General features: G+C 72.5%; 206 protein-coding genes, 4 tRNA genes and 4 pseudogenes (1 of these 214 running past the window's edge). 97 read left to right on the forward strand and 117 right to left on the reverse strand.

The annotated features are described in order from the left end of the window. The 3 genes in view from AB0C22_RS00815 to AB0C22_RS00825 are tightly spaced (at most 31 nt apart) and all read left to right on the forward strand, a layout consistent with a single transcriptional unit that may run on beyond the window. Window positions 1-530 carry the 3' portion of an allophanate hydrolase subunit 1 gene (locus AB0C22_RS00815; protein WP_219465485.1) on the forward strand. The gene continues 82 nt to the left of window position 1, outside the view, so the window shows 530 of its 612 coding nt (coding positions 83-612); its start codon lies beyond the left edge, outside the window; the stop codon is at window positions 528-530. Between the two features lie 31 nt (window positions 531-561). Next, window positions 562-1,542: a biotin-dependent carboxyltransferase family protein gene (locus AB0C22_RS00820; protein WP_357532751.1), complete on the forward strand. Its 981-nt coding sequence runs from the start codon at window positions 562-564 to the stop codon at window positions 1,540-1,542. Beyond that, the gene (locus tag AB0C22_RS00825) at window positions 1,526-2,275 is read left to right on the forward strand and encodes a 5-oxoprolinase subunit PxpA (protein ID WP_219465488.1); all 750 of its coding nucleotides are present in this window, start codon (window positions 1,526-1,528) and stop codon (window positions 2,273-2,275) included. Before AB0C22_RS00820 ends, AB0C22_RS00825 begins: the two co-directional genes overlap by 17 nt. Window positions 2,276-2,354: 79 nt before the next feature. Here AB0C22_RS00825 and AB0C22_RS00830 read toward each other — a convergent pair whose 3' ends face one another. From AB0C22_RS00830 to AB0C22_RS00840, 3 genes are all read right to left on the reverse strand, one after another. After that, a complete protein-coding gene (locus tag AB0C22_RS00830) occupies window positions 2,355-4,187 on the reverse strand; it encodes an NHL domain-containing thioredoxin family protein (protein ID WP_357532753.1) in 1,833 nt (610 codons plus the stop codon). 68 nt (window positions 4,188-4,255) lie between these two features. Beyond that, window positions 4,256-4,510, reverse strand: coding sequence for a flavin reductase (locus AB0C22_RS00835; protein WP_357532755.1), 255 nt, complete (start codon window positions 4,508-4,510; stop codon window positions 4,256-4,258). After that, the gene (locus AB0C22_RS00840; protein ID WP_357532757.1) at window positions 4,507-4,869 is read right to left on the reverse strand and encodes a hypothetical protein; all 363 of its coding nucleotides are present in this window, start codon (window positions 4,867-4,869) and stop codon (window positions 4,507-4,509) included. Before AB0C22_RS00840 ends, AB0C22_RS00835 begins: the two co-directional genes overlap by 4 nt. Window positions 4,870-5,299: 430 nt before the next feature. On the opposite strand from AB0C22_RS00840, the gene AB0C22_RS00845 reads away from it, so the two are divergent. From AB0C22_RS00845 to AB0C22_RS00855, 3 genes are read left to right on the forward strand one after another with little or no spacing between them, the layout of a single operon-like run. Then, complete coding sequence (locus AB0C22_RS00845; RefSeq protein WP_357532759.1) at window positions 5,300-6,097, forward strand: helix-turn-helix transcriptional regulator; 798 nt, start codon at window positions 5,300-5,302, stop codon at window positions 6,095-6,097. Further along, window positions 6,088-6,279: a DUF397 domain-containing protein gene (locus tag AB0C22_RS00850; protein ID WP_357532761.1), complete on the forward strand. Its 192-nt coding sequence runs from the start codon at window positions 6,088-6,090 to the stop codon at window positions 6,277-6,279. The genes AB0C22_RS00845 and AB0C22_RS00850 overlap by 10 nt, the downstream gene beginning before the upstream one ends. Before the next feature lie 56 nt (window positions 6,280-6,335). Next, window positions 6,336-7,280 carry an NAD-dependent epimerase/dehydratase family protein gene (locus AB0C22_RS00855; protein WP_357532763.1) on the forward strand — a complete coding sequence of 315 codons (945 nt, stop codon included), beginning with the start codon at window positions 6,336-6,338 and terminating at the stop codon, window positions 7,278-7,280. Between the two features lie 149 nt (window positions 7,281-7,429). Here AB0C22_RS00855 and AB0C22_RS00860 read toward each other — a convergent pair whose 3' ends face one another. The 4 genes from AB0C22_RS00860 to AB0C22_RS00875 form a co-directional block, all read right to left on the reverse strand. After that, complete coding sequence (locus tag AB0C22_RS00860) at window positions 7,430-11,725, reverse strand: HEAT repeat domain-containing protein (protein ID WP_357532765.1); 4,296 nt, start codon at window positions 11,723-11,725, stop codon at window positions 7,430-7,432. A 144-nt stretch (window positions 11,726-11,869) separates the two neighbouring features. Continuing rightward, window positions 11,870-12,223: a nitroreductase/quinone reductase family protein gene (locus AB0C22_RS00865; protein WP_357532767.1), complete on the reverse strand. Its 354-nt coding sequence runs from the start codon at window positions 12,221-12,223 to the stop codon at window positions 11,870-11,872. A 371-nt stretch (window positions 12,224-12,594) separates the two neighbouring features. Beyond that, window positions 12,595-13,497, reverse strand: a complete 903-nt coding sequence (locus tag AB0C22_RS00870; protein ID WP_357532769.1) for a hypothetical protein — start codon at window positions 13,495-13,497, stop codon at window positions 12,595-12,597. Window positions 13,498-13,548: 51 nt separating this feature from the next. Next, entirely contained in the window at window positions 13,549-14,364 is an 816-nt protein-coding gene (locus tag AB0C22_RS00875; RefSeq protein ID WP_357532771.1) for a hypothetical protein, read from the reverse strand. 490 nt (window positions 14,365-14,854) lie between these two features. Here AB0C22_RS00875 and AB0C22_RS00880 point away from each other — a divergent pair, with 490 nt between their 5' ends. Then, window positions 14,855-15,676 carry a DUF2690 domain-containing protein gene (locus tag AB0C22_RS00880; protein WP_357532773.1) on the forward strand — a complete coding sequence of 274 codons (822 nt, stop codon included), beginning with the start codon at window positions 14,855-14,857 and terminating at the stop codon, window positions 15,674-15,676. Between the two features lie 45 nt (window positions 15,677-15,721). On the opposite strand, the gene AB0C22_RS00885 is transcribed toward AB0C22_RS00880, so the two are convergent. From AB0C22_RS00885 to pdhA, 6 genes are all read right to left on the reverse strand, one after another. Beyond that, window positions 15,722-15,934 carry a hypothetical protein gene (locus AB0C22_RS00885; RefSeq protein ID WP_208565277.1) on the reverse strand — a complete coding sequence of 71 codons (213 nt, stop codon included), beginning with the start codon at window positions 15,932-15,934 and terminating at the stop codon, window positions 15,722-15,724. 111 nt (window positions 15,935-16,045) lie between these two features. Next, window positions 16,046-18,922, reverse strand: coding sequence for a hypothetical protein (locus AB0C22_RS00890; protein WP_357532776.1), 2,877 nt, complete (start codon window positions 18,920-18,922; stop codon window positions 16,046-16,048). Window positions 18,923-19,264: 342 nt separating this feature from the next. After that, a complete protein-coding gene (locus tag AB0C22_RS00895) occupies window positions 19,265-19,402 on the reverse strand; it encodes a hypothetical protein (RefSeq protein ID WP_208565279.1) in 138 nt (45 codons plus the stop codon). Window positions 19,403-19,622: 220 nt separating this feature from the next. Further along, complete coding sequence (locus AB0C22_RS00900; protein ID WP_219470509.1) at window positions 19,623-21,119, reverse strand: dihydrolipoamide acetyltransferase family protein; 1,497 nt, start codon at window positions 21,117-21,119, stop codon at window positions 19,623-19,625. A 5-nt stretch (window positions 21,120-21,124) separates the two neighbouring features. Continuing rightward, a complete protein-coding gene (locus tag AB0C22_RS00905; RefSeq protein WP_208565280.1) occupies window positions 21,125-22,114 on the reverse strand; it encodes an alpha-ketoacid dehydrogenase subunit beta in 990 nt (329 codons plus the stop codon). Then, on the reverse strand, window positions 22,114-23,292 hold the full coding sequence (gene pdhA / locus AB0C22_RS00910; RefSeq protein WP_208565281.1) for a pyruvate dehydrogenase (acetyl-transferring) E1 component subunit alpha: 1,179 nt from the start codon (window positions 23,290-23,292) through the stop codon (window positions 22,114-22,116). Before pdhA ends, AB0C22_RS00905 begins: the two co-directional genes overlap by 1 nt. A 562-nt stretch (window positions 23,293-23,854) precedes the next feature. On the opposite strand from pdhA, the gene AB0C22_RS00915 reads away from it, so the two are divergent. After that, window positions 23,855-24,916, forward strand: a complete 1,062-nt coding sequence (locus tag AB0C22_RS00915; RefSeq protein WP_357532778.1) for a hypothetical protein — start codon at window positions 23,855-23,857, stop codon at window positions 24,914-24,916. Between the two features lie 189 nt (window positions 24,917-25,105). Next, the gene (locus AB0C22_RS00920) at window positions 25,106-25,681 is read left to right on the forward strand and encodes a phosphatase PAP2 family protein (RefSeq protein WP_308290962.1); all 576 of its coding nucleotides are present in this window, start codon (window positions 25,106-25,108) and stop codon (window positions 25,679-25,681) included. Window positions 25,682-25,865: 184 nt separating this feature from the next. Here the strand turns inward: AB0C22_RS00920 and AB0C22_RS00925 are convergent, their stop codons facing one another. Further along, the gene (locus AB0C22_RS00925) at window positions 25,866-26,552 is read right to left on the reverse strand and encodes an NUDIX domain-containing protein (protein WP_357532780.1); all 687 of its coding nucleotides are present in this window, start codon (window positions 26,550-26,552) and stop codon (window positions 25,866-25,868) included. 76 nt (window positions 26,553-26,628) lie between these two features. Here AB0C22_RS00925 and AB0C22_RS00930 point away from each other — a divergent pair, with 76 nt between their 5' ends. Both AB0C22_RS00930 and AB0C22_RS00935 read left to right on the forward strand, forming a co-directional pair. After that, window positions 26,629-27,738, forward strand: coding sequence for an SPFH domain-containing protein (locus AB0C22_RS00930; protein WP_357532782.1), 1,110 nt, complete (start codon window positions 26,629-26,631; stop codon window positions 27,736-27,738). Then, entirely contained in the window at window positions 27,735-28,646 is a 912-nt protein-coding gene (locus tag AB0C22_RS00935; protein WP_357532784.1) for a hypothetical protein, read from the forward strand. The genes AB0C22_RS00930 and AB0C22_RS00935 overlap by 4 nt, the downstream gene beginning before the upstream one ends. Window positions 28,647-28,745: 99 nt before the next feature. On the opposite strand, the gene AB0C22_RS00940 is transcribed toward AB0C22_RS00935, so the two are convergent. From AB0C22_RS00940 to AB0C22_RS00950, 3 genes are read right to left on the reverse strand one after another with little or no spacing between them, the layout of a single operon-like run. Continuing rightward, window positions 28,746-29,972 (reverse strand): hypothetical protein, encoded by a 1,227-nt coding sequence (locus AB0C22_RS00940; RefSeq protein ID WP_219465514.1) that lies wholly within the window; start codon window positions 29,970-29,972, stop codon window positions 28,746-28,748. 53 nt (window positions 29,973-30,025) lie between these two features. Further along, window positions 30,026-31,708: a GTPase gene (locus tag AB0C22_RS00945; protein WP_357532787.1), complete on the reverse strand. Its 1,683-nt coding sequence runs from the start codon at window positions 31,706-31,708 to the stop codon at window positions 30,026-30,028. Next, entirely contained in the window at window positions 31,705-33,558 is a 1,854-nt protein-coding gene (locus tag AB0C22_RS00950; RefSeq protein ID WP_357532789.1) for an ABC transporter, read from the reverse strand. Before AB0C22_RS00950 ends, AB0C22_RS00945 begins: the two co-directional genes overlap by 4 nt. Before the next feature lie 208 nt (window positions 33,559-33,766). Between AB0C22_RS00950 and dnaK the strand changes: the two genes are divergently transcribed. From dnaK to AB0C22_RS00975, 5 genes are all read left to right on the forward strand, one after another. Further along, window positions 33,767-35,644, forward strand: a complete 1,878-nt coding sequence (dnaK, locus tag AB0C22_RS00955; protein WP_219465519.1) for a molecular chaperone DnaK — start codon at window positions 33,767-33,769, stop codon at window positions 35,642-35,644. Between the two features lie 48 nt (window positions 35,645-35,692). Continuing rightward, window positions 35,693-36,436 carry a nucleotide exchange factor GrpE gene (grpE, locus tag AB0C22_RS00960; protein ID WP_357532791.1) on the forward strand — a complete coding sequence of 248 codons (744 nt, stop codon included), beginning with the start codon at window positions 35,693-35,695 and terminating at the stop codon, window positions 36,434-36,436. An 82-nt stretch (window positions 36,437-36,518) separates the two neighbouring features. Beyond that, entirely contained in the window at window positions 36,519-37,694 is a 1,176-nt protein-coding gene (gene dnaJ, locus AB0C22_RS00965) for a molecular chaperone DnaJ (RefSeq protein WP_357532793.1), read from the forward strand. Window positions 37,695-37,723: 29 nt separating this feature from the next. After that, the gene (locus AB0C22_RS00970) at window positions 37,724-38,167 is read left to right on the forward strand and encodes a MerR family transcriptional regulator (RefSeq protein ID WP_219465524.1); all 444 of its coding nucleotides are present in this window, start codon (window positions 37,724-37,726) and stop codon (window positions 38,165-38,167) included. Between the two features lie 126 nt (window positions 38,168-38,293). After that, window positions 38,294-38,503 (forward strand): hypothetical protein, encoded by a 210-nt coding sequence (locus AB0C22_RS00975; RefSeq protein WP_219465525.1) that lies wholly within the window; start codon window positions 38,294-38,296, stop codon window positions 38,501-38,503. A gap of 76 nt (window positions 38,504-38,579) precedes the next feature. On the opposite strand, the gene AB0C22_RS00980 is transcribed toward AB0C22_RS00975, so the two are convergent. From AB0C22_RS00980 to AB0C22_RS00995, 4 genes are all read right to left on the reverse strand, one after another. Beyond that, window positions 38,580-39,011, reverse strand: coding sequence for a hypothetical protein (locus AB0C22_RS00980; RefSeq protein WP_219465526.1), 432 nt, complete (start codon window positions 39,009-39,011; stop codon window positions 38,580-38,582). A gap of 173 nt (window positions 39,012-39,184) precedes the next feature. Next, window positions 39,185-40,390 carry a cation:proton antiporter gene (locus AB0C22_RS00985; protein ID WP_219465527.1) on the reverse strand — a complete coding sequence of 402 codons (1,206 nt, stop codon included), beginning with the start codon at window positions 40,388-40,390 and terminating at the stop codon, window positions 39,185-39,187. A 5-nt stretch (window positions 40,391-40,395) separates the two neighbouring features. Further along, complete coding sequence (locus AB0C22_RS00990) at window positions 40,396-40,896, reverse strand: TrkA C-terminal domain-containing protein (protein ID WP_088641912.1); 501 nt, start codon at window positions 40,894-40,896, stop codon at window positions 40,396-40,398. A 132-nt stretch (window positions 40,897-41,028) separates the two neighbouring features. Next, complete coding sequence (locus AB0C22_RS00995) at window positions 41,029-41,259, reverse strand: winged helix-turn-helix domain-containing protein (protein ID WP_219465528.1); 231 nt, start codon at window positions 41,257-41,259, stop codon at window positions 41,029-41,031. 468 nt (window positions 41,260-41,727) lie between these two features. Between AB0C22_RS00995 and AB0C22_RS01000 the strand changes: the two genes are divergently transcribed. From AB0C22_RS01000 to AB0C22_RS01075, 16 genes and pseudogenes are all read left to right on the forward strand, one after another. Next, window positions 41,728-41,979 carry a hypothetical protein gene (locus AB0C22_RS01000; RefSeq protein ID WP_219465529.1) on the forward strand — a complete coding sequence of 84 codons (252 nt, stop codon included), beginning with the start codon at window positions 41,728-41,730 and terminating at the stop codon, window positions 41,977-41,979. Between the two features lie 191 nt (window positions 41,980-42,170). Then, on the forward strand, window positions 42,171-44,762 hold the full coding sequence (gene clpB / locus AB0C22_RS01005; RefSeq protein WP_219465531.1) for an ATP-dependent chaperone ClpB: 2,592 nt from the start codon (window positions 42,171-42,173) through the stop codon (window positions 44,760-44,762). Between the two features lie 371 nt (window positions 44,763-45,133). Further along, window positions 45,134-45,538: a hypothetical protein gene (locus AB0C22_RS01010; RefSeq protein ID WP_219465533.1), complete on the forward strand. Its 405-nt coding sequence runs from the start codon at window positions 45,134-45,136 to the stop codon at window positions 45,536-45,538. Between the two features lie 96 nt (window positions 45,539-45,634). Beyond that, window positions 45,635-46,261 (forward strand): DUF4178 domain-containing protein, encoded by a 627-nt coding sequence (locus AB0C22_RS01015; protein ID WP_219465534.1) that lies wholly within the window; start codon window positions 45,635-45,637, stop codon window positions 46,259-46,261. Window positions 46,262-46,263: 2 nt separating this feature from the next. Further along, window positions 46,264-46,437, forward strand: a pseudogene (locus tag AB0C22_RS01020) (DUF2617 family protein); the annotation flags it as partial. Between the two features lie 177 nt (window positions 46,438-46,614). Continuing rightward, window positions 46,615-46,971 (forward strand): annotated as a pseudogene (locus AB0C22_RS01025) (DUF2617 family protein); the annotation flags it as partial. Window positions 46,972-47,085: 114 nt separating this feature from the next. Continuing rightward, a complete protein-coding gene (locus tag AB0C22_RS01030; protein ID WP_208565302.1) occupies window positions 47,086-47,511 on the forward strand; it encodes a DUF4247 domain-containing protein in 426 nt (141 codons plus the stop codon). Between the two features lie 40 nt (window positions 47,512-47,551). Beyond that, entirely contained in the window at window positions 47,552-47,974 is a 423-nt protein-coding gene (locus AB0C22_RS01035; protein WP_219465535.1) for a DUF350 domain-containing protein, read from the forward strand. Beyond that, window positions 47,974-48,726 carry a hypothetical protein gene (locus AB0C22_RS01040; protein WP_357532798.1) on the forward strand — a complete coding sequence of 251 codons (753 nt, stop codon included), beginning with the start codon at window positions 47,974-47,976 and terminating at the stop codon, window positions 48,724-48,726. Before AB0C22_RS01035 ends, AB0C22_RS01040 begins: the two co-directional genes overlap by 1 nt. Further along, complete coding sequence (locus AB0C22_RS01045; protein ID WP_357532800.1) at window positions 48,723-50,300, forward strand: polyamine aminopropyltransferase; 1,578 nt, start codon at window positions 48,723-48,725, stop codon at window positions 50,298-50,300. The genes AB0C22_RS01040 and AB0C22_RS01045 overlap by 4 nt, the downstream gene beginning before the upstream one ends. Window positions 50,301-50,334: 34 nt before the next feature. Further along, window positions 50,335-51,318, forward strand: a complete 984-nt coding sequence (locus tag AB0C22_RS01050; protein ID WP_357533329.1) for a hypothetical protein — start codon at window positions 50,335-50,337, stop codon at window positions 51,316-51,318. A 153-nt stretch (window positions 51,319-51,471) separates the two neighbouring features. Then, the gene (locus AB0C22_RS01055; protein WP_219465538.1) at window positions 51,472-52,350 is read left to right on the forward strand and encodes a hypothetical protein; all 879 of its coding nucleotides are present in this window, start codon (window positions 51,472-51,474) and stop codon (window positions 52,348-52,350) included. A gap of 73 nt (window positions 52,351-52,423) precedes the next feature. Continuing rightward, window positions 52,424-53,080: a hypothetical protein gene (locus tag AB0C22_RS01060; protein WP_219465539.1), complete on the forward strand. Its 657-nt coding sequence runs from the start codon at window positions 52,424-52,426 to the stop codon at window positions 53,078-53,080. Window positions 53,081-53,089: 9 nt separating this feature from the next. Further along, window positions 53,090-53,899, forward strand: a complete 810-nt coding sequence (locus AB0C22_RS01065; protein ID WP_219465541.1) for an SDR family oxidoreductase — start codon at window positions 53,090-53,092, stop codon at window positions 53,897-53,899. A gap of 167 nt (window positions 53,900-54,066) precedes the next feature. After that, on the forward strand, window positions 54,067-54,606 hold the full coding sequence (gene pyrE, locus AB0C22_RS01070) for an orotate phosphoribosyltransferase (RefSeq protein WP_091252187.1): 540 nt from the start codon (window positions 54,067-54,069) through the stop codon (window positions 54,604-54,606). 57 nt (window positions 54,607-54,663) lie between these two features. Continuing rightward, window positions 54,664-55,041 (forward strand): metalloregulator ArsR/SmtB family transcription factor, encoded by a 378-nt coding sequence (locus AB0C22_RS01075; RefSeq protein ID WP_007454255.1) that lies wholly within the window; start codon window positions 54,664-54,666, stop codon window positions 55,039-55,041. Between the two features lie 363 nt (window positions 55,042-55,404). Here the strand turns inward: AB0C22_RS01075 and AB0C22_RS01080 are convergent. The 7 genes and pseudogenes from AB0C22_RS01080 to AB0C22_RS01110 all read right to left on the reverse strand — a co-directional run. Continuing rightward, window positions 55,405-56,193, reverse strand: a pseudogene (locus AB0C22_RS01080) (DedA family protein); the annotation flags it as partial. Window positions 56,194-56,375: 182 nt separating this feature from the next. Beyond that, window positions 56,376-57,932 carry a cell wall anchor protein gene (locus tag AB0C22_RS01085; RefSeq protein ID WP_357532803.1) on the reverse strand — a complete coding sequence of 519 codons (1,557 nt, stop codon included), beginning with the start codon at window positions 57,930-57,932 and terminating at the stop codon, window positions 56,376-56,378. Window positions 57,933-58,185: 253 nt separating this feature from the next. Then, window positions 58,186-60,699 (reverse strand): polynucleotide kinase-phosphatase, encoded by a 2,514-nt coding sequence (locus AB0C22_RS01090; protein WP_357532805.1) that lies wholly within the window; start codon window positions 60,697-60,699, stop codon window positions 58,186-58,188. Further along, window positions 60,696-62,135 carry a 3' terminal RNA ribose 2'-O-methyltransferase Hen1 gene (locus AB0C22_RS01095; RefSeq protein WP_357532807.1) on the reverse strand — a complete coding sequence of 480 codons (1,440 nt, stop codon included), beginning with the start codon at window positions 62,133-62,135 and terminating at the stop codon, window positions 60,696-60,698. Before AB0C22_RS01095 ends, AB0C22_RS01090 begins: the two co-directional genes overlap by 4 nt. A 201-nt stretch (window positions 62,136-62,336) precedes the next feature. After that, the gene (locus tag AB0C22_RS01100; RefSeq protein WP_357532809.1) at window positions 62,337-63,935 is read right to left on the reverse strand and encodes an LPXTG cell wall anchor domain-containing protein; all 1,599 of its coding nucleotides are present in this window, start codon (window positions 63,933-63,935) and stop codon (window positions 62,337-62,339) included. Between the two features lie 199 nt (window positions 63,936-64,134). Beyond that, window positions 64,135-65,682, reverse strand: a complete 1,548-nt coding sequence (locus AB0C22_RS01105; RefSeq protein ID WP_219465548.1) for an LPXTG cell wall anchor domain-containing protein — start codon at window positions 65,680-65,682, stop codon at window positions 64,135-64,137. 103 nt (window positions 65,683-65,785) lie between these two features. Further along, window positions 65,786-65,998, reverse strand: coding sequence for a hypothetical protein (locus tag AB0C22_RS01110; protein ID WP_219465549.1), 213 nt, complete (start codon window positions 65,996-65,998; stop codon window positions 65,786-65,788). 124 nt (window positions 65,999-66,122) lie between these two features. Between AB0C22_RS01110 and AB0C22_RS01115 the strand changes: the two genes are divergently transcribed. Beyond that, a complete protein-coding gene (locus AB0C22_RS01115) occupies window positions 66,123-66,506 on the forward strand; it encodes a phage holin family protein (RefSeq protein ID WP_208565315.1) in 384 nt (127 codons plus the stop codon). A gap of 143 nt (window positions 66,507-66,649) precedes the next feature. After that, window positions 66,650-67,672 carry a class II fructose-bisphosphate aldolase gene (gene fbaA / locus AB0C22_RS01120; protein ID WP_208565316.1) on the forward strand — a complete coding sequence of 341 codons (1,023 nt, stop codon included), beginning with the start codon at window positions 66,650-66,652 and terminating at the stop codon, window positions 67,670-67,672. Between the two features lie 88 nt (window positions 67,673-67,760). On the opposite strand, the gene AB0C22_RS01125 is transcribed toward fbaA, so the two are convergent. Then, window positions 67,761-68,966, reverse strand: coding sequence for a hypothetical protein (locus AB0C22_RS01125; protein WP_208565317.1), 1,206 nt, complete (start codon window positions 68,964-68,966; stop codon window positions 67,761-67,763). A gap of 396 nt (window positions 68,967-69,362) precedes the next feature. Here AB0C22_RS01125 and AB0C22_RS01130 point away from each other — a divergent pair, with 396 nt between their 5' ends. Further along, window positions 69,363-69,791, forward strand: a complete 429-nt coding sequence (locus AB0C22_RS01130; protein WP_219465550.1) for a DUF3151 domain-containing protein — start codon at window positions 69,363-69,365, stop codon at window positions 69,789-69,791. Between the two features lie 70 nt (window positions 69,792-69,861). Here the strand turns inward: AB0C22_RS01130 and AB0C22_RS01135 are convergent, their stop codons facing one another. Continuing rightward, the gene (locus AB0C22_RS01135; RefSeq protein ID WP_357532813.1) at window positions 69,862-72,138 is read right to left on the reverse strand and encodes a chromosome partitioning protein; all 2,277 of its coding nucleotides are present in this window, start codon (window positions 72,136-72,138) and stop codon (window positions 69,862-69,864) included. Between the two features lie 76 nt (window positions 72,139-72,214). After that, window positions 72,215-73,108 (reverse strand): annotated as a pseudogene (locus AB0C22_RS01140) (hypothetical protein); the annotation flags it as partial. A gap of 396 nt (window positions 73,109-73,504) precedes the next feature. On the opposite strand from AB0C22_RS01140, the gene AB0C22_RS01145 reads away from it, so the two are divergent. From AB0C22_RS01145 to purD, 3 genes are all read left to right on the forward strand, one after another. Beyond that, a complete protein-coding gene (locus AB0C22_RS01145) occupies window positions 73,505-74,794 on the forward strand; it encodes an adenylosuccinate synthase (protein ID WP_208565321.1) in 1,290 nt (429 codons plus the stop codon). Between the two features lie 191 nt (window positions 74,795-74,985). After that, entirely contained in the window at window positions 74,986-75,930 is a 945-nt protein-coding gene (locus AB0C22_RS01150; RefSeq protein WP_357532815.1) for a type IV toxin-antitoxin system AbiEi family antitoxin domain-containing protein, read from the forward strand. Between the two features lie 420 nt (window positions 75,931-76,350). After that, window positions 76,351-77,601, forward strand: a complete 1,251-nt coding sequence (gene purD / locus AB0C22_RS01155) for a phosphoribosylamine--glycine ligase (RefSeq protein WP_219465558.1) — start codon at window positions 76,351-76,353, stop codon at window positions 77,599-77,601. A gap of 234 nt (window positions 77,602-77,835) precedes the next feature. Here purD and AB0C22_RS01160 read toward each other — a convergent pair whose 3' ends face one another. From AB0C22_RS01160 to AB0C22_RS01175, 4 genes are all read right to left on the reverse strand, one after another. Further along, a complete protein-coding gene (locus tag AB0C22_RS01160; RefSeq protein ID WP_357532817.1) occupies window positions 77,836-79,026 on the reverse strand; it encodes a serine hydrolase domain-containing protein in 1,191 nt (396 codons plus the stop codon). Between the two features lie 197 nt (window positions 79,027-79,223). After that, entirely contained in the window at window positions 79,224-80,789 is a 1,566-nt protein-coding gene (locus AB0C22_RS01165) for an AMP-binding protein (RefSeq protein WP_357532819.1), read from the reverse strand. A 149-nt stretch (window positions 80,790-80,938) separates the two neighbouring features. Further along, window positions 80,939-82,153, reverse strand: a complete 1,215-nt coding sequence (locus AB0C22_RS01170) for an acyl-CoA dehydrogenase family protein (RefSeq protein WP_219465563.1) — start codon at window positions 82,151-82,153, stop codon at window positions 80,939-80,941. 2 nt (window positions 82,154-82,155) lie between these two features. Continuing rightward, window positions 82,156-82,608, reverse strand: a complete 453-nt coding sequence (locus AB0C22_RS01175) for an SCP2 sterol-binding domain-containing protein (protein WP_208565327.1) — start codon at window positions 82,606-82,608, stop codon at window positions 82,156-82,158. A gap of 77 nt (window positions 82,609-82,685) precedes the next feature. Here AB0C22_RS01175 and AB0C22_RS01180 point away from each other — a divergent pair, with 77 nt between their 5' ends. After that, window positions 82,686-83,324: a TetR/AcrR family transcriptional regulator gene (locus AB0C22_RS01180; RefSeq protein ID WP_219465564.1), complete on the forward strand. Its 639-nt coding sequence runs from the start codon at window positions 82,686-82,688 to the stop codon at window positions 83,322-83,324. 159 nt (window positions 83,325-83,483) lie between these two features. On the opposite strand, the gene AB0C22_RS01185 is transcribed toward AB0C22_RS01180, so the two are convergent. The 7 genes from AB0C22_RS01185 to AB0C22_RS01215 form a co-directional block, all read right to left on the reverse strand. Further along, window positions 83,484-84,101, reverse strand: a complete 618-nt coding sequence (locus AB0C22_RS01185) for a DedA family protein (RefSeq protein ID WP_219465565.1) — start codon at window positions 84,099-84,101, stop codon at window positions 83,484-83,486. Window positions 84,102-84,209: 108 nt separating this feature from the next. Next, entirely contained in the window at window positions 84,210-85,511 is a 1,302-nt protein-coding gene (locus tag AB0C22_RS01190) for an adenylosuccinate synthetase (RefSeq protein WP_357533331.1), read from the reverse strand. Between the two features lie 80 nt (window positions 85,512-85,591). Beyond that, window positions 85,592-86,557 carry a hypothetical protein gene (locus tag AB0C22_RS01195; RefSeq protein WP_219465566.1) on the reverse strand — a complete coding sequence of 322 codons (966 nt, stop codon included), beginning with the start codon at window positions 86,555-86,557 and terminating at the stop codon, window positions 85,592-85,594. A gap of 10 nt (window positions 86,558-86,567) precedes the next feature. Beyond that, window positions 86,568-87,638: a serine/threonine protein kinase gene (locus tag AB0C22_RS01200; RefSeq protein ID WP_357532823.1), complete on the reverse strand. Its 1,071-nt coding sequence runs from the start codon at window positions 87,636-87,638 to the stop codon at window positions 86,568-86,570. Beyond that, window positions 87,635-88,387 (reverse strand): NUDIX domain-containing protein, encoded by a 753-nt coding sequence (locus AB0C22_RS01205; RefSeq protein ID WP_208565336.1) that lies wholly within the window; start codon window positions 88,385-88,387, stop codon window positions 87,635-87,637. Before AB0C22_RS01205 ends, AB0C22_RS01200 begins: the two co-directional genes overlap by 4 nt. 82 nt (window positions 88,388-88,469) lie before the next feature. Continuing rightward, on the reverse strand, window positions 88,470-89,549 hold the full coding sequence (locus AB0C22_RS01210; protein WP_357533333.1) for a MaoC/PaaZ C-terminal domain-containing protein: 1,080 nt from the start codon (window positions 89,547-89,549) through the stop codon (window positions 88,470-88,472). Beyond that, on the reverse strand, window positions 89,549-91,066 hold the full coding sequence (locus tag AB0C22_RS01215) for a 3-oxoacyl-ACP reductase (RefSeq protein ID WP_357532825.1): 1,518 nt from the start codon (window positions 91,064-91,066) through the stop codon (window positions 89,549-89,551). The genes AB0C22_RS01210 and AB0C22_RS01215 overlap by 1 nt, the downstream gene beginning before the upstream one ends. Before the next feature lie 56 nt (window positions 91,067-91,122). Between AB0C22_RS01215 and AB0C22_RS01220 the strand changes: the two genes are divergently transcribed. From AB0C22_RS01220 to purB, 3 genes are all read left to right on the forward strand, one after another. Further along, window positions 91,123-92,415 carry an acetyl-CoA C-acetyltransferase gene (locus AB0C22_RS01220; protein ID WP_357532827.1) on the forward strand — a complete coding sequence of 431 codons (1,293 nt, stop codon included), beginning with the start codon at window positions 91,123-91,125 and terminating at the stop codon, window positions 92,413-92,415. A 325-nt stretch (window positions 92,416-92,740) separates the two neighbouring features. Beyond that, entirely contained in the window at window positions 92,741-93,178 is a 438-nt protein-coding gene (locus AB0C22_RS01225; RefSeq protein WP_219465570.1) for a hypothetical protein, read from the forward strand. A gap of 181 nt (window positions 93,179-93,359) precedes the next feature. Beyond that, window positions 93,360-94,784: an adenylosuccinate lyase gene (purB, locus tag AB0C22_RS01230; RefSeq protein WP_219465572.1), complete on the forward strand. Its 1,425-nt coding sequence runs from the start codon at window positions 93,360-93,362 to the stop codon at window positions 94,782-94,784. Window positions 94,785-95,175: 391 nt separating this feature from the next. Here purB and AB0C22_RS01235 read toward each other — a convergent pair whose 3' ends face one another. Continuing rightward, window positions 95,176-95,742, reverse strand: coding sequence for a YbjQ family protein (locus AB0C22_RS01235; protein WP_357533335.1), 567 nt, complete (start codon window positions 95,740-95,742; stop codon window positions 95,176-95,178). Window positions 95,743-95,766: 24 nt separating this feature from the next. Then, the gene (locus tag AB0C22_RS01240) at window positions 95,767-96,450 is read right to left on the reverse strand and encodes a DUF1986 domain-containing protein (protein ID WP_219465576.1); all 684 of its coding nucleotides are present in this window, start codon (window positions 96,448-96,450) and stop codon (window positions 95,767-95,769) included. Between the two features lie 462 nt (window positions 96,451-96,912). On the opposite strand from AB0C22_RS01240, the gene purS reads away from it, so the two are divergent. The 4 genes from purS to AB0C22_RS01260 all read left to right on the forward strand — a co-directional run bounded on the left by purS (window position 96,913) and on the right by AB0C22_RS01260 (window position 101,542). Continuing rightward, complete coding sequence (purS, locus tag AB0C22_RS01245) at window positions 96,913-97,173, forward strand: phosphoribosylformylglycinamidine synthase subunit PurS (RefSeq protein WP_208565347.1); 261 nt, start codon at window positions 96,913-96,915, stop codon at window positions 97,171-97,173. Beyond that, entirely contained in the window at window positions 97,170-97,853 is a 684-nt protein-coding gene (purQ, locus tag AB0C22_RS01250) for a phosphoribosylformylglycinamidine synthase subunit PurQ (protein ID WP_219465578.1), read from the forward strand. Before purS ends, purQ begins: the two co-directional genes overlap by 4 nt. 70 nt (window positions 97,854-97,923) lie before the next feature. Beyond that, complete coding sequence (gene purL, locus AB0C22_RS01255; protein WP_219465581.1) at window positions 97,924-100,782, forward strand: phosphoribosylformylglycinamidine synthase subunit PurL; 2,859 nt, start codon at window positions 97,924-97,926, stop codon at window positions 100,780-100,782. A 4-nt stretch (window positions 100,783-100,786) separates the two neighbouring features. Next, on the forward strand, window positions 100,787-101,542 hold the full coding sequence (locus AB0C22_RS01260; RefSeq protein WP_357532830.1) for a 2-phosphosulfolactate phosphatase: 756 nt from the start codon (window positions 100,787-100,789) through the stop codon (window positions 101,540-101,542). A gap of 247 nt (window positions 101,543-101,789) precedes the next feature. Here the strand turns inward: AB0C22_RS01260 and AB0C22_RS01265 are convergent, their stop codons facing one another. Then, window positions 101,790-104,075 (reverse strand): carboxypeptidase regulatory-like domain-containing protein, encoded by a 2,286-nt coding sequence (locus AB0C22_RS01265; RefSeq protein WP_357532832.1) that lies wholly within the window; start codon window positions 104,073-104,075, stop codon window positions 101,790-101,792. Window positions 104,076-104,225: 150 nt separating this feature from the next. Between AB0C22_RS01265 and AB0C22_RS01270 the strand changes: the two genes are divergently transcribed. The 5 genes from AB0C22_RS01270 (at window position 104,226) to amcA (ending at window position 108,930) form a co-directional block, all read left to right on the forward strand. Beyond that, a complete protein-coding gene (locus tag AB0C22_RS01270) occupies window positions 104,226-104,579 on the forward strand; it encodes a sterol carrier family protein (protein ID WP_219465587.1) in 354 nt (117 codons plus the stop codon). Window positions 104,580-104,746: 167 nt separating this feature from the next. Continuing rightward, on the forward strand, window positions 104,747-106,282 hold the full coding sequence (gene purF / locus AB0C22_RS01275; RefSeq protein ID WP_204958527.1) for an amidophosphoribosyltransferase: 1,536 nt from the start codon (window positions 104,747-104,749) through the stop codon (window positions 106,280-106,282). Window positions 106,283-106,341: 59 nt separating this feature from the next. Beyond that, window positions 106,342-107,496 (forward strand): phosphoribosylformylglycinamidine cyclo-ligase, encoded by a 1,155-nt coding sequence (purM, locus tag AB0C22_RS01280; protein ID WP_219465588.1) that lies wholly within the window; start codon window positions 106,342-106,344, stop codon window positions 107,494-107,496. Between the two features lie 128 nt (window positions 107,497-107,624). Then, on the forward strand, window positions 107,625-108,728 hold the full coding sequence (gene amcB / locus AB0C22_RS01285) for a cyclophane-forming radical SAM peptide maturase AmcB (protein WP_219470523.1): 1,104 nt from the start codon (window positions 107,625-107,627) through the stop codon (window positions 108,726-108,728). Beyond that, window positions 108,697-108,930, forward strand: a complete 234-nt coding sequence (gene amcA, locus AB0C22_RS01290) for a multiple cyclophane-containing RiPP AmcA (protein ID WP_357532835.1) — start codon at window positions 108,697-108,699, stop codon at window positions 108,928-108,930. The genes amcB and amcA overlap by 32 nt, the downstream gene beginning before the upstream one ends. Window positions 108,931-109,113: 183 nt before the next feature. Here amcA and AB0C22_RS01295 read toward each other — a convergent pair whose 3' ends face one another. Continuing rightward, window positions 109,114-109,332, reverse strand: a complete 219-nt coding sequence (locus tag AB0C22_RS01295; protein ID WP_208565355.1) for a DUF3073 domain-containing protein — start codon at window positions 109,330-109,332, stop codon at window positions 109,114-109,116. 343 nt (window positions 109,333-109,675) lie between these two features. Continuing rightward, the gene (locus AB0C22_RS01300) at window positions 109,676-110,758 is read right to left on the reverse strand and encodes a Glu/Leu/Phe/Val dehydrogenase (protein WP_219465591.1); all 1,083 of its coding nucleotides are present in this window, start codon (window positions 110,756-110,758) and stop codon (window positions 109,676-109,678) included. Window positions 110,759-111,022: 264 nt separating this feature from the next. On the opposite strand from AB0C22_RS01300, the gene AB0C22_RS01305 reads away from it, so the two are divergent. Both AB0C22_RS01305 and AB0C22_RS01310 read left to right on the forward strand, forming a co-directional pair. Next, entirely contained in the window at window positions 111,023-111,862 is an 840-nt protein-coding gene (locus tag AB0C22_RS01305; RefSeq protein ID WP_219465593.1) for a hypothetical protein, read from the forward strand. A 251-nt stretch (window positions 111,863-112,113) separates the two neighbouring features. Then, window positions 112,114-112,323, forward strand: coding sequence for a BldC family transcriptional regulator (locus AB0C22_RS01310; protein WP_007073996.1), 210 nt, complete (start codon window positions 112,114-112,116; stop codon window positions 112,321-112,323). A 109-nt stretch (window positions 112,324-112,432) separates the two neighbouring features. Here the strand turns inward: AB0C22_RS01310 and AB0C22_RS01315 are convergent, their stop codons facing one another. Beyond that, complete coding sequence (locus tag AB0C22_RS01315; protein WP_208565358.1) at window positions 112,433-112,813, reverse strand: PPOX class F420-dependent oxidoreductase; 381 nt, start codon at window positions 112,811-112,813, stop codon at window positions 112,433-112,435. Window positions 112,814-112,856: 43 nt separating this feature from the next. On the opposite strand from AB0C22_RS01315, the gene AB0C22_RS01320 reads away from it, so the two are divergent. Then, on the forward strand, window positions 112,857-113,696 hold the full coding sequence (locus tag AB0C22_RS01320) for a methyltransferase domain-containing protein (protein ID WP_357532838.1): 840 nt from the start codon (window positions 112,857-112,859) through the stop codon (window positions 113,694-113,696). Between the two features lie 31 nt (window positions 113,697-113,727). Here AB0C22_RS01320 and AB0C22_RS01325 read toward each other — a convergent pair whose 3' ends face one another. Then, window positions 113,728-114,033, reverse strand: coding sequence for a hypothetical protein (locus AB0C22_RS01325; protein ID WP_208565360.1), 306 nt, complete (start codon window positions 114,031-114,033; stop codon window positions 113,728-113,730). Window positions 114,034-114,202: 169 nt separating this feature from the next. Between AB0C22_RS01325 and AB0C22_RS01330 the strand changes: the two genes are divergently transcribed. Both AB0C22_RS01330 and AB0C22_RS01335 read left to right on the forward strand, forming a co-directional pair. Further along, complete coding sequence (locus tag AB0C22_RS01330; RefSeq protein ID WP_208565815.1) at window positions 114,203-115,057, forward strand: 3-hydroxyacyl-CoA dehydrogenase family protein; 855 nt, start codon at window positions 114,203-114,205, stop codon at window positions 115,055-115,057. Then, window positions 115,054-115,797 (forward strand): enoyl-CoA hydratase/isomerase family protein, encoded by a 744-nt coding sequence (locus AB0C22_RS01335; RefSeq protein ID WP_357532840.1) that lies wholly within the window; start codon window positions 115,054-115,056, stop codon window positions 115,795-115,797. The genes AB0C22_RS01330 and AB0C22_RS01335 overlap by 4 nt, the downstream gene beginning before the upstream one ends. A 48-nt stretch (window positions 115,798-115,845) precedes the next feature. Here AB0C22_RS01335 and AB0C22_RS01340 read toward each other — a convergent pair whose 3' ends face one another. Next, window positions 115,846-117,198 (reverse strand): ABC transporter substrate-binding protein, encoded by a 1,353-nt coding sequence (locus AB0C22_RS01340; protein ID WP_208565362.1) that lies wholly within the window; start codon window positions 117,196-117,198, stop codon window positions 115,846-115,848. Between the two features lie 183 nt (window positions 117,199-117,381). On the opposite strand from AB0C22_RS01340, the gene AB0C22_RS01345 reads away from it, so the two are divergent. Then, on the forward strand, window positions 117,382-117,771 hold the full coding sequence (locus AB0C22_RS01345; protein ID WP_219465597.1) for a hypothetical protein: 390 nt from the start codon (window positions 117,382-117,384) through the stop codon (window positions 117,769-117,771). A gap of 36 nt (window positions 117,772-117,807) precedes the next feature. Here AB0C22_RS01345 and AB0C22_RS01350 read toward each other — a convergent pair whose 3' ends face one another. Continuing rightward, window positions 117,808-118,221, reverse strand: coding sequence for a hypothetical protein (locus AB0C22_RS01350; protein ID WP_219465599.1), 414 nt, complete (start codon window positions 118,219-118,221; stop codon window positions 117,808-117,810). Between the two features lie 127 nt (window positions 118,222-118,348). Between AB0C22_RS01350 and AB0C22_RS01355 the strand changes: the two genes are divergently transcribed. Further along, complete coding sequence (locus AB0C22_RS01355) at window positions 118,349-119,065, forward strand: DUF2786 domain-containing protein (RefSeq protein ID WP_219465600.1); 717 nt, start codon at window positions 118,349-118,351, stop codon at window positions 119,063-119,065. 12 nt (window positions 119,066-119,077) lie between these two features. Here the strand turns inward: AB0C22_RS01355 and AB0C22_RS01360 are convergent, their stop codons facing one another. The 9 genes from AB0C22_RS01360 to AB0C22_RS01400 form a co-directional block, all read right to left on the reverse strand. Beyond that, window positions 119,078-119,602: an SRPBCC family protein gene (locus tag AB0C22_RS01360; protein WP_208565366.1), complete on the reverse strand. Its 525-nt coding sequence runs from the start codon at window positions 119,600-119,602 to the stop codon at window positions 119,078-119,080. 398 nt (window positions 119,603-120,000) lie between these two features. Beyond that, window positions 120,001-120,074 (reverse strand) — tRNA-Phe (locus AB0C22_RS01365). Window positions 120,075-120,176: 102 nt separating this feature from the next. Then, window positions 120,177-120,253, reverse strand: a tRNA-Asp gene (locus AB0C22_RS01370). A 31-nt stretch (window positions 120,254-120,284) separates the two neighbouring features. Further along, window positions 120,285-120,357: transfer RNA gene (locus tag AB0C22_RS01375), tRNA-Glu, on the reverse strand. Window positions 120,358-120,500: 143 nt separating this feature from the next. Further along, window positions 120,501-121,289 (reverse strand): polysaccharide deacetylase family protein, encoded by a 789-nt coding sequence (locus AB0C22_RS01380; RefSeq protein WP_208565367.1) that lies wholly within the window; start codon window positions 121,287-121,289, stop codon window positions 120,501-120,503. 63 nt (window positions 121,290-121,352) lie between these two features. Further along, on the reverse strand, window positions 121,353-122,291 hold the full coding sequence (locus AB0C22_RS01385; RefSeq protein ID WP_219465601.1) for a MerR family transcriptional regulator: 939 nt from the start codon (window positions 122,289-122,291) through the stop codon (window positions 121,353-121,355). Further along, window positions 122,281-122,943: an isopentenyl-diphosphate Delta-isomerase gene (gene idi, locus AB0C22_RS01390; protein WP_219465602.1), complete on the reverse strand. Its 663-nt coding sequence runs from the start codon at window positions 122,941-122,943 to the stop codon at window positions 122,281-122,283. The genes AB0C22_RS01385 and idi overlap by 11 nt, the downstream gene beginning before the upstream one ends. A gap of 4 nt (window positions 122,944-122,947) precedes the next feature. Then, window positions 122,948-124,429, reverse strand: coding sequence for a phytoene desaturase family protein (gene crtI / locus AB0C22_RS01395; RefSeq protein WP_357532844.1), 1,482 nt, complete (start codon window positions 124,427-124,429; stop codon window positions 122,948-122,950). A gap of 28 nt (window positions 124,430-124,457) precedes the next feature. Next, window positions 124,458-125,612, reverse strand: coding sequence for a polyprenyl synthetase family protein (locus tag AB0C22_RS01400; RefSeq protein WP_219465604.1), 1,155 nt, complete (start codon window positions 125,610-125,612; stop codon window positions 124,458-124,460). 64 nt (window positions 125,613-125,676) lie between these two features. Between AB0C22_RS01400 and AB0C22_RS01405 the strand changes: the two genes are divergently transcribed. The 3 genes from AB0C22_RS01405 (at window position 125,677) to AB0C22_RS01415 (ending at window position 129,543) form a co-directional block, all read left to right on the forward strand. After that, a complete protein-coding gene (locus AB0C22_RS01405; protein WP_357532847.1) occupies window positions 125,677-126,588 on the forward strand; it encodes a phytoene/squalene synthase family protein in 912 nt (303 codons plus the stop codon). Beyond that, window positions 126,585-127,907: a deoxyribodipyrimidine photo-lyase gene (locus AB0C22_RS01410; protein WP_219465606.1), complete on the forward strand. Its 1,323-nt coding sequence runs from the start codon at window positions 126,585-126,587 to the stop codon at window positions 127,905-127,907. Before AB0C22_RS01405 ends, AB0C22_RS01410 begins: the two co-directional genes overlap by 4 nt. Window positions 127,908-128,058: 151 nt before the next feature. After that, complete coding sequence (locus tag AB0C22_RS01415) at window positions 128,059-129,543, forward strand: FAD-dependent oxidoreductase (protein WP_357532850.1); 1,485 nt, start codon at window positions 128,059-128,061, stop codon at window positions 129,541-129,543. A 221-nt stretch (window positions 129,544-129,764) separates the two neighbouring features. On the opposite strand, the gene AB0C22_RS01420 is transcribed toward AB0C22_RS01415, so the two are convergent. The 3 genes from AB0C22_RS01420 to AB0C22_RS01430 form a co-directional block, all read right to left on the reverse strand. Next, a complete protein-coding gene (locus AB0C22_RS01420) occupies window positions 129,765-130,520 on the reverse strand; it encodes a crotonase/enoyl-CoA hydratase family protein (protein ID WP_357532852.1) in 756 nt (251 codons plus the stop codon). Window positions 130,521-130,960: 440 nt separating this feature from the next. Next, window positions 130,961-131,152: a DUF397 domain-containing protein gene (locus AB0C22_RS01425; protein ID WP_357532854.1), complete on the reverse strand. Its 192-nt coding sequence runs from the start codon at window positions 131,150-131,152 to the stop codon at window positions 130,961-130,963. Then, complete coding sequence (locus tag AB0C22_RS01430; protein ID WP_357532856.1) at window positions 131,143-131,910, reverse strand: helix-turn-helix transcriptional regulator; 768 nt, start codon at window positions 131,908-131,910, stop codon at window positions 131,143-131,145. The genes AB0C22_RS01425 and AB0C22_RS01430 overlap by 10 nt, the downstream gene beginning before the upstream one ends. 198 nt (window positions 131,911-132,108) lie before the next feature. On the opposite strand from AB0C22_RS01430, the gene AB0C22_RS01435 reads away from it, so the two are divergent. Further along, window positions 132,109-132,387 carry a flavin reductase gene (locus tag AB0C22_RS01435; RefSeq protein ID WP_357532858.1) on the forward strand — a complete coding sequence of 93 codons (279 nt, stop codon included), beginning with the start codon at window positions 132,109-132,111 and terminating at the stop codon, window positions 132,385-132,387. 149 nt (window positions 132,388-132,536) lie between these two features. Further along, the gene (locus AB0C22_RS01440; protein ID WP_357532861.1) at window positions 132,537-133,388 is read left to right on the forward strand and encodes a Rieske 2Fe-2S domain-containing protein; all 852 of its coding nucleotides are present in this window, start codon (window positions 132,537-132,539) and stop codon (window positions 133,386-133,388) included. A gap of 405 nt (window positions 133,389-133,793) precedes the next feature. Here AB0C22_RS01440 and AB0C22_RS01445 read toward each other — a convergent pair whose 3' ends face one another. From AB0C22_RS01445 to AB0C22_RS01500, 12 genes are all read right to left on the reverse strand, one after another. Then, complete coding sequence (locus tag AB0C22_RS01445) at window positions 133,794-135,104, reverse strand: LysM peptidoglycan-binding domain-containing protein (RefSeq protein WP_219465613.1); 1,311 nt, start codon at window positions 135,102-135,104, stop codon at window positions 133,794-133,796. Between the two features lie 131 nt (window positions 135,105-135,235). Then, window positions 135,236-135,610, reverse strand: a complete 375-nt coding sequence (locus AB0C22_RS01450; protein ID WP_244251708.1) for a hypothetical protein — start codon at window positions 135,608-135,610, stop codon at window positions 135,236-135,238. A 53-nt stretch (window positions 135,611-135,663) separates the two neighbouring features. Beyond that, window positions 135,664-136,140: a TadE/TadG family type IV pilus assembly protein gene (locus AB0C22_RS01455; RefSeq protein ID WP_219470552.1), complete on the reverse strand. Its 477-nt coding sequence runs from the start codon at window positions 136,138-136,140 to the stop codon at window positions 135,664-135,666. 176 nt (window positions 136,141-136,316) lie between these two features. Then, window positions 136,317-136,838 (reverse strand): pilus assembly protein, encoded by a 522-nt coding sequence (locus tag AB0C22_RS01460; RefSeq protein ID WP_308290967.1) that lies wholly within the window; start codon window positions 136,836-136,838, stop codon window positions 136,317-136,319. Continuing rightward, on the reverse strand, window positions 136,835-137,026 hold the full coding sequence (locus AB0C22_RS01465; protein ID WP_208565381.1) for a hypothetical protein: 192 nt from the start codon (window positions 137,024-137,026) through the stop codon (window positions 136,835-136,837). Before AB0C22_RS01465 ends, AB0C22_RS01460 begins: the two co-directional genes overlap by 4 nt. 28 nt (window positions 137,027-137,054) lie before the next feature. After that, window positions 137,055-137,915, reverse strand: a complete 861-nt coding sequence (locus AB0C22_RS01470) for a type II secretion system F family protein (RefSeq protein WP_219470556.1) — start codon at window positions 137,913-137,915, stop codon at window positions 137,055-137,057. Beyond that, a complete protein-coding gene (locus AB0C22_RS01475) occupies window positions 137,915-138,814 on the reverse strand; it encodes a type II secretion system F family protein (RefSeq protein WP_219465615.1) in 900 nt (299 codons plus the stop codon). The genes AB0C22_RS01470 and AB0C22_RS01475 overlap by 1 nt, the downstream gene beginning before the upstream one ends. Beyond that, the gene (locus AB0C22_RS01480; RefSeq protein WP_219465616.1) at window positions 138,811-140,364 is read right to left on the reverse strand and encodes a CpaF/VirB11 family protein; all 1,554 of its coding nucleotides are present in this window, start codon (window positions 140,362-140,364) and stop codon (window positions 138,811-138,813) included. The genes AB0C22_RS01475 and AB0C22_RS01480 overlap by 4 nt, the downstream gene beginning before the upstream one ends. Then, entirely contained in the window at window positions 140,354-141,157 is an 804-nt protein-coding gene (locus AB0C22_RS01485; protein ID WP_219465617.1) for a ParA family protein, read from the reverse strand. The genes AB0C22_RS01480 and AB0C22_RS01485 overlap by 11 nt, the downstream gene beginning before the upstream one ends. 2 nt (window positions 141,158-141,159) lie before the next feature. Further along, entirely contained in the window at window positions 141,160-141,810 is a 651-nt protein-coding gene (locus AB0C22_RS01490; RefSeq protein ID WP_357532865.1) for an SAF domain-containing protein, read from the reverse strand. 112 nt (window positions 141,811-141,922) lie between these two features. Beyond that, complete coding sequence (locus AB0C22_RS01495) at window positions 141,923-142,843, reverse strand: hypothetical protein (RefSeq protein ID WP_357532867.1); 921 nt, start codon at window positions 142,841-142,843, stop codon at window positions 141,923-141,925. After that, the gene (locus tag AB0C22_RS01500) at window positions 142,837-143,400 is read right to left on the reverse strand and encodes a hypothetical protein (protein WP_208565387.1); all 564 of its coding nucleotides are present in this window, start codon (window positions 143,398-143,400) and stop codon (window positions 142,837-142,839) included. Before AB0C22_RS01500 ends, AB0C22_RS01495 begins: the two co-directional genes overlap by 7 nt. Window positions 143,401-143,945: 545 nt before the next feature. Here AB0C22_RS01500 and AB0C22_RS01505 point away from each other — a divergent pair. Further along, window positions 143,946-144,674 carry an A24 family peptidase gene (locus AB0C22_RS01505; protein ID WP_308291123.1) on the forward strand — a complete coding sequence of 243 codons (729 nt, stop codon included), beginning with the start codon at window positions 143,946-143,948 and terminating at the stop codon, window positions 144,672-144,674. A 23-nt stretch (window positions 144,675-144,697) separates the two neighbouring features. Here AB0C22_RS01505 and AB0C22_RS01510 read toward each other — a convergent pair whose 3' ends face one another. Beyond that, entirely contained in the window at window positions 144,698-145,348 is a 651-nt protein-coding gene (locus tag AB0C22_RS01510; RefSeq protein WP_357532869.1) for a phosphatase PAP2 family protein, read from the reverse strand. A gap of 173 nt (window positions 145,349-145,521) precedes the next feature. Here AB0C22_RS01510 and AB0C22_RS01515 point away from each other — a divergent pair, with 173 nt between their 5' ends. Then, complete coding sequence (locus AB0C22_RS01515; protein WP_357533338.1) at window positions 145,522-147,867, forward strand: glycosyl hydrolase family 65 protein; 2,346 nt, start codon at window positions 145,522-145,524, stop codon at window positions 147,865-147,867. Here the strand turns inward: AB0C22_RS01515 and AB0C22_RS01520 are convergent. After that, window positions 147,832-148,317 (reverse strand): hypothetical protein, encoded by a 486-nt coding sequence (locus AB0C22_RS01520; protein ID WP_219465623.1) that lies wholly within the window; start codon window positions 148,315-148,317, stop codon window positions 147,832-147,834. The genes AB0C22_RS01515 and AB0C22_RS01520 overlap by 36 nt on opposite strands. Window positions 148,318-148,500: 183 nt before the next feature. Between AB0C22_RS01520 and AB0C22_RS01525 the strand changes: the two genes are divergently transcribed. After that, entirely contained in the window at window positions 148,501-149,283 is a 783-nt protein-coding gene (locus tag AB0C22_RS01525) for an SAM-dependent methyltransferase (RefSeq protein ID WP_357532872.1), read from the forward strand. Here the strand turns inward: AB0C22_RS01525 and AB0C22_RS01530 are convergent. Both AB0C22_RS01530 and AB0C22_RS01535 read right to left on the reverse strand, forming a co-directional pair. Then, window positions 149,256-150,494 (reverse strand): MFS transporter, encoded by a 1,239-nt coding sequence (locus AB0C22_RS01530; protein WP_219465625.1) that lies wholly within the window; start codon window positions 150,492-150,494, stop codon window positions 149,256-149,258. The genes AB0C22_RS01525 and AB0C22_RS01530 overlap by 28 nt on opposite strands. 206 nt (window positions 150,495-150,700) lie before the next feature. After that, window positions 150,701-151,174 carry an Rrf2 family transcriptional regulator gene (locus AB0C22_RS01535; RefSeq protein ID WP_357532875.1) on the reverse strand — a complete coding sequence of 158 codons (474 nt, stop codon included), beginning with the start codon at window positions 151,172-151,174 and terminating at the stop codon, window positions 150,701-150,703. Window positions 151,175-151,482: 308 nt separating this feature from the next. Between AB0C22_RS01535 and AB0C22_RS01540 the strand changes: the two genes are divergently transcribed. Continuing rightward, complete coding sequence (locus tag AB0C22_RS01540) at window positions 151,483-151,875, forward strand: transcriptional repressor (protein WP_208565392.1); 393 nt, start codon at window positions 151,483-151,485, stop codon at window positions 151,873-151,875. A 271-nt stretch (window positions 151,876-152,146) separates the two neighbouring features. On the opposite strand, the gene AB0C22_RS01545 is transcribed toward AB0C22_RS01540, so the two are convergent. Continuing rightward, window positions 152,147-152,539 (reverse strand): SCO5389 family protein, encoded by a 393-nt coding sequence (locus AB0C22_RS01545; protein WP_219465629.1) that lies wholly within the window; start codon window positions 152,537-152,539, stop codon window positions 152,147-152,149. Window positions 152,540-152,711: 172 nt separating this feature from the next. Here AB0C22_RS01545 and AB0C22_RS01550 point away from each other — a divergent pair. After that, window positions 152,712-152,786, forward strand: a tRNA-Lys gene (locus tag AB0C22_RS01550). Window positions 152,787-153,161: 375 nt separating this feature from the next. Here AB0C22_RS01550 and AB0C22_RS01555 read toward each other — a convergent pair. Beyond that, entirely contained in the window at window positions 153,162-153,536 is a 375-nt protein-coding gene (locus tag AB0C22_RS01555; RefSeq protein ID WP_219465631.1) for a type II toxin-antitoxin system VapC family toxin, read from the reverse strand. Continuing rightward, window positions 153,533-153,787, reverse strand: a complete 255-nt coding sequence (locus AB0C22_RS01560) for a type II toxin-antitoxin system prevent-host-death family antitoxin (RefSeq protein WP_219465633.1) — start codon at window positions 153,785-153,787, stop codon at window positions 153,533-153,535. The genes AB0C22_RS01555 and AB0C22_RS01560 overlap by 4 nt, the downstream gene beginning before the upstream one ends. A 794-nt stretch (window positions 153,788-154,581) precedes the next feature. Here AB0C22_RS01560 and AB0C22_RS01565 point away from each other — a divergent pair. Both AB0C22_RS01565 and AB0C22_RS01570 read left to right on the forward strand, forming a co-directional pair. After that, a complete protein-coding gene (locus AB0C22_RS01565; protein WP_208565394.1) occupies window positions 154,582-155,163 on the forward strand; it encodes a TetR/AcrR family transcriptional regulator in 582 nt (193 codons plus the stop codon). 454 nt (window positions 155,164-155,617) lie between these two features. Continuing rightward, window positions 155,618-156,481 (forward strand): ParB N-terminal domain-containing protein, encoded by an 864-nt coding sequence (locus tag AB0C22_RS01570; protein ID WP_219465635.1) that lies wholly within the window; start codon window positions 155,618-155,620, stop codon window positions 156,479-156,481. A gap of 54 nt (window positions 156,482-156,535) precedes the next feature. Here the strand turns inward: AB0C22_RS01570 and AB0C22_RS01575 are convergent, their stop codons facing one another. The 9 genes from AB0C22_RS01575 to AB0C22_RS01615 form a co-directional block, all read right to left on the reverse strand. After that, window positions 156,536-157,897, reverse strand: coding sequence for an aminotransferase class V-fold PLP-dependent enzyme (locus AB0C22_RS01575; protein WP_219465636.1), 1,362 nt, complete (start codon window positions 157,895-157,897; stop codon window positions 156,536-156,538). A gap of 90 nt (window positions 157,898-157,987) precedes the next feature. After that, window positions 157,988-159,532: a GMC oxidoreductase gene (locus AB0C22_RS01580; RefSeq protein WP_357532878.1), complete on the reverse strand. Its 1,545-nt coding sequence runs from the start codon at window positions 159,530-159,532 to the stop codon at window positions 157,988-157,990. Window positions 159,533-159,569: 37 nt separating this feature from the next. Continuing rightward, complete coding sequence (locus AB0C22_RS01585) at window positions 159,570-160,742, reverse strand: acyl-CoA dehydrogenase family protein (protein ID WP_308290970.1); 1,173 nt, start codon at window positions 160,740-160,742, stop codon at window positions 159,570-159,572. After that, a complete protein-coding gene (locus AB0C22_RS01590; RefSeq protein ID WP_219465640.1) occupies window positions 160,739-161,482 on the reverse strand; it encodes a class II aldolase/adducin family protein in 744 nt (247 codons plus the stop codon). Before AB0C22_RS01590 ends, AB0C22_RS01585 begins: the two co-directional genes overlap by 4 nt. Beyond that, a complete protein-coding gene (locus AB0C22_RS01595) occupies window positions 161,479-162,222 on the reverse strand; it encodes a dihydrodipicolinate reductase C-terminal domain-containing protein (RefSeq protein ID WP_219465641.1) in 744 nt (247 codons plus the stop codon). The genes AB0C22_RS01590 and AB0C22_RS01595 overlap by 4 nt, the downstream gene beginning before the upstream one ends. Continuing rightward, window positions 162,215-162,484, reverse strand: coding sequence for an acyl carrier protein (locus AB0C22_RS01600; protein ID WP_208565400.1), 270 nt, complete (start codon window positions 162,482-162,484; stop codon window positions 162,215-162,217). The genes AB0C22_RS01595 and AB0C22_RS01600 overlap by 8 nt, the downstream gene beginning before the upstream one ends. Before the next feature lie 47 nt (window positions 162,485-162,531). Continuing rightward, a complete protein-coding gene (locus AB0C22_RS01605) occupies window positions 162,532-163,959 on the reverse strand; it encodes a class I adenylate-forming enzyme family protein (RefSeq protein WP_219465642.1) in 1,428 nt (475 codons plus the stop codon). A gap of 3 nt (window positions 163,960-163,962) precedes the next feature. Then, complete coding sequence (locus AB0C22_RS01610) at window positions 163,963-165,444, reverse strand: nitroreductase family protein (RefSeq protein WP_219465643.1); 1,482 nt, start codon at window positions 165,442-165,444, stop codon at window positions 163,963-163,965. Between the two features lie 202 nt (window positions 165,445-165,646). After that, the gene (locus AB0C22_RS01615) at window positions 165,647-167,278 is read right to left on the reverse strand and encodes an FAD-dependent monooxygenase (RefSeq protein WP_219465644.1); all 1,632 of its coding nucleotides are present in this window, start codon (window positions 167,276-167,278) and stop codon (window positions 165,647-165,649) included. A gap of 212 nt (window positions 167,279-167,490) precedes the next feature. Here AB0C22_RS01615 and AB0C22_RS01620 point away from each other — a divergent pair, with 212 nt between their 5' ends. Together AB0C22_RS01620 and AB0C22_RS01625 are read left to right on the forward strand one after the other, a co-directional pair. Next, the gene (locus AB0C22_RS01620; protein ID WP_219465645.1) at window positions 167,491-168,525 is read left to right on the forward strand and encodes a ketoacyl-ACP synthase III family protein; all 1,035 of its coding nucleotides are present in this window, start codon (window positions 167,491-167,493) and stop codon (window positions 168,523-168,525) included. A 34-nt stretch (window positions 168,526-168,559) separates the two neighbouring features. Continuing rightward, window positions 168,560-169,702, forward strand: a complete 1,143-nt coding sequence (locus AB0C22_RS01625; protein WP_219465646.1) for a ThiF family adenylyltransferase — start codon at window positions 168,560-168,562, stop codon at window positions 169,700-169,702. A 118-nt stretch (window positions 169,703-169,820) separates the two neighbouring features. Here the strand turns inward: AB0C22_RS01625 and AB0C22_RS01630 are convergent, their stop codons facing one another. Then, window positions 169,821-170,321: an FBP domain-containing protein gene (locus tag AB0C22_RS01630; protein ID WP_219465648.1), complete on the reverse strand. Its 501-nt coding sequence runs from the start codon at window positions 170,319-170,321 to the stop codon at window positions 169,821-169,823. A 110-nt stretch (window positions 170,322-170,431) separates the two neighbouring features. Here AB0C22_RS01630 and AB0C22_RS01635 point away from each other — a divergent pair, with 110 nt between their 5' ends. Continuing rightward, the gene (locus tag AB0C22_RS01635; protein WP_219465650.1) at window positions 170,432-171,853 is read left to right on the forward strand and encodes an MDR family MFS transporter; all 1,422 of its coding nucleotides are present in this window, start codon (window positions 170,432-170,434) and stop codon (window positions 171,851-171,853) included. Window positions 171,854-171,969: 116 nt separating this feature from the next. On the opposite strand, the gene AB0C22_RS01640 is transcribed toward AB0C22_RS01635, so the two are convergent. Next, window positions 171,970-173,196, reverse strand: a complete 1,227-nt coding sequence (locus AB0C22_RS01640; protein WP_219465652.1) for a 3-deoxy-7-phosphoheptulonate synthase — start codon at window positions 173,194-173,196, stop codon at window positions 171,970-171,972. A 271-nt stretch (window positions 173,197-173,467) separates the two neighbouring features. Next, window positions 173,468-174,361 (reverse strand): glucose-1-phosphate thymidylyltransferase RfbA, encoded by an 894-nt coding sequence (gene rfbA, locus AB0C22_RS01645; RefSeq protein WP_219465654.1) that lies wholly within the window; start codon window positions 174,359-174,361, stop codon window positions 173,468-173,470. A 529-nt stretch (window positions 174,362-174,890) separates the two neighbouring features. On the opposite strand from rfbA, the gene AB0C22_RS01650 reads away from it, so the two are divergent. The 8 genes from AB0C22_RS01650 to AB0C22_RS01685 all read left to right on the forward strand — a co-directional run bounded on the left by AB0C22_RS01650 (window position 174,891) and on the right by AB0C22_RS01685 (window position 184,064). Beyond that, window positions 174,891-175,760 carry a helix-turn-helix transcriptional regulator gene (locus AB0C22_RS01650; protein ID WP_219465656.1) on the forward strand — a complete coding sequence of 290 codons (870 nt, stop codon included), beginning with the start codon at window positions 174,891-174,893 and terminating at the stop codon, window positions 175,758-175,760. A 32-nt stretch (window positions 175,761-175,792) separates the two neighbouring features. Continuing rightward, window positions 175,793-176,557, forward strand: coding sequence for an SDR family oxidoreductase (locus tag AB0C22_RS01655; RefSeq protein ID WP_219465658.1), 765 nt, complete (start codon window positions 175,793-175,795; stop codon window positions 176,555-176,557). A 444-nt stretch (window positions 176,558-177,001) separates the two neighbouring features. Continuing rightward, window positions 177,002-178,123 carry an acyltransferase gene (locus tag AB0C22_RS01660; RefSeq protein ID WP_357532887.1) on the forward strand — a complete coding sequence of 374 codons (1,122 nt, stop codon included), beginning with the start codon at window positions 177,002-177,004 and terminating at the stop codon, window positions 178,121-178,123. A gap of 54 nt (window positions 178,124-178,177) precedes the next feature. Further along, on the forward strand, window positions 178,178-179,302 hold the full coding sequence (locus AB0C22_RS01665) for a glycosyltransferase (RefSeq protein WP_219465660.1): 1,125 nt from the start codon (window positions 178,178-178,180) through the stop codon (window positions 179,300-179,302). 93 nt (window positions 179,303-179,395) lie between these two features. Beyond that, the gene (locus AB0C22_RS01670; RefSeq protein ID WP_357532889.1) at window positions 179,396-180,181 is read left to right on the forward strand and encodes a 2,3-dihydro-2,3-dihydroxybenzoate dehydrogenase; all 786 of its coding nucleotides are present in this window, start codon (window positions 179,396-179,398) and stop codon (window positions 180,179-180,181) included. Window positions 180,182-180,205: 24 nt separating this feature from the next. Continuing rightward, complete coding sequence (locus AB0C22_RS01675) at window positions 180,206-180,916, forward strand: isochorismatase family protein (RefSeq protein ID WP_357532891.1); 711 nt, start codon at window positions 180,206-180,208, stop codon at window positions 180,914-180,916. Next, window positions 180,883-182,835 (forward strand): chorismate-binding protein, encoded by a 1,953-nt coding sequence (locus tag AB0C22_RS01680; RefSeq protein ID WP_357532893.1) that lies wholly within the window; start codon window positions 180,883-180,885, stop codon window positions 182,833-182,835. Before AB0C22_RS01675 ends, AB0C22_RS01680 begins: the two co-directional genes overlap by 34 nt. A gap of 26 nt (window positions 182,836-182,861) precedes the next feature. Continuing rightward, on the forward strand, window positions 182,862-184,064 hold the full coding sequence (locus AB0C22_RS01685; RefSeq protein ID WP_357532895.1) for an FAD-dependent monooxygenase: 1,203 nt from the start codon (window positions 182,862-182,864) through the stop codon (window positions 184,062-184,064). A gap of 14 nt (window positions 184,065-184,078) precedes the next feature. Here AB0C22_RS01685 and AB0C22_RS01690 read toward each other — a convergent pair whose 3' ends face one another. From AB0C22_RS01690 to AB0C22_RS01715, 6 genes are all read right to left on the reverse strand, one after another. Beyond that, window positions 184,079-185,122, reverse strand: a complete 1,044-nt coding sequence (locus AB0C22_RS01690) for a hypothetical protein (protein WP_357532897.1) — start codon at window positions 185,120-185,122, stop codon at window positions 184,079-184,081. 268 nt (window positions 185,123-185,390) lie between these two features. Beyond that, window positions 185,391-186,188, reverse strand: a complete 798-nt coding sequence (locus AB0C22_RS01695; protein WP_219470567.1) for an ABC transporter ATP-binding protein — start codon at window positions 186,186-186,188, stop codon at window positions 185,391-185,393. Continuing rightward, on the reverse strand, window positions 186,185-187,252 hold the full coding sequence (locus tag AB0C22_RS01700) for an iron chelate uptake ABC transporter family permease subunit (protein ID WP_219465671.1): 1,068 nt from the start codon (window positions 187,250-187,252) through the stop codon (window positions 186,185-186,187). The genes AB0C22_RS01695 and AB0C22_RS01700 overlap by 4 nt, the downstream gene beginning before the upstream one ends. Then, window positions 187,249-188,298 (reverse strand): iron chelate uptake ABC transporter family permease subunit, encoded by a 1,050-nt coding sequence (locus AB0C22_RS01705; protein ID WP_255597821.1) that lies wholly within the window; start codon window positions 188,296-188,298, stop codon window positions 187,249-187,251. Before AB0C22_RS01705 ends, AB0C22_RS01700 begins: the two co-directional genes overlap by 4 nt. Next, window positions 188,295-189,233, reverse strand: a complete 939-nt coding sequence (locus tag AB0C22_RS01710; RefSeq protein WP_357532900.1) for an iron-siderophore ABC transporter substrate-binding protein — start codon at window positions 189,231-189,233, stop codon at window positions 188,295-188,297. Before AB0C22_RS01710 ends, AB0C22_RS01705 begins: the two co-directional genes overlap by 4 nt. A 64-nt stretch (window positions 189,234-189,297) precedes the next feature. After that, the gene (locus AB0C22_RS01715) at window positions 189,298-190,149 is read right to left on the reverse strand and encodes a siderophore-interacting protein (protein WP_357532902.1); all 852 of its coding nucleotides are present in this window, start codon (window positions 190,147-190,149) and stop codon (window positions 189,298-189,300) included. 234 nt (window positions 190,150-190,383) lie between these two features. Between AB0C22_RS01715 and AB0C22_RS01720 the strand changes: the two genes are divergently transcribed. Next, a complete protein-coding gene (locus AB0C22_RS01720; RefSeq protein ID WP_219465685.1) occupies window positions 190,384-190,944 on the forward strand; it encodes a carboxymuconolactone decarboxylase family protein in 561 nt (186 codons plus the stop codon). A 49-nt stretch (window positions 190,945-190,993) separates the two neighbouring features. On the opposite strand, the gene AB0C22_RS01725 is transcribed toward AB0C22_RS01720, so the two are convergent. Together AB0C22_RS01725 and AB0C22_RS01730 are read right to left on the reverse strand one after the other, a co-directional pair. Next, the gene (locus AB0C22_RS01725; protein WP_357532905.1) at window positions 190,994-192,376 is read right to left on the reverse strand and encodes an FHA domain-containing serine/threonine-protein kinase; all 1,383 of its coding nucleotides are present in this window, start codon (window positions 192,374-192,376) and stop codon (window positions 190,994-190,996) included. A 14-nt stretch (window positions 192,377-192,390) separates the two neighbouring features. Further along, complete coding sequence (locus tag AB0C22_RS01730) at window positions 192,391-193,077, reverse strand: SAVMC3_10250 family protein (RefSeq protein ID WP_219465691.1); 687 nt, start codon at window positions 193,075-193,077, stop codon at window positions 192,391-192,393. A gap of 94 nt (window positions 193,078-193,171) precedes the next feature. On the opposite strand from AB0C22_RS01730, the gene AB0C22_RS01735 reads away from it, so the two are divergent. Beyond that, entirely contained in the window at window positions 193,172-196,735 is a 3,564-nt protein-coding gene (locus AB0C22_RS01735) for a protein kinase (RefSeq protein ID WP_357532907.1), read from the forward strand. On the opposite strand, the gene AB0C22_RS01740 is transcribed toward AB0C22_RS01735, so the two are convergent. Then, the gene (locus tag AB0C22_RS01740) at window positions 196,725-197,441 is read right to left on the reverse strand and encodes a hypothetical protein (RefSeq protein ID WP_357532909.1); all 717 of its coding nucleotides are present in this window, start codon (window positions 197,439-197,441) and stop codon (window positions 196,725-196,727) included. The genes AB0C22_RS01735 and AB0C22_RS01740 overlap by 11 nt on opposite strands. Window positions 197,442-197,753: 312 nt before the next feature. Here AB0C22_RS01740 and AB0C22_RS01745 point away from each other — a divergent pair, with 312 nt between their 5' ends. From AB0C22_RS01745 to AB0C22_RS01755, 3 genes are all read left to right on the forward strand, one after another. Then, window positions 197,754-199,289 carry a hypothetical protein gene (locus AB0C22_RS01745; protein ID WP_219465703.1) on the forward strand — a complete coding sequence of 512 codons (1,536 nt, stop codon included), beginning with the start codon at window positions 197,754-197,756 and terminating at the stop codon, window positions 199,287-199,289. 323 nt (window positions 199,290-199,612) lie between these two features. Further along, window positions 199,613-200,752: a tryptophan dimethylallyltransferase family protein gene (locus tag AB0C22_RS01750; RefSeq protein WP_219465705.1), complete on the forward strand. Its 1,140-nt coding sequence runs from the start codon at window positions 199,613-199,615 to the stop codon at window positions 200,750-200,752. Window positions 200,753-200,770: 18 nt separating this feature from the next. Then, entirely contained in the window at window positions 200,771-202,177 is a 1,407-nt protein-coding gene (locus AB0C22_RS01755; protein WP_357532912.1) for a tryptophanase, read from the forward strand. 127 nt (window positions 202,178-202,304) lie between these two features. Here AB0C22_RS01755 and AB0C22_RS01760 read toward each other — a convergent pair whose 3' ends face one another. Genes AB0C22_RS01760 through AB0C22_RS01775 form a run of 4 tightly spaced genes read right to left on the reverse strand, consistent with a single transcriptional unit; the run spans window position 202,305 to window position 206,077 of the window. Then, a complete protein-coding gene (locus tag AB0C22_RS01760; RefSeq protein ID WP_307798960.1) occupies window positions 202,305-202,859 on the reverse strand; it encodes an ATP/GTP-binding protein in 555 nt (184 codons plus the stop codon). A gap of 19 nt (window positions 202,860-202,878) precedes the next feature. After that, window positions 202,879-203,244, reverse strand: a complete 366-nt coding sequence (locus tag AB0C22_RS01765) for a DUF742 domain-containing protein (RefSeq protein ID WP_208565425.1) — start codon at window positions 203,242-203,244, stop codon at window positions 202,879-202,881. Beyond that, a complete protein-coding gene (locus AB0C22_RS01770; RefSeq protein WP_208565426.1) occupies window positions 203,241-203,672 on the reverse strand; it encodes a roadblock/LC7 domain-containing protein in 432 nt (143 codons plus the stop codon). The genes AB0C22_RS01765 and AB0C22_RS01770 overlap by 4 nt, the downstream gene beginning before the upstream one ends. Next, window positions 203,669-206,077 carry a nitrate- and nitrite sensing domain-containing protein gene (locus tag AB0C22_RS01775; RefSeq protein ID WP_357532914.1) on the reverse strand — a complete coding sequence of 803 codons (2,409 nt, stop codon included), beginning with the start codon at window positions 206,075-206,077 and terminating at the stop codon, window positions 203,669-203,671. The genes AB0C22_RS01770 and AB0C22_RS01775 overlap by 4 nt, the downstream gene beginning before the upstream one ends. 502 nt (window positions 206,078-206,579) lie before the next feature. On the opposite strand from AB0C22_RS01775, the gene AB0C22_RS01780 reads away from it, so the two are divergent. Together AB0C22_RS01780 and AB0C22_RS01785 are read left to right on the forward strand one after the other, a co-directional pair. Beyond that, window positions 206,580-207,287, forward strand: coding sequence for a hypothetical protein (locus AB0C22_RS01780; RefSeq protein ID WP_255597824.1), 708 nt, complete (start codon window positions 206,580-206,582; stop codon window positions 207,285-207,287). 222 nt (window positions 207,288-207,509) lie between these two features. Further along, window positions 207,510-208,592, forward strand: coding sequence for an NAD-dependent epimerase/dehydratase family protein (locus tag AB0C22_RS01785; RefSeq protein ID WP_357532916.1), 1,083 nt, complete (start codon window positions 207,510-207,512; stop codon window positions 208,590-208,592). A 206-nt stretch (window positions 208,593-208,798) separates the two neighbouring features. Here the strand turns inward: AB0C22_RS01785 and AB0C22_RS01790 are convergent, their stop codons facing one another. The 3 genes from AB0C22_RS01790 to AB0C22_RS01800 form a co-directional block, all read right to left on the reverse strand. Next, complete coding sequence (locus AB0C22_RS01790) at window positions 208,799-209,548, reverse strand: ZIP family zinc transporter (RefSeq protein WP_357021516.1); 750 nt, start codon at window positions 209,546-209,548, stop codon at window positions 208,799-208,801. Between the two features lie 127 nt (window positions 209,549-209,675). Next, window positions 209,676-210,884, reverse strand: a complete 1,209-nt coding sequence (locus tag AB0C22_RS01795; RefSeq protein WP_219465710.1) for a GNAT family N-acetyltransferase — start codon at window positions 210,882-210,884, stop codon at window positions 209,676-209,678. A 50-nt stretch (window positions 210,885-210,934) separates the two neighbouring features. Then, entirely contained in the window at window positions 210,935-211,654 is a 720-nt protein-coding gene (locus AB0C22_RS01800) for a PP2C family serine/threonine-protein phosphatase (protein WP_208565430.1), read from the reverse strand. Window positions 211,655-211,717: 63 nt separating this feature from the next. On the opposite strand from AB0C22_RS01800, the gene AB0C22_RS01805 reads away from it, so the two are divergent. Then, window positions 211,718-212,764 carry a LuxR family transcriptional regulator gene (locus AB0C22_RS01805; protein ID WP_357532919.1) on the forward strand — a complete coding sequence of 349 codons (1,047 nt, stop codon included), beginning with the start codon at window positions 211,718-211,720 and terminating at the stop codon, window positions 212,762-212,764. On the opposite strand, the gene AB0C22_RS01810 is transcribed toward AB0C22_RS01805, so the two are convergent. Beyond that, window positions 212,749-213,309 (reverse strand): helix-turn-helix domain-containing protein, encoded by a 561-nt coding sequence (locus AB0C22_RS01810; protein ID WP_357532921.1) that lies wholly within the window; start codon window positions 213,307-213,309, stop codon window positions 212,749-212,751. The two genes, AB0C22_RS01805 and AB0C22_RS01810, sit on opposite strands and share 16 nt — an antisense overlap. A gap of 118 nt (window positions 213,310-213,427) precedes the next feature. Between AB0C22_RS01810 and AB0C22_RS01815 the strand changes: the two genes are divergently transcribed. After that, window positions 213,428-214,633 (forward strand): benzoate/H(+) symporter BenE family transporter, encoded by a 1,206-nt coding sequence (locus AB0C22_RS01815; RefSeq protein ID WP_357532923.1) that lies wholly within the window; start codon window positions 213,428-213,430, stop codon window positions 214,631-214,633. Here the strand turns inward: AB0C22_RS01815 and AB0C22_RS01820 are convergent. From AB0C22_RS01820 to AB0C22_RS01840, 5 genes are all read right to left on the reverse strand, one after another. Continuing rightward, window positions 214,620-214,820 carry a hypothetical protein gene (locus tag AB0C22_RS01820; RefSeq protein ID WP_219465724.1) on the reverse strand — a complete coding sequence of 67 codons (201 nt, stop codon included), beginning with the start codon at window positions 214,818-214,820 and terminating at the stop codon, window positions 214,620-214,622. The two genes, AB0C22_RS01815 and AB0C22_RS01820, sit on opposite strands and share 14 nt — an antisense overlap. A gap of 422 nt (window positions 214,821-215,242) precedes the next feature. Next, on the reverse strand, window positions 215,243-215,602 hold the full coding sequence (locus tag AB0C22_RS01825) for a hypothetical protein (RefSeq protein WP_219465726.1): 360 nt from the start codon (window positions 215,600-215,602) through the stop codon (window positions 215,243-215,245). 44 nt (window positions 215,603-215,646) lie between these two features. Then, window positions 215,647-215,895 (reverse strand): hypothetical protein, encoded by a 249-nt coding sequence (locus tag AB0C22_RS01830; protein ID WP_208565435.1) that lies wholly within the window; start codon window positions 215,893-215,895, stop codon window positions 215,647-215,649. 79 nt (window positions 215,896-215,974) lie between these two features. Next, window positions 215,975-216,445 (reverse strand): large conductance mechanosensitive channel protein MscL, encoded by a 471-nt coding sequence (mscL, locus tag AB0C22_RS01835; RefSeq protein ID WP_219465729.1) that lies wholly within the window; start codon window positions 216,443-216,445, stop codon window positions 215,975-215,977. 42 nt (window positions 216,446-216,487) lie between these two features. After that, on the reverse strand, window positions 216,488-217,171 hold the full coding sequence (locus tag AB0C22_RS01840; protein WP_357532926.1) for an FCD domain-containing protein: 684 nt from the start codon (window positions 217,169-217,171) through the stop codon (window positions 216,488-216,490). A gap of 160 nt (window positions 217,172-217,331) precedes the next feature. Here AB0C22_RS01840 and AB0C22_RS01845 point away from each other — a divergent pair, with 160 nt between their 5' ends. Further along, window positions 217,332-218,486 (forward strand): MFS transporter, encoded by a 1,155-nt coding sequence (locus AB0C22_RS01845; RefSeq protein ID WP_357533341.1) that lies wholly within the window; start codon window positions 217,332-217,334, stop codon window positions 218,484-218,486. Window positions 218,487-218,495: 9 nt separating this feature from the next. Here the strand turns inward: AB0C22_RS01845 and AB0C22_RS01850 are convergent, their stop codons facing one another. After that, on the reverse strand, window positions 218,496-218,852 hold the full coding sequence (locus AB0C22_RS01850) for an STAS domain-containing protein (protein WP_067310147.1): 357 nt from the start codon (window positions 218,850-218,852) through the stop codon (window positions 218,496-218,498). A 158-nt stretch (window positions 218,853-219,010) separates the two neighbouring features. Here AB0C22_RS01850 and AB0C22_RS01855 point away from each other — a divergent pair, with 158 nt between their 5' ends. From AB0C22_RS01855 to AB0C22_RS01880, 6 genes are read left to right on the forward strand one after another with little or no spacing between them, the layout of a single operon-like run. Then, a complete protein-coding gene (locus AB0C22_RS01855; RefSeq protein WP_219465735.1) occupies window positions 219,011-219,871 on the forward strand; it encodes an STAS domain-containing protein in 861 nt (286 codons plus the stop codon). Further along, entirely contained in the window at window positions 219,871-220,290 is a 420-nt protein-coding gene (locus AB0C22_RS01860) for an STAS domain-containing protein (RefSeq protein ID WP_219465738.1), read from the forward strand. Before AB0C22_RS01855 ends, AB0C22_RS01860 begins: the two co-directional genes overlap by 1 nt. Next, window positions 220,287-220,703 (forward strand): anti-sigma regulatory factor, encoded by a 417-nt coding sequence (locus tag AB0C22_RS01865; protein ID WP_219465741.1) that lies wholly within the window; start codon window positions 220,287-220,289, stop codon window positions 220,701-220,703. The genes AB0C22_RS01860 and AB0C22_RS01865 overlap by 4 nt, the downstream gene beginning before the upstream one ends. Continuing rightward, a complete protein-coding gene (locus AB0C22_RS01870) occupies window positions 220,700-221,716 on the forward strand; it encodes a SpoIIE family protein phosphatase (protein WP_219465743.1) in 1,017 nt (338 codons plus the stop codon). Before AB0C22_RS01865 ends, AB0C22_RS01870 begins: the two co-directional genes overlap by 4 nt. Before the next feature lie 23 nt (window positions 221,717-221,739). Next, on the forward strand, window positions 221,740-223,065 hold the full coding sequence (locus tag AB0C22_RS01875; protein ID WP_219470578.1) for a sensor histidine kinase: 1,326 nt from the start codon (window positions 221,740-221,742) through the stop codon (window positions 223,063-223,065). Window position 223,066: 1 nt separating this feature from the next. Next, window positions 223,067-224,605: a SpoIIE family protein phosphatase gene (locus tag AB0C22_RS01880; RefSeq protein ID WP_219465747.1), complete on the forward strand. Its 1,539-nt coding sequence runs from the start codon at window positions 223,067-223,069 to the stop codon at window positions 224,603-224,605. Window positions 224,606-225,172: the final 567 nt, after the last annotated feature.

Consider the following 225,172-nt stretch of genomic DNA (forward strand, 5'->3'; position numbering starts at 1 on the left):
TGTGGCGACGCCGCGCCGCCGGTGAGCTGGACGCCGCCGAGATCGTCCCGGCGGCCGGCACCGTCCTGCTCGACGGGGTGCCCGACCCGGAGTCGACGGCCACCCGGATCGCCGGCTGGACCCCCGACCCGGTCACCACCACAGCCGACGCCGGCACCGTCGACGTTCCCACCGTGTACGACGGTGAAGACCTGCCCCTGGTCGCCGCGCACTGGCGACTGACCGTGCCCCAGGTGGTGCAACGCCTGCGGGACACCGACTTCCGGGTGGCGTTCTGCGGCTTCGCCCCCGGCTTCGGCTACCTGACCGGCCTCCCCCCGCAGTACGCGGTGCCCCGGCTGCCCACCCCGCGCCCCCGGGTGCCCGCCGGCTCGGTGGCCCTGGCCGGCCCGTACGCGGGGATCTACCCGACCGCCTCGCCGGGTGGCTGGCTGCTGGTGGGGCGGACCACGCTCACCCTCTTCGACGTGGCCGCCGACCCACCGGCCACCCTCACCCCCGGCACCCGGGTCCGGCTGGTGACCGGGTGACCGGCGGTCCCCGGCCCCGGCCGGTGCCGGCATGACCGGGACGAGTCGAGCGGAGCAGCCGGAGCAGCCGGAGCAGCCAACCGGGCCGGCCGGGGGCGGGCCGACCGGGGGCGGGGAAATCGGGGTGCGCCGGGCGAAGCAGCCATCCGGGCCGACCCGTGGGGTGATCGAGGTGCGCCGGGCGGGACCGCGTACCACCGTGCAGGATCTGGGGCGGCCCGGGTGGGCGCATCTCGGCGTACCCCGGTCGGGGGCGCTGGATCCGGCGGCGCTGGCGCTGGCGAACCGGCTGGTCGGCAACCCGGCGGACGCCGCCGGTCTGGAGTTGACCCTCGGCGGCGGTGAGCTGCGGCTGACCCGGGCCGGCACGGTCGCGGTGACCGGGGCCGACGTCGACGTCCGGGTCGACGGCCGCCCCGGCGACGTGGGCCGGCCGTTGGCGGTGCCGGCGGGGGCGGTGCTGCGGATCGGGTCGCCCCGGCACGGGCTGCGCAACTGGCTCGCGGTCGACGGGGGGATCGCCGTCGACCCGGTGCTCGGCAGCCGGTCCACCGACACCCTCTCCGGCCTCGGCCCACCCCCGGTCGGCGACGGCGACCGGCTCCCGCTCGGCCCGCCGGCCGGGCCACCCGCCCCGGTGGACTTCACCGTCGGCCGGCCGGTGCCGGACGAGCTGTGGCTGACCCTGCGCCCCGGCCCACGCGCCGACTGGTTCACCGCCGACGCGCTGGCGTCGCTGCTCGGCACGGCGTACACGGTGAGTCCGGTGAGTGACCGGGTCGGTGCGCGACTTGTCGGCGCGGCGCTGCCCCGCGCGGTGGCCGGGGAGCTGCCGAGTGAGGGCGTGGTGCTCGGCGCGGTGCAGGTGCCCGCCGACGGCCAGCCGTTGATCTTCCTGGCCGACCATCCGACCACCGGCGGGTACCCGGTGATCGGGGTGGTGGACGACGTGACCGGGCTCGCGCAGGCCCGACCGGGGACTACGGTGAGATTCCATGGACCTCAACGCTGACCTCGGCGAGGGATTCGGCATCTGGCGGCTCGGCGACGACGAGGCGCTGCTCGACCTGGTCACCTCCGCCAACGTAGCGTGCGGCTTCCACGGCGGCGACCCGTCGACCATGCGGCGGGTCTGCGCCGCCGCCGCCGAACGCGGCGTCGCCGTCGGCGCGCAGGTCGGCTACCGGGACCTGGCCGGCTTCGGCCGCCGGCACATCGCGTACGGCTTCGACGAGCTGCGCGACGACGTCACCTACCAGCTCGGGGCGCTCGACGCGTTCTGCCGACCGTCCCGCACCCGGGTCCGCTACCTCAAACCGCACGGCGCGCTCTACCACGCGGCGGCCACCGACGAGGTGCAGGCCGCCGCCCTGGTCGCGGCCGTGAGCGGGTGGGATCACGAACTGCCGATCCTCTGCGCGCCCGGCTCCACCCTCGCCCAGCTCGCCGTCGGCGCGGGCCTGCGGGCGGTCCCCGAAGGCTTCGCCGACCGGGGTTACCTGCCCAACGGGGCGCTGGTGCCGCGTACCGCGCCGGGCGCGCTGGTCACCGACCCGGAGGAGGTGGCCGTCCGGGCGGTCCGGATGGCCACCGAGCAGACGGTGGTGGCGGTCGACGGGACCGTCGTGCCCTGCCCGGTCGCCTCGATCTGCCTGCACGGGGACAGCCCCGGCGCGGTCGCCTCGGCCGCCCTGGTGCGGGCCGCGCTGATCGACGCCGGGGTCACCCTCACCCCGTTCGCCTGAGACCGTCCCCGGTCGCCTGCTGGCCCGGCGCGGGTCCGGTGCTCCCGCCCGCCCGGCGCGGTGCCGACCGGGCGGGCGCTCAGGTGTCCAGGCCGCGCAGCACCAGCGGGACCCGGGTCGCGCCGTCGTCGACGACCCGCACCGGGACGCCCCAGTCCTGACGGGTCAGGTGGCAGGCGGCGTGCTCGACGTCGGCGTCGCAGGTGGCGGCCTGGGCGGTCACCTGGAGCACCCCCTGCGGTACGGCCGGGTCGATCACCAGCCGGCGGGACAACTCGGTGCCGGTGCCGGCCCCCTCGACCAGCAGCTCCGGCGGTGAGGCCGAGACGACCAGCCGGGTCGACGGCCCGTACGTCTCGTCCAGCTTCTGTCCCGGCGCCGGCGTGAAGATCACGTCGAGGGTCACCTCGCCGGGCGCGACGTCTGTGGGTTTGCGTTCCAGCCGGTGCCGGGGACCGTCCACGGTGTCCGCCCCGGCGGCGGTCAACGCGCCCGGGGCGAGCCGGGTCAACCGGTGCGCGGCCGACTCCACCACCAGCACCCCGCCGTCGGCGGTGAGCACCAGGTCGCTCGGCTCGGCCAGCCCGTCGGCCACCGTGGCGACCTGGCCGGTCGCCGGGTCGAAGCGGCGTACCGCGCCGTTGTAGGTGTCGGCGATCAACACCGAGGAGTCAGGCAGCGCGCACACCCCCAGCGGATGCTGGAGCAACGCCCGGTCGGCCGGCCCGTCCACGTGCCCGAAGTCGAACAACCCCTGCCCGACGGCGGTGCCGAGCACGCCGTCCTGCACGAAACGGATCGCGCTGGTCTCGCTGTCGGCCACCCAGAGCCGGGTGCCGTCGGCGGAGACCGACAGGCCGGACGGCTGGGCCAGCCACGCCTCGGGCAGCGGGCCGTCGCGCAGCGCCTCGACGGTGGTGCCGGCCCACATGCCGGCGGTCCGCTTGATCGGGTCGAACCACCAGAGCTGGTGGATGCCGGCCATCGCCACGATGACCTTGTCGTCGTACCAGGCCAGGTCCCACGGGGAGGAGAGGTCGACGGAGCGCGCGTCGTGGGCGTGGTCGTCGACCGTGGAGCGCCACTGCCGGCCGGTGCCGGCGACCGTGGTCACCTCACCGGTGTCCAGGCGTACGCCGCGCAGCAGGTGGTTGACGGTGTCGGCGACCAGCAGGTCGTAGCCGGCGACCTCGGCGACGTGCGCGGGCAGCAGGCAGAGCCCCTGCGGCTCGGCGAAGCTCGCCGAGGCGGCCGGCCCGTCGACCCGGCCCCGCTCCCCGGAGCCGATCCGCCGGACCGGCGTCTCGCCGTCCGGGGCCAGCTCGACCAGGCTGTGCCGGGCCGAGTCGGAGACCAGCAGGTTCCCGCCGTCGAGCAACACGGCCTTGCCGGGGAAGCGCAGCGTCGTCTCCGGCGGCGTCGGCGGCACGTACGGCCCGTCGCCCCGGTGCAGGGTGCCCTTGGCCTCGTGGGTGGCGATCAGGTCGTCGACCAGCCGGATCAGCCCCTCGGCGTGTCCCTCGCCGGCCATCGTGGCGACCACGTAACCCTCCGGGTCGACCACCGCCAGGGTGGGCCACGCCTTCGCCGCGTACTGCTGCCACATGTCCAGGTCGGGGTCGTCGAGCACCGGGTGGTGCACGCCGTACCGCTCGACGGCGGCGGCCAGCGCGGCCGGGTCCTTCTCGTGCTCGAACTTCGGCGAGTGCACCCCGACGACGACCAGCACGTCGGCGTACTTCTCCTCCAACGGGCGCAACTCGTCGATGACGTGCAGGCAGTTGACACAGCAGAAGGTCCAAAAATCGAGAATCGAAATTTTGCCCCGCAGGTCGGCGAGCTTCAGCTCCCGCCCACCGGTGTTCAACCAGCCCCGACCCCGCAGCTCTGGTGCCCGTACCCGTGCGCTCATGTCCCCATCGTGCCGCACCGCCGGCCGGCGGGCCGCGCGAAGGGCGACCGGAGAGTCGTGGGCGACACTCAGCGGTCGGGTGGTCGAGCCCAGGACAGGAAACGGTCGGTGAGGTTGTTGGACCGGCCGCTGTCGAGCTGGGTGAGGTGGTCCTCCGCCTCCTGTTGCAGCGTCGACAGCAGGGCCAGCAGGCCCGGCCGGTCGTCGGCGAACGCGGCGAGCAGGATGAGCTTCGCCTCCCCGCACGGCCACGGGTTCGCGTCGAGGCGGCACAGCCAGATCGGGCGCAGCGGCCGGTGGGCGAGCCCGTCCAGCGGCGTCACGCCGACACCGCCGACCTGCGGGATGCGGTCGGCTTCTTCGCAGCCGACTTGGTGGTTGCCGGCTTCTTCGCTGCCGGGCTCGTCGCTGTCGGGGTTACCGCCGGTGGGGGTGCGGGCGTTCTGGCCGAGGGAGTAGGTGGGATCCAGCGCACCCCGGCGCGGCGGACGTACAGCTCCCGCCGCCGCCGGGCCAGGCCGTCCGGCCCCAGCTCGTACGCCTCGATCCAGGTCCAGCCGTCGTACGTGTGGCGGTCGGGCAGCTCGCGGATCATCCGTACCGTGATCGGCCGGACGAACTGGGGACTGGCCTCGCGGGTGAGGTGGATCAGGTCGCCGCCCCTCAGTCTCGGTTCTTTCATCGCCCCGGCCCCCGGTTCCGGCTCTCACTCCACCGGTCCGTCAACACGACGTTCGTCATCGGGCCCGGTCCCCGGTAGGGCGGGATGAACGGCCCGATCGGACCGGGGACGATCGGCGGCGCGGGCGGTGGTGGCGGTGGCGGTGGGGGTGGGCTTGGCTGGGGCTGTGGAGCGGGCTTCGGCTTGTCGTCCTTCGGCATGGGGCTCCCTTGTGTCGAGGTGGCGTCGGGCTGCCCCGGTGCTGCTTTCGGGGCAGCCCGACCACGAACGCAATCGCCGGGCCTCTCCTCCACCGATCGCGCCGTTCCTTCTTCCACCCTGGACTTCCGCCCCCTGGCTCCGGAATAGTGACCAAGTGATTGCGGAGCGCAGCGAGTCGTTACGAGCTGGCGAGGAATGCAGAGGATCGCCGTGGAAGGGTGTGGAAGCCATGGGAATCTCTCCGTCGGAGTACCTTCTTCGTGAATTGCGTCGACGCCGGGCGGCGGCCGGGCTGACGCAGACGCAGCTCGGCGAGCGAATTTTCTGCTCGGATTCCCAGGTGAGCGCTATCGAGACCGGGGTGAAGCCGCCGACCCTGCCCTACCTGGTGTCGGTGGACGAGGCGCTGGGTACAGAGGGCTACTTCACGACCCTGTGGGACGAGCTTGTCAAGAGCGATGCCGCTCCCGTGTGGCTGCGCGAATGGATCGAGATCGAGCGCGAGGCAACCGCGCTTCGCTGGTACGAGCACGCCTTCGTGCCTGGCCTCCTACAGACAGAGGGGTATGCCCGCGCCACCTTCCAGGCAGCCCGGGTGCCGACCTCGGAACTTGACCGGCGAGTTGCGGCCCGGCTCGAACGGCAAGCTGTCCTTGACCGTGATCCCGCGCCCCAACTCTTCGTCGTCCTGGACGAGGTCGTCCTCCGGCGAGCGTGCGGTGGGCCTGCCGTCATGGCCGAGCAGCTTGAGCACCTCGTGGCCTGTGCTGAGCAACCTCATATTCGGTTGCGCATCGTCCCGATGTCGGCTGGCATGTACTCGGGCCTGGCCGGGGCATTTATTCTCGCTGATCTTCCGGATGGCTCCCGGACCGGCTACGTCGACAATCAACTGGCGGCGCAAGTCATCGGGCAAGCTGACTTGATTGCTAGCCTTGGCGTGTCGTGGGACGCTATCCAAGGCGAAACCCTGCCGCTGCGTCCGACCCTGGACCTTCTCACGGAAGTAGCGAAGACATGGACATGACCGGTGCCAAGTGGCGGAAGTCGTCCCGCTCGTCCACCAATGGCGGCGCATGCATCGAGGTGGCCGAGAATTTGCTCAACACGGTCGGCGTACGAGACAGCAAGGACCCGAATGGCCCTGCTCTCGTCTTCGCCCCGGCGGCATGGCGAGCATTCGTCGGCCGACTCCCCGAGCGGATCTGATCGTTCCAGTGCCGTAATGCTCCGTGTGATCGAGCGTGGTCGGGGAAGGGGCTGACGTGTACGTACTGGTCACCGGTGGGTTGGGTTTCCTCGGGCACGCCGTCACCCTCGACCTGCTCGCCGCTGGCCACCGGGTCACGGTGCTGAGTCGGGGGCGTACCGACCGCAAGCCGGCACCGGGTGCCGACCTGGTGATCGGCGACGTCCGCGACCGTGCCGGGATCGCGGCGGTCGTCCGGACCGGGTCGTACGACGGTGTCGTGCACCTGGCCGCGCTCACCAGTGGACGCGATTCGCTGGCCGACCCGCTGACCTACTTCGACGTCAACGCCGCCGGGACGCTCCACCTGCTGATGGCATTGGATTCGGTACGCGGCCGGTCGGCCCCGTTGTCATTCGTGCTCGCCTCCACCAACATCGTGTACGGGTCACAGCGCAGCGGCACGCTGTCGGAAGACCTGGATGTGCACCCGGAGAGCCCGTACGGCGCGTCGAAGGTCGCGGCGGAACAGATGGTGGCCGGGTATGCCGCGACGGGTGCCGTCGGGGCGATCACCGTGCGCCCGTTCAACGTCGCCGGGGCGGTCGATGGGATCACCGACACCGACCCATCGCGGATCATCCCCAACGTCTTCCGCGCGATGACCGGCCAACTCGATCAAGTCAGTCTCAATGGCGACGGCTCGGCCGTCCGCGACTTCGTGCACGTCGCCGACGTCGCCACCGGCATCCGGCTCGCCCTCGGCGCCTGCACACTCGGGACCCATCACGCGGTCAACCTGGCCTCCGGCGTCGGGACGAGCATGGCCGGGGTGATCGCCGCCGCCGAACAGGCCACCGGTCGGTCGGTGACGGTGCGGCAGTTGCCCCCGAAGCCAGAGCCGTCTCATCTGGTGGGGGAGATCAGCCGGGCGCGTTCACTGCTGGGCTGGCAGCCGACCCGCTCCGACCTGACCCAGATGGTCACGGACAGTTGGGCGGCATGGCAGCGTCTCGGCTGACCCATTCGGGTGGACTAACGGAACTGGAATTCCTGCACCATTCCGCCCTTGCCCTTGCAATGCTCCGAACTGGGATTCCCTGCCCTTGCGTGACCTTAAGAGTATCCGCCACTTTGTCTTCTTGGAACATCACCACATTGCGATAGCTCTTAGAATCTAGGTTCATCTGGGCGATAAATATCTAGATCTATCTGTGCGCGTAGTGTCTCGTATGCGTAGTCCTGCCCAGTTCGAGATCGACTTCCGTGAGCCTTGTTCAGTGCTGGATCGTTGCAGGCTTTGGCCAACTCGAACCGTATTTCCGACACCAAATCTGGATGCTGTCGGGAAAGGAGAGAGAGTATTAGTCCTGCCTCTCGCCGCACCTCGTAACCCTCACTTTTGAATAGTGAAATCAGCTGCCGTCGTAGTTCCTGGGTGGGTAGGGCGCGACGTAGCGCTCTTACGGCTTCTGACCGTGCTGCCCAGGAATTGCTGGTGGTGGCGATGTTAATCAGGGTGTCCGTGACTGGTTCGGTCAGTGCCCCCGCTTCCTCCAGCGCCGAGACCGCATGCCTCCGAACATCTGGATCGGAGTCCGTGGTGGCGATGGCAACCAGTTTTGCGATTGTCGTTTCATCCAAATCGCCGCCTGCAGCCAGCGCTGAAGCCGCGCGTCCGCGTAAGTACGGGTCAGGATCGTTGGTGGCGATGGTGGCCAACGTGGCGGCCACCGTTGAAGTGATTGCGCCCAGATCCGCGAGCGCGGAGCCTGCCTGCACAAGAACGAATCGATCGGGATCGTTGATAGCGATATCGGTGAGCATGGCGATTACCGGACCGCCGGGTACCCCTCCTTTGACCAGTGCCGAAATCGCCTGTGCGCGTAGGTACGGATCGGGATCATTCGTGGCGATCGTGCAGAAGGTAGTGACTACATCATCGGTTACCCCTCCGCCTTCTGCCAACGCCAAAATCCCCTGTGTTCGTACGTCTGGGTCGGGATCGGTGTTGGCTATAGCGGTTAGTGTGGCGATGATTCTCTCAGTGAGAGTGACACCTTCCGTTAGCACTGTAATTGCCTGTATTCGCATGAACCGGTCAGGATTCTTGGTGGCGATGGTGATTAGTTCGGTGACGACCTCACCGGTCATCTCGCCAGCTTCTGCTAGTGCCATCCCTGCATGGGTGCGTAGGTCTGGCTCGGGATCGTTGACGGCGATCGCAATCAGCGCTCGGACGACTTTTTTGGTAAGTGTTGCAGTTTTTGTCAGCGCCGATACTGCTTCTTCCCGCACAAATCTATCGACGTCGTTGGTGGCAATTTCAATCAGCGTGTTCGTTATTGGTTCAGTGAGTGCAGTTTCTGTCAGCGCTAATACTGCTTGCACTCGGACGTCTGGGTCGGGATCACTGCTAGCCATCATGAGTAACGGTGCGGTAATTTCTTTGGCGAATCCTCGGGTAGATAACGCTGCGACTGCATGCTTCCGGACGTATGAATCGTGATCGGAGGTGGCGATGGTAGTTAAGGCGGTAATGATTGGTTTCGTCGGCGAGTGAGTTTCCAGCAGTGCCGAGACCGTCGTTGTCCGCACGAATCTGTCGGTGTCGTTGATAGCGATCTTTACTAGTGCGGCGGCGATTGCTTCGGTGAGTGGTTCGGCTTTTGTCAGTGCTGATATCGCCTTTATCCGCACGTCTGGGTGGGGGTCGTTGATGGCGACAGTAGTCAGCGTGTTACTGATTGCTTCAATAAGTGAATTTTCTGTCAGTGCCGATATCGCTTGTGCTCGGACGTCTGGATCGGTGTCGTTGGTGGCGATCCTGACTAGCGTGGCGGCGATTTTGTCGGTGAGTCGTTCGGTTTCTGCGAGTGCCGATATTGCCTTTTTTCGTACGTCTGGCCGGTGATCGTTGGCGGCTATTCCTGCTAGGGAAACTGCGGCCGATCCGGTCAGGTTTCCACATTTTGCCAGAGCTGAACCCGCTTCGATCTGCGTCGTGGGATCGAAGCTGTCAATGGCGATGGCGGCTAAGGCGGTAATTGTGGCGGTCGGGAGTGAGTCGGATCGGGCAGTGATGGCGGCCAGTTCACACCAGGGTAAGACGATGCCGTGGGGCAGCATAGCGGCCCGGCTATCGAGGGCGGCTCGAAATCGCCCCCCAGCCTTGGTGCCACCCAGTGCAGCCAATCGGTCACGTAAAGACTCACGATATGCGACGAAACGACATCGGCTGTGCTTCCTGTTTAGCCACTCGTCGACCGCCTGGTTGATCACCGCGTCGATGGTCGCGGTCTTGAGGGGCGTGTCGTCGGCCAGGACCCGGAGCATGAACAGGAAGTCCCGGCCCAGCAGTTCCTCGTACGGGCTCGGATTGCCTTCGGCCGGGTAGATCGCCTTCGCCACCACGTCGTCGATCTGTTCGACGTAGTCGGTGCCGATCAGACCGAGCGCGAGCAGGATCGGCTCCTCGTAGCGGGGGTCGTGCAGCCGGCGGCGGATCTCGGTGACCCGGTCGGTGGCCGAGCCGCGGAAGGCCAACGCCCGGCCGGCGTAGTACTCCTCGAAGGTCAGGTGGGCGAAGCCGTACCGACCGGGAGCACGCTCGACCAGCAGGCCGGTGTGCGTGTCGGCCTTGTCGACGAAGTCGGCCACCCCCAGCCCGGCCTCGGTGCGCAGCGGGTCGGCGGCCTCCAGCACGCGCGGATCCCACCCGACGCCCTGGTGCGCCGCCCACAGCGGGCCGAGCACTTCGAGTAGTTCGGCGCGGGTGGCCGCGCCCTCTGGGCGGTGCTCGTGCATCCACCAGCCCAGCTCGGTCAGCCACCGGGTCAGGATCCGCTCGTCGGGCAGGTCGGCCTCGGCAACCCCCTGGGCGCTGCGCCAGGTGCGCCCGAGCGCGTTGCACACCTCCACGTACGCCTCGACCCGGCGGTGCGGAAGCCGGCCGCTGGCCCGGTGCACCAGCACCAACGCGGTCAACAGCAGGGGGTTGGCGGCCAGCCGGCGTACCCCGGCGTTGGTCTTGAGGGCCTGTTCGATCGCGGCGGCCTCGCGCGCTCCGGCCAGCCGGGTCGCCTCGGCGGACCGGCCCGGGGTTTCGGCGCGCTCGACCTCGCGGCAGTAGACGTCGAGGAACCGGCTGATCGTCGGGTCGTCCATGTCCTGGAGCCGCACCGCGCGGAACGGCTCCGGCAGCGGGGCGGCCTGGTAGCCGGCGATCCGGCTGGTCACCACGAACCGGTTGCCCTGCCGTGCGTGGGCGGTCACGAAGTTGACCACCGCCGTGACCACGCCCCGGCGCAGCTCGGCCGAGGCGATCTCGTCCAGGCCGTCCATCAGCACCAGGCAGCGGCCGGCGTCGAGCTGGCGGCGCAGCAGGTCGGGCAGGCCCGGCAGGGTGCACTCCGCGCGGCGGAGCTGGCCGGGCAGGAACTCGCCGATGCCCACCTCCGCGAACCCCTGGCGGGCATACTCGCCGATGCGGAGGTAGATCGGGAACAGTGCGTCCCGGCCCTGAACCTGCTCGCCGTCGATGAGTGCTCGGGCGTGGGTCAGCGCCAGGTAGCGCAGCAGGGTGGTCTTGCCCGTTCCCGGATCGCCCAGGACCAGCAACTGGGCGGTGTCGCGGGCCGCGTCGAGCACCGGCTGCCTGGCCGGCTGTTCGGTCTCGGTGGCGAAGCGGTGGCCGTACTCCGTCTGCAACCGGTCGAGGGCGGTCTCGAAACCGGTGTGGTCCAGCGTCCCCTCGGCCACCTGGGCGGCCAGCCGCTCCCGCTCGCGCTCGAACCAGGCCCGCGCCCGGTCGCCGGGATTGCGGTCCCGCTGCCCCTGCAACCCGACGAACACCTCGCCCAACGGAAGCTGCACGGTGGTGTTCCGGACCACCCCCACGGTACGCAGGTAGCGGTGCTGGTCGATCAGCCAGCGCAGGTAGGCGATCCGGTCGTCATCGGTGGCGTCGACCGCGCCCAGGTGCTCGGCGATGCGGCTGGTCGCCTGGGCGGTCGACGCGGCATCGGAGCGGCCGAGCATCCCCTGGAGGGCCGTCTCGCGGCGTACCTCGGTGTCCAGCCCGTCGAGCAGGGCCTTGAACGCCGGCCGCAGCAGGCCGATCCGGTCGAACCGCTCGTCGTCGGAGGCGGCCGGGCCCAACGAGTCGACGGCCCGTTCCGCCAGCCGCACCGGCGAGGCCGGCACACCGGGGATGAGCACCTTTGCCAGCTCGGGAGTGCCCTCGTGCACCCAGAAACCGTCGTTGACGTCGAACTCGGCCAGCCGGTCGCCGTACGACCGGTTCAGCTCGGTGAGAGCGCGGCGCAACGCGCGCTCCAACGCCTTGCGTTCCGGGTCTCCCCACCCGCGGGCCTTGATTTCCTTGGCGGCGGCGGTGCCGATCTCCTTGCCGAGCTGCGCCAGGATCGACTTTGCCAGCGCCGTGGCCAGCGCGACAGGGTCCATGGCCGGCAAGTGTAGGCGTCACCGACCACAAGGGACGGTTGCATAGCCGACCGGCTCCCAGTCGGCACGCACGTCGATACCCGGCCGGGCCGGGCATCGTGACCCGGACGTCGGTCGGGACGGTCGACGCGCCGGCCAGCCGCGTCAGCGGGACAGGTCGACGGTGACGGTGACCCGGCCCCGGTCGTCCCGGCGGGCCACCGCGTGCCCGGCCCGGTCGACCCCGTCGAGGTTCAGGGAGATCGGGCCGCCCGCGCCCAGGAAGTTCCGCCACCACTGCTTGGCGTCGGGCATCGCGACCCGGATGACCACCGCGTCGCCGGTCCGTCGGTAGGCGACCGGCGTGCTGAACGTCCGCCCGGAACGGCGACCGGTGTAGGTGACCACGGTCAGGTGCCGCCGGAGGAACCGCCCCCAGCGTGGCGACGACCGCAACGCCATGACCCGGGTGTTGAACGTCCGGGCGAACCCCGAGGGGAACGATCCTCGTTGACCCACCGGGCCTCCGTCGTCGATGTGAAAGCTCCACGCCGACCGTAACACCGACTGGCCGGTCCCGGGATCGTGAGTGAGAGCCGCGATTGCCGGCCGCCACGGGTCGGGGGGAGTGATACCGGCGTACACCGGTATGCCTGTCAGTCATATTTATGCCACTGAGGCATACCACTCGTGCGGGAACACCGTGGAGACGCGGCGCGCCCGGAGGGGCGAGGCGCGGGTCGCCGCCGCGTCCGGGAGGGCGGTGGGTCGCCGCCGCCGCGCCCGGAGGGGCGAGGCGCGGGTCGCCGTCGCCGCGCCGGAGGGGCAGCGGGCACGACGGAGCCGCGCGGGAGGGTCCGACCCTGCCCGCGCGGCCCCGGACGGGACGGTCAGCAGCGACCGACCATCGTCTTGACGTCGTAGGTGGTGTTGACCCAGGTGTCGGCCACGTAGCCGGTCACGCCCGTCGCCGGGTTGGTGATCCGGTCCCAGGTGGACGACGGCCAGTAGCCGCCGCTGACGTACTCGCCGAAGGTGTAGCAGGCGATCTTCACGGTGGCGCCGTAGTTGACGGAACCGGCGATGCCGTAGGTGGTGCCCGGCCCGGTGCGGATGTTGAGCGACGGGTTGGCCAGGATCGTGCCGGTGACGGCCGGCGGGTCGCCGGTGCCGCCGAGGCGGGCCACGGCGGCCTGCGCGGCAGACAGGTAGCCGGCGTACGCCCCGTTGTTGTACGTCGACCAGGGCTGCCAGTTGCTGCCGCCGCTGGAGATGTTGTAGGCGGCGTTGGCGTTGCACTGGGCGTTGTACGCGCAGCTGTCGGTGACGGTGGGGTGGTAACAGTTGTTGATCTGCCACAGCCCCCGGTCCAGCGAACCGTTGGAGCAACCGGAGGTGGGGCCGTTGCTGCCGACCGCCGACGGGTTGCAGGAGGACTCGGCCATCGCCACGGCCACGGCCGTGACCAGCGGGTTGTTCCGGAACCCGGCGGCGTACGCCACCTGGGCGCACAGGTCGATACCGACCGCGTTGACGCCCACCCGGTTCGCCTTCGCGCCGATGGCAGGGCCACCGACGCTGGCCGGCTTGGCCTGGTCGGCCGGGCGGGGTGCTGCCTTGGTCTGGTCGGCCGGGCGGGGGGCCGACGCGGCGTGGGCGGCCGGGCCGGTGGTGGCGGGTGCGGCGGTGGCGGGGGTGGGCATGGCGCTGACGCCGACGACGGCGACCAGCGTCAGGCCGAGGGCCAGGCGCAGGGCACGTCGGGCCGCGGGGGCGGCAAGGGGGAGACGCATCGTGATCCTTTCAGCGGACGACCGGGAGGGGAGCCGGGACGGGTGGGGGCGTCAGCGCCCGGTCCACTCCGGGTCGGCGTAGGACCAGCCGAGGTACGGCGCACCGGGCCAGGACTGCGAGACGCGGCGGACGGTGGCCGCCGAGGTGATGTAGTTGCCGTTGCCCTCGGAGAGCATCACGTGGCCGTAGTACCCGTTGATCGACGCGGCGGCGTAGAAGACCAGCGCGCCGGCCGGCGGGGTGCCCGTGGTGCGGATCATGCCGCGCGAGTACAGCGAGTTGTAGTGCACGATCGCCGACGCGTAGCCGCTGGCCGCCCGACCGTAGGCGTGCCCGACGAAGTTGTCGCACCAGCCGTCCCACTGGTGGTTGGAGTCACCCAGGTCCCCGTTGGTGTACGCCTGGCCGATCACCGACCGGGCCCAGGCCATGGCGCGGTCCTCGCGGGTGCCGGTGGGCGGCGGGGTGGTGGTGCACTCCGGCTCACCGGCCAGGTACTGGTTGAACCCCGGCGTGTTGGTGTAGTAGTCGCTGATCCAGCCGCTGGCCGGGGAGCTGATCCGGTGCCAGACGGTGTTGCCGGAGATGTTGCGCCCGCGTACCGCACACTCGGCGACGAACCCGGTGCCGTCACCCAGGAGCGCCACCGAGCCGGCGTTCGCGTCGTACGGGCTGGTGCGCACCATCAGGCCGGCGCCGCCCGTGCCGGCGACGCTGTAACCGGAGATGCCGGCGAACGACGGTGCGGCCGTGCCCACCAGGACCACCGCCGTGACGGCGCAGGCGGTGAGGATCCGACCCACGAGTCGCGGCAGTGCCCGGCGGGGCACTGCGCCTGTGGCATTCGTACCGTTCGGCTGGTACACGCGGTTCTCCTTGTCGAGAGTTCGGCACCGCCCCGGGATCGGCGCGGTGGGCCCGTCGGACGGTGACTCGCGCGGTCCGGTATCCCCGGGGTGAACGCGATTTCGAGCCGTTCGGATGCGTGCCGGGGCCGACACTCCCCGTGAGATCATATTCAGCGGCACCTATCCGGCGGGTGGCTGCTCCGGGGTCGATCCTGTCCTGACGCCCGCCTGTAAAGCACTGGCATGACGCACGTTGACACCAGGGTTTACACGCAGGGGAGGGCCCATGACGGGGCGAAGTGGACGACTTGACGGCCAGGTTCCCGCCGATGCCGGGGACCACGACGACAACGGCCGCAATCATGCGGGCGTTGCTCGGGACCACGACGGCGAGGGCGGCGGGCACGACGGCGAGGGCGGGGATCACGACGGCGAGAGCCGGTACCACGAATTCGTCGCTGACCTGGCCCGGCTTCGGCGCGAGGCCGGGCAACCGTCGCTCCGGAAGATGTCCGCGACCGCGCACTACTCGCACACCGCGCTGGCGGGTGTGCTGTCCGGGGCCCGCCTGCCGTCGCTGGAGCTGACCATGGCGTTCGTCCGGGCCTGCGGCGGTGACGAGGCGGCCTGGCGGGCCCGCTGGCACCGGGAGGCCGGCTCGGGGCCGCAGCAGCCCGTGCCGGAGCCGGCGGGGTTGCAACAGCCGGGGTCGCAGCCGGTGACGGCAGAGTCACCGGGGGAGTCGACACCGCGACGGCCGGTGACGCGACGGCCGGCGGTGCCCCGGTGGGCGCTGACCGCGACGGCAGGGCTGACCGTGCTCCTCGCCGGCTCGATCGTGCCGCTGCTGGTCGACGCGCGCTCCCACCCGAACCGGCAGGCCGAGCGACCCGTGGACGCGTCGCTCCCGGCACCCGCCGCCGCTCCTCCGACCGACGGGGCCGACCCGCAGGAGGAACGCTGCCAGGTCGACGCGGTCAGCGCGGAAACCGTCCCGGTCCCGGACCCCGATCCGAAACAGCCGCCCTACGGGAGCCTGACGCTGCGCTACTCGCCGCGCTGCCGGGCCGCCTGGCCGCTGTTCGTCTCCACCGAGCGGGTCCCGACCGGGTCGACCGTCCGGCTGTCGGCCACCCGCCCCTCCGACGGGGCGGTCACCCGGTTCGACTACCCGTTCATGGTCAAGCGTCAGGTGTACAGCGTGTTCGGCAACGTCCTGCGGACCACCCCGGGGTGCGTGTCCGTCACCGTCGACATCACCGCGGCGGACAACCGCAGCGTGCTGGCGAGCGCGCGGACCCCCTGCGTACGACCCGACGCCCGGACATGACACCGCCCTCCGCGCCGGGCGCGGAGGGCGGTGCTGGCTCGTCGGTCAGACGTGCTGGGTCTCGGTCGTCGAGGGGTGCAGCTCGGCGGTGGTCTCCGTGACGAACCGGCCGGTGCTCGCGCTGCGGTGGACCTCCTGGTCCCCGCCGCCACCGACCTGCTCGGTGGTGGTGTGCCGGGGGTCCCGCTCGGTGGTGCTCTCCTTGACGAACCGGCCGCTGCGAGCGCTGCGGTCGACCTCGTTCTCGTTGCCTGCCATGGGGGTTACCTCCTCGGGCCACGTCACTGTGCCCCATAGACTGCCCAGCCCACAGCGCCCGAAACACCGACGGCGGGGCACGGTCCACCGTGCCCCGCCGTCGGTACGCCGTTACTGGCCGGCCGGCTTCAGGCAGAGCACCCGGTCGACCCCGCCGCCCGGCAGCACCACGTGCGGCTGGGTCGGATCGGTGCACTTCTCCTTGGCGTCCACCTTGGACACCACCGTGAAGGCACCCGGCTCGTTGCAGCCCGCCGCACTCGCGTTCTCACCGGACTGCTTGACGCAGGAGCCGACGGCCGGGTTGAAGGGAGCCGGCCCGTCGTCCGAGCCGATCTTGCCGAGGAGCATCAGCAGGCCCAGCGGGACGGCCAGGATCAGCACCGCCACGATCAGCACCAGGGCGAGCACCCGCCCGTTGCGTACCTTCGGGGCGGGCTGCTCGGCCTTCTGCTCCGGCTCCGGGTCCGGCTTGAACGCGTCGAAACGCCCCTGCTCCGATTCCGCCGGCCAACTGGCGGTGCCGGGCTGCTGACCAGCTGGTGCGGACTGCTGACCGGCGGCCGGGAACTGCTGACCGGCGGGCGGGAACGGGGAGGCGTACCCGCCGTGCGCGGGGTCGTGCGCCGGGTGGCCGTACCCCGGCACGGGTGCGGCACCGGCCGGTGCGCCGCTGGTCGGGCCGGCACCGTACGGCTCGGCCGGCCGGTCCGTCGGCCCGTGCGGGCGGGTGCCGTTCATCGGTCGGTTGCTGCCGGCCGGGTCGGCGAAGGCCGGGATGCCGCCACCGAACGCGGGCGGGGCGGCCGGCGGCGCGGACGAGGGCGCGTCGGCACCGAAACCGTGCGCCCGGTCCTGATCGTCGAAGCGGGACCGCTCCGGACCGTCGAACCGGGTCCGGTCCTGGTCGTCGAAGCGGGGGCGTTCCGGCTCGTCGAACCGGGGCTGCTCGGCACCGTCGAACCGGCTGCGGTCCTGGTCGGCGAAGCGGGGGTCGTGCTCGGGCCGGTGGTCGTCGTGCTCCGGGGTCTCCTCCGCCGGCTCCGGGCGGGCCGGTCGCCCGTACACCCGGGGCTGCGGAACCGCCGGACCACCCGGACGGGCCACCTGGTCGCTGGGGGGGACGACCCGGCTGGCCATGGGTACCGAGGCGCTGGCGGAGGCCCGGCCGACAGCACCGGCCTCCCCGGCGTCGGCGGCCGGCACCGAGGCGCGACCGGCACCGGCGCTCTCGGCCTCGGGGGCGAGTCGCTGGGCGGGCAGTGCCGGACCGGCCGACAACTGCGGCTGCTCCGGCGCACCCCAGGCCGCTGCCTCACGGCCGTGCGGCGACTGCTCGGCGGGCCCACCGAACGCGGCCGGCGGGACGTAGTCGGCGGGCGGCGCGGCGGCCAGGCTCGCCCCGGGGACGCGCTGCTCCTGCGGCGGGAGCGGCACCGCGTTGGCCGGTGAGATGCCGGGGGCCGGCCCTGGCTGGTAGATCGGCTGGTCCTCGTTGCGTCGGGGCTCCCACGCCCCCTCGGCGGGCTGGCCGGCGGGCTCGGGGTGGCCCCACGCCTGCCCGGGCGCCCACGGCTCGGCGTCCGGCACGACCGGGCGCTCGACACCCGCCCGCTGTGGCGGGTGGTGGTCACCGGCGGCACCGCCCCAGGCGGGGGGGCCGTCGGGTGCGGCCACCGACGCGGACGCCCGCCCCGGCAACTCCGGGGGCGTCCAGGCCCCGGGCTCCGGGTGGTCCTCCCGGGAGGGTACGGCGGCGGCACCACGGGAGCCGGCCTGTGGTGCCGGCCACTCCTGGCCCGGTGCCGGGTCGTCCTGTTCGGTGCGGGGCGGGGCCCCGGCGGGCCAGGCGTCGAGGGCGGGCTGCTCGCGGCGGCCTTCCCAGCGGGCCGTGGCGGGCTCTTCCGGTGCCCCCCACGACGGCTGCCGGTCCTCCTGCGACCCGTTCGACCAGTCACCGGGACGACCGGTGTCGTCCGGTCCGGACCGGTTGGCGGACCAGCCGCCGGAGCGGGCCGGATCGTCCTCGGTGGACCAGCCCTCGGCACCCGGTGCGGTGCCCGGCGACGCGTGGCCGCCCGGGTGTCCACCGGTCTCCGGCTGCGGCCACCCCGCCTGGTTCGTGGGCTCCGGCTGGGCCGGTACGGGCACCGAGGCCCTACCGGCGGAGCGGTGCGCCTCGTCGGGGTGCGCCGGAGCACTGGTCGCCCAGCCGCCGGAGTTGCCCGGCGCGTCCTGCGGGTCGGCCGGCCAGCCACCCCGCGCCGGATCGGCCCCGGCCCGGTCCTCGGCCGGCCAGCCGTTACCCCGGGCGGCGTCGCCCGGCCAGCCGTTGGTGCCCGCCGCCTCGTCCCGCTGTGGCGCGGGCGCGGTACCCCAGCCGTTGGTGCCGGGGGCTGCTTCCTGCTGCGCGGCTTCCTGGCCCGCCCAGCCGGCGGGCGAGGTCGGGGCTGGATCGGCCGGAGTGGACCAGCCACCGCCCGCCGGCTTGGCGGGCTGCGGCACCCGGGCGGCACCCCGGGCACCGGCGTCGGACTGCGCCCAGGCCGGGGCGGGCTGCTCGGACTGTGCCCAGGCGGGCTGCGGAGTGGACTCGGCGTTTCCGGCGGCCGGTGCGGGCGCGGTGGCCCAGGCGGGCTGCTCCGGCTGCCCGGCCCAGGCGGGCTGCGACGGACCGGCCGGCGGGGTCCACGCCTCGGTGGGCGGTGACTGCCGGGCCGGCGGGGCCCACGCCTCGGTGGGTTCGGACTGTTGCGGAGCCTGCGCGCCACCCCAGGCCGCCGGTGGGGCGGGGGGTGTCCAGGACGGACCGGTCGGGTTGGCCCGGCCGGTGGGGGGTGGCGGCGCCCAGCCGAGGTCGGGCGTGGCGGGGGTGCCGTACCCGGGGTCCTGCTGCGGCTGTCGGTCGCCGTACGGCACCGGTCCGCCGGAGCCCGGCGGCACCTCGTCCGGCTCCTGGCCGGGGCGGTGCTGGCCCTCGGACGTCATGGGTGCGCCTCCTCCATCACATGTCGGCCGCCGATGCCGTCCGTCCGGTCGGCCGTGTCGCCGGTGCCCGGCGGGTCGGCCGTGCGGGCTCCCCGCACGGTATCCGGTTCGCGCGCGCGGCACCTAGGGAGCACCGGCCGTCACTCCACGTCACCGGGCGGTGTCGATCGGCATCCATCGGGCGCGATCGGTGCCCAGGTCGGCGGTTGGCGACCGGAACCACCGTACCGGGCGTCATGGCGAGGGGGAATCCCGGTCTCAGGGGGTGCGGAACGCCGACGACCCGCCCGGGGCCCGGGCGGGTCGTCGATCTGGAGGAGGGGGAGAAAAGTCGGTGTGGCGTCAGCTCAGGTGACGCTGGGCGATCGCGAGGATCTCCTCGCGGACCGCGGGCGAGTTGGCGGAGCGCAGCGCGTGCTCGATGGCACGGGCCCGACGGGTGGCGTCACGACGGGTGCGGATTCGCTCGATCATGCTCATGGTGTCTTTCCTTCGGCTATTCGGTTGTCGGCCCCTTGATGACTCCATTCAACACCCATCGGCCGCCGATTGCCATCGATTATTAGGTGAGCTGCAACACGGGCCTAAGGATCGTAGGTCAGGGGGCGATGTGGGCCACTGTTTCTTTCCCCAACGGCAACGGCCGGTGTGCCGAGTGTTCACCCTGGGCACACCGGCCGTTGCCGGAACGTCACCGGTCTCAGGTCCAGGCGAGCAACGCCGCCTCCGGGTCGGCGAGGAAGTCCCCGATGTCGCGCAGGAACTTCGAACCCAACTCGCCGTCGATGATCCGATGGTCGAAGGAGAGCCCCAGGGTGGTCACCTGGCGTGGCTTGACCTTGCCCTTGTGCACCCACGGCAGCTCGCGGACCGCACCGAAGGCCAGGATCGCCGACTCACCCGGAGGCAGGATCGGGGTGCCGGTGTCCACCCCGAACACCCCCACGTTGGTGATCGTCAGGGTGCCGCCGGACATGTCCGCCGGAGAGGTCCTCCCCGCCTTGGCCGTCTGCACCAGACCCGTCATCGCATCCGCCAGCTCACGCAGCGTGAGTCGACCGGCGTCCTTGATGTTCGGCACGATCAGGCCACGTTCGGTGGCCGCCGCGATACCGAGGTTGACGTACTCCTTGACGACGATCTCGTCACCGGCCCAGGTCGAGTTGACCATCGGGTGCCGCCGGACCGCCAGCAACACCGCCTTGGCGACCAGCAGCAACGGCGACACCCGGACGTCCCGCCACTCCCGCCGCCCGCGCAGCCGGTCCAGCGCCTTCATCGCCCGGGTCACGTCCACGGTCAGGAACTCCGTGACGTGCGGTGCGGTGAACGCCGAGCGGGACATGTTCTCGGCGGTGAGCCGACGTACCCCCTTGACCGGGATGCGCTGCTCGCGGTCCGCGCCGAAGCTCGCGGCCGAGGTGGCCGGCGACGTCGCCGCCAGCGGCTCGGCCACCGCCGTGCTCCCGTCCACCGCCCGCTGTACGTCCGCACGGGTGATCGACCCGAGCGGACCCGACCCGGTCACCGTGGCCAGGTCGACCCCGAGGTCCTTGGCGAACTTGCGCACCGGCGGCTTCGCCAGCACCGGGCCGGCGACCCGGCCGTTGCCGTTCACCGTCGGCGCGACCGGTGCCGCAGCGACCGGCGCCGCAGCCACCGGCGCGGCCGGAGCCGCCGTCGTGACCTGGGCCGGCTCGGTCGGCCGGGGGCTGGTGGCAGGTTGCCGGGGCGGGCCGTCCCTGCGCTGCCGACGCTTGGCCGGCGCGTTGCGCGGGCCGTAACCGACCAGCACGGCGGTACGCCCACCCGGGGCGACCCCACCGATCAGACCCGGCTCGACCATGCCCTCGGCGGGCGCGACCTGCACCGCCGCCAACGAAGCAGCCGACGGGGTGGGCAGGTCCGCCGACGCGGCGGCGGTCGTCGACTCCGGCACCGGCCCGGCACCCGGGTCGGTGTCGATCGCGATGATCGGGGTGCCGACCTCGACCGTGCTCCCCTCCGGGTGGAAGATCGACCGCACCTCACCGGCCCACTTCGCCGGGATCTCCACAGCCGCCTTGGCCGTCTCCACCTCGACGATCGGCTGGTTCAGCTCGATGACGTCGCCCACCTTGACCAGCCAGGCGAGGATCTCCCCCTCGGTCAGACCCTCACCCAGGTCGGGCAGGTTGAACTCCTTGATCCGGGACATCGCGCTCACCAGCCGAAGGTGCGGTCGACGGCGTCGAGCACCCGGTCGAGGTCGGGCAGGTACTCCTCCTCCACCCGGCTCGCCGGGTAGGGGGTGTCGAAACCGGTGACCCGCAGCACCGGCGACTCCAGGGAGTAGAAACACTCCTCGGTGACCCGGGCCGCGATCTCCGAGCCCAGCCCCAGGTTGCCCGGGGCCTCGTGGACGACCACGCACCGGCCGGTGCGCCGCACCGACTCGTAGACAGCGGTCAGGTCCAGCGGCGAGAGCGTACGCAGGTCGACGACCTCCAGCTCCCGGCCGTCCTCGGCGGCGGCGGTCGCCGCGTCCAGCGCGGTACGCACCATCGGGCCGTACGCCAACACGGTCGCGTCGGTGCCCGGCCGCACCACCCGGGCGGAGTGCAGCGGGTACGCCCCGGACAACGGGGCGTCCAGGTCGACCGGACCCTTCTCCCAGTAGCGCCGCTTCGGCTCCAGGAAGACGATCGGGTCGTCCGAGGCGATCGCCTGCTGGATCATCACGTACGCGTCCTGCGGATTGGCGCAGGTCACCACCTTCAGCCCGGCGGTGTGCGCGAAGTACGCCTCCGGCGACTCGGAGTGGTGCTCCACCGCGCCGATGCCCCCGCCGTAGGGGATCCGGATCACCATCGGGATGGTGACCTTGCCCTGCGAGCGGTAGTGCATCTTGGCCACCTGCGACACGATCTGGTCGTACGCCGGGTAGACGAAGCCGTCGAACTGGATCTCGCAGATCGGCCGGAAACCCCTGATGGCCAGGCCGACGGCGGTGCCGATGATGCCGGACTCGGCCAGCGGGGTGTCGATCACCCGCTGGTCGCCGAAGTCCTTCTGCAACCCGTCGGTGATCCGGAAGACGCCGCCGAGCTTGCCGACGTCCTCGCCCATGATGACGACCTTCGGGTCGTTCTCCAGGGCCCGACGCAGACCGGTGTTGAGGGCCTTGCCGAGGGTGAGCGTCTCCGTGGCCATCAGTGCGCGCTCCCCTCGAACGACTCCAGGTAGGTGCTGAACCGGGCCCGCTGGGCGTCCAACTCGGGCGAGCCGTGCGGGTAGACGTGGTCGAACATCGACACCGGGGCCGGGTCGGGCAGTTCGAGCACCCGTTCGCGCAGGTGCACCGCCTCGGCGCGGGCCTGCTCGTCGACCTCGGCGAAGAACGCGTCGTCGGCGATCTGCTGCTTGTCGAGGAACGCCTTCATCCGGGCGATCGGGTCCTTGGCCTGCCAGGCCTCGACCTCACTGGCGATCCGGTAACGGGTCGGGTCGTCCGAGGTGGTGTGCGCGCCCATCCGGTAGGTGTACGCCTCGATCAGGCTGGGGCCCTGGCCGAGCCGGGCGTTGTCCAGCGCATGCCGGGTCACCGCGTACGACGCGAGCACGTCGTTGCCGTCGACCCGGACACCGGGGAAGCCGAAACCGCCGGCCCGCCGGTAGAGCGGCACCCGGGTCTGGCGTTCCAGCGGCTCGGAGATGGCGTACTGGTTGTTCTGGCAGAAGAAGACCAGCGGGGCGTTGAAGACGCTGGCCCAGACGAACGCCTCGTTGACGTCGCCCTGACTGGTGGCGCCGTCGCCGAAGTAGGCGATCACCGCCTCGCCGTCCTCGGTGCCGGTCTTGCCGTCCATGTGGACGCCCATGGCGTACCCGGTCGCGTGCAGGGTCTGCGCCCCGATGACGATCGTGTACATGTTGAACTTGAACTCGTTCGGGTCCCAGCCGCCCTGGTCGACGCCACGGAACAGGCCGAGCGGCATGATCGGGTCGATGCCCCGGCAGTAGAGGACGCCGTGCTCCCGGTAGGTCGGGAACGCCATGTCCTGGCTGCGCAGCGCCCGTCCGGAGCCGACCTGGGCCGCCTCCTGACCGAGCAGCGAGGCCCACAGGCCCAGCTCGCCCTGCCGCTGCAACGCGGTCGCCTCGGCGTCGAGCTTGCGGACCAGCACGAGGTCGCGGTAGAGGCCGCGGTACTCCTCGTCGGTGAAGTCGACGCGGTACTCGGTGCCGTCCGGGCCGGTCGCGCTCTCGATCCGCTCCCCGGTGGGGGTGAGCAGCTGTACGAGTTCCGGCTCAGCGGTCGCGGCGGCTCGCCGGGACCGGGGTGCGGCTCGCCGGCCGCGGCTGGAGACCGCAGGGTCGCCCTTTGCCATCCGTCTCTCCCTGTCGTGTCTGTGCCCGAGCCGGGGGGTCACCCGTCCGCGCACAACGTGCGCCGGCCCGGCTGTTGCCGGACTGGTTCCTGGCGGCCGTGCCTAGCCCCGGTGGGGGTTGCCGCACGACCTGAGCCGGATCCATGGGTCGAACCCGGTTCGGGAGCGTCGGCGAGCAGCCATGCCTGCCACGGGGTACGCGGAGGTGCGGCTGCGTTGCCGTCGTGCCTGAATGATTGCAGAGGAGGTGAGCGGCCCCACAGTATGGCCCTCCCGCCGGTGACGACATGTCCGCTTGGTGACCCGTGGACTTTTTTGTCGCCGTGCCGCGCCTGCGCCGGCCGGGCCTGCGCCTGCGCCCGCGCGGGCCGCGCCGATGTCGGGCGATCGTCGCCGGACCGGCCGGGTGACGGACTTTTTGTGTGTCGACACGCTGTGGTGCCTGGTGAACTGGGCGTCACTGGGTCAAGCTGACCGGTATTGGTGGGCGTTTGGCGCATAATGTCCGTTCTGATCCGTGCTGCCCACCGGCGAACACGTCCAGGTCGACGAGGGAGTTGCGGTGTCCGAGCCAGGTGACGGTCCTCCGGTCCCCCTCCTCGGCCGGCACCGGGCCGGCGGCGGCAGCTACCGGCGGATGATCGGCGTCCACCGGGCACCCGGCGTCGGTGCGCCGCACCGGGGCTACCTGTTCACCGTCGCCCTGCTCGCCGGGGCCGCCTCGATGCCGGTGCTCGCCGCGATCAGCGCCGGCTCGGCCACCGTGGGCAGCACCGCGTTGCCGGACGAGGGCACCCCGTTCCTGCCCACCCCGTCGGTCGGGCCGGTCGTCGTCCCGGTGCCCGCCACCGGTCAACCGGCCCGCCCACCGGCCACCGCACCGGCACCGCCCGCCACCGCCCCGGCTCCCGCCACCACCGGCCCCGTCCACCGTCGGGCTGTGCCCGCCGCCACGCCCCGGCCGATCCGCCGGACGTCGGCACCCAACGCGCCGTCCCATCCCACCCCCACCCCCCACCCGACCCCCACCGCCACACCCCACCCCACGCCGAGCCCGAGTCCGGACCCGGACCCGGACGTCGAGCCGACCGCCACCCTCTCCGAGCCACCGCCGGACCCGTCGCCGACCTCGGCACCCTCCGACACCGCCACGCCCACCTCCGCACCCCCGCCCACCCCCACCCCCGCACCCACGTCGACCCCGGAGCCCGCCCCGACGCCCGGGTCCACGTCGCCCCCCGCGTCCACCCCGACGCCAGGCCAGACCGCCACCCCCGAGCCCCGACCCACCTTCACGGTCACGCTGGTCCCCACCGCGCGGCCCCGACCCACCGCGACGGCGATTCCGGCCGGCACGACCCACCCCACGCGTCCACGGTCGCAGACCCGTCCCGTACCGCGCATCGGACCAACCGCCGGTCGCCCGTCGATCCCGGTCGCCCGCCCGTCGGCCACCCCGGTCCCCGCACCGCAGGCACCCGCCGTCCCCGCACCGCAGGCACCCGCCGTACCCGCACCGCAGGCACCCGCCGTACCCGTGTCGCAGACCTCCGCCGGGTCCGCGTCGACCCTCCACGACACCACCGACCCGGACGGTACGGTGACGAACGAAGCCGCAGGCTGAGCCGCGGCGGCCCGGATGCCGTCGGTCGACCCGTCGACCACTGCGGTGTGCCGGATCGGGCACCACGGATGCGGGGGCGGAACGCTGAGTACGCGCGACGAGGGCGGCGACCGGGCCGCCCCCGACCTGGCCGACCCTGCTCCGTTCGGAGGGTCACCTGCCGCTGCCGAGCCGGTCGGGTCGGGGGCGGTGGCGACCCGGGTGGCCCGGCTGGTGACCGAGGTGACCGCGCCGGCCGTGCTGGTCACCGCGCTGACCGTGGTGATCGGCTGGCACGGTGCGGGTGGGGCGCGCGGACTGGCCTGGGGGCTGCTCGCCACGGTCTTCGCCGCCGGTATCCCGTTCACGTACATCCTGGGTGGGGTGCGGCGGGGTCGACTCACCGATCATCACATCGGTCGCCGCGAGCAGCGTCGGGTGCCGCTGCTGCTCGGGCTCGCCTCGGCGGCCACCGGGCTGGCCCTGCTCGCGGCGCTCGGTGCACCGCGCCCGGTGCTGGCCCTGGTCGCGGCCGGGGTGGTCGGCCTGGTGGTCGCGGTGGCGGTCAGTCACTGGTGGAAGATGTCCATCCACTCGGCGGTGGCCGCCGGCACGCTGGTGGTGCTGGTGCTCACCTTCGGCCCCCGGCTGCTGCCGGCCGTGCCGCTGCTCGCCCTGGTCGGCTGGTCCCGGGTGCGGCTGCGCGACCACACGGTCGCGCAGGTCGTGGTGGGCGCGCTGGTCGGCGGCCTGGTGGCCGGGCTGGTCTACGCGCCGCTCTCCTGAGCCCTCGTGCCGAGCCGGCAGCCCGGGCGGTGCCCCAGACCGGGCGCAGCGCCCGGCGACCGGTGCCGGTGGGACGGGTGCCGGTTGGACCGGTGCCGGATGGTCGGTCCGGGCGGTGACGAGGTCCGGGCGGTGACCCGGTCGGGGCGGTGACCCGGTCGGGGCGTCGGGCCCGGCGGGCGGTTCAGGGTTCGGGGCGGAGCATGGGCGGGTGGAGCCGGGTGGCCGGGCCCCGGCGGAACAGTTGGGCAGGTCGCCCCCGGTCGCCCTCGGTGGCCCGGCCGGCGGGGCTGACGAAGCCGGGGGTGCCGGTGACCTTGCGGTGGAAGTTGCGCGGGTCCAGCCGGGTGCCCCAGACCGTCTCGTAGACGGCCCGCAGCTGGGCCACGGTGAATTCGGGCGGGCAGAAAGCGCTGGCCAGCGGGGTGTACTCCAGCTTCGCGCGGGCCCGTTCCAGGCCGTCGGCGACGATCCGGTCGTGGTCGAAGGCGAGCTGGCCGAGGGTGAGCCGGTCGACCGGCACCCACTCCGCCGAGGCGGCGTCCGAGCCGGCCACCGGGGTGGGCAGGTCGGGCAGCAGGGCCAGCCAGGCGACGGTGACCACCCGTCCGCGCGGGTCGCGGTCCGGCCGGCCGTACGTGCCGAGCTGCTCCAGGTGGCCGGCCGGCTCGGGGAGCCCGGTCTCCTCGGTCAGCTCCCGGACGGCGGCGTCGGGCAGATCCTCGTCGATGCCGACGAAGCCGCCGGGCAGCGCCCACCGGCCCTCGTCCGGCGGGATGCCCCGGCGGACCAGCAGCAGGTGCAGCGCGTCGGCGCGCACGGTGAGGACCACCAGGTCCACCGTCACGGCGAAGGGCGGGTAGTCGGTCATCTCTTTATCACCACCTTGACGATAACCTATCAGAGTGGTTATCGTCGGGTAGACGAAAAAGAGGAAGGTGTGAGACATGGCCGACGTGACGAGGCGACTCTTCCTGCGCCACCTGCGCGGAACACCGACCAACTGGGTGCGGCTGCACGTCGACGGGCGGGTCCGGCGGGAAGGGACCGGCCAGTCGTTCTGGTACCGACCGCTGACCGCCGTGCTGAGCGAGGTGCCGGTCGACGACCGGGAGCTGCCGCTGCTCTTCCACGCGCGTACCGGCGACTTCGCCGACATCACCGTCCAGGCCACCGTGACCTACCGGGTGGCCGACCCGACGCTGGCCGCCGCCCGGCTCGACTTCTCGATCGACCCGCGCACCGGTAAGGCCCGGTCCCGACCGCTCGACCAGGTGGCCACCCTGCTGGCCGAGCTGGCCCAGCAGCCGGCCCTGGACCTGCTCGCCCGGGTTCCGCTGGCCGAGGCGCTGACCACGATCGCACCCATCCGGGAGGCGGTCTCCGCAGCGCTCGACACCGAGCCCCGGCTCGCCGACATCGGGGTGGCCGTGGTCAGCGCCCGGGTGGTCGCCGTCCGGCCCGAACCCGAGCTGGAACGCGCCCTGCAGACCCCCACCCGGGAGGCCGTGCAGGTGCAGGCCGACCGGGCCACCTACGCCCGCCGGGCCCAGGCCGTCGAGCAGGAACGCGGCATCGCCGAGAACGAACTCCAGAACAAGATCGAGCTGGCCCGCCGGGAACAGCAGCTCGTCGAGCAGCACGGCGCGAACACCCGCCGCCGGGTCGAACTCGACGCCGCCGCCGAGCTGGCCACCGCCCAGGGCAAGGCGGAGCGGGAACAGGTCGCCAACGCCGCCGCCGCCGAACGGGCCCGGGTGTCCGCCACCGCCGAGGCGGACAAGGAGCGGCTGCTCGCCGCCGGTGCCGCCGACAAGGAACGGGTGCTCGCCGTGGCCAAAGCCGAGACGGTACGCGCCGTCGGCGCCGCCGAGGCCGAGGCGGAGGCGGCGAAGCTGGCCACGTACGCCACCCTGCCGCCCGGGGTGCTGCAAGCCCTCACCGTCCGGGAACTCGCCGGCCAGCTCCCGCCGATCGGCCAGCTCACCGTCACCCCGGACCTGCTGGCCGACCTGCTCGGCCGGCTCACCGGCCCGACCGGGACGGTGGACCGGTGAGCGGCACACTGACCCCCCGGGTGGTGGTGGTCCGCCGCCGCAGCGAGCTGGAGGAGTTGCTCGCCCGGCACGGCACCCGGGCGGCGGCCCAGTGGTACCTGCGCGCCCGGGGCCGGGACCTGGCCGAGGTGGTGGACCGGCACGAGGCCCTCCAGGCGGCGCTGACCGCCGTCGGGGCCGCCGTACCGGCCGACTGGCGGCGTGGCACGGTCGACCGGGACGACCTGCCCCGGTTCCTGTTCGGCCCGGAGGACGTGATCGTCGCGGTCGGCCCGGACGGTCTCGTCGCCAACGTGGCGAAGTACCTCACCGGACAACCCGTCGTCGGCGTCGACCCGGAACCGGGCCGCAACGCCGGGGTGCTGGTCCGCTGCACCGGCGACCAGGTGGCCGCCCTGCTGCCGGCGGTGGCCGCCGGGACCGCGCCGCTGCGCCACCGGGCCATGGTCCGGGCCACCCTCGACGACGGACAGGAACTCGTCGGCCTCAACGAGGTGTACGTCGGGCACGCCTCCCACCAGTCGGCCCGCTACCTGCTCGACGTCGGCGGGGACGGCCGGCCCCGGCGGGAACGGCAGTCGTCCTCCGGGGTGGTCGTCGGCACCGGCACCGGGGCCACCGGCTGGTGCGCCTCGATCGCCCGGGACCGGTCGGCAGCCGTCCCGCCGCCCGCCCCTCAGGAGCCGGCCCTGTGCTGGTACGTGCGGGAGGCGTGGCCCTCACCGGTCACCGGGGTCGAGCTGGTCGCCGGCCGACTCGACGGCACCGACGCGCTGGAGCTGACCGCCGAGTCCGACGGTCTGGTGGCGTTCGCCGACGGGCTGGAGGCCGACCGGCTGACCCTGCGGTGGGGCCAGCGGGTACGCCTCGACGTCGCCCCGGGCCGGCTGGCCCTGGTCGAGCCGTAGACCGGCCGGGGACGTCACGGGGCCACCCCGGCGCGTCGCCGGCCACCGCGTCGTCGGGTGGTCAGCGCGTCGCCAGGCCCGCAGCGCGTCGTCGGACGGTCAGGGGGTGTCGTCCCCCAGCCGTTGCCGGTTGGCCTCGATCCAGGCGTCCAGGGCGACCGGGTCGTCGGGGTCGATGCCGTCAGCCATCAGCTGGGCCACCGCCGCCGTCGCCGGGCTGCGCCGCTCGCCTGTCGAATAGAGCCGGGCGAACTCCGGCACCAACTCCTCGATCGCCTCGTCGGTCTGGGTGCCGGCCCGTTCGGGCAGCCCCCGCCGCCGGGCCGCGAACGCCGCCCAGGCCCGCAGCACCCGGGGCAGCAACGCCGCGTCGTCCATGTCCAGCACGGCCCGCCGGTGCACCCAGTCGAGCAGGAACAACCCGGCCACCGCCGGGCTCCAGCGCAACGGGTCGGCGTCCGGGAAGCTCGCCGAGTGGTCGAAGAGCAGCCCCAGGCAGAAGTGCAGCGAGGCCAGCTCGGCGTCGCTGTCGAGGGTGTTCAGCCCATGGCGGGCCGCCTCGGGGGAGGACAGGAAAGCCCGGACCAGCGTGGTGCGCTCGTCGGCGCTGAGCGGCTGCGCGTCCCAGCCGGTGGTGCCGGCGCTCGGCTCGGGCAGCACCGCCAGCCGTGCCCCGACCAACGCCCGGTCGGTGGCGAGCGAACCCTCGGCGGGCAGGTCACCCAGGTCATCGGTGATCGTCAGGTGACGACCCACCTCGCCGTGCATCCGGGCCGGGTCCTCCTCCCGGAACCACGTCAGGTCGTCGTCGGCGCACATCTGCCGGACCTGCTCCAGGATCCGTTCGGCCGGCCCGCCGACGAAGACGTCCTTGGTGATGCCGATGTTGTGGTCGACCAGTGCCACCAGGGCGTGCTCCGGGCCGCCCGACTCGTCGTCGTAGGCGAAGGTGGCCAGGTAGGAGGTCTGGTCGCCGTACACGTCGCCGTACGACCAGGTGCCGGTGAGGTGGACCCGGCCGAGCTGACCGGCCCAGGCCGGGGCCTGCGCGCCGGGGCGGACCTTCGCCGCGCCCTCCGCATCGGGCACCAGCGCGGCGAAGACCTGACGGATGGTGGTGGCGGCGGCCGTCCGGCGGCGGGAGGTGGCGGCGAGGAAACCGGAGACGAATTCCCGGACCGCCGTTTCCCGGTCGGTCTCGGCGATCGCGTAGACGCTGCCCAGCAGCGCCGTGCCGAGCATCTCGGCGTCGAGCGCGCAGTCCAGCCTGGTCACGTCGCGGGCCGCGGAGAGCACCGCGTCGTAGGGGGTCTTTGGCGTGGCCATGGCACGACCCTACGCCGCCGCGCAGCCCCGGACACCTGTGCCGGCGGCGGCGTTCACCGGGTGGCGTCCTGCCAGGCGCAGCGGGCGAGGGCGTACCGGTCGAGGAGGGCCCGGACGGGGATGAGGACGTACTCCGCGCCGACCCGGGCGACCGCCTCGGTGAGCCGCTGCTCGGCCCGCTGTCGGGCCCGTCGGGCCGCCCAGCGGATCACCGGCCGGGTCACCGCGGCCACCAGCAGACCGGCGAGCAGCCCACCGAGCAGGAGCACAGTCGGCAACGGTGCCTCCCCCACCCGGGGATAGTCCAGCGCCGGCAGACCCAGGGCACGCAGCGCGTAGCCGAGCACCAGCCAGCCGAGCCCGGCCACGGCGGCGAGGGTGACCAGCCACTGGAGGGCACCGACCAGCCGCCACCAGAACGGCCGGCGGTCCATGCCCAGGTCGGTGCCGGCGACCGCGCCGTCCAGCGCGTCCGGCAGGTCGGCCAGCCGGGACCGGGCGGCGGCGGTCACCGCGGCCGGCCAGGGTGCCGGGAGTTTCTCGCCGGACCGGTCGCCGACGGCGCGGATGGCCAGCCCGAGGGCGGACTGCTGGGCGGCTGTCGGGTCGGGCACGGAGGTGGCAGCGAGCACGGGCTCCGCCGGGCGCTGCGGATCGGTGGTCGGGCCGGGCAGGTGCAGCCGGTGCAGCGGGTCGGGGCGCAGTTTGCGCCAGCCGCGTACCAACGGCCAGCCGGTGGCCCCGCCGGCCCGGTGCCGGTACGCCCCCTCGACCGCGGCGGCCACCGCCGGCACCCCGGCCGACTCGGCCAACGCCCGGTCCAGGGCGCGGACCGTCGCGGCGTCCGGGACGTGCCCCGGGGCTTCGACGGCGACCAGTTCGCCCAGGGACGCCGCCACCGTGTCGGCGTCGCCGGAGAGCCGGCGCAGCGCGGCCTGCCGGTCCGACACCGCCCGTTCCAGCGCCTCCCGCAGCCCGGTCATCCCGTCCGGCTCGACCGCCGTGGTGGCCAGCAGCGGCACCCCGTCGAGCCCGTCGACGTCGAGCAGCCGGCGCAGGTCGGCCAGCACCCGGGGCAGCTCGGCCGGGGGCAGCCGGTCGGCCTGGTTGAGCACCACCACCGTCACGTCCCGGTGCCGGTGGAACTCGCGCAGGTAGCTGTTGTGGATCACCCGGTCGGCGTACTTCTGCGGGTCGACCACCCAGACCACCAGGTCGACCAGGCCGAGCAGCCGGTCCACCTCCAGTCGGTGGGACCGCTGCACCGAGTCGAAGTCGGGCAGGTCGAGCAGGATCAGCCCGTGCAGGGCCGACTCGTCGTCGCCGTCGAGCGCGCTCTCCCGGACGAACCGGTGCCGGGGCAGCACCCCGACCCAGTCGAGCAGCCGGTTGCCGCCGTCCAGCGGCCCCCAGACGCAGGCGTGCGCGACACCGGTGGTGGGCCGGCGCACCCCGACCGGGGAGAGTTCCATCCCGGCCAGGGAGTTGAACAGGCTGGACTTGCCGCTGCCGGTGGCGCCGGCCAACGCCACGACGGTGTGGTCCCGGGACAGCGACAACCGGGTGCCGGCCCGCTCGACCAGGGTGTGCGCGCCGACCAGCCGGGTGTCGGGCACCTCGCCGTCGACCGCGTCGAGGAACCGGCGGATCGCGTCGAGGCGGGCCACCAGCGCGTCGGCGTCGACCCGCTGGTCACCCCGGAGCGCCTCGCGCATCCGACCGACGATGTTGGTCACCGGGTGCCGTCCTCGGAGGTCGGGGTCGGGATCGGTAGGGCCTGGCCGGTCTGGCCGGCGAGGCCGCTGTGGTGCCGGGCCAGCTCGACCCGGCCGCCGGCCCGGCGCAGCGCCGCGCCGACCTCCGCACCGGGTCGGGCCCCGTCGGTGCGGGCCAGGTAGCGGGCCGCCTCCTCGTCCAGCAGCGCGCGGACCCGTTCCAGCAGGTCACCCCGGGCCTTCGCGGCGAGGGTACGCACCGCCTGGTCGCCGAAGATCGCCTGGAGTACGGCCTGCGCGGCGACGGTGGTGCCGGCCCCGGTGGCCACCTCCAGCCCGGTCGGGATGAACGCGGTGGAGGCGAAGACGGCGATCATCACGGCCAGCCCGGTGGCGTTGACCGCGTACGCGGCCGTCCGGGCCACGAACCGCCGGTCGCCGCCCTCCTCCCGCACCAGCTCCAGCACCCCGCGCTGCCAGTCCCGGACCAGCCGCTCGGCCCGCTCGGGCAGGTCGGCCGACGGGTGCGCCAGCGGCGGGTCGAGTAGCGCGGCCCCGGCCGGGTTCGCCTTCCAGGCGGTGTACGCGTTCTCCGCCGCCTCGGAGGCGACCCCGCGCAGCAGGGTGACCAACTGTGACTCGATGGCGTTGCGCAGGTCGGTGGCGGGGGTGGCGGGCCGGCCGGTTACCGCGGCGACGACCCGGTCGCGCAGCCGGCCGATCCGGGCCTCCAGCGTCCGGAAGAACTCGCCGGTGCCGACGAACTCCTGCCAGCGGGCGAGGACCTCGCCGCGGAGCAGCCGGCCGTCCTTCAGCCCTTCGGCCACGGTCCGGTGCGCGCCCTGGTAGGCGGCCCGGACCCGGTCGTCGAGGGCGTCGGCGGCGACCATCTGCTCGTCGGCCGCGTCGGCGAGCATCTCCACCGTCGGGTGCAGTGAGGCGAGTGCGCCGTCGAGGGTCTGCCGGACCACGGCGGCCCGGGCCTCGGCGTCGGCGGCGAGCCGGGCGAACCAGGTGCCCAGCGGTGCGGTGACCCGGTCGGGCAGCAGGCCCTGGCCGTCGACCCAGGTCTCCGGCAGGACGAACAGCGGTGCCGCGCCCAACTCCTGGGCGGCGAGCATCTCGGACAGGTGGGCGGCGATCTCGTCGGCGGCCTCGGGGGGCACCCGGTCCAGCACCATGGCGATCGCGGCACCCCGGGAGCGGGCGGTACGCAGCAGCTCCCACGGGACGGCGTCGGCGTACCGGGCGGCGGTGGTGACGAAGAGCCAGAGATCGGCGGCGGCGAGCAGTTGGCCGGCGAGGGCCCGGTTGGCGTCGACCACCGAGTCGATGTCGGGGGCGTCGAGGAAGGCCAGCCCCGGGGGGAGCGCGGGCGCGGTGACCAGGTGCAGGGTGCCCGGATCCTCGCTGGGTTCGTTGGTGCGGGTCAGGCCGGGCAGCAGCTCACCCTGGCGGAACCAGGCGGCGTCGGCGGGGTTGCAGACCAGCACCGGGGAGCGGGTGGTGGGGCGGAGCACGCCGGCGGCGCTCACCCGGGCCTGGACCAGGCTGTTGACCAGGGTCGACTTGCCCGCGCCGGTGGAGCCGCCGACGACCACGAGCAGCGGGGCGTCGAGCCGGGCCAGCCGGGGCAGCAGGTAGTCGTCGAGCTGGTCGGTCAGCGCCCGGCCGGTGTGCCGGGCCGGCTCGGCCGAGGGCAGCGCGAGCGGAAACCGGGCCGCGCCGATCGCGGCCCGCAGGCCGGTGAGGGCGGCGGGCAGGCCGTCTCCGGTGGGGCCGGGCGGCGTCTCGTCGGTCTCCGACGGCCCGGTGCGGGCGGCGACGGTGGGCGCGCCGGACCGGGTGGCGGGATCGCCGTGCGTCGTCACCGCTAAAGCGTGCCCGACCGATGCAACAGAGACAACCGGAGGGTAGTAACGGTCGGGTTGCGTCGGGTCGGCTCAAGTCGACTTGCGCTTTGGCGATCGCGTGGCACTATTGAGTCAAGTTCACTCAACTTGTGGTGTGGTCGCTGCGGGCGGCCCTCCCGGGCAGGCCCTCCGACCTGCCCACCCGTAACGAAGCGAGGAAGCGAAGATGGCACGTGCGGTCGGTATCGACCTCGGCACGACGAACTCCTGCGTCAGCGTTCTCGAGGGCGGTGAGCCCACCGTCATCGCCAACGCTGAAGGCTCGCGGACGACCCCGTCGATCGTCGCGTTCGCCCGTAACGGCGAGGTGCTCGTCGGTGAGGTCGCGAAGCGCCAGGCGGTGACCAACCCGGACCGGACCATCCGCTCGGTCAAGCGGGAGATCGGCACCAACTGGACCGTCGACATCGACGGCAAGAAGTACACCCCGCAGGAGATCTCGGCGCGCACGCTGATGAAGCTCAAGCGGGACGCCGAGGCGTACCTGGGTGAGCAGATCACCGACGCGGTGATCACCGTTCCCGCCTACTTCAACGACGGGCAGCGGCAGTCCACCAAGGAGGCCGGTGAGATCGCCGGCTTCAACGTGCTGCGGATCGTCAACGAGCCGACCGCGGCGGCCCTGGCGTACGGGCTGGACAAGGGCTCCAAGGAGCAGACCGTCCTCGTCTTCGACCTGGGCGGCGGCACCTTCGACGTGTCCCTGCTGGAACTGGCCGAGGGCGTCGTCGAGGTCAAGTCGACCAGCGGTGACAACCAGCTCGGCGGTGACGACTGGGACCAGCGGATCATCGACCACCTGGTGAAGACGTTCCGCGGCGAGCACGGCATCGACCTGGGCCAGGACAAGATGGCCCTCCAGCGGCTCCGCGAGGCGGCCGAGAAGGCCAAGATCGAGCTGTCGGCGGCCACCACCACCAACATCAACCTGCCGTACATCACCGCCGGCGCGGCCGGCCCGCTGCACCTGGACGTGACGCTCAGCCGCGCCGAGTTCCAGCGGATGACGCAGGACCTGCTGGACCGCTGCAAGGGCCCGTTCGAGCAGGCCGTGAAGGACGCCGGCATCAAGATCTCCGACGTCGAGCACGTGATCCTGGTCGGCGGCTCCACCCGGATGCCGGCCGTCACCGACCTGGTCAAGCAGCTCACCGGTCGCGACCCCAACAAGGGCGTCAACCCGGACGAGGTCGTCGCCGTCGGCGCGGCCCTGCAGGCTGGCGTGCTCAAGGGTGAGGTCAAGGACGTCCTGCTGCTCGACGTGACCCCGCTGAGCCTGGGCATCGAGACCAAGGGCGGCATCTTCACCAAGCTCATCGAGCGCAACACCACCATCCCGACCAGGCGCTCCGAGGTCTTCACCACGGCCGACGACAACCAGCCGTCGGTGCTGATCCAGGTGTTCCAGGGCGAGCGCGAGATCGCGGCGTACAACAAGAAGCTCGGCACCTTCGAGCTGACCGGCCTCCCGCCGGCGCCGCGTGGCGTGCCGCAGGTCGAGGTCGCCTTCGACATCGACGCCAACGGCATCGTCAACGTGCACGCCAAGGACCTGGGCACCGGCAAGGAACAGAAGATGACGATCACCGGCGGCTCCTCGCTGCCGAAGGACGACATCGAGCGGATGCGCCGCGACGCCGAAGAGCACGCCGACGACGACAAGCGTCGCCGCGAGGAGGCGGAGGCCCGCAACGTGGCCGAGGCGCTCCAGTGGCAGACCGAGAAGTTCCTCGCCGAGAGCGGCGACAAGCTGCCGACGGAGAACCGGGAGCAGCTCAACGAGGCCCTCGGCGAGCTGCGCGGCGCGCTCGGCGGTCAGGACATCGAGAAGATCAAGGCGGCCCACGAGCGGCTCGCCCAGGTCTCCCAGCAGGCCGGTTCGCTGCTCTACGCGCAGCAGGCCGAGCAGGGGGAGCAGCCGGGCGCGGCAGGTCCGGGCGCGGGCGCCGGTGCCGGCGCGGGTGCCGGTGCCGCCGGGGCCCCGAAGGCGGGCGGCCCGGACGACGTGGTCGACGCGGAGATCGTGGACGAGGACAAGAAGTGACGGTCCGCGCCGGACACGAACTCACCGCACAGGGATCGAGGTAGTCGTATGACGGAGAAGCCACGAGTCGCCGACCCGGGCGCCTCCGGGTCGACGCCGGGTGGCTCCGAGCCCGCCGACGACGGGCCGCGGGTCGTCATCCGGAACAACCGCAAGCTGGGCAGGACCGAGGAGTCGCCCGCCGCCGCCGACGCCGGGGCGGACGCCCCGGCCGAGGGGCTGGTCGAGGAGGCCGAGGTGATGGTCGACGAGATCGAGGCCGAGGCGACCGCGCTCGACGGGCCGGCACCGACCGGTCCGCCGGTGGTGGACGCCCCCGCGCAGCCGGTCGACGGCAGCCCGACCGGCTCGCCGCTCGGCGCCGAGCTGGAAGCCCTCCGGGCCGAGCTGGACGAACGGACCCGGGACCTGCAACGGGTGTCGGCGGAGTACGCCAACTACCGCAAGCGGGTGGACCGGGACCGGGGCGTGGTCCAGGAGCAGGCGACCGGCTCGGTGCTCGCCGCGCTGCTGCCCATCCTGGACGACCTGGACCGGGCCCGGGAGCACGGCGACCTGGTGGGGCCGTTCGGCACGGTGGCCGAGCAGCTCACCACGGCGCTGGGCAAGTTCGGCCTGACCCCCTTCGGCGAGAAGGGCGATCCGTTCGACCCGACCCGGCACGAGGCGGTCGCGCACCAGACCTCGCCGGACGTGGACGAGCCCACCTGTGTCCAGGTGATGCGCCGGGGCTACCTGCTCGGTGAGCGGCTGCTGCGGCCGGCCATGGTCGCGGTCGCCGACCCGCAATAGTGCACGGCCATCCGGTCGCCCCGCCCACCCGCACCCGGTGGGCGGGGCGACCGGGCCACATCTCACGGAAGGGGGTGGACCGGTGAGTTCCAAGGACTGGATCGAGAAGGACTTCTACGCCACGTTGGGCGTGGAGAAGTCCGCCTCCTCAGACGAGATCAAGAAGTCGTACCGGAAACTGGCCCGGGAATCGCACCCGGACCACAACCCCGGTGACCCGAAGGCCGAGGAGCGGTTCAAGGGCGTCTCCGAGGCGTACGCGGTGCTCGGCGACGACACCAAGCGCCGCGAGTACGACGAGATGCGCTCGCTGTTCGGCTCGGGCGCGTTCCGTCGGGGCGCGCCCGGCACGGGTCAGCCCGGCGGTGCCCCGTTCGACGTCTCCGACCTGTTCGGCGGCGGTGGCGGGGACACCCGGTTCGGTGGTGGCGGCTTCACCGACCTGTTCAGCTCGATCTTCTCCGGCGGTGGTGCCGGTCCGACGCGGGCACGTGGCCCGGCCCGGGGCCGGGACGTGGAGACCGAGGTGGCCCTCGACTTCGGGGACGCGGTGCGTGGTGTCACCCTGCCGTTGACGCTGCGCGCGCCCGGGGTCTGCGACACCTGCCACGGCAACGGCGCGAAGCCCGGCACCCAGCCGACCGCCTGCCCGGTCTGCCACGGCGCCGGGGTGACCACCCGGGACCAGGGGTCGTTCAGCTTCTCCGAGCCGTGCCGCAACTGCCAGGGCGTCGGCACGGTCGTCGAGGAGAAGTGCCCCGAGTGCCACGGCACCGGCGGGGTCACCAAGACCCGCACGTTGAACGTCCGCTTTCCCGCCGGGGTGGCCGACGGGCAGCGGATCAGGTTGGCCGGGCGGGGCGAGCCGGGTCAGCGGGGTGGGCCGGCGGGCGACCTGTTCGTCCAGGTGAAGGTCCGCCCGGACGACCTGTTCGGGCGTACCGGTGACGACCTGACGCTGGCCGTGCCGATCACCTTCGCCGAGGCGGTGCTCGGCACCGACCTGCGGGTGCCCACGCTGGACGGCGCGGTGACCCTGCGCGTGCCGCCGGGGACCCCGTCCGGTCGGGTGCTGCGGGCCCGGGGCAAGGGTGTGGTGCGTCGCGACGGTCAGGCCGGTGACCTGCTGGTCACGTTGGACGTGGTGGTGCCGGCGACGGTGTCGGACGAAGCCCGGGCGGCGCTGGAGTCGTTCGCCGACGCGACGCCGCCGGCGGCCCGGGAACATCTCGACGCGCGGGTGCGTCGGGTCGGTTGACCGGTTGACGGGTGCGGAGGTGAGTGGAGATGTCGGACGGGTTCGTCGGTTCGGGTGACGCCGCCTACGAGGCCAAGGTGCTGATGATCTCGGTCGCGGCACGGATGGCGGGAATGCACCCGCAGACGTTGCGTCAGTACGACCGGCTCGGCCTGGTGCAGGCCGGTCGGGCGGCCGGTGGTGGGCGGCGCTACAGCGTGCGCGACGTGGTGCTGCTGCGCGAGGTCCAGCGACTCAGTCAGGACGAGGGCGTCAACCTGGCCGGGGTGAAACGGATCATCGGGCTGGAACGCCTGGTGGAACAGGCCCAGCAGCGGGTGGCCCGGCTGGAGGCGGAGCTGGACGCCGCGTACCGGCGGATCGCCGAGCTGGAGACGCTGGCCAGCGGTTTCTCCCGGGGTGACCTGGTGCCGACCAGTCGCACCTCCACGGCGCTGGTGGTCTGGCGTCCCCGCCGCACCCCCGACCGCTGACCCTGGCCCGGCCCGCCGGGTCGGCGGTGGTCTGCGGTCGGGGTTTTCCGGCGGTGGGTGGTCGTTCCGGCTAGCCTGTTGTCAGGTCCAACCAGGTCAATTCGGACTCCGACGGCGGGGGGAACCGTGGCGGAATCGGCGAAGAAAGTGGCCCGGCAGGCGGAGGAGCGGCTCAACAAGGTGGCCGAGAACGTCCGGGAGAAGTTCGACCGGGTCACCGAGGGCAAGTTCTCCGACACGGTGAAGAACGGCAGGTTCGCCGAAGGGGCCGACCCCGGGGCGGACCGGGAGCGGACCGGGGAGAAACGCCGCAACCAGGGCGGATCGGCACGCTGACGATCCGTCGACGTGCGGGCCGGGACCCACGGGGGGTCCCGGCCCGTTCGCCGTCCGGCTGCGGGTGCGCCGCCGGTCAGCCGAGCCGGCGGTTGTCCCGGACCAGGCCGCCCTCGCACCAGTCGTGGTAGGTGAAGAGTTCCTGCCGGGCCAGCAGCGCCCGACTGTTGTACGCCCAGTTGCGCATCAACTCGTCGCCGTCGCGCTCGGCCTGCTCCACCAGTTTGCGGAAGCGACGCTTGGGGTGGGCGCGGAAGTTCGTTCGGATGCCGTCGGCCGCGTAGATGTAGAGGCAGTGCAGGGCGAAGCGGCGCGCGGGGCAGGCCGGGTCCAACGCCAACTCGAACAGGGTGAGCACCAGGTGGTCGCCGGAGACCAGCAGGTCCCAGTCTTGTGGCAGCGAGGTCAGCGGCACCGAGTCCGGCTGGTACGCCCAGGCCCGTAGCTCCCCCGACGACGGGTCGACGGGGTTGGCGAAGCCGTGGAACGGCGGATCCTGCACGCTCACCGGCAACCTTCCGCTCACATCCACGGGGTGCCTCCGTGCGCCCGCGGGACCCTGTCCTGCTGGGGCGCAACGCTAGCCGCCGCTGCCCGGCCGGCGGAAGACCCCGCCGGGAGCAATTCGGCAACGGAGGCCCTGGCCAGGCCACCTGTGTGAGGGGCCTGGCCAGGCGGTTCTCAGTCCGTGGCGGGTACCGGCTGGGGCTGTCGGGCGGCGATCCGTCGACGCAGCCTCTGCTTGAACCAGCGCATGTCGGGCAGGCGGGCGAGCATCGGACCGGTGATCACGGTGATCAGCACGTACGCCGTGGCGAGCGCCGCCAGTTTGGGTTCGACGGTGCCGGCGGCGACGGCCAGACCGGCGATGACGATGGAGAACTCGCCGCGCGGCATCAACGCGAAGCCGGCCCGCCAACGGCCCGGTTCGGCGATGCCGGCCCGGCGGGCCGCCAGGTAGCCGGTGAGCAGCTTGGTCCCCATGGTGACCACGGCCAGCACGATCGCGGGCAGCAGCACCGGCGGCATGTCCCGGGGGTCGGTGACCAGGCCGAAGAAGACGAAGAAGACCGCGGCGAAGAGGTCCCGCAGCGGGGAGAGCAGTTCGGTGGCGTGGTGCGCCACCGGCCCGGACAGGGCGATGCCGACCAGGAACGCCCCGACGGCGGCGGAGACCTGGAGCCGGGCGGCGATGCCGGCGACCAGCAGGGTCAGGCCGAGCACCCCGAGCAGCAACGCCTCCGGGTCCTTCGCCGACAGGGCGGCGGAGATCAGGTGGCCGAAGCGGATGGCGACGACCAGCACGATCACCACGGTGAACACCGCGACACCCAGCGCGATCCCACCCTTGACCAGGCCCACGCCGGCCAGCAGCGCGGTCACCAGCGGCAGGTAGAGCGCCATCGCCAGGTCCTCGATGACCAGCACGGAGAGGATGACCGGGGTTTCCCGGTTACCGACCCGGCCGAGGTCGCCGAGCACCTTGGCGATCACCCCGGACGACGAGATCCAGGTGATGCCGCCGAGCACCACGGCGGCCACCCAGCCCCAGCCGAGCAGCAACGCGAAGCCGAAACCGGGCAGGGCGTTGAGCGCCGCGTCGATCAGGCCGGCCGGGGCCGCCGAGCGCAGGTTGCCGACCAGCTCGTTGGCGCTGTATTCCAGGCCGAGCATGACCAGCAGCAGGATGACGCCGATCTCGGCGCCGACGGCGAAGAACTCCTCGCTCGCGGCCAGCGGGAGCAGGCCACCGTGCCCGAAGGCGAGCCCGGCGAGCAGGTAGAGGGGGATGGGGGAGACGCCGAACCGGCGGCTGAGCCGGCCGAGCAGCCCGAGCAGAAGCAGGAGCGCGCCGACCTCGATGAGCAGTGTGGTGGTTTCGTGCATACGCCTCAGCCGTCCGGGTCACTGTCGGCGAGGATGGCTGTCACCCCGTCGAGACCCTGCCGGGTCCCGACCACGACCACCACGTCACCGGCCGCGAAGCGGAAGGTGGGATCGGGCGAGACGTTGACCTCGCCCTGCCGGAGCACCGCCACGATGGAGGCGCTGGTGCGGGTACGTGCCTTGGTGTCACCGAGCCGCTTGTTGACGTACTTCGACCCGGCCGGGATGGCGATCTGCTCGGTGAGCAGCCCGGCCGCCTGCTCGCGCAGGCCGGAGAGCTGACCCAGCATCAGCGACGCGCCGAGGATGTCGGCCAACGCCTCGGCCTCGTCGTCGGTCAGCGGGATGTCATGCTGGCAGGAGTCGGGATCGTCCGGGTCGTAGAGGACCAGGTCGCGGCGGCCATTGCGGTGGGAGACCACACCGAGCCGGCGACCGGACTCCGTCATCAGATCATGACGTACGCCGATTCCGGGTAGGGCGGTCTGTTCGACACGTACTCGCACGGACGCGAGGCTATACCCTGCGCCCAAGCTGGGCCCGTTGGACGTCTGTGCTGCTGGCGAGCACTTTCCGGCAGGCACCGGCTGTGCTCGCCGGCTCGCCGGTCGGTAACCCTGTGGGGCCGGGTGGCTGGCTCAGGACGAGCCCTCGGCGGGTGCGGCGACGAAGACGCCGACCCCTTCGAGGGTTTCGGTGAGCCCGGTGGCACGCAGGATCATCATGGCCTTGCCGACCACGGTGTCCGACACGCCGTATTCCCTGCACAGCTGCGACCTGCTCGGCAGCTTGGTGCCGGGCGGCCACTCTCCTGAATCGATCTTGTTCTTCAGCTCGTCTGCGAGCACCTGGTACTGCTGCTTGGGCATGCTTCACTCCCCGGATGGCACGCCTATCTGATCACGCTCGCACCTCCAACCTCAAGCAATTGTGGGTGGGTCGTTGACCTGCAACCGGTACCGATTGTAGGTTCGAGGTGAACGCCCCCGGATGGCACTCGGGGCGCTCAGACGGTCGGGGCGGGCATCCCCCGTGGCCCGTCCCGACCATGTCACCGGCCCTGTCGTCGTACCGCTGAGGTGGGCTGCGACGGCAGGGCGGGCAGCCCGGCCGAACCGGCAGCGCGGCCGGGCTGCCCTTCCAGCACCGCGACACCGAGCCGTCCAGCGAAGGAGCGCCATGGGGTACGAGTCGCCGCACCCACCGTCGAAGCTCGACCTTGGTCAACTCAGGTGGGGCGATATTGCGGTGTCCGAGCCATCGCTATACCGCCATTGGGCCGATACTGCTTCGGCCCGCCCGGGGTGGCGTGAGCCGGGTCGGGCGGGTGGGGAGGCATGACCGGGCGGTATGTCGTACACCTGCCGGTGGTCGCTGCGGACCTGGCGCGGGCCAAGATGCTCGCCCGGACGGCGGCCCGCTCGCTGGCCTTCCTCGCCCACGTCGACCCCGGCGAGACCACCGTCTCCGCCGAGGATGATCAGGGGGCACGCCACCGGGTCTTCTGCGACAACCGGCTGGACAGTGGTCGGCGGTGCGTGCTCCGGGCCGACCACGAGACCCCCTGCGCCGCCCGCCTGCCCCGCTGACTCCTGAGCGGAGGTGGGCGAGGCGGGGTGGAGTGCGGCAGGGTGCGGTGGGTCAACTGAGGTGGGCCGGAGTTCGTCGGCCGACCTCGAACGAGAGTTTGTGACGCGAGTCACATAGCGAGAGTTGAGCGGAATAGGCTCAACTCTGGTGGTGTCTCTTACTAGTGGACACGCCGATCCCGGGGGAGCCCATGAACACGGAACGACTCACCACCAAGAGCCGCGAAACCATCACCGGTGCCGTCGCGCTGGCCAACCAGCGTGGTCACGCCACCGTGGAACCCTGGCACCTGCTGTCGGCACTGCTCGACACCGACGGTTCCACCGCTGCCGGCCTGCTGCGCGCCGCGGGTGCCGACCCCGCCGAGCTGCGCCGGGTCGCCCAGCGCGCGGTCGACGCGCTGCCCGCAGCCCGTGGGTCCAGCATCGCCGAGCCCACCCTCGCCCGCGAGTTCGTCAACGCCATCGGGGCCGCCGAGCAGATCGCCCGGCCGCTCGGCGACGAGTACACCTCCACCGAGCACCTGCTGGCCGGTCTGGCCCGGGTGGGTGGCGCGGTGTCCAACGCGCTGAAGTCGGCCGGGGCCACCGAGGAGAACCTGGTCGCCGCGTTCCCGACGGTGCGGGGCGGGGACCGGCGGGTCACCACCGCCGACCCGGAGCAGACCTACCAGGCGCTGACCAAGTACGGCGTCGACCTCACCGCGAGCGCCCGCGACGGCAAGATCGACCCGGTGATCGGCCGGGATTCGGAGATCCGCCGGGTGATCCAGGTGCTCTCCCGGCGTACCAAGAACAACCCGGTGCTGATCGGCGAGCCCGGCGTCGGTAAGACCGCGATCGTCGAGGGCCTGGCCCAGCGGATCGTGGCCGGCGACGTGCCCGAGTCGCTGCGCGACAAGAAGCTGGTCTCGCTCGACCTCGGCGCGATGGTCGCCGGGGCGCAGTACCGGGGGCAGTTCGAGGAACGGCTCAAGTCCGTCCTGGAGGAGATCAAGAACTCCAACGGGCAAGTCATCACCTTCCTCGACGAGCTGCACACCGTGGTCGGCGCGGGCAAGGGCGAGGGCTCGATGGACGCCGGCAACATGCTCAAGCCGATGCTGGCGCGCGGCGAGCTGCGGATGGTCGGCGCGACCACCCTCGACGAGTACCGCGAGCACATCGAGAAGGACCCGGCGCTGGAGCGTCGGTTCCAGCCGGTGCTGGTCGGCGAGCCCACCATCGAGGACACCATCGGCATCCTGCGCGGCCTCAAGGAACGCTACGAGGTGCACCACGGCGTCCGGATCACCGACGCCGCCCTGGTCGCCGCCGCGTCGCTGTCCGACCGGTACATCACCGACCGGTTCCTGCCCGACAAGGCGATCGACCTGGTCGACGAGTCCGCGTCCCGGCTCCGGATGGAGATCGACTCCCGGCCGGTCGAGGTGGACGAGATCGAACGGGCGGTCCGCCGGCTGGAGATCGAGGAGATGGCGCTGGCCAAGGAGCCCGACGCCGCCTCCGCCGAGCGGCTGGAGCGGCTGCGTAAGGAGCTGGCCGACAAGCGCGAGCAGCTCACCGCCCTGTCCGAGCGCTGGCAGACCGAGAAGAGCCACATCACCAAGCTCTCCACCGCCAAGGAGGAGCTGGAACGCCTCGGCGGCGAGGCCGAACGGGCCGAACGCGACGGCGAGCTGGAACGCGCCGCCGAGCTGCGCTACGGCCGCATCCCGGCGCTCAAGGCCGACCTGGCGCGGGCCGAGGAGGAACTCGCCCGGCTCCAGGCCGACGGCGCGATGCTCAAGGAGGAGGTCGGCGCGGACGACATCGCCTCCGTCGTCGCCTCCTGGACGGGCATCCCGGCCGGCCGGCTGCTGGAGGGCGAGACCGCCAAGCTGCTGCGGATGGAGGAGTCGCTGGGCGGCCGGGTCGTCGGCCAGGCCGAGGCCGTCGGTGCCGTCTCCGACGCGGTACGCCGGGCGCGGGCCGGCGTCGCCGACCCGGACCGCCCCACCGGCAGCTTCCTGTTCCTCGGCCCCACCGGCGTCGGCAAGACCGAGCTGGCCAAGGCGCTCGCCGAGTTCCTCTTCGACGACGAGCGGGCCATGGTCCGCATCGACATGAGCGAGTACGGCGAGAAGCACTCCGTCGCCCGCCTGGTCGGTGCCCCGCCCGGCTACGTCGGCTACGAGGAGGGCGGGCAGCTCACCGAGGCGGTGCGCCGCCGCCCCTACTCGGTGATCCTGCTGGACGAGGTGGAGAAGGCCCACCCGGACGTCTTCGACATCCTGCTCCAGGTGCTCGACGACGGTCGGCTCACCGACGGTCAGGGTCGTACCGTCGACTTCCGCAACGCGATCCTGATCCTCACCTCCAACCTGGGGTCGTCGGTGATCAGCGACCTGACGCTCGCCGAGGAGCAGCGCCGGGAGGGGGTGCTCGCGGTGGTCCGCTCGCACTTCAAGCCGGAGTTCCTCAACCGGCTCGACGACATCGTGGTCTTCGCCGCGCTGCGCGGGGACGACCTGCGGTCGATCGTCGACATCCAGCTCACCCGGCTGCGTCGGCGCCTCGGCGACCGCCGGCTGGCGTTGGACGTCAGCGACGCCGCCCGGACCTGGCTCGCCGAGCACGGGTACGACCCGATCTACGGTGCCCGCCCGCTGCGCCGCCTGGTCCAGTCGGCCATCGGCGACCAGCTCGCCAAGGCCCTGCTGGGTGGCGTGATCCGGGACGGCGACACGGTACGGGTCGACCTGTCCGACGACAAGAACGCCCTCACCGTCACCTCCACCTGACCCCCGCCCCCGCCGCCCCTCCCCCTCCCGCCCCGCCCCCCGCCCCGCCCCCCCGCCCCGCCCCCCCCGCCCCGCCCCCCCGCCCCGCCCCCCGCCCTGGTGATCAAGAGGTTTACGTCACGAGAGCGCTTTCCCTCGACGTAAACCTCTTGATCACCCCCCGCCCCGGCCTTCCTGCGCCGGTGATCAAGAGGTTTACGTCACTGGGAGCGCTCTCTGGTGACGTAAACCTCTTGATCACCGCGGTTGGCGAGAGCTGAGTGCGGTTGGGCGGAGGTTGAGTGGGGGCGGGGTGGGTCGAGTGGGGGGTGGGGCGGGTTGGGTGGGGGTGGGGTGGGTGGTCAGGGGTGGGGCGGGGAAAGGAGAGGGGCATGTTCGGGATGCGGAAGAAGAGCGGCGACCCGGAGCTGGACGCCGCCGTGCGGGAACTCGCCGGGGCGGACACTGTCGCCTTTGGCGGGGTGGGGTTCGCCGGCACGCTGCTGCCGGTGACCGAGGCGTACCGACGGGTGGGGGAAGCGTTCGCGCAGCGCCCCCGGCAGGCCCGTGAGCAGGTCGACTGGCTGCTGCGGCACGGCTCGCCGGCCGGCCGGGCGTACGCGGCGACGCTGTTGGAGGGGGTCGATCCGGCGGCGGCCCGGGATGCCTGGGCGGCCCTACGCGGCATCGACGACGAGTTCACCACCTTTGCCGGCTGCACGATGGGCAGCACCACGCTGGGCGGGTACGCGGCGGACCGGCTGGCTGGTCAGCACACCGACGATGACACTCGGTAGCTGACTGTTTACTCAGGATTCGCTGAGTTTCCCCAGGTGCGCGGGGTGCGCGGGGTTGTTACCGTCTCCGCCGATGCACTTGGGGAGGTGGTCGGGGTGAACGGTTCGGTCGCGTACGTCGTGGCAACGTTGGGATGTCTGATCGGGGTCGCCGGGATCGTGGTGGCGGCGGTGGCTTTCAGCCGGAGTCGGAAACCGAACCGGCCGACACCGGCGAAGGACCCGTTCCGCGACACCGACTCCGACGCGCTGCGCGGGGACCCCCGCAAGCTCAAGCCCGGCGACATCGTCGAGATCCGTGGGGTGTCCTACGCGGTTCGTGGCTCGGTGCACCTGGTCGAGGGCGGCTGGAGCTGGGCCGAGCACCTGCTGGACACCGTCGAGGGCGACAAGCGCTGGCTCTCCGTCGAGGAGGACCCGGACCTGGAGCTGGTGCTCTGGACGGCCGAGCCGGCCGCCACGATCACCCCGGGCGCACCCACCCTCGACTTCGCCGGCCGCCGCTACTCCTGGGAGGAGTCCGGCCAGGCCCGCTATTCGGCCACCGGCAGCACCGGCCTCGACCCGTACGGCACCGTCCGCTACCAGGACTACCGGGGCCAGGGCGGCGAGCGGCTCTCCTTCGAGGCGTACGGGGACGCCGGCTGGGAGGTGGGCCGGGGCGAGCGGCTGCACCGCGCGGACGTGATGGTGTACCCGCAGTCCGGCCCGGGGGGGTCCTGATCGTGCTGGTCAGCCTGGACACCCCGTACGTCGACACCTGCGCCGCCGACCTGAGCCTGGCGCTCGGTGGCCCGGAACGCCCCGCCCTGCACATCCGTGACGTGACCCTGCCCGGCGGCGTACGGCTGCGGCTGCGCCTGCTCGGCGCGTCCCACCAGGTCGTCCTCACCACCCCGACCGGGTTCACCACCCCGGCCGCTTCGACCGGGCTCGCCGACGCGGACATCCCGACCGGGCTCGGCACCCCGGCCGCTCCGACCGGGCTCGGCACCCCGGCGGCTTCGACCGGGCTCGCCGACGCCGACACCTCGACCGGGTGGGCCGACGCGACGGGTCCGGCAGCGGCGGGTGGGCTGGTCGAGACGGTCGCCTGCCTGCCCGGTCGGCCCCCGCACCTGCCCGGCGACCTGCACGACGAGGCGGGTGGCTACCGGTTCACCGCGACCGTGCTGCGCCCCGCCGAGGGGGAGCTGCACACCCGGATCGCCGCGCTCCGCGCCGACCTGGCCGACGACCCGTACGCCCTGGTCGGGGTCTTTCCGGGGGACCCGGACGCGGTCACCGCGCTGGCCGTACGCCCCGACGCGCCGGACGGCACGGTGGGCTGGCGCACCTGGCACGCGTACCCCCAGACCAACGAACTGGTCCTGACCGAGACGGTGGTGGACCTTCTGCGAGCCCCGCAGTCGCGAACGGAGGAGGCACCGTGAGCGCGAGGAGTGAGCCGGTTCTGCGAGCCCCGCAGTCGCGAACGAAGGAGACACCGTGAGCGCGAGGAGTGAGCCGGTTCTGCGAGCCCCGCAGTCGCGAACGAAGGAGGCACCGTGACGTACCGACGTTGGTTCGTGGTGGGGGTGGCGTTCGCGGTCGTCGGCGCGCTGGTCGCCGCCTTCGCGATCTTCTACGGCAACTTCTCGCCCCGGGGCTACATCGAGGACCGCTACACCCGGGCGGCGGCCCGGGACATCGGGCGGGACGCCGTCGCGTACACCTCGAACCGGACCCCGAGCCAGGTGGCGGACGACGTCACCGGTGCCTGGAAGCCGGCCGACCAGTACGTCGACGGCAGCGGCGTCTACCTGCGCTACGACGACGACTCGCTGGTGATCCTGCCGATCGCCGCCGGCTCGCTGATTTTGCTGGAGCGGATGCGCACCGCCTACCCGCGTTACCACTCGACGGTGGGCAGCCACTGGGGTTGGGGTCGGGGCAGCACCGTGCGTGGTGGCGGCCCCGGCTCCGGCAAGTGACGCGTATCGATCCCGACCGAACGAACCCCTGGAGCACGCTGTGCAGAACCTGGTCACCGACCTGCTGGTCACCCTCGCCTACGGGGTGGTCGGTGTCGTCCTGATGGCCGTCGGCTACGTGCTGGTGGACGTGGCCACCCCGGGCAAGCTCCACGAGCTTATCTGGACCGAACGCAACCGTAACGCCGCGCTGCTGCTCACCTCGAACCTGGCCGGCGTCGGCATCATCGTGGTGGCCGCGATCGCCGCCAGTGAGGACGACTTCCTGCTCGGCCTGGTCGGTTCCGCCGCGTACGGGATCGTCGGCCTGGTCATCATGGCCCTGGCGTTCGTGCTGCTCGACGCGTTGACCCCGGGCAAGCTGGGCACGCTGCTGGTCGACCAGCAGCCGCACCCGGCGGTCTGGGTGTCGGCGATGGTGCACCTCGCCACCGGCGCGATCATCGCCGCCGCCATCAGCTGATGACCACGGCGAAGCAGCCGGCGAAGCCGAAACAGAACGCGGGTGCCTGGGTCGTCTGGATCGTCCTCGGCCTGGTCGTGGTGGTCTGCGTGGGCAGTAGCCTCTTCAACCGGGACTCCGGCGGCACCGACGTCCCCGCCCCGGCGGCCGACGAGCGCGCCGACACCGTGCCGCTGCTCGCCCAGGCGACCGCCAGCCAGGGTATCTGCTACGGCTGGCGGCTGGAGGAGTCGTTCCTCTCGCCGGTGAGCGTCGGCTCCAACCTGGGTGACGGGGTGGCGGTGGAGGAGGATGACCGCTGCCCGCGCTGGGTGCAGGTCCGGGCCCGGATCACCTACACCGCGGAGAGCAGCGAGAGCAGCGACTCGGCGACCATCACCGTGACCGGCTCGGGCGACTTCTCCCGGGCCGACCTCTACGCCGTGCAGACCGGTCTGACCCGGTTCGGCCTGCACGAGGACGTCTTCGTGGACGACCCGGGCTGGGCGATCTGCCGCGCCGCCGTGGCTTTGCCGCTGCTGGTCGCCGAGACGGGTGCGGCACCACCGGCGGCCACCCCGACCGCCGACCCCGGCGCGGTGGCGGCCCCGCTGCCGGACACCGGCAGCGACTTCTGGCGGGACCGCTGGGGTACGGTGCTGGCCGCCGCCGGCCTGCTGCTGGTCGCCGTCCTGCTGATCACCGTCGGGTTCGTCCAGCGCGGCCGGCAGCGGGCGGCGACGCCGGCCGGGCGTTTCCGGGGGGCGCGGTGACCACGGTCGACGAGACTCCGGCGGTCCGGCCGCGCTGGCGGTGGGCCCGCGCGTCGGTGCTGCTCGCGGTCTTCGTCTGCGCCGCCTGCGGCCTGGTGTACGAGTTGGCCCTGGTCGCGCTTGGCAGCTACCTGATCGGCGACACGGTCGGGCAGGCGTCGATCGTGCTCGGCGTGATGGTCTTCGCGATGGGGATCGGGGCGCTGGTCGCCAAGCCGTTGCAGCCCCGGGCCGCCGCCGCGTTCGCGGTGATCGAGTTGACCCTGGCCCTGCTCGGCGGCCTGTCGGTGCTCGGCCTCTACGCCGCGTTCGCCTGGCTCGACCTGTACGGCCCGGCGCTGGTCGGCACCGCGTTCGTGCTGGGTCTGCTGATCGGCGCGGAGATCCCGCTGCTGATGGTGATGCTGCAACGCATCCGGGAGCAGGCCGCCGGCAGCGCGGTCGCCGACCTGTTCGCCGCCGACTACGTCGGCGCGCTGCTCGGCGGGCTCGCCTTCCCGTTCCTGCTGATCCCGGTCTTCGGCCAGCTCAAGGGCGCGTTGGTGGTCGGCGCGGTGAACGCGGTGGCCGGCCTGGCCCTGGTCTGCACGGTGTTCCGCGCCGAGCTGAGCCGCCGGGCCCGGCTCGTGCTGGGCGCCGGCTCCGTGGTGGTCGCCCTCTGCCTGGGATACGCCTGGGTCACCGCCGCCGACTTCGAGGTGACCAGCCGTCAGCAGCTCTACCGCGACCCGGTGGTGCACGCCGAACGCTCCCGCTACCAGGAGATCGTGCTGACCCGGTCGGTTCGCGAGGTCGGCCACTCCGTCACCGACCTGCGGCTGTTCCTCAACGGCGATCTCCAGTTCAGCTCGATCGACGAGTACCGCTACCACGAGGCGCTGGTGCACCCGGCGATGCGTGGCCCGCGCGGTGAGGTGCTGGTCCTCGGTGCCGGCGACGGTCTCGCGGTCCGCGAGATCCTGCGCTATCCGGACGTGCGCCGGGTGACCGTGGTCGACCTCGACCCGGCGGTGGTGGCGCTGGCCCGCTCCGAGCCGCAGCTGCGCGCGCTCAACGGCGGTTCCCTCGACGACCCCCGGGTCCGGGTGCTCAACACCGACGCCTTCGGCTGGTTGCGGACCGCCGGCGAACGCTTCGACGTGGTCGTCGCCGACCTGCCCGACCCGGACGAGACGGCCACCGCCAAGCTCTACACCGTCGAGTTCTACGCCCTGATCCGTTCGGTGCTCGCCGAGGGCGCCCGGCTGGTGGTGCAGTCCGGGTCGCCGTACTTCGCGCCCCGGTCGTACTGGTCGATCGAGGCGTCGGTACGCGAGGCGGGCTTCGCCACCGTGCCGTACCACGTCGACGTGCCGTCGTTCGGTGACTGGGGGTTCGTGCTCGCCGCGCCGGGCGGGGCCCCGCCGCCCCTGGAGTTACCGGCCGACGCGCCCCGGCTGCGTTTCCTCGACCCGGGGGTGCTGCGGGCGGCGGCGGCCTTCCCCGCCGACCGGGGCCGCCTGGACGTGCCCTCCTCCACCCTGTTGCGGCCCAGGGTGCTCGACTACGCCCGCAGCGAGTGGCGCGGCTACTAGCCTCGGACTGATGTCACCGTCGCTGCGCCGCCGGCTGCCACCGCGTGCGGTGGACGCTGCGGCGTACCTGCAGGCGTTCGTGCTGTCCGGGGTGGCCACGGTGCTGGTCACCCGGGCGTTCCTGCACGCCACCGGCTACCCGCAGCTCGGCGGCGGTGGCCTGCACATCGCGCACGTGCTCTGGGGTGGCCTGCTGATGACCGTCGGCCTGGGCGTCGCGCTGATCTTCCTCGGTGGGGCCGCCCGGATGGCCGGCGCGGTGCTCGCCGGGGTCGGTTTCGGGCTGTTCATCGACGAGGTCGGCAAGTTCGTCACCGCCGGCACCGACTACTTCTACCGGCCGGCCGCCGGGATCATCTACGCCGTGTTCGCCCTGCTGGTGGTGATCACCCAGGCGCTGCGCGAACGGATCCGGCTGACCCCCGGCGAACGGGTGGCGAACGCGTTGGACGTGATCGTCGGCGGGGTCGGCCGGGGGTTGACCGACCGGCGCAGGGTGGCCACCCTGCGGCTGGTCCGGGGTGCCGGCCCGGAGGTCGAGTCGGCGGTCTCCGCGCTGCTGGACGTGGTGCCGCGCCGGGAACCACCGCCACGGCGGTTCTGGCAGCCCTGGGTGGCCCGGCTGCGCGACGCGCTGCTCCGGCTGACCGCCCAGCGTTGGGTGGTCCTGCTGGTGGTGGCCTACCTGGTCATCGAGCCGGTGGCGACGGTGGTGGCGGTCACCACCGAGGGGGTGACCGGCGAGCTGGACCAGCTCGGCGAGTGGGGCGCGGTGCTCGGGGTGTCGGCCTCGGCGGTGGTCGCCGGGGTGCTGAGCATCCGCGCCGCGTTCCTGCTCCGCAACGACCGGCGGGCCGCGTTCCGGCTGTTCAAGCTGGCCCTCCTGGTCGACCTGCTGTTCGGGCAGATCTTCAACTTCACGGTCAACCAGTTCGGCGCGGTGACCGGGCTGGCGGTGGACCTGCTCCTGCTCGGTGTGGTGACCGCCGAACACCGCCGGTTGGTGCGCGAGTCGTGACCCGGGGAAGCGCCCGCCTGATCCGCTTCGGTCGCGGCCCCGCGCCCGGCCGATGGATGATTCGGCAGGTCGATCATCGGGTACGGCTCCGTCGTAGCCGGTACGACGGGACTGCGGACGTTACCGTGGTGCGGTGATCTAGGAAGGAGAATCATGGTCGATTCCCACAGCACGCCCGCCCGGACCCGTCCGGGTCTGGTGACGCTCTCCAGCTATCTGCTGATGTTCTTTGCGGCGCTCCAACTGATCGGGCTGATCCTCACCCTCGCGATCAGCGGCAAGCTCCGCCAGGCGTTCGAGGACGCGTTCGAGGGGACCGCGAGCGAGGTCGAGGGGCTCGGCACCGCCGTCGTGGTCTTCGCCGTCGCCGCGTCCGCCATTCTGCTGCTGATCGCGCTGGCCCTCGTCGTCCTGGCGATCTTCAACAACCGGGGCAAGAACGGCAGCCGGATCGCCACCTGGGTGGTCGGCGGCATCATGGTCTGCTGCGTCGGTGGTGGACTGGTCAACGGTTCCGCCGGTTTCAGCGGTTCCGCCGGCTCCGGCTCCGGCAACGCGCCGAGCGCCGAGGAGTTGGAGCGCAGCATGAACGCCGTGCTGCCCTCCTGGTACAACCCGGTCAGCACCCTGCTCGGCGTGCTCAGCCTGTTGGCCCTGCTGGCGGCGCTGATCCTGCTCGCCCTGCCGAAGTCCAACGAGTTCTTCCGCAAGCCCAAGGGCGGCTGGGAGCCGCCGGTTCCCGGTGCCGCCTACCCGGCCACCCCGGGCTACCCGGCCACCCCCGGTTACCCGGCCACCCCGGGTTACCCGGCGACGCCGGACTACCCGCAGCCCGGCACCCCCGGCCAGCCCGGTGCCCCCGGACCGTCGTCGACCCCGGGTCAGCCCGGCCGGTCGGCGTCCACCCCGGGCGTGCCAGATCAGCCGCAGCCGTCCGACGGCCAGTCCTGGCAGCCGCCGTCGGGTGGGGAGCCGGACCGGCCCGCCGGAGGCAGCGGCCCGGACGACCCGCAACGCCCCGCCGGCAGCTGACGGGCGCGTAACAGCGACACCGACGATTCCCTCCGAGTAGGTTGCACACCGACGCCTACCGGAGGGAATCGTCGTGTCGTACCCGGATCAGGTGCCGGCCCGCCGGCCGGTCGTCGTCACCACGGCGGCGGCGCTGCTCGGGCTGATGGCGCTCGCCGCCGGGGTCTACGCCGTGACCACCCTGCTCGCCCTGGGCGGCACCGTCGACCGGTTCCGGGTGGCCGCCGCCGACACCGCCGCCGACCCGGGCGACGTCGACGGCGTGGTCCGACTGCTGCGGCTCGGCACGGTCGGCGCGGCGGTGCTGACGGTGCTGGTGGGGCTGCTGCTGGTCGGCCTCGCCGGTGGGCTGCTCGCCCGTCGTCGGGCGGCCCGGATCGGCGTCTGGGTGGTCTGCGGGCTGGGCCTGCTCGCCGGTGGGTGCGCGCTCGCGGCGCTGGTCGGCCAGCGGGTCAGGCCGCTGCGGCTGGGCAGCGGGGACCAGGGCGTCGCCGACCTGTTCGGCACCCTCGACGACGCCTACCCGTCCTGGTGGGTGCCGGTGAACGCGGGGGTTTCGGTGGGCCAGGCCCTCGGCTACCTTGTGGTGGCCGTGCTGCTGGTGCTGCCGGCGGCGAGCACCTGGTTCGCCACCCGCCGCCCGGTGGGCCCCGGCTCCGGGCCGCCCCCGTTCACCCCGGCGTCCGAGCCTGACCCCGGTGCCGTTCCGCCGGTGCCGCCGCCCCGTTGAGGAGCAACCGTGACCGCCGACCGACCGGCTCCGGGCCGCCGCGCGCTGATCACCGGTGCCACCGCCGGCATCGGTGAGTCGTTCGCCCGCCAACTCGCCGCCGAGGGCTGGGACCTGATCCTGGTGGCCCGGGACGCCACCCGGCTCGACGCGACCGCCGCCGAACTGACCGGCCGGTACGGCAACCAGGTCCAGGTCGTACCGGCCGATCTGTCCACCGACGACGGTTGCGCCCGGGTGGAACGGCGACTGACCACGGGCGACCCGGTGCACCTGTTGGTCAACAATGCCGGGCTCAGCCTCAGTCGGCCGTTTCTGCGTTCCACCGTCGCCGACGAGACCCAATTGCTCCGGTTGAATGTGCACGCGGTACTCCGGCTCACTCTCGCCGCGCTCGGGCCAATGATCGAACGCGGCGATGGGGCAGTGATAAATGTCTCTTCGGTTGCCGGGTTCGGCCCGGTGATGCCGGGCTCCACCTATCCAGCCAGCAAGGCATGGGTCACCAGCTTCAGCGAGTCGATCGGGCAATCCACCCGGGTGGCGGGCGTGCACGTGATGGCGCTCTGCCCCGGCTACACCCGCACCGGCTATCACGAGCGCACCGGCATCGACATGTCCGGCATGCCACGGTGGATCTGGCTGCGGGCCGACGACGTGGTCGCCGAAGCCCTGCGTGACCTGCGGAAAGGCAAAACGGTCAGCGTGCCGGACTGGAAGTACAAGCTGGCCGTCGCGAGCCTTCGACACGTACCGCGGCGGTTGTTGCGGGGTGCCTTCCGGGACCGGCGGGGGCAGCTCGATCCGGCCGGGGAGTGAGCGGGCGTCGGCGCGGTACGGTGCGCGGGCCGCCCGCTGTCCTGCGACAACTCTGCCCGTGCGATCGCGCAGCGTAGCCGTCCATCGCCAGTCATCGGTCGATCGGGTGACCGATCCGGGTGGGCCGCACACACGACCCACAGACTTGCGCAGTACCCTCTATCGGCATGGGGGACCACGACGACCTGCGTAAATTCATCACTGACCTGGCTGTGGTCCATGGCCGGGTCGTGCTCTCCTCGGGGCGGGAGGCGGAGTGGTACGTCGATCTGCGTCGCGTGACTCTCCATCACCGGGCCGCTCCCCTGGTCGGTCGGGTGATGCGGGAGCTGACCGCCGACTGGAATTACGACGCGGTCGGTGGGTTGACCCTGGGTGCCGATCCGATCGGCATCTCGATGTTGCACGCCGCCGCGGAGACCGATCGACCCCTGGACGCCTTCGTGGTCCGCAAGGCCGGCAAGGCGCATGGTCTCCAACGGCGGATCGAGGGTCCTGAGGTGGCCGGCCGGCGGGTACTGGCGGTGGAGGACACCTCGACGACGGGCGGCAGCGTGTTGACGGCCGTCGAAGCACTACGCGAGGCCGGGGCGGAGGTCGTGGGCGTGGCGGTTATCGTCGATCGTGGCGCCAGCGACGTCGTACGCGCCGCCGGACTGCCGTATCGGGCGGCCTTTACGTTGGCTGACCTCGGCCTTGTGGCGTGAAAATTTGCCGATTCGGATCTGCTGATATGCAGGCGGATCGATGCTGCTGGTGGAAGGATGGAATACGTGGGAACTGCGTTGGCTGAAATGACCATGCCTCAGATCTCGCCGCTTGCCGGCGAGCCGATCGAACGTGCCGACGCCGAGCGGCTGGCGGGGGTCCTCAAGGCCCTCGCCGACCCCGCTCGGCTGCGGCTGCTCAGCCTGATCCAGTCGGCGCCCGAGGGCGAAGCGTGCGTGTGTGACCTCACCGCGCCGCTCGGCCTCTCGCAGCCGACGGTCAGCCACCACCTCCGCATCCTCACTGAGGCCGGCTTGCTGGAGCGGGAGAAGCGTGGTGTGTGGGCCTACTACCGGCTGGTGCCGTCGGCGATCGCTACGATCGCCGACCTCCTCACGCCGCCGCGCAAGCGGGCCACCAAGAAGGCCCGCTGACTGCACCCGTCGCCCCCGCCAGGGGGTGACGTCCGATGGCGTACCAGGGGTGGCGTCATCGGGTGGTGACGGTTCTCCGTCACCGGTCAGTTTGCTGATCCACCACCGTGCCCGCGGTGGCGTACGCGTATGCAACGGCCGGTCCTCTCCCCGAGGGCCGGCCGTTCGTCGTCCCGGCGTTCAGCGGTCCTGACCGTGCTCCGGGTACCGTCCACCGTCCTGCGGCGGCTGGGGCTGACCGTAGGTCTGCGGCGGGAACTGCTGGTCGCGGCCGTGCGGCTGGCCGGGCTGCCCACCGCCGTAGGGCTGCTGCTGCGTTTCACCGTGCTGCTGCCCGTGCTGCTGCGTTTCACCGTGCCGCTGCCCGTGGTGCGGGTGGTGGTGCTCGACGGCGTCCCGGACGGCCTCGACCGCCCCCACCGCGCTCGCGGCGGCGACCACCGCGACGGCCTCACCGCGTCGACGGGCCTTACGGTCGCGCAGGAACTCGAAGAAGATCGGCAGCACCGAGATCAGGATGATCAGCGCGACCACCGGCAGGATGTACCGGTCGATCTTGTCGCCGATGGCGTTGTAGATCTGGTCGGCGAGCAGGTAGCCGATCAGCAGGATGCCGTCGACCCAGAGGATCGCCCCGACGACGTTCCACAGGAGGAACTGCTTCGCCGGCATGCCGAGCGCACCCGCCACCGGGTTGAGGAACGTCCGCACGATCGGGATGAACCGGGCCAGCACCACGGCCTTGGCCGGGCCGAACTTCTGGAAGTAGAACTCCGCCTTCTCCACGTACTCCTTCTTGAAGAGTCGGGAGTTGGGGCGCTCGAACATCCGGCGGCCGTAGCGGGCCCCGAGCCAGTGCCCGAGCTGGGCCCCGACGATCGCGCAGATCGGCCCACCGATCAGCAGCCCGACCAGGGAGAGCCGGGTGCCGTCGCCGAACATCGCATCGGCCACCGGCGAGGCGGCGACCCCGGCCAGGAAGAGCAGCGAGTCGCCGGGGAAGAAGAACCCCACCAGCAGACCGGTCTCGGCGAAGAGGATCACCCACACGCCGACCAGTCCGAAGGTCTGGAGCAGATCCTTGGGGTCGAGCGGATTCAGCGCGACCGTCTCGGCGACCACCCGCGTCTTCTCACCTGTGTCCACGGCCACACACCATACCGAGCCCGCGAAGCGTCGGTCGCGGCACGCGCCCCTTCGACCGTGATCTCACCCCGGGCCCGCCCGGACGGGCCGCGACGCGGCCCCACCCAGGCCACGACGCGCCCGGGTCGGGCCACGACGCACACCCGCCCAGACCACCCGCGTCTGCTCAGGCCACGACGTGCGCCCGCTCAGGCCACGAAGTGCGACCGGCGGCGGGCCGCCAGGTAGCTGCCGACCCCGGCCACCAGCAACAGACCACCGACGGTGGCCACCAGGCCGGTCGGGGAGCCGGTGATCGGCAACGAGCCGTCGTCGCCACCCTGACCACCCGAGGCGGGATTCACCAGGATCTTCGCGGTGTCGTTGCTCGGGTCGAGGTCCTTCGCGCCCACCGGGCCGTTGCTCAGCTCGACCTTGCCCGTCAGGGCGCCCGCCCGATCGATGCGGAACGAGAACGGCAGGGCGACCTTCCCACCCTTGCGGATGACGTCGTACTGGTAGCAGAGGTAGGCGCGGGCACCCGGCCGGCCGCCCTCCTCGTCCTGGATGTCGGCGTCGAGGCAGTTCTTGGGTGCCTTGACGGCGGTGACACCCTTCGGCACGGTCATCGTGACGACCGTGTAGAAGTCGCGACCGCCGTTGGACGACGAGGCCGGTCCCCGGTTGGTGTAACCGATCTTGACCGGCACGGTCTCGCCCACCCTGGCGGTGATCCGCACCTCGTCTGCCGCCAGGTCGGCCCGCTGGTTGCCGGTGACGGTCAACTCGACGGCGGTTTCGTTGTCGGTCGGCCTGACGTCGGTCTGTGCTGCCCGGGACGTGCCGCCGGGCAGGCGGGTACCGGTCGACTCCAGCCGCAGCACACCGCCGGTCCCCTGCTGGTCGAGCGTGTAGCTGGGCTGCGCGTCCGCCCAGTCCTGCGCGGTGAACCAGGTGGCGGTGCCGGGCTGGATGTTCGGCGCCGAGACGTCACGGGGCACGGTGACACCGAAGCCGCCGTCGACCCGGAGTGCCCGGCCCGGCGCGATCTCATCGTCGAAGGTGCAGGCGAACAGGTTCGGCGTGAAATGCACCAACCCACCCTTGCTGCCGTAACGGCAGTTCTGGTAGCGCTTCGACGGGGTGAGCCCGTACGCGGCCGAGACGAGGAGCACCACGCCCCGCGCGGTCTCCTTCCCCCGGTTGCCGACCGACAGGCTCATCGGCACCGTGGCACCGGGACCGCCGGTCAGCGTGACTGCGGGACCCGCCACCAGGTCGACCCCCTCGCCGATGAGAACGGTCGAGGCGGTGGTGCTCGTACCCGTCTGAGGGCTGGTCACGGTGATCCGGATGCGGCCCTCCTGACCCACCTCGGCCCCGGGGCGCGGCAGCACCGGGATCAGCAGCAGGTTCGACCTGTCGTTGTCGATGGCCGAGCAGGTCAGGACGGTGCCCTTGCGGGTGCAGGCACGGCTTGAGGGATTGCGTACGTCGGCGAAGGCCTCGACGGCGCCGAAGTCCACGGTGGCGGTGTACTCAAGCGGGAGCCGGTCGCCCAGCACGTTGAGGGACACGTCCTTGCCCGGACCGCCCGGGGCGAGGGTGATGTTGTTGGCGTAGGTGGTGAACCCGGCCACCGTGACCACATCGGGGGAAGCTCCGGGGCTGGCGGGGGCGGCCGGGGCCGGAGCGGCGGAGGCGACGACGCACACGCCCACCACACCGAGTCCGGCCAGCCAACGACGCGTCGCGTGCTTGCGCATCAGTGGATCCTGTCCTGAGGAAGGGCTGGGGCGGTTGTCGCAGCCTACGGAATCCGTCCCGGTCGGGCCGCCCCGCGACGACGGGTGTCGGCGGAATGGACCGAACGGTCGTCGACTCCACCCAACGACCCGACCCACCCTGCGACCCGCCCTCTGCCCGACCCGACCCCCTGCCCGACCCGCCCTCTGCCCGACCCGACCCCCGGGCTGTCCGCCCTGGGCCGGGTTCGCTCACCCGGCCCGGGGCGGGCGGTCAGAGGCGTGGGTCGACCGGCTCCGACTCGCAGGCGAGGATCGCGAAGACCAGCGCGTGCCGACGCCACAGCGGGACGTCGGCGGCGTACCCGTCCAGGGCGGCCAGGCCGAGCGCGTGCTCGCGCAGCGCCAGCCCCCGCTTACGGCCCAGCGAGCGGCGACGCAACGCGGCGAGCTGGTCGGGAGCGGTGTAACCGGGGCCGTAGATGATCCGCAGGTACTCCCGGCTCCGGCACTTGATCCCCGGCTGGAGCAGCGAACCGCGTGCCGACCGGGCCGCCGGACCGGCGTACGGCTTGACCACCATCCCCTCGCCACCGGCCCCGGTCAGCGCCGACCACCACTCGGTGGCCGTCGCCACCGCCGCCTCGTCGGCCAGCTCCACCACCTGCCGTCGGGTCGGCGTGAAGAACTCCGGGTCGGCCGCGCAGAGCCGGTCGGCCAACGCCAGGTGCCAGCCGTGGTCCCGGTCGGTGAAGGTCACCGTCGCCCCGGCCAGCACCGCGAACGGCGCCAGGGTCACCCCGCGCAGCCCTTCGGTGGGGGCCACGTACGCCCGGTAGGCCGCCGAGTAACCCTCGATCTCCGCCCGGCGGGCCGCCATCCGGTCCCGCAGCGCGTCCACCGGCAACCCGCGGGCGCTCGCGGCCTCCAGCGCGGCCAACGCCGCCGGCACCGCCGCCCGGCCGGCCGCCCCGACCCCGGCATACTGCTCGCGGATCAGCCCGCCCGCCTTCGCCGACCAGGGCAGCAGCTCACAGTCCAGCAGCAGCCGGTCGGTGCCCAACTCGTCCCACAGCCCGGCCGTGCCGACCGCCGCCCGGACCCGGTCCAGCAGCTCCCCGTCCCACGGCGGGCCGAAGAACGGCCGGCCGGTGCGGGTGTGCACCACCCCGCCGCCGAACGGACCCGGTTCCCGTTCGACAAGCACCACCGCCCGGGAACCCATGTGCTTCTCCTCGCACACCACCCGCTGCACGCCGGCCGACCGGTAGTCGTCGAACGCCTGCGCCGGGTGTTCCAGGAACCCTGGCACGGTCGACGTCGAGCAGGGTGCCATCGTCGGCGGCAACCAGACCAACCGGCCCGGGTCCACCGCGAACCGGCTCATCACCTCCAGCGCGGCGGCGGCGTTCTCCGCCGGCACGGTCAGCGTGCCGTAGGCGTGCTCCAGGTGCCGCCGCCCGGTCACGTCGGCCAGGTCGAGCACCGTGTCCGGGCGGGTCGGGGTGCTGACCAGCGGCCGGGCCGGGGCGTACCACTCCCGCTGGGCGTCGACCGAGACCAGCTCCCGTTCCGGGTAGCGCAGCGCGGTGAGCTTCCCGCCGAAGACGCAACCGGTGTCCACGCAGATCGTGTTGTTGACCCATTCCGGCGTCGGGGTCGGGGTGTGCCCGTACACGACCGTGGCCGCACCCCGGTAGTCGCGCGCCCACGGGTAGCGCACCGGCAGGCCGTACTCGTCGACCTCGCCGGTGGTCTCGCCCCAGAGCGCGAACGAACGGACCCGGCCCGACGCGCGGCCGTGGTAGGCCTCCTTCAGGCCGGCGTGCGCCACCACCAGCCGGCCGCCGTCCAGCACGAAGTGGCTGACCAGGCCGTCGATGAAGGTCGCCACTCCGGCCACGAACGCCGGGTCCTCGGCGTCGAGCTGCGCCATCGTCTCGGCCAGGCCGTGGGTGAGCTTGACGTCCTGGCCACGCAGCTTGCGCAGCAGCTTGTGCTCGTGGTTGCCCGGCACGCAGATCGCGTGCCCGGCCGCCACCATGCCCATCACCAGGCGCAGCACGCCGGGGGAGTCCGGGCCGCGGTCCACCAGGTCACCCACGAAGACGGCGGTACGACCAGCCGGGGGCACCGCGTCCACCGGGCGACCCGCGTCGTCGCGGTGCAGCAGGTAACCCAGCCGCGTCAACAACGACTCCAGCTCCGCCCGGCACCCGTGCACGTCACCGACGACGTCGAACGGCCCGGTCAGCTCCCGCCGGTCGTTGAACAGCTTCTCCAGCCGGATCCGCGCGGCGTCGATCTCCTCGACCCCGCGCAGCACGTGCACTGTGCGGAACCCCTCCCGGGCCAACTGCCCGGACGACCGGCGCAGGTCACGTTGCATCCGGGCCAGCACCTGCCGGCCGTGCGTGCGGTCGGTGCGGGCCCGGGTCCGTTCCCAGGCCAGCGCCTCCGGCACGTCCAGCACGATCGCCACCGGCAGCACGTCGTGCTCCCGGGCCACCGCCACCAGCCCGGCGCGGGCGTGCGGCTGGAGGTTCGTCGCGTCGACCACGGTGAGCCGGCCCCGCCGCAGCCGTACCCCCGCCACGTGGTGCAGTGCCCCGAACGCGTCGGCGGAGGCGGACTGGTCGTTCTCGTCGTCGGCGACCATCGCCCGGAACGCGTCCGAGGCGAGCACCTGACTGGGCGCGAAGTGCCGGGCGGCGAAGGTGGACTTGCCCGAGCCGGAGACGCCGACCAACGCCACCAGGGCCAGCTCGGGAATGTCGAGAGTGGTCATCGGGTCGCCTCCTGGCTGCCCACGGCGGTGAGGACGGCGAGCTGGGTGGGGTGGCCCAGCTCGGGGTCGTGGTCACCGACCCCGCTGATCGTGGCCGTGTAACCGTGGTCGGCGGCCACCCGCCCGACCCACGCCGCGAACTCGGCACGGGTCCACTCGAACCGGTGGTCGGGGTGCCGGAACCGACCCGCCGGCAGCCCCTCGTAACGCACGTTGTACTCCGCGTTGGGGGTGGTCACCACGAGCGTGCCCGGTCGGGCGTGACCCAGGACGGCATCCTCCAACGCGGGCAGCCGGGCCGGGTCCAGGTGCTCGACGACCTCCATCAGCACCGCCGCGTCATAGCCGCGCAACCGGTCGTCCCGGTAGGTCAACGCCGACTGCCACAGCCGGACCCGGTCCTGCTGCCGCTGGGGCAGCCGGTCCAGCCGCAGCCGACGGGCGGCCACGGTCAGCGCCTGGGGAGCGACGTCCACGCCCACCACCTCGGTGTAACGCCGGTCGGCGAGCAACGCGGTGAGCAGCGCACCGCCGCCACACCCCAGGTCCACCACCCGGCTCGCGCCGCTGGCCGCCAGCGCGGCGAGCACCGCCTCGCGCCGCCGCACCGCCAGGGACGCCCGCCCAGGGTCGGCGTCCGCCGGGCCGGTGGCCTCGTCGACACTGTCGTCCGGCGCGGGTACGTCGGCCAGCCGCAACTCGGCCAGCCGGGCCATCGCCTGCCCGGCCAACGCCCGCCGGTGCGCCAGGTAACGCCGGGTGATCAACACCCGGTCCGGGTGGTCGGCCAACCAGCCCGCCCCGGCCCGCAGCAGCTTGTCGATCTCGTCCGGGGCGACCCAGTAGTGCTTGGCGTCGTCCAGCACCGGCAGCAGGACGTACAGGTGGTTGAGGGCGTCGGCGAGGCGGACCGTGCCGGTCAGGCAGAGGTCGACGTACCGGCTGTCACCCCATTCGGGGTGCTGTTCGTCGAGCGGGAGCGGGGCTGCGGTGACCGTCCAGCCGAGCGGGGCGAACAGGCGTACCGCCAGCTCCGCACCGCCCCGGCAACGCAGCACCGGCACCCGGATGCTCAGCGGGATCGCCGTGCCGGCCAGCTCCGGGCGGTCCCGGGACACCCCGCGCAGCGCGGAGCGGAACACCGTGGACAGCGCGGAGGACAGCAGGCTCGACGCGGCGTAGGCACGGTCGTTGACGTACTGCCCGAGGGTGAAACTCTCGGGGGTGGACGCCGCCCGCCGCCGCCCCACCCCGAGGCGCTGCGGATCGACCTCGACCAGCAGGGCGGCCGTGCACCGCTGCTCCGTCGCCTCCGGGTAGAACACGTGCGCGGTGCCCGCCGGCAGGTCGAACTCCTGCACCCGGTCGGGGTGCTTGACCAGTAGGAAACCGAGATCCGTCGCCGGCTGGTGGGTGGTGGTCAGGGTGAGCAGCACGCGCCCATGATCCCAGCGTGGCCGATCCGGCGTCGTCCTCATTTCCCCCGGGGCCGCCGCTCTCCGGGGCCGCAGCGGTCCGGGTGCGCGGGCGGCGAGGCGCAACGCCCGGCGGTCCGGCCCGGTCGGGTGCGCGGGCGGTGGAACGCGACGCCCCGCCGACCCGGGCGGGTCGACGGGGCGTCGAAGGTGCAGCGGAGATCAGGCCACGAAGCGGGTCCGGCGGCGGCGGGCCACCAGGTAGCCGGCGGCACCGGCGACGAGCAGCAGTGCGCCGACCCCACCGACCAGGGCCGTCGAGCTGCCGGTGATCGGGAGCGGGCCACCGTCACCGGCGCCCGCGCCCCCGTCACCCCCGCCGGGGCCGTCCGTGCCGCCGTCGGGGCCGGTCGCGTTGACGAGCAGCTTCGTGACGTCGTTGGCCGCGTTGGTGTCCTCGGTGAACCCGTCGCACGCGCACTTGGCGTTGATCGTCACGGTGCCTGCGGCGTCCGGGACCACCTTGTCGATCCGCAGGTCGAACGAGAAGGTCTGCTTCTCGTTCACGGCGAGGTAGATGTCCGGGAGGCAGCGGTACGCCTTGGCGCCGGGCGTGCCGGCCTCCGACCAGTCCGCGTCGCCATCGTTGAAGGGCATGCAGGTGTCGGGCACCTCGACGGCGGTGGTGCCGGTCGGCACGACGACGTCCACCTTCGTGACGGGGGTGCCGCTACGGCTGAAGTCCAGCGACGCCGGTCCGTCGTTACGGACGCCGATGGTGGCATTGACCACCTCACCGGCCTTGCCCTTCACCGAGTTGCCGATCGCGGCCAGGTCCGTCCCGTTCTTACCGGTGGCCTTGACCACCACGCTGGACCAGTTGTTGTAGGGGTCGGTGTCGGACTGGAGACCCCGGCGGTTGCCGCCCTTGCCCAGGCTGAGTTCACCGCCGTCACCGGGCTTGCCGATCGAGATGTCCAGATGCGCCAGGTACGTCGTGAAGTCCTCGAACTCCGCCACCGTCATCCAGTTGTGGTAGCCGTAGCTGCGGCCCGGGGCGTAGGCGTCCTTGCCGAGCAGGTACGGGGCGTCAGCGGTCCAGCTCTCACCGGGAGCCGCGACGAGGTCGGTGAAGCTGCACGTGCGTAGCTGGTCACCCTCGTAGGTGCAGTTGCTGTACTTCTTGCCGGGGCGGATGGCCCGGTCGTGGTCGAAGACCGCCACGGCACCCTTGACGGTGCTCTGCCCGACGTTCTGCACCGTCAGCGGGGCGGTGAAACTCCCACCGGGGGCCGTGGACCGCGTCACCTCGGTGCCGCCGGCGAGGTCGACACCCTCCCCGACCCGGACCTTGGCGGTGTGGCTGGCCGACTTGGCACCGTCCGCGCTGACCGTCACCTTGAGGTCGCCGCTGTCGCCGTCCTGGGCGTCGGCGGTCGGTGCGATGACGACGTTGAAGTAGCCGCCGATGCCCCACTCATCGAGCTCGACCTCGAACGGGTCGGTGCAGACCAGGACGCCCTGCTGCGGCGAGGTGCAGTCACCGCTGCCCACGCTCTCCGGCTTGACCGTCACCTTTGCGCTGAGCCCGGCGAAGTCGTAGCGCACGCTCAGGCCGCGCAGGACGGCCGGCACGGAGCTGTGCAGCGTGGGCGAGTTCGTCTTGCCTTCGGAGCCGAGTGCGACGGTCGTGTCATCGAAGTAGATGCCAAGATTGACCTTTGCGCTCTCGGCCGACGCCGGGGTGGCCGAGGCGGCGACGAATGCTCCGGCCACGCTCAGCCCGGCGAGCCAGCGCCGGGTCGAGTGCTTGAGCATCATGGATTTCCTCCCGTGGGTGAGCAGCGAAGCCTGCGAATCCTATGGATCTCGCGCTTCCCGTGCTGCCCGTGCTGCCGCGCGGGTCCAGAGATGGGCCGAACGGCCGGCTGAACCGACACAACGGCCGGGTCGGGTCCGTGGACGGTTGCGGCGACCCGCCGGACCGGGTCGCCGACGGGACTCGGATGGTGGAGGAGGATCAGGCGACGAAGCGGGTCCTGTGACGGCGGGCCACCAGGTAGCCGCCGAGGCCGGCAATGAGCAGCCCCCCACCCAGCGCGGCGAGAGATGCGGCGGCGCTGCCGGTGATCGGCAGTGAACCGTCCCCGTCCGGTTCCCCACCGGCACTGCCGTCGGCGGCCGGCAGGAACACGATCTCCGCCCGGTCGTTGCGGTGATCGGTGTCACCGTCGAGGGCGGTGGTCACCGCCCCGGCGGTCCGTCGGGTCAGCCGGTCGACGCGCAGCGTCAATGCGTAGGAGAAGGTCTCCCCGGCATCGGCGAAGTCCCCGGGACCACCGCACCCGTAGGACCGGGCACCGGGCTCGCCTATGTCGCCACCGTTCCACTTCCCGTCGGTGACCGGGTAGCAATCCCAGACGATGTCGACCACCGTCAGGCCGTCCGGGATGTCGACCTGCACCAGGGGTTGTTCCCGCCACGTCTCCACGGTCGTCGGCCCCAGGTTGCGGAAGCCGATCGTCATCTTCACCCGGTCACCGACCCGCACCCGGGCCTCGTCGCCCACGGCGGCGGCGTCCGCCGTCCGGTCGCCGGTGATGGTCACCCGGACGTCGGTCCAGCTGTTCCGGACGGCGGGATCGGTCCGTGCCGCGGACGGTTGGGCGACCAGGCGCAGCTCGATGCCGTTGCCGGGAGTGTCGGGCGGTTTCGGGGCGGTCGGATCGTTCTCGACCAGCGCCCAGTCGTCGGTGGTCCACCACTGGAGCCGGTTGGTCAGCACCAGGCCGCTGCGGGCGATCCGGTTCACCCTGAACGGCAGCGGATCCGAGAGGCGGTAGGTGACGCCCGGTTCGAGTTCCGTGTCGAAACGGCAGACGAGCGGGGTGCCCTCCCTCCACCGGCAGTTGCGGAAGTTGTCGCGGTACGTCAACAGCCAGTCCGGATCCATGGTGAGCACGACACCGCGTTGGGGTCCGGGGCCGGCGTTGCGCACGGTGCCGGTGACGTCGAGCAGGTCGCCGGGTTCGACGCTCAGCTCCGCCTTCGGTGCGGTCTGCAGGTCGACCCCCTCGACGACGGTCACCGTGGTGGTCCGGGTGCCGCTGGCCGCGGACGACGTCACGTCGAAGCGAAGCTCGACCCGGGTGTCCAACGGCGCGTCGGACCGGGCGTCGATCTGGAAGAACAGGGTGGGAAACTCGTTCGACATGGCCGCCTTGCCCTTTTTGGCGGTGCAGCGCAGGTGCCTGTCGGGCTGGGCGCAACTCCAGCCGTCGCCCGAGGTGGTGAGGCGGCCGACCTTGTCCAGCTCGGACAGGTCCAGGCCGAGGTGGAAAGGCTCGCCCTCGGCAAGGTAGGTGATGTCGATGCGGACCTGACCCGAGGTGCCGTGCCCGGGGGCGACCAGCAGGTCCCGCGATTCGATCTTCACCGCGCCGGCTGCGGCCGGCGCGGCGGCGGAGACGAACGCGCCAACGGCCAGGGCGGGGGTGGCGGCCGTGCCGACGAACACGCCGACGGCGACGAATGTGGCGAACCAGCGCCGTAGGTGGTGCCGAAGCATGAGGACTACCTCCCGGCGGGTGACGGAAAGTGGTCAGCCTCTCACGCAGGTCACACTCCGCGTTGCCCCGCCACGCCGGGACGACGTCGGTCGGCCCGCACCGTCAGCGGTAGTCGTCCTCGTCGGCGGTGACCACCCGGGCCTGCTCCATCGCGTCCCAGTCGTCGACCTCCAGGCCCCGGTGCGGCTCGGCGTCGGTCTCGTCCGGACCGACCACGGCGGCCTGCTCGACCGCGTCGGCCGGCTCGGCCTCCAGGTCGCGTTCCTGCGGGTCGAGGTGGTCGCTCGGGGTGAAGTCCTCGTGGGGCTGACCCATCGTCCCTCCCTGGTGCCGGCGGCCTGTCCACCCCACCGTACGGGCTGGTGGCGCAGGTCGCCCGGTGGGCGCGGGAACGCGGGAACGTCCCACCGGGGACGTCGGGTGGTGTCAGGATGGGTCGGTGGGCTTCCTGATCCGACTGGTGATCACGGCGATCGCGCTGTGGGTCACCACGCTGATCGTGCCCGGGGTCGACGTCACCGGGCGCAACGGCGCGAACACCGCGCTCACCCTGCTGGTGGTGGCGCTGATCTTCGGCGTCGTCAACGCGGTCCTCAAGCCGGTGATCAAGGTGGTCGGCTGCGTGTTCTACCTGCTCACCCTCGGGTTGTTCGCGCTGGTGGTGAACGCCCTGCTGTTCATGCTGACCGATTGGCTCGCGCGCGCCCTCGACCTGCCGTTCCGGGTGGACGGTTTCTGGGCCGCCTTCTGGGGGGCCATCGTGATGGCCGTGGTGACCTGGTTGATCAGTGTCGCCGTACCGGACCGGTGGGAGCGCCGGTGAGCCGACCGGTGGACGGCCACCGGGGCGGTGGTGCCCGCCGTCGCCTCCTGCGGGATACTGCCGACGGTGGACAGCGCGGTCCGGCGCACCGATGGAAGTCAGCGGCCAGCGCGGCCGAGAGCGGTAAGTAAGGAGCTTTTCACATGCCCATCGCTTCCCCCGAGGCTTACGCGGAGATGCTGGACCGGGCCAAGGCCGGCCGGTACGCGTACCCCGCGATCAACGTGACCTCGTCGCAGACCCTGAACGCGGCGCTGAAGGGCTTCGCCGACGCGGAGAGCGACGGCATCATCCAGGTCTCCACCGGTGGTGCCGAGTACCTGTCCGGCCCGTCCGTCAAGGACATGGTGACCGGCGCCGTGGCGTTCGCCGCGTACGCGCACGAGGTGGCCAAGAAGTACCCGGTCAACATCGCGCTGCACACCGACCACTGCCCGAAGGACAAGCTGGACGGTTTCGTCCGGCCGCTGATGGCCATCTCCCAGGAGCGGGTGAAGGGCGGCCAGGAGCCGCTGTTCCAGTCGCACATGTGGGACGGCTCGGCCGTGCCGGTGGCGGAGAACCTGCAGATCGCCGCCCAGCTCCTCGACGAGGCCGCCAAGGGCAAGATCGTCCTGGAGATCGAGGTCGGCGTCGTCGGTGGCGAGGAGGACGGCGTCGAGAACGCCATCAACGACAAGCTCTACACCACCGTCGAGGACGGCCTGGCCATGGTCGAGGCGCTCGGCCTGGGTGAGAAGGGCCGCTACATGGCGGCGCTGACCTTCGGCAACGTGCACGGCGTCTACAAGCCGGGCAACGTCAAGCTCCGGCCGGAGATCCTCAACCAGATCCAGGAGGCGGTCGGCGCCAAGTACGGCAAGGACAAGCCGCTCAGCCTGGTCTTCCACGGCGGCTCCGGCTCGCTGCTGGAGGAGATCCGGGAGGCGCTCGACTACGGCGTGGTGAAGATGAACATCGACACCGACACCCAGTACGCGTTCACCCGGCCGGTCGCGGACCACATGCTCCGCAACTACGACGGCGTCCTCAAGATCGACGGCGAGGTCGGCAACAAGAAGCAGTACGACCCGCGTACCTGGGGCAAGCTGGCCGAGGCCGGTCTCGCCGCTCGGGTCATCGAGGCGTGCGAGCACCTGCGTTCCACCGGCACCCGGATGAAGTGACCCTGACGTACCCCGTCGACGGCCGGCTCCCCCACGGGAGCCGGCCGTCGCCGTCGGAGCCCGGCCACGACGGTGGCCGGGACGGCCGTCAGCCGGTCGCGGTGAGCACCCGGACGGCCTCGTGGACGTCGTCGGTGAGGTGGATGCTGGCGGACAGGTCACCGGCCGGCGACCCGGCGAACAGCGGGCGCAGCAGCGACTCGATCGGCAACTCCCGGGTCCAGTACGCCTGGTCGAGGAAGACGTACGCCCCGCTCGCGCCGTCCGTGCCGTAGTACGTCTTCGTCGCCGCCTGGAACACCTCCTGCACGGTGCCGGCCCGGCCGGGCGCGAAGACGATCCCGCCCCGGGCCAGCCGCAGGATGGTGTCCTCCCGGATGGCGTTGGAGAAGTACTTGGCGATCCGCCCGGCGAACAGGTTCGCCGGCTCGTGGCCGTACAACCAGGTGGGGATGGCCAGCCCGCCGGAGCGGGCCCAGTCCAGGCCGGGGCCGCGCTGCTGCGGCACGGTGGCGACGTAACGGTCCCGCACCGCCAGCGCGGCGGCCGTGTACCGGTCGTGATCGGTGAAGTCGGGGGCCACCGCCAGTAGGTCGATCGCGGTGTCCAACTCCCGCGCCGGCCAGGCCGCCAGGAACGCGCCCAGGTTGGCCGCCTCCATCACCCCGGGGCCGCCGCCGGTCACCACCAGCCGGTCGGCCCGCGCCAGCTCCCAGCCCAGCACCGCCGCCATCCGGTACGGCACACTGCCGCGCGGCACCGCGTGCCCACCCATCACCCCCACCACCGACTGCGGCCCGTGGGTGGCGAGCCAGGTCCGGGTCGCGTCGGCCAGGGCGTTGTCCACCCCGTGGTCGTGCAACCGCTGCCCGAGCGCCTCCTTCACGTCGGGCAGGGCGCCACCGTGGGCGCGGAAGTGCTCGTAGACCCGGGTGTCGTACATCCCGGCGAACCCGCCGTCGGCGAACCCCTCGGCCAGGTCGGTCGGGGTGTACAGGTGGGCCGGCTGGGTCGGGTAGGGCAGGCCGGAGAAGGGCGGCACCACGTTCGCCCCGCGCCGGACCAGGTCGGCCCCGACCTCCCGGCCGGCGAACCGGCAACCCACGAAGAGGGTCCCGGTCACCTCCGTGGCGGTCAGGTCCGGAACCGGATCGAGGTCGAGGCGCAGCCCCTGCACGGTCAACCCGGCGAGGCTGCCGGCGACCAGGTGCCTGTCGAACTCGGCCCGGGTCTCGATCTCGTCATGACTGGTGTCGTGCGGCGCGATGACGTCCGCAGGAGGTGGGGTCGGCACCCCGCCATCCTGCCCCCACCCCGCCACCCCCGCGCGGCGGCCGGGGCCGGCATCCGGCGGGCCGGGGCACCCGCCGCGCGGCGGCCGGGGCACCGACGACAGGAGCCCGGCGACCGAGGTCGCCGGGCTCCTGCGTAACCGGGTCCTGGGGAGGCTCCGGACCAATAGTTGTAGTGGAAAATATCTTCGTGCGGCATGGGCCGCAGGGCCGACCGGCGGGACCGCTGGGGTGGATCGTCCGAGCCGCGCGGGTCGCCGGTACGACCGCAGGGCCGGTACGGTTGGCCGAGGGTTCACCCGACGGGGTCCCGGGCGTGACGTAGACCTCCACCGTTCAGCCACCGTATGCGTCCGACCCCCTCGCGCGGTGCAGGGCGAAGCGGGTTGAATGGGGCGATGCAGAACCTGTTGCCTGAGCCTCCGGCCACCCTCCTGCCCGCGCACGACGACGCGGACGCCGCGCTGGCCACCGCCGCCGAGCACGGCACCGACGAGGCGTACGCCGAGGTCGCGGCCCGCTTCCCCACCCACAGCGCGGCCTGGGCGGCCCTGGCCACCCGTGCCCTCGACGGCGGTCAGGTGATCGCCGCGTACGCGTACGCCCGCACCGGCTACCACCGTGGCCTGGACCAGTTGCGGCGCAGCGGCTGGAAGGGGCACGGCCCGGTCCCGTGGTCGCACGCCCCGAACCAGGGCTTCCTGCGCTGCCTCTACGTCCTGTCCCGGGCCGCCGGGGAGATCGGCGAGGCGGACGAGGCCGCCCGGTGCGCCCAGTTCCTCCGCGACTGCGACCCGGCGGCCGGGGACGCCCTCGCCGGCGCCTGACCGTCCGGTCGACGCCGGCCCGCCCCGACGGTCCGTTCGGGGTGGGCCGGTGCCGACGGTCGCGGGCCGCTCAGAGCCCCTCGGCCACCGCTGCGGCGATCTTCAGCCAGGCGTCCCGGGTGGCCGAGGAGAGCCCGCCATACCGGATCGGCTCACCGGTGTCGATCAGCCGCTCGTACGGTGCGAGCAGCACCGCCCTGGTCCGGGCGGCGAAGTGTTCCTGGATGGCCGGCAGGTCGATCTCCTTGCGCGACGGCGGCATCGACACCACCGTCACCGCCTGCCGGACGAGCCGGTGCCGGCCGCTCTGTTCCAGGTGGTCGAGCATCCGGGCGGCCGTCTCCGCCGAGTCGTTCCGGGCCGACATGGTGACCACCAACTGGTCGGTGGCGTCCATCGCGGCCTGCCAGTTCTGCGCCCGGACGTTGTTCCCGGTGTCCACGAAGATCAGCTTGTAGAACCGGCTCACCACCTCGCGGATCTCGGCGAACGCCGCCGCCGTCAGCATCTCGCCCCCGGTGGCCGACTCGTCCGAGGCGAGCACGTCGAACATCCCCTCGCCCTGCGAGCGGACGTACTGCGACAGGTCCCCGATCCGGCCGTGCGGCCCCTGGAACTGCCCGAGGTCACGCAGCATGTCCCGGACCGTCCGGGAGTGGAAGTCCTGCTGCGCCCGCATCCCCAGGGTGCCCTGGGTCTCGTTGTTGTCCCAGGCCAGCACGTAACCGCCGCGCTTCTGCCCGAAGGTCATGGCGAGCAGCAGGATGGCCACCGTCTTCCCGGCGCCGCCCTTGGGGTTGACCACGGTCACCTGGCGCAGCCCGCCGAAGTTGCGGCGCACCATCTCGATGTCCCGCTTCACCTCCTGCTCGTGCTGCCCCGGTGGGAGCTTCACCAGGCCGATCCGGTTGACCACGGCCCGTACGCCCATCGTGGCGATCGGTTCGGCCGGCCGGATCTGCCGACGGCGGGCGAAGTCCTCGGCGGTCGGCGCGATCCCGCTGTCCGGTGACCAGCCCAGCTCCGGGTAGCCCGCCGGGTCGGGATAGGCCGCCGGGGGCCCGGCGGCCGGTGCCGTCCCGGCCGGCGGGGGCTGCTCCGGCCACGACGACCGGTGCCACCCGCCGGGCACCTGCGGTCCGGGCAGCAGACCGGATTCCCCGGGACCCGTCACCCCGGGCCGGATCGGTCCGGGAGTTGCGGGTCCGGTCGGCCCGGGGCCGTGGGCGGCGGGTCCGGGGCCGTGGGCGGCGGGTCCGGGAGTTGCGGGTCCGGTCGACCCTTGGCCGTGGGCGGCCGGTCCGGGCGTGGCCGGCGCGGAGGCGATCGGGTCGAGCGCGCCCGGACCGGCCTCCTCCGCCGCATGGCGCTCCGGCCCGAGGCGTTCCGGGCCGGGATAGGTCGGGCCGGGATGGGGCGGGCTGAGGTGCTCCTGGCCGGGATAGATCGGACTGAGGTGCTCCGGCTCGGGGAAGGTCGGGCTGAGGTGCTCCGGGTCGGGGTGGGCCGGATCGGATGCGGCGGTGTGGCCGGGTCCGGGTCCGGTGGGGCCGAAATCCGCGTCGGGGGCGGTGGGCCTCGGCGGCGGTCCGGCAGCGGTCGGGGCCGACTCCTCGACGCCGACCGCGAGTCGCTGGGGCGGCAGCGCCCAGGGCGACTCGCCTCGGCCTGCGGGCTGGGCCGGCACCGCCGCCACGACTGCCGCCGCCTCCGGTCCGGGCTCCTGGACCGGGGCGGATCTCGGCCGCTGGAGGGGCCCGAACCTGCCGAGATTCCACTCGGTCGGGTCAGTGCCGTGCGCCACGACGGTCGCGTTACGCGCCGGGGACGGCGGGGCGGGGTGGGGTGGGCCGTCGGGCGGGTCCGTGGGCGCCGACGGAGCTGCCCCCCGGGCCGGGCCGGGCGGCGGCACCGGTGGGCCGGCGAGCGACGGGTCCAGCGAGAAGGGCAGGTCGATGTCCACCCGCCCGGCCCGGCCCGTCGCCGCCCGCCCGGGTGGGTCGTCGTACCCCGGGGGGTCGTCGTACCCCGGGGGGTCGTCGTACCCCGGGGGGTCGTCGTACCCCGGGGGGTCGTCGTACCTCGGGGGGAGGGCGGGGGTGGGGGTCGGTTCCGGGTGGGCGGGCGTCCAACCGTCACCGGGTGGGGCCCAACCACCGTCGGCCGGCGTCGGAGTCACCTCCGCCGCGAGCGACGGGTACGCCGTCGGCGGAAAGACCGGCGGGGGTTCACCGGCCCAGTGCGGCACCGGTTCGGTCGGGTCGGGCGGCCAGAGCGGTTCGATGTCCCGCTCCGGCACCGGCGGCTGGCCGGGCAGTCCTGCCCGGTCGGCGTTGTCGTCCACCACGGCTCCTCCCCATTCCTCCCGCCGAGGATAGGCCGTCCCGTTGCCGTCACGCCGGGTGACGGACGCGGGTGGGTGGTCAGCCCGTGAAGACCGCCCAGGCCCCGGGCTCGGTCCACCAGGAACGCTTCCGGCTCAACTCGCCCTCGACCCCGTCGTCGAGGAACGGCACCCGTTCGTCACGGGGGATCACGGCCACCGCCCGGCCCCGGGCCCGACGTACCTCGTAGCGGATCTTCTTCTTCCTACCCAACGTGGAGCGGGTCGGCACGGGAACGGCCACCGCGACCTCCACCAGACCGTCGGTCGGGTCGCCGGCGGTGAGCAGCGGCAGCGAGTCGAGGGTGGCGTACCCGCCGGCGTTGCCGATCGCGCAGGCCAGGATCGGGTCCGCGCCGTCGGTGAGCACCGCGTCGTCCACCTCGACCCGACCACGCCAGTGCAGCGGCCGGCCCGAGTCGTCGGCCGCGCCGAGCAACGCGCCGTCCAGGGTCACCGAACCGCCGTCGTTGCGCAGCAGGTCGAGCCGGCGTACCCCGCCGTCGAGCACGGCCGCCGCCACCGCCGCCGGGTCCCGGGGCAGGCCGAGCTGCGCGGCCAGATCCCGGTGCGGGCCACCCCGGGCCGGATCGAGCGGGAGTACGCCGATCGGCGGCAGATCAGGCACCGTACGGTTGCCGGCCAACTCGGCGGGGCGACGGCTCGGCGGTGGGGCGTACCGGCGGACCAGGCGGCGCACGACGGCGCGCAACTGGGCGTCGGTGGCGGTGGCGACGACCAGCCGGACCTTGCTGTCCGGGTCGGGCCAGGTGAGGCCGTCGGGGCGGGCCGGGGCGTCCAGCCGGGCCAGCACCTCGTCGACCTCGGCGTCGGAACGGGCGACGACCGTCCCCACCCGGGCACCCCGGGCGGTCAACGCGTCCGCACAGGCCAGCACCGGCACCCGGGGCGTCTCGCAGCGCCCCTGCTCCGTCCCGTGCCCACCGGCCTCGGCCCGCTCGTGCCCCTCGGCCCCGGTCTGCTCGTGCCCACCGGCCCCGGTCTGCTCGTGCCCACCGGCCCCGGTCTGCTCGTGCCCACCGGTCGGACGGCCCGTGGGGGTCTGCCCGGCGGTCGGGTCGGTCCGTTCTCCGGCCGGTTGCCCGGCGGCCTGCGGAGCACCGCCGCAGCAGCCGTCGCCGCTGCCGCAGCCCCCACCGGGAGCGTCCCGCTCCGAGCCGAGGGTGAGCAGCACCACGTCGTACAAACCGGGCCTCCTGACCTTCGACGCGAACCCCTGCTGGCCACGCCGTTCCTACTTGTTAGCCTGACACCCCGGGCTCGCCAACCGGTCGCCACCTGGCACCCGAGCCTTCTGGAGGCGGAAAAGATGCCAGCGATCGTGCTCATCGGTGCTCAGTGGGGCGACGAGGGCAAGGGCAAGGTTACCGACCTGCTGGGTGAGCGGGTCGACTACGTCGTGCGCTACTCCGGCGGCAACAACGCCGGCCACACCGTGATCACCCCGGACGGGCAGAAGTACGCGCTGCACCTGATGCCGTCAGGTGCGCTCTCCCCGAGCGCCATGATCGTCATCGGCAACGGGGTGGTGGTCGACCCGAAGGTGCTGCTCGCCGAGATCGACGGGCTCGCCGAGCGCGGGGTGGACGTGTCCCGGCTGCGGATCTCCGGCGACGCGCACCTGATCATGCCGCACCACCGGGCGCTGGACCGGGTGGTGGAGCGCTACCTCGGGTCCGCCCGGATCGGCACCACCGGGCGCGGCATCGGCCCGGCCTACGGCGACAAGGTCGCCCGGATGGGCATCCGGCTCCAGGACCTGCTCGACCCGGGCATCCTGCGCAAGAAGCTGGAACTCGCGCTGCGTGAGAAGAACCAGCTGCTGTTCAAGGTCTACAACCGCAAGGCGATCGACGTCGAGGAGACCGTCGAGGAGTACCTGCGGTACGCGGAGCGGCTGCGGCCGTACATCGCCGAGACCCGGGTGATGCTCTGGGACGCCCTCGACCGGGGCGAGACGGTGCTGCTGGAGGGTGCCCAGGCCACCATGCTCGACATGGACCACGGCACGTACCCCTTCGTCACCTCGTCGAACCCGACGGCCGGTGGGGCGTGCGTGGGTGCGGGCATCCCGCCGACCGCGATCACCGGGGTCATCGCGGTGAGCAAGGCGTACACCACCCGGGTGGGGTCCGGTCCGTTCCCGACCGAGCTGTTCGACGACAACGGCCAGCACCTGCGCAAGGTCGGCCACGAATACGGCACCACCACCGGCCGGGAACGCCGCTGCGGCTGGTTCGACGCCGTCGTCGCCCGGTACTCCTGCCGCCTCAACGGCGTCACCGACCTGGTGATCACCAAGCTGGACGTGCTCACCGGCCTGCCCAAGGTCCCGCTCTGCATCGGGTACGAGATCAACGGCGAACGCTTCGACGACATGCCGATGACCCAGACCGACTTCCACCACGCCACCCCCATCTACGAAGAGCACGACGGTTGGTGGGAGGACATCAGCAAGGCCCGCACCGAGGACGAGCTGCCGGACAACGCCCGCCGCTACATCGCCCGCATCGAGGAACTCACCGGCACCCGCGTCAGCGTGGTGGGCGTGGGCCCCGGCCGCGAGGAAAACGTAGTCCGCCACCCCCTCCTCCCCTAACATCCCCCTCCCTTCCCCGCCCTCCCCCCGTCGCGGTCCCGCTCTGCCCCCGGTGATCAAGAGGTTTGCGTCACGAATTCGCCTTTCGTTGACGTAAAGCTCTTGATCACCTGTGGAAACCCGGGGGTTGTCCACAGGTTTATCCACAGGGGTGGAAGTGGGGGTGGGTGGGGCGTGAGGGTGGCGGGGTGATGCCGCTCGAAACTCTCCGTCGGATCGCCCTCAGGCAGGACGGGATGGTCACCACGACGCAGGCCCTCGCGGCCGGGCTGACCCGGGACCATGTCCGGCAGCTCTGCCGCTCCGGCCGGTGGACGCGCCTGTCCCGTGGTTGTTACGCACCCACCGGGCGGCCACCGGACGCGGTCGCCCGGCGGGCCCGCATCCGGGCGGCAGTGACGAGCCTCGGCCCTGACGCCTTCGCCGTCCTCGACAGCGCCCTCCTGCTGCACGACATCGCCGGGCCACGCCGACCCGCGGTCCACGTCTCGGTGCCGGTGGACCGACCCCGACCGCAACGGCACACCGACCCCACGCTCGTCGTCCACCAGTTCACTGTGGCCCCGGGCGACCTCGCCGAGGTGGATGGCATCCTCACGACCTCGCCGTTGCGCACCGTGACGGACATGATTCTCCGGCTCGACCGGTACCCGGCGGTGTCCGTGCTCGACTCGGCACTGAACCGCGGACTCGTCACCCCGGAGGACCTGGCCAGCGCACCGACGCTCATCCGGGGCCGGCGAGGTGCCCCGGCGGCCCGCAGTCACCTCGCCGAGGTGGACGGACGCGCCCAGTCACCACTGGAGACCTGGTCACGCTTGCGTTGCGTGGACGGTGGAGTCCCGCCCGACACCCTGCAACAGGAGGTCCGGGACGAGGACGGGCACCTGCTCGGCATCGGTGACCTCGGCTGGCGGGCCGCGCGGCTGATCGCCGAGGCCGACGGTGCCGCCCCGCACGGCACCCCCGAGGCACTCTTCGCCGACCGTCGTCGACAGAACCGTCTGATCAACGCGGGGTGGCGGATCCTCCGCTTCACCTGGTCCGACGCGCTCCGCCCGGACTACATTCCCCACACCGTCCGCCAGGCCATGTCCCTCACCCGCACCCCGCCCCACCCCGAATCCCCACACTGACCCCGTCCCACACCGGATTCCACCCACCCCGCCGGGCCCCCACTCCGCCGGGCCCCCACTCCGCCGGGCCCCCACTCCGCCGGGCCCCCACTCCGCCGGGCCCCCACCCCATCGAGCCCCACCCCACCCCGCCCCGCTGCCCTCACCCGCCCCACCCGCCCCACCCGCCCTAGCCGGTGATCAAGAGGTTTGCGTCGGCTGATCAAGAGGTTTGCGTCAAAGTTGATCTCCAATCTGACGCAAACCTCTTGATCACCGGGGCGAGGCGGGGGTGAGGTGGCGGCGAGGCGGGGGTGAGGTGGGGGCCGGGGTGGGGGCGAGGCGGGGGTGAGGTGGAGGCGGGGCGGGGCGGGGGCGGGAGTGGGGCGGGTGGGGGCGAGGCACGGTGGGGTGGGGGTGGGGTGGGTAGGATTCGTCGCCGTGCGCGTACTTCTTCTGGGTGGTGGCGGGCGGGAGCATGCGCTCGCGCTGGGGTTGGTCGAGGATCCGGCTGTCGAGGTCCTGTTCGCGGCACCCGGTAACCCGGGGATCGCGGGGGTGGCGGAGCTGCGGCAGGTCGATGCCGTCGATCCCGCCGCGGTGGCCGGGTTGGCGGTGGAGGTCGGTGCCGACCTGGTGGTGATCGGGCCGGAGGCCCCGCTTGTCGCCGGGGTGGCCGACGCGGTACGCGCCAAGGGCGTCCCCGTGTTCGGTCCGTCGGCCGAGGCGGCCCGGCTGGAGGGTTCCAAGACCTTCGCCAAGGAGATCATGACGGCGGCCGGGGTGCCGACCGCCCGCGCGTACACCTGCACGGATGCGGAGAGCGTCGGGCGGGCGCTGGACGAGTTCGGCACGCCGTACGTGGTGAAGGACGACGGGCTGGCCGCCGGCAAGGGCGTGGTGGTCACCGACGACCGGGACGTCGCGTTGCGGCACGCGCAGGAGTGCGGCCGGGTGGTGATCGAGGAGTACCTGTCCGGGCCCGAGGTCTCCCTGTTCGTGGTGACCGACGGTGAGGCGGCCCTGCCGTTGTTGCCGGCGCAGGATTTCAAGCGGGTCGGCGACGGCGATGCCGGTCCGAACACCGGCGGCATGGGGGCGTACGCGCCGCTGCCGTGGGCACCGCCGGGCCTGGTCGACGAGGTGCTGGCCGACGTGGTCCACCCGACGCTTGCCGAGATGCGCCGCCGGGGCACCCCGTTCGCCGGTCTGCTCTATGTCGGGTTGGCGCTGACCGCCGCCGGCCCCCGGGTGATCGAGTTCAATGCCCGCTTCGGTGACCCGGAGACCCAGGTGGTGCTGGCGTTGCTGCAGACCCCGCTCGGTGGGCTGCTGCACGCCGCCGCGACGGGCACGCTGGCCGCGCACCCGCCGCTGCGGTGGCGCGACGGTGCGGCCGTCACCGTGGTGGTGGCCGCCGAGGGTTACCCGGCGACCCCACGTACCGGTGACGTGATCACCGGTGCCGACCACCCGGGCGTCATTCACGCCGGCACCGCCCGCCGGGCCGCCGACGGCGCGTTGGTCTCCGCCGGCGGCCGGGTCCTCTGCGGTACGGCCACCGGCCCGGACCTGACCGCCGCCCGCGATGCCGCCTACGCCCTGGTACGCGGCATCGAGTTGGCCGGCTCGCACCACCGCAACGACATCGCCGCCACCGCGATCGACGGCCGGATCACCGTCCCGGACTGACCACAGCCGGGGCGGCTGCCCCAGCGCCCGCCCGACGCCGGGCGCGATGGATCGTGCCCGGGCCAGCGGTCGGATCACTCTCCCGAGGCCGACCGCCACCGCGATCGACGGCCCGGGGAGCCGCCTGGGCCGGTGGACTCCGGGCGGGGCCGACCCGTTCCCGGGCCGGCGACCAGTTCACCGTCCCGGCGACGGACCCGTCGCTGGCCGGGTCGTGCCCCGTCGGGTCGGCGGTCAGAGCAGGGACAGGGCGGCGGCGATGACCCGTTGGGCGGTGGCGCTGAGTTCCTCGCCCTTGGCGTCGGTGCTGGTGATCGAGTATTCCACCCGGAAGCGGCCGTCCCGGGTGGAGGCGGTCCCGGCGAGGTAGCCGTACCGGGAGCCGGTCTTGATCCACAGGGTTTCGCCGTCGGGCAGCGGGAACGCGGTGAGCCCGGCGCTGTAGCGGGCCGGCCCACCGCTCACGTCCGGCACTCCGGGCAGGGTGAACATCGTGCTGAGCTGGGCGGCCGGCACCACCCGACCGGCGAAGAGCGCGGTGAGGAAGGTGTCCAGGTCGGTGAGACTGGAGATGATGTTGCCGGCGGCCGGGGTGAAGGTCTGGCTCCAGGTGGTGACGTCCACCAGTTCCGTCCGGCCGTCCCGGTCGACTGCCTGGTAGCCGTGGGCGTGCGTGCCCCGGAGGCGGGGGTCGTCGCCCGGTGCGTAGGTGTCGCGCAGGCCGAGCGGTCGGGCGATGCGCCGGTCCAGTTCCGTCGCGTACGGGTGGCCGGTGACCTTCTCGATGAGCAGCCCGGCGACGATGTAGCCCATGTTGGTGTAGTGCTGCCTCGTGCCGGGGTCGAACTCGCGGGGGTTGTCGAGGCCGAGCCGGACCAGCTGTTGCGGGGTCCACCTGTCGTACCGGTGGGCGAGTTGCCACTCGATGTCGTCCGGCACGCTGGGGCTGGGTAGGCCGCTGGTGTGGTCGAGCAGCTGCCGGACGCTGACCGTCGGGTAGTCGGCGGGGAGCAGCCCTGGCAGGAGCCGCTGCACCGACGCGTCGAGGTCGAGCCGGCGTTCGGCCACGAGTTGCAGCACCATGGCCGCGGTGAAGGTCTTGGTGACGCTGCCGACCCGGAACCGGGCGTGTGGCGGTACGGGTTGCTGGCTGCGCAGGTCCCGTACGCCGGTGGTGCCGGTCCAGCAGCCGTCCGGCGTGGTGATCCTGACCTGGGCGCTGGTGGCGTCGGCGTCGGGCAGTCCGGCTATCGCCTGCCGGACGGGGGTCGGGTCGAGGGTGCCGGGCCGGCAGCCTGGAGCTGCGTGCCGGTCACCGACGGTGGAGGTGGGAGCGGCGAAGGCGAGCGTCCCGGGTGCCGTGACGCCGAGCAGGGCGCCGAGCGTGGTGGCGACGAGGACCGTACGCCGATTCATGATCTTCATGGTGTCGAGCCTGCCGGTCACGGGGAGCGACGGCATCGGGGACAGCCCCCACGGCACCCGGATCGTCGGCTCGGGGAGACCACCCCGGGGCCGACGGCCCACCGAGCGTCCACCGTGCCCGTGCCCGCGCCCGGAACCCGCCCGGCACCCAGGTCGACCCTGCCCGCAGACCGTCGCCCGACGAGGTCAGGGACAGGTCAGCCGTAGTAGCGGCGGAGTTCCCGGGTGAGCACCTTGCCGGTGGCGTTGCGCGGCAGGTACTTCACGAAGATCACATCCCGGGGTACGGAGAACCGGGCCAGGTAGTGCCGGACGTACTCGCGTACCGCCTCGGGGTCGAGGGTCTCGCCGGGGTGCAGGGCGAGGAACGCGGCGAGCCGTTGCCCGTACTCCGGATCGGGTACGCCGAGCACGGCGGCCTCGCGGACCTGCGGCAGCCGGGCGAGCAGGTCCTCCAACTCGGACGGGAACACGTTCTCCCCACCGGAGACGATCATGTCGTCGGCCCGGCCGTCGACGAAGACCAGCCCGTCGGCGTTGACCCGGCCGAGGTCGCCGGTGTCGAGCAGCCCGTCGTGGGTCTCCCGGCGGGCCCCCGAGGTGTAGCCCTCGAACAGCATCTCGTTGCCGACGAAGATCCGGCCGACCCGCCCGGCCGGCACCGGCTTCCCGTCGTCGCCGAGGATCTCCAGTCGGGTGCCGTGCGGGGGGCGACCGGCGGTGGTGGGGGCCTGGCGCAGCTCGGCGGGGCCGGCGATGGCGGCCCAGGAGACCTCCGTCGAGCCGTACAGGTTGTAGAGGACGTCGCCGTAGGTGTCCATGAACCGGGTGGTGAGGTTGCCGGGCAGCGCCGAGCCGCTGACCGCGACCACCTTCAGCGCCGGCCGGGGCTCCGGTGGCGGCACGTCGAGCAGGCGTTGCAGCATCACCGGTACGGCGAACAGCGCCTGGCACCGGTGGGTCACGAGCGCGTCCAGCGTGGCGGCCGGGTCGAACCGGCGGTGCAGCACGATGGTGGCGCGCAGCGCGAAGGCGACCTGGAGTGCCGCGTACCCCCAGGTGTGGAAGATCGGGGCGGCGATCAGCACGGTGTCGTGGGTGTGCAGCGGGATGCGGTCGATGATGGACACCAGCGGGCCGAAGCCGGTCGGGACGGGCCGGCGGGCACCCTTGGGTGTGCCGGTGGTGCCGGAGGTCAGCACGATGGTCCGGCCGTCGTGGGCGGGCGGGGTGAGCCGGTCGGCGGGGAGCGCGGCGGCGATCAGGGCGTCGAGGCCGGCTTCGTCGACCCGGTGCACCTCGGCGGGGACGCCGAGGACCCGCTCGGCGAACTCGGTGTCGTGCACCAGCAGCCGCAGCCGTTGCTCCTCGGCGACGGTGGCGAGTTGCGCGGCGGACAGTCCGCTGTTGACCAGCACCGCGTCGGCGCCGAGCAGGGTGGCCGCGACGATGCCCTCGATGAGCCCGTGGTGGTTGCGGCACAGCAACCCGACCCGGTCCCCGGCCTGTACGCCGAGCACGCTGCGCATCGACCGGGCCAGTCGTTCGGCCCGGTCGAGTAGTTCCCGGTAGGTGAGTTCGTGGCCGTGCTCGTCGACGACGGCGACCCGGCCCGGGTCGCGGGCGGCGGCCTGCCGTAGTTCGCCGGCCATGCCCCAGCCCCACTGGCGCAGCGCGGCGAGTTGCGAGGCGACCCGGACGGGGTGCCCGGGGGTGAGCAGTCCCCGCCTGGTCAGTGTGGCCACGATGAACGGCAGGTCCATCCGGCGACCTCCTTCGGGGTACGACGTGGGGCCGGCCGGGGCCCTCACCAGGGATTCCTTTCCGATCATGCGTCGTCGCCGGCCGACCGCCCAGTCGACGTCGCCCATGGTGGACGGGCGGTGACGGGGCGGTCGACCGGTGGCGACGGTCAGCGGATCTGGACGCCGGAGATGGCGCGGGAGATGACCAGCCGTTGGATCTCGGAGGTGCCCTCGAAGATGGTGTAGATCTTGGCGTCCCGGTACCAGCGTTCGACCGGGTGGTCGCGCAGGAAGCCCGCCCCGCCGAGGAGCTGCACGGCCCGGTCGGTCACCGAGACGGCCACCTCACCCGCCTTGAGTTTGGACATCGAGCCTTCGCCAGCGGTGAACGGCCGGTTGTTGCGGCCCATCCAGGAGGCCCGCCAGACCAGCAGTCGGGCGGCGTCGATCTCCATCTTCATGTCGGCCAGGGCGAACGCGACGGCCTGGTTGGCGATGATCGGCCGGCCGAACTGGACCCGGTCCTTGGCGTAGTCGAGGGCGTACTCGTAGGCGGCGCGGGCGACGCCGAGCGCCTGCGCGCCGACGGTCGGCCGGGACAGCTCGAAGGTGCGCATCGCGGCCTGGCCGCTGGCCCGCTGGCCGGACCGGGCCCGCGCCAGCCGTTCGTCCAGCGCGTCCTTCCCGCCGAGCAGGCAGCGCCCCGGCACCCGGACGTCGTCGAGGAAGACGTCGGCGGTGTGCGAGGCGCGCAGGCCCAGTTTCTTGAGCTTGCGGGTCGCGTGCAGCCCGGCCGTCCCCGGCGGTACGACGAACGCGGCCTGCCCACGGGAGCCCAGTTCGGGGTCGACGGAGGCGGTGACCACGTGCACCCCGGCGATCCCGCCGTTGGTGGCGTACGCCTTCTGCCCGGTCAGCACCCACTCGTCGGTGGCCTCGTCGTAGACGGCTCTGCTGCGCATGGCGGAGACGTCGGAGCCGGCCTCCGGTTCGGTGGTGCAGAACGCGGCGACGGCGGGGGCGTCGACGGTGCCGAAGCACTGCGGCACCCATTCGACCATCTGGTCGGGGGTGCCGGTGCCGTAGATGGCGGCGACGGCGAGCGAACTGCCGAAGAGGCTCAGCCCGATGCCGGCGTCGCCCCAGAAGAGTTCCTCACTGGCGATCGGCAGGGACAGCCCGGTGGGGTCGGCCCAGCAGGTGGCGAGGAACTCGAAGCCGTACAGGCCGATCTTCGCCGCCTCCTGGATGATCGGCCAGGGGGTCTCCTCCCGGGCGTCCCACTCGGCGGCGGCCGGGCGCACGACCTCGGCGGCGAAGCCGTGCACCCAGTCCCGCAGATCCCGCTGTTCCTCGTTCAGGTCGAGCGAGAACTCGGCCATCGTCAGGCCTTGGGGATGTCGAACAGGTTGGCGATGTTGGCGGCCAGGCCCAGGTCGCCCTTGGCCTTCAGCTTGCCGGTCATGAACATCATCACCGGGTTGGCCCCACCGGAGACGATCCTCAGGAACTCGACCGGGCCCATGGTGAGGGCGAGCTTGGGGTCGTGCTGCGGCGGCTCGTTGACGGTGCAGGTGCCGTCGGCGATGACGATCTCGTAGGTGTCGGTGCCACCGTCGGGCCGGCCGGTGATGTTCCAGTGGATGACGGCGCTGGTGGTGCCGGCGCGGTCGGCGCGGAAAATCTGCGGCATCCGACCGAAGACCTCGCTGAGCACCTTGCCGCGCAGGTCGCCGGACATCACCTCGGCGATCTTGTCGTCCGGGGTGGACTTGACCAGCTGGGCGAACTCCTTGGGGCCGAAGTTGGCGAAGTTGGCCGGGTCGAAGTCAGTCATGGGAGTGGCACCTCTCGGGGCGGACGATTTTGGTTACTCAAGCGTAACCTTACGCACGAGTAGGTATGCTCGCAAGAGTGTCCAGCACACCCAGCTTCAAGCGCCTCCCCCGGGCCGTACGCGAGCAGCAGATGCTCGACGCGGCCGTCAAGGTCTTCTCCCGACGCGGCTTCCACGCCGCCAGCATGGACGAGATCGCCGAGGACGCGGGCATCTCCAAGCCGATGGTCTACGCCTACCTCGGCACCAAGGAGGAGCTGTTCATCGCCTGCCTGCACCGGGAGACCGCCCGGATGATGCTGGCCATCGCGGGGGCCGCCGCCCCCGACCTCCCGCCCGACCAGCGGCTCTGGCGTGGGCTGCGGGCCTTCTTCGGCTTCGTCGGGGCGCACCGCGACGGCTGGGCGGTGCTCTACCGGCAGGCCCGGGGCTCCCAACCGTTCGCCACCGAACTGGCCGCGATGCGCGCCCGGCTGGTCGAGGTGGTCGCCGGGATGCTCGACCACGCGTTGCGCGCCCGGGGCCGGGAGGTCGCCGCGACCGAGCTGGAGGTCGTCGCGTACGCCCTGGTCGGCGCGAGCGAGTCGCTTGCCGACTGGCTGGCCGACCACCCCGAGGCCGAGCCGGAGAAGACCGCCACCCAGATGATGAACGTCGCCTGGCTCGGTGCGGCCCAACTCCTCGACGGCGTCACCTGGCGGCCCCCGACGGACTGACCGCCCCACCCGCCCCACCCGCCGACCCCGGACGCCCGGACCTCGGGACCGATCACACCACCCGCCGGCCCCGGACGCCCGGACGCCCGGACCGACCGCGTCACCCGCCGGCCCCGGGCCGGTGCGTGGCTCGTTCCCGGCCCCACCTGGCCGGACTGGTCAGTGGTGGCCGGCGGCGCGGCGGCGGGCCCGCAGACGCCACCAGCGGGCCAGCTCCAACAACCCGGTCACGGCCAGCGAGAGGCCGACACCGACGAGCAGCCCCCGGACCGGATCGCGTTCGAAGGCCAGCCCGCCGAAATAGCCGAGCAGCCCGCAGTACAGGCTCCAGATGACGGCGGCGACGGCGTCGAAGACCAGGAACCGGGGGAGCGGATACCGGACGGCACCCATGGTCAGGGTGACGGCGGTCCGGCCGCCGGGGACGAAGCGGGAGGTGGTGAGGATCGAGCCACCCCGCCGGTCCACCGCCCGCCGGGCCCAGTCCGAGCCGCTCCGGCGGCGGCTGCCGTCGGGCAGCCGGGCCAGCCGGTGTGCGCCGCCGCCCCGACCGATGCCGTACGAGACGTGGTCGCCGCTGAGCGCGCCGAGGGCCGCCACCGCGATCACGGCGGTGAGGTTCGGCTCGCCGCTGGCCGCGAACACCCCGGCGGTGATCAGGACGGTCTCGCCGGGCACCGCCGGGAAGAAGGCGTCGACCGCGGTCACCACGAAGATCACCAGGTACACCCAGGGTGAGGTGACGGTGTGGTGGAGCAGGTCGAGCACCGACTGCATGCCCTCATGCTCGACGCTGCGCCGCCGGCCCGGGGCCGAGTCGCCGGATCAGGGCCGCGGGGCCGGGGCGGAGTCGCCGGGTCAGGGCCGCCGGGCCGGTCCGGTGGATCAGGTCTTCTGCGGGACCTGGTCGCTGGTCGGGGCCGGGAGCGGCTCGCCGGACGGCGGGGTGTGCTCCCGCTTGTCGGCGGCGGTGGGACCGTGCGAGGTGAGCACCACCGGGGCGGCCAGCGCCCCGGCCACCGCCGCCGGCCAGTCGGTGGGCGGGGCGTCGTACACCGGGCGGGTCCGCAGCAGGCGGGCGGTGAGGGCCGCCTGCCGGTCCAGGTCGCCGGGCGGGCCGGGGTGCAGCCGGTCGACGTCCTCGTAGCGGCGGCAGAGCCGCAGCGCGGGACGGGCGGAATCGGTGCGGGCCGGGTCGGGGTGGGTCAGGTCGAGGTGGGTGAGGGCGAGGCCGTCCACCCCACCGGCCACGTCCAGGGCGTACCGGTGGGCGACGGCGTCGAAGTGGCCGAAGCGGAACCGGCCCTGCCACGGGTTGGTCGGGTTGTGCGGATCGGTCAACGGCAGGGTCCGGTCCTCGGTGACCAGCGGACCGGGCCCGTGCCGGGTGGTGACCGTCCGCACCACCCCCAGCCGGTACGCCGACCCGGCCGCCCCCGCCTCGGCGAGCAGCGCCTCGGCGTTGGCGAAGGTGGTGGTGCTCCACGTGGTGTACGGGTGGAAGCCGTGCCACTCGTCCAGCAGCACCCCCTGTGCCCCCTCGAAGACGCAGGTCCCCGCCCGCAGCACCCCGGCCAGGTACGACCGGTCGACGATCGCCACCCGGTCGGCGAAGCCGGTGAACGCGGGCAGGCAGTCCGCCACCGGTGGGGCGTCCAGCGGGCCGAGTTCGGCGGTCAGCCGGTCCCGCAGCACGGTGAGCCGGCGGCGCAGCAGTTCCGGGTCCCGGCAGTCGGCCACCCGGGGCGCCTCGTCGGGGTGGGCGAGCCCGTACCGGACGGACTCGCCCACCCCCAGCCCGCAGGAGCCGTGCCGGGCGGCCCCCCGGGCGATCTCCCGGAGCCGGTTGGCGGCCCGGTGGTACGGCGTGGCCAGCAACGCCTCCCCGTCGACGGTGAGCCGGTCGAGGGCGTCGGGTACCCCGACCGAGGCGAGGTGGTCGGCCTCGGCGGCCAGCGCCAGCGGGTCCACCACCTGCTGCCGGGCCAGGTGGGTGCGAACCCCCGGGTGGAACGTCCCCGCCCCGAACTGGGCGAACGTGTGGTGCCGGCCGTCGGGCAGCACCACGTTGTGGGCGGCCTGCGCACCCCCGTTGAACCGCACCACGGTGTGCACGTGGCGGGTCGCGCAGAGCCAGTCCACGACGGTGCCCTTGCCGGCGTCGCCGTAACCGAGATCGACCACGATCACGTGCCGGCCCGGTCCGGTCCCGTCCGGTCCCGTCGGGCCCGGACCGGGCCGCCGGGTCGCGGGGGCGGGGACGTCGGTCACAGCCGGGTCACCCCACCGGCGTGGCGCGACCCGGTCGGGGCCGGCAGCGTGGAGACCTCGGTACGCCGGCCGCCGGCCAGCGGGGCCAGCGCCTTCGACACCGTGCCGCCCGCGGTGGAGCCGGCCCGGTCGAGGTCCCGCAGCCCCTCGTCGAGGTCGATGGCCTGCTCGCCGAGGCCGACGGTGAGCGCGATGGTCTCGCAGACCGCGTCCAGGTCGTCGAGGACGACGGCGCGCTGCCCGAGCAGGTCCCGCCAGAAGTCGAGCACCTTGGCGTTGCCGGCGTAGTGGCTGCCGGCGGGGAGCAGGTAGTAGGTGTCCCAGCGGCGGGTCACCTCGTCGAGGATCTGCCGCAGCGGCACGTCCTCGCCGAGGTCGTCGCCGATCAGCCGGCGCACCTCCCGCCGGCTCACCCGGGGGTACGCCAGCTCGTCGCCGATGATGAACAGGTAGCCGCGCCGCCCGCGCTTCTCCCAACTGTCGGTGACCGTGTGCCGGGCCATGAAGTACATCGCCAGCTCGTACGACTCGGTCATCTGACCGCCGCCGCCGCCTTCCAGCACGATCCGGCCGAGGTCGGCGTCCATCCGGTTGTCCGACTCGAACTGCCCCACCTGCAACGGCACCCGGTCGCAGGTGGCGTCGCCGATCGCGCCGAACATCACCTGCGGGTCGCGGGCGTAGCCCTGGCGCAGCAGCAGCCCGAGCAGCTGCGGCAGCTTGGCCTGGAGGGTACGGGGCACGTGCCCCATCGAGCCGGTCACGTCGAACAGCACCGCGATGGGTGTCGACTGCGGGTGCTCGGCGTTGTCGCGGCTCTCCCGCAGGGCGTCGCGCGGGTCGAGCGCCGGGTGCACGGTGCGGGCCCCGCTGTCGCTGTAGGAGAACGCGCTGGTGCCCTTCTTCTTCCGGTAGCGGTCGGCGGCGTCGTACACGTCGGTGGACCAGATTCCGCTGCCCATGGCAGCCTCCCTAGGGGTTGAGGGTGAACGGTCGGAAGGTGCGCGGCCCGTAGAGCCGGTCGAGCACCTCGTCGAGTTCGCCCAGCAGTCGCCAGGCGTCGTCGGGTCGGGCGGCCAGCGCCGGGCGGCGGCAGCCGTCGGCGAAGGCGCGTAGTTCACGGGGGGCACGGTCGCCCATCAGCCAGCTCATGCACGCCGCGGCCATCGCCAGGTCGGTGCCGGGGCCGGCGGGCCGCCGCGCGGTGACCTCCGGCGGGTACCAGTCCTCGTGCCCGGGGACCAGCGCCGGGACGGTGCCGCCGTCGACGGCGGAGAAGCACCAGTCGACGAGCACCACGCCGTGCGCGTCCGGCTCGATCAGCACGTGCCGGGGGAGCACCGCGCCGTGCACCACGCCGGCCCGGTGGGCCAGGCCGAGGGCGACCAGCAGCCGCCGCCACATCCAGGCCGCGTCCCGGGCGTCCAACCCGTCGGGGTACGCCCGGCGTACCGCGTCGAGGTCGTGCAGCCCGGGTACGGCGGCGAGCACGGTGATCCGGCGTTCGGCCCCGCTGGCGGCGTCCCGGTGCCGGAAGGTGTCGACCAGCCGGGGCACGTACGGCAGGTGGCGCGGGTCGCCGCGTTCCTCGATCTGCCGCAGGGCGTGCGCCTCGCGGGCCAGCAGGTCGTTGTCGGCCGGGTCGCGGGGCAGCTTGAGCAGGCGGTCGGCCCCCACGTCGTAGAGGTCGGCGAGGTCACCGACGTGGGCGAGCGCCCCGAGTCGGTATCCCCCCAGCACGACGGTGGCCGGGTCGGTGGCGGCGCGGCCGTCCGGTGCCTGTCGGCCGGCGGTGCCCGTCGGGTCGCCGGGGGTGCCGGTCGGGTCGCCGGGTGCCGGGGTCCGGGTGGCCTGCCAGCGGGTGGTGACCTGGATGAACGCGTCGGTGGCGGCGGCGCGTACCTGATGGTCGAGCGCGCCCAGCCGGTCGGGGTGCAGGGCCGCGACCAGCTCGCGGTAGCGCTGCGCCGGGGTGTCGACGCCGAACAGGTCGGCGTCGGTGCGGGCCGCCGCGACCAGCCCGATCGCCTCGTCGGTCCTCACCGGACGGTCTCCTCCCGGGCGGGGCGCAGCAGCGCCGGGTGCAGCAGCCGGGCGTCGCCGGCCCGGTAGAGCCGGGCCCGGGGACCGCCCCGGGCGCCGCCGCGTTCGGTGTTGCCGCCGGTGCTCTCGACGAAGCCGGGGACGGAGAGCACCTTGCGGTGGAAGTTGCCGGCGTGCAGCGGGTGCCCCCAGACCGTCTCGTAGACGCCGCGCAGCTCGGCGATGGTGAACTCGGGGCCGAGGAAGCGGGTGGCCAGCGGGGTGTATTCGAGCTTGGAGCGGGCCCGTTCCAGCCCGTCGTCGACGATCCGGGCGTGGTCGAAGGCGAGCTGCCGGCTGGGCAGGGCGGTGACCGGCAGCCACCCGGCCTCGTCGGCGTCGCTGTCGGCGACCGGGTCGGGCAGGTCGGGGGCGAAGGCGAGGTGGGCGACGGAGACGATCCGCATCCGGGGGTCCCGGTCGGGGGCGCCGTAGCTGGCGAGTTGTTCCAGGTGGACCCGGCGCAGCCGGTCGCCACCGAGGCCGGTCTCTTCGGCGAGTTCGCGGCGGGCCCCGGTGGTGAGGTCCTCGTCGGGCTGGACGAAGCCGCCGGGCAGCGCCCAGTGCCCCTGGTAGGGGGGTTGGCCACGCCGGATCAGCAGCAGGTGCAGCGCGCCCTCGCGGATGGTCAGCGCCACCACGTCCACGGTGATCGCGGTCGAGGGGTAGGCGCTGGGGTCGTATCCGGCGAGGAAGTCCTGCTCGTTCACGGCGTCCCTCTCGGGTTGAGAATTACTCGATCTGAGAACAACTTAGCTCACGAAACGGCGGTGGGCAACCGCCGTGCGTCGTTCAGCGGACGGTGCCCACCAGGTGGGGGCGTCCGGTCCGGGTGTCGTGCAGGGCGAAGTCCCAGCCCGGGGCGGCGCTGAACGCCACCGTCGACGGCAGCGGCACCGGCAGCTTGAACCCCACCTCCACGGTGTACGCCTCCGGTAGCCGGCTCTCCAGGGCCGCCAGGCAGCGCGCCTTGCTCCACATGCCGTGCGCGATCGGCCGGGCGAACCCGAACAGCCGGGCCCCCAACCGGGAGGTGTGGATCGGGTTGTGGTCCCCGGAGATCCGGGCGTACTCCGTACCGACGCGGGGGGTGAGCCGCCAGTGCGCGGTGGCGGCCGGCGGCGCGGGGCGCCCACCCGGGTCGCGCCCGGCACCCCCGCCGGCCCCGCGCTCCCGACCGAGGTACGTCGACACCCCGCGCCACACCTCCTCGCCACCGACCGAGCCGACCAGGACGACGTCGACCTGCCGCCCCCGGGCATGCGGCCGGAGATTCTCGGCGTACGCGACGAAGTCCCACGGTTCGTCGGCCCGGACCGGGCGGTGCACGGTGATCCGGTTGCCCACGTGCACCACCCCGGCCAGCGGGAACGGGAACTCCGGCAGGGTCATCAACCGCAACGCCAGCGGGAACCCCAGCACGTGCGGGTAGGTCGCCGGCAGCGTGTCGGCCAGCCGGAAACCGCAGACCCGGTCGTACCCGGCGAGGTGGGCCCGGTCGACGGTGACCCCGGCGACGGCCAACTCGACCGGGGGCGCGGCGTCCGGCCGGCGGGACCTGCCGATGCCGGGCAGCGCGTCGCGCAACGCCCGCCGGTAGAGCACGCCCGGCCTGGGCAGACCGGGCAACTCCACCCGGGCCCGCCCGGCCCGCGCCGCCAGGTCCCCGTCGGCGTGCCCCGTGGTCGGACCCCCGGTGGCGTACGCCGACAGGTCGTGGGTCTCGTCGACGCTGCGGTCGGGTCCCGGGCCGGCGGTGCGGGCGGCGGCCAGCGCGGCCGGTGAGATGACCTCCGTCGGCCCCTCGATCAGGTCGCCGACCGACAGTTCGCCGTCGCCGGACTCCTCGGGTCGGTTGCTGCGCCGCGCCATCACGCCCCCAGCAGACTCTGGCCGCAGACCCGGACCACGTTGCCGCTGACCGCGCCCGAGGCCGGCCAGGCCAGCCAGCCGATCGTCTCGGCGACGTCCACCGGCAGGCCGCCCTGGGCCAGGCTGTTCATCCGGCGACCCGCCTCCCGGACCACCAGCGGAATACGGGCGGTCAGCCGGGTCTCGATGAAGCCGGGGGCGACCGCGTTGACGCTGATCCCCCGTCCGGCCAGTACCGGGGCGAGCGAGTCGACCAGGCCGATCACCCCGGCCTTGCTGGTCGCGTAGTTGGTCTGGCCCCGGTTGCCGGCGATCCCGGCGATCGACGAGACGGCGACCAGCCGGCCGCCCTCGGGGATCAACTCCCGTTCCAACAGCACGTCGTTGATCCGTTCCTGACTGGAGAGGTTGACGTCGAGCACCGCGTCCCACCGGTCGGCGTCCATCCGACCCAGCGTCTTGTCGCGGGTGATGCCGGCATTGTGCACCACCACGTCGACCCGTCCGTGCCGCTCGGCCAGGTGGTCGGCGAGCCGGGTGGGGGCGTCCGCCGTGGTGAGATCGAGCTGTACGGCGGTGCCGCCGATCTCGTTGACGACCGCCGCGAGGGCGTCCCCGGCCGCCGGGACGTCCAGCGCGACGACCTGCGCGCCGTCGCGGGCGAGCACCCGGGCGACCGCCGCGCCGATGCCCCTGGCCGCGCCGGTGACCAGCACCACCTGCCCGGCCAGCGGCCGGTTCCAGTCCGCCGGTACGACGGCCGGCCCGGTGCCGACCCGCACCACCTGCCCCGAGACGTACGCGGAGCGGCCGGAGAGCAGGAACCGCAGGGTCGCCTCCAGGCTGGTCGGGGTGCCTGCGTCACCGGTCGCGGTGACGTGGACCAGTTGCGCGGTGACGCCCCGACCGAACTCCTTGCCGATGCTGCGGGTCAGCCCCTCCAGGGCCCGCTGGGCGGTGGCCTCCCGGGGCGAGCCGCACTCGGCCGGCGGGGTGCCCAGCACGATCACCCGACCGCTGGGCAGCACCGCACGGGCCTGCGGGTGGAAGAAGTCGTAGAGCTGGCGAAGGCCGGTGGAGTCGGTGATGCCGGTGGCGTCGTAGACCAGGGCCCCGAACCGGGCGGACGTCCCGCCCCCGGCCGGTGCGCCGCCGTTCCCCGCCCGCTCGTCCCGGCCGGCCGCTTCGGTGGGTCCGTCGGCTGCGGCGGCGGCGTCGTGCCCGGCGGTCGGCCCGTCGGGTGCGGCGGAGTCGTCGTGCCCGGCGGTGGGTGGCGTGGTGCCGGTGCCGGTGCCGGTGCCGGTGCCGGTGCGCACGTCGACCCCGGCGGCGGTGAGGATGGCGGCGACCGGGTCGGCGAGTCGGCCGCCGGTGGCCGCGCCGAGCAGGACCGGGCCGGGCAGCAGTGGGTCGCCGGGGCTGTGCCGGCGCAGTCGCGGTGGATCGGGCAGCCCGAGGCGCTTGACCAGCGCGCGGCCGGCCCCCGATTGGACGAAGCTCGCGTACCTGTCGGTCATGGGCGTAGCCTACTGGCCAGTAGGTTGTGGGCAAGTCCTGAAACGGAGGCGGGATCGTGCAGAGCATCCGGCGGGTCGCGGTCATCGGCGGCAACCGCATCCCCTTCGCCCGGTCCAACTCCCGGTACGCCAGCGCGTCCAACGCGGACCTGCTCGGCGCGGCGCTGGACGGGCTGATCGCCCGGTTCGGACTGGCCGGGCAACGGGTCGGTGAGGTGGTCGCCGGGGCGGTCCTCAAGCACTCGAAGGACTTCAACCTGACCCGCGAGGTGGTACTCGGCTCGAAACTCGACCCGCACACCCCCGCGTACGACATCCAGCAGGCCTGCGGCACCGGCCTGGAGGCGGCCATCCTGGTCGCCAACAAGATCGCCCTCGGGCAGCTCGACGTGGGCATCGCCGGTGGCGTCGACACCACCTCCGACGCGCCGCTGGCGATCAACGAGGACATGCGCCGCACCCTGCTGAAACTCAACAGCGCCCGGACCCTCGGCGAGCGGTTGAAGATCGCCGCGAAGCTCCGCCCGCACCAGCCGTTCAAACCGGAGCTGCCGCGCAACGCCGAGCCCCGCACCGGGCTGTCGATGGGCGAGCACGCCGCCCGGACGGCGCTGCGCTGGCAGATCGACCGGCAGGCCCAGGACGAGTTGGCGCTGCGCTCGCACCAGCGCCTCGCCGCCGCGTACGACAGGGGGTTCTTCGACGACCTGATGACGCCCTACCTGGGGCTGACCCGGGACCAGAACCTCCGCCCCGACACCAGCCTGGACAAGCTCGGCGCCCTCCGGCCGGTCTTCGGCACCCGGGGCCCGGACGCCGAACAGGCCACCATGACCGCCGGCAACTCGTCCCCGCTGACCGACGGGGCGTCCACCGTGCTGCTCGCCTCCGAGCAGTGGGCGCGTGAGCACCAACTGCCCGTGCTGGCCTGGTTCTCCTGGTCGGAGACGGCGGCGGTGGACTTCGTGCACGGCGACGAGGGGCTGCTGATGGCCCCCGCGTACGCGGTGCCCCGGATGCTGGACCGGGCCGGGCTGACCCTCCAGGACTTCGACTTCTACGAGATCCACGAGGCGTTCGCGTCGCAGGTGCTGGCCACCCTGGCGGCCTGGGAGTCGCCGGAGTTCGGCAAGGACCGGCTGGGGCGGGACACCCCGCTGGGCGCGATCGACCGGGACCGGCTCAACGTCACCGGCTCGTCGCTGGCCGCCGGGCACCCGTTCGCCGCCACCGGTGGCCGGATCGTGGCGACGCTGGCGAAGTTGCTCGCCGAGAAGGGCGGCGGCCGGGGGCTGATCTCGATCTGCGCGGCCGGCGGGCAGGGCGTCACCGCCATCCTGGAGCGCTGAGCCCGCTGCTGAGCTCACGCCACCACCCCAATCCCTGACCGCCTGCGGTGACCTGCTGAGTGTTCGCGCAGTTCGGGGCGGTGTTGCCGAGGCTTCCTACCGTGGTGTCAGCCCGCCCGGACGTCCTGGTGGCGGCGCCCCGTCGAGGAGTGTCATGCCCGGTCGTGCCCTGCTGCGTACCGCTGCCGTTGCTTTTGCCGTCGTGCTCGCGGCCGGCGGTTGTGCCCCCACCACGAGGGGTGTCGAGGGACCCCCGGCGGGGTCGGGCCACGCGAGGACCGGCTCCGGCGATACCGGCACGGTCACCGACGGCGGGGCCCCGGGCGTGGGGATCAAGGACGCCGGTCCCACCGGCAGCCCTTCGACCGCCGGTCCCACCGGCAGCCCTTCGACCGGCGGCGGCGGGAACAGCGGCGGTGCCAAGTCCGGTACGAAGGCGAGCGGCCCCACCATCAGCTACTTCCGGGTCACCGACAAGCCGCGCTGCCCGGCCGGCACCACGGTCAACCCGATCGCCGGCGGCGGGGTGCTGATGGAGTGGCGGGTCGGCAACGTGACCTCGGTGGCCCTGTCGGTCGACGGCCCCGGCATCTACCGCGACGACTACCCGTCGGCCGGCAGCGAGGAGTTCACCTTTCCCTGCTCGGGCCGGGAGGGCGACATCCAGCGGCACACCTACACGTTGACGGCGCGCAACGCGCACGGCACGCAGACGAAGACCATCGTGGTCACCGCCCCGGTGCACGACATCCCGAAGGTCTGACCCGGGCCGCCGCTGATCACGCACCGACGGCAACCCCGCTGCACCGCAGGGAATACCTGGCACACGTACTCAAACGGGGGTGACCGGTCGCCGGCTTCACGCGGACACCGGGTGGCACGCGACCGCCGCCCTGGTCGGCCCGACCAGGGCGGCGGTCGTCGGGTAGGAGACAATGAGGTACGTGACGACGATCCCGAACGTGCTCGCCCACCGGTACGCCTCACCCGAACTGGTCGCCCTCTGGTCCCCGCAGGAGAAGGTCCGGATGGAGCGGCGACTCTGGCTCGCCGTGCTCCGCGCCCAGCGGGACCTCGGCGTGGCGGTCCCCGACGGCGTGGTCGAGGCGTACGAGCGGGTGGTCGACCAGGTCGACCTGGCCTCGATCGCCGAGCGGGAGCGGGTCACCCGGCACGACGTGAAGGCCCGGATCGAGGAGTTCAGCGCGCTCGCCGGGCACGAGCACGTGCACAAGGGGATGACCTCCCGGGACCTCACCGAGAACGTCGAGCAGCTCCAGGTGCGCGCCTCGCTGGAGCTGATCCGCGACCGGGTGGTCGCCGCGCTGGCCCGGCTGGCCTGGCTGGCCCACGAGCACTCCGGCCTGGTGCTGACCGGCCGTTCGCACAACGTCGCCGCGCAGGCCACCACGCTGGGCAAGCGCTTCGCCTCGGCGGCCGAGGAACTGCTCATCGCGTACGAGCGGCTGGAAGACCTGATCGAGCGGTACCCGCTGCGTGGCATCAAGGGTCCGGTGGGCACCGCCGCCGACCAGCTCGACCTCTTCGACGGGGACGCGGAGAAGGTCGCCGAGCTGGAGCGTCGGGTCGCCGGTCACCTCGGTTTCGCCCGGGTGCTGGACAGCGTCGGGCAGGTCTACCCGCGTTCGCTGGACTTCGACGTGCTGTCCGCCCTGGCGCAGGTGGCTGCCGCGCCGTCGTCGCTGGCCACCACGATCCGGCTGATGGTCGGTCAGGAGCTGGCCACCGAGGGCTTCAAGCCGGGTCAGGTCGGCTCCAGCGCGATGCCGCACAAGATGAACACCCGTTCGTCGGAGCGGGTGAACGGCTTCGCGGTGATCATCCGGGGCTACCTGTCGATGGTCGGCGAGCTGGCCGGCGACCAGTGGAACGAGGGGGACGTCTCCTGCTCGGTGGTCCGCCGGGTGGCCCTGCCGGACGCTTTCTTCGCCGCCGACGGGTTGTTCCAGACCTTCCTCACCGTGCTCGACGAGTTCGGGGCGTACCCGGCGGTGATCAGCCGGGAGCTGGAGCGCTTCCTGCCCTTCCTGGCCACCACCAAGATCCTGGTCGCGGCGGTGCGCCGGGGCGTCGGCCGGGAGGTCGCCCACGAGGTGATCAAGGAGCACGCGGTCGCGGTCGCCCTCGCCATGCGGGAGAAGGGCGCCCCGGAGAACGACCTGTTCGACCGGCTGGCCGCCGATTCCCGCCTCGGTCTCACCCGCAGCGAGATCGACACCCTGGTCGCCGACCCCGCCACCTTCACCGGTGCCGCCCAGGCCCAGGTGGACGCGATCACCCGCCGCATCACCGCGGTCGTCACCGCCCACCCCGAAGCCGCCACCTACTCCCCACCCCCCATCCTCTAACCCCCTCCCCCTCCCCGCCCACCCACCTTCCCCACCCGCCCTCCCCGCCCGCCCTCCCCGCCCGCCCTCCCCACCCACCCTCCCCGCCCGCCCTGCCCGGTGATCAAGAGCTTTGCGTCACCAATGAAGATCAACCAGCCCCAAACCTCTTGATCACGCCCCGCACGCGTGGCCGGGCATGGGCTCACCCCCGTGATCAAGAGGTTTACGTCAGCCGTGGAGATCAACCAGCCCCAAACCTCTTGATCACGCTCTCCGGGCCTGGCCAGGCGTCGGCTCTCCCCGGTGATCAAGAGGTTTGCGTCACTAATAGAGATCGAATTGGCGTAAACCTCTTGATCACCGGGGCCGAGGGGGGCGGGGCCAGGGGGGCGGGGCCAAGGGGGGTGGGTCAGGAGTTTCGGGTGGGGGTTTCGGGGGCGGAGGTGAGGTTGGGGGCGCTCGCCGGTTCGGCGATGCCGCCGGGGGCTTCGGTGAAGCCGGGGTCGTGGGCGGTCGCGGCGGCGATGAGGGGCTGGTCGTGCGGCATCACGTCGGGGACCTTGGGTGCCACGATCACCGCGGTGCCGTAGGCGCAGATCTCCATCCACATCTCGCCGCAGTCGCGGCTGTCGAAGCGCATTCCCACCACGGCGTTCGCGCCGATGCGCAGGGCCTCCTCGCCGAGCCGGGCCACCGAGTCGGTACGCCAGCGGGTGAGGTTGTCCGGGGCCATCGGGTCGTACGCGCCGCCGCGCAGGTTCTTGACCCCCTCGCGGTACGGGTTCCGGGTCCGCGCCATCGACGACACCACTTCGCCGAGGATCTGGCGGATCTCGTAGCCGGGCAGTTGATCCGTCGTCACGACCAGCACGGTTCCGATGCTGTCAGTAGTCGCAGAGCGTCGGAGCGTGCCGTGTGTGGCTGGTCGGATGCTGCAAAACGAGGCGGCGCGGACGGCCGGCACGCGACCGGCCATCCGCACCGCGCGGGGTGGTAACCGTCAGACACCGGCCGTCGAGGTGATCCAGGCCCGGTTGTACGCGACGCTGCCGTAGTTCTGGATGCTGGACCCGTCGGCGGTGGAGGCGACGCCGACCTGCCTGCCGTCGTAGAACTGCGGGCCGCCGGAGTCGCCGCGCCACGCGTTGCCGTTGACCCGGGTGCTGCGGATCGCCTGGCCGCCGTACGCGTCGCTGGCGTTGGTGCTGGTCACCCGCACCGAGGCGGTCTTGAGCTGGCTGGACGCCCCGCAGCCGCTGTAGCAGGTCATGCCCCAGCCGTAGATGGTGTTGGTGGAGCCGACGGGCGGGTTGCTGCCGGCCAGGCTGACCGGGGTGTTGGTGACGGTGCTGGCGAGCCGCAGCAGGGCGAGGTCGTTGCGGGTGTAGGAGGCGCTGACCGTACGGGTGGTGCCGCCGGAGGCGTAGTAGACGCTGCCGACCCGGACGGACATGGTGCCGCTGACGCAGTGCCGGGCGGTGAGTACCCACTGGGCGGCGATGACGCTGCCGGAGCAGGTGAACGACCCGTTGCTGAAGACGGCGGCGGCCCAGGGGGCGGAGGAGACGGTGCTGCCGCCGATGATCGGCTGTGGGCCGGCCGGGGCGGCGGTGGCCCCGGAGGCGGCGACGAGGACACCGGCGAGGGCGGTGGTCAGCACCGCGAGCGTGGAGCGGAGGCGCATGTCGGGGGGCTCCTTCGGGTCGGGCCCGGGATCGCCGGGCCGGGTCGGCCGCCGGGGCGGGGGTGGCCCGCCGGTACGGCGACCATGCATCGACACTTGGCGATAGAGGTTAGGGGTGACCCGGCTCGTTCACAAGATTCTGATCTGGATCGGTCGATGTGACAGAGCTGACCCGCGACGCGCTCGTCCCTGTTTGTCGGATACCGGTCGCAAATCTGGCGTTGGACCACGTATTGCCTGCTCAGGACGGGTGTGTGGAGGCGACGCGTCGACAATCGGCAACAAAACCGCATCAGAGCGGCAACGAACGGATCTCGGCCGCCCGTCCGGACGACCGGTAACGTCGATCACTGCCTGAACTGCGCCCGGCCGGTGCGTCCGGACCGGAATCTGCCAGGTACGCTGGCCTCGCTCGCCCGTAGTGGGCCGGCACCCAACTGCGTACACAGTCAGGAGTGCCCAGTGCCTCGCGTCGTCGTCGACGTCATGCTCAAGCCCGAGATCCTCGATCCTCAGGGCCAGGCCGTCGCAAACGCGCTGCCGCGGCTCGGCGTCAGTGACGTCGCCTCCGTCCGGATCGGCAGGCGGATCGAGATCGAGTTCACCGGCGAACCGGACCTGGACCGGGCCCGGGAGATCGCCGACAAGCTGCTCGCCAACCCTGTCATCGAGGACTTCACGGTCCGGGTCGAGGCCGACGAGACCGCGGACGCGCACTCGTGACCGCCCGGGTCGGAGTGGTGACCTTCCCCGGCTCGCTGGACGACGGGGACGCCGCCCGCGCCGTGCGGATCGCCGGCGCGGAGCCGGTCCGGCTCTGGCACGGTGACCCGGAGCTGCACGGGGTGGACGCCGTCGTCCTCCCGGGTGGCTTCTCCTACGGCGACTACCTGCGTTGCGGGGCCATCGCCCGGTTCGCCCCGGTGATGGAGACCCTGGTCGACGCCGCCCGGGGCGGCCTGCCGGTGCTCGGCATCTGCAACGGCTTCCAGATCCTCTGCGAGGCCCACCTGCTGCCCGGCGCGCTCACCCGCAACCAGCACCTGCACTTCCGCAACCGGGACCAGGTCCTCCGGGTCGAGTCGGTCGGCACCGCCTGGACGAACACCTTCCAGTCCGGCCAGGAGATCCTCATCCCGGTCAAGAACGGCGAGGGCTGCTACGTCGCGGACACCGCCACCCTCGACGCACTGGAGGCCGAGGGGCGGGTCGTCGCCCGTTACGTCGGCGGCAACCCGAACGGTTCGCAGCGGGACATCGCCGCGATCACCAACGCTGCCGGCAACGTGGTCGGCATCATGCCCCATCCGGAGCACGCGGTCGAGGCGCTCACCGGCCCCTCGCTGGACGGCCTCGGCTTCTTCACCTCCGTGCTCAAGCACCTGGTGGGGACGCCGGCGTGACGGTGCGCGGCGGGAACATCGGTCGGCTCCACCGCCCCACGGGCGGGTACGAGCGCAGCGAGGAGAGGTCATGACCACCCACCAGGACCCGGCCGTTCGGGCAGCCGCGGGCTCCGGCCCGGCGGAGCCGCACGCGGCTGTCGCGCCCCCGGCCGGCACAGCCGCAGCCGGCCGGCACAGCGGTCCGACACCGGCCATCGACTGGACGGACGGCGTGGACACCGTGCAGCGGGCCACCACCACCGGCGACGAGCTCCAGCCGTACGCCGAGCTCGGCCTGCGCGACGACGAGTACGACCGGATCCGGCACATCCTCGGCCGCCGCCCCACCCAGGCCGAGCTGGCCATGTACTCGATCATGTGGAGCGAGCACTGCTCGTACAAGTCGAGCAAGGTGCACCTGCGCCAGTTCGGCGAGAAGGCCCCGCCCAGCGACCGGCTGCTCGCCGGCATCGGGGAAAACGCGGGCGTCGTCCGGGTCTCCGACACGCTGGCCGTCACCTTCAAGGTCGAGTCGCACAACCACCCGAGCTTCGTCGAGCCCTACCAGGGCGCGGCGACCGGTGTCGGTGGCATCGTCCGGGACATCCTGGCGATGGGCGCCCGCCCGGTCGCGGTGATGGACCCGCTGCGCTTCGGTGCGGCCGACCACCCGGACACCGCCCGGGTACTGCCCGGCGTGGTGGCCGGCGTCGGCGGCTACGGCAACTGCCTCGGCCTGCCCAACATCGGCGGTGAGCTGGTCTTCGACCCCTGCTACCAGGGCAACCCGCTGCTCAACGCGCTCTGCCTGGGCGTGCTGCCGGTCGACCGGTTGCAGAAGAAGGACGCCGCCGGCCCCGGCAACATCGTGGTGCTGCTCGGCGCGAAGACCGGCCGGGACGGCATCGGCGGCGTCTCGGTGCTGGCCAGCGCCACCTTCGACGAGGGCAGCGAGCAGCGCCGCCCGTCGGTGCAGGTCGGCGACCCGTTCATCGAGAAGCTGCTGATCGAGGCGTGCCTGGAGCTGTACGACGCCGAACTGGTCGTCGGCATCCAGGATCTCGGCGGCGCGGGCCTGACCTGCGCGCTCACCGAGACCGCCGCGTCGGCCGGCACCGGGATGCGGGTCTGGCTGGAGCGGGTCCCGCTGCGCGAGCCGTCGATGGAGCCGCACGAGATCCTGGCCAGCGAGTCCCAGGAGCGGATGCTGCTGGTCGTCACCCCGGACAAGCTGGAGTCGGTGCTCAAGACCGCCGAGAAGTGGGGCGTGCTCGCCACCGCGATCGGCGAGGTCACCGCCCCCGCTCCCGACGGCCGGCCGGGCCGGCTGCTGGTCACCTGGAACGACCACGTGGTGGTCGACGTGCCGCCGGGCTCGCTGGTCGACGACGGTCCGGTCTACGCCCGCCCGATGCGGGAGCCGGCCGACCTGATCCTGCTCCAGGCCGACCGGGCCGAGACGCTGCCCCGGCCGAGCACCCCGGAGGCGCTGCGGGAGACCCTGCTGCGCATGATCGCCTCGCCGAACCTGGCCGACAAGACCTGGGTCACCGAGCAGTACGACAGGTACGTGCTGGGCAACACCGTGCTGGCCCAGCCCGAGGACTCCGGCGTGATCCGGATCGACGAGCAGAGCGGCCTCGGGGTCGCCCTCTCCGTCGACGGCAACGGCCGCTACGCCCGCCTGAACCCGTACCAGGGGACGAAGCTGGCGCTCGCCGAGGCGTACCGGAACGTGGCGGTGACCGGTGCGAAGCCGATCGCCGTGACCAACTGCCTCAACTTCGGCTCGCCGGAGGACCCGGGCGTGATGTGGCAGTTCGCCGAGGCCGTCCGTGGCCTGGCCGACGGCTGCCTGGAGCTGGGCATCCCGGTGACCGGCGGCAACGTCAGCTTCTACAACCAGACCGGTGCCGCCGCGATTCACCCGACCCCGGTGGTCGGTGTGCTCGGGGTGCTGGACAACGTGGCCGACCGGGTGCCGATGGGCTTCGTCCCGCGTACCGGCGGCGACCACGACCAGTTGTTCCTGCTGGGCGACACGCACGTGGAGCTGTCCGGCTCGGAGTGGGCCTGGGTGACGCACGAGCACCTGGGCGGGATGCCGCCGCAGGTCGACCTGGGCCGGGAGCGTCAGCTCGCCGAGCTGATGGCCGAGGCCGCCCGGGTGGGTCACCTCAGCTCCGCACACGACCTCTCCGACGGCGGTCTCGCCCAGAGCCTGGTGGAGTCCTGCCTGCGTCGGGGGGTCGGGGCCCGGATCGGGGTGCCGGAGCGCTTCGCCGACGGTTCGCTGCCGTTCGTCTTCCTCTTCAGCGAGTCCGCCGGCCGGGTGCTGGTGACCGTCCCGCGCGGGCACGAGAAGGCGTTCACCGCCCTCTGCGACGAGCGGGCCGTGCCGTGGGAGCAGATCGGCGTGACCGACCCGGCGAGCGGCGCCCTGGACGTGCACGGCCAGTTCCGGATCGGTCTGGACGAGCTGCGGGCCGCGCACACCGCGACCCTGCCCCGGCTCTTCGGCGGGCCGGAAGCGGCCCAGGTGCAGGTCGAGGCGGTCCGGACGGGCACCACCACGATCGCGCCGGCCACCGTCGGGCAGCCGGTGGACGTGCCGGACCGGCAGCAGCCGGCGGACGCGGACGACCCGGCCGGCGAGGTCGTGGCCGCCCCGACGACCGCCGCGCCGGTCTCGGGTGGCCCGGTGCCGGGTGGTCCGGAGACCGGGACCGCGCCGGACGCCTCCGCTGACTCCACGCCGGCACCGGACGCCCCGACGGGCACCGCCCCGGCGGACGCCCCCTCCGGGGCGGGCGACGCGCCGACGGCCGGTGGACAGGGCACCGACGTACCGACGGCGGGGTCCACCCCGCAGGCCGGCGCGGACGACGCCGCAGCCTCCGGGGCCGGTGACGGCGACGGGCAGCGTCCGACGCCCGACCAGCGCTGAGGCGGTGGCCTCGGTCGTCCACGCCCAGCCCGGATCGGGTGCCCGGTTCGACTGGGGGCTGACCGGGGCGGCGGAACTCGGCCGGGTCTGCGCGGCACTGGTGGTGGTGGACGTGCTGTCGTTCACCACCGCCGTCGAGGTGGCGGTGGCCCGGGGGATGCGGGTCCACCCGTTCCCCTGGGGCGAGCAGGCAGCCGACTACGCGGTGCGGGTCGGCGCGGTGGCCGCGGTGGGTCGCCGGCAGACGAGCGCGGAGCACCCGTGGTCGCTCTCCCCGGCGGCCCTGATCAGCGCACCGCTCGTCGCCGACCTGGTGCTGCCGTCACCGAACGGTTCCGCGATCAGCGCCGCCGCCAGTGCCACCGGGCGGCCGGTGGTCGCTGCCTGCCTGCGCAACGCCCGCGCCGTCGGGCATTGGCTGCTCCGCCACGGGTACGGCGGGACGGACGCACCGGTGGGGGTGGTGGCCGCGGGTGAACGCTGGCCGGACGGCACGCTGCGCCCCTCGGTGGAGGATCAGTTGGGCGCGGCCAGCGTGCTGGACGCGATCTCCGGGGTGCCCGGGGGACTCTCGGTGGAGGCGGCGGTGACGCTCGCCGCCCTGGCCAGCACCCCCGACATACCGGCGGCGGTACGCGGGTGCGTCTCCGGTCGGGAGTTGATCGAGGCGGGTTTCGCCGGTGACGTCGAGGTCGCCGTGCAACGGGACGTCTCGACCGTGGTGCCGGTGCTCCGCCAGGGTGTCTTCTCAGCCGGCTGAAGCGGCCCGGTGTCTTCTCACCCGGCTGAAGCGGCCGGTGTCTTCCCACCCGGCTGAAGCGGCCCCGGCCGGCCCGACCGGCCCGCTGCCGGTGGCTGCCCCGCCGCGACCCCCGGGCCGGAGGCGGCGGTCGACCTGGGCTGTCGGGCGTTCCCGGCCTGACCGTTGGTCGCCCGGGTGTGGGTCAGCGCGACTGCGGGCCGCCCGGTGTGTCGGGCGGCCCGCAGTCGTCGGTGTCGTCGGTGGGTCAGTCGTCCAACCAGTCGAGGCGGCGTCCGCCGCGCTCCGGAGCAGCCGGCCCGTCCGGCCGGGCCCGTCCGGCCGGGGGCTGGTCGCGGCCGGCCTGTGGCTGGTCGCCGTAGTATCCACCCTGCTGCTGGTCGTAACCCTGCTGGTCGTACCCGCCGGTGCGCTGCGGCGGCGGCTCCTGACCGTATCCGCCCGGTGACTGCTCGGCACCGTAACCACCGGTCTGGCCGTACCCGCCCTGCGGGGAGCCGTAGCCGGGTTGCTGGTCGTAGCCCGGGCCCTGCTGGTCGTACCCGGTGGGCTGGTCGTAACCACCCTGGTGGGCACCACCACGCTGCTCGTAGCCGCCGTGCTGACCGCCGCCACGAGGGTCGTAGCCGCCCTGGTGGGCACCCCCGCCCTGCTGGCCCCCGGCGGGCTGGTCGTAGCCGCTCTGGTGGCCCCCGGTGGGCTGGTCGTACCCGCCGTGCTGGCCGCCGTAGCCCTGGGCCGGACCGGAGTCGTAGCCGGCCTGCTGGCCGTAGCCGCCGCCGGGGTAACCGCCGGTCGGCTCCCCGCCGCGGCCGTAGCCGCCCTGCTCGGGCTGGCCGTAACCGGCCGCGCCGGACTGGCCGTAGGCGTCCGGCTCCGGCTGGTAGGTGCTGGTCGGGTAGGGGTCGGCCGCCGGGGCGTACGAGGTGCTGTCGCCGGTGTACCGGCCGGTGGGCTCGTCGTAGCGGTCGCCGCCGTAACCGCCGGCCTGCTCCTGCGCCGGATAGCCGGCGGCACCGGCCGTCGCGCCGTAGTCGCGACCGCCGTAGCCACCGCCCGAGGCGGGGGCGTCGCGGTAACCGCCGCCGGAGGCGGGGGCGTTGCCGTAGCCGGCGCCCGAGGCCGGGGCGTTGCCGTAGCCGGCGCCGGAGGCGGGCGCGTTGCCGTAGCCACCAGCCGGTGCGGGCGACGCACCGTAGGCACCCGCCGCGCCGGCAGCTCCTGCCGCACCGGCTGCGCCGTAGCCGCCACCGGAGGCGGGCGCGTTGCCGTAACCGCCCGGCTGGCCGTAGCCGGCCTGGCCGGCGGGCTCCTCGCCGTAGCCGCCGGCACCGGCCCAGTTGTCCTGCGGTGCGCCGTAGGGCTGCGGCGGCGCAGCGTACGGGTCCGGCGGGACGTCGTCGACGACCGGTCGTTGCAGCATCGTCGGCGCGTCGCTCAGCGCGGAACTGCCGACCATCGTCGGGTCGGGGCCGGCACCGACCCGGTTGACGACCCGGGTCTGGTCGTCGGTGCCGCGTGGGCTGCGGGGACCGGGGACGCCGCCCGCCGCTCCGGCACCGGCCGGACCGTCGCCGTCGTCGGCGTTCTTGCGGCGGATCCAGAGCAGCACGATGGTGCCGACACCGGCCGCCACCAGCAGGCCGCCGAGCAGGATGATCAGGAAGGAGCCGAATCCGCTGTCGTCGTCCTGGGACGCCGCCTGCTGCTGCCCACCGGTCGGTTCGGTGGTCTCCTCGGCGGTGGTCTCCCCGGTCGTCTCGTCCGTCGGCGTCGCCTCAGCCGTGGTCGACGGGGTGGCGCTCGGGCTCACCTCGACCTTCAGGGCCAGGCTGATCCGCTGGTTGCTCAGGCTCTGCCCGGCCCCCGCGCTGATCGGCTTGGTGGCGACGATGCCGTCCTTGCTGGCACCGAGGACCATCGAGCCGGGCGCGATCGGGTTCGCACTGGACCCGGTGATCCGGAAGTTGCCGCTGCCGTCGCTGGTGGTGTTGAACTGCTTGCCGGTGGAATCCTCCAGGCCCACCACCGCGTTGGGCACCGCGTCTCCGGTGGCCGTCACGACCACCTTGCCGGAGATCGACTTGACCGTCGGCTTGTCCTGCGGCGCGGTGGTCTGCGGCGCGGCCTTGGCCACCAGGGTCACGGTCGTGCTGGCCGAGTTCTCGGCACCGTTGGCGTCGACGGCCTTGACGGTGATGGTGGCGGAGCCGTTCGACGCGTCGTCGGCGAGGCTGAAGGTGGCGCTGGACCCGCCGCTCTGGTCGACTTTGGTGCGACCGCAACCGTCCACGCAGCGGAGCTTGCCGTTGCTGGAGGTGACAGAGACGTCGACCGGGGAGTCGTCACCCACGGTGAGCGAGTAGTTGACCCGGGTGGACTTCCCGGCCTCGACGGAGCTCGGGGACGCCGACACGTTGGTGACGCTCGGAGCGGCGAAAGCGGGTGTGGCGGGGACGGTGAGCAGGGCGCCGGCCACCAGCGCTACGACCACACCGGCCCGCTGCGTCCAGGCACGTCGGTGTGTTGACACGTCAACCGCCTTCCGGTCTGACCTCCCCGGCGGGGGCCGGGGATCATCACGGTACGAATACGCCGTCGGCAACTATGCCTTGTCTGACCGGATCGGCGCGACCCAGGGGCCAGCGTGGCATCCGAGAGTCAGGGGTCGTATCGTCCCGTCGTGTCCTCTCCGCACATTAAGTCCGCCGCGGTGCTGGCGGCGCTGACGGCGCTCGATGAGGGGCGTACGCCCGAACGACCGGTGTATCGGGAGGCGGTCCGTACCCTTCTGACCGTCCTCGCGGAGCGTGCCCCCGGCCGATCGGTGGAGGTGCGTGTCCCACCTTACGGTGCAGTTCAGTGCGTAGCGGGTCCGCGACACACGCGGGGCACCCCGCCGAACGTGGTGGAGATGGCGCCGGACACCTGGTTGGCGCTCGCTACCGGTCGGTTGTCGTGGGCGCAGGCGGTCACGGACGGTCGCGTACAGGTGAGCGGAAACCGGGCGGACCTCGCCGACCATCTGCCGCTCTAGCTGCACCGTTAGGCGCGAGCGGGTGACTGGGTGGAGGGGGATCGTGACTTTCTGTATTGACTCGTGTTCGCGTACACTGTCAGGCGACGACAGTGGTCCAGGGCCGAAAGGCGCGGAGCAGCCCCCGGCTCCGCCAGGCCAGTCCAGACCAGCATGAGGGAGCGGCAGTGCCCCGAGGCGATGGCCGGCTGAGCCACGACCTTGACCCCCAGCGACCCGGCCCCCAGGACGCCTGTGGCGTCTTCGGCGTCTGGGCCCCGGGTGAAGAGGTTGCCAATCTCACCTATTTCGGTCTGTACGCCCTCCAGCACCGCGGCCAGGAGGCCGCCGGCATCGCGGTGAGCGACGGATCGGGTGTGGTGGTCTACAAGGACCTGGGTCTGGTGGCCCAGGTGTTCGACGAGCCGACGCTGAAGAGCCTGCGGGGCCATCTGGCGATCGGGCATGCGCGTTACTCCACCACCGGTGGCTCGACCTGGGAAAATGCCCAGCCGACGATCCGTTCGACCACCTCGGGCACCACGATCGCCCTGGCGCACAACGGCAACCTGGTCAACACCGCCGAGTTGCAGAAGGAGGTCGCCGAGCGCGGCCTGCTCGACGACGGGGCCACCAACGACACCTCACTGGTGACCATGCTGCTGGCCAGCCGCCCCGACCTGTCGGTGGAGGCCGCCGCGCTGGAGGTGCTGCCGCAGTTGCGCGGCGCGTTCAGCTTCGTCTTCATGGACGAGTCGACCCTCTACGCGGCCCGTGACCCGCACGGCGTCCGCCCGCTGGTGCTCGGCCGGTTGGAACGCGGCTGGGTGGTGGCCAGCGAGACCGCCGCGCTGGACATCGTCGGCGCGAGCGTGGTGCGCGAGGTCGAGCCGGGTGAGCTGATCGCGATCGACGAGGAGGGGCTGCGCTCCAGCCGGTTCGCCGCGCCGGAGCCCAAGGGCTGCCTCTTCGAGTACGTCTACATCGCCCGCCCGGACGCCACCATCGCCGGCCGCAACGTGCACGCCGCCCGGGTGCAGATCGGCCGGCAACTCGCCAAGGAGCACCCGGTCGAGGCGGACCTGGTGATCCCGGTGCCCGAGTCGGGCACGCCGGCCGCCATCGGTTACGCCGAGGCGTCCGGCATCACCTACGGCGCCGGCCTGATGAAGAACCCGTACGTCGGGCGTACCTTCATCCAGCCGTCGCAGACCCTGCGTCAGCTCGGCGTACGACTCAAGCTGAACCCGCTGCGGGAGAACGTGCGGGGCAAGCGGCTGGTCGTGGTCGACGACTCGATCGTGCGCGGCAACACCCAGCGGGCGATCGTGCGGATGCTCCGCGAGGCGGGTGCGCTGGAGGTCCACGTCCGGATCTCCTCCCCGCCGGTGAACTGGCCGTGCTTCTACGGCATCGACTTCGCCACCCGGGCCGAACTGCTGGCCAACGGGCTGGACAACGAGGGCATCCGGCGGTCGATCGGCGCCGACACCCTCGGTTACGTCTCGCTCCCCGGTCTCATCGCCGCGACCGAACAACCCCGCAGCCGGCTCTGCCGGGCCTGCTTCGACGGGGAGTACCCGATCGACCTGCCGGCCGGGAACCTGATCGGCAAGCACGTGCTCGAAGGGGTGGGCCGGCGGGTCGCCGACGCCCCTGACGCTCCGGAGCACCACACACCGCTCGTCGCCACTCCGGGCGGCGCGACCGCCCACCGCCCGTAGTACACCGGGGCCGTCCGGCCACCGTCGGCGCGGCACCGAGAACCACAAAGGGGAGAACCGTGACCTACGTGTCCGAGCGCAGCGGCGCAGGAAGTAGCCCGAGCGGCGCCGGTGGCGACCGCCAGCCCTGGACGGCGGGCACCAGCCGCACCAGCCGCAAACGCTCGGTCTCGTACGCCGACGCCGGGGTGTCGATCGAGGCGGGCGACCGGGCGGTGGAGCTGCTCAAGTCCAAGGTGAGGGAGACCCGGCGGCCGGAGGTCATGGGTGACCTGGGCGGCTTCGCGGGTCTGTTCCGGCTGGACACCAAGAAGTACAAGAACCCGATCCTGGCGTCCTCCACGGACGGCGTGGGCACCAAGCTGGTCATCGCCCAGCAGCTCGACATCCACGACACGATCGGCATCGACCTGGTCGCGATGGTCGTGGACGACCTGGTGGCCTGCGGGGCCGAGCCGCTGTTCCTGCTCGACTACATCGCCACCGGCGAGGTCGTGCCGGACCGGGTCGCGGAGATCGGCGCGGGCATCGCCGACGGCTGCCGGTACGCCGGCTGCGCGCTGCTCGGTGGCGAGACCGCCGAGCACCCGGGGGTGCTGCGTCCCGACGAGTACGACGTCTCCGCCACCGGGGTCGGTGTGGTCGAGGAGAGCGAGATCCTCAGCCCGGACCGGGTCGAGGTGGGCGACGTGGTGATCGCGATGCGTTCGTCCGGGCTGCACTCCAACGGCTACTCGCTGGTGCGGCACGTGCTGCTCGGGGCGGGCCGGATGCGGTTGGACGTGGTGATCGACGACTTCGGTCGGCAGCGCACCCTGGGCGAGGAGCTGCTCACCCCGACCAAGATCTACGCGCAGGACTGCCTGAAGCTGATCACCGAGGCGGAGGTGCGCTCGATCGCCCACGTCACCGGCGGCGGCATCCCCGGCAACCTGGTCCGGGTGCTGCCCGAGCACGTCGACGCGGTGGTCAACCGGGCCACCTGGAAGCCGCAGCCGATCTTCGACCTGATCCAGTCCAAGGGCCGGATCGAGGACCCGGAGATGGAGTCGACGTTCAACATGGGCGTCGGCATGTTCGCCATCGTCTCCGCCGAGGACGCCGACCGTGCGCTGGCCACCCTGGCCGGCCGGGGGGTGGACGCCTGGCAGGCCGGCGAGATCATCGAGGGCACCGGCAACGTCCAGATGATCGGCCAGCACACCCGGGGCTGATCGTCGGGGTTGATCGGACGGGCACTGGTCGGGGGTTCACCCGAGCGGCCGTCGCCGCCTAGCCTGAAGGACACTTCGGGCAAGCGGGAGGAGGGTCGATGACTGCTCGGGCCCCGGCCGTGACGGGTATGCGGGGCGTCGCGACGATCCCGTCGTACGTGGTGATGCAGCCGACGACGCTGTGCAACCTCGACTGTGCGTACTGCTATCTGCCGCACCGGGCGGTCGACCGGCGGATGCCGGTGGCGGTGGCCGAGGCGGTGGCTGCCGCGGTGGCCCCCTGGGCGGCGCAGGGCCGGTTCTCGGTGGTCTGGCACGGCGGGGAGCCGCTCGCCGCCGGGCGGGAGCATCTGGCCGCGCTGATCGCCCCGTTCCCCGCCGGGGTCGAGCACCATGTGCAGACCAACGCCACGTTGATCGACGACGCCTGGTGCGCGTTCTTCGTCGAGCACGGGGTGCGGGTCAGTGTGAGCGTGGACGGCCCACCCGACCGCAACGGGGAGCGGGTGACCCGGGCCGGCCGGCCGGCGTACGACCGGATCGTCCGGGGGATCGCCGCGTTGCGTCGGCACGGTCTGCCGTTCTCGGCGCTGGCGGTGGTGAGCCGGCCGACGCCGGGGCTCGCCACGGAGCTGTACGACTACTTCCTCGACCTGGGTTGTGACGTCCTCGGCCTGAACATCGAGGAGACCGAGGGGGTCAACACCCGCAGCAACGCCTACGACGCGGCGACGGTGACCGCGTTCTGGGCGGAGCTGGTGTCGGCCTGGCGGCGGACACCGCGGCTGCACCTGCGGGAGGTGGAGTGGTCGTTGCGGTACGCGGCGGCGGTGCTCGACGGCGCGGAGGGTGACCTGCTGCCCCGGCAGCTCGACCCGATCCCGACGATCGGGCACGACGGCTCGGTGACCGTGCTCTCCCCCGAGCTGGCCGGCTTCTCCGACGCCCGCTACGGCGACTTCAGCAGCGGCAACGTGCTGGTCACCCCACTGGCCGAGATCCTGGCCGGGGCGGCGGGCACGGACTGGGTGGGTGAGTTCCTCACCGGTGTCGAGGCGTGCCGGTCGTCCTGCCCGTACTTCGGCTTCTGCGGCGGTGGCCACGCGGCCAACCGCTACTTCGAGCAGGGGCGGTTCGACGGTACGGAGACCGAGCACTGCCGCAACAGCAAGATCCGCCTATTGGAGGGAGTGTTGGAGCATGCCCGAGACCACGAGTCGCCGGTCGCCTGAGCGCGTCGGGGGTGGCACGGACCAGGTCGCCGACCGGGTGCGGGAGGCCGCTGGGGAGATCTCCGCCCTGCTCCACGAGGCTGACGCCGCGCGTCGTTCCCGGTCGGAGGCGTCGGGCGGGGAGGGTGCCGGCGCGGTGTGCGCCTGGAACCACTTCGAGAACATCCCGACCTTCTACAACTGGAACAACCGACCGCGTTGAGCCCAGCGACGACGGTTCACCGCACCGGCAGGGTAGCGGTGGCCGCCGGGATCAGGGACCGCGCCGATCGGCCGGAGCGTGCTCCGGGACGGCGGGGTCCCTGATCGTCGGTGGTAGCGCCGCTCTGGTCGGGCACATGCGTGAGCACGCGGAGAGTTGCCGCGTGCTCAATGTGACCGGAGGTCAGCGGGTCGCCGGAGCCCAGGGGTCCGGATCGTCGCCCGCATGATCCTCGTCGTCGTCGTCGACATACTCTTTGTAGTCGTCGTCGAAGTGCTGTTCGGACTTCCCACCAGCACTCGCCAATTCGCGCTGCAAGGCGGTGAGGTCGGTGTTCGGGGAGTGGTACTTCAACTCCCGGGCCACCTTTGTCTGCTTGGCCTTAGCACGGCCGCGCCCCATGGCTCGACCCCCTCGCACAGAATGCGGGGCAGCCCGAAGGCGGGCCCCGATGACGTCAGGCATCTCTCGTGGCTCTTACGGTACATGGGGATGCCACCGTTCGGCACCTCGGGTTACCGTCTGCCGGCCCTGCGCGTCGCAGTCACCCGGCCGTCACCGATTGTACCGGGTAAGGGGTGATCGCCGGAGCTGCCCATGACGCCGGTCAAACCCCCCAAAAGCCAAGTAATCCCCATGCTGTCGAGCGGGTTTCCCCACCCCGGCGGCGGTCGGGTCGGGACCCGGTGGGCCGCCGGGGGGCGGTGTCCCGGGCGCGGCCGGCCGCCAGGCCCGGGACGGGCGCTCACCGCAGGTGGATGGCGCGCAGCCGGCCCACCTCGGCCATCCGGCGCTCGGCCAGCCGGTCGGCCGCCACGGCCGGCGGCACCCCCTCGTCGTCGGCCAGCCGCAGGATCTGCCGGGTGGTGTCGAAGATCCGGGTGGCCCGCAGCTTCGCCCGGTCGAAGTTGAAGCCCTCGATCTCGTCCGCGACCTGGATCACACCGCCGGCGTTGACCACGTAGTCGGGGGCGTAGAGGATGCCCCGGTCGGCGAGCTGCTTCTCGATGCCCGGGTGGGCGAGCTGGTTGTTGGCCGCCCCGGCGACCACCCGGGCCCGCAGCGCCGGCACGGTGTCGTCGTTGAGCGCCCCGCCCAGGGCGCACGGGGCGTACACGTCGATGTCGGCGGCGGCCAGCGCGGAGGTGTCGTCGACCAGGGTGACGCCGGGATGGTTGGTCCGGGCCCACGCCAGTGCCCTCGGGTCGACGTCGGTCGCCACCACCTCGGCCCCGTCATCGACCAGGTGGCCGGTCAGGTGCCGGCCGACCTTGCCGAGCCCGGCCACCCCGACCCGACGCCCGCGCAGGCTCGGGGTGCCCCACACGTGCTCGGCGGCGGCCCGCATCCCCTGGAAGACCCCCCAGGCGGTGAGGACCGACGAGTCGCCCGCGCCGCCGTGCTCCACGCTGCGGCCGGTCACGTAGCGCGTCTCCCGCGCGATCACGTCCATGTCCGCCACGAAGGTGCCGACGTCGCAGGCGGTGTAGTAGCGCCCACCCAGGGACTGCACGAACCGGCCGTACGCGCGCAGCAGCGACTCGCTCTTGAGCTGGTCCGGGTCACCCCAGATGACCGCCTTGCCGCCGCCCAGGTCCAGCCCGGCCAGGGCGTTCTTGTACGCCATCCCCCGCGACAGGTCCAGCACGTCGGCCAGTGCCGCCGCTTCGCTGGCGTACGGGTAGAACCGGGTGCCGCCGAGCGCGGGGCCCAGCGCGGTCGAGTAGATACCGATGATCGCCCTGAGGCCGCTCTGCCTGTCCTGACAGAAGACGACCTGCTCGTGACCGGCTGATCCCGGGTCGTCGGTGCTCGCGAATACGCCCATGGCACGCTCCTGTGTCGGTGTGCGCCCTCGTGGGGCGCGGACCTGGTCGGCTGCCGGCGGGGATGGTGCCGGCCCCTGACCAGCCTAGTGGCGGTCGGAGACCGTGCCGTAGCCCGACGGGCCCGGTGCCGGGTCGTCCGCCGCCGACCGGCCCCGGTCCGGCCGGACCACCCGGCACCGGGTCACCTGCCGCCCGCCGGGCACCGGCCCGGCCGGGCACGACGGCGGCGGCACCGGCACCGGGTTTCGTGGGAGGATCGCGCGGTGCCGTCGCTCTTCGCTTCTTACCTGCGCGTGTACGAGCCGCTGACCGCCTTCGACCGGGACCGTCAGTCGTACTGGCGGCGCTACGTGCGGGAAGGGCGGGCGGTGGCCCCGTTGGAGGGGCCGGGTCGGCAACGGACCTCGGTCATCGCGGCGCTCGGCGCGGGCTGGACCCGGCTGCCCGACCTGCCCGACGAGGCGTACGTGCTGGAGATCGACGATGCTCTGCTGGTCTGCCCCTGGAACCTGCGGGTCCGGGTCGCCGAGGCGGCGCTGAGCGCCCGCGAAGGGGTGCCGTCGGTGATCGCCGACGCGTTCGTCCCGCCGATCCTGGCCGGGCAGGCCAAGTCGGTGGTGGAGGACTGGCGCAGCGGTGCCCGGGTGCTGGAGCACGGGGTGCCCAGGCTGCACGAGCAGATCGCCACCTGGGGCGTACCGCTGCGGTGGTTCGTGCTCTTCGAGGGGGGCGAGCGGGACCTGGTCACCCGGCCGGGGCGGCGGGCGTTGCGCTACCGGACGGAGATCTCCAGGGCCCGGCGACGGGCCTCCCGGGCGCTGTCGGTGCTGAAGAAGTCGATCGGTGAGGCGCCGATCACCGAGGCGGTGGAGGAGGCCGCCCGGTGGTTGGAGGAGTTCCACCCGCGCTCGGTGGTCGAGCTGGACTACGGCGGCCTCGTGCAGTTGCTCTCCGACGAGACGCTGGCGGGGGACGACTCGCCGGAGCTGGTGGCGACGGGTCTGGCCGGGCTCTCCCGGGGCGAGGCGGACGAGGCGTCGGCGGCCTATGACCGGCTGGTTGCCAGGTGGCGGGCGATCCAGCTGCTGGAGCGGTGCAATTAGCCATAAAACGCCCAGTAGCAACGCCAACCATGAGACAGTCTCGTAGTTGACGCATCACGAACCGTGATCATGAGTCCGAATAAGGTACTTTCTGCCGTGTAAAAGTCAGATAAATCGGGCATGGTTCATCCGTCCGTCTAGGGACCTTCGGCCGTTCGGCCCATGTCGGACATCGGGGACTAGCCGGACCATGGGAGACGCGTCGGCCGGCGGGACCCCGGCCGATGTCTATCCATGTGGAGGAGTGACCGATGGCATCGCGAACGCACGAACCAGAGCCGCTACTCACGCCGGCCGAGGTGGCGTCGATGTTCCGTGTCGACCCGAAGACGGTGACCCGGTGGGCCAAGGCGGGGAAGCTCAGCGCGATCCGAACCCTGGGCGGACACCGTCGGTACCGTGAGTCGGAGGTGCGGGCGTTGCTACAGGGACAGATCCCCCAGCAGCGCCAGGGGGACTGACCCGGTCAGAGCGTTTCGACCTCAGGGGCGGGCGGACGTCGCGGCAAGCGGCGACCGACCGCCCCTGAGTCATGTACGTGGTCGGTGCGGTCACCGGCCGGGCCGACGGTCACGGCCCGACGGTGACCCGGATACCGATGGTGCCCGCCTCGCCCCGGCGCAGCCGGCTGCCGAGCAGGGTCAACCGGCCCAGCAGCCGGTACTTGCGCTTGAGCAGGTCACGCACCCGGCTGCTCTCCTGCGGCCCACAGAGCACCGCGTGGCCCGGCACCGCCTCGCCCAGCGGACGGCCGCGCACGTCACAGGGGGCCACCGTCACCGTGCCGTCCCGCCGGATCCGCTTGACCTTGCCCGAGTCGGCAACCGTCCAGATCGCCAGGGTGTCGTCGTCACGGACCGCCCAGACCGGGGTGGACACCGCACGACCGTCCTTGCGGAACGTCGTCAGCAGGACGTACTTCTCCGCCGCCAGGCGGTCCAGATCGGTCACGCCGCCCAGGATACGGCGACCGCTCCCGGATAACGTGCAGGTCGTGACCGGAGAACCTCGGCTGGGCGACGTGTTCGGAGAACTACTGCGCGACGCGTACGCGGTGCACACCGGGATCGGCCCCCGGCCGTTGGTCGGCGGACGGCTGCCCCGACCGGTCATCGAGATCATCGAACGGGACGACGGACTGGTCAACGGGGCCCCCGCCGCGCACTACCTCGACGGGCCGGAGCACTGGCAGCCGTACGACCACCGGGCCGTGGACCGGACCCGGGGGGCCACCCTGGACGTCGGCGTCGGGGGCGGGCGGATCGCGCTGGTGCTCCAGGAGCGCGGGGTGCCGGTCACCGGGCTGGACACCTCACCGGGGGCGCTGCGGGTCAGCCGGCACCGGGGGGTCCGCGACCTCGTTCTCGGCACCGTCGACGAGCACGTCGCCGATGGCCGCCGCTACGACACGTTCCTGCTGCTCGGCAACAACCTGGGGCTGATCGAGGGACGGGAGCGGGCCCCGGCGTTCCTCGCCGCGCTCGCCGCGCTGGCCCGGCCCGGCGCGCAGGTCATCGCGCACGGCACCGACCCGTACGGCACCACCGACCCGGTGCACACCGGCTACCACGAGTGGAACCGGCAGCGGGGGCGCCTCGGCGGGCAACTACGGTTGCGGCTGCGCTACCGCGAACTCGGAACCGAGTGGTTCGACTACCTCGTCTGCTCCGCCGAGGAGTTGGCCGAACTGGTCCGGGGCACCCCGTGGCGGCTGACGGACGTGGACGACCGCGACGCCCCGTACTATCTGGCCACCCTGCGGCTGGCGGGGCCCGGGGGCGGTGAGCGGGGCCGGCAGGCGGTGATCGGGGCCCGGGGGGCGGGTGGGCGGTGAGCGGGGGCCCGGTCGGGCCCCCGCGTCCGGATCAGACCTGGACGGTCGGGGGAAGCGGCTCCGGGGGGAGGCCGCCGTCGCCGTCGACCACCTCGTCCGGGGTGCCGTCCTCGTCGATGTCGACCATGGTGATGTCGACCTTGCCGTCGCCGTCGGTGTCGAACTGGAACAGGTCCGCCCGGCCGTCGCCGTCGGTGTCCACCACCCACACGTCGGTCTTGCCGTCGTTGTTGGTGTCGGCGCGGAGCAGGTCGACGCGCTCGTTGCCGCGCGTCTCCACGACCGCCGTGCCGTCGGTGGTGCCGCTGCCGTCCACGGTCTCCGGTGCCTGGCTCATGTCGACTGGTTCCTTCCCTTGACGTTGGCCCGTCTGTACCCGGTGCGGCGATCCCCCACGCATGCCGCCGGGAACGGTGCTGCATAGGGTCGCACCCATGAGCGAGCGAAGCGAGCGGTCGGGCGTGCCGGAGACCCCGCACGTCACCGTGCGCAGTGAGGGAGCGTCCATGAGTCGTCTTGTCGTCGTCGGGGCCGGCACGATGGGGCTCGGCATCGCCTACGTGGCGGCCGGCGCGGGCTACGCCGTCGAGTTGGTGGAGGTGGACCGGGGGCGGGCCGAGGCCGCCGCCGTCCGCCTCGACGAGCTGTGCGCGCGGGCGGTGCAGCGGGGCAAGGCCGGTGCCGACGAGGCCGCCGCGCAGCGGGCCCGGATCACCCTGCGGGGCGCGCTCGCCGAGGTCGCCCCGGCACCGGAGGTGATCGTCGAGGCGGTCCCCGAGCGACCGGAGCTGAAGCGGTCGGTGCTCGCCGAGGCGGAGCGGCTGCGCCCGGCGCTGCTGGGCAGCAACACCTCCAGCATCCCCATCGGCGAGCTGGCCGGGGGCCTGGCCCGGCCGGAGTCCTTCCTCGGGCTGCACTTCTTCAACCCGGTCTGGGCGATGGCCCTGCTGGAGGTGGTGGTCGGCGCGGCCACCGCGCCGGAGACCACCGCGGCGGCCGTCGCGCTCGCCGGCCGGCTGGGCAAGGACCCCGTCGTGGTACGCGACCTGCCCGGGTTCGCCACCTCCCGGCTCGGGGTGACCCTCGGCCTGGAGGCGATCCGGATGGTGGCCGACGGGGTGGCCGCACCCGCCGACGTGGACAAGGCGATGGTGCTCGGCTACCGGCACCCGGTCGGCCCGCTGGAGCTGACCGACCTGGTCGGGCTGGACGTGCGGCTGGACATCGCCCGCACCCTCCAGGCCGCCTACGGTGACCGGTTCGCCCCGCCACCGCTGCTGGTCGAGATGGTCGCCGCCGGGAAGCTCGGCAAGAAATCCGGCCAGGGCTTCTACGCGTGGAAGGACGGTCGCCGGCAATGAGCGGACTGCGGGTGGAGGAGCTGCCCGACCGGGTGGTGGTGACCCTGGACCGGCCGGAGAAACGCAACGCCATCGACGCCGACCTGATCCGTGCGCTGCACGACGTCTGTGCCGCGCTGGAGGCCCGGCCGCGGCTGCTGCTGCTCACCGGCGGCGCCGACGGGCTCTTCGCCGGCGGGGCCGACATCGGTCAACTGCGCGAGCGGGGCCGGCTGGACGCCCTCGCCGCGATCAACTCGGCGGCCTTCGCCCGGCTCCGGGCGCTGCCCATGCCGAGCGTGGCCGCCGTCGACGGCCCCGCGTTGGGCGGCGGCGCGGAGCTGGCGTACGCGTGCGACCTGCGGGTGTGCACGGCGCGGGCGGTCTTCGGCCAGCCGGAGGTGCGGTTGGGCATCCTGGCCGGCGCGGGGGCGACCCACCGGCTGCCGGCGCTGGTCGGCGAGGGCCGGGCCAAGGAGCTGCTGTTCACCGGCCGGCGGGTCGACGCCGACGAGGCGCTGCGGATCGGCCTGGTCAACCGGGTGGTGGCCGAACCGGCGGAGCTGCTGCCCACCGCGCACGGACTGCTCGACGAGATGGCGAAGGGTTCCGCGTTGGCGTTGCGGCTGACCAAGCTGGCGGTGGACGCCCCGCCCGCCGCCCACCCGCAGCTGGACCTGGTCAGCCAGGCGGTGCTCTTCGAAGACGAGGAGAAGCACCGTCGGATGACGGACTTCCTGGAACGTCGGCGACCCCGCTGAACGTCGGTGGGGCGGCACCGCACCCGGTGCCGCCCCACCCACGTCGCGTCAGTGCCGGATCGGTACGCCCGCGTCGGCCAGTGCCTTGATCAGCCCGGCGGACTCACCGAAGCCGATGACCAGCACCGCCTCCGGCTTGTAGTTCTTGATCTCGCCGGCCAGGCTGCCGAAGTCGACGGGCGGGGCCTTGGCGTCGGCCGGCGGCTCGTAGGTGAACAGTTTCACCCGGTCGGTGCCGAAGCCGGCCCGCTCCAGCTCGGCGCGGACGGTCTCCTGGAGGCCCTCGCCGTAGGAGTCCTTGCGGGCCACCACCACGATCTTGTGCGGGCCGTCGCGGAGGATCACGTCGGCCAGGGCCCGGCCCTGGAGGCTGTCCGGCGGGGCGGTCCGGAAGTAGAGGCCCTTGTCGTCGGCCTGGCTCAACCCGGAGTCGGTGTTGGACGGCGAAAAGAGGATCTTGCCGGCCGCCACCACGTCCGGCAGCACCGCGCTGGAGATGCCGGAGGCGGCGGCCCCGATGATGACCTGGACCTTGTCCTTGACGTGCGAGGCCACGGTGGCCTTGGCGACGGCCGGGTTGGTGCCGTCGTCACCGTCGATCCACATCACCGGGTCGCCGAGCACCCCACCGGCGGCGTTGATCTCCTTGAGTGCCAGCGCCACGCCGGCCGCCAACGGGGGGTTGGCCAGGGCCAGGTCACCGGTCTTGGGCAGCAGGCCACCGAGGATCAGCGGGGAGCCGTCGCTGCTGTCGTTGCGCCCACCCCGCTGCTTCTTGGGCTTGGGGGCGGCCTTGGTGCTCACCCCGGACTCGTCCCCCGCACCGACGAACTCGGTCTTCGCGTCGTTGATCTTCTGGTTGTCGAAGTGCAGGGTCGCGTAGCTGGCGGTGGCCGGCTCCCCGAGGTCGGTGAAGCCGGCGCGGGTCAGCGACGGGCCGCGGTACTCGATGTCCTGGGCGTCGCGGGCCAGGGACAGGCAGCTCGCCGCGTCGGTGCAGCGCTGACCGTTGGTGGTCACCCCGACGATCTGCTTGGCGATGTCGGCCGGATCGGTGCTGCCCGCCAACTGGGCGGCCAGCGCACTGATCATGACCGCGTCGTACGACTCCGCCGCGTAGAGGTAGTCGGTCAACTTCGGGTCGATGGAACGTAGCCGCTGCTTGAAGTCGTCGGTGAGCGGCGTGAGCGGGGTGGTGCCCTTCATGCCGTCGACGAGATCCGCCCGGTCCTTCAGCTCGGCGGCGAAGGAGTTGAGCATGTTGCCGTCGGTGCCGTACAGGCGTACCTGCGGGGCAGCCGTCTCCTCGGGCTTGTCGGTCGTCCCGCAGGCGCTGGTGACGAGCAGGAACGACGCGCAGGCCGCCAGGATGGCCGCGCGCGGGCCGCGTGTAACGAGCATGGTCGTCCTTCCTCCGGCGCAGGTCCGGTGGGCACCATAGCGTGCCGACGACAACCGTGGGACCAGGGAGGCTGCCCTGGTCGCCGGCCCGACAGCGGACCGTACGCTCTGTCACGTCGGCTCAGCGGGTGGTCACCATCTCGGCGCTGTCTTCGCTTGACCTGGCGTCCTACTGTGCCGCAGGTGACCGACGTACCGGATCAGACGCTGGCCGACGCTACCGCCGTGCTCCATTCGGCGCTGACCGGGGACGGCGCCGCGGTGGCCGGCACCTTCGACGCCGTGGTGGACCGGTCCGGCCTCGCCGGTGCCTACACGGTCGCCTGGACGCTGGCCGCCACCATGGTCGGCGACCCGCCACCGCCGGGCGCCTGCGCGTTGGACTTCCCGGGCATCGACGACGCGGGGTACGACACCCGCTGGGTGGCCCGCTTCGTCAGCGCGTACGCCAACCACGACGCCGACACCGGTGAGGCGCTGTTCGGGGCGGCGGTCGCCGACGGGCAGCTGCCGGACTGCCTGCTCACCCTCGCCGGTTCGACCGTGGCGACCCTGCGCAGTCGGGCCGGTTGACGGCGCGACGCCCGTGCGGACGCCGCGCCGGCCGGCTCAGTACGCGTGGTACGCCACCAGCGGCTCGTACTCGTAGCGCAGGTTGGTGAAGCGGACCTTGAAGTTCGCGCCGTCGCGCACGTTGGTGGCGACGGTGATCCAGTCGGACTTCGCCGGCAGGTAGGTCAGGTAGTTGCACTTGTTGGTCTTGTCGATGAAGACCACACACGCCTCGGTGCCGAACTCGCTGCTGTTCTTGACGTTGACGTCCTTGCACCGGGTGCTGGCCTTGTACGGCCCGGCGTCCCCGCCCCAGCCACCGACCTGGAAGTACGACCGGACCGCCCCGCCATAGCAGGTGGCAGCCGATGCGGAGAGGTTCGTCTCCGGGGCGGCCTGGGCGGGTGCGCCGAACCACAGCAGGGGCAGGGTGGCGACGATTGCGGTCAGTCGGGCGGTCCGGGATGCCATGGTGGTGCCTCCAGGGAAGAGGGGCGGACCCTGCGTCGTGCACAGGGTGCGGTGAGTGGCGATGATATCTGTCGATCTCTGATCCCGCTGTGACACAACCGTGAACCTTTTGTGGTAACTGTGACCCATGTCCGAGGCGATGCTCAGCAAGGTGCGCAAGCTGTTGGCCCAGGCAGAGGACGCCGCCTGCACCCCCGCCGAAGCGGCCGCCTTCACCGCCAAGGCCACCGAGTTGATCGCCCGCTACGGCGTCGACCGCGCCCTGCTGGCCGCCCGCGACCCCACCACCGACCCGGTCGGCGACCGGGTGGTCGACGTCGTCGCCCCGTACGCCCGGGACAAGGCCGGGCTGCTCGCGGCGGTGGCCGACCCGCTGCGCTGCCGCTGCATACGCCGACCTGCCGGCACCGGCTTCGCGCTGCACCTGTTCGGCTTCGCCAGCGACCTGGAACGGGTCGACCTGCTCTTCACCTCACTGCTGGTGCAGGCCGCGCACGGCCTCGCCGGCACCGTGGTCCCACCCGGCGAACACCCGGCGGCGTTCCGGCGCTCCTGGCTGGCCGGCTTCGCCCGGGTGATCGCCGAACGGCTCCGGGCCGCCGAGGCGGGCGCGGTGGCGCAAGACGGCACCCCGTCGGTCGCGCTGGTGCTGGCCGACCGCTCCGACCGGGTGGCCCGCCGGGTCACCGAGGTCTATCCCCGGCTGCGGACCGCGCCCACCCGCCGGCTCGCCGGCTCCGGGTTCGGCGCGGGGGAGGCGGCCGGCCAACGGGCCGACCTCGGCGGGCCCGACGCGGTGCACGCCCCGACCACCCCACCCCACCCCGGACTCCCCGGACGGTGAACACCGGTGGGGTCAGTGCGGGCCCGGGGCGGCGCCGGTGAGGGTGGCGAGATAGCGGCCGAGCAGCTCGTGCCAGCCGGCCGTCAACGCCGCACGGTAGCCCTCGGCGGCCTCACCGTGCCGGTCGAAGTGCCGGTGCTCCAGCTCGATGCGGGTGCGCCCCGACTCGTCCGGCAGGAACAGCACCTCCACCTCGCTGGCGCGCGCCGGGTCGGGCACCGGGAGCCGGTCGGGGCCGAGCTGCCAGGTGAAGACGAGCCGCCGTGGCGGGTCCCAGGTGAGCACCCGGCCCCAGTCGCCCCGGAAGCCGTACGGGCCGATCTCGTAGAGCATGCCGCCGGCCCGGGGCTCCATCCCCAGCTCGGCGAGCGCCGCCGGGCCGGACCAGGTGTACTCCCGGACCCACCAGTCGGCCAGCGAGCCGGTGAAGACCGCGAAGGCCTGCTCGGCGGTGGCGGGGACGAGGAGCGTGGAGCGCAACGAATATCGGTCGACGTCCTGATGGACGCCCTCCGGATTCGCCTTCTCCTGCCCCATAGGCCCGGACCATACCGGCTGATGAGGCGCTCTGCAGCCTCGCGTACTGGCCCCTTCCGGACAATGGACCTGGACCGGGCGCGGTTGGGCACCACCGGGCGGGAACGGGCTCAGGTGACGGCCACCGTGCAGCCGCCAAGCGGACGGCCCGTGACTGCGCGACAGGGACACTGTGGCCGGCGGCTACCGGGGCGCGGTGGTCGCAAGGGGAGGTCTTGAGTGGTGCAGGGTCAGATCGCGGGTGCAGCTACCCGTGGCCGGGGCGGCGGTGGGCTGCCAGTGGGCATTCCGGCCGGAACGGGGCAGGCCGGGTGGACGCCACATCTGGGCCGGATACACGAAAACGGTGACCGCGTTTCCGCAGGTCACCGCTCTCTGTAGCCCGGCGAAAGGCTATGTGGCCAGGGGCGGGGTCGAACCGCCGACCTTCCGATTTTCAGTCGGACGCTCGTACCAACTGAGCTACCTGGCCTGGTGCTTCGGGACATGTTACCCGGAGGGCGGGGTCTCCGCCGACAGGGTGACACGTCCCGATACGCAGAACGCCGCGCAATGGTGCACGCGGCGTCGGCGCTGGCGGTCCTGACGGGACTTGAACCCGCGACCTCCGCCTTGACAGGGCGGCGAGCACTCCAACTGCTCCACAGGACCTAGCTTTGTTGCCTCCGGCTGGGCCGGATCGTGCCCCCAACGGGATTCGAACCCGTGCTACCGCCTTGAAAGGGCGGCGTCCTGGGCCGCTAGACGATGAGGGCGGCCCCGCCATCATTGCACACTCGCAACTTCAAGCGGACTTGCTCCCATCCGGCCCCGCCGGAGGCATGAGAAGCATATGCCATGCCCCGGCGGTCGACCAAACCGGTATGCCTGCCGGGGTGCGGCCCGGCAAAGTAGCAGGTCAGCGAGGTGGTGCGATGCCGAAACGGCGCTTGAGGTCGCCGATGACCTGCGGCACGGCGCCCAGGGTGCGGCTCCGGTCACCCCCGCCGTCGTGCATCAGCACCACCGCACCGGGGCGGGAGGCGCTCCTGATCCGCCCGGAGATCACCCCGGAAGTGGGCTTCGCCCAGTCCTGGGGGTCGACGGTCCAGTGCAGCGACCGCATGCCGAGTTCCTTGGCGACCTGCACCACCTCCGGCGTCCACCGGCCACCGGGCTGCCGGTAGAACGGCACCTTCGCGCCCGGAACGGCCTTGGTGATGGCCTGGTTGGTGCGCACCAGGTCGGCCCGGATGTCGGCGACCGGCCGGCGGCCCAGGTCGACGTCGTGGTGCCAGCTGTGGTTGCAGAGCTGGTGCCCCTCGCGGACGATCCGGGCCACCAGCTCCGGGTGCTTGCGGACCTGGGTGCCGACCACGCAGAACGTCGCCTTGACCTTCGCCGCCCGGAGCTGGTTGAGCACCTTCGGCGTCCAGGTCGGGTCGGGTCCGTCGTCGAAGGTCAGCGCCACCGCGCGTACCCCGGTCGCCTTACGCAATCCGGCGGGCAGCGTCTTGGGCTTGGGCCGCAGCCGGGGCTTCGGCTTCTTGGTCGGCGGCGGCGTCGGCACCGGGGTCTGGGCCGGCTCGGGTGCGGAGGTCGTCGGGGCGGGCGCGGCGGCCGGCCGGACGTGCCGGGGCTTGTCTCCACAGCCGGCGACCAGCAGGAGCAGACCCAGGACAACCGCCAGGACGGGGCGTGAACGCATCGTCACTCCGAGGGATGGGGGTACGCGGACGGCCCCGACGGTAGTTCACGAAAGCGAAATATGTCAGGCCAGGTCGGTCCCGGTGGACTGGTCCAACGAATCCCGGACGGCCAGCGCGAGCGACACCGCCTCGGCCAGGTCGACCGGTCGGACCACTCCGGCGGGCAGGGTGTCGGCCCGCCAGCCCGGCCCGGCGGCGAGCACCAGCAGCGGTCGGCGGGGCACCGCGAGCAGGGCGGAGAGCTGCCCCGGATCGGCGGTGGGGCGGGTGTGCGACCAGACCACCACGGCCGCCGGCCCGGTCCGGTTGACCGCCTCGACCAGCGCGGCCACCGGCACCCGGGCGCCGAGCATCCGGTACGCCACCCCCGCCTCGGCCAGCGCCGCGGCGAGCGCCTCCAGGGGCAGGGTGTGCTGCTCCTCGTCGGCGCAGGACAGCAGGATGCGGGCCGGCCCGGTGGCCCGGCCGGAGCGGGCGACGGCGGCGAACGCCTCGGAGACGCACCGGGACATCAGGTGCTCCACGTCGATCAGGCCGGCGGTGGCCACGAACCGCTCACCGATGCCGGCCAGCACCGGCCGGAGCAGCCCCTCCCAGGTGGCGATCACCCCGTCGGTGGCCAGCGCCTGGGAGATGGTGTCGCCGATCGCCGCCGCGTCCAGTCGCATCGCGGCGCGGGCCAGCCCCCGGGCCGCCGGTCCCGCCCGGCCGACGGGGATGGCCTGTCCGCCGCCGTCCCGGCTGGCCCCGGCCGGCAGGCGTAGCGCGGTGCCGGGGCTCTGTTTCGCCCAGCGGGCCGCCTCCGCCGGGCTGACCCCCTCGGCGGTGAGCTTCCGCATGATCTCCAGGCGGGCCAGGTCGGCCGGGGTGTAGCGCCGGTGGTGACCGGGGACGTGCTCGCTCGGGCCGAGGCCGTAGCGCTGGTGCCAGGTACGCAGGGTGGTGACCGCCACGCCGAGCCGGCGTGCCACGGCCCCCGCGCTCAGCGGCTCAGCGACCACCCGACCGCTCCGACGCGTCGTCCACCCGGCGGCCGGACGGTATTGCGGAGCCGGCGGCGGGACCCCCGGCGGGAGCCTCGGGACCCCCGGCAGGGGCATCGGGGCCGGTGGTGGTCGGGGCCGGCCGGAGCAGTCGGCTCACCACACCACCGAGCCAGGGGGCGTACGGGCGCGGGTCGGCGTCGATCTCGGTCATCAACCGGGTCGGGTCGACCCAGCGCAGCTCGGCCACCTCGTCCGGGTCCGGCCGCAGGGTGAGTACGGCCGGCACGTCGGCCCGGAGCACGTGGTCGTACTCGAACTCGACCCGACCGGTGGCCGGGTCCTCGGCGTAGTAGAGGTAGACGCCGACCTCGGTCAACGACACCGGCCCGGCGCCCAGCTCCTCGGCGAGCCGGCGGTTGGCGGCCTCCGCCAGTGACTCGGCCGGCAGTGGGTGCCCGCAGCACGAGTTGGCCCAGCGCAGCGGGAACCGGGTCTTGACCGGGGCCCGCTGTTGCAGGAGGACCCGGCCGTCCGGGTCGACCAGCAGCACCGAGAAGGCCCGGTGCAGGCGACCGGGTGCCTGGTGGGCGGCGGCGACGGTGGTCTCGCCGAGCACCCGGCCGGTGTCGTCGACCAGCTCGACGAGGTGAGCCTCCCGGGATTTCACGCGGTCACCGACCCGCGCCGGTGATGCGGTTGGCGGCCAGCTTGCCGGAGATCAGCACCATCGGCACACCGACACCGGGCTGGGTGCCGGAGCCGGTGAAGACCACGTTGGGCAGGCTGCGGTGCAGATTGGACGGGCGGAACGGCCCGGTCTGGAAGAGGCTGTGCGCGGCGGCGAACGGCGTACCGGCGGCCATTCCCTGCTCCTCCCACTCGGCGGGGGTGATCGTACGCAACACCTCGATGCCGGCGCCGAACCCGACGTACCCGCGCTCCTCCAGCGTGGCGACGAGCTGGTCGGCGTAGCGCCGGCTCAGGTCGCCCCGCCAGTCGAACGGGGCCCGGTCGAGGTTGGGCACCGGGGCCAGCACGTAGTAGGTGTGCCGGCCGTCCGGGGCGACCGACGGGTCGGTCCGGCTCGGGTTGGTGACCAGCAGCGACGGGTCGCTCATCAGCTCGCCGCGCCTGATCACCTCGTCGAAGGTGCCCTTCCAGGACCGTCCGAAGTGGATGTTGTGATGAGCGATCTTCCCATACCCCTGCGTCGATCCGACGTGCAGGACCACGCAGGACGGCGAGTAGGTCAGCTTCCGCTGCCGATCCTCGGGGAGCAGGTCGCGGTAGGCGACCGGCAGGTCCGGGTTGAGCACCACCACGTCGGTCGGGATCAGCTCGCCGTCGGCGGTGACCACGCCGGTGGCCCGGCCGTTGGCGGTCTCCACCCGGGCGACCGTGGTGTCGTAGCGGACCTGGACGCCGTGCTTCTCGGCCGCGCCGGCCATCCCCTTGGAGACCGCGTGGATGCCGCCGCGCGGGAAGTAGACCCCGGCCACCGAGTCGAGGTACGCGATGACGCTGTAGATGGCCAGCGCGTCGTGCGGCGAGAGCCCGGCGTACATCGCCTGGAAGGAGAAGATCCGCTGGGTACGCGGGTCGGAGAAGAACTGGTTGATCTTGGTTTGGAGTCGCCGGAACGCCCCGTTCGCCAGCAACTTCAGCAGGTTGCCGGTGAGCAGGTCGGTCGGGGCGTCCAGGTTGCGGTCGATGAAGTCGGCCCGTTCCCAGTTCCACAGGTTGCGGGCGTAGTCGACGAACCGCAGGTAGCCGTCGGCCTCGCGGGGGCCGCAGACCCGGGAGATCTCGGCCGCCATCCGGGTGGTGTCGGTGATCACGTCCAGGGTGGAGCCGTCCGGGTAGTAGGCCCGGTAGGCGGGGTCGATCGGGGTCAGGTCGAGCCAGTCGTGCAGCTCCTCGCCGACCGCACCGAGCGCCTCGGCGATCAGGTCGGGCATGGTGAGCACGGTGGGGCCGGTGTCGAACTCGTACCCGTCGACGCTGAGCCGCCCGGCCCGTCCGCCCGGCACCGGCTCGCGTTCCAGCACGGTCACCTGCCGGCCGCTACCGGCCAGGTGCAGCGCGCACGCCAGCCCGCCCAGGCCCGCGCCCACGACCACCACCCGGTCCGTACGTCCCGTCACGGTCCGCACGCGACCACCTCCTTCAGAAAGTTGCCCATCATGCCCGCCGCGTCGCGGCGGCGGTGGCGAGACCGGTCAGCGCGGTGCGCGCCGTCTCGTCGATCGACGCGGTCTCCAACGCGGCGAGCGCGTCGGTGACCCGGTCGGAGATCATTCGCTCGACCCGGCCGACCGCTCCGGTGTCGGCGACGATGTCGGCCAGCCGGGCGACCTCGCGGATGCCGACGGCGGTGCCGGCCCGCTCCAACGCCCGCCGCTGGCCGCCGGTGGCGAGTTGGCGGGCGAGCATCAGCAGCACCGTCGGCTTGCCGGTGCGCAGGTCGTCGCCGGCCGGCTTGCCGGTCGCCGCCGGGTCACCGTAGACGCCGAGCAGGTCGTCGCGGAGCTGGAACGCCTCGCCGACGGCCAGTCCGTAGCGGGTGTACGCGGCGATCAGCGGCGCGTCGGGCTCGGTGCCGGCCAGGCAGGCGCCGAAGAGCAGCGGACGCTGGACGGTGTAGCTGGCCGTCTTGTAGCGGGCCACCCGCAGCGCCCGGTCCACCGACCAGTTCGCCGCGTCGTTTTCGCCGAGCACGTCGAGGTACTGCCCGGCGATGGTCTCGACGCGCATCTGGTCGTAGCAGCGCCGCACCTCCAGCATCCGGGTCGGCGGCACGGTGGCGTGGGCGAGCAGCCGGTCCGCCCAGACCAGGCAGAGGTCGCCGATGAGGACGGCAACCGACTCACCGAACCGGCCCGGATCGCCGGTGTGTCCGGCGGTGACGTGCCGGGCGGCGGCGGCCCGGTGCACGGTGGGCAGGCCCCGTCGGGTGTCCGAGGCGTCCATCACGTCGTCGTGCACCAGGGCGAAGGTGTGCAGCAGTTCCAGGGCGGCCAGCGCGGGCAGCACGGTGGGCAGTGGCGCGTCGCCGCCCACCACACCCCGCCAGCCCCAGTAGGCGAAGGTCGGGCGGACCCGCTTGCCGCCGGCCAGCACGCAGTCGCGTGCCGTCGCGGCGAAACCGCCCATCGCTGCGTCGATCTCGGTCAGCGCGTCGACCTCGCGGGCGAGGAACGCCGACAGGGTGCCGTCGACGTCGTCGACCAGGTCACGGGCGAAGGCGGCCAGTACGCCGTGGACCGGATCGTCCGTCGCTCCCGGCTGTGCCGGCGCGACGCGGAGCGCGTTACCCGCAACTGCGTCGTTGGCCATGGGGGCGAGCGTACCCTAGGGTTACGAGTTGCGTCGATTGCTGCGTCGAATCAGAGGAGGCCCGGTGGACACCGATCTCACCGCTGCCTATGCCCGCTGCCAGGAGCTGCACAGACACCACGGGCGCACCTACTATCTCGCCACCCGGCTGCTCCCCGCATGGAAACGCCGACACGTGCACGCCCTGTACGGGTTCACCCGCTACGCCGACGAGATCGTGGACCGCACCGAGGACCTGCCCCCCGCCGAGCGGGCCGCCCGGCTGGACGCCTGGGGTTCCCGCTTCGTCGCCGGCCTGCACGGTGAGCCGGTCGACGACCCGCTGCTGCCGGCGGTGCTGCACACCATCGCCGTGTTCGACCTGGACCGGGCCGACTTCGCGTCGTTCCTGCGCAGCATGGCGATGGACCTGACCGTCATGTCCTACCCGACCTACGACGACCTGCTCGACTACATGGAGGGCTCGGCGGCGGTCATCGGCACCATGATGCTGCCCATCCTCGGCAGCTCCGACCCGGTCGCCGCCCGGGAACCGGCCCGGCAGCTCGGGTTCGCCTTCCAGCTGACCAACTTCATCCGGGACGTCGCCGAGGACCTCGACCGGGGCCGCACCTACCTGCCCGACGAGGACCTCGCCAAGTTCAACGTCACCCGCGAGGACCTGCTCGCCGCCCAGGCCGCCGGCCACAGCACCGACAAGATCCGCGACCTGATCGAGTACGAGGTGACCCGCGCCCAGGCCCACTACGCCGCCGCCGCGCCCGGCATCACCCTGCTCGCCCCCGCCTCCCAGGCGTGCATGCGCACCGCCTACGCCCTCTACGGCGGCATCCTCGACGAGGTCGCCGCCCAGGACTACGACGTGTTCGTCAAGCGGGCCGTGGTGCCCCAGCGGCGACGGCTGGCGGTGGCGGCGAAGGCCCTGCTGACCCGTACCGGCACCCCGGTCGTGGTGCCCGGCCCGGCCCTGACGTGAGCGGCCGTACGGCGGTGGTGTTGTTCACCCGCGACCTGCGGGTGCACGACCACCCGGCGCTGGCGACGGCCTGCGCCGCCTTCGACCGGGTGGTGCCGCTGTACGTCCTCGACCCGACGCTGGCCGACCACTCGCCCAACCGCACCCGGTTCCTGCACCAGTGCCTCGCCGAGCTGCGGGACACCCTGCGCGGGCTCGGCGGTGACCTGGTGATCCGCCGGGGCGACCCGGTGGCCGAGACGGTCCGGGTGGCCCGGGAGGTGGACGCCGAGGGCATCGGCCTGTCCGCCGACGTCAGTCGCTACGCCCAGCGCCGGGAACGCCGGCTGCGCGCCGAGTGCGACCGGCACCGGCTCGCCCTGCGGCTCTTCCCCGGCGTCACGATCGTCGAGCCGGGGGCGCTGCGACCCGGCGGCGGCGACCACTACCGGGTGTTCACCCCGTACCACCGGGTCTGGTCCGCGGCGCAGTGGCGGGAGGAGCTGGCCGCGCCCCGGCGGGTCACCCTGCCCGACGGGGTCGCGGTCGGCCGGCTGCCGGCGCTGCCGAAGGGCGAGTCGCCGCAGGCCGCGGTCGGCGGCGAGACCGTCGGGCAGCGCCGGCTCACCCAGTGGTTGCCGACCCTGCGCCGGTACGACGACATCCACGACGACCTGGCCGGCGACGAGACCTCCCGGCTCAGCCCGTACCTGCGGTTCGGCTGCCTGTCCCCGCTGGCGGTGGCGAACCGGGCCGACGACCGGGGGCACCCGTTCGTCAGGCAGCTCTGCTGGCGGGACTTCTACCACCAGGTCACCGCCGCCTTCCCGGAGATCGCGGCGAAGGCGTACCGGCGCGGGGCCACCGAGGACTGGCGGTACGACGCGGCGGCGTTGACCGCCTGGACCGAAGGCCGGACCGGGATGCCGATCGTGGACGCCGGGATGCGTCAACTGCACGCCGAGGGGTGGATGCACAACCGGGCCCGGCTGATCACCGCCGGCTACCTGACCAAGGTGCTCGGCCTGGACTGGCGGCCCGGTCTCGCGGTCTTCTCCCGCTGGCTGCTCGACGGGGACGTGCCCGACAACTCCGGCAACTGGCAGTGGGTGGCCGGCACCGGCAACGACAGCCGCCCCTACCGCGGGCTCAACCCGGTCCGCCAGGCCGAACGCTACGACCCCGACGGCGGGTACGTGCGTCGTTGGGTGCCCGAGCTGGCGGCGGTGGCCGGCAAGGCCGTGCACCAGCCGTGGCGGCTGCCCGCCGAGGTGCGACGCACCCTCGACTACCCGCCGCCGCTGGAGGTGCCCGACGCCGACCCGGTCTGGCTGCGCTGAGGTCTGGCCCGTCGGCCCGGGCCGCTTGCGCCGGGCCGCTTGCGCCGGGCCGGGTCCCAGACGGTGCGGGGCCGGGTCCGGCGGTGCACGCGGGCGGGAATTCCGGGGTGGACCGGTGGCCGAGGGTGGGGTCGTGCGGAATGCTGACGGGATGGCAGAGCCGGAACTGGTGGACGTGGTCGTGGTCGGGCTCGGCGTGGGCGGCGAGGAGGTGGCCGGGCGACTCGCCGAGGCCGGCCTCAGCGTCGTCGGCGTCGAACGGGACCTGGTCGGCGGGGAGTGCCCGTACTGGGGGTGCATCCCCAGCAAGATGATGATCCGGGCGGCGAACGCCCTGGCCGAGGCGCGACGGGTCGACGGGCTGGCCGGGTCGGCGCAGGTCCGGGCCGACTGGGCGCCGGTGGCGAAACGCATCCGGGAGGAGGCCACCGACACCTGGAACGACCGGGCCGCGGTGGACCGGTTCACCGGCAAGGGCGGGCGGTTCCTGCGTGGCAGCGGCCGGCTCGACGGTCCCGGCCGGGTCCGGATCGGTGACCAGGTGTTCCAGGCCCGGCGGGGCGTCGTCCTCGGCACCGGTACCCGCCCGTCGATCCCGCCGATCGACGGGCTGGCGGGCACCCCGTACTGGACGAACCACCAGGCGATCGAGGCGGCGGAGCTACCGGCGACCCTGCTGATCATCGGGGGCGGCGCGATCGGGCTGGAGCTGGCGCAGGTCTTCGCCCGGTTCGGGGTCGGGGTGACCGTGCTGGAGGCGTCCGGCCGGGTGCTCGCCCTCGAAGAGCCGGAGTCGTCCGAGGTGGCCGCCGCCGCGTTGCGTGCCGACGGGGTGGAGATCGCCACCGAGGTCAAGATCGAACGGGTCGGCCACGACGACGACACCTTCACCGTGTACGCCGGTGACCGGTCGTTCAGCGCCGAGAAACTGCTGGTGGTGACCGGTCGCCGGGCCCACCTGGACGAGTTGGGGTTGGACACCGTCGGGGTGGACGCCACCCAGCGCTACCTGCCGGTGGACGACCGGATGCACGTCACCGACGGGATCTGGGCGGTCGGCGACGTGACCGGCGAGGGCGCGTTCACCCACATCGCCATGTACCAGGCGTCGATCGTGGTCGCCGACGTGCTCGACCACGCCCGGCGGGCCGAGGGCGGCCCCGACGCCAGCGGCACCGCCAGCGTGGTGGGCGGTGCGATGGGCGCGGCCAGCGCCGTCGGGGGTTCGATGGGCGCGGCCGGCCCGAGCGGCGCCGCCGGCACCGTGCCCCGCGCCGACTACCGGGCGCTGCCCCGGGTCACCTTCACCGACCCGGAGGTGGGCGCGGTCGGGCTCACCGAACGGCAGGCCCGCGAGCGGGGCATCAACGTGCAGGTCGGCTTCACCGAGCTGTCGTCGTCCACCCGGGGCTGGATCCACGGTGGCGAACCGGGCGGCTTCATCAAGGTGATCGCCGACGCCGACCAGGGGGTGCTGATCGGTGCGACGTCGGTCGGCCCGGCCGGGGGTGAGGTGCTGTCGGCGCTGGTCGTGGCGGTGCACGCGGCCGTGCCGGTCAGCCAGCTGAGGCACATGATCTATGCGTACCCGACGTTCCACCGGGCCATCCAGAGCGCCCTGAACGACCTGAGCTGAGCCCGGCGCACCGGCCCGGCGCGGCGCAACCGCCGGGTCGGCCGGTCCGGTCCGGCCTCGGAGCAGACCGGGCCAGGTTCCCGGTTCACGCCGGCCGGGTGGGGTGCGCGGTTCGTGCCCCGGGCCGAGTGGGTTCCAGGTTCGTGCCCCGGGCCGGGTGGGGTGAGCGGTTCGTGCCCCGGGCCGGGTGGGGTTCCCGGTTCGTGCCGGCCGGGCCGGAATTACTGTCCGTGCCGGCCGGCTCCGGCGGCGAACCGGGCCGCGCCGGCTGTGGCGTCCGCCGCCAACGAGTCGATGCCGTAGGCGAACTCGGTGGCGAACGCCTCCGGCTCGGGCTGGCCGGCACCGGCCAGCACCGAAGCCCGGTCGTTGCGCAGGCAGGTCTGCGGATGCCGGGCGATCTCGGCAGCGAGCTGCTCGGCCGCCGTCCGCGCCTCACCCGGCGCGACCACCCGGTTGACCAGCCCCATCGCGTACGCCTCGTCAGCGGGCACCGGGCGGCCGGTGAGGATCAGGTCCATCGCCCGGCTCTGGCCGATCAGCCGGGGCAGTCGTACCGTGCCGCCGTCGATCAGCGGCACTCCCCAGCGTCGGCAGAACACCCCGAGCACCGCGTCCGACTCGGCGACCCGCAGATCGCACCAGAGCGCCAGCTCCAGGCCACCGGCCACCGCGTACCCGGAGATCGCCGCGACGACCGGCTTGGACAGTGCCATCCGCGTCGGACCCATCGGGCCGTCGCCGTCGGGCTCGACCCGGTTGCCGCTCGGCGTGCCGATGGCCTTGAGGTCGGCACCCGAGCAGAACGTGCCGCCCGCACCCCACAGCACCGCGACCCGGGCCTCCGGGTCGGCCTCGAAGGCGCGGAACGCGTCGGCGAGCGCCCGCGCGGTCGGCCCGTCGACGGCGTTGCGCGCCGCCGCCCGGTCGAGGATCACCGTGGTCACCGCCCCGTTCCGGGCAACATGCACCGCCATCCCCCCAGCATCCCCCGCCCGGCCACCCCGCCTGCACCCGCCTGCCCCGCCTGCTGCGCGGGGCCTGCGGGTGCGCTCCCCGCCTGTCCTGCCTGCACCCGCAGGCCCTGCCTGCTGCGCGGGGGCGCTTCCGCTCACCCCGCCTGTCCGCAAGCCCTGCCTGCTGCGCGGGCTTGCGGGTGCGCTCCCCGCTCCTCCCGCCTGCCCGCAAGCCCCTGCCTGTTGCGCGGGGCTTGCGGGTGGCGCTGGTGCTGGGTCCCCTGGGACTTGGGCAGCGCCATCGGCGCGACAATGGCGGGGATCTGCGTGGGCGGGTGGTGCCGTGCCTGGGCCGCAGCGCCGGGCCGTGCCGGGGGCCGCAGTGCCGTGCCGGGGCCGCAGTGCCGGGCCTGGGGGTGGCCCGGTCGGTGCGACCCGGTGTCACGGCGGGCGGGGTGGGGTCAGCGGCGGTCGGTGATCCGGGTGAGGAAGGTGTGCCAGGCGGCGGGGGTGAAGGTCAGGGTGGGGCCGTCGGGGTCCTTGGAGTCGCGGACGGCGATCACCCCGGGCAGGTTGTCGGCCACCTCGACGCAGTTTCCGCCGTTGCCGCTGCTGCGGGTGCTCTTGCGCCAACGGGCGTGGTTCAGTTCCATGTCTGGGCCACCTTCGTGATCAGATCGACGGACTGCCGGTGGGACAACGCCTCGCCGCGCACGTTCTCCCACGCTGCCATCATGGCCGCGAGGTCATCGAGATCGCTAACCACCTGTCCCTGGAGTTGGTTGTCGAGATAGCCGGCCATCCGGTGATCCGGGTTCGTGGCGATCACGAAGGGGCCGTTGAGGCCGGCGTACTCACCCACGGTGGCCGGCACGACGTGCACCCGGACGTGCAGCTGGTCGCAGGCGTCGGCGAGGGCGAGCAACTGCTCGTGCATGGCCTGCCGGCCGCCGACCGGCCGATGGAGGACCGACTCGTCGAGCACGGCCGTGAGCTGGGGTGGATCGTCGCGTTTCAGGATCGACTGGCGGGCGAGCCGGGCCGCGAGGTGCCGGTCGATGTCACCCCGGGGCAGGGTGCCGGCACCGAGCAGGACGGCTCGGGCGTACGCCTCTGTCTGGAGCAGGCCGGGGATGACGACAGACTCGAATGAGCGCAGCGACAGGGCGTCGCGTTCGATCTCCTGCCAGGGACGGAACCACACCGGCTCGCGACGTCTAGAAGTGTCCGGCCAGATGTCCACGATGTCCCGCCGGAGCGCTTCCGCGGCGGCCACCCGGTGCCGGGCATGCGGTATCCGCCCCTCGCTCAGCCAGCGGCCCACCGTCTTGGGGTCGACGCCGACGCGCTCGGCGAGGGATTCGGTGGTGTAGCCGGTTTCGTTGAGTGCCGCGCGCAGCGCATCGTTCACGACTCCTCCATCGGACGTCTCGAATATCTGCCCACCATACGCCTACGCGGTGTATCTGTCTGACCACAGGGAGGCACGATCTGGTGGAGGGCGGCGCGGCCGGTGGAGGTGAGGGAACCCGGTGGTCGACGTCCAGCCCGGGGCCACCCCGCCGGTGACGGGTGGGGTGGCCCCGATCCACCTGGAAGGAGAACCGCAGTGCGACACCGCTCCCTGCGCCACACCCGACCGCACCTGCCGATGCGTCCACTGTGGCGGTGTCGGGGCTGCGGCGCGGAGTGGCCGTGCCAGCCGGCCCGGCTCGCCCTGCTGGTGGAGTACCGCGAGGACCGGACCGGCCTGCTCGTCTACCTGAGCACCCTGATGGCCGAGGCGGGTACGCAACTGTCCCAGCTCAACGGGAACGTCGTACCCGATAATCTGATGCGTCGTTTCCTCGGGTGGGCCAGAGCGCGCGGGTCGGACACCAGCCCCTGACACCGGCCGGCGGCCCGCCCACCGGGGCGTGGGTGGCGGGATGCCGCGCCGGTCGGTGCCCGTGTCCCGGCACGGCGCTGATCAGGGCAAAGGGCAGATTCGTCCCGGCCGCCCGGTTTGCGGCCCGGTCAGCCGGGAAGTCGGGGAACGTGCGAGCGTTGATGACGAAACTCGAACAGGCCACCGCGCTGGACCGGGCCGGCGACCGGTTGCAGCGTGCCGTCCAGGCGACCCTCCGCCCACAGCGGGTGCGTGACCTGCTGCACGGCGTGTTCCTCGGGCATCCGCTGCACCCTGCGATGGTGCAGGTGCCGGTGGGGGCCTGGATCAGCGCGGCAGTGGTCGATCTGCTCCCCGGTCAGCGTCGCGCGGCCACCACACTGGTCGCGCTGGGCACCGTGAGCGCGGTGCCCGCCGCCGTGGCGGGGCTCAACGACTGGGCGGAGCTGTCCCGGGACCAGCGTCGGGTGGGGCTCGTGCACGCCGCCGCCAACACCGTTGGCCTGACCCTGTACGCCGGCTCCCTCGCCGCCCGGTTGAGCGGCCGGCACGGCGTCGGCCGGGCGCTGGCCTACCTGGGGCTGGGCGCGGCGAGCGCCGGGGCGTACCTCGGTGGGCACCTGGCGTACAAGCAGGGGGCGCAGGTCAGCCAGAGCGTCTCCGAGCTGCACCGGATGAGCGACGGGTGGCAGTCGGTGGCCGAGCTGGCGGGGCTGCCGCAGCGAGAGCTGGTGACCCGCGAGGTGGACGACGTCTCGGTCATCCTCTACCGGCACGGCGACGAGGTCACCGTCATGCTGGAGCGCTGCCCACACCAGAGCGGCCCGCTCGGTGAGGGCGAGGTGCAAGAGATCGACGGGCACGCCTGTGTGGTCTGCCCCTGGCACGGCTCGGCGTTCCGCCTCAACGGTGGCGAGGTCGTCCACGGCCCCTCCGCGACCGACCAGCAGACCCTCCCCACCCGGGTAGTGGACGGCGCCCTCCAGACCCGCCTCCCCTAACCACCCGCCCCTCCCCACCCGCCCGCCCTCCCCACCCGCCCGCCCTCCCCACCCGCCCGCCCTCCCCACCCGCCCCGTCGTCCCTGCGCCCCCACCCGCCCTGCCCCGCCCCCACCCGCCCTGCCCCACCTCGCCTTGCCCCGACCTCGCCTTGCCCCGCCCCGCCCCGCCCCGCCCACAGCGTGATCAAGAGGTTTGCGTCGTTTGATCAAGAGGTTTGCGTCAAAGTTGATCTACAAATTGACGCAAACCTCTTGATCACCGGGGCGGGCGGTGCGGGCCGGGCGGTGCGGGGCGGGCGGTGCGGGGCGGGGCGGCGGGGGCGGCTGGAGCGGGCTGGCTGGGTTGGGCGGCCGGGGGCGGGACGGGGTGGGGAGTGGGGAGGGGGTGGGAGTGGGGACGGGGTCAGTCGCGGCGGTGGCGGCCGGTTACCAGGTCTCGGGCGGCGGAGGCGCGGCTGCCCATCGAGCGGCCCGGGGTGCGGCCGGCGGTGCGGTTGGTGGACATGCGGGCGGCGGCGATCCGGGCGGCCGAGGTGCGCCCGGCGGTCACCCGGACGGGTCGGCGGCGCAGGCCGAGTACCGCGCCGATCTGCGCGCCGACGATGCTCGCCACCGCCAGCACCGCCGACACGGCCAGTGGCCGGTTGATCGCGTCGTCCGGGGTGGCCCGGGACGCCCCGGCGGCCATCGCCGGCGGCACCCCGACCGGTCGCTCGGCCGGCGGCTGCGCGGGCGGTTGAGCGGTCTGCGGGGTGGCCGTCTGCGGGGTGGCCGGTCCGATCTTGCCCGGTTTCGGGGTGGCCGGCCCGGCAGGCTTGCCCGGGGTGACCGGCGTACGGGGGGCACCCTGATGCTGCGGGTCGGCCTGGCCGCCCGGCGTGGTGACCGGCGGGCGCGGGGACGGCTTGCGGGGCGTGTTCGGGACCAGGTGGCCGCTGGCGTGCCGGCGGGCACCGGTGTCGTCGGCCTCGGTGGGGAGTTTGATGAGCTGACCCGGCCGGATCCGGTCGGCGTCGCGCAGGTCGTTGAGCCGGGCCACTTCGGGATAGCGGTCGAAGTCGTCAAGGTAGCGTTCCGCGACCTCTCCCAGGTAGTCACCCCGGGCCACCCGGTACATCGGCTTCGCCGTCGACTTCCCGTCCTCGATGCCGGTCCGGGGGACGGGACCGAGGCCGGAACCGGGGACCGCGCCGTGGGTGACACCGGCGCTGGCACCGAGGCCGGCGCTGGGGGCGGCACCGAGCCCGGTACGGGAGGTGTCCAGGGTGGTCGCCACGCCGGTGCCGGCGGCGGCCGGGAGCGGCTGGGCCAACGTCACGGCCGCGCTCGCCGCCGGGCTGGCCGCGACGATCAGGGCGACCGAGCCCAGTAGGGCTGCTGCCGCCCGCTGCTGCCGGCTCATCCCGGGCAGCCGGGGCGTCTGCCGGCGGGTGATCTGGGCACCCATCTCCACCAGCACCGAGAAGGCGAACGTCGCCCAGCCGAACCAGCCGACCAGCGCCAGTGCCCGGATGAAGAGCTGGCCGTCGTCCCGGCTGGTCAGCACGGAGCCGACCTCGGTGAGGGTGGGCAGGTGGTCCGGCAGCGGGTTGCCGGCGAAGGCGAGCAGGGCGATCGGGGCGCCGACCAGCAACGCCACCAGCACCACCAGCGACCCGAAGCCGGTGAGCAACTGCCCGGTACGTCGGGCAGTGGAACCACGCGGTGTGGCCATGCTGCCCTCCTTCCTACGGTCTGCCGGTGCGGGGACACCGGATGGGTGGGCCTACGGTCTCGGTGCGGGACCCCGGTGAGCGGGCCTACGGTCTGGGTGCGCAACGGACGGAATCCGCCAGGTCGACGGGCTCATGGTCGGTCGGTGAGGGTGCGGGCGGTCGCCTCGCCGACGACGGTGACGGTGCGGTCCATGCCGATCAGGCCGAGCATGTGCCGGCGGTAGACGACGGTGACGCGTACCCGGATCTGTTTCTCGCCGGCCACCACCGGGAAGCTGACCTGCTGGCTGGTCACGTCGGAGTTGCCCCGTAGGTACTGGGTGACGGCCGCGCGGGCACCCGGCTCGTCGATCACCTTGGGCCGGCCCTCGATCGCGGCGGCCCGGTCGATCACCTGCCCGCCGCTGCGGGCCGCCTCGGCGGCCAGGTCGTCGGCGCGTTGCAGGGTACGCAGCTGACCCGCGCCGTCGTACGCGACGCCGATGATCGCCAGCACGCCGATCATGGTGACGGCGAGGAAGAGGCTGATCCGGCCCTCGTCGCCGGTCGGACGCGCGGTCACTGCCGGGTCCGGTAACGGTCCAGGGGGGAGGCGAAGGTCGCCTCGACCCGCCGGTCACGCATCGGCAGGCCGGGGAAGCGCATGCCGGCGAAGGAGACCGTGCAGCTCACCCGGACCCAGATGCTCACCGGTTCGCCGAGCGGCCGCCGGAACGCCGTGCCCACCGAGGTGTGGTCGGAGTTGCGCGTCGAGCCCCAGACCGTGACCTGGGGTGCGCTCGTACAGTTGAGGCCACGCCAGTCGAGCTGCCGCCGGGCGGCCGTCCGGGCGGCGCTCTCCGCCGTGCCGGCGTCGCGGGCGATCGAGGCGGCCCGCGCGGCGTCGTGCGCCGCCGCCTCCACCGCCTCGTCGGCCACGGCAACCCGGCCGGCCACCCCGGCCAGCATCAGCAGCGCCAGGAACGCCGGGGTCAGCACCGCCACCTCCACCGACACCGATCCCCGGGTACGCCCCGCACTCCGGTCGGCCGACACCGATCCCCGGGTACGCCCCCCCGCCCGATTCACCGACACGTGGCCCGGGTGACACCCGACCACCTCGTCGGGGCTGCCGGATCGCTGGGCGTGGACCACGGCCCGGTCGCCCCGGACACGTCGTCGGGCGGGCCGGGTCAGCAGTTCGCGCCAGGTACGCCGGGGCGGGTGGGCGGTCACGGGTTGGTCCACCGTTCGGCCGTGCCGTGGGCGGTCTGCCGGACGTCGAACCGGACGGCCGGGATGACGCTCAGGGATTTCCCGGTGACCGTGCAGGTCACCTCGGTGGCGGTGGCGGCGCAGGTGGTCTTCGCGCCGACCAGCCAGTCCCCGGCGGCACCCAGGAAGTGTCTGGCGCGGGCCTCACCCGCCCCGGCCGGCGCGTCGAGGACCCGTTGCGCGTTCACCCCGCTCTGGGCGGCGTGCATCGCCGTCGACCGGGCCACGAACCAGGCGGCGATCTGGACGGAGCTGAAGAGCAGCACCAGCACCGCCGGCATCACCACGGCCAGCTCCACGGGGTTGGCCCCCCGGTCCGTACCCCCGGCGGTGAGCCTGCGGTGGGCGGCCCGGCCTGCGGCGCGGAGCCCGGTCGGGGTGTCCCGCCCGGCCGTGGACGCGCACGGGGGTGCGCACCGGGACCTGGCGGTGGGGGCCGTCCGGTCCCGGCGCGAGCCGGTCAGGGGGAGACTGGTCACGGGTTGTCGATGCTGTTCATCCAGTCGGTGGCCTTGGTCAGGACGATGCCGGTGACTGCGACCCCGGCTACCACCAGGCCGGCGATGATCACGGCGGTCGGGACCGGGCTGTCGCCCCGCTCCGCCTCGCGGCGTAGCTCGGCCAGGCGGGCCACGGTGGCCGCGTAGAGGAAGGTGACGAGGTGCATGGCGGAACTCCTTGGGGAGGTGGGTTACTCAGAGGCGGGCGATGAACGGATAGAGGACGAAGGCCAGCAGCACGAAGACCAGCAGCGAGCCGGGAATGTCCAGCCGGCTGGTGACGCCCTCGGCGCGGGCCAGGTTGTCGGTGCGGATCTGGTCCCGGAGCGACTCGGCGCGGCTGCGCAGCGTCTCGTGCACCTGGGCGCCCTCGCTGCCGGAGGACCGCATGATCGCCCCGACGTCACCCAGCTCCGGGATGCCGATCTTCTCGGCCAGCGCCTGCAACTCGTCCCAGGGCGAGTGCATCTGCATCTGGGCGATCCGCAGCGACTCCCGGATGCGGGCGAAGACCCAGCCGTCGCAGACCGCCGCCGCGCGTTCCAGCGACTGCACCGGGCCGTGCGCCGCCGACAGCTGCAACGCCACCAGATCCAGGTAGGTGCAGACCGCCGCGCGGAACTCGTCCCGGGCGGTGTCCGCCTTGGCCAGCACCGTGTGGTGCGCGAGCAGCGCGCAGACCAGCGCCAACCCCAGACTGCCCAGCACCGGTACGGCCACCGGAATGCTCACCCCGGCGAGGAAGAGCAGGGCCCCCGCCACCGTCGGGGTGGCCAACCCGACCAGGGCGGAGAGCAGGATCGACATGGTGTACTGCTCGGGGGTCTGGTCGAGCAGGGCGAGCTGGCGGTGCGGCGGGCGCAGCCAACGGGCGACGCCCCCCAGCCAGTCCGGCCCATGTCCGGTGGCGACGGCGGTGCCCGCCGGTTGGTGCAGTCGGCGCAGCGCCGGGCCGAGCGCCGGGGAGGCCGGCAACGCCTCCCGGACCAGCAGGAACACGCCGAGTCCGATGGCGGCCCCGCCGAGCACCGCGATGGTGAGCTGCCAGTTGAGCATCATGCGACCAGCTCCGCCGGGTCGGGTCGGGGCAGGAACCGGGGCGGCGGTGGGGGCTGGCTCATCGCGCGCACCCACACCAGCAGGGCGATGAACGCCGTCGCGAGCACCGCCATCAGCACCTGACCGAACAACGTCCCGTACGGCCGGACGTACTCGGTGTTGACCAGCCCGTACGCCAGCACGGCCAGGGTCATCCCGGTGAGGAAGCGGACCGCGAACCGGGGCTGGGTGCGTTTGGCCTCCACCTCGCGCCGGGTGGCGACCTCGGCGGAGGCGGCCGACGCGATGGAGCCGAGGACGTCGCCGAGGCGTTCCCCCCGGTCGGTCAGGTGCAGGATCAGCGCGGCGACCACCTGGTCGCAGACCGGGTCACCGATCTCGTCGGCGAACGCCAGCAGGGCGGACCGGGCCGTCCAACCGGCCTGGAGGCGGGCGGCGAGCAGCCGTACCTCCTCCTGGATCTGGTCCGGGACGGTGGCGATGGTGACGACGATCGCCTGCTGGAGGCCCTGTCCGGTGTTGGAGACGTCCTTGAGTCGGCGGGTCCACTCGCCGACGGCCTCGATCCGGGTGATGGCCCGTTCCTCGGCCCGCCCCACCGCGAACAACCAGGGCACCCCCGGCACCGCCACCGCCACGATCAGCCCCACCACCGGCAGCCCGGTCAGCAGGAACGCCAGCGCCCCCGCCACTACCGCCGCACCGAGCGTCATCTGGTGGGCCCGCTGGTCCCGCCGGTTGGTGCCCGAACCGAGCCAGAGCCGACGCAGCCCGGTGGTCGAGGTGCGGGTCGGGCGGGTGGGCTTGGTGGTGCCGAACAACGCCACCACGGCCAGCACCATTCCGCCGACACAGGCCGCCCCGGAGACCACGGCGAGCAGTTCGATGGTGCTCATCGGCGCACCACCGGGGCGAGGCGGCTGTGCCGGGGGCGACGCCACGCGCCCGCCCCGGCCTCGATGAAACGGGACAGCAGCCGGGCGTCGTAGCCGACCCGCAGCAGCTGGCCGCGGACTCGTTCCGGCAGGTGGCGGGGGATGGCCCGACCGTCCGGGCCGGGCCCGAACACGGTGGTGGTGGTGATCCGGTTGGCGTCGCCGACGCCGATCACCTCCTCGACGTGGGAGACGAACCGGTGCTTGCGTCCGCCGATCGCGGTCTCGTCCTCGACGGTGACGTAGACGATCAGGTCGAGGGCGTTGCCGGCCATCCGGCGGGCCTGGTCGACGGTCATCTCCCGGCCGTGTGCCAGCGCCAGCTCGATGATCCGCTCGCTCACCCCGCCGGGGGTACGGGCGTGGATGGTGCACATCGATCCCCGGCTGGTGGTCATCGCCTGGAGCATCGGCACGATCTCCCGGGACCGGACCTCGCCGACGATGATCCGCAGTACGCCCATCCGCAGCGACACCGGGATCAGGTCGGCGATGCTCACCTCACCGGCCGGTCGACCGTCCAGGCCACGTTCGCCGTGCCCCTCCCGGGATTCGAAGCTCATTACCGCCCGGTGCTTTTCGCCGCGTCGGGCCGGCAGCAGTTCCCGGCTCTCCTCCAGCAGCACGTACGGTTCGTCGGGCGGGATCTCGTCCATCAGCGCCCGGATGACCGTGGTCTTGCCGGCCCCGGCCAGCCCGGCGACCATGATGTTCAACCCGGCCCGCATGGACGCCCGCAGGAAGTCACGCAGCAGCGGGTCGATCATCTCGTCCAGGTCGGGGCGGCTGCCGGCCAGGTCGTCGAGGCTGACGTCCAACGTGTTGTGCTTGCGGATCACCGCGTAGGGGCGGTGGCTGACCAGGAACACCGCCGCCAACCGGCTGCCGTCGGGCAGTTGCAGGTCAAGCGTCGGCTTCGAGGTGGACAACGACCGTTCGGTGGCCCCGGCCCGGCGGGCCGCCGCCTGGAGGATCTCCACCAGCTCGTCGTCGCTGTCGGCGATCGGCTCACCCCAGTCGACGCCGCCGCCGTGCCGGGTGATGCGCACCTGGTCGCAGCCGAGGATGTGCACCTCCTCGATGGTGTCGTCGACCAGCAGGGTCTGTAGCCGGCCCAGCCCGACCAGCTCGGCGGTCACCTGGTCGAGCAGGGTCCGTTCCTCGTCGGCGCTGAGCGGGGTGCCGGCCCGGCGTACCGCGTCGGCGTAGCCGGAGACCACGGCCACGGCGAGCCGGGCCCGCTCGACCTCCTCGGCGTCGGCGTCGAACTCCCGGCCGCGCTGCCACTGGGTGAGTCGTTCGCTCAGCTCCCGGCGCAGCTCGCGGACCACCGCGAAGTCCACCTTCGGCCGGGGTGGCGCGGTCGGCGCGGGTGCCGGCGGGGCGGCGGCCGGTGGCGCCGCCGGGGCGGTGGCGTGGTGCCGGCCGTTCACCGGGGCCAGCGGCGGCATGGTGGAGGTGACCCCGGGCGGCGGGGTGCGTGGGTCGTGGGAGACCGGCTCAAACCGCATCCGGCACCCCCTGCGCCGGGGTCGGCCAGGCCAACCGGGCCCGCCGCTGCTCCAGCAACTCCCGCACCGGGGTCTCCAACGCGGCCGCCGCGCGCATCAGCGGCCGTCCGGCGCGGATCGTGCCGCCGAAGCTGAGCGCCTGCGCGGTACGCGGGTCCTGCGGCAACCGGGCGATCACCGGCACCCCCAGGGCCTTGCCGATCTCGCCGGTGCCGTGCCCGTCGCCGACCACCACCAGCCGCAGCGTGCCGGGGGGCACCCGGTGGTTGGTGAAGTCCCGTTCGATCGCCCGGATCATCGACCGGGTGCCGGAGAGGCCGGGCAGCTGCGCCCGGGTCACCAGCAGCACCACGTCGGCGGCGCGCAGCAGCGGCCACGGCGGACCGAAGACCTGCAGGCGTCCGCAGTCGACGATCACGTCGTAACCGGGCCGGCCCTTCTCCAGGGTGTGGAAGTAGTCGGCGAACCGTTGCCACAGCGGGGCGACGCTGCCGGCCTGCGCCGGGTCGACCACACCGGGCAGCAGCAGTCGTTCCCGCCTCGGCGCGTCCAGGTCGACCAGTTGGGACCAGAACGTCGACTCCAGGCTGCCGTCGCGCAGCTCGCCCACGGCCAGCTCACCGATGCCGCGTGGCCCGTCGAGGGCACCGCCCAGGTAGCCGGCGAGCACCGAGCCGCCGGCCGGGTCGCACTCGGCGAGCACCAGCCGCCGGTGCCAGCTCAGGGTGCAGGCCAGCGCCGTGGTGGTGACGCCGGGTGAGCCCTTCGCCGAGACCAGCGCGATGATGGCCATGGTCAGGCCGCCTCGGTCAGCACGAGGGCGATCCGGTCCTGCGCGGCCAGCACCACCACCGCCGGGACGTCCCGTACGGCGAGTGCCAGGTAGATCACCACGTCGTCGTTCTCGGGGACGACCGCGTCGATCACCGTGGCGGTGAACCGGGTGGCCGACGGCTGGTTGTCGGCATCCTCGTCCGGGGTGCTGACCAGCAGCACCTTGTCACCGGGGTGCAGTTTGCGGGCCGGCACCTTGCTCGGTTCGAGGCCCAACGCGATCTGCTGCTGCCCCTGGCCGAGCAGCGGGGCGTCGGTGAGCTGGGCCATGGTGAGCAGCGAGCCGGGGACCAGGGACACGGCGGCCCGCTTGCCGACCACCTCGTCCCGCTTCTTCGCCGGCACCGGGGACAGCCCCGCGCCCCCGGAGACCTGCACACTGACCAGGTCGTCGGCGGTCAGGATGCGGCCCACCTCGACCGGGCGGGCGATCGCCAGGTAGCTGCCGGTGGCCCGGACCGAGGTGACCGCGAAGGCCGCGCCGAGCCCACCCAACGCGATCAGCAGCACGGCGAGCCCGAGCAGACCGGGCCGGGTACGGCGCTGCCGGACCACCTTGGGTGGGGCGACCGGCGCGTCCACCGGACCGCTGTTACGGGTGGCCAGACTCACTGAACAATCTCCGTTCGCGACTGCGGGGCTCGCAAAACCGGCTCGCTCCTCGCGCTCACCGGAACAATCTCCGTTCGCGGCTGCGGGGCTCGCAAGATCGAGCGGTGGGCGCTCATCGGGTCACCACCTGGAGTTCCTTGATCTGGATCTCGACGACGCCGCTGGTGCGGGTCTGCGCGATGTCACCGCTGCGGCCACCGCCGACCCAGTGCACGTTCCAGAAGGTGGTGGCGCTGACCCGGTAGTTGTTGGCCTTGGGATAGCCGTCGTATCCGCAGGTGGGCGACTTCTTGCCGGCGTTCGGGCCGGTCGTCTTGTAGGGCGTGCCCGGGCCCGTGCAGGTGACCTTCTTGCCGTTGCCCATGGTCCACACGGTCCGTTGGACCTTGGCGGTGATGGTGACGGTCAGCCCCCGGTCGCTGGCCGAGGCGGTGAGCGGGCCGAAGTAGTTCTGGCCGGGGCTGGCCCACATCCAGACCGGCAGGCCGACCAGGCCGGGGCCGACGCTGCGCCGGGGCGCCACCGAGGCCCGGGGCGGCAGCAGGCTGATCGAGGCGAGCGCCCGGCGGGCCAGCTCCTCCGGGTCGGGCGGGGTGCCGAACCCGGGCGGCGGCCCGTCGAGCAGCACCATCGACTGGTCGCCCAGGTCCCCGCCGTTGCAGGTCCGGACGTACCACACCTGGCCGTCCGGGGCGTCGCGCTGGGGCTCGGCGACCTTGTAGTAGCAGCCGCTGGCGTTGTCGAACCAGCCGAGGTTCGGGTTGTAGCAGGGCAGCGGCCTGCCGTTCCACTGGCACTTCGGGGTGGCGCCGGGGCTGTTCGGGCCGCCCGGTCCGTCGCCGCCGCCGGGATCACCGGGGGTGCCGGGCTCGTCGTCCCAGACACTGCAGTCGTTCTGCCCCGGTGGGCACTCCACCCCCGGGCCGGCGGCCTGCGCCCGGGCCGGTGCGGCGAACCCGGCCGCGAGCACGGCCACCAGCAGGCCGGCCAGCACCCGACGGATGGGGAGGCGTGCGGTGCTCCGTGTCAACATGGCTGGTCCTCGTGTGCCGCGCCGGCGCTGATCAGCCACCGGCCGTCCGGGTAGCGGGTCGCGGTGGCGGTCGCCAGGTGCCGGCTTCCGCCGGAACCGGGCACCACCCGCTTGTCCTTGACATAGACCAGCCGGTAGCCGGTGGCGTCCAGGCAGTCCTGGATCTCCACGGTCGGTGGGTCGCCGTCCAGGCTGACGGAGGTGACGGTGGGTGCGGACTTGAGCGTCCCGGTGCGTACCGCGCCGTGCCGGCGGGTGTCGTCGATGGCGACCCGGACCCGGGTGAGCAGCGGGTCGGCCAGGAACCGGGTCAGCTTCGGGTGGCGGGGGTCGCTGTCCCGGCTCGCCTCACGGGAGGCGTCGAGATAGCCGGCGTACGCCGCCAGCGCGGCCCGCTCGGCGGCCCGTTCCGCCTCGGTCGGCTGGCGGGTGTCGCTCGCGGGCCGGGGTGCGGGCGCGGTGGTCGTCTCCGGTGAGTCGCCGCAGCCGGCGGCGGAGCCGGCCACCACGGCGACGACCAGGCAGGTGGTCCAGCGGCGGGAATGCCGAGTACGCATTGCCGTGCCCCTCCTCGGTATCACCCGGCGGCGGCGGTCGTGGCGGCCTCCGGGCATGCGGCGGTACGCCGGGATGATGTCGATCGGACATGTCCGGGTGCTGTCGCATTTACCTGTGCGGATCTTCTGCCAACTGTGGAGCGTCGTGTCCGGTGTGGGCGGTGACGCGGCTGCGCGGGGTTGCGTCCCACCCAAGGGGCGAGCATAGGCTGACGTGCGCCGATGCAACAGAGGCAATTCAACTGCGCACTCTCGGTGATGGGCAGGAGTGACGACACGTGGGCGATGTCCAGGGGGGCCGGCCGGGGCTACCGGTGCCGGCCGAACGAGGGCCGGTGCCCGTCGACCGGCCCGGCCCGGCCGTCGAACCGTCCGCGCCACCGGGGGATTTGGGGTGGGTCGAGGCGGCCGGTCCGATCCGTTCCCCGGTCGTCACGGCCACTACCGCCCAACCTTCCGGACGGGTGAGGGCGGTTCCGGGCTCCACCACCGCCGACGAGCTGATACCGGACCGTTACGTCGGCCCGGACGGGAAGTCACCCTCCGTGTTTTTTCTGCGGCGGCTGGCAGGGGTCCTGGCGGTCGTACCGGTCCTGCGGCTCGCGGTCGCCCGGTACGCCGTACCCCCGGGGGTGGTGGACCGGGCCGGGTGCGACGGCTGCGGCGCACCGATCGGGCTGGACCGGCCGCTGCCGGCGCTCGGGCCGGTGGCCCGCTGCCCGGCCTGCCGGGGGCGGATCGGCGCGGCGCCGCTCGCGGTCGAGGCGCTGTTGCTGGCGGCCGTGGCGGTGCTGGTGCTGGTCGACGGTTCGTTGGCCGAGCGGGCCGCGCTGGCCTGGTGGCTCGGCTGGGCGATCCCGCTGGTCCTGGTGGACCTGGCGGTGCACCGGCTGCCGGACCGGCTCACCTGGCCCGCCGCCGTCGGCACCTGGGCGTTGCTCGGTGTGGCCGCGCTGACCGGGGCTGGTGCCGGGCCGTGGCTGCGCGCGATGGCGGCCGGCGCGGCGCTCGGTCTGGCCTTCGCCACCACCACGCTGCTGCTCGGCCGGCGCGGCTTCGGGCTCGGCGACGCCAAGCTGGCGCTGGGGGTGGGGGCGTTGCTCGGTTGGCAGGGCTGGGGCCTGCTGGTGACCGGCCTGGTGCTGACGTTCCTGCTGTCGGCGCTGGTCAGCGTGGCGCTGTTGGCGAGTCGTCGGATCGGCTGGTCTAGCCACCTACCCTTCGGCCCGTTCCTGGTCGCCGGCACCTGCGCCGCCCTCCTGCTGACCGGCTGAGCAGACCCGGCCGCTGACCCCGCTCATTGGCCGGCCCGATCCCGCTCAGCGGCGGGGCCGGGGGCGGTGGGGACCGGTTCCCGCCCGGCCGGGACGCCACGACGGCGCAGCGTCCCGGCGACGGCGCGGGCCGTCACCGGGGCGAGCAGCAGGGTCACCGCCACGCCGAGGAGCAGGCCGGCGAGGACGTCGTGCGGGTAGTGCACGCCGACGAACACCCGGGAGAGCGCGGCGAGCAGGGCCAGCGGCACGGCGAGCAGACCCCACCGGGGGGACAGCAGCAGCACTGCGGTGGCCAGCGCCCCGGCGATGGTGGCGTGGTTGCTCGGGAACGACCAGTCGCCCACCGGCGGGCACTGCCCGGCCAGGATGGCCACCGCACCCCGACAGGGCCGGTCCTCGTCCACCAGTGACTTGAGCACCTCGCTGCACCCGTACGCCAGGACGACGGCGGCCGGCGCGACCAGCGCCAGGGCCCGGCCCCACGGGTCGGCGTGGCGCAGCCGGGACACGGCGACGGCCACCAGCAGCAGGCCGAGCAGCAGGATCACCCCCTCGGTGAAGTGCACCGCGAACCACTGCACCGGGGTCGGGGCGGAGTCGGCCACGTCGACGACGTCGCGGTACCACTGCTCGCTGATGTCAGGAATGTCTGCGGTAAAAGTCTTTTCCATCACTCACCTCACCAAAGTGTCATACCGCTTTCAGTGCCATCGAGGTGGAGGAAACCGGTGGAACCGTCACATGCTGCGGGATGCGACGGCGGTTCGCCGCCCGCGTCACAGCGAGTTCACAGCGCCCCCGCGATTGGCCGCCCACCGCCGCCGGGTACCTCCCCACCGTGCAGATGGACGAGACCTGGCAGATCCGGCGGACCGCCACCGACCTGGACCGACTCAGCGAGACCGAGTCGGTCTTCGCCCTGTCCAACGGCTGGGTGGGCTGGCGGGGCACCCTCGACGAGGGCCAGCCCTACGGCATGCCGGGCAGCTACCTCAACGGCCTCCACGAGCGGCGGCGACAGAGCTACCCCGAGGACGGGTACGCCTTCCCGCAGGAGAGCGACACCGTGATCAGCGCGCCCAACGCCGCCCTGATCCGGCTCTGGGTGGCCGGCGAACCCCTCGACCTGCGCACCGGAACCGTCCGCGCCCACGAGCGCACCCTCGACCTGCGCGCCGGCGTGGTACGCCGACACACCGAGTGGATCTCACCGGCCGGGCACGGGGTGCGGGTCCGCAGCACCCGGCTGGTCTCCCTGCCCCGGCACGCCGTCGCCGCCGTCGACTACCAGGTCGAACCGCTCGACGACCGGCCGGTCGAGATCCGGGTCTGCTCGGACGTGCTCGCCAACGAGCCGGTGCCCGAACGGGCCGACGACCCCCGGGCCGCCTCGATCGTGCCCGACCCGCTCGACGCCGAGCTGCACCGCCCCGACGGCCACCGGGGCGTGCTGGTGCACCGCACCGACCGCAGCGCCCAACGGGTCGCCGTCGCGGTGACCCACGCGACGGACGTGCCGGCGGGGTTCACCGACGGCGACGACCACACCCCGGACCGGCTGCGCACGACCCTCGAAGGTCGGCTCGCCCCCGGGCAGCGGCTCCGACTGACCAAGTACGCCGCGTACGAGTGCACCCCGGTCGACGGCGGCACCCCCGACGAGCTGGCCGACCTGGTCACCGCCGAGGCCGACGCCGCCCACCGGCACGGGTTCGACGCGCTCCTTGCCGACCAGCGGGCCACCCTCGACGAGCGGTGGCGCACCGCCGACGTGGAGATCGACGGCGACCCGGAACTCCAGCAGGCCGTCCGGTTCTCCGTGTTCCACCTGCTCCAGGCGGGCCGGGTCGACGGCGACCGGACCATCGCGGCGAAGGGACTCACCGGCAACGGCTACGACGGGCACGTGCTGTGGGACACCGAGAGCTACGTGCTGCCGGTGCTGACGTACCTGCTGCCCGGGGTGGCCCGGGGTGCGCTGCGCTGGCGGCACGACCACCTGCCGCAGGCCCGGGACCGGGCCGCCGAGCTGCGGCTCACCGGGGCCACCTTCCCGTGGCGCACCATCGGCGGCCGGGAGTGCTCGGGCTACTGGCCGGCCGGCACCGCCGCCCTGCACGTCAACGCCGACATCGCCGACGCGGTGCTGCGCTACGTCACGGTCACCGGGGACCAGGAGTTCCTCGCCGACACCGGGCTGGAACTGCTGGTGGAGACGGCCCGGCTGTGGGCCGGCTACGGCCACTGGTCCGACGACGGCGCGTTCCACGTCACCGGGATCACCGGCCCCGACGAGTACGCCGCCCTGGTCGACGACAACGTCTTCACCAACCTGATGGTCCGGCGCAACCTGCGGGGCGCCGCCGACGCCGCCGGACGGCACCCGGAGCGGGCCACCGCCCTCGGTGTCGACCCGGCGGAGATCGCCGGCTGGCGGGCCGCCGCCGACGCGGTGCACCTGCCCTACGACCACAAGCGCGGCGTACACCAGCAGGCGGCGGGCTTCACCGGGCAACCCGAGTGGGACTTCGCGGCGATGACCGACGACGACTACCCGCTGCTGCTGCACTACCCCTACCTGGAGCTGTACCGGCGGCAGGTGGTCAAGCAGGCCGACCTGGTGCTGGCCATGCAACGCTTCCCGGGGGAGTTCACCGCCGAGGAGAAGGCCCGCAACTTCGCCTACTACCAGGCCCGCACCGTCCGCGACTCGTCGCTGTCCGCCGGCTCCCAGGCGGTGCTCGCCGCCGAACTGGGTCACCTCGACCTGGCGTACGACCTGTTCGCCGAGGCGGCCCTGCACGACCTCGCCGACCTCGGCGACAAGACCGGCGACGGGCTGCACCTGGCGGCCCTGGCCGGGGCGTGGACGGCGGTGGTGGAGGGCTTCGGCGGGTTGCGCGACGACACCGGGGTGCTCTCGTTCGACCCCCGGCTGCCGGCCCGGATCGACCGGCTCGCCTTCCACCTGCGCTGGCACGGGCACCGGCTGCGGGTCACCCTGACCCGCGACGGGGCCCGCTACGAGCTGCCCGACGCCGACCCGGAGACGACGGTCGACCTGCGGCACGCCGGGGAGCCGGTGACGGTCACCGGCGCGGCGGCGGTCACCCGGCCCCTGCCGCAGGTGCCCGACCCGGGGCCGGAACCGCCGTCACCGCACGGCCGGCGGCCCGCCCGCCGGGCCTGACCCGCCCCGCATCCGCTCCCGCACCACCGCCAGCTCCTCGAAGGCGTACGCCCAGTTGTGGCACTTGAAGCTGCGCAGGCCGGTGATCGGGGTGTGGCAGTCGAGGCAGTGCACCCCGGCGATCGCGTCCGGGACCTCGGTGTTGACGTAGCGGCGGTCACCGAGGATCACCGTGGCGATCATCAGCGGGTCGTGCACCCCCTTGAGGGCCGAGGCGACGATGTCCAGCCAGGTGGTCCGGCGTCCGCACTTGGGGCAGTCCGGTTCGTCGCCGCTGACCCACAGGGGTGCGCCGATGCTCTGCGCCGGCATCCCGAGCAGCTTCTCCAACCGGCGTACGTCGTGTTCCGGGGTGGTCCAGCGGTGCCGCCCCGGCAGCGAGGCGGGTGAGTCGTACACGGCCCGGAACAGGGCCGGGTCCACCTCCACGGTCTCCCGGTCAGTGTTCATCGGATGCCTCCTCGCCGTCAGTCGGTGTCACCGTCATACCGGCCCGGGGCGGTCCCGTGCTGCCGGCTCGCCGACACGGCGGGTCAACATGTCGTCGCCCGGGGTGCTAGACATCAGGGCGCGACGTGCCCGCCGCCCGGCGGTGGGTCGTCCCGCAGCGACGTGAGGGGAAAGGGAGGGCCGGTGACCGCGCCGACCGACGCCGAGCCGGGGCCGAACGTGGCCCGGATGTACGACTACTACCTCGGCGGGTGCCACAACTTCGCCGCCGACCGGGCCGCCGCCGAGCAGATCCTGCGGATCTTCCCGGACACCGGGATCGCCGCCCAGGCCAACCGGCACTTCCTGCGCCGGGCCGTGCGGCACGCCGCCGAGCTGGGCGTACGCCAGTTCCTCGACATCGGTGCCGGGCTGCCCACCCAGGGCAACGTGCACGAGATCGTCCGCCGGGTCGCCCCCGAGTCGACGGTGGTCTACGTCGACTACGACGAGGTCGCCGTCACCCACGCCCGGCGGCTGCTGCCGGCCGACGGGCGGACCAGCGTGGTCCGGGGCGACCTGCGCCGGCCGGACGAGTTGCTGGCCCACCCCGACGTGCGGGCGGCGATCGACTTCGGTCGCCCGGTGGCCGTGCTGCTGGTGGCGGTGCTGCACTTCGTCACCGACGCCGAGCAGCCGTGGGATGCCGTCGTCCGGCTGCGGGAGGCGACGGTCCCTGGCAGCCCGCTGGTCGTGTCCCACCTCACCACCGACGGTGCCCCGCCGCTGCCCACCCGGCAGGGGCAGGCGGTCTACCAGCGCAGCAGTACCCCGCTGGTGCCCCGCCCGCACGCCGACGTGCTGCGTTTCTTCGACGGGTACGACCTGGTCGATCCGGGGCTGGTCCGGGTGGCCGAGTGGCGGCCCGACGGGGAACCCCGGGAACGGATCTCCCACGGCTACGCGGGGATGGGCCTGCGCCGCTGACCGTCGCGCCGGGTGATCCGCTGTCCGAGGTGGAGCACCAGCAGGGCGACCACGGCACCGGCCGCGCCGAGGGCGTACATGGTGGGCACGCCGGAGGGCAGCGTCGCGCCGCCGACGGCGGTGCCCAGGCCGATCCCGAGATAGATGGCGGACGAGTTCAGCGACACCACCAGGGGGGCCTGCTGCGGCGCGGCGGCGATCAACCGGTGCTGCTGTGCCGGGGTCTGACACCAGCTCGCCGCGCCCCACGCGCCGACCAGCAGCGCCACCAGCACCGTCGGGGCGGACCCGGCGGTGCTGAGCGCACCGAGCACGCCCAGCGCGACGGCCAGCGCGGCATAGCCCGTCGCCAGCACCGGCACCGCACCCCACCGGTCGGTGGCGTACCCGGCGGCGACGTTGCCGACGACCGCCCCCACGCCGTAGAGCAGCAACATCAGGTTGACCTGGTACGCGTCGACGTCGAGCGCGCCGAGGGTCGGCACCGCGAAGGCGTACACGGTGTAGCAGGCCGCCATCCCGATCACGGTGAGCGGCAGGACGGCGAGCACGGCCGGTCGGCGCAGCGCCGTCAGCCGGGCGCGCAACGGGACCGCCGGGCCGCCGGGCAGCGCGGGCATGGCCAGCCGGACGGCCGCCGCGACGGCGAGCGCCAGCAGGGCGACCGCGACGAGGGCGGCCCGCCAGCCGAGCCACCGCCCGGTCAGCCCGCCGAGCGGCACGCCCAGCGCGGTGGCGACGGTGAGCCCGCCGATCACCACGGCCAGGGCCCGACCCCGTTGCGCGGGCGGCACCAGCGAGGCGCCCACGGCACCGGCGTTGGGGGTGTACGCGGCGGCGCCGGCGGCGGCGACGATCCGGCCGAGGAGCAGCACCGGCAGCGTCTCGGCAGCCGCCGCGACGAGGTTTCCGGCGGCGAGCACCAGCAGCGCGGCGACGAGCAGGCGACGGCGTGGCAGCCGGGCGGCCAGCGTGGACAGCAGTGGGGCGAGGATCGCGTAGGAGATCGCGAACACCGTCACCGACTGCCCGGCGGCGGTGGTGGTGGTCCGCAGTGCGGCGGCCATGTCGGGCAGCAGCCCGGCGACGACGAACGCGTCGGTGCCGACGGCGAAGGTGCCGGCCGCGAGGATCAGGGTGATCCGTAGGCCGCGCCCGGGTCCGGCGGTGGTGGCCGGCCCCGGGCCGGTACGGGTGTGCGGGTGGGACATGAGGTCTCCGGTCGGCGGGACGGCGTGCGGCGGCACGGCGGGCCGTGCCGGGCACGGGGACTCGGGGGTGGACGGTCGTCGGGGCCGGCGGGTGCGTCGGCCGGGCCGGTGGCCGGGGTCGCCGGTCGGGCGCGGGTGGGCCTGCGGGTGGTGGCGGGGTGCGCCACCGGTCGGTGCGACCGTGGGTCGGAGGTCGCGGGCGGGCGTCAGCCGCGCAGTTGCGCGTAACGGCGACGGGTGCGTTCGGCTGCGCCCGCCGGAGCGGATTCGAGCAGGTCGGCCAGGGTGTGGCTGGCCAGCTCGCGACGCCAGGCCAGGTCGGCGCGGTGCATCACGGTGCTGATGGCACACGGGGTGCGGAACTCCGGCGCGGAGGGGTCCACCCCCGCGCCCCGCTGGCGGATCTCGGTGCACCGGAACGGGTTGTCGGGCCCGTCGACCGCCACCAGCACGTCCATCACCGTCACGTCCGCCGGCCGGCGGGCGAGTCGGAACCCGCCGCGCGCGCCGGGCACGGACTGGAGGATGCCGGCCCGGGTCAGGGCCTGGAGGCACTTGGTGAGGTACGCCGGGGGCAGCTCGAACCATTCGGCGAGCCGGGCGGCGGGCATCGGGTGTTCGCCGCCGATCCAGGCGAGCGTGAGGCAGCAGTGCAACCCCCACTCGACCTGCTCGCTCATCCGCATAACCAGGATATTAGCTGTCCTGATTATGCGGCGGGGGGCGACACCGACGGCCGGCTACCCGCGCGCCGGTTCCGGTGCGGGACCAGGGCGGTCGGCCGGCCGGAACCCCGGTCACGGCCGTCGCGCGTGTCGATGCCGGGCGGGGCGGTCGCCGTGGGCGTGGACACGGGCCGTGGCGTGCTCATATGCGCAGCGCATAATGGTTACGGTCTCCGCGCTGTCCGGTGGAGGCGAGGGGCAGCGACGGCCGCCGGTCGGGGGTCGGGGCGACGAGCGGAGACGGCGGTACGGTGACCCAGGCGATGCCGAACGTGACCCGGAACACGCGTCAGCGCGGCGAGGTGCTGGCGTTGCTGCGTGAGGTCGACGGTTTCCACACCGCGCAGCAACTGCACCAGATGCTGGTGGCCCGCAAGGCGCGGGTGGGCCTGACCACGGTCTACCGCACCCTGCAACTGCTCGTCGATGCCCAGGAGATCGACTCCACCCGGCTGCCCGGCGGTGAACAGCTGTTCCGCCGGTGCAGCCAGAGCCGGCACCATCACCACCTGGTCTGCCGCCGGTGCGGTAGCACGGTGGAGGTGGCCGGGCCGGCGGTCGAACGGTGGGCCGACCAGGTCGCCGCCCAGCACGGCTTCACCGAGGTCGGGCACACCTTCGAGATCTTCGGCACCTGCGCGCAGTGCGCCCGTTGACCCGCGGCACACCGCACCGCCCCCGGCGATAACCGGACCCCCGTCGTCGGCGGGCTGCCGCCCGTGTCCGACTGTCGGGCACCGTCCGGTTGTCACCCGCGTCCGGTCGTCCGGCACCCGCTCGGGTTGTCGCCCGTATCCGGTTGTCGGGCACCGTTCGGGTGGTCGCCTGCGTCCCCGCTGTCCGGCCCCGCTCGGGTTGCCGCGTGTGCGGTGCCGTCCGGTGTGCCGGACCGGGAGTGGTGTCCTCCGGTCCGGCACACCGGTGCGGTCAGCAGTTGCGCAGCTCGGGTGACTGGTTCAGGAGCTGACCACGGGTGGAGACGAAGCGGCGGTAGGGCTCCGAGTCCACCGCCGCGGGGCGGAACGCGGCGACCCGGTGGCAGTTCTGGAACGCCAGCTTCACGCCGAAGTGGCGCTCCAGGCTGGCGCGGATGGCGTCGCTGGCCAGTGCGCGCAGCAACTGCCCCCGCTCCGCCTCGCCGGGCGGGGGTACGGAGTTGTCCGCCCGCTCCGCGCCCGACGACTCCAGGTCGGCGACGACCCGGCTCACGGTCTGCCAGGCGTACGGCAGGGATTCCCGAACGCAGGCGACGAAGTCCCGGTCGTCGACCGGGCCCGCTTCGGCGGCTTCCAGCAGGGCGGGTGGCACGGTGAGAGACATGATCCTCCTCAACTGATAATGATAACGATTGTCGTTAGCGCTAACCCCGTGAGCACACCACGTCACTCCGCCCGCGTCAAACACCGACACTCCCGACGGTGCGCACGCAGCGGAGGGCGGGTCTCAGGTGGACCCGACCCGGCCGACGTGGTCGGGTAACCTGTGGCTCAGCGGGCCGTTAGCTCAATGGCAGAGCTGAGGACTTTTAATCCTTAGGTTCTGGGTTCGAGTCCCAGGCGGCCCACCAGCAACCACCGCTGAGCTGCCGAAACACCTGACGAAGATCATCGGGCACAACCAGGGCGCAACTCAGCCCCGATCCTGGTCCGCACGGAGATCCCGTCGAGCGCTGCCCGCGTCCCGCGAGAGGCCACCGGCCAGGCCGCGCGGCCGGTCCTTTTTCGGCGACCGGTGAACGTAGGCCTCCTACGTGATCCGCAGGTTGGCGTGCCGTAGAGCCCTCCACACCCCCGCGGCAAGCTCATCAGGGGGCAGTTACAGACGTTTGGTTGGATCTATGCGTTGGGTCTGTGTGGAGATCGTTCTGCGGGTTCGCAATGGCGCCGGCTTCCGACGCGTATGCCCAGATGTCGGTTCGGTGGCCGTGAGACCAGCCACTGACTCATACCTTCAGGATGTCCACGTCGTACAGCGTTATCGACGCGTCGCGGGTGGCCAGGGTCAGCCTTTCGGCGGTCGCCTGTGCCACCAGCATGCGGTCGAAGGGATCGCGGTGATGTGGCGGCAGGCGGCCGGCGGCGATGGCGTGGGCGTGGGTCACCGGGAGTGCGCGAAAGCCCATGTCCCTTACCCTCTCGGCCAGGTCCGGGGGGCCGGCGAGTTTTCCCACGCTCTGCTTGATGGTGATCTCCCACAGGCTGACCGGGGAGAGGAAGATGTCCGGGTCGTGGCGTAGTCGATCGAGGAACTCGTCGCCGAGAGTCGCATCGCCTGTGATGGCCCACAGTGCGACATGGGTGTCCAGCAGCAGGGTCATGCACCGATGCCGAAATCAGTGGCGATCTCTGCATTGGTCTGGTGTGAGTCCCAGTCGCCGGAGAGATCCAACTGACCGGCGAGGGAGCCGACCGCGGTTCGGTTGGCCCGCCGTACCAGCGGCACGACCTTCGCCACCGGAGTTCCTGCCCGGTCGATGATGATCTCCTCGCCGTGTTCCACCCGGTCGATGATGCGCGACAGGTGGGTCTTGGCATCATGCATGTTGTAGTGCACGGCCTCAGCGGACATGACGCCACCTCCTCGATTAGCTAACAGCTTAGCCTGCCTGGATCGATGTCGTCACGGATTCGTAGGCCGCCGGCCTGGTCGGGCTCGTCGGGGGTCGCTCGACGACCGCGAGCTGAGCAAATTCAGTGGTAGTGGGTTACCAACGATGAGGGCAGTGTGGTTCGCATGGTGGTGCCTCCGGCCCACCAGCAATCGCAGCCGAGCTGCGGAAATGCCTGACGAACATCAGCAGGCACCACCAGGGCGGCAGTTCGGCCCCGCTCCTGGTCCGCACGCAGATCCTGCCGAGCGTCGCCCGCGTCCGGTAGGAGTCGGCCGGCCACCTCGCACCAGCCCGCCCGCGACTCCGACCGGCGGGCATCGACCCGTGCCGCTGGTACGCGCGGGACCCGGCAGTATCGGTGCGGGTTCCACGCGTTGCCGGCGTCGTCGGCGGGGGGCAACGGGCGTCGGTCGAGCCTGAGAATTTTTGATCATAATTATGGTGATTTTGCATACAGTAAGTGCGGCAATATGTCGTCATTTCCGGTCAGTGTCGGCATTTCGCGCCGGGGGTCGAGGCATAAATCAGCTTCTACCGGCGCTAAGATGGAGCAAACGTGGTGCGGGGCTACTCCGGTGACGGCTCGTGACCTTGAGGTTGCGGGGTGGCCGTGTGTGCTCTGCCGCCCTGCGTGTGCTATGAAGGTACGGCGACTTCCTATGGCCCATAGGTTGCAGCCGGTAGCTAGTTGCATGACTGGTCGCTTGAGTTGACGCCTCCAGGACGAGGCTGAGGGATCAGGGAGGCAAGGGTGGCCCGAGTCGGATTGGTGGCGTCGCGGGTGACGACGGCCGCAGCCGACCTGGCTGACAAGGTCGGCTTCGACAAGGTCACCCTCTCGGCCGTGGCTCGCATCCTCGGCATCGCCGAGCCCAGCATGTACTCGCACGTCCGTAGCGTCGCGGAGCTGCGTAAGGGCGTCGCCGTGCTCGCCGCCACCGAGTTGGCTGACTGCATCGGTGAAGCGCTCGCGGGTCGGGCCGGCAAGGACGCGTTGGTGGCCTTCTCCAATGCCTACCGGGAGTTCGCCCGCACCTGCCCGGGCCGGTACACCGCCACCCACATCCAGCTCACCGAGGAGGAGCTGTCCCGGTCGACGGGCCACCAGCGCATCTTTGCGATGACGATGGCGATGTTCCGCGCCTACGACCTGAGCGAGGGCGAATTGACCGACGCGGTGCGGCTCGTCCGGAGTTCTCTGCACGGCTTCGTCTCACTGGAGTCGATCGGTGGTTTCGGTCATCCCCGGGACGTGCAGAAATCTTGGGAAAATGGCATCGAAGCAATTCACGTGATGCTCACCGAGTGGCCCTCGTCCGGCGCTGCGCGATAGGTGACCCCCGGCGGTAGTCCGCCGCCGGCAAGCGCGCTCCCCCGGCCGCGCCTTTAATGCCTGGGGTAACTCTTCATTCCCGTTTTCCGGGTGCCGTCGTACGCCTCATTATCACTCTGAGTAATTGTAGAGTGACCCGTTGCGTCCAGGGATATACATTGATAGATTTGCACTGATGTTTACATGTGTAACAGCGCCCGACCCGGCGCGAGGGAGGCTTCAACGGGTCAATCACTCCGCACTGCACCGTGATTTTATTGTGGAGGCAAAGATGACTACGGGGACGACAGATTCGACGAGCGATGACGTGAATTATTCGGGGGATTCGAGGCACCACCGGGTCGAGGGGGGCGAGACCAGCCCGACCGTGGAACAGGTTCCTCTTCACGAGCTCAGCGGGTCCTGCTCGCCGAGAATCGCCGGAGCGGACGGATCCCACGTACAGACGCTCGCGGTGTGCGCCGGGCAACTACCGCCGATCATCGTGCACCGGCAGACCATGCGGGTGGTGGACGGCTGGCACCGGTTGCAGGCCGCCGGCATCCGGGGGGACGCCACCATCCCGGTCCGGTTCTTCGACGGAAACGAGCAGGACGCCTTCGTCCTGGCCGTACGACTGAACGCCAAGCACGGTCTGCCGCTCTCGGCCGCCGACCGGCGGGCCGCCGCCGAACGTATCGTCGCCTCCCATCCGAGCTGGTCCAACCGGGCCATCGCCGCCGTGGTCGGCATCGCCGACAAGACCGTCGCCTCGATCCGACGGCAGCGCAACGAAGGCGTCGCCTCGGAGGTGAGCAGGGTCGGCCTCGACGGCCGGACCCGGCCGGTCTCCAGCGCCGACGGACGCCGACGTGCCGGTGAGTTCATCGCGCGGCATCCGGACGCGTCGCTGCGGGAGATCGCCCGCAGCGTCGGCATATCACCCGGAACCGCCCGCGACGTCCGGACCCGCCTGGAGCGTGGCGAGGACCCGGTCGCCACGAAGCAACGAGACACCGACGCCAGGCAGGACACGGCACCGGTCCGCCAGGTGACGCGACCGCCCCGGGACGATCTCGCCGCCCGGCGCACCAGCGTCGAACAGCCGACGCCGGTGTTGGACCTCCGGCGGGACCCCCGGCTCCGCTTCACCGACGCCGGCCGCCTCCTGCTGCGGTTCCTGGAGTTCCGTGCCCTCGACGAACTGCAACGGCGACGGCTGGTGGAGGCCGTGCCGACCTACCAGTCGGGCGCGGTGGCACGCATCGCCCGGGAGTGCGCGCGGAGCTGGCAGATGTTCGCCGATCAGCTGGAACGGCGGGAACGCTACTCCGCGTGACACCGGCACCAACGGCGCCGCCGGGCGGAGATCCGGCGGCGCCGTTCGTGCCGGTCACCGGACGGGGGCACAGCGCTCCCCGTCGTTGCGGTACTCGTGCCGCGTGCCCTCGTGGACGATCGACGACACCGCGTCCACCAACCGATCGACGTGTTCCACCGGAGTCCCCGCGCCGAAGCTCGCGCGTATCGCGTGCTGGCTACGCCCCTGCGGCCGGGAGTCCCGCCCAGAAGCGGGCCCCTGGTGCACGGCACCGACCAGCACACGCATCAGGGGATGGGCGCAGAACAGGCCGTCCCGCACGCCGATCCCGTGCTCGGCTGAGAGCGCTGCCGCCACCTGCGAACTCCTCCACCCCTCGATCACGAAGCTGACCACGCCCACCCGTGGTGCCCCGTCGCCCAGCAGGGAGAGCAACGTGACACCCGGAATGGCGGCCAGGCCGCCCGTCAGCCGGCGCAACAAGGCGTCCTCGCGCTCCACGAGAGCGCTGAACCCCGCTTCGGCCAACGCCCGGCAGGCCGATGCCACGGCGTACGCACCCACGACGTTGGGCGACCCGGCCTCGTGCCGTGTGCTGCCGCCGTGCCACTGCACGTCGAGGGTGCCCGCCGCCGTCACCTCCACCCGCCGGCTCGCCCCGCCGCCGGCCAGGTAGGGCCGTGCCGCACCCAGCCAGTCGGCCCGACCGGCCAGGACACCGGCCCCGAACGGGGCGTACATCTTGTGACCGGAGAACGCCACGTAGTCGACGCCCAGGGCGCCGACGTCGATCGGTCGGTGCGGTGCCAGCTGGGCGGCGTCGAGCACCAGGCGGGCACCGGCGGCGTGGGCCACCGAGGCCAGCTCCGCCACCGGCCACAGTTCGCCGGTCACGTTCGACGCCCCGGTCACACAGACCAGCCCCGGTCGTCGCCGGCTTCGTCCGGCCAGCGCCGCGGTCAACCGGTCGACCGCGTCCTGCGCCGAGCACGGTGCGGCAAGGACGGTGGTCGCGCCGTCGTGCCACGGCAGCAACGCGGCGTGGTGCTCGGTCTCGAAGACATACACCTCGGTGTCCCCCGGAAGGGCCCCGGCGAGCAGGTTGAGCGAGTCGGTCGTCGAGCGGGTGAACAGGACCTCGTCGTCGGGCCGGACACCGAGATGCTGGCGGACCGTGTCCCTGCTGCGCTCAAGCAGCGCGGTGGACAACTGCGAGAGATAGCCCGCGCCGCGGTGCACGCTCCCGTAGTACGGCAGGAAAGCCGCGACGTCGTTCCACACCCGTTCCAGGGCAGGGGCGCTCGCGGCGTAGTCCAGCGCCGCGTACGTCACGTGTCCGCCGGTGACCAGCGGCACCGTGACGTCGCGACCCAGGACCGGCAAGGGTGCGCGGAGCGCCGGATCGATCGGCGCAGAGGTGGAAGTGGCCGGCATGGAGGACCTCCTGTTCCTGAGTGCACGCCCGACGGGCACGGACTGGTTCCCTCGACACGGTGAGCGCGGGCCCCGGGCCGGAGAGCCGGTTCACCTCACCGCCGCGGACGCGGCCCCCGAGGCAGCGCCGACGACTGCCGGCCGCCCCAGCCGGTCGCACAGATCCCGCGCTCCCAGCACGGCCAGAGCCATGCTGGTGAGGGTCGGATTGCACGCCGTACGCGTCGGGATGACACCGTTGCCGGCCACGTACAGCCCGCGCACACCCCAGACCTGCGAAACCGGGTCACAGACACTGGTGCCGTCGTCCGAGACTCCCATCCGTACGGTGCCCTGGTAGTGCAGGGAGCTGCCGGGCGGATGCACCCAGGGCACCTCGCCCTCGACCGGCCGGCCGAGCAGCCGGCTCAGCCGCAGCACCGCCTCCCGCGCCGCCTCGATCGTGGCCCCGTCTGCCGGGCTCGGCCGGTGACGCAGCCGCATCACCGGCAGGCCGGCCCAGTCACGCTCGTCATCGCTGAAGGTCACCCGGTTGCCCGCAGCCACGTCCTGCGGCACGAAGAGGTGCACCGCGGCCCAGGGGTGCGGGGCAGGGACCGGCAAGGTGGTCGGATCGAGGGGAGTCACCATCCCGTGGAACGGGAAGGTCAGGTCGTCGTAGGGAATCCAGGTGACGCCCCGGGCCGGGCCGGCCGGCACCTCACCGGCGAAACCGTGCAGCTCGGCGGCGAGCGACACCTGAGCGTGCTCGTTGAGGTACCGACCCAGCGCCGGTGGCCGGATGCCCGAGGCGAACAGCAGTTGCGGGGTACGCAGCGAGTCTGCGGCGACCACCACGTGCCCGGTGCGCACGGTGGAAACCGATCCGGTGGCGAGATCGCGCAGCTCCACCCCGGTCACGCCACCGTCGTCGGTCAGGACCCGGCTGCACAGGGTCCGGGTACGCAACGCGACGTGGCGGTGCCGGTCGCCGAGCAGCCCGCCGAGGACCACGTCGACACCGGCCCGCCGTACCGACCCGTGCTCGACGGTCAGCGCCATGGGCAACGGCTGAACGCGCCGGTGCGCAGCGCGGCCGTCGTCGAGTGCGGCACCCAACCGTCGCCGTATCCGTGACTCGACGGGCGAGTCGGCGAACTGCCGTGCCGAGACGCGCAGTAGACGTTCGGCGACCCCGAGCGCCCCGTCGAGCACGGCCGGGTCGAGAAAGTCGATGCGCTCGGCACCGGCGGGCCGTGGGCAGGCTGCGAACCACTGGGTGGCCATGCCGCCGACGTTGCAGGCGGCCTGCGCGGCGGGGAGGGAGCCGCCCGGGTCCACCGGGAACAGGCCCGGACGGCTGAGAAAGGCATCGTCACGTTGACCACGCGGAACGTTGTGGGCGATGCCGGAGGCGACCGTCGTGCCATGCCGGACCCGCAGCGGCCCCTGTGACGCGACCTGGGCCCGGTCGAGTTCCCCCGGATCCGTGACGTGACTCAGATGCCGGCCCGGTGGCTCGGTCACCGCCGGACCAGCCTCGACGATCAGGATGCGCACGGCCGGTACGGTGTCCGCGACCAGCCGCGCGTAGACGGCACCGGTGAGGCCGCTGCCGACGATGACGACGTCCGCGACGTCGGTGGACTCGCTCATCTGTGCTCCTCAGCCGGAGTCGAGGTGCGGACCGCGGTCACAGTGACCGTGCGATCACGACGCGCTGTATCTGGTTCGTCCCCTCGATGATCTGCAGCAGCTTGGCCTCCCGCATCCAGCGCTCGACCGGATGGTCCCGGACGTAGCCGTACGCGCCGAGCACCTGGACGGCGTCGGTGGTCGCCCGCATCGCCACGTCGGTGGCGAAGAGCTTGGCCCGGGCGGCCATCGCCGTGACGACGCCGTCCGGCTGGCCCTCGTCCAGGGCCCGAGCGGCCTCCCGGACCAGGGCCCGCGCCGCGGCGATCTCCGTCGACATGTCCGCCAACAGGAACGCCACACCCTGGAAGTCGGTGATCGGACGATCGAACTGCCGCCGGTGCCTGGCATAGGCGGTGGCGTACTCCAGGGCTGCCTGGGCGAGCCCGACGGCACAGGAGGCGATGCCGAGGCGGCCCCGGTCGAAGAGCCCGGCCGCGATGAGGAAGCCCTTGCCGCGTCGGCCGATCAGCCGGTCGGCCGGCACCCGCGCGGCATCCAGCACGACGGAGGCGGTCGGCGACGACTGCACCCCCATCTTCCGCTCCGGCCGCTGCGGCGAGACACCCGGCGTGTCGGCGGAGGCGAGCAACACCGACAGTCCCCGTACGCCCTCGCCACCGGTGCGGCAGAAGACGTTGTAGTAGTCGGCGACGCCGGCATGGCTCGTCCAGGCCTTCGTGCCGTCCACGACGTAGACGCCCGCGGCCTCGTCCAGGCGGGCCGCGCAGGCGATCGCGCCGACGTCCGACCCGGCCGCCGGCTCGGAGATGCAGTTGGCACCGAGCAGGTCACCGCCGAGCATGTCGGGCAACCAACGGCTGCGCTGCTCCGGACTGCCCCACCGGGCCAACGGGTAGCACGACAACACATGGATGTTGACGGACTGCGCCACCGCCAGCCAACGGCTCGCGAGTGTCTCCAACACGCTCAGGTAGACCTCGTACCGCTGACCGCCACCCCCGTACTCGACCGGGTAGGGCAGGCCCAGCAGGCCCACCCGGCCCAGCGTGCGGAGCAGGTCCCGGGGAAAACTGCCGCGTGCCTCGAACTCGTCGACGAGGGGCGACAGCTCCTTGTCGGCCAGTTCCCGGGCCAGCGACAGCAGGTCCCGGACCTCCGTCGCCTCCGCCGCCCCCGGAGGTGCTCCCTGCGGGATCCGCCCCGTCACCACCGGGCCGCCGCCGGCCACGTCGCGTCGACCCGGCGGACCGCGTACTCCCAGTACGACCGGATGGACAGATCGGCGTAGATGAAGTCGCGCTTGAGCTGGACGTCCTCGTCGGTGGCCCAGACGTACGGCACGCCGGTCTGCTCGGCCAGCAGTTGCAGGCGGCACGCCCGCTCCAGGACCTGCGCGAGCACCGCGGCGTGCCGGACGCTCCGACCGACCACCACCCCGCCGTGGTTGCGCAGCAGCAGACCCTCGCCGCTGCCGAGGCTCTTGGCGATCGCCTCGCCGGTCGACTGGTCGAGCACCGTGTTGCTGGTCTGCGTGAACAGCCCGAGCCGGCCGGTGAAGTAGGAGCCGTCGTGCGAGAGGGGCCGCAGGTGCAGATCGGTGGCGCCGAAAACGAGCGTGTACGGCGCATGGCTGTGCACGATCCCGTTGACGTCCGGGCGGGCCCGGTAGATGGCCTGGTGCAGCGGCAGCTCGGGGGGCGCCAACGGGTCCACCGGAGCGTGCGGGTCCGTCGACGCGGCCACCACCTGGGACGGGGTCGCCTCGTCGAAGCCGCAGAGGGCGTTCTTGATGAAGAACACGTCCGAGCCGGGCCTACGTGCCGAGATCTGACCCTGGTTGAAGTCGTCGTGACCGTCGAGCGACAGCATGCGTGCGCCGTACGCGATCTGCCTGCTCAGGTGCGCCGGAACCGGACGAGGAGTCACCTGGTCGGCCTCGGGGCTCATCGTTGGTCCTTTCCGCCGTCGCCGCCCATGACGGCCAGCATCTGGTCGAAGACGTCGTGTGCGTGGTGCACGCCCACCGGCAGACTGGTGGCCGCGGCAGCGATACCGATCGCCCCGGCGGCGGCGGTCCGGATGGACCCCACCGTGTGCACCAGGGCGAGCGACTGCCCGTCCCAGCCGAGTCGCAACTCGTGGTCGCTGACCGCGTCGCCCGCGCGTAGCGAGGCCACGTCGCTGACCTCGTGCCCGGTCAGCGACGTCCACAACCGGCTCAGCTGAACCGCCGTGGTGCTGGGCCGGTGCGCCTTGCGGGCCGGGTGACGCTCGAAGACGGCGGCCTCCGGGACCGCCCCGGTGACGCCGGCCCGCGCCATGGTCGTCACCACCTCGGCGACGCACCGCACCGCCCTGCTCAGCAGGTAGTTTCCCAGGGTCAGGTTGGGGGCGGCCACCACGGCGACGGACCGGCCCAGCCGGCCCAGCACGGCCTCCTGCTGCTCGTCCAGTCCCGAGACGCACTGGACCAGCGGGCGACGCCAGTGGTGACAGAGCTCGGCGACGCCGGTCAACGCCGCGGGCGCGGAGCAGTCGACGACGACGTCGGGTGCCGTCTCGGTGCGTGGATCGGGCAGGGCGCGGGAGGCGTAGACGCGTACCTCGTGCCCCTCGGCCCGGGCCAGGTCGCGCACCGCGGTGCCGAGCCGGCCCCGGCCGACCACTCCCAGTACCGGCTCAGACATGCGCCGACTCGTCCTGTGCCGCGACCAGGGCGACGATGCCGTCGACCGACCGAAGTCGATCATCCTCCTCGTCCTGGTCGATCTCGATGCCGAAGGTGTTCTCGATCGCGTCGATCATGCGGATGTAGGACAGCGACGAGTACCCCAGCGCCGGAAGCGATCCGCCGGCCCGGTCGAGGTCCGCCTCGCTGAGCCCGCCCTCGGCCGACTCGGTGATGATGCGCGCGACTTTCTGTCGAATTCTGGTGCCGCTTTCCGACATGACCATCTCCTTGCACATTGCGGCTATCGGGATCGATACGTGGCGTCTCAGCCGTCGGTGCGGTCGACGGCGAACAGTCCTTCGAGGGCCGCCATCGCCGGCTTGCCGGCGGACCCCCGGGGGATCTCGGGGACGACACGGACCAGGCTGGGAATCTTGTACGGTGCGAGCCGGCCGGCCAGGAAGCGTCGTGGCCCCGAGGGGTCCAGCGAGTCGTCGGCGGCCAGCACGGCAGCCAGGGCGGGCACGCCGTGCCGGTCCAACACCTGGAGCACCACGGCGTCGCGGACACCGGCAGCCGCCCGCAGGGCCTCCACCACCTCGGTGGCATCGATCTTCCGGCCGCCCACGTTGATCACCCGGTGGCTGCGTCCACTCAGGAACAGGCTGCCGTCGGCCAGGTAGCCGCGGTCACCCGTGCGGTAGTGACCGTCGTCGGTCATCCGGCTCTCCAACAGCCCCGGGGCGTTGAGGTAGCGGGTGCCCATGGACTCGCTGCGTACCTCGACGGGACCCGGGTTCGCCCTGGTCCCCGCGCGCAGCAGTACGCCCGGCAGCGGCCCACCGAGGCCCAGGTCGGTCAGTGGATCGGTGGCGAAGGTGAGCGGGCCGGCCTCCGCGGCGCCGAAGTAGTTCCGCAGCGGCACCCCGGTCGCCTCGACGAACCGGTGTTTCGTGCCGGGATCGAGCGGTGCCGCCGACGAGATGGCCATGCGTAGCCGGCTGAACGAGCCGTCGGTCACCGGTCGGCGTACCAGCGAGTCGTAGAGTGCGGGAAAGCCGACCAGCCGGGTGGCGGCGCACGCCGCGACCGCCCGGCCCACCGCACTGCCGGACGGCAGACCGTTGGGCAGGTGCAACCGGGCGCCCACCAGGAACGCCGACAGCAGCGAGGTGTTGAAGGCGAGGCCGTTCGACAGGGACGCGAAGCAGGCGATGCTGTCGTCGGCGTCCAGGCCCGTCCCCGTCGCCCAGTTGACGGCGGCCCGGTGCACCGCCTGCCCGCGGAACTCGATGCAGTGGGGCCGCCCCGTCGAGCCGGAGGTGAAACGGCAGACCTCGGTCTGCGGGTCGAGTGCGGCGCGACCGGCGGACGGGGCGCCGGTGACGGTCAGGGTGCCCAGCTCACCACGCGGGGTGCCCCAGCCGGGCGCGGGGGAGTCGTGCACCAGGAGGTCGAGGCCGCAGTCCTCCCGGATCGCCGCTGTCTCCTGCACCCCGCTGACCCGGTCGATGAGGAAGGGGACCGCGCCGCAGCGGAGGGCGGCCAGGTAGGCGACCACGTAGGCGACACCGTTGCCGGCCCGGATTCCGATGCGGCCACGGTCTCCACCCGGCAGCAACCCGGCCAACGTGTCGGCCCAGACCGCACTCGACCGGATGAGCTCACGGTAGGTCAGTGTGGTCTGCCGGTCGGAGACCGCCGGCCGGTCGCCGTGCCGTCGGGCGGCGTCGTCGATCACCTCGATCAGCATGTCTCAGGCCTCGTCATGGGCGTAGGCGCGTTGCAGCCGGTCGAGCTTGACCGCCACGACGCCGGCCTGACCGACCAGGGCCACGTACAGGGCTTCGTCCCTCTGCGGCAGCGCACTGAGCCGGTGCCAACCGGCGGCGTCGAACCCGCCGATGGTGGTGATCGCCAGTCCCGCGTCGGCGGCACCCAGACACAGCAGGTGGGCCAGTACGCCCGCCCGGAACAGGGCCGCGTCCACGCCGTCGATGCCGAGCTGGAAGATGGCGTCCCGGGGGGCGTGGAAGACCACCGCCGCAGCGGCATGTCGGAGGTGCTCCTGACCCATGCAGATACGCACCAGTTCGTCACCGTCGACCACGTGCTCCGCCACCGGCTCCGGGGCGAGCGTCCCGTCGTACACCCGGTAGGCCCCGGCCGCCAACCCTGCCACCCGGCGGGCGAGCACGGTGATGCCGAACGTGCCGGTCACGGGAAGGTCCCACGGCAGGCGGGTCCCCGTGGCCCTCAGCGCCCGGCGGACGTCGCCCACCGGCACCGTCTCGCCGGTGAAGTCCTTGGCGGAGCGTCGTCGCGGCGCCGCCACGGCCAACTGTCCGGCGACCGGGCCGGCAGCCGCCACCCGGGCTGCGGTGAACGACCCGGCGCCGCTGTCCGCGACGGGCGTTCCCGGCTGCGGTCGGGCCGGAAGACGTTGCCAGCACTGCTGTTCGGGGTGCTCGGGCAGCGTCTGCCTCAGCGGGGCCCCGTGCTGGTCGACGCAGGCCCAGCTCTCCCGAGGTGCGGACGACCCAGCGGTCGGCGAGTCCAGCCACAGTGCGCTGTGGACGAAGCGGCAGCGGCCCGGCAACCCCAGCACCTGATCCAGCGGACGAACCTCGCGCGCTGTCAGGCCGCGTGTCCGCTCGAAGCGCGACTGAGCGAGACAGAGCAGATGTGTGCTCAGGTGGGCGGCGTCCAGGTGTGCGTAGAGGTAACCGCGGTCGCCGTACTTCCGCATCGATAGCCACGGGCGCACGTTGGTGAGCAGCAGGGTCCTGCCGGGCCCCGGCAGCGGCAGGCCACCAGGCCACTCGGCTGGTCGGATGCGGCACTGCAGATGGACCGACCGGCGTGCGGCGTCCACCGCGAAGACCGCCAGTTCTCCGGCGTGCTCCGCGACGACCGCGTGCTCGTACGGGTAGAGCGCCCCGGCCGAGGGCACCGAGATCCCACCGTGCCGGGACCCCCGGCAGGCCACCTCGAGAAGTTGCAGCACCGGATGGAGCTCGGCCGGTACCGGGATGCGCCCGGGGCGTGGCGCGTCGGCGGCCGGCGCCGCGAGCGCCATCCGGTGCCAGAAGGCCACGACGTCCGGCTCGGCCTCGGTGGAATGGCGGGCCAGCGACGCCGGGAGGCCCCGGTCGCCGTCGAGACCGTCGGCGAGACCCCCGGACACATCTTCGCGAGTGTTCCAGGAATTGTGGTACGCGACCGAAGATCGATCCATCAGCAGTCCGCTTCTCGTCTGCCGGCGCCACAATTCAACCATGCCGCAGGAGTGGCGGATGGTGTGCGCCGAGATGCGTGTGGAATTGCTTGTCGGCCGACCGCTGAAACAGGTCCGGCGCGAAATCAACCATGCCAGACCAACTATTGGCGGTCCAGCCCGGCAACTGCGGGATTCCGCAGTTGTACGGATGCGGTCGCGGTCAGTGGGTCCGCGACAGGATCGTGAGCAGTGCCTTCTCCAGGTCGTCGGCCGAGGCGGGCCCGATACGCCGGGCCCGCCACGCGACGAAGTCGTCCGGGCGCACCAACAGGACGCCGGACCCGTCGATCCCCACCGAGGCGGCCCACGAACCTTCCGGGTCCCCGCCGGACGTCTGGTCGATGCAGTGCACCGCCAGCCGCAGACCGAGCCGTCGGCTGACCTCGTCCGCCACGGCGTGCCAGGCCTGACCCTGCGGGCCGGCGAACAGGGTGAGCCGGTAGCCGACCAGGTCGAGGGTCGACACGGTGGCGCCGTCGTGCCGCAACCAGCGGTGCGGCAGGCGGGAACCGGGTGCGCCGTCCAGGTCGAGCTCGACCTCCTCGGTCGAGGGCAGCGCCGGCACCGGATCCAGCACCGCTGTCGACGCGTACCGGTAGCCGAGGTGCACCACGGGCGCGTGCAGGGCACCGGCGTCGGCGCGACGTCGCGCCCCGGCACTGCCCGTGGCCCAGTGCAGGGACGGGTCCGCCAGGCGCAGCGTCGACTGTTCCAGAGCCGTCCGGGCGACCGGGCGGCGCTCCGCCTCGTAGGTGGCCAGCAGGTCAGGTCCGGCTGAACCGGCCAGCACGTGCGCGATCTTCCAGGCGAGGTTGTGCGCGTCGGCCACCCCGGTGTTCATGCCGAACGCGCCGACCGGCGGCACGACGTGCGCGGCGTCGCCGGCCAGGAAGACGCGGGCGGCGCGGAACCGATCGGCCAGTGCGGCCCGTACCTGCCAGGTCAGCGTGCTGATCACCGCCACCGGGAGGTCGGCGCGGCCGACTGCGGCGCGGATCAGGCTCCGACACCGTTCGGGCGTGAAGTCCTCGGCGTGCTGGCCGGCGGTGGGCGAGTACCGAACGACGTAGAGCCACTCGCCCCGCCCGTCCACGGGCAGCAGGCCACCGGCCGCCTCCGGGGTGGTGATGTCGCACATGACGAACGGTTGGCCCTGCGTGAACTCGTCGAGGTCTGCCTGGAACAGCACGCTGACCAGCGGATCGCCGATGGCGCCCCGGCCGGTCACGCCGATGCCGAGGGCCTCTCGCACGCCGCTGCGCGCGCCGTCGGCGGCGACGAGGTAGTCGCAGGCCACCTCGTACGGCCCCTGTGGGCCGGTCAGGCTCACGGTGACCCCGTCCGGTCCCTGCTCGAAACCGGTGAGCTCGGTCGAGAACTCGAGGCGGGCTCCCAGTGCCCTGGCGCGGTCGATGACCACGCGGTCGAGCCGTCCCTGCGGGCAGGTGCCCCGCAGGATCTGCGGCGTCGTCCGCCGGAACGGCTCGGCGCGGGGGGGCGCCTGCCGGGCCAGCGCGGGCAGGTCCGCCTCGGCCAGGGTCGGTGTGCTGATCATCTCCAGGTTGCCACCCGACATGTCCACGCACAGGCGGTCCACCTCGTCGGCGATCCCGGCGGTCCGCAGCAGCTCCACCGTCCGGGGCCCGATGCCCATGGCGCGGGGGTGACGCAGCGGTGCGGGATGCCGTTCGACGAGGAGCGTCGAGACCCCCGACCGGGCCAGGAACATCGCGGTGAACAACCCGACGGTGCTGCCTCCGACGATCACGACATCAGTTTTTCGAGGTGCCACGGGATCTCCTTCTCCGAGTCCATGCGGTTGCCTTGCCGTGCCAGCGATAGCGGTTTTCGCGGGGCGCGTCAACTGGTGTTCAAAATTGCGTGCAGGTGATCCGGACAGGTATTTCCGGCTGTTACGGTGCCCCTGCGTTCGGCGCGAACGTCAGCCCGATCCTCGCCCTTGCGGCTGCTGTCCCTCTTTCCGCGGAAGGACCATTCGCCTTGATGATGAACGAGGTCTACTTCGACTCGGTCGGCGTCCGTCTCGGCCGTAGGCTGGACCTCCGCGAGGCGGTCGCGGACGGCCGCTACCCGGACGCCGAGTACGTGGGCAACGCGCTGCTCGCGGTGTGCGTGTCGGACGACGAGTTCGCACCCGACCTGGCCGTCGCGGCCGCACGGCAGGCCCTGGACCGGCGTCAGCCGTCCGCTGCGGACGTCCGGCTCCTGCTGCACCACGGCACGTACTTCCAGGGGCAGGACGTGTGGACGCCGTCCTCGTACGTGCAACAGCAGACGATCGGCGGCAGCGCTCCCGCGATGGAGATCGACCAGAAGTCCAACGGAGGTCTGGCCGGTCTGTTGATCGGCGCGTCCTTCCTGTCCGCCTGTCCGGACGACGCCACGGTGCTGATGACCACCGGCGAACGATTCTGCCTCCCCGGTTTCGACCGATTTCGTACGGAGAGCGGGACGGTGATGGCGGACGGTGGCACCGCGCTCCTGCTCAGCTCCCGGCCCGGCTTCGCCCGGGTGTTGTCCTGTGTGCTCAACGCCGACCCGTCGCTGGAGGCGATGTATCGGGGCACCCGGCTCAAGGACGCGCCGCACGCCGGGGACAAGCCCCTCGACCTGCGGGGCCGCAAGGCCCGGTTCATGCGCAAGAACCTCGACGATCTCGAGGACATCTCCCAGCGGATCGCCAGCGGGTTCTGCGACACGATCGGTCAGGCGTTGGACGAGGCCAAGGTCGCCGCGGCCGACGTGCGGCGCTTCGTCCTGCCCAACAACGGTCGCACGGTCCGCTGGTGGACGATGCTGGCCGAGATGGGTGTCCCGGACGACCGGACCACCTGGGAGTTCGGGCGTCGGGTGGGACACCTCGGCGCGGGGGACCAGGTGGCCGGTCTGGAGCATCTGCTGACCACCGGGTGCCTGGCCGTGGGTGACCACGTCGTCCTGGCCGGGAGTGGCTACGGCTTCAACTGGGGCGCGGCCGTCCTGGAGATCGTGACGATCCCGGACTGGGCCCGACCCTGACCGTCCGGCATGTCTGCCTTTCGAAAGGAGCACCATGTCTTTTCCAGCCCTGGTCGAGCCTGCGGCCGCCCTTCCTGACGGCGAGGCCGCTCGGCAGGCGCACCAGCTGATCCTCGGCGGCTTCGGATCGACCGGTCAGCGGCGACTGGCGGCCGGCCGCGTTCTCGTCGTGGGCGCGGACGAGGTCGGTGGGCTCGTCGCCGCGCACCTCGCCGACTCGGGCGTCGGTGTCATCGGCGTCGTCGACGCCGCGCCCCCACAGCCCTGGGACGATCACCTCGGCATTCCGGACGGCGGCTGCGCCACCCGCGCCGAGGCGTGGGTGACCGCTCTGCGGCGGACGCGTCCCGCCCTGCGGGCCGAGGTGGTGCCCGGGCGCTTCGACCTCGCGAACGCCGAGTCCATGGTCGACTCGTACCACCTGGTTGTCTGTGCCGGCGAGGACGCCGCCCGTTGTCAGCTCGTCGACGACGTGTGCGCCCGAGCCGGGATCCCCTTCGTGTGGGGCGAGCTGGACGGCGGCCGGGCTCGCCTGTCGGTGTTCTGGGACGGGCAGGGGCCGGGCTTCCGCGATCTGCACCACGAGCGGCCAGCCGCCTACTTCCGGGGCATGTCGGGGACGCTGCGGTTGTGGGGCGGGTGGTTGGCCGGGGCCATGAGCATGGAGGTGGTCAAGCTGCTCACCGGCACCGGTGAGCCGCTGGTGGGTCGTGTGATGACGTACGATGCGACGCTGGGTGAATGCTCGGTCCGGCCGTACGAACGCCGGCCCGGTGTGGACCGGCCGGCCGAACTGACTGCGGCGGAGCCGTTCTTCGGTCTGTTGTCACCGGCGGCGGCCGAAGCCGCCCGGGGCGGGACCATCTCGGTGCTCGCCCTGCGCGACCTGGTGGCAGGCGGCGAGAAGTTCGCGTTGGTGGACGTACGGGAGCCCGAGGAGTACGACTACGTGCACCTGCCCGGCTCGACGTTGATCCCCAAGGGCGAGTTCTTCAGCGGGGACGCCACCGAGCGCCTTCCGCGCGACCGCCGGGTCGTGTTGATCTGCCGGTCGGGGATCAGGTCGGCGGAGGTGCTGGCCCTCGTGCACCGCAGTGGTCTCCCGGACGCCGTCCACGTCGGAGGCGGGATCCTCGCGTGGGCGCACCAGCTGGATCCCTCCATGCCGGTCTACTGAGGGCGGCCCGCGCCGCTGCTCTGCTGAGGGCGGCCCGCGCCGCTGCTCTGCTGAGGGCGGCCCGCGCCGCTGCGCCCGGGGTTCACCGTCCGGGCGCAGCGGCGCGCGTCGACCAGGGTTACGTGCTGGCGACCTGCTGGATGAACGCCGCCACCCGACTCTTGATGCGCTCCACCTTTTCCGGCACCGTGAGCGTCTCCTCCATCCGCAACCCCGGCGGGAGGGCTTTGAGCCCCCGCACGTAGAGGGAGCAGTTCAGGTCGGCGCACATGTACAGCCCGACGGTGTCGCCCTTGCGTCCGGCCGGACCGGACTTGCGCGCTGCCATCAGCGTGACACCACCCGAGCCGTGGGTGGTGAGGCACAGCGAGCACATGTTGCGCTGCAGGCCCGGCAGCCTGTCCGGGTGTCGCAGCATCACGCCGATCGGCGCGTCGTCCTCGCCCTGCTGCCAGACGAGGTAGCTGCGTTCGGGTGCCCGCGGGTCGGTCCACCCGAGGAAGTCGAGGTGCTTCCACGGAAGCTCCTCCACCTCCCGCGGTAGCGAGATGCGTCGTGACTCTCCCTTTGAGCAGTTTATGAAGGAATCGCGGATCGCGGCCTCAGCCAGCTGCTTCATGGAGCGACTGTAACAACACAAATCACCTAAGGCAAACGGCTATATGCTATAGGTAGAGAGGTGAAGAAGACCTTCATCCGGCAGGTCACCCGTCCCGACGAGGAGACACGATGAGTACGGACCAGGCAACGACAGATCAGAGCCCGCCACCGAGCCTGGACCGGGCGCTACTGGGCAAGGTGATGCTCCTGGCCCTCGGAGGATTCGTCGGGCTGCTGGACAGCACCATCATCGGGGTGGCCGTACACAGCCTGTCGGCTGCGTTCTCCGCCACCCTGGCCCAGACGCAGTGGGCCTCCACGGCCTATCTGCTGGCGATGGCGGTCGTCATCCCCGCCACCGGGTGGGCGACACAGCGCTTCGGTTCGGCAGCGACCTGGGTCGCCTCGCTGAGCGTCTTCCTGGTCGGCTCCCTGGCCTGCGGGCTGGCCTGGTCGCTGGGCAGCCTCATCCTCTTCCGCGTGGTGCAGGGCCTGGGCGCGGGCATGCTGTTCCCGCTCATGCGCATCCTCGTGGTGGAGATCGCCGGACGGGAGCGGATGGGCCGCGCCATGGCCGTCATCGCCATTCCGGTGCAGATGGCACCCATTCTGGGGCCCGTGGTGGGCGGGGTCCTGATCGAGAGCCTGTCGTGGCGCTGGGCCTTCCTGGTCAACGTGCCGATCGTGCTGGTCGCCGTGATCCTGTCCGCTCGCCACCTGCCCAACCGCAAGGGGCAGGACGCGCCACGACTCGACGTCTTCGGCCTCGTCACGATGGGTCTGGGCATCGCCGGGTTGCTCTACGGGCTGAGCATGCTCGTCGACGGAACCCCACCCACCGCCGTGCGGGTCTGGGCACCGCTGCTGCTGAGCGTGGTCTCGCTGGCCTGGCACGGCATCCGGGCGAGCCGCGCCACGCGTACCGGAGTCGTCGAGTTCGACCTGTTCCGGGATCGCGCCTTCACCGCCTCGACGGCGATCACCCTGCTCAACAACGCGGCCCTGTTCGCCGTCGTCTTCCTCGTCCCGTTGCTCCTACAGGAGGGCGACGGCCGCGGTGCGGTCGACGCCGGCCTGGCGCTCGCTCCACAAGGCGCCGGGATGCTGGTCGCCGTGCTGGTCGTCGGCAAGATGGTGGACCTGAAACACAACTCCCGGGTGATGGTCCTCGGCGGGCTGGCGGTGGTCGCGGTGACCACCGTCCCCCTGGCCTTCGCCGAACCCGGATCGGCGCAGTGGCTGATCGTCGCCGCGCTGTTCGTCCGTGGTATCGGCCTGGCCTTCGTGGTGTCACCCACCATGCTGACGCTCTATCACTCCCTGAGCCAGGAGCGCGTCCCGGCCGCCACCACGGCGAACGCGATCATCCAGCAGATCGGGGGCGCGGTGGGCACCGCGGCAGTCGCCCTGCTGCTGCAACCGCTGACCCGGCAGCAGGGCAGTGAGCTCGGCGGCTTCCACGCCACCTTCTGGGTGGTCGTCGGGGTCGTGGTGCTGACCGCGGTGCCCGCGATGTTCCTCCCGGCACGGCGCAAGCCGGTCGTGAGCTGAGCCGGGCGGCCGGGTGGCGCAGCCGGTCACCGGTGTCCACGGACACCGGACCGGCTGCCCACCCGGTGCCGCGACGAGCAGGCCCGGCTGCGGAGCCGGACGGGCGTACGCGGTCCTCAGGCGTGCCAGGCGGACACCACCCGGGCGGCCTGGTCCCCGTTGAGCCGTGGATCGCAGAGGGTCGTGAACGGACCAGCCGGTTCGTTGCCGGCGACCGGCACGCACTCGGCGACGGTGTTGGGTGTCGTTTCCAGGTGGAGTCCCCCGGGTACGCCCTTCCCGGCGAGGACCGCCAGTTGAAAGCGTTCGACCTCGGCGACCACGTCGGCCACGGAGCGCGTCTTGCGACCGCTGGGGCTACGGATGGTGTTGCCGTGCATCGGATCGCAGAGCCAGATTGCCGGATGCCCCGCCCGGCGTACGGCTCGGACCAGCGGCGGCAGTGTGTCGGTCACCCGGCCCGCCCCGAGCCGCGCGATCAGCGTGAGCCGGCCCGGACGGCGCTGCGGGTCGAGCTTCGCGCACAGCTCGAGCAGTTCACCGGCGCTGATTCCCGGGCCGACCTTGCATGCCACCGGGTTGTCGACGGCCGCCATCACCTGGACGTGGGCCCCGTCATGACGCCGGGTGCGCTCACCGATCCAGGGCCAGTGCGTCGAGGCCAGCAACGAACTGCCGCCGGGGGCCCGCCGCAGCAGGGGAATCTCGTAGTCGAGCAGCAGCGCCTCGTGACTCGTCCACACCGGGTCGACACCCGCCTGCCCGGGGTGGCGGCCCAGCAACTCCAGATGCGCCAGCACGGCGCGAGACATCCGATATCCGTGGTACAAACGCACCGGGTCCGGGGAGCGGTCCGCCATGGTGTGCCCGGGGCGGTTCACCAGCGCCCCGCGGAAGGCGGGCAGGTCCACACCGTTCACCCGCTCGAACGGCTCGGAGCGGGGCTTGGCCAGTTGACCTGCCAGTCGTCCGACCCGCAGGACCGGTAGCCCGGAACCAGCCGTCATCAGGGCGGCGAGTTCGTCGATCAGACGGATCCGGTCGCGGACGTGCGTGGCCGTGGCCTCCCGGGGATCCTCGACGCAGTCACCGCACTGCAGGACGCGACGCCGGCCGTCGGCGACCTCGGCCAGCAGGCGACTCAGCTCCTCGACCTCAGGCGAGGTGACCAGCGGTGCGCTCCAGGCCAGGGTGGCGCGGGCCCACTCGAGCAGGTGGCGGTTGCGCCAGACCGGTTGCTGGTGCGGCGGTTCCTTGAATCCCCGCCACACGTCGCGCAATCCGTCCGGCACGCGGATCTCGTCGTCGGCGAGGACGTCGTACCGGAATGCCTTCTCGGTCACGGCAGACTCCTTTCAGTTGCTGAACGTCGTGCTGATCGCCGTCGTCGAGCGATCGATGACAGGACTCTTCGGGTGGGCGAGTGCGTAGTTCCGCACTTGGACGTGCGCGCTGGACGGTCTGCCCGGGTCGGGCCGGGATGTTCGCCGGCCGGCTGCGCTCCCGCCGGGCCGGCTGCGCCACCGCCGGGCCGGCTGCCTGGCAGGCGGTGGCGTCGGCGCCGGGGTCGCCCCGACGTCCCCACGCGCCAGCAGCGGCGGGGCGTGCTGCGGGTCAGGCGAAGGCCTCGAAGCCGAGAGGTTCCCGGGCGAGCAGCCCCGCCAGGTAGGTGGCCACCGCACTGCCCTCGGGATAGTTCCTCGTCAACCGGACCATCTGCCGGGTGCTGATGAAACCCATTCGCCAGGCGATCGCCTCCAGGCAGGCGACGGGCTCGTTGCGGTGCTGGAGCAACTGCACGACGTTCCCGGCGGCCAGGAGGCTGTCGTGCGTGCCGGTGTCCAACCAGACCGCTTCCGGTCCGAGACCGACGATTCTGGCCCGCCCCTCACCGAGGTAACGATTGTTGAGATCGGTTATCTCCAGTTCACCGCGGGCGGAGGGTGCGAGTGCCCGCGCGTGATCCACGACGTCGGGAGTGTAGAGATAGAGGCCGGTGACCGCCTGGTTCGATGACGGGGAAATCGGCTTCTCCGCCAGTCGGACCAGGCGCCCGTCGCGGTCCAGTTCGGCGATTCCGTACCGGGTGGGATCGGAGACGGGGTAGGTGAACAACGTGCAGCCCGACACCTGCTCGGCTTCTGCCCGAAGCAGCGGGCCCAGGTCGGTGCCGTGGAATATGTTGTCGCCCAGCACCAGGCAGACGTTCTCGTCGCCGATGAAGTCGGCGCCCAGGAGAAATGCCTCCGCCAAGCCGCCCGGCCTTTCCTGGACGGCGTACTCGATATTCAGTCCGAGTTCCGCTCCCGTCTCGAAGAGTTGTTGGTAGAGCGACAGGTGGTCAGGGGTGGAGATGATCAGGACGTCCCGGATGCCGGTAAGCATGAGAACGGACAGCGGGTAGTAGATCATGGGTTTGTCGTAGACCGGCAGCAGCTGTTTGGACAGGGCCTTGGTTGCGGGCCTCAGCCGCGTACCCGAGCCGCCGGCGAGAACGATACCGCGCATATTTCAACCTCTCCAGGAGAAGATGGTCGGTGGTGAATCGCCACCAGTTGTTTCCGCCGGCACCGACTCTGTCGGCACCATTCGACCGTTTCGGTGGGGCTGTTGCGCACCCGGTCACGTCGCGGGCCCACGTGATCGAGAGAAGTCGATCGATCTTGGCTCGACGTCCGCCGTGGCTCCGGTGGTCCCGACACCCGGTGCGCCCTCGCCCGGGTGCGTGGGACCAGTGCGGGTTCGGTCAGCGGCGATTGGTCGGCGTCACTGCCGGACAGCTGGGTCCCGGGTGGCTGTTGAACATCGACGTGCTCCGGGCAAGGTGATTTCGATCATGGCCCGAGTGGATTGCCTGATGCGGCGGAGTTCTTCGCCAACTGCACCGTACCGACTCTTCTCGGCGGTGTCCTCCAGCCGTTGACGACAGCTTGTCAAAGTTACGGCGACTCATGTAGACCAATTTGTGGCCCGTAGCGGCCGTGGCCCCGGGCGGACAATGGAACGAGGAAGAGGTGGCTCGATGTGCCCTCTGACCGTGAAGGACGATCGACGTCCTTTGGAGGCCCTGCTGGACCTGCTGGAACGGCACGAAGAGGCGCAGGTCGGGGCGGCGGCTGCGATCCGGTCGGTCCGGGCGAAGGTCGCGGCCCTGGCGACATGTGGATGGCCGGTCACGGCGGGCGCCACCGGTATAGAAGAGGTGGCGGGCTGGTCGCGGATGGAAGAGTTGCTCAAGAACGCTGCGGTTCACGCCGCCGGTGAGATGATGTGGATGGATCCGCCGGCACCGGCCCAGCAGATTGTCACCGACGCCGTGAATCGCCACCGTACGGGCATTGATGCCGGGCTGGTGATCCGAGTGATCCGACAGAATACCTCCGTCGGCGCCGCACGGATCGCGGGACCATTGCAGAAAATGGCTTCGGTCAGCGTGCAGGTGCGCAGCACACAGCTCGTTCCGTTCCGTTTCCTGGTCGTCGACGACGATCTTGCCCTGATCTGGCCGACCGGTCCGGGCAATAGGATTTCCGGCCACCTGCTCGTACGACAGGAAACTGTCGTCGCGCTGCTGCGACGCGTCTTCGAGTTCTGCTGGAGTACCACCACGGAAAGCCCCACCGCCATGACGCCGGGCGTCGCACCGGACGATCGGGACCCGATCGCCCGGTACACCTCCACCGACCTCGTCGACAGCCCGTTGCGCCTGACGGAGCAGCAACTGATGATCCTGCGGCTGTGGGCACGTGGCCGGCCTGACACCGCGATCGCCCGCGAGTTGCAACTGTCGGCCCGCACCCTGCGGCGGCTCGTCTCCGCGCTGCTGCGGAGGCTGGGCACCAGCAGCCGCTTCGAGGCCGGAGTGGTGGCCGGCCGTATCGAGGGCCTGTTGGACTTTCCGTCGTAACCGATCGTCGACGACAGCTCTGGGGAGAAGACATGGACAGAGGTACCACGCGCGCTGTGCTCGTCACCGGCGCCAGTCGCGGGATCGGCCGGACCATCGCCGTACGGCTCGCAACGGCGACGACCGTGGTCGCCGTCCACTACCGTCGCGACGACGCGATGGCTGCGGAGACGGTGGACCTGATACGTGACCGGGGTGGGACGGCGTTCGCCGTCCGTGCCGACTTCGCCCACGACTCGGGTCTGGACGTGCTCCTCGACGGACTGGCAGCGGGTCTCCGACACCACACCGGCGACACCGCGCTCGACGTGCTGGTCAACAACGCCGGGGTGGGCTGCCGGGCGGATGTCGCCAAACTCGTCCCGGAACAGCTCGACCGGGTGTTCGCGATCAACGTGTGTCTCCCGGTGTTCCTGGCGCAGCGGGCCCTTCCCCTGATGCGCGACGGGGGTCGGATCGTCAACATCTCCTCGCTGGCCACCCGGGTGGCGCACCCCGAGATCGTCGGTTATGCGATGAGCAAGGGGGCACTCGAGGTCTTCAGTCAGGCACTGGCCGAGCAGCTCGGTCCGCGCGGGATCACGGTGAACAGCGTCGCTCCCGGCCTCATCGACACGGAGTTTCACGGTGACCGCCTGCGGCAGCCGGGAACGGCGGCGGAGCTGGCGTCGAAGGCCGCGCTCGGCCGGATCGGTCAGGTGGACGACGTCGCCGACGTGGTCGCCTTTCTGGCGTCCGATGCCGCACGCTGGATCACCGGTCAGCGCATCGAGGTCGCCGGCGGGACCTCGCTCTGAACCGGGAGTCGCCAGGCAGTGGGCGCGGCACCCCGATCGTGCCGCTGTCGCCCGCGACATGGTGAGAATGTCCGCATCCGGCCACGACCGGCAATGGTCAGATGCGCGCCTGTACCGGTCGGCGGCGGTCTGGCAGCCTTACCCGTGAGCCGCCCACCGATCGCCCCCGGTCGCCGGCGGTTCGATGTCATCACGATTCTGGAATACCAGCGCGGCTGACCGTCGGCACTGTTGCCGCCTGCCCCGCGCACCGGCCGCCTGATGCGGTCCGCCGGGGTCGTACGCCCTGTACAGCCAACCGCGTCGAACCATGGTCGAGACCGTGCCCCGACCGGGTCGGCCGGAAGAGACCGAATGTGGTCGGTCGGTCCTCACTTCGGCGTTCACTGAGGAGATCCGTTGACTAGTGGTGCTGCGCGGCCAGGCGGTGGTCGCCTCGAATCGTTGACCGGCGCGCGATTCGTCGCCGCGTCGATGGTGTTCCTGTTTCACGTGGCGACACTGCGGCTGTTCGCCGATGGCACCGGTGTCTCCGGTGCGCTCACCTATGCGACCAAGAGCGCCGCCACCGTCGGCGTCTCCTTCTTCTTTCTCCTCAGCGGCTTTGTCCTCACCTGGTCCGCCCGGCCCGACGACACGTACCGTGGGTTCCTGCGGCGACGGCTGGTCAAGATCTATCCCAACCACGCGGTCACCTTCGGGCTGGCGATGCTCGTCTTCGCCGCCGCCTCCACACCGTGGTCCACCGCGCTGCTCAATCTGCTGCTGTTGCAGGCATGGGTGCCGAAGCCGGACGTCTTTCTCAGTGTGAACGGCCCCAGTTGGTCGCTGTCCTGCGAGTTGTTCTTCTATGCGATGTTCCCCCTGCTGCTGCCCCGGCTCGCCCGGATCAGGGCCGGGCAGTTGTGGGCGTGTGCGGCCGGCGTCGCCGGTACGGTGATCGCGTTGCCCGTGCTCGGGTCGCTGCTGCCGGCGTCACCGCGGTTCCCGGAGGGCTTCGCCGGCACCGTGCTGGCCGACCAGCCCGTCGACCAGATGTGGTTCCTCTACGCCTTTCCGCCGGTGCGGCTCCTGGACTTCGTACTCGGGATGCTGATGGCGAGGATCGTGCTGACCGGTCGGTGGGTGGGCCCGGGGCGGGGCGTCGCCTTCGCGCTGACCGTCGTCGGCTACCTGGTCGGCCTCATCGTCCCGATGACGTACACCGTCAATGCGGTCCTCATCGTGCCGTTGGCGCTGCTGGTGCCCGCACTGGCGGTGGGCGACGACCGCGAGGGCCGGTCGTGGCTGAGCAGCCCGGTCATGCGTCGGCTCGGGGAGGCGTCGTTCGCGTTCTACCTGGTGCACGAGATCGTCCTGGTCGTCATGCGGGCGGGCATCGGCTTCGACCGTGACCTCGGACGGGGTGCCGGCCTGCTCTTCGTCGCCCTCGCCTTCCTTCTCAGCCTCGGCCTGGCCGTTCTTCTCCACCGCCTCGTCGAGTCACCTGCGATGCGCCGGTGGGGCCGACCGCCGCAGGGCAAGCGGATCGAGACCGACGCCGCCGTCCGGGTCGAACCGTCGTAGCCGACGCGCCCGGCATGCCCGCTCATCCCCGTCAACGAAACGTGAGGAATCGTCATGCGCTTCTTGTTCGTCACGGGTGGGAGCCCGGCCACGGTCTTTCCGCTGACGCCGCTGGCCACCGCCGCGCGCAACGCCGGTCACGAGGTGATCGTCGCCTCGACTGAGGAGACGCTGCCCGCCATCGTCGGGGCCGGCCTGCCGGGCCTCTGCGTCTCACCGGTTCCCATCCGCCACCACATCACCACCGATCGCTCCGGCGCTGCGATCACGGAACCGACCGATCCGGAGGCTCACATGATCTACATCGGTCATGCCTTCGGCCGGTTGGCGGCGGCCTGCATCGACCCGCTGCTCGACTTCGCTGCGCAATGGCGACCGGACGTCGTGGTGGGCGGCATGCTCACCTTCGCGGCGCCGCTGCTCGCCAGCAGGTTGGGCGTACCCTACGTGCGGCACTCCTGGGACACCGGTGAACCACCTGTCGTGGATTCGGCCGCCGAACGGGAACTACGCCCGGAGCTGGAGCGCCTCGGCCTGGCCCGGCTTCCCGTTGCCGACCTCTGGATCGACATCTGCCCGCCGAGCCTGCGTCCGGCCGACGCCGGCCCGGCCCAGCCGATGCGGTTCGCACCGACGAACATGCAGCGCCCACTGGAGCCGTGGATGTACGTCCGGGGCGAGCAACGCCGCATCGTGGTGACAGCCGGTACGAAGGTCGCCCGCGGCAACTTCTTCGACTACCTGGTCGACCTCGTCGGCAAGGTGAAGACGGTCGGGGCCGAGGTCGTCGTGGCGACGCCGGCAGCGGTCAGCGACGAGCTGTCGCAACGGCTCGGTGTGCGGGCCGGCTGGTTGCCGCTCGACGTGGTGGCCCGCAACTGCGATGTGCTGGTGCACCACGGTGGCGGCGGCACGGCCCTGACCGGTATGGCGTGCGCCGTGCCGCAGCTGCTGATACCGAACATGCCCAAACTCCTGGCGCCGTCGCGTCGTCTCGCCGACTCCGGTGCGGCCGTCATGCTCCTGCCGGGCGAGGACACCGCCGAGGCGATCGCGGCCGGGGTCGACCAACTGCTCCACCAGCCGATCCACCGAGAACGTGCGGCGGTGTTGGCCCAGGAGATCATGACCATGCCGTCAGCGGCCGACGTCGTGGACGTGGTGGAGAAGTTGTGCTGAGGCACCCCGACACCGTCCCGCCGGCCCGGTCAAAGGCGACGGCGTCCCGTCCGTTCCGCCGTGGAATCGACCCACTCTGGAGGACCAGCCCTCATGTATGAGGATCAGTTCCGAGGTCAAGTCGCCATCGTCACGGGTGCGGCCGGCGGTATCGGGGAGGCTGTCGTCTCCGCCCTCTGCCGGGCCGGTGCCTCGGTGGCGGCCCTCGACGTCGACGGTGACCGCCTGTCGGCGCTCTTCGGTGCCCGCGACGACGTGCCCGGCACCGTCACGCAATTCACCGCCGACGTCCGCTACGCGGTCGAGGTCGAGGACACGGTGGCCGCAGTGGAGGAGCGACTGGGCCCCGTCGTCTTCCTGGTGAACTGTGCCGGGGTGCTGCGGGCGGCGACCGCGGTCGAGCTGACCGAGCGGGACTGGGACGACACCCTCGCGGTCAACGCCCGCGGTGTCTTCCTCATGTCGACGGCCGTCGCCAGGCGGATGACGCCGCGCCGACGGGGCAGCATCGTGACCGTGGCCTCGAACGCGGCCGGAGTACCCAGGGTGCGGATGTCCGCCTACGCCGCATCGAAGGCGGCGGCGACCGCCTACACCAAGACGCTCGGGCTCGAACTGGCCAGCAGCGGCATTCGCTGCAACGTGGTCGCCCCGGGCTCCACCGACACGGCGATGCTGCGGGGACTGTGGGGCGGTGGTGACGGCACGTCCGTGTCCGTCGCCGGTGTCCCGACCGAGTACCGCGTGGGCATCCCGCTCGGCCGCCTCACGACCGTCGCCGACGTCACCAACGCCGTGATGTTCCTGCTGTCCGACCAGGCGGCCAACGTCACGATGCACGACTTCTACGTCGACGGTGGCGCCGCCCTCGGGCGTTGACCCGTCCGGACCAGGGAGATGAACTTGGACACCACCACTACGCCGTACGCGATGCCGGACCCCTGCGAACTACCCGCCAACACGGCCGGCTGGCGGCCCGATCCGCGCCGAGCCGTGCTGCTGGTGCACGACATGCAGCGCTACTTCCTGAGGTCGTTGCCGGCTTCGGGTCAGCCCGGCGGGGCACTGATCGCGAACACCGCAGCGCTGCTGCGCCGTTGCCGACAGCTCGCGGTGCCTGTCGTCTACACCGCGCAGCCCGGGGACATGACGCAGGTCCAGCGCGGACTGCTGCGGGATTTCTGGGGCCCCGGCATGACCGCTACCGCACAGGACCGGCAGATCAGCGACGAACTGGCCCCGGGTGAGCGCGACACCGTGTTGACGAAGTGGCGCTACAGCGCCTTCCACCGCACCGCACTACTGGATCACCTCCGCGACGTCGGGCGGGACCAGCTGCTGGTGTGCGGGGTGTACGCGCACGTCGGATGCCTGATGACAGCGGTCGAGGCGTACTCCCACGACATCGAGACGTTTCTCGTCGGCGATGCGGTGGCCGACTTCTCGGCTGAACACCATCGGATGGCCCTGCGGTATGCGGCCGACCGGTGCGCCGTCGTGCTCTCCACCGAGGCCGTCCTCGCCGAGCTGGGCCAGCGGTCGGTGCCCGCAGAATCCGTCAACCCTATCGAGGGGGAGCTATGCCGTTCGACGATGGACGTTTCGCCCGGTTGATGGATCAGGTGCTGGGGGCGGAGCCGCCGGCGTTCGCCCTGTTGCATCGGCCGGAGGCCGTGGGTGGCCGGGTCGAGCTGCTCGTCGGTGACGTCGGGTGCGTGCGTACGCTGGCCGACCTGCCGTTGCCCCGGTTGACGGGGCCAGGACAGCCCCGGCACGACCTGTTGGCCATGGTGCCGTACCGGCAGCTCACCGAGACCGGGTTCGAGTGCCACGACGACGGTGCCCCGCTGGTCGCGATGACCATCCGTGAGCAGGCGGTCGGTTCGGTGGCGGCCACGTCGAGGTTGCTGCCCGACGGCGTGATAGACCTCGGCACCCCGCAGTTCGACATCGAGGACGACGAGTACGCGGAGATCGTGCGCCGGGTGCTCGTGAACGAGATCGGACACGGCACGGGTGCCAATTTCGTCATCAAACGCACACTCACCGCGCCGTTGCGCAGCTCGCCCGTCCAGACCGCGCTCACGGTGTTCAACCGGCTGCTGGCCGACGAGCGTGGCACGTACTGGACGTTCGTCATCCACACCGGCTCCCGCACGTTCGTCGGCGCGACACCGGAGCGACACCTCAGTCTCTTCGACGGCACCGCGATGATGAACCCGATCAGCGGGACCCTGCGTTACCGGCCCGGTGGACCGGCGCTGTCCGAGGTGCTCGACTTCCTGGCCGACCGCAAGGAGACCGGGGAGCTGTACATGGTCCTGGACGAGGAGTTGAAGACGATGGCCCGGGTCACCGACCGGGGCGGGCGGGTGGTGGGTCCCTTCCTGAAGGAGATGGGCAACCTGGCGCACACCGAGTACCTGATCGAGGGGTCGACGTCACTCGACGTGCGGGACGCTCTCCGCGAGACGATGTTCGCGCCGACCGTGACGGGCAGTCCGGTAGCGAACGCCTGCCGGGTGATCAGGCGTTACGAACCCGACGGGCGGGGCTACTACAGCGGCGTGGCGGCACTGTTCAGCCGGGACGTCAACGGCGGTCGCTCACTGGATTCGGCGATCCTGCTGCGTACCGTCGAGATCGTGGACAGCCGACTACGGATCACGGTCGGTGCGACGCTGGTGCGTGACTCCGACCCGAGGCTGGAAGTTCTCGAAACGCACGCCAAGGCGCAGGGTGTGTTGCGTGGACTCGGCGTGGCCCCCGGGCCCGACCGTACGGCGTCCGCCAGGTCGAGCCTCGCGGGTCACCCCGCGGTACAGGCGGCGTTGGCGGCGCGCAACACCGACCTGGCGCGTTTCTGGTTCGATGACCGGGACGGGCGCACCAGGGTGCCGCAGGTCGCGCAGCTCGTGGGGCGGCGGGCGGTGATCGTGGACGCGGAGGACTCGTTCACCGCCATGCTGGCCCATCAGTTGCGCGAGTTCGGGCTACAGGTGACCCTGTGCGGGGCCACGGAGCCGTTCCCCCGGGAAGAGGCCGACCTGGTCGTCATGGGGCCGGGCCCGGGCGACCCGAACAACCGCGACGACGTACGGATCGACCGTCTGCACACCCGCATCCGGGACCTGCTGCACGCCGGTACGCCGTTCCTGGCGGTCTGTCTCAGCCATCAGGTCCTCGGTTCGCTTCTCGGGCTCGACCTGGTGCGACGCAGACGACCCAACCAGGGCGTCCAGCGGGACATCGAGTTCTTCGGCCGGCGGGTCCGGGTCGGGTTCTACAACACCTTCGCCGTCCGCAGCGCCGACGACCATCTGTGGCCGGCCGGGGTGGGGCCGGTGGCGGTGAGCCGGGACCCGCGGACCGGTGAGGTGCACGGGTTCGTCGGTCCACACTTCCGGTCGGTGCAGTTCCATCCTGAGTCGGTGCTCAGCACGGACGGCACCTCCATATTGGCTGAGATGGCCACGTCCGTGCTGTCCGGATCCGTGCACGAACTGGCCGCCGTCGACACGTCACGTGGATGACACCGATTTCATCGCCGAGGGGCAAAGTGTCCACAATTCTCGTCGCCGGTGGCGGCATCAGCGGGCTCGCCGTGGCCCTCGGGCTGTCCCGCCAGGGCCGGCACCAGATAGAGGTCTTCGAGCGCAACGCCCAGTTCGCCGAGCTCGGAGCCGGAATTCAACTGGCCCCGAACGCCTTCCACGCACTCGACCTGCTCGGTGTGTGCGATCAGGTGCGGTCGCGGGCGGTCTACATCGACGAACTGGTCCTCAGAGACGGCCGGTCCGGGGAACGACTGGTGACTCTGCCGGTGGGGGCCGACTACCGGCGACGATTCGGTAATCCGTACGCCGTGGTCCATCGGGGTGATCTGTACGCGCCGCTGCTGGCCGCGTGCCGCGCCGAGGAACGGATCCGGCTCAGAGCCGACAGCCCCGTGGTCGGGTACCGCACCTCCGACGAGTCGGTCGTCTGCGAGCTGGCCTCCGGTGAACAGGTGGTGGGCGACGTCCTGATCGGTGCGGACGGGATCCGCTCCCGGGTGCGGCACCAGCTCGTCGGTGACGGTGAGCCCCGGGTCACCGGGCACACCATCTTCCGCTCCGTGGTCCCGACCAGCTCCGTCCCCGCTGAACTGCGGTGGAACGCGGTGTCCCTCTGGGCGGGCGAAGGTTGGCACCTGGTCTCCTACCCGATAGCGGGTGGGCGGGAGCTGAACATCGCCGCAGTTCGTGACGACGGAGCCACCCGGGCGGTCAGTGGTGAACCCGTCGACCAGCACCTCGTACCGGCCGCCTTCCCGGAGGCGGGAGGGCAGGCACGCCGGCTGCTGCACCTCGGCAGACGGTGGCGCAGGTGGGTGCTGTGCGACCGGCCGCCGGTGGCGCGGTGGGTGCAGGGGCGGGTCGTCCTGATCGGCGACGCCGCCCACCCGATGCTGCAGTACGCCGCCCAGGGCGCCGCGCTGGCGTTGGAGGACTCCGTCGTCCTCGCCCGGTCGCTGAGGTGCGACCCCGACGAGATCCCGGGCCGCCTCCTGCACTTCAACGAGGTACGCCGGGAGCGCACCTCCCGCGCGCAGGAGGCGGCGCGGTGGTTGGGCGATGAGCTGTACCACCCTGCCGGCGTCCGGGCGCGGACACGGGACGCGATGCTGAAGTCGATGACCGCCGACGATCTCATGGAGGCGGTGTCCTGGGTGCACGGTTTCCGGCTGGGCGCGCAGGAGGCGTCACCCGCACCGCCGTGACCGGCACCCGGCGGTCACCGCCACAGTGTCAGCCAGAGATCGGCTTGGAACCCGGACACTCGCGGGTCGAAGGTGACGGTGCGAATCTCGACCAGGGCGAGAGCGTCGTCGTCCGTACGTGTGCAGAGCCAGAGGCCGGACCGTGGTTCGACGACTCTGATCTTCCTGTCGGACGGGGCGGCTTCGTCGCACTCCTGCGCCGTCGAGGGTTCGTGCGGCACGGTGGCCATGCCCAGATAGAAGATCATCCGCAACGTGCCCTCGTCGCAGTAGTCGTAGAAGGCGAGGTCCCGGGCGTCGCTTGAGGTGCCCACCCCGGTGGGTCCCGTAGCGAGTGTCACGGCTGGACGGTCCGCGTCGACCGTCGACCGGGTCGCCGTGTTCTTCGTCCTCCAGTCGGAGGCGCACCGGCCGGCGACAGCCGTGAGGCGGCGCTTCTCGTACACCAGGGAGTAGTGCCTGGGCAGCTGATGCCTGACGATGACAGCTGCGAGCAGCAGCAGGAGTAGTAGTAGCGCGCGGACGGTGGGGGACTTCAGAAAACGGCGGACGCCCGACTCGGACGCGATTTTCAGATAGGACTCGACGACGTCGTCCATCGTCCTCGACCTGGCCAGTTGGTCGGCGATGTGTGGCCCGTCCCAGATCTGCAGATCGATGCCGTATGCGGATCGTGCCCATTCCTGGAGTTGGTGCTGTTTGGCGATCTCCATTCCCTGGGCCAGGAAGAAGATCACCCGTTGCACCGGTCGTCCGGTGGTGCATGCTCCTTTGACGTCACTCTTGACCTTCCGCGAAAGGTCGTTCTTCTGGATCGTGCAGCAGAAGGCGAGGTCCCCGTCGGAGGAGGAGGTCTCGCTCCAGTAACTCTCGCCGTCGCGCCCCTGGTCCCCGCCGGCGCTGACCGGGCCGGTGGAGATCCGAACATTCGGGGCGATGAACTCGCGGGTCAGGTGAAAGCAGATCTGCTCAAAATCGTGATGCCCGTTCCTCTCCCCGAGCAGGGCCAGAGCGAAGCGGATCTGCGCGGCCCGATGGACCCGGTTGACGGTCGTCAAGGCAGCCGCCGGGGCCGGCGCGTCAGCAGTCGGATGAGGTGCCGCACCACAGTGGTCATCGCTCGATCTGCCCTGTCTTCTCGGGCGGCCGGAGAGGCGCCCTGCCGGATCGCCTCAACTCCTCCACCGCGCAAGGGGGTGCTACGCGTAGCCCGTGATCGTACCAACGCGGCTGCCAGCAACGGGGCCTTCGCCTCGCGTGGGAGCGGACGTGCCGGGACGGGGTGGTGGACCGGGCCGGAGCCCGGCGGCGCTGTCAGCCGACGGCTCAGCCGGCGGCCGGCTCCCGGGTGTCGGCCGGTACGACCATGGGCGCTCCGGTGACCGGGTCGGGGACCACCTGGTTCGGCATCCCGAACACCTCGGCGACGAGCCCGGCACCGACGGTCGACGCCGGGTGCCCCTCGGCCACGATCCGGCCGTCACGCATCGCGACCAGGTGGGTGGCGTACCGGGCGGCGTGGTTGAGGTCGTGCAGCACGGCCACCACGGTGCGTCCCCGGGTGACCAGGCGGTGCAGCACGTTGAGCACGTCGATCTGGTGTGCCACGTCCAGGTAGGTGGTGGGCTCGTCGAGCAGGACGAGGGGTGTCTCCTGGGCGAGCACCATGGCGATCCAGGCCCGTTGGCGTTGCCCGCCGGAGAGTTCGTCGACCCGCCGATCGGCCAGCTCGGTGGTGCCGGTGGAGTCGAGCGCCGACTCGACGGCCTCCTCATCGGCGTGGGAGAAGCGGCGCAGCACCCGCTGGTGGGCGTAGCGGCCCCGCCCGACCAGCTCGCGGACGGTGATCCCCTCGGGCGCGGTCATGGTCTGCGGCAGCAGCGCCAGCCGGCGGGCGCGTTCCTTCGCCGGCAGGGTGACCAGGTCCGATCCGTCGAGCGTGACCCGACCCTCGGCGGGGCGGAGCAGCCCGGACAGCGCCCGCAGGAGCGTCGACTTGCCGCACGCGTTGGGCCCGATGAGCACGGTGAACGAGCCGTCGGGCACGGCGAACGACAGGTCGGCGCTGACGGTCCGCTGGTCGTACCGGAGGGTGACGTTCTCGGCCCGCAGCCGCGCGGTCAGCTGGTCGACCATCGGGTCCTCCTGATCTCGTGGACGAGCAGCCAGAGCAGGTACGCGCCGCCGAGGGTGACCGTGACGACCCCCACCGGCACGGTCAGCGGGATCACGTGTTGGGCGATCAGGTCGGCGCCGAGCAGCAGCAACGCCCCGACCCCGGCGGTGGCGGCGAGTGGCAGGCCCGGTGCCCGGACGAGACGACGGGCGATCTGCGGGGCGGCCAGGGCGACGAAGGAGATCGGGCCGGCGACGGTGGTGACGGCGCTGACCAGGGCGACCGCGATGACCACGAGGACTGCGCGGTTGCGGTCGACCGCGACTCCGCTGGCGGCGGCGACGTCGTCGCCCAGTTCCAGTTGGGCCAGGGCCGCCGCCCACAGTGGGGTGACGGCCAGCAGCACCAGGATGATCGCGGCGGCCGGCCAGACCACGTCGGCGGTGGCCGTGTTGAGCGAACCGGCGCCCCAGGCGGCGGCGAACAGCGCCGTCTCCAGGTCGGCGCGCAGCAGCAGCCAGGTGTTGGTGGCGGCGAGCATCGAGGAGACGCCCACCCCGACGACGATGAACCGGAACCCGGAGAGCCCGTCCCGGTAGGCGAGCAGGTAGATCGCCAGCGCCGCCAGCAGGCCACCGGCGAGTGAGCCGAGCATCAGCAGGTGCCAGCCGCCGCCGAGCAGCAGCAGGGCGGTCAGCATGCCGGTGAACGAGCCGTTCGCCAGGCCGATGATGTCCGGGCTGGCCAGCGGGTTGCGGGTGATGGTCTGGAAGATCGCCCCGGCGACGCCGAGCGCCGCGCCGAAGGCGACGGCCGCGGCGATGCGGGGCAGCCGCCACTCCAGCACGACGGTGCGGGTCAGCCCGCCGATCCGGCCGCCGAGCACGCCGAGCACCTCGTCGAGGCGGAGCGGGAAGTCGCCCAGCCAGAGGCCGACCACCGCCAGCGCCGCGACGACGAGCGCGGCGGCGGCGCAGACGGCGGCTTCGCGTACGCCGACGGTCACGTGCCGGTGGTCGGTGCCGAGCAGCAGCCGGCGACCCCCGGCGGTGCGGCGGACCGGCCGGTTCACAGCGCGGTCGCCCGTCGGCGTCGGGCCAGCGCGATCAGCACCGGAGCACCGACGAACGCGGTGACGATGCCGACCGGCATCTCACTGGGCAGCACGGCGATCCGGCCGAGCACGTCGGCCAGCAGCACCAGCATCCCGCCGGCCAGCAGCGACCCGGCGAGGATGCGGCGCTGGTCGGTGCCGACGCCCCAACGCACCAGGTGCGGCACCACGAGCCCGACGAACGAGATGGGGCCGGCGATGGCGCTGGCCCCACCGGCGAGCAGGGTCACCGCACCGAGCACGAGCAGCCGGGTCCGGACCAGGCTGACGCCCTGGGCGGCGGCCAGGTCGGGGCCGAGCGCGAGCGCGTTGAGGCTGCGGGCCGCGACCAGCGCGGCGAGCAGCCCGGCCACGATCAGCGGGAGCACCGGCAGCAGCACTGCGGTGTCACGTTCGAGCAGGCTGCCGGCGTTCCAGCCGCGCATCCGGTCGAAGGTGTCGGGGTGGGTGAGGGTGATCCCGGTGGTCAGGCCGGCGAGCACGGCACCGGTCGCCACCCCGGTCACCAGCAGCCGGGTGGGGGTGGCCCGCAGGTCGGCGGCACCGCCGACGGCGTACACGGCGGTGGCGACCAGGAGCGCGCCGAGCAGGGCGAGCCACATGTAGCCGGCCGGCGAGGTGATCCCGAAGAAGGCGATGCCGGCGGCGACGAACGCGGCGGCACCGGCGTTGACGCCGAGGATTCCCGGTTCGGCGAGCGCGTTGCGGGTGAACGCCTGCATCAGCGCGCCCGCGACCCCGAGGCCGGCTCCGACGAGTAGCCCGGCGAGGGTGCGCGGGAGGCGCTGCCCCCAGACGACGTACTGCGCGGTGTCGCTGCCCGCGCCCCGCAGCGCCGCCCAGACGTCCGCCGGGGGCACCGGGTTCGCGCCCACGAAGACCGACAACACCACCGACCCGACGAGTACGACGACCGCCCCGACCAGCCACCGCCGGGTGGTACGCCGACGCGCGGCACGGCCGGTGGTCGGCCGTACCGCGCGGGCGGGTGTGGTGGCGGTCAACTCGACGCGGTGAGGATGCGTTCGAGGTCGTCGAGGACGGCCTGCCCACCGACCGTGCCGACCCCGGTGATCCAGAAGGACTGGTCGACGAGGTGCAGGCGGGGGAAGGTGGCGGCGTTGGCGGTGACCGAGGCGGGGATGGTGCTGCGGTCGTTGACGTCGACGGTGGTGACGAAGACGTGGTCGGCCTTGGCCTCCAGCACCCGTTCCGGGGAGACGTCGACCGAGATGGAGTTCTCCCAGTCGCGCTCGGGGGTCTTGAAGCCGACGCACTCCAGTGCGCTGCCCGCGAACGAGGTGGGGCCGTAGAGGGTGAGGACGCCGTCGCGGGGGCGGATGAGCTGCGCGCTCTTGCCGGCGGTACCGAACTTCCTGGCGATGTCCGCGCACCGCTGCCGGAAGTCGGTGAGCAGCTTGTCGGCGGAGTCCGCGCCGCCGAGCGTGGTGGCGGTGAACTTCACGTTGTCCTGCCACGGGTCGGCCTGGGACGCCATGAACACGGTCGGGGCGACGTCGGTGAGCTGCTGGTAGAGGGCGGAGTGCCGGGATTCGGTGCCGATGATCAGGTCGGGCTTGAGGGCCGCGATCTTCTGCACGTTGGGTTCCTGGACGGTGCCGACGGTGGTGATGCCGGCGGCCTTGTCGCCGAGGTACTTGGGCACGCCGGCGGCCTCGTTGAGTACGGCCGCGCCGACCGGGGTGAGCTGCAACGCGATGGCGGTGTCGAGCTGGACCGGTTCGAGGACGACGACCCGGGTCGGCTTGTTCGGCACGGCGGTCTTGCCACGCGCGTGCTCGACGGTCCTGGTGTCGCCGACGCTGCCCGCCGGCTCGGAGTCGTCGGAGCCGCAGGCGGCCACGGCGAGCACCGCCGCCGAGGCGACGGTGAGGGCGAGGAGGCGTCGGCAGAGTGTTCGAGGGGTCGGCGTACGCATGGTGCGAGGTTCCCGTCTGGCTACTTACAGTGATTGTCCACTAACATTTTTAGGTTAGCATTACCTAATCATCCACCTCGTCGCGGGCCGGGCGGTCATGCCAATATCCCTGTGTGTGGACCTGCTGTGGATCGACGCGCACCTCGGTGAAGAGCCTGCGCACCTGCGCAATCCTGCTACTCTCCGTAGCTGTCCAGGCGTAGAACTGCGCCCCCGACGATGCCGCCGCCGGCCCGTACTCGGCCAACCAGTCGCCCACCATGGCGGTCAGGACCGTCCCGCCCGGTGCCCCGCGACGCAACCGGACCTCGACCGCGTGGCCGGCGGTCACCTCGTCGAGGGTGGCGGCGTCCGCCGCGACGCCGGCCTCCAGCAGGACCGTCGCCCGCACCCCCGGGCCGAGACCGGACAGGATGCCGCGCACCGCCGGGTACGCCGTCTCGTCCGCGGCGATCAGCACCCGGGTCGCCGGCCCCGGCTCCCACTGCACGCCGTAACCGGGTTGGCCGGCCCCCACGTGCGGGCCCGACAGGAGCAGCCGGTCGCCCGGCCGGGCCGTCGCCGCCCAGCCGCTCGCCGGGCCGTGCGGCTGGTGCAGGTAGAAGTCCAGGTCCAGCTCGCCCGTCGCCGGCCGGGTCCGGTACGCGGTGTAGCTGCGCAGCCTCGGGCGCACCTCGCCGGGAACGGACCGCCACTCACGTCGCCACGTCTGCTCGGGCAGCCCCGCCCGCAGCGCGGTCGGATAGCCACCGTCGACCGGCAGCATGATCTTGATGCGCTGGTCGAGCTGGTACGGCGCCATCTCCCGCAACCGCTCGTCGCCGAGCGTCACCCGGACGAACCCGGGCGACAGTCGCCGGGTCGCCGTCACGGTCGTCGCGAACAGGACGTTGGGCGAGTTGCCGAATGCTGACATGCCGGCAGAGGCTAGCGTGCCCCGTCCGGGCAGCTCACCGCCCCGGACCCGGCGGGTGATCAGGGCCCACCCGGCTCGTGCCCGGGTCACCCCCGGCTGGGGCGTTCCCCGGATCCGGCCACCGGACCAGGAAGAATGCGCAGAACATTGACGGTGACCATGGCGATGATCCAATCTGACGCCGGTCCGGGTCAGGAAGTCCGGGCTTTCCATTGCGTCGGCGAAGGAGCTCGCATGCCACACATCACGTTAAATACCAACGAACCCGGAATCCGTGGCCTGTTCCGCTTCCGGCCGGAGACGGCGTTGCCACTGAACGGGCTGGTCGAGGCGCTGCTGTGTGCACCGGGCACGTTGACCCGGGGCGAAAGGGAACTCATCGCAGCCTATGTGTCCGGCCTCAACGAGTGCCGCTACTGCTACTCCGCCCACGCGGCGTACGCGGCGGCGCAACTCCCCGAGGGCATGCCCCTGGTCCAGCAGGTGCACGACGACGTCGACAGCGCCCCGGTGTCGGCCAAGATGCGCGCGCTGCTCGACGTGGCCGGCGCGGTGCAACGCGGTGGTCGGGAGGTCACCGGAGACCTGGTGGCCGCCGCCCGGGCCGAGGGCGCCACCGACGTGGAGATCCACGACACCGTGCTGATCGCCGCCGCGTTCTGCATGTTCAACCGCTACGTCGACGGGTTGGCCACCGTCCTGCCGGACGACCCGGACTTCTACACCGACCGCGCGCAGCGGATCGCCGCCCACGGCTACCTCGGGGTACTGCAACAGGAGGTCATCCACGAGTGACCGGCCCGGCGGGCACCGGCAGGTCGGCGGGCGTCGGCGCGGCACGCCGTCACCGGGCCTGCCGGAGCGCGTCGGCGAGCGCGGCGGCCGTCGTCGCGGCCACCCGGGGTTGGTCGACGAGCATCTCGTCGATCACGTCGGCCAGCCTCGCCGGAACAGCCCCGTCCCGCTGCCGGACGGGCACCGGCCGGGTCCGCAGGACCACCGCGACCGGGTCGGCCCCGGCGGGGAAATCCCGGGGCGTCGTCCCCGTCAGCATCCAGTACAGACAGGCGGTGACCGCCCACAGGTCCACCTCCGGGCGGGCGTACCGGTAGTCGATGAGTTGGGCGCGGGGCTGGAAGGCCAGGCTGCCGCCGATCGCACCGGTCCCGGTGTGCCCGGACAGGCCCGCCTTCTCGAACGCCTTCGCCAGCCCGAAGTCGGCGACCTTGGTGACGACCTCACCTCCGGCCCCGGTGGTGAGCAGCAGATTGTGCGGGGTGACGTCCCGGTGCACCAGGCCGTGGGCGGTCTGGGTCCGGCCGTCGGCCAGCACGACCGCAAGCTCCGCCCGGTGGGCGTAGGCCAGTGCGTCCAACGCGTCGAGCGTGATGGGCAGCGCCTCGTCGACCGGGAGCCGGCCACCACGCCGGGCCACGAACTCGGCGACACTGCCGCCCGGGCAGTATTCGCAGGTGAAGAAGAAGGCGGCATCGGCCGCGCCGCTGCTGTGCAGGGCGACGACGTTGCGGTGCCGCAGCCCCCGGACACACGCGATCTCGCGGCGGAAGGCGTCCCGCGCGGCGGGGTCCACCGCCCGGTCGGCGAGCAGCGTCTTCAGGGCCACGAGCCGGCCGGACGGCTCGTGGCGGGCCAGGTAGACGACGCTGTGGCCGCCCCGGCCGATCTCCCGCAGCACCCGGTGGTCGGTGAAGTCGTCGAGGCCGGGGGCCCCGACCGCCGCAGCCGTCACCAGCGCCGGCAGGGCCCGTCCCCGCTCCGGACCGGGGGGCCCGGTGTCCGGGGTGGTCGGTGTGGCCCCGGTGGGGGTGGCCCCGGTGTCCTCCGGTCCGGCGGCGGCTTCCCGAGTCCCGTCGTCGGGCAGGGTGACGCGTAACGTCGCGCGCCCGACCCGTACCTCGTCACCGGCCGACAGGTGCTGCCCGCCGTCGACCGGGCGGCCGTTGAGGTGGGTGCCGTGCCGACTGCCGAGGTCGCGTATCCGCACGTGGGGAGGGTCGACGTCGAGTTGGCAGTGCCGGCGGGAGACCAGCCGCTGCCCGTCGTCGACCCGGATCCCGCAGTCGGCGGCCCGCCCCACCACGACCGTCGTGCGACGGTGGAAGACGTACGTGTCGACGGTGGACCCGGCCTGCACGGTCACCGTGACGGGCGGGGGGACCGGCACCGCCCCGGCGGGTCGCCCGGCCCCGGGGTCGTCGGTGCCCACGCCCGGCCGCCCGGTCAGTCGACCAGCGCCACGTACAGCGGGCTGCCCAGCAGCACGGTCATGCCGGGCCGCCCGTCGAGTTCCGGGTACGGGCTGGGCCCGTGGAGCAGCCGCTTGGCGAGGAACTCGACGTTCTGCGTGGGCCCACGCAGGCGGGTGCCGGCCTGGTGCACCGAGGCCAGCGCCGCCACCTCGGCCGCGTCCGGCTCGTCCGCCGCGTCGTGCGCAGTGCCCGGCACCGGTGCGGCCTCGTCGTCGACGAGCCCGGCGAGCAGCGCCGGCATCGTGGACGATCCCATGGGCCCACGCCCGGTGGACTCGGCCGCCGGGGCCGCGCCGACGAGGTGGAACGGTGACCCGCCGAGGCCGACGATGGTGTCGTCGGTGCGGCCACCGAAGTAGACGAGCGACAGCTCACCAGTGGTCGGGACGATGCCCCACCGCATCGGCAGCAACCCCCGGAAGAACTGCCCCGGCTCGTCCACGGAACCGACGTCGGCGTGCTCGTCCAGGTAGCGGGTGACCCGCTCCAGGCGGGCCAACCGGTCGGTGCCCGGGTTCTCGACGCTGCGTTTCACCCCGACGACGGTGAGGTTCACGCTGAACTCGGCGGCCCGCCTGCGCTGGTGACCCGGGTCGATCTGGGACAGCAGCATGTCCACCTTGGCGTCGCTGACGTAGAGGTAGTAACGAAAACTCACGGTCACTCCCTGACGACGCGGCCCGACCCCCGAGGTTACCGTCCGCGACCAACCGATGGTTGTCCCGTGTGTCGGGGGGTGCCAGGCTCGAACCATGCGGTGGCGTCCCGGGGACCGGATTCTGGATCTCTACGAAGTGCTCGACGAGCCCCTCGCCGGTGGCATGGGTCTGGTCTACCGGGTCCGGCACCCGGGCTGGGACACCGACCTCGCCGTCAAGGTGCCGCGCCCCGAGCAACTGACCACCGAGGCGCAGCGTGCCCGCTTCGAAGCCGAGGCGGGCACCTGGGTCGGGCTGGGCCTGCACCCCCACGTGGTCAGCTGCGCGTACGTGCGCCGGGTCGACGGGCTGCCCTGCGTGTTCGCCGAGTGGGTCGCCGGTGGATCGTTGGACCAGGTGGTCCGGGCCGGGCGACTGCACGAGGAGCCGGACGGCGGGTTCCTCGCCCGGGCGCTCGACCTCGCGGTGCAGTCGGCGTGGGGCATCGACCACGCCCACCAGCAGGGCCTCATCCACCAGGACGTCAAACCCGCGAACATCATGGTCGGCCTCGACGGCGCCTGGACGGCGAAGGTCACCGACTTCGGGCTGGCCGGTGCCCGCGCCGCCGTGGACGGGGCCACCGGTGCCGCAGCGGACGTCAGCCTGGGTGCGAGTTTCGGCGGCATGACCCCCGCCTACTGCTCACCCGAGCAGGCCGAGGCGGCGGCCGGTGCGCGGGTGACCCTCACCCGGGCCACCGACGTCTGGTCGTGGGCGCTGTGCGTGTGGGAGACGTTCGCCGGTCACCGTCCCTGCCGTTACGGTCAGGCGGCACGGGAGACCTTCGCCGAATACCTGGCGGCGGGGGAGACCTGGCCTGCGGCGCAGCCGATGCCGCCGGGGATCGTCGACCTGCTCCGGCGGTGCTTCGACGTCGACCCGTCGACCCGCCCCCGCCGCCTCGCCGACCTGGCCACCGAGGTCGCCGGGGTGTACGCGGACGCGCTGGGCGTCCGCTATCCACGGGTGCGGCCGTCGGCGGCGGGCCTGCTCGCCGGCAGCCTGTCCAACCAGGCGCTCTCGCTACTCGACCTCGACCGGCCGGCGGAGTCGGAACAGCTGTGGCGCTCCGCCGTCGACACCGACCCGCACCATCCTGGTGCGGTCTACAACTGGGCGCTGTACCGGTGGCGGCAGGGCCGGATCACCGACGAACAGGTGCTGGCGGAGCTGCTGGCGGCACGGGAGATCGCCGGGGAGAACTGGCGGGCCGACCATCTGCTGGGGTTCGTACACGCCGAACGGGGTGACGATGCGGCGGCCCGGCCGCTGCTGGCCGCCGCGCCCGCCGGCCCCGAGATCACCGAGGTGACCGCCGCCCTGGCCCGGCGCGGGACGCAGCCCGGGTCGCCGCGGTTGTCCGGCCACCGGGGCCGGGTGACCGCCGTCGCCGTCGACGGGAACGGTCGGGTGGCGGTCACCGGCGGCAGGGACGGCAGCCTCCGGACGTGGTCGCTGACCGGGCAGCCGGTGGGCACCGAACTCGGTGCGGACTCAACCGGTGCCGAGGTCACGGCCCTGACGGTCGACCGGGACGGCCGGGCCGCGCTCGTCGCCCGCAAGGGGGGCCCGGTCGAGTGCTGGGACCTGGCGCGGGACAGGTGCGTCCGGGTGCCGTCCGACCAGCGGGCGGCGGTGACCGCACTGGCGCTCACCGCCTCGGGCACGGCCGCCATCGGGTACGACAACGGTCGGATCGAGGTACGGGACACGGCTGACGGGCGGCTGCGGCGCACCCTGGAGCACCCGCCGAGCACCCACCAGAACCTGGACGCGGCGGGCCGGATCCTGCCGGAGATCCAGGAGAGCCCCGCGGCGGTCACCGTGCTGGGCCTGAGCGAGGACGGCGCGGTCGCGGTGTCGGGGGCGCCCCCGGACGGCAGTGTGGTGGTCTGGGAGGTCGACACCGGACGGTGGCTGCACCGCCTGGTCAAGTCCGCCGACATGCGGATGACCGGGGTAAACCAGGTTGCGTTGGGCGGGTCCGGCAGATACGCCCTGCTGATCGGGCACCAGACACGGGTGGCGCACCTGTGGGAGACCCGACCTAACCGGGTTCGGGGTCCGGTGCCGAGCACCCTGAACCGGCACTCGACGATCGTGCTCAGCGGCGACGGCGAACGGGCGGCCTCCATCGGGTTCGGCAGTGCCAACCAACCGGCACGGATCTGGGAGACGGATTCCGGTCGGTGCCTGCGTACCGTCGCCACGCGTACCGACGGGCTGCCACCGGAGCTGGTCGGTCTGCTCTCGCTCACCTGTGTGGCGATCAGCGGCGACGGCACGCTGGTCGTGGTCGGGGACGAGTACGGGGGGCTGCACGTCCACCGGTTGCCCCGCCCCGACCTGCGGGCGCCGTGGAGCTACGAGCGGCCCCTGGCGGCGCGGGCGGTGCTGGCGGCCGAGGAGCAGGTCCGGCAACGGATCGCCCGGGCGGAGGCGCTCGTCCGGGAGGGCCGGACGGCCGACGCCGCCGGGCAGCTACGGGCCGCCCGCGACCTGGTCGGGTTCGAGCGTCACCCGGAGCTGCGGGACCGGTGGGAGCGGTTGGGGCGGACGGCGGGCGGGCGGGCCGCACCCCTGGGCATCTGGCAGCGCTACGAACTGCGCGGCGGCAACTTCACCTTCGTGGCCGGGCTGGAGCCGGCGCTCAGTGTCGACGGGGAGCTGGCGGTGACGGGTGGCGCCGACGGCCTGATCCGGGTGTGGGAGCTGCCGACCGGCCAGCAACGGCACACCTTCGCGGAGCGGGTGGGCAAGACGCACACCCTCGTGCTCTCCGCCGATGCCCGGCTCGCGGTCAGCGCGGACTGGGCCGGGACCGCCCACCTGTGGGACCTGACGGCCGGCCGGCGGCAGGCGGAGCTGCACGGCGACCACGGGGTGGTGCGGGCGGTCGCCCTGGACGGTGCGGGGCGGTACGCGATCGTCGGTGACGCCGAGGGGAACCTGTGCCTGTGGAGCCTGTACCGGTTCCACCTGAGCCGCACGATGGTGGCGCACCAGGGGCCGGTGGGGGCGGTCCGACTCAGCGACGACGGTCGGTACGCCGCGTCGGCCGGCGCGGAGGACCGGACGTGCCGGCTGTGGCGTACGGGCACCGGCAGCCCGGTGCTCACGGTCCCCGTCGGGTTCGGACGGACGACGCTGCGGTTCACCCCGGACGGCCGGCAGCTCCTGGTCAACTCGGCGAGGGAACTGACCGCGTGGGACGTGCACACCGGCCGCCAACGGTACGTCCTGCCGAGCCGGGGCGACGCCGTGGCGGTGAGCCGGGACGGACGGGTCGGGCTCGTCCCCGCGTACGACGGGTCGTACGGGCGGGTGGTGTCGGTGTGGGAGCCGGCGACCGGGCGGGTGCTGTGCGAACTCGCCTCCGAGGCGGACGTGTTCGACGTCAGCCCGGACGGGCGGCACGCGGTGACCGCCGACGCGGACCGTACGCTGCGCATCTGGGACGTGCGGACGGGGCGGCGCGTGCACACGTGCGACGGTCATCCGGAGCCGGTGACGTCCGTGGCGTTCACGGCGGACGGCCGGAGCCTGGTGTCGATGGACGACCGACCGGCGATCCGGCGGTGGGAGCTGGACTGGGACTACGACTTCACGGGCTGACCCGCAACCGGGCCGAGCCGAGCCGGGTGCTGAGCCCACCTCCCGCCACGGGCTCCATCAGCTGGTCGTCGTACGCCGCCGCGCGCAGCGCTTCGTCGTGGGCGGCCCGCTGCTTGCGGGAGAACCGGCTGCGGTCGACCGCGAGGTCCGCCACGACCGGCGGGACGAGATCCCGGAACTCCTGCGGCAGGCCGGCGGTGTTGCGTTCGTAGTGGGGATCGTCGGGGTAGCTCAGCGTCAGGGTGATCGGTGGCTCGCCGCGTAGCCGACCGCCCAGGGCGCGCAGGGAACCGGCGAGGAACTCCAGGGCGATCTTGATGTCCACCGACAACCCGACGTTGTTGGAGTCCGGCTGGTATACGGGTGGGACGTCCTCGGGCACCACGAACCGTACGGTGACCCGCTTGGCGGGCAACTCCAGCAGCAGGCGGGGCCAGGGTCCGCCGCCCTCGATGGTGACGTCGACCCGCTGGGGATCGACGGACAGGCGCAGGCTGAGCCAGTCGATCATCGCCAGGGCCTCGGGCGGCAGGTCGTCCTGACGGTACGGGCCCCGGCTGCGGGTCCGCAGCGCGCTCGCGTGCATGGTGGTCAGCACGCGTGCCCCGGTGCTGTCGACCTCCAGGGCGAGCGGGTGGACCGCCAGGTCCCGCATGACGCGCACGACCGCGCCGATCAGCACTGATGGTGCCGCAGCGGTGGCCATCGCCTGCCCTTCCGTTGGGTGTGTGACAGGTTTCGCACCGTGACGGACAGTGTCGCACATGAATGTGTTCGGCGCTGTCGCCCGGACGCCGACCGGGGTACGCGGTGAGCCGCCCGCCCGCCCGCCGGGCGCCGCGGCGGATCGTCGACCCGAGCGGGATCAACGCGGGTCGACGGGTGCGCCCGGTCCTTTCTGGATGGTGTGGCCTGGCTATTGTCAGCAGTGATCCATCGAGGGATCTCTTTTGCACGGGGAGAGCAGATGATGTCTTGGCGCCTTCGCGCGCTTTCCGCCACCGTGGCAGCTGCCGCGGTGGCCCTGTCGATCACCACTGCGGGCGGGGCGGCAACGGCCGCCGGGCCCGTCCTGGAGATCACGTCGATCGCCTTCGACCGGCCGCAGGTCGACGTCACCCAGGACTACGCCGTGGTCGACCTGACGTGGACGATCACCGACCGGGCGGCCAGGGCCCAGCGCGTCAACGGCGCGGTCGAGCTGCGCCAGTTCGCCGGAGACGAGCAGGTCGGCCAACCCCACACGGTCTCCTACGACCTGCTCGGGGGTCGTACGCAGGTCGGGGGCACCGGAACGGCCCAGCAGTCCACCTACGTCTACGAGTTCGTGGTGCCGCGTTACTCCGTCGCGGCCGAGACGGTCTGGCGGGTGACCAAGGTGACCATCGCCGACGACGTCGCCCATGCCCGTACGGTGCGCGACCCGGGCCCGGCGGCGTTGGCGGTGACCCAGCTCGTCGACTCCCAGGGTCCGGTGGCGGAGCAACTCTCCTTCGACTTCGGTCAGCCGAGCGGCTTCTACGATGACGGTTCCGGGGTGACGTTGCGCTACCGGGTGCAGGTCGTGGACGAGTCCGCCTTCAGGAAGGGCAAGCTCACGCTCGCCGGCCCGGGAGGTGCCCGGCTGACCTCCACGTTCCAGCTCGTCCAGAGCGGTTCGCAGTGGTCGTGCAACGGCGAGACGGTCTATGAGCCGACCTGGGCGTTCTGCCCCGTCTCGATCGTCGTGCCGGCCGGTTCACCGTCCGGCACGTGGCGGGTGGCCCGGCTCGACCTGACCGACAGTTGGGGCAACACCCGGACGGACACCTCGCCGCAGGGGCCCGAGCCGATCCAGGTCAGCCGCAACGACGTGGTCAGCGCGTCGGGCTTCGCGCTCGTCCCGGCGCAGGTGAACAACTGGCGGGGGCAGGCGACGACGTCGCTCAGCTTCACGCCGCACGGTGCGGTTGGTGGCCTGACCGCCGTCGACGTGGACCTGTCCTGGTGCTCCCAGCTGTCACACACCCCGACCGTGGGTGAGAACGGCGTGGTCTCGGTGGAGATCCGGGTGCCGGCGGGCTGGGCCAGCTCCTGCCGGATCGACGGGATCAAGCTGACCGACGGCGCGGGTAACGTCGCGTTCTACGGCACCACCTACGCTGCTCCCGAACTCGACCTCACCGTCACCCGGGTGCCGGACGAGAAGGCGCCGGTGGTGCTCTCGGCGAAGCTGCCCAAGGCGACCTGGACGTCCCAGGAGACCGCGGACGCCTGGGGCCTCGGCTTCGACGTCACGATCGAGGTCGACGAGTTCGCTCCGATCTCGTCGACCAGCGCGACGATCTACGACAGCACCGGAGCTTCGCGGGGCGGCATGTACGGGGGGCAGCACGACGACGGCACCGGTCTTCTCCACCTGGCGGTGTCGACCGGCCGGTTGGAACCGGGCCGGTACACGATCGGGTTCACGCTGGACGACCAGGCCGGAAACTCGAGTTCGTGGGGCTATCCGAACAATGCCGGCACCCCGCTTCCCGGCGGTCCGTTGACCCTGACCGTGGTCGCTGACTGACGGTCGGACGGACCGCCCCGGCCCGGGTCCTGCCGGAAACCGGAGGGCGACCCTGTCGCCGTGCCCCGATGTCGGGCCGACGCCACCTGGCGTCGGCCCGACGTCTTTTCGGGCACCCCGACGGGTTCGACCCCGGCCGATGACCCCCCGTCGGACGGCAACTACGCGTGACGTATCCTGTACGCGACTCTGGGTAATTGTTCAGGGTGATTTGCCAGTCTCGATCCTGTTATGTCATTGCAAGTTGTGATCAATCTTGACCTTCTTGATAAACGCTTCCTAAGGTCTCTTTTGGTCGCCGGCATGATCAGGAGAGAGAATCGATGGACGAGGTGTCCCTTTCCGATCGTCTGAGCGACCAGCTGAGGCGTTTGTGCGAGGCCAGCGGAATCAATGCGGCAGAACCGCTGGAACTGCTGGAAAGCCTGCTCGGGCCCGCCGGCCCGCAGCCGTTGTCGGCCCCGCCGCGTTGGCCGTCCAACATCGCCGACGATCACACTCCGGTGGAGTTCTCCATCGCCTTCAGCGGCACCGAACCGCCCACGGTGCGGATTCTCGGCGAGACGCTGGGAACGCCACCCGGCCGGTTGACCAACATGTTCGCCACCCGGCGGTTCCTCGACCGGCAGGCGCACCGCGCCGGACTCTCCACCACCCGGCTGGATTCGGTACGCGACCTGTTCGCCACGTACGACCCGCAGGGTGTCTTCGCCCTCTGGTGCTCACTGGTCTTCCGCAACGGACGACGCCCCGAGTTCAAGGTCTACCTCAATCCGGAACTCCGCGGGGTCGACCGGGCACCGGGCCTGGTCTCCGAGGCCCTGCACCGACTCGGCCTGGGCCGGTCCTACCGGGCGATGCTCGACCACGGCATTCGGCCGGGCGAACTGGGTCACCGGGACCGGCTGACGTTCTTCGCCCTCGACCTGCACGACGGTGCCCAGGCCCGGGTCAAGCTCTACCTGACCCACCACGACGCCGAGGTGTCCGACGTCGTCCGGGCGGCCGGCGTGGTCCACGACGTGGACGCGACCAACCTCGCCGAGTTCGCCGCACTGGCCGGGGGCGGCCGGACCCGGTTCGCCGGTCTCCCGCTGGTCGGCAGCTACACCCTGGTCGAGGGGGTCGACCGGCCCGTCGGCTACAGCCTCTACGTGCCGATCCGGGGCTACGTCCGGGACGACGAGGAGGCGTACGACCGGGTGGTGGCGGTGCTGGACCGCTACGGGTTCGACCGCACGGTGCTGGACCGGGCGCTCGCCGCGGTGGCCCGCCGGCCGCTACGCGACGGGGTCGGGCTGATCCCGCACCTGTCGTTGCGGTTGGGCGCCCCCCGCCCGGGGGTGACCGTCTACCTGTCCGCCGAGGCGTACCAGGTGAGTCCCCCGGTACGCCGACCGTCGACCGTGGACCTCGTGGCACTGGCGACCCCCACCGGCCGGGCCGGCGCTCGACACCCCTGATCCCCCAAGGAGCGAACCGTGGTCGTGGACCTGCACCAGATGTTGCCCCCGTACCGGATCAAGGTGGTCGAGCCGATCCCCTTCCTCAGCCCGCAGGAGCGGCGGGCGGCCCTCGCGGAGGCGGGATACAACCCGTTCAACCTGCGCGCCGACCAGATCACCGTCGACCTGCTGTCCGACTCCGGCACCGGGGCCACCTCGGCGGCGCAGGAGGCCGCCGCCGCGCTCGGCGACGAGTCGTACGCCGGGGCACGCTCCTGGTTCCGGTTCCGCGACGAGGTCCACGACCTCACCGGCTATCCGCACATCCTCCCCGTGCACCAGGGCCGGGCCGGCGAACGCGTGCTCTTCAGCGGCCTGCTCAAGCCCGGCCAGCTCTGCCTCAGCAACACCCACTTCGACACCACCCACGCCAACGTCGAGCTGGCCGGCGCGGAGCCACGGGACCTCCCCTGCCCGGCCGCGTTCGACCTCGACAGCCCGGCACCGTTCAAGGGCGACATCGACCTCGACGCGTTGGAACGTACCCTCACCGGGCCGGAACGCGACCGGGTCGGCCTGGTCCTGATGACCATCACCAACAACGGTCTCGGCGCGCAACCGGTGTCGATGGCCAACCTCACCGCCGTGCGGGACCTGTGCCGCCGCCACCGGGTGCCGTTCTTCCTGGACGCGGCCCGGTTCGCCGAGAACGCCTGGCTGGTCGGGCAGCGCGAGCCGGGCTACCAGGACTGGACGCCACGACAGATCGCCACCCACGCCTTCGGGCTCGCCGACGGCTGCGTGGTGAGCCTCAAGAAGGACGGCCTGTCGGCCATCGGCGGGCTCATCGGGCTACGCGACGACGACCTGCACGCCCGGTGCGAGGCCAACCTGATCGCCACCGAGGGCTTCTCCACCTACGGCGGGCTGGCCGGCCACGACCTCGAACGGCTCGCCCAGGGGCTACGCGAGGTGGTCGACCCCGGCTACCTGCGGGCCCGGGCCGCCTCCACCGCCCGAATGGCCCAGCTGATCAACGAAGCCGGGGTGGACACCGTCCAACCGGCGGGCATCCACGCCCTCTACCTCAACGCCGGCCGGCTGCTGCCGCACCTGTCGCCGCACGAGTTCCCCGGCCACGCCCTCGGCTGCCAGCTCTACCTCGACGGGGGCATCCGCTGCGCCGAACTGGGCTCGCTCTACCTCGGCGGGATGGACGACCGGCACCGGCTGGTCACCCCGGCCCCCTTCGAGCTGGTGCGCCTGGCCATCCCACGCCGGGTCTACACCGACACCCACCTCGAGTACGTGGCCGCCGTACTCGCCGACATCGCCAAGGAACCCGGGCGGGTCCCCGGCTACCGGGTGGTCTCGTCACCACCCCTGCTGCGTCACTTCAAGGTGCGGTTGACGCCGCTGACGGCGGCGGGCAGCGCCGACTGACCCCACCCGCGACGCTGCGGCTCCGGCCCGGGCCCCACGGCCCGGGCCGGCGTGCACCACCGCCCTGGCCGGCGGCACCACAGTCGTGGGTCGCCGCCCGGGTGGGTCGGAGGCCGCCGCCCGCCGCTCAGGCCGTGGCGGGCAACCGGGCCAGGGCGTGCCGCACCAACTCGATCAACGCCTGCTTGCTGGAGGCCCGGTCCCGCGCGTCACACCACAGCAGCGGCACGGTCTCGTCCAACTCCAGCGCGGCGCGGATCTCCTCCTCGGTGTAGGGACACTCACCGTAGAAGCGGTTGACGGCGGCGACGAAGGGGATACCCCGGCGCTCGAAGTAGTCGACCGCCGGGAAGCTGGTGCCGAGCCGGCGGGTGTCGACCAGCACGATCGCCCCCACCGCACCCTGCGCCAGCTCGTCCCAGATGAACCAGAACCGGTCCTGCCCCGGGGTGCCGAACAGGTAGAGCACCACGTCGTTGCTGATGGTGATCCGACCGAAGTCCAACGCGACAGTGGTGCTGGTCTTGCCCTCGACACCGGTGATGTCGTCGACACCGATGCTGGCCTGGGTGAGGACCTCCTCGGTGACCAGTGGCGGAATCTCGCTGACCGATCCGACCAGGGTCGTCTTGCCGGTGCCGAAGCCACCCGCCACGACGACCTTCACCGATTTCCGATCCACGTGTATCAGTCCCTCTTGTCTAGATCCGCTGGAGGCCGGCGAGTACCGTCTCCAGCAGCCACCGGTCGGCGATCTTTTCCTGTGCCGGCGAGCCGATGTCCAGAAAGCCCTGCTCGTGGAGCACGTCGACCATCACCTTGGTGATGGTGAGCGGACGGTGCAGGTAGGCGCCGATCTCGGCAATGGAGATCCAACCGGTGCACTGCTGGAGGATCTCCCGGTATTCCTGCTCCAGCCGGGTCTGGTCGGCCGGCAGGGCGATCACCTGGGTGGCCAGGTCGAGGCTGGTGTTACGGGGACTCGTCCGCCCGTTGACGAGGATGTAGAGCGGCACGAGCCGGCCGGCCTCCGCCTCGTCGTCGCCGTCCCACACGTCGTGGGTCACGATTTCAGTCCGGGTCGGTCGGCGAGCATCACGCCGTCGAGGCGGGCCTCGGAGCCGAGGTAGTCGCCGATCCGGGTCACCAGGCGACTCATCTCGTACGCGACGGTGCCCATGTCGACGGACTGCTCACAGAGCACCGCCAACCGGGCGTTCTGGCCGGCGGCGGCGACGAACAGCGTCCGTCCCTCGTACTCGATGATGACCTGCTGGACCGGGCCGCTGTCGAACCGTCGGCCCATCCCCGCCGCGATGCTGTGCAGGGACGACGCGCCGGCCGCCAGCAGTTCCCCGGCGTCCTGCGGGAGCGACGTGGACTTCTGCACGATCAGCCCGTCGGTGGACAGGACAACCGCGTAGACAACGTCAGGGACCTCTACCAGATCGTCCAGGATCCAGGTCAGATCGTTCTGCGGTGCCGAGTGGGTCATACTTTCCTGCCTTGGTCGTCTCTGCTGGCTGGATCTCCGTTTTTCGCCGCCCGACCAGCGGCCCAGGCCCGCTGGTATCTGGTGAACCGGTCCCTGGCCTCCTCGGGTGACCGCACGGCAGCCGGGGCCGCCTCGGACGCCGGTGCGGGCAGGCCCTCCTCGCGCAGCTCGGGAGCGAGATGCTGCTGCGGCCGTCGGTGCGGCAGGGGCGGCCGGTCGGCGACCTGGGGGCCGGACGCACCACTGCGGACCACACCACGCTGCGCCGGAACGTCGGTCATGATGCCCCCGATGCGGTCAGGCTGCCGGCCCCCGGCAGGATCGGCCGGTGCCTGCACCGACCCACCCGCCGCCGTGGCCACCATGGCGGCGGGCCGGGCCCCGGCGGCGGGGTGCAGCTCACGCCGGCCACCGCCGACCGGCAGCACCGCACCGACGCCGGGACGCGACATCGCCGTGGCGACCGTGCCGAGCGGCAGGACGCCCGGGTCGGTGCGGTCCAGGTCGGCGGGGAACGGGTCGGTGGCGATCACCCGGTCGGGCAGCAGCACGATCGCCAGCAGACCCCCGTACGCCGAAGCGCGCAGGCTCACCTGGACGCCGTCCCGCTTGGCCAGTTCCGCCACCACGTGCAGACCGACCTGCGCGCCGTCCTTGAGCGCCGTCACGTCCGGGGTCGGCGCGGTGGCCAACAGCTCGTTCGCCCGTTCCAGCGCGTCCGCCCGCATACCCACACCGGCGTCCTCGATCTCCACCGCGATGCCGCGCTTGACCTCGATGCAGGTGACCCAGACCGTGGTCTCCGGCGGGGAGAACGCCAACGCGTTGTCCAGCAACTCGGCCACCAGGTGGACGGTGCCGGCGACCGCCGGCCCCACCACCGCCACGTCGGGTGCGCTGCGCAACGTGATGCGCTGGTACTGCTGGGCCTCCGCGAAGGCCGCCAACAGCACCCGCCGGACCGGCACCGGGTTCTGGAAGCGGCGACCGATCTGGCCGCCGGCCAGGATGACGAGGTTCTCCAGGAAACGGCGGGTCTGGGTGAGCTGGTGGTTGATGTCGAACAGCTCCGCCAGCAGCTTCTCGTCACCGATCCGGTTCTGCAGATCCTCGATGACCTTCAGACCGCGTTGCAGCGGGCGTTGCGGACGGCGCGCGACACCCATCAGCATCGCGATGCCGGCCGCCCGGGTCTTCGCCTCGTCGACGGCAGCGCCCGCCGCCGCCTGCAACGAGCGGTTGATCACCTCGGCGACCCGACCGATCTCGTCACTGCCGTAATCCTGCAGGGGCAACTCGGCCGCCAGGTCGACCTTCTCCCGCCGGCGTAGCCGCTCCATCATGGCCGGTAGCTGCTTGTCGACCACCGACTCGGCGTCCCGGCCCAGCTGGGCCAGGCGGACCGACAGCGCCCGGTCCACCAGGATCTGCGACTGGCGGACCGCCCAGATGATCGCGGCGATGACGACGAGCAACGCGATCAGACTGCCCAGGGAAGCGGTCAGGAGCTGGGTGTTGCCGGTACGCAGCGTCCGGGCCGACACGGTGTCGGCCTGCACCACGGTCAGATTGATCAGATCGTCGGAGACCTGTCGGGTGAGGGTTTCCCACTGGGCCCGGTTGAACGACAGCGCGCGGGGCGCCCCGGAACGCCAGGGCCCATTGCTGACCAGCGCCTTTTCCGCCGCGACGAGTTGCTTCCAGGAGTCGCTCGCGGTGATCTCGGCATAGCGTCGGCGGGCCTGCGGTTCCAGGTGTGGCGCCACGTTGGTGAGGCCGGCGTGATAGGCCCCCACCAGGTTGGTGAAGTCGAGATGGTCCTCCGGGCTGAGGGTGCGCGCACCGAAAGCACCGTCAATGGTGGAACCGGCCCGCGACATCAGGTCACTGGCCCGGAACGCCTCGGTCGCGGCGATGCCACCCTGGGCGGCGATGACGTCCGGGACGATTCTCGCCTGCGTGTCGAAGAGGCCGGTCGCGGCGTCGAGCAGCCGGTTGTAGAAATCGTAGACACCCGTCCCGTTGGCGGACCGGGAATCGATGGTGCTCCGTACGCTGGCCATTTCGTCCAACAGACCGGCCAGCGTCTCCCACCGCGTCACGATCGAGTCCGGGGCGCTGGCCAGCGCCGAGTCGGCGGCGGGGCGCAGGGCCGCCAGCAGCTGGTCGGTCTGCTGCCGCTGCTCGATGAGCCTGCTCAGGTCCCGCGACGGCTGGGTCAGGTAGCTGACGCTCAGCCGCCGTTCCTGCTGGATCGACGACAACGCGGACACCGCCGGGATCGACACCTGCCGGACGCTGTTGGCGACCTGACGGTTGTAGAAGCCCTGGAAGATGAGATAGCCGGAGGCGACGAGCCAGACGACCAGGGCGACGACGCTGGGAATGAGCACCAGCCTGATCACGCGTCGTTTGATTGACTGCGGTCGACCGGCACGCCGACCCGATGTCGTCGGGGGGGCCTGATCGTCTGAGGCGCGGCGCGGGTCTTCGCGGTCGGCCTGTTTGTGCGCCAAGTCGTCGTATCCAATCCTGGTCAAGCCATAGACACCAGCGGTCCTGCGCCACTGGTCGACGCCGATGTGTGCCAACCCTACCGTCTATCCGGTCAGGCACCGGGCCACAATCCGGCGACTGTGGATGGTCGCGCCATTCGTACTGGTCAGACATTCGGTATGAGCCGTGGTCGATCACGCCCACCCGAATGACGTGACGTGTGTCACGGCAGCGGGGCGGAAGCCCGCCGGGAACGCCCGGCCGGAGCACCCCGCCGAATTTCTCCGGACACCGCGAAACCGGCGGACGGTCACCGGCGTCCAGTGTGTGCCGCGGTGCGATCACCGCTGGCGGGAAGCTCAGGTGGACGACCCCCGCGAACGACCGCGGGGCCGGGTGGAGGAGCACGGCATGGCGAAGGTGAAGTGGATTACCGGGATGGCGCTGCTGGTGTGCTCCGGGGCGCTGATGGCCTGCGGGGACACCACCGCCACGCCCACCGGGGCCGCGTCGGGCAGCGCCACGCCGTCGAGCACCGGCACGCCGTCCGCTGCCGCGACGCCCAGCGGCACGGCGCTGCCCGCCGACCCGGCGACGTCCCCGCCGACCCCGGCGCCGTCCAAGCCCACCGGGAAGCCGGCGGCCACGGCCGGCCCGGCCCCGGTGCTGTCGGGCAAGCGGGAGGTCACCATCGTCCGCGTGCAGTCGACCGAGTCCGGGGTGTCCCTGGACGGCGGCGCGCTGGTCGAGGTCGACGACGACAGCGGACGCCAGTTGTTCGTGCCGACGCCGGCCGGTGCCGGCAAATACCTGATCAAGTCGTACGGCAAGCGCGACAACCACCCCGCCAGCGACGACCCGGCCTGCTGGCAGGTGGTCAACCCGGCCAACGGCGGGTCGCTCACCGTCGAGGGGGCGGCCTGCAACCCCCGTAAGTCGGCCCAGCTGTTCACCATCGCGAGCGCGGGCAAGGGCGCGTACGCGATCAGCAACAACTCGGCGTTCCTCCAGTTCTCGCCGAGCCGTGGGCTGATCCTGGAGGAGTTGGGCGACGCGCCGCTGCGGAGCACGTTCCGGCTGGTCGACAACGGCCCGGCCCGTACCCCGGCCGGCGGCTGACCCGCGATCGGGAGACGGTGCCGGCGGGGCCGTCCGGCACGGCGAGGGGCGGCGTCCGGTCGACCGGACGCCGCCCCTCGCCGGCGGCCACGGCCGGCTCGGTCTGGCCACGGGGTCGGCCCGGCCTCGGGGTTGGCGATGCGGTGCGGGGTTGGAGTCGCGGTGCGGGGTTGGCGATGCGGTGCGGGGTTGGAGTCGGGTGCAGCGGGTACCGCAGCCGGTATGCGGATCGTGATCGTGGGGGCCAGTGGCAACGTGGGCACGGCGGTGCTGCGCCGGCTGGGCCGGGAACCGGGGCTGGACCTTGTCGGCGTCGCCCGCCGGCTGCCCGGCCCGGACGTCGGGGCACCCTACGCCGGGATGCGCTGGCACTCCTGCGACGTCGGGGCGCCGGGCGCGGTCGACCAGCTCACCGCGATCTTCACGCAGGCCGATGCCGTCGTGCACCTGGCCTGGCAGATCCAACCCAGCCACGACCAACGCACCCTGCACCGGACCAACGTCGGCGGCAGCCGCGCGGTGACCGAGGCCGTCGTCCGGGCCGGGGTGCCCGCCCTGGTGTACGCCTCGTCGGTCGGCACCTACGCGCCCGGCCCGAAGGACCACCCGATCAGCGAGCGGTGGCCGGCTACCGGGGTGCCCGGCTCCTCGTACAGCCGGGACAAGGCCGAGGTCGAGGCGATGCTGGACACCGTCGAGGCCGCACACCCGCAGCTGAGGGTGGTCCGGCTGCGCCCCGGGCTGATCTTCCAACGGGACGCGGGCACCGAGATCACCAGGTACTTCCTCGGGCCGCTGGCCCCGGTGCGGCTGCTGCGGTACGGGCGGATTCCGCTGGTACCGGCCAACCGTCGGCTGCGGATGCAGGCGGTGCACGCCGACGACGTGGCCGACGCGTACGCCCGGGCGGTCCTCGGTGAGGCCCGCGGCGCGTTCAACGTCGCCGCGGACCCGGTGCTGACCCCGGAGCTGGTGGCCCGGCACTTCCAGGGCTGGACGGTGCCGGTGGCCGCCCCGGTGCTGCGTACCGCCGCCGCGCTGACCTGGCGGCTGCGGCTGCAACCGGTGGATGCCGGCTGGGTCGAACTGGGGCTCAACGCACCGCTGATGTCCAGCGCCCGGGCCGAGACCGAACTCGGCTGGCAGCCACGGATCGACGCGGTGACCGCGCTGAAGGAACTGTTCGCCGGGATGGCCCACGGCGCGCACACCGCCGGCCCGCCGATGTCCGGCGACGCCGACCTGCCCGGCCGCCCCGCCGGCCTGCTCCGGGGTCGGGCCCCCGGCCAGGGCGACCCCTACTGACCGGCGACGCCCCGCCCCTCCACCGGCCCGACCCACTCGTGCACGTCCTGTTCGTGTGCGGCCGGCCTGCGTGCGGCCTGTTCGTGCACGTCCTGTTCGAGTGCGGGGCGGTGGCGCAGCGCAGTGCGGGGTGGCGCAGTGCGGGGCTCGGTATGCGGAGGGGGCGGGATGTGGGTGTGCGGTGGGGGCGGGTCGGGTGGGGTGGGTCAGGCGTGGGAGAGGGCGAACGCGGTGAGGAAGCCCAGGACGGTGATCAGGCCGACCAGCAGGTGCGCGTCCTCGAACGCCTCCGGGACCATGGTGTCGGTGATCATCGCGAGGATCGCCCCGGCGGCCAGCGCGGTGATGGTGGCCAGCACCTCCGGTGGGGCACCGCCCAGCAGGGTGTTGCCGAGCAGCGCGGCGACCCCGCTGATCAGGGTGATCGCCGTCCACAGTGCAAAGACGTAGCGGCGGGAGCGGCCGGCCCGGCGCATCCCGGCGGCGCTCGACAGCCCCTCCGGTACGTTGCTGAGGAACACCGCGACCACGGTGACCAGGCTGACCGGGCCGCCGGTCAGCAGGCTCGCGCCGATCACCACCGATTCGGGTACGCCGTCGAGCAGTGCACCCACCGCGATCGCCGACCCCGAACCGGGCTGCTCCTGCTCGGAGGGCTGCTCCTGGCCGGACCGCTTGCGGTGCCGGGCGCCCCGTCGGGCGAGGAGCACGTTCGCCCCGGTGTACGCCAGCGCCCCGCCCGTCGCCCCGAGCGCGGTCGGCAGCAGACCACCCTGATCGTGCGCCTCGGCGATCAGCTCGAACGACACGGCGGAGAGCAGCACGCCCGCGCCGAACGCCATGATCGACGCGACGACCGTGCGGGGCACCCGGGCGAAGTACCCGACAGCTGCCCCGATCAGCAGGGCGGAACCGGCCAACAGGCCCCACGCCCCGGCTTGCAACCACTGTGGCATTCCGGGGACCGTACCCGCCCCGGGAGCACGTCAACCAGACCCGCGCCCGGTCCCGCCCGACGGCACCCGGGCTGCCCGGCGACCCGACGGCATCCGGGTGGCCGGGGACGCGGCGCGGATCGGATGGTCAGAAGTCGGCGAAGAGGTAGGGCAGGGCGCGGGGGAAGAGCCGGCGCAGCTCCGCCGCCGCCTCCGGGCCGACGTCACCCAGCCCCCGCAGGTGCACCTCGGCCGGGTCGAGCACCCCGTAGGCCAGCGCGGACAACCCGGCGGCGGTGAGAGTGACCGCCGGCACCGCGACGCCGGAGGTCACCACCGACCGGCCGGCGGAGGACAGCTCCAACCGACCGGAGGTGCCGTCGAGCAGGTGGGTGCCGGCGAGCCAACGGTCGTCGACCAGCTCCACCCGGACCCGGCCGGGCCCGGCGGGCAGCCCGGCGAGGGCGTCCACACCGAGCAGGCGGGCCATCGGCGCGGGCGAACCGGGTCGGGTCACCCGGGCCTCGACGTGCACGGCCAGATCGGTCAGCCACAGTTCGGGCAGGTCGTCGGCGGGGAGCTGGAGGCTGATCCGCTCCACCTGGTCGACGTGCCGGGCGAGGAACTGCAACAGCAGGGCGCGCGCGTACGGGTCGGCGGCGAGCAGGTCGTCCCCGACCAGTTCACCACCGTGGTCGTCGATCCGGTAGGTGAGCGCGCCGACGACGCTGCCGTCGATCGTCGCGGTGATCAGCCAACGGTCGTCCCGGTCACGCAGCCCGACGTCCCGGAACTCGGGGAAGATCGCGAAGCCGTGCCGCTCCCGCAGGCACCGCTCGGTGAACGACCGGTAGCGGGCGTACCCGGAGCCGATCCGTTCCCAGGTCACCGTGCCGGGCAGCTCGGCGCGCAGCAGCGGAGCCAGGTCGGCCGGGGAGAACCGGGCGGTACGCGCCCGGGGCAGCCCCACGTAACCGAACCGCTCGTAGAAGCTGGCCCGGAACGGGTACAGCGCGCTCACCGGGTGCCCGCCGTCGCGCATCTCGTCGAGGAGTTGACGCAGCAGGGCGCGTACGTAACCCTGGCGGCGGGCCAGCGGGTGGGTGGTCACCCCGGCGACCCCGGCCATCGGCAGCACCGCGCCGCGCAGGTTCTGCCGCATCGGTACGGCGCTGGCGGTGGCCCGCGCCTCGCCGCCCTCCTCGACCACCAGCGTCCGGTTGCCCTTGTTGTAGGGCAGGTAACGGTGGAACGCCTCGACCCGTTCCCGGCTCAGCGGGGACGCTTCGAAGGCGTACGCCTGGAGCGGGAAGCTGGTGGTCAGTCGTTCCTCGGCGGCCAGGCGACGGATGAGCATCCGTCCATCCCAACCCGGCCGGCGGCCGGCCGCAACCCGGTTGGCCCGGTTCAGCCCTCGGTCACGTCGGAGACCACCACGGTGACGTTGTCCGGCGCACCGGCCTGGTGGGCCAGTTTGACCAACTGCTCGCCGCAGTGCTGGCGGTCCTGGTAGCTGGTGAGCGCGCCGTGGATCGCCTCGTCGGCGACGTAGTCGGAGAGCCCGTCGCTGCACAGCAGCACCCGGTCCCCGGCGAACACGGTCAGCACGCCGATCGCGGGTGGCGCGTCCGCCCCCTGCACGGCCCGGGTCACCAGGGACCGCTGCGGGTGGTGGCGGGCCTGGTCGGGGGAGAGCGCACCCTGGTCGACCAGCGCCTGGACGAAGGTGTCGTCCCGGGTTAGCTGGGTCAGCTCGCCGTCGCGCAGCAGATAGCAGCGGGAGTCGCCGACCTGGGCGAGGACCAGGGTGTCCCCGGCGAGCAGGCCGGCGGTCAGCGTCGTACCCATGCCTTCGCGGGCCGGGTCGGCGGAGATGGCGGCGCGGATGCGGCGGTTGGCGGTGGAGACCACGGCCCGCAACGCCTCGGCGGCCTCGTCGGTGCCGGTGGGGGGGACCAGCTCGTCCAGGATGCGGATGACGATCTCGCTGGCCACCTCGCCGGCGGGCAGCCCACCCATGCCGTCGGCCACCGCGACCAGGCGTTCACCGGCGAGGGCTGAGTCCTCGTTGTTGGTGCGGACCAGGCCGACGTCGTTGAGGATGGCCGAGCGGAGGATCAGCGTCATGCGTCAAGCTTGCCGGATACACCCTCCCTCCGTCTCTACGCACTAGTACGTAGGGTGGGAGAAATGATCCCGGTGTCGATGGTGGGTCGCGTCGGAGAGCTGGCGGAGCTCGACCGGGCGTGGTCCACCGTGGCCGGATCGGGCCGGTCGGCACCCGCCGTCACGGTGATCACCGGGGCCGCCGGGGTGGGCAAGAGCCTGCTGGTCGCGGCAGCCGTCGAGCGCCTCGCTCCCCGTCCGGCGGTGATCCTCACCGGCACGGCGCGGGTGCACGATCCGGCCCCCTACGACTGGTTGGCGGCGGTGCTCAGCGTCCGCGACGTCGGGACCCTGGACCTGCCACCGGACGCGCTGGCCTGGCTGGCGCAGCAGCCGACCGCGCCGCGCGAGCGGTACGCCCCCGGCACGCTGCTGCGGCTCGCCGTGCGTACCGTCCGGTTGCTGGTGGGTGCCGGCCCGGCCGTGCTGGTGGTGGAGGACCTGCACGACCTCGACCCGGCCAGCCTCAACCTGGTCGTCGAGCTGGCCACCGCGCCGCAGCTGCCGGCGCTGCTGGTGGTGGCGAGCCGGCCGCCGGCCGACGCGGTCGCACCGGACCTCACCCGCCGCGTCCTGGCCCGCCTCTGCGGGGTACGCGGTGCGGTGCGCCAGCATCTCGGCCCGCTCGGCGTCGCCGAGGTGGCGGAGATCCTCACCCAGGTGTACGACGAGGGCCCGCCACCGGCGCGGGTCTGTGCCGCGGTCTGGCAACGCACCGGCGGCAACCCGTACGCGCTCACCGAGCTGTTGGCCGTACACGCGGGTCGGGGGATGGCGGCGCTGGTGCGTGAGCCGCTGCCGGAACACCTGCGGACGCCGGAGCGCAGGCCCGTGCCCCGGCCCGCCGCCCCACCCGTCGCCGAGCTGACCGGTCGGGAGGTGGACGTGCTCGGCTGCCTGGTCGCCGGGATGTCCAACAAGCAGGCCGCGCGGGCGTTGGGCATCTCGGTGCGGACGGTGACCGTGCACGTGTCGAACCTGCTGCGCAAGACCGGTTCCGCGTCGCGTACCGAGGCGGCGCTCTGGGCGGTGCAGCACCGGGTGCCGGGCGCGGGTCAGCTGCGGGGGTAGCGCAGCAGCAGGCTGGCGGCGACCTCCTCGTCGCCGAGGGCGGCGTAGCCGTGCGGCACGTCGGAGGTCCAGCGCAGGTGGCCACCGGCGGCGGCGGTCAGCGGGGCGTCGAGCGGGCCGGCGCGGAGCATCCCGGCGAAGACCGTGACGTGTTCGGTGACCCCGGGCCGGTGGGCGGGGGAGACCTGTTCCCCGCCGGGACGGACCCGCAACCGGTACAGCTCGTAACTGGCGTCGGTGTCGGTGAACGACTCCAGCAGGGTGGCGACGACCGTGGCGCCCCGCACGGTCGGGGTGGCGGCGGGCCCGGCGAGCACGGCGGCCAGCGGCACGCCGAGCTGGGCGGTGATCGCGTAGAGCGTCTCCAGGGTGGGGTTGCGGGTGCCGTTCTCCAGCGCCGAGAGGGTGGCCTTCCCGACGCCGGCGGCCCGGGCGAGCGTGGACAGGGAGACCCCGCGTTCGATCCGCAGCGCGCGCAGCCGCTGGCCGACCGCCCCGGCGTCGGCGTCGAGCGGGGGCCGGCGGGCTGGGCGAGGCGGGGTCATCCGGCTATGGTGCTACACGCCGCCGTTCCATAAACGGAACGATGGGCGACCCGACCCGACCCGGCACGCCGGGGCGGTCTGCGGGTCGTCGGCGGGAACGGACGCGCGGGAGGCTGTGGTGGGGGATCGGTTGCAACCGGTGCTGGCCGGCGTGGTGACCGCCGTGGTCGGCTTCGCCAGCTCGTTCACCGTCGTGCTCGCCGGGCTGCGGGCGGTCGGCGCCAGCGAGGCGCAGGCCGCCTCCGGGCTGCTCACGGTGAGTGTCGCCGCCGGAATCTGCGCTGTCTGGCTCGGCCTGCGGCACCGGATGCCGATCGCGATCGCCTGGTCCACGCCGGGCGCGGCGCTGCTGGTCGCCACCGGGCCGGTCCCCGGCGGCTGGCCCGCCGCCGTGGGCGCGTTCGCGCTGTGCGGGCTGCTCATCGTCACCGCCGGCCTCTTCCCCGCCCTCGGCCGGGCGGTGGCCGCGATCCCCGCCCCGGTGGCGGCCGCGATGCTGGCCGGGGTGCTGCTGCCGCTGTGCACCGCCCCGGTACGCGCGCTGGTCGAGGTGCCGGCCCTGGCCGCCCCGGTGATCGTCACCTGGCTGGTGCTGCACCGGTTCGCCCCCCGGTGGGCGGTGCCGGCCGCGCTGGTGGCGGCGGCGGTGGCGATCGCCCTGACCACGACCGGCGTGGGAGTCACCCCCGGTGACCTGCGGCCGGTGGTGTCGCCGACCGTGCCGGCGTTCACCCTGCCCGCCGTGTTCGGCCTGGCGCTGCCGCTGTTCCTGGTCACCATGGCCGCGCAGAACGTGCCCGGCACGGCGGTGCTGCGCGGCTTCGGCTACCGGCCGCCGCTCGCCCCGGCGCTGCGCGCCACCGGGCTGGCCAGTGCGCTCGGTGCCGCCACCGGCGGACACGCCGTCAACCTCGCCGCGATCACCGCCGCCCTCGCCGCCGGCCCCGACGCCCACCCCGATCCGGACCGGCGCTGGATCGCCTCGGTGACCGCCGGCATCGGCCTGGCGCTGCTCGGGCTCGGCGCCGGCGCGGCGACCACGCTGGTGCTGCTCTCCCCGCCGGTGCTCATCGAGGCGGTCGCCGGGCTCGCGCTGCTCGGCGCGTTGGCCGGTGCACTCTCCTCGGCGCTCGCCCCCGCCCCCGCGTCCGACCCACAGAGCCGGGAGGCCGCCGTGGTGACGTTCGTGGTCACCGCCTCGGGGGTGAGTCTGCTCGGCGTGGGTGGGGCGTTCTGGGGACTGTTGGCCGGCTGGCTGATGCTGCTGCTCTTCCAACGCCGGACGCCGGCTCCGGCCCAGTCCGGGCAGGTCACGGGGCGCTGACGGTCGCCTCGACCGCCACCACCCGCAGTCGCGCGTCCGGCACGTACTGTTCGACGGTCGCCGCGAACTCCAGCGCGTGCTCCCGGCTGTCCAACAACACCAGGGCGTGCCCGGTCGCCTGGTCCGCCTCGCCCGACCCCCACCAGCCACGGACGAACCCCGGGCTCTGCCGGGCCACCTCCGCCATGACCAACTCCTTCCGGCTTCTTCCGGACCTCTTCCCGCTGCATCCTGGAGGTGAGTCCTCGGCGGGCGGTGATACCTCTACGGGTCCTTTAGAGCTGATGACGTTGACGGCTCACCCACTCCCACCCCGCCGGATGGCTCTGAATCACCCCGTTCAAGACGGTGGCTCAGGCAGCCGGGGCGACCCGCGGGGTTGCTTTGCGCGCCGAGGCGGCCGGGTCGTCGATGATTCGTTTACGTCATCAGCTCAAAAGGATGCGTGGCAGGGTTGTTGCCCCGGCCGGTGGGATCGATCGGCGCACGCGAGCAGCTGAGATCCCCGCGCGACGCAAGCGCGCCGCCGCCCGGCGGCCCGCCCGGCGCGGCCGACCGGCCGCCGACAGCCCGTCTCCGGCCAGCGCAGGTGGTGAGGGGCGGGGCGGGTCACTCCTCCGGAGGCAGGTCGCCGACGGGGACGTGCAGGCGTACCTGGTCGTCGGTGACCGTGGCGATCTGGTCGGCCAGCACGTACACCGCGCCGGTGCGGGCCAGTTCGGTGGAGACCTTGAGGTAGCCGGTGCGCAGCAGGCGGGCGGCGAGGTCGGCCGGGACGTCCGGCTCCTCGACGGCCACCGACTCGATCAGCTCGTCCAGGCTGCCGCCCGGGTCGGCGGTCGACGCCTGCACGGTCACCGCGTTGGGGTCGCCCCGCTGGACGAGGTCGACGGTGCCGATCTCGACCCCCACGGTGTCGACCACCCGCATGCCGGTGGTGACCCGGGAGATGACCGCCCGCTCTGCCATGCCCTGCTGCTCCATCCCCGGGCGGTTCCCTGCCCCACCCACCGCTAAACCGCCGGGCCCCAGGCACCGGGCGGGCGCGGGGACAGCTCCCGCCAGGCGTCCGTGCCCTCCAGCAGGGCCCGGACGGTCTCCTCGGCCTCGTCGGCACTGCCGTGCTCGTAGAACTGGGAGACGCCCTCCGCGCCGCCGGCCCGCTGCTCGACGTGCCACCGGTCGGCGTCGACCCGGAGGAAAACGTCCCGCCGGGCCAGTCGTCCCCATTTGCCGTTCCACCAGTGCCTACGCTGTTCCATGGCCGGACTCTATCGAACATGTGTACGACAGAAGTCGGCCCCTGCGAGAATTCCGCAGGGGCCGATGTGCACCGGTCGATCAGCGCGGGGCGGGCGGCTCCGTCCGGCGTCCGAGCACGTCGTCGAGCGCGCCGCGCTGCCCCGGAGCGGTGTGCCCCCCGGCCAGCAGCGCGTCGCGGATCTCGGTGAGCAGCTTGACCTCCTCGCTGGGGGCGGCGGGCGGCGGCTCCTCGCCCCGCTTGCGCCGCTCGGCGAGCCGGTTCATCGGGTAGACGACCAGGAAGTAGAGCGCCGCCGCGGTCAGCGCGAAGGTGATCGCCGCGTTGACGAAGGCCACCCAGTCGAACGGGATGTCGCGGAACTTCGGCGTCGAGCCGCTGAGGCCCTTCTGGTTGCCGGTGATCAGCACGATGATGACCCGGACCAGTGGTTCGAGGAACGACTTGGTCAGCTGGGTGACCACGCCCGTGAACGCGGCACCGATGACGACACCGACCGCCAGGTCGACGACGTTGCCGCGCATGATGAAGTCTTTGAAGCCCTTGAGCATCTGCTGCACTCCTGTGCCGTCCGATTCTCCGTCGGGGACAACCTATGCCCCGGACGGCGGCTCCAGAAAGGCCCCGGCCTCGATCGCCGCCCGCCCGGGATCGCCGTCCCGGATCGCCGCCACCAGTCGGCCGTGGTCGACGTACCGCTGGGGTTGCAGGGTGTCGCCGATCGCGTGCGCGACGGTGCTGCGCAGGGCCGCGCCGACCGAGGCGTACAGCTCGGCCAGCATGGCGTTGTGGGCGGCGGCGACCACCGCCGTGTGCAGCGCGACGTCCGCCTCCACGAACTCGCCGACCCGGCCCGACCGCCAGGCGGCCTCCCGGGTGGCGAGCGCGCCGTCGAGCGCCACCAGATCTTCCGGGGTACGCCGCAGCGCGGCCAACCGGGCCGCCTCGACCTCGAACGCCCGGCGGACCTCGACCACCTCGGCCATCCGGTCGTCGGTGAGCCGGCGGGCCACCACCGGGGCCAGCTCGTCGGTCGACACCACGTACGTCCCGGAGCCCTGCCGGCACTCCAGCACCCCGGCGTGCACCAGCGCCCGGACGGCCTCACGGACGGTGTTGCGCCCCACCCCGAGCGCCGTCACCAACTGCGGCTCGGTGGGGATGCGTCCACCGACCGGCCATTCGCCGCCGAGGATCCGGCCCCGGAGCTGCTCGATCGTCTGGTGCACCCGCTGACCGCGCGGGGGCACGGGTGGGGAATCGACGGACGGTGTCACCGGTTACACCAACTGCCGAAATTCATCCCATGATTGTAGGTTCGAGGTCATGACCCCGCCAACCGCACCCGCCGTCGAGGCGCCGATCGAACCGCTCGCCCACCGGCCGGCCCACCGCGCCCCGTCGCCGGCCACCGGCGGCGCGCTGGTGCTGGTCGGGATGCTGCTGGTCGCGCTCAACCTGCGGGCCGCGGTGACCAGCCTCGGCGCGCTGCTCGACGAGGTACGCACCGGGCTCGGTCTCTCCGGCACGATGGCCGGGTTCGTCACCACCCTGCCCACCATCGCCTTCGCCGGTCTCGGCGCGCTCACCCCGTGGCTGATCCGCCGCTGGCCCGCAGCCCGGGTGCTGGTGGTGGCGATGCTCGCCCTCACCGTCGGTCAGGTGCTCCGGGTGGTCACCGACTCGGCGGCGATCTTCGTGTTCACCAGCGCGCTCGCCCTGGCCGGCATCGCGGTGGCGAACATCCTGCTGCCGATGCTGGTCAAGCAGCACTTCCCGCACCGCACCGGGCTGGTCACCGGGGCGTACACGATGGCCCTGACGGCGGGTACGACGGTGGCCGCCGCCTCCGCCGTGCCGGTGGCGCACGCCTTCGGCTCCTGGCGGGCCGGGCTGGGCGTGTGGGCGGCGTTGGCGGCGGTGGCCGTACTCCCGTGGGTGCCGCTGGCGTTGCGGGCGCGCGCCGCCCGACGGACCGCGCCTCCGACGGCGGGCCCGGCCGTCCGCACCCGGGTCCAGCCGGCCCGCACCCGGCTCGGCTGGGCGATGGCGGTCTACTTCGGCGCGCAGTCACTGAGCGGGTACGCGGTGATGGGCTGGCTGGCCCAACTCTTCCGGGACGCCGGCTTCCGGCCGGAGAGCGCCGGACTGCTGCTCGCCGGGGTCACCGCGCTCGGGGTGCCGGTCGCCCTGCTGATGCCGACGCTGGCCGGTCGGCTCCGGACGCTGCGCCCGCTGGTGTTCGGGCTGACCGCGTTCTCCGCGGCGGCCTACCTGGGGTTGGCGCTCGCACCCCGGGACGGGGCGCTGCTGTGGGTGCTGCTGCTCGCCTTCGGCCAGGGCGCGTTCCCGCTGATCCTGACCACCATCGGCCTGCGGGCCCGCACCGCCGACGGCACGGTGGCGCTGTCCGCCTTCGCGCAGAGCACCGGATACGTGATCGCCGCGCTCGGGCCGCTGCTCGTCGGGGTGCTCTACGAGGCGACCGGTGGGTGGACCGCGCCGATGGGCTTCCTGCTCGCCGCGCTGGCGGTGCAGACGACCGCGGGCATGGTGATCGCTCGTCCCCGGTTCATCGAGGACGAGCGGTGAGGAAACCGGTCAGGACGAGGCGGGGGTGGGATCGCCCGCGACGGCCTCGTCGACCGTCGGGTAGGTGTGCAGCACCTCGACCAGCCCACTGACCTCGAGGATGCGCAGCACGCCGCGCTGCGGGGCGGCCAACCGGACCACGCCGCCGGCCTCGTCGCAGCTGTTCTTGGCCCGGACGAAGACCGACAACCCGGTCGAGTCGCAGAACGACACCTCGGCCAGGTCGAACACCAGCCGGCTGCGCCCCTTGTCGAGCAGGTCGGTGATCTGGTCCTGCAACTGCGGTGCGGTCGCCATGTCGAGTTCGCCCGCGACCGACACGACGACGACGTCGCCGCGCTGTTCCGTGTGCACCGTCAGGGACATTCAGACCTCCTGTTATTGGTGGAACGGTATCCCACGAACAGCGGGACACGCAGAACGGGAGCGCTTCCGGTGGGACCGATCATTCCTTTGCCGCGGGGCAACTACCGGGTCTGCCTCCGGTGATAGAGTCCGGCCGGCCCAGCTCACAGGAGGTAACCATGGCGTTGACCGCAGACGGAGGCGACCGACTCGTCGAGCTACTGACCGGGCACGGCGAGCGGGTGGTGCAACGGTGGACCGAGGTCGTCGCCGCCTCGCTGCGCGGTCGGCTCAGCCAGGCCGAGCTACGCCTCCAGGTGCAGGAGCTGCACGCTAGCATGATCAATGCCGGCGGTGCCGGCCTGGCCGACCTCCAGGACCCTGCGGCGGGCGAGCTGCGGGCGGTGCTCGCCGACCTGTCCCGCAGCCGGGCCCGGCAGAGCTTCACCGCCACCGAGACCGCGACCAGCATCTACGCCCTCAAGGACGTCCTGGTCGAGCTGGCCGAGACCGCCGGCGTGGAGTTGTCGCTGCGGGACGTCGTTGACTTCACCGGCCTGGTCGACCGGATGGGGCTGCTCACCTTCGAGACCTACGTGCAGACCCGCGAGGGGCTGATCGCCGACCAGGCCGAGCAGCTGCTCGAACTCTCCACCCCGGTGGTGAAGATCTGGGACGGTGTGGTCGCCGTGCCGCTGGTCGGCACCCTCGATTCGGCCCGCGCCCAGGTGGTGATGGAACGGCTGCTCCAGACCCTTGTCGACACCGGCTCGCCGTACGCCATCATCGACATCACCGGCGTGCCGGCGGTCGACACCCAGGTCGCCCAGCACATCCTCAAGACGGTGGTGGCCGCCCGGCTGATGGGCGCCGACTGCATCATCTCCGGCATCCGCCCGCAGATCGCGCAGACCATCGTCGCGCTCGGCATCGAGTTCGGCGACATCGCCACCAAGGCGAGCCTGGCCGACGCGCTGCGGCACGTGCTGCGGCTCACCGGGGTGGAGACGTCCCGCCGCCACCCGCGTCGGGAGGCGTGATGGAACGGGTGCCGATCCTCAAGATCGGCGACATCCTGCTGGTCTCCATCCAGATCGACATGTCCGACCAGACGGCGGTCACCCTCCAGGAGGACCTGGCCGAGCGGATCGTCGCGACCGGCTGCCACGGCGTCATCATCGACATCACCGCGCTGGACATCGTCGACTCCTTCGTCGGCCGGATGCTCTCCACCATCGCCTCGATCTCCAAGGTGCTCGACGCCGAGACGGTGGTCGTCGGGATGCGTCCCGCGGTCGCCATCACCCTGGTCGAGCTGGGCCTGTCGCTCAACGGAATCCGCACCGCGCTGAACGTGGAGCGGGGCATGGAGCTGATCGCGGCGACCCGCGACGACGACCTCGGGTACGACGACGACCCCGAGGACGTGGAGTCCGGGACGGCGGCGACATCGTCATGACCGCGGGAGTCGACCTGGGCCCGAAGACCCAGGCGATCGGCAGTGACGAGGACGTCGTCCGGGTCCGTCAGCTGGTGCGTACCGTGGCGGTGGCGGTCAAGCTCTCCCTCGTCGACCAGACGAAGCTGGTGACCGCCGCGAGTGAGCTGGCCCGCAACACCCTCATCTACGGCGGTGGCGGCACCGCCGAGGTGACGGTCGTCGAGGACGGCCGGCGGCGCGGCGTGCGGATCGTCTTCGCCGACTCCGGGCCGGGCATCGCCGACCTGGGTCTCGCCCTCACCGACGGCTACACCACCGGCGGTGGCCTGGGCCTCGGCCTCAGCGGCTCCCGTCGACTGGTCGACGACTTCGACATCCAGACCGCCCCCGGTGAGGGCACCCGGATCACCGTCACCAAGTGGTCCCGATGATCCACGACGTGGTGCCGGACGCGGGCCACTGGTACCGGGTGGAGAGCGGCAGCGCCGCCAGCACCGTGCGACGCGCGGCGGAGCGCCTCGGCGGGCAGCTCGGCCTCGGTGAGAACCGGGTCGCCGAACTGGCCATCGTCGCCGCCGAGCTGACCAGCAACCTGGTGAAACACGCCCAGGAGGGTGTCCTGCTGCTGCGCCCGGTGCGCACCGGCGACGCCGCCGGGGTGGAGCTGATCGCGGTCGACTCCGGCCCCGGGATGGCCGACCTGACCGTCTCCTCCCGCGACGGCCATTCCACCACCGGCACCCTGGGCATCGGCCTCGGTGCCATCACCCGACAGGCCAGCTGGTACGACGCCTGGTCCCGGCCGGGTCGCGGCACCGTCTTCGCGGTGCAGGTGTGGGCGAAGGAGGTGCGGGCCACGCCGGCCTGGGCGGCGGGGCTGACCCGGCCGATCACCGGCGAGCAGGTCAGCGGCGACAGCCACGCGATGCGTACCGAACAGGGGCGGCACCAGGTGCTGGTCTGCGACGGGCTGGGCCACGGGCCGTTGGCCAACGTGGCCGCCGAGGCGGCCGTCTCCGCCTTCCGGGTCGCGCCGGCCGGTCCGCCCGCCACCGTGGTGACGCACCTGCACCGCGCGATGTCGCACACCCGGGGGGCCGCGTTGGCGGTGGCGGAGCTGGACCCGGCGGCGGGTCTGCTGCGCTACGCCGGGCTGGGCAACATCGCCGGGACGGTGCTGGCCCCGGACGGCACCCGCCGGGGGCTGGTGTCGCTGCCCGGCATCGCCGGCCACCAACGTCCGACGGTGCGTGAGTACGACTACCCGTTCCCGGCCGGCGCGACCCTGGTGATGCAGAGCGACGGGGTGGTGGACCGGTGGCGGTCCGAGGACTATCCGGGGCTGACCGGGCGGGCGTCGGTGGTCGTCGCGGCGACCCTGCTGCGCGACGCCGGAATCCGCCGGGACGACGCCTGCGTGCTGGTCGCGAGAACTCCGTCGTGACCGCCCGCGAGCCACTCCTGCGGATGGCGTTGCGGGTGGAACAGGACATCTTCGGGGTACGCCAGCGGGGCCGGGAGGTCGCGGCGGCGATCGGGCTGGAGCACCAGGACCAGGTGCGGTTCGCCACCGCGCTCAGCGAGGTGGCCCGGGACCTGCTGCGTACCGTGGACGGCGCGGACGTCAGCTTCGCCCTCGTCACGGAGCCGGACGGGCGGCGGTTCCTCAGCGTCGACCTCGCCCCGTTGCGTCCGCTGCCGGGCAACCGGTACGAGCCGCAGTCCGGCGCGGTGGCGCGATTGGTGGACACCCTGGGGCTGGCGGAGGCGGCGGGATATACCGTCGTGAGGATGTCCCGACGTGTCCCGGCCGCCGCTGCTGCGCTGACCCCGCCGCGCCTGGCAGAGCTGCGCGCCGAGCTGGGCACCAGCGCCCCGGCCAGCGCCCTGGACGAGTTGGCCACCCAGAACGGGCAGCTCATCGCCGCTCTCGACGAGGTACGCAGCCAGCGCGACGAGCTGGCCGTGCTGAACGCCGAGCTGGAGGAGACCAACCGGGGGGTGATGGCGCTCTACGGTCAGCTCTCCGAGGAGTTGGAGGAGACCAACCGGGGGGTGGTGGCCCTCTACGCGGAGCTGGACGAGAAGTCGGCACAGTTGCGTGCGGCGAGCGAGTCGAAGAGCCGTTTCCTGGCCAACGTCAGCCACGAGCTGCGGGCCCCGGTGACCGCGATCATCGGGCTGGGGCGGCTGCTGACCGACTCCGCGTCGGACCCGCTCACCGCCGAGCAGGCCCAGCAGGTCGAGCTGATCCGGTCCTCGGCAGCCGACCTGCTCTCCCTGGTCAACGACCTGCTTGACCTGGCCAAGGCGGAGGCTGGCCGGATCGAGCCGGAGTGGGTGCAGGTCGACCTGCGGGCGGTCTTCGGGCAGCTGCGGGGGACACTGCGGGCGCTCACCCTGCGTTCCGAGGTGGAGCTGGTGGTGGAGGAGCCGCCCCCGGGCACCGAGCTCCGCTCGGACGAGGTGCTGCTGGCCCAGGTGCTGCGCAACCTGCTGCACAATGCGGTGAAGTTCACCGACCGGGGTGAGGTGCGGATGTGCGCCGAGCGGGTCGACGACCGGGTGCGGATCCGCGTCTCGGACACCGGGCCGGGCATCCCCGCCGAGCTGCACGAACGGATCTTCGAGGAGTTCTACCAGGTGCCGGGGACCAGCCGGCGCAGCGGCACCGGTCTCGGTCTGCCGTACGCGCGGCGGCTGGTGACGCTGCTTGGCGGCACCCTGGCGCTGACCAGCGAGCCGGGTCGGGGCAGCAGCTTCACGGTGGACCTGCCCGTGGCGGGGGTGTGAGGTGGCCGGCGTCCCGGCGACGATCCTGGTGGTCGACGACAGCCCCACCAAGCGCTACCTGCTGGTGAGCTGGCTGACCCGGGCCGGTTTCACGGTCTGGGAGGCGGAGAACGGCACCGAGGCGCTGGCCCGGGTCGGGGTGGACCCGATCGACCTGGTGGTGCTCGACGTCCGGCTGCCGGACCTGAGCGGCTTCGAGGTCTGCGAACGGATCAAGGCGGACCACCCGGCCATTCCGGTGATCCACGTGTCCGCGCACGCCGTCGACGTGGTGGACCGTACCCAGGGACTGACCCGGGGTGCGGACGCCTACCTGGCCGAGCCGATCGAGCCGGAGGAGTTGGTGGCCACCGCGCACGCGGTGCTGCGCTACTACCAGGCGCGGACGCGGGCCGAGCTGCTCGCCGAGCGGCTCACCGGGTTGGCCGACACCACCGTGGCGGTGCACGCCGCGTCCACCTTCACCCGCCTGTTGCAGGAGGCGGCGGCCGGTGCGGCGCAGATCTTCCGCAGCCCGGCGGCGGTGGTCGCGGAGACCTTCGACGGGGACTGCCTGGCCGGGGTCGCCGCCGGTCCGGGCGCGACGGCGGAGGTCGTACCGTGGGTGGTCGACGACACCGGCGTGCCGACCGGGGCGACCGTCCGGGTGGACGCCCCCGACGGGTGGGGGTTGGTGCGCTGGCCGGCGGGCGACACGGTGACCGTGGCCGCCGCCAAGCTGCGGGAGGACCGCGCCCCGCTCTACGTGGTGGTGCCCACCGCCACCCAGACCGCCCGGACGCCGGTGCTGGTGCAGCTCGCCCAGGCGGTCGCCTCGGCGGTGGAGGCGCAGCGCTCCTTTGACGAGGAGCACCGGATCGCGGTGACCCTCCAGCGGAGCCTGCTGCCCCGACGGCTGCCCGACGTGGCCGGCCTCGACCTGGCGGTGCGTTACGAGCCGGCCAGCGCGCAGACCGAGGTGGGCGGGGACTTCTACGAGCTGGTGATGCTCGACGGGCACCTGTTGGTGGCGATCGGCGACGTCGCCGGCCACTCGCTGCACGCGGCGACGGTGATGGCCGAGCTGCGGCACGCGATGCGGGCGTACGCGGTGGAGGGGCACCAGCCCGGGGTGATCCTGGAACGGCTCAACGTGCTGATGCGTACGCTGCTGCGCAACGAACTGGCGACCCTGTGCATCCTGCTGCTGCACCCGTCGACGGGCCGGATCAGACTGGCCAGCGCCGGGCACCTGCCGGCACTGGTGACGGTGGACGGCCGGGTGGAGTTCGTGCAGCAGTCGGCCCCGCTGCTGGGGGTGCGCGCGGACCGGCCGGAGGATCTGGAGTTCACCCTGCCGGCGGGCGCGACGCTGGTGCTCTACACCGACGGGCTGATCGAACGGCGGGACACCACCATCGACGACGGTCTGGCCGCGTTGGCCGCCTGCGCGACGGTGGTCGACGACGACCTGGACGGCTTCTGCCAGCGGCTGCTGGTCGAGCTGGCCCCGCCGGAGATCCACGACGACGTCGCGGTGGTGGCGGTCCGCCGCCGCTGAGTGGTTCCGACTGCTTTCCCCGACTCCCGATCCGGCCCCCGGGCGGTCGTCCGCCGGCTCGACCGAGCCACCGAGGCCCCCCAATCCCAACAGCTGTCGTGGTTACTGAGGGTGCTCGGCGGCGGGCCGACTCCTGACGTCACTCACCGTAGCTAAGGGCCAACCTCGAATTACTCCCCTCTCCATCCTTTGCTCTGCTGCCTTATCCGCGACAGCGCGCTGAGCTGCAACTTTGAAAATCGCCATAGGTGGGTCGCTCTTCCAGCCTGAAACGGTGAGTAGCTGTCGCCTCGATGGCAGCAGAGCAAAGGATGCGGAGTGGGGAGATGGGGGGTGGCGGCTGATGTTACTCATCGTTATCGCCAGGGGGTGGGGCTGCTTGGTGCTGGGATCGCCAAAAGTGGGGACCAGGATCGTGGAGAGTTCCTGCGGCCATGGCGACGAGAACGCTTCACACGGTGAGCTGACCACCGGTGTGGTCCCGGACTGGTCCGGGCGGTGGGGTCGTCGGTCGACCACCGGGCGGGCTGAGCGACCCGGCGGGCGGGCTGAGCGACCCACCGGGCG

The sequence above is a fragment of the Micromonospora sp. NPDC048894 genome (assembly GCF_040649765.1).
In the GTDB taxonomy this organism is placed as follows: domain Bacteria; phylum Actinomycetota; class Actinomycetes; order Mycobacteriales; family Micromonosporaceae; genus Micromonospora; species Micromonospora antibiotica.

Excerpts from the sequence above, each read along its gene's own strand:
- AB0C22_RS01870 (WP_219465743.1), top strand. The coding sequence starts at position 220,700 with ATGATCCACGACGTGGTGCCGGACGCGGGCCACTGGTACCGGGTGGAG.
- AB0C22_RS01635 (WP_219465650.1), top strand. The coding sequence starts at position 170,432 with ATGAGTACGGACCAGGCAACGACAGATCAGAGCCCGCCACCGAGCCTG.
- AB0C22_RS00825 (WP_219465488.1), top strand. The coding sequence starts at position 1,526 with ATGGACCTCAACGCTGACCTCGGCGAGGGATTCGGCATCTGGCGGCTC.
- AB0C22_RS01540 (WP_208565392.1), top strand. The coding sequence starts at position 151,483 with ATGCCGAACGTGACCCGGAACACGCGTCAGCGCGGCGAGGTGCTGGCG.
- AB0C22_RS01720 (WP_219465685.1), top strand. The coding sequence starts at position 190,384 with ATGCCACACATCACGTTAAATACCAACGAACCCGGAATCCGTGGCCTG.
- mscL (WP_219465729.1), bottom strand. The coding sequence starts at position 216,445 with ATGCTCAAGGGCTTCAAAGACTTCATCATGCGCGGCAACGTCGTCGAC.
- AB0C22_RS01780 (WP_255597824.1), top strand. The coding sequence starts at position 206,580 with ATGGCGAAGGTGAAGTGGATTACCGGGATGGCGCTGCTGGTGTGCTCC.
- AB0C22_RS01185 (WP_219465565.1), bottom strand. The coding sequence starts at position 84,101 with ATGCAGTCGGTGCTCGACCTGCTCCACCACACCGTCACCTCACCCTGG.
- AB0C22_RS01800 (WP_208565430.1), bottom strand. The coding sequence starts at position 211,654 with ATGACGCTGATCCTCCGCTCGGCCATCCTCAACGACGTCGGCCTGGTC.
- AB0C22_RS01515 (WP_357533338.1), top strand. The coding sequence starts at position 145,522 with ATGGACGAGACCTGGCAGATCCGGCGGACCGCCACCGACCTGGACCGA.
- AB0C22_RS00880 (WP_357532773.1), top strand. The coding sequence starts at position 14,855 with ATGTCCGCGACCGCGCACTACTCGCACACCGCGCTGGCGGGTGTGCTG.
- AB0C22_RS01195 (WP_219465566.1), bottom strand. The coding sequence starts at position 86,557 with ATGGGCAGCGGAATCTGGTCCACCGACGTGTACGACGCCGCCGACCGC.
- AB0C22_RS00985 (WP_219465527.1), bottom strand. The coding sequence starts at position 40,390 with ATGCACGAAACCACCACACTGCTCATCGAGGTCGGCGCGCTCCTGCTT.
- AB0C22_RS01100 (WP_357532809.1), bottom strand. The coding sequence starts at position 63,935 with ATGATGCTCAAGCACTCGACCCGGCGCTGGCTCGCCGGGCTGAGCGTG.
- AB0C22_RS01805 (WP_357532919.1), top strand. The coding sequence starts at position 211,718 with ATGATCCCGGTGTCGATGGTGGGTCGCGTCGGAGAGCTGGCGGAGCTC.
- AB0C22_RS00850 (WP_357532761.1), top strand. The coding sequence starts at position 6,088 with ATGGACATGACCGGTGCCAAGTGGCGGAAGTCGTCCCGCTCGTCCACC.
- AB0C22_RS00995 (WP_219465528.1), bottom strand. The coding sequence starts at position 41,259 with ATGCCCAAGCAGCAGTACCAGGTGCTCGCAGACGAGCTGAAGAACAAG.
- AB0C22_RS01475 (WP_219465615.1), bottom strand. The coding sequence starts at position 138,814 with ATGAGCACCATCGAACTGCTCGCCGTGGTCTCCGGGGCGGCCTGTGTC.
- AB0C22_RS01785 (WP_357532916.1), top strand. The coding sequence starts at position 207,510 with ATGCGGATCGTGATCGTGGGGGCCAGTGGCAACGTGGGCACGGCGGTG.
- AB0C22_RS01400 (WP_219465604.1), bottom strand. The coding sequence starts at position 125,612 with ATGGCCAACGACGCAGTTGCGGGTAACGCGCTCCGCGTCGCGCCGGCA.
- AB0C22_RS01855 (WP_219465735.1), top strand. The coding sequence starts at position 219,011 with ATGGCGTTGACCGCAGACGGAGGCGACCGACTCGTCGAGCTACTGACC.
- AB0C22_RS01510 (WP_357532869.1), bottom strand. The coding sequence starts at position 145,348 with ATGGAAAAGACTTTTACCGCAGACATTCCTGACATCAGCGAGCAGTGG.
- AB0C22_RS01740 (WP_357532909.1), bottom strand. The coding sequence starts at position 197,441 with ATGGCCACCGCTGCGGCACCATCAGTGCTGATCGGCGCGGTCGTGCGC.
- AB0C22_RS01545 (WP_219465629.1), bottom strand. The coding sequence starts at position 152,539 with ATGTCTCTCACCGTGCCACCCGCCCTGCTGGAAGCCGCCGAAGCGGGC.
- AB0C22_RS01865 (WP_219465741.1), top strand. The coding sequence starts at position 220,287 with ATGACCGCGGGAGTCGACCTGGGCCCGAAGACCCAGGCGATCGGCAGT.
- AB0C22_RS01750 (WP_219465705.1), top strand. The coding sequence starts at position 199,613 with ATGGACGAGGTGTCCCTTTCCGATCGTCTGAGCGACCAGCTGAGGCGT.
- AB0C22_RS01825 (WP_219465726.1), bottom strand. The coding sequence starts at position 215,602 with ATGGCAGAGCGGGCGGTCATCTCCCGGGTCACCACCGGCATGCGGGTG.
- AB0C22_RS01625 (WP_219465646.1), top strand. The coding sequence starts at position 168,560 with ATGTCTTTTCCAGCCCTGGTCGAGCCTGCGGCCGCCCTTCCTGACGGC.
- AB0C22_RS00845 (WP_357532759.1), top strand. The coding sequence starts at position 5,300 with ATGGGAATCTCTCCGTCGGAGTACCTTCTTCGTGAATTGCGTCGACGC.
- AB0C22_RS01665 (WP_219465660.1), top strand. The coding sequence starts at position 178,178 with ATGCGCTTCTTGTTCGTCACGGGTGGGAGCCCGGCCACGGTCTTTCCG.
- AB0C22_RS01340 (WP_208565362.1), bottom strand. The coding sequence starts at position 117,198 with ATGCTCGTTACACGCGGCCCGCGCGCGGCCATCCTGGCGGCCTGCGCG.
- AB0C22_RS01485 (WP_219465617.1), bottom strand. The coding sequence starts at position 141,157 with ATGGCCATCATCGCGCTGGTCTCGGCGAAGGGCTCACCCGGCGTCACC.
- AB0C22_RS01040 (WP_357532798.1), top strand. The coding sequence starts at position 47,974 with ATGACCACGGCGAAGCAGCCGGCGAAGCCGAAACAGAACGCGGGTGCC.
- AB0C22_RS01130 (WP_219465550.1), top strand. The coding sequence starts at position 69,363 with ATGCAGAACCTGTTGCCTGAGCCTCCGGCCACCCTCCTGCCCGCGCAC.
- AB0C22_RS01600 (WP_208565400.1), bottom strand. The coding sequence starts at position 162,484 with ATGTCGGAAAGCGGCACCAGAATTCGACAGAAAGTCGCGCGCATCATC.
- AB0C22_RS00940 (WP_219465514.1), bottom strand. The coding sequence starts at position 29,972 with ATGGCCACGCCAAAGACCCCCTACGACGCGGTGCTCTCCGCGGCCCGC.
- purL (WP_219465581.1), top strand. The coding sequence starts at position 97,924 with ATGACCACCCACCAGGACCCGGCCGTTCGGGCAGCCGCGGGCTCCGGC.
- AB0C22_RS01445 (WP_219465613.1), bottom strand. The coding sequence starts at position 135,104 with ATGGCCACACCGCGTGGTTCCACTGCCCGACGTACCGGGCAGTTGCTC.
- AB0C22_RS01670 (WP_357532889.1), top strand. The coding sequence starts at position 179,396 with ATGTATGAGGATCAGTTCCGAGGTCAAGTCGCCATCGTCACGGGTGCG.
- AB0C22_RS01655 (WP_219465658.1), top strand. The coding sequence starts at position 175,793 with ATGGACAGAGGTACCACGCGCGCTGTGCTCGTCACCGGCGCCAGTCGC.
- AB0C22_RS00970 (WP_219465524.1), top strand. The coding sequence starts at position 37,724 with ATGTCGGACGGGTTCGTCGGTTCGGGTGACGCCGCCTACGAGGCCAAG.
- AB0C22_RS01210 (WP_357533333.1), bottom strand. The coding sequence starts at position 89,549 with ATGGCGCGGCGCAGCAACCGACCCGAGGAGTCCGGCGACGGCGAACTG.
- AB0C22_RS01860 (WP_219465738.1), top strand. The coding sequence starts at position 219,871 with ATGGAACGGGTGCCGATCCTCAAGATCGGCGACATCCTGCTGGTCTCC.
- AB0C22_RS00925 (WP_357532780.1), bottom strand. The coding sequence starts at position 26,552 with ATGACCGACTACCCGCCCTTCGCCGTGACGGTGGACCTGGTGGTCCTC.
- AB0C22_RS01735 (WP_357532907.1), top strand. The coding sequence starts at position 193,172 with ATGCGGTGGCGTCCCGGGGACCGGATTCTGGATCTCTACGAAGTGCTC.
- AB0C22_RS01055 (WP_219465538.1), top strand. The coding sequence starts at position 51,472 with ATGGTCGATTCCCACAGCACGCCCGCCCGGACCCGTCCGGGTCTGGTG.
- AB0C22_RS01830 (WP_208565435.1), bottom strand. The coding sequence starts at position 215,895 with ATGGAACAGCGTAGGCACTGGTGGAACGGCAAATGGGGACGACTGGCC.
- AB0C22_RS00885 (WP_208565277.1), bottom strand. The coding sequence starts at position 15,934 with ATGGCAGGCAACGAGAACGAGGTCGACCGCAGCGCTCGCAGCGGCCGG.
- AB0C22_RS01415 (WP_357532850.1), top strand. The coding sequence starts at position 128,059 with ATGGCAGAGCCGGAACTGGTGGACGTGGTCGTGGTCGGGCTCGGCGTG.
- AB0C22_RS00895 (WP_208565279.1), bottom strand. The coding sequence starts at position 19,402 with ATGAGCATGATCGAGCGAATCCGCACCCGTCGTGACGCCACCCGTCGG.
- AB0C22_RS01105 (WP_219465548.1), bottom strand. The coding sequence starts at position 65,682 with ATGCTTCGGCACCACCTACGGCGCTGGTTCGCCACATTCGTCGCCGTC.
- AB0C22_RS01110 (WP_219465549.1), bottom strand. The coding sequence starts at position 65,998 with ATGGGTCAGCCCCACGAGGACTTCACCCCGAGCGACCACCTCGACCCG.
- AB0C22_RS01335 (WP_357532840.1), top strand. The coding sequence starts at position 115,054 with ATGAGCGGACTGCGGGTGGAGGAGCTGCCCGACCGGGTGGTGGTGACC.
- AB0C22_RS00860 (WP_357532765.1), bottom strand. The coding sequence starts at position 11,725 with ATGGACCCTGTCGCGCTGGCCACGGCGCTGGCAAAGTCGATCCTGGCG.
- AB0C22_RS01085 (WP_357532803.1), bottom strand. The coding sequence starts at position 57,932 with ATGCGCAAGCACGCGACGCGTCGTTGGCTGGCCGGACTCGGTGTGGTG.
- AB0C22_RS01590 (WP_219465640.1), bottom strand. The coding sequence starts at position 161,482 with ATGAGCCCCGAGGCCGACCAGGTGACTCCTCGTCCGGTTCCGGCGCAC.
- pyrE (WP_091252187.1), top strand. The coding sequence starts at position 54,067 with ATGGGGGACCACGACGACCTGCGTAAATTCATCACTGACCTGGCTGTG.
- amcB (WP_219470523.1), top strand. The coding sequence starts at position 107,625 with ATGCGGGGCGTCGCGACGATCCCGTCGTACGTGGTGATGCAGCCGACG.
- AB0C22_RS01350 (WP_219465599.1), bottom strand. The coding sequence starts at position 118,221 with ATGGCATCCCGGACCGCCCGACTGACCGCAATCGTCGCCACCCTGCCC.
- AB0C22_RS01575 (WP_219465636.1), bottom strand. The coding sequence starts at position 157,897 with ATGCCGGCCACTTCCACCTCTGCGCCGATCGATCCGGCGCTCCGCGCA.
- AB0C22_RS01090 (WP_357532805.1), bottom strand. The coding sequence starts at position 60,699 with ATGACCACTCTCGACATTCCCGAGCTGGCCCTGGTGGCGTTGGTCGGC.
- AB0C22_RS01330 (WP_208565815.1), top strand. The coding sequence starts at position 114,203 with ATGAGTCGTCTTGTCGTCGTCGGGGCCGGCACGATGGGGCTCGGCATC.
- AB0C22_RS01300 (WP_219465591.1), bottom strand. The coding sequence starts at position 110,758 with ATGGGCGTATTCGCGAGCACCGACGACCCGGGATCAGCCGGTCACGAG.
- AB0C22_RS01465 (WP_208565381.1), bottom strand. The coding sequence starts at position 137,026 with ATGCACCTCGTCACCTTCCTCTACGCGGCCACCGTGGCCCGCCTGGCC.
- AB0C22_RS01470 (WP_219470556.1), bottom strand. The coding sequence starts at position 137,915 with ATGCTCAACTGGCAGCTCACCATCGCGGTGCTCGGCGGGGCCGCCATC.
- AB0C22_RS01075 (WP_007454255.1), top strand. The coding sequence starts at position 54,664 with ATGGAATACGTGGGAACTGCGTTGGCTGAAATGACCATGCCTCAGATC.
- AB0C22_RS01175 (WP_208565327.1), bottom strand. The coding sequence starts at position 82,608 with ATGACTGACTTCGACCCGGCCAACTTCGCCAACTTCGGCCCCAAGGAG.
- AB0C22_RS01820 (WP_219465724.1), bottom strand. The coding sequence starts at position 214,820 with ATGGCGGAGGTGGCCCGGCAGAGCCCGGGGTTCGTCCGTGGCTGGTGG.
- clpB (WP_219465531.1), top strand. The coding sequence starts at position 42,171 with ATGAACACGGAACGACTCACCACCAAGAGCCGCGAAACCATCACCGGT.
- AB0C22_RS01610 (WP_219465643.1), bottom strand. The coding sequence starts at position 165,444 with ATGGATCGATCTTCGGTCGCGTACCACAATTCCTGGAACACTCGCGAA.
- pdhA (WP_208565281.1), bottom strand. The coding sequence starts at position 23,292 with ATGGCAAAGGGCGACCCTGCGGTCTCCAGCCGCGGCCGGCGAGCCGCA.
- AB0C22_RS01580 (WP_357532878.1), bottom strand. The coding sequence starts at position 159,532 with ATGAGCGAGTCCACCGACGTCGCGGACGTCGTCATCGTCGGCAGCGGC.
- AB0C22_RS01810 (WP_357532921.1), bottom strand. The coding sequence starts at position 213,309 with ATGACCCCGCCTCGCCCAGCCCGCCGGCCCCCGCTCGACGCCGACGCC.
- dnaK (WP_219465519.1), top strand. The coding sequence starts at position 33,767 with ATGGCACGTGCGGTCGGTATCGACCTCGGCACGACGAACTCCTGCGTC.
- rfbA (WP_219465654.1), bottom strand. The coding sequence starts at position 174,361 with ATGCGCGGTATCGTTCTCGCCGGCGGCTCGGGTACGCGGCTGAGGCCC.
- AB0C22_RS00820 (WP_357532751.1), top strand. The coding sequence starts at position 562 with ATGACCGGGACGAGTCGAGCGGAGCAGCCGGAGCAGCCGGAGCAGCCA.
- AB0C22_RS01480 (WP_219465616.1), bottom strand. The coding sequence starts at position 140,364 with ATGCGGTTTGAGCCGGTCTCCCACGACCCACGCACCCCGCCGCCCGGG.
- AB0C22_RS01555 (WP_219465631.1), bottom strand. The coding sequence starts at position 153,536 with ATGACCCTGCTGCTGGACACCCATGTCGCACTGTGGGCCATCACAGGC.
- AB0C22_RS01450 (WP_244251708.1), bottom strand. The coding sequence starts at position 135,610 with ATGATCGGCGTGCTGGCGATCATCGGCGTCGCGTACGACGGCGCGGGT.
- AB0C22_RS01150 (WP_357532815.1), top strand. The coding sequence starts at position 74,986 with ATGCCGCTCGAAACTCTCCGTCGGATCGCCCTCAGGCAGGACGGGATG.
- AB0C22_RS01295 (WP_208565355.1), bottom strand. The coding sequence starts at position 109,332 with ATGGGGCGCGGCCGTGCTAAGGCCAAGCAGACAAAGGTGGCCCGGGAG.
- AB0C22_RS01875 (WP_219470578.1), top strand. The coding sequence starts at position 221,740 with ATGGCGTTGCGGGTGGAACAGGACATCTTCGGGGTACGCCAGCGGGGC.
- AB0C22_RS00830 (WP_357532753.1), bottom strand. The coding sequence starts at position 4,187 with ATGAGCGCACGGGTACGGGCACCAGAGCTGCGGGGTCGGGGCTGGTTG.
- AB0C22_RS01160 (WP_357532817.1), bottom strand. The coding sequence starts at position 79,026 with ATGAAGATCATGAATCGGCGTACGGTCCTCGTCGCCACCACGCTCGGC.
- AB0C22_RS01795 (WP_219465710.1), bottom strand. The coding sequence starts at position 210,884 with ATGCTCATCCGTCGCCTGGCCGCCGAGGAACGACTGACCACCAGCTTC.
- grpE (WP_357532791.1), top strand. The coding sequence starts at position 35,693 with ATGACGGAGAAGCCACGAGTCGCCGACCCGGGCGCCTCCGGGTCGACG.
- AB0C22_RS00890 (WP_357532776.1), bottom strand. The coding sequence starts at position 18,922 with ATGACGTCCGAGGGCCAGCACCGCCCCGGCCAGGAGCCGGACGAGGTG.
- AB0C22_RS01605 (WP_219465642.1), bottom strand. The coding sequence starts at position 163,959 with ATGCTGATCGAGGTGATCGACGACGCCGCCCGACGGCACGGCGACCGG.
- AB0C22_RS01165 (WP_357532819.1), bottom strand. The coding sequence starts at position 80,789 with ATGGACCTGCCGTTCATCGTGGCCACACTGACCAGGCGGGGACTGCTC.
- AB0C22_RS01325 (WP_208565360.1), bottom strand. The coding sequence starts at position 114,033 with ATGAGCCAGGCACCGGAGACCGTGGACGGCAGCGGCACCACCGACGGC.
- fbaA (WP_208565316.1), top strand. The coding sequence starts at position 66,650 with ATGCCCATCGCTTCCCCCGAGGCTTACGCGGAGATGCTGGACCGGGCC.
- amcA (WP_357532835.1), top strand. The coding sequence starts at position 108,697 with ATGCCCGAGACCACGAGTCGCCGGTCGCCTGAGCGCGTCGGGGGTGGC.
- AB0C22_RS00930 (WP_357532782.1), top strand. The coding sequence starts at position 26,629 with ATGGCCGACGTGACGAGGCGACTCTTCCTGCGCCACCTGCGCGGAACA.
- AB0C22_RS01770 (WP_208565426.1), bottom strand. The coding sequence starts at position 203,672 with ATGACCCACTCGGCACCGCAGAACGATCTGACCTGGATCCTGGACGAT.
- AB0C22_RS01715 (WP_357532902.1), bottom strand. The coding sequence starts at position 190,149 with ATGTCAGCATTCGGCAACTCGCCCAACGTCCTGTTCGCGACGACCGTG.
- AB0C22_RS00840 (WP_357532757.1), bottom strand. The coding sequence starts at position 4,869 with ATGAAAGAACCGAGACTGAGGGGCGGCGACCTGATCCACCTCACCCGC.
- AB0C22_RS01420 (WP_357532852.1), bottom strand. The coding sequence starts at position 130,520 with ATGGCGGTGCATGTTGCCCGGAACGGGGCGGTGACCACGGTGATCCTC.
- AB0C22_RS00905 (WP_208565280.1), bottom strand. The coding sequence starts at position 22,114 with ATGGCCACGGAGACGCTCACCCTCGGCAAGGCCCTCAACACCGGTCTG.
- AB0C22_RS01145 (WP_208565321.1), top strand. The coding sequence starts at position 73,505 with ATGCCAGCGATCGTGCTCATCGGTGCTCAGTGGGGCGACGAGGGCAAG.
- AB0C22_RS00870 (WP_357532769.1), bottom strand. The coding sequence starts at position 13,497 with ATGCGTCTCCCCCTTGCCGCCCCCGCGGCCCGACGTGCCCTGCGCCTG.
- AB0C22_RS01710 (WP_357532900.1), bottom strand. The coding sequence starts at position 189,233 with ATGCGTACGCCGACCCCTCGAACACTCTGCCGACGCCTCCTCGCCCTC.
- AB0C22_RS01240 (WP_219465576.1), bottom strand. The coding sequence starts at position 96,450 with ATGCGCCTCCGCTCCACGCTCGCGGTGCTGACCACCGCCCTCGCCGGT.
- AB0C22_RS01630 (WP_219465648.1), bottom strand. The coding sequence starts at position 170,321 with ATGAAGCAGCTGGCTGAGGCCGCGATCCGCGATTCCTTCATAAACTGC.
- AB0C22_RS01425 (WP_357532854.1), bottom strand. The coding sequence starts at position 131,152 with ATGGAACTGAACCACGCCCGTTGGCGCAAGAGCACCCGCAGCAGCGGC.
- AB0C22_RS01790 (WP_357021516.1), bottom strand. The coding sequence starts at position 209,548 with ATGCCACAGTGGTTGCAAGCCGGGGCGTGGGGCCTGTTGGCCGGTTCC.
- AB0C22_RS01355 (WP_219465600.1), top strand. The coding sequence starts at position 118,349 with ATGTCCGAGGCGATGCTCAGCAAGGTGCGCAAGCTGTTGGCCCAGGCA.
- AB0C22_RS01360 (WP_208565366.1), bottom strand. The coding sequence starts at position 119,602 with ATGGGGCAGGAGAAGGCGAATCCGGAGGGCGTCCATCAGGACGTCGAC.
- AB0C22_RS01850 (WP_067310147.1), bottom strand. The coding sequence starts at position 218,852 with ATGTCCCTGACGGTGCACACGGAACAGCGCGGCGACGTCGTCGTCGTG.
- AB0C22_RS01620 (WP_219465645.1), top strand. The coding sequence starts at position 167,491 with ATGATGAACGAGGTCTACTTCGACTCGGTCGGCGTCCGTCTCGGCCGT.
- AB0C22_RS01680 (WP_357532893.1), top strand. The coding sequence starts at position 180,883 with ATGCCGTTCGACGATGGACGTTTCGCCCGGTTGATGGATCAGGTGCTG.
- AB0C22_RS01535 (WP_357532875.1), bottom strand. The coding sequence starts at position 151,174 with ATGAGCGAGCAGGTCGAGTGGGGGTTGCACTGCTGCCTCACGCTCGCC.
- AB0C22_RS01010 (WP_219465533.1), top strand. The coding sequence starts at position 45,134 with ATGTTCGGGATGCGGAAGAAGAGCGGCGACCCGGAGCTGGACGCCGCC.
- AB0C22_RS01215 (WP_357532825.1), bottom strand. The coding sequence starts at position 91,066 with ATGACCGACAGGTACGCGAGCTTCGTCCAATCGGGGGCCGGCCGCGCG.
- AB0C22_RS01500 (WP_208565387.1), bottom strand. The coding sequence starts at position 143,400 with ATGCGTACTCGGCATTCCCGCCGCTGGACCACCTGCCTGGTCGTCGCC.
- AB0C22_RS01495 (WP_357532867.1), bottom strand. The coding sequence starts at position 142,843 with ATGTTGACACGGAGCACCGCACGCCTCCCCATCCGTCGGGTGCTGGCC.
- AB0C22_RS01235 (WP_357533335.1), bottom strand. The coding sequence starts at position 95,742 with ATGGCCGGTCGCGTGCCGGCCGTCCGCGCCGCCTCGTTTTGCAGCATC.
- AB0C22_RS01560 (WP_219465633.1), bottom strand. The coding sequence starts at position 153,787 with ATGTCCGCTGAGGCCGTGCACTACAACATGCATGATGCCAAGACCCAC.
- AB0C22_RS01000 (WP_219465529.1), top strand. The coding sequence starts at position 41,728 with ATGACCGGGCGGTATGTCGTACACCTGCCGGTGGTCGCTGCGGACCTG.
- AB0C22_RS01520 (WP_219465623.1), bottom strand. The coding sequence starts at position 148,317 with ATGAACACTGACCGGGAGACCGTGGAGGTGGACCCGGCCCTGTTCCGG.
- AB0C22_RS01380 (WP_208565367.1), bottom strand. The coding sequence starts at position 121,289 with ATGCGTTCACGCCCCGTCCTGGCGGTTGTCCTGGGTCTGCTCCTGCTG.
- AB0C22_RS01595 (WP_219465641.1), bottom strand. The coding sequence starts at position 162,222 with ATGTCTGAGCCGGTACTGGGAGTGGTCGGCCGGGGCCGGCTCGGCACC.
- AB0C22_RS01845 (WP_357533341.1), top strand. The coding sequence starts at position 217,332 with ATGCTGCTGGTCGCGCTCAACCTGCGGGCCGCGGTGACCAGCCTCGGC.
- AB0C22_RS00900 (WP_219470509.1), bottom strand. The coding sequence starts at position 21,119 with ATGTCCCGGATCAAGGAGTTCAACCTGCCCGACCTGGGTGAGGGTCTG.
- AB0C22_RS01310 (WP_007073996.1), top strand. The coding sequence starts at position 112,114 with ATGGCATCGCGAACGCACGAACCAGAGCCGCTACTCACGCCGGCCGAG.
- AB0C22_RS01170 (WP_219465563.1), bottom strand. The coding sequence starts at position 82,153 with ATGGCCGAGTTCTCGCTCGACCTGAACGAGGAACAGCGGGATCTGCGG.
- AB0C22_RS01530 (WP_219465625.1), bottom strand. The coding sequence starts at position 150,494 with ATGTCCCACCCGCACACCCGTACCGGCCCGGGGCCGGCCACCACCGCC.